General features: G+C 73.4%; 202 protein-coding genes, 1 tRNA gene, 1 other RNA gene and 7 pseudogenes (1 of these 211 running past the window's edge). 92 read left to right on the forward strand and 119 right to left on the reverse strand.

Annotated elements, in window-relative coordinates; translation table 11 throughout:
• The 9 genes from murG to mraZ form a co-directional block, all read right to left on the reverse strand.
• Positions 1–364, reverse strand: partial view of an undecaprenyldiphospho-muramoylpentapeptide beta-N-acetylglucosaminyltransferase gene (murG, locus tag BUS84_RS14660; RefSeq protein WP_074313032.1) — the beginning only. 743 nt of this gene lie to the left of the window's left edge; only the first 364 of its 1107 coding nucleotides appear in the window; the start codon lies at positions 362–364; its stop codon lies off the left edge, out of view.
• On the reverse strand, positions 364–1800 hold the full coding sequence (locus BUS84_RS14665) for an FtsW/RodA/SpoVE family cell cycle protein (RefSeq protein WP_074318799.1): 1437 nt from the start codon (positions 1798–1800) through the stop codon (positions 364–366). Before BUS84_RS14665 ends, murG begins: the two co-directional genes overlap by 1 nt.
• A gap of 311 nt (positions 1801–2111) precedes the next feature.
• Entirely contained in the window at positions 2112–3236 is a 1125-nt protein-coding gene (gene mraY, locus BUS84_RS14670; protein ID WP_074313034.1) for a phospho-N-acetylmuramoyl-pentapeptide-transferase, read from the reverse strand.
• Positions 3233–4636, reverse strand: coding sequence for a UDP-N-acetylmuramoyl-tripeptide--D-alanyl-D-alanine ligase (locus BUS84_RS14675; RefSeq protein ID WP_074313036.1), 1404 nt, complete (start codon positions 4634–4636; stop codon positions 3233–3235). Before BUS84_RS14675 ends, mraY begins: the two co-directional genes overlap by 4 nt.
• Positions 4633–6195, reverse strand: a complete 1563-nt coding sequence (locus tag BUS84_RS14680) for a UDP-N-acetylmuramoyl-L-alanyl-D-glutamate--2,6-diaminopimelate ligase (protein WP_084757477.1) — start codon at positions 6193–6195, stop codon at positions 4633–4635. Before BUS84_RS14680 ends, BUS84_RS14675 begins: the two co-directional genes overlap by 4 nt.
• A gap of 52 nt (positions 6196–6247) precedes the next feature.
• Complete coding sequence (locus BUS84_RS14685; RefSeq protein WP_074313040.1) at positions 6248–8455, reverse strand: penicillin-binding transpeptidase domain-containing protein; 2208 nt, start codon at positions 8453–8455, stop codon at positions 6248–6250.
• Positions 8456–8458: 3 nt separating this feature from the next.
• The gene (gene ftsL / locus BUS84_RS14690; protein ID WP_074313042.1) at positions 8459–9067 is read right to left on the reverse strand and encodes a cell division protein FtsL; all 609 of its coding nucleotides are present in this window, start codon (positions 9065–9067) and stop codon (positions 8459–8461) included.
• Complete coding sequence (gene rsmH, locus BUS84_RS14695; RefSeq protein ID WP_074318800.1) at positions 9057–10169, reverse strand: 16S rRNA (cytosine(1402)-N(4))-methyltransferase RsmH; 1113 nt, start codon at positions 10167–10169, stop codon at positions 9057–9059. The genes ftsL and rsmH overlap by 11 nt, the downstream gene beginning before the upstream one ends.
• A gap of 204 nt (positions 10170–10373) precedes the next feature.
• On the reverse strand, positions 10374–10805 hold the full coding sequence (gene mraZ / locus BUS84_RS14700; RefSeq protein ID WP_074313044.1) for a division/cell wall cluster transcriptional repressor MraZ: 432 nt from the start codon (positions 10803–10805) through the stop codon (positions 10374–10376).
• Between the two features lie 354 nt (positions 10806–11159).
• On the opposite strand from mraZ, the gene BUS84_RS14710 reads away from it, so the two are divergent.
• From BUS84_RS14710 to BUS84_RS14725, 4 genes are read left to right on the forward strand one after another with little or no spacing between them, the layout of a single operon-like run.
• Positions 11160–12407 (forward strand): MurT ligase domain-containing protein, encoded by a 1248-nt coding sequence (locus BUS84_RS14710; RefSeq protein ID WP_074313046.1) that lies wholly within the window; start codon positions 11160–11162, stop codon positions 12405–12407.
• A complete protein-coding gene (locus BUS84_RS14715; RefSeq protein WP_074313048.1) occupies positions 12397–13116 on the forward strand; it encodes a type 1 glutamine amidotransferase in 720 nt (239 codons plus the stop codon). The genes BUS84_RS14710 and BUS84_RS14715 overlap by 11 nt, the downstream gene beginning before the upstream one ends.
• Positions 13113–13802 carry a TVP38/TMEM64 family protein gene (locus BUS84_RS14720; RefSeq protein WP_143728427.1) on the forward strand — a complete coding sequence of 230 codons (690 nt, stop codon included), beginning with the start codon at positions 13113–13115 and terminating at the stop codon, positions 13800–13802. Before BUS84_RS14715 ends, BUS84_RS14720 begins: the two co-directional genes overlap by 4 nt.
• The gene (locus BUS84_RS14725) at positions 13799–14590 is read left to right on the forward strand and encodes a phosphotransferase (protein WP_074318802.1); all 792 of its coding nucleotides are present in this window, start codon (positions 13799–13801) and stop codon (positions 14588–14590) included. Before BUS84_RS14720 ends, BUS84_RS14725 begins: the two co-directional genes overlap by 4 nt.
• A 236-nt stretch (positions 14591–14826) precedes the next feature.
• On the opposite strand, the gene leuS is transcribed toward BUS84_RS14725, so the two are convergent.
• Both leuS and BUS84_RS38230 read right to left on the reverse strand, forming a co-directional pair.
• Positions 14827–17667 carry a leucine--tRNA ligase gene (leuS, locus tag BUS84_RS14730; protein ID WP_074313050.1) on the reverse strand — a complete coding sequence of 947 codons (2841 nt, stop codon included), beginning with the start codon at positions 17665–17667 and terminating at the stop codon, positions 14827–14829.
• A 214-nt stretch (positions 17668–17881) separates the two neighbouring features.
• Entirely contained in the window at positions 17882–18031 is a 150-nt protein-coding gene (locus BUS84_RS38230; RefSeq protein WP_159451029.1) for a hypothetical protein, read from the reverse strand.
• Between the two features lie 275 nt (positions 18032–18306).
• Between BUS84_RS38230 and BUS84_RS14735 the strand changes: the two genes are divergently transcribed.
• Genes BUS84_RS14735 through BUS84_RS14745 form a run of 3 tightly spaced genes read left to right on the forward strand, consistent with a single transcriptional unit; the run spans position 18307 to position 23150 of the window.
• On the forward strand, positions 18307–19359 hold the full coding sequence (locus tag BUS84_RS14735) for an AAA family ATPase (RefSeq protein ID WP_074313052.1): 1053 nt from the start codon (positions 18307–18309) through the stop codon (positions 19357–19359).
• Position 19360: 1 nt separating this feature from the next.
• Complete coding sequence (locus tag BUS84_RS14740; RefSeq protein WP_074313054.1) at positions 19361–20659, forward strand: DUF58 domain-containing protein; 1299 nt, start codon at positions 19361–19363, stop codon at positions 20657–20659.
• A gap of 16 nt (positions 20660–20675) precedes the next feature.
• Positions 20676–23150: a transglutaminase TgpA family protein gene (locus BUS84_RS14745; RefSeq protein ID WP_074313056.1), complete on the forward strand. Its 2475-nt coding sequence runs from the start codon at positions 20676–20678 to the stop codon at positions 23148–23150.
• Between the two features lie 360 nt (positions 23151–23510).
• On the opposite strand, the gene BUS84_RS14750 is transcribed toward BUS84_RS14745, so the two are convergent.
• The 12 genes from BUS84_RS14750 to BUS84_RS14800 form a co-directional block, all read right to left on the reverse strand.
• Positions 23511–23909 carry a DUF3040 domain-containing protein gene (locus BUS84_RS14750; RefSeq protein ID WP_074313058.1) on the reverse strand — a complete coding sequence of 133 codons (399 nt, stop codon included), beginning with the start codon at positions 23907–23909 and terminating at the stop codon, positions 23511–23513.
• 116 nt (positions 23910–24025) lie between these two features.
• Positions 24026–25285, reverse strand: a complete 1260-nt coding sequence (locus tag BUS84_RS14755; protein WP_074313060.1) for a DNA polymerase IV — start codon at positions 25283–25285, stop codon at positions 24026–24028.
• A 62-nt stretch (positions 25286–25347) separates the two neighbouring features.
• A complete protein-coding gene (locus tag BUS84_RS14760; protein WP_074313062.1) occupies positions 25348–26520 on the reverse strand; it encodes an alkaline phosphatase family protein in 1173 nt (390 codons plus the stop codon).
• Positions 26517–27284 (reverse strand): methyltransferase domain-containing protein, encoded by a 768-nt coding sequence (locus BUS84_RS14765; RefSeq protein WP_074313064.1) that lies wholly within the window; start codon positions 27282–27284, stop codon positions 26517–26519. The genes BUS84_RS14760 and BUS84_RS14765 overlap by 4 nt, the downstream gene beginning before the upstream one ends.
• A 77-nt stretch (positions 27285–27361) precedes the next feature.
• Positions 27362–28216 (reverse strand): carbohydrate ABC transporter permease, encoded by an 855-nt coding sequence (locus tag BUS84_RS14770; protein WP_244298578.1) that lies wholly within the window; start codon positions 28214–28216, stop codon positions 27362–27364.
• Positions 28213–28389 carry a hypothetical protein gene (locus BUS84_RS38235; RefSeq protein WP_159451030.1) on the reverse strand — a complete coding sequence of 59 codons (177 nt, stop codon included), beginning with the start codon at positions 28387–28389 and terminating at the stop codon, positions 28213–28215. The genes BUS84_RS14770 and BUS84_RS38235 overlap by 4 nt, the downstream gene beginning before the upstream one ends.
• Positions 28386–29204 (reverse strand): carbohydrate ABC transporter permease, encoded by an 819-nt coding sequence (locus tag BUS84_RS14775; RefSeq protein ID WP_084757479.1) that lies wholly within the window; start codon positions 29202–29204, stop codon positions 28386–28388. The genes BUS84_RS38235 and BUS84_RS14775 overlap by 4 nt, the downstream gene beginning before the upstream one ends.
• Positions 29205–29340: 136 nt before the next feature.
• Entirely contained in the window at positions 29341–30672 is a 1332-nt protein-coding gene (locus BUS84_RS14780) for an extracellular solute-binding protein (RefSeq protein WP_244298579.1), read from the reverse strand.
• A 112-nt stretch (positions 30673–30784) separates the two neighbouring features.
• Positions 30785–34153, reverse strand: coding sequence for an error-prone DNA polymerase (locus tag BUS84_RS14785; RefSeq protein ID WP_074313070.1), 3369 nt, complete (start codon positions 34151–34153; stop codon positions 30785–30787).
• A 120-nt stretch (positions 34154–34273) separates the two neighbouring features.
• Positions 34274–35836 (reverse strand): DNA polymerase Y family protein, encoded by a 1563-nt coding sequence (locus BUS84_RS14790; RefSeq protein WP_074313072.1) that lies wholly within the window; start codon positions 35834–35836, stop codon positions 34274–34276.
• Positions 35833–36558, reverse strand: a complete 726-nt coding sequence (locus BUS84_RS14795) for a hypothetical protein (RefSeq protein ID WP_074313074.1) — start codon at positions 36556–36558, stop codon at positions 35833–35835. Before BUS84_RS14795 ends, BUS84_RS14790 begins: the two co-directional genes overlap by 4 nt.
• A gap of 100 nt (positions 36559–36658) precedes the next feature.
• A complete protein-coding gene (locus BUS84_RS14800) occupies positions 36659–37108 on the reverse strand; it encodes an SAV_6107 family HEPN domain-containing protein (protein WP_074313076.1) in 450 nt (149 codons plus the stop codon).
• A 442-nt stretch (positions 37109–37550) separates the two neighbouring features.
• Here BUS84_RS14800 and BUS84_RS14805 point away from each other — a divergent pair, with 442 nt between their 5' ends.
• The 6 genes from BUS84_RS14805 to BUS84_RS14830 are packed head-to-tail and all read left to right on the forward strand — an operon-like array spanning position 37551 to position 42804.
• Positions 37551–38039 carry a YbaK/EbsC family protein gene (locus tag BUS84_RS14805; protein ID WP_074313078.1) on the forward strand — a complete coding sequence of 163 codons (489 nt, stop codon included), beginning with the start codon at positions 37551–37553 and terminating at the stop codon, positions 38037–38039.
• The gene (locus BUS84_RS14810) at positions 38036–38797 is read left to right on the forward strand and encodes a monooxygenase (protein ID WP_074313080.1); all 762 of its coding nucleotides are present in this window, start codon (positions 38036–38038) and stop codon (positions 38795–38797) included. Before BUS84_RS14805 ends, BUS84_RS14810 begins: the two co-directional genes overlap by 4 nt.
• Positions 38794–39345: a GNAT family N-acetyltransferase gene (locus tag BUS84_RS14815; RefSeq protein ID WP_074313082.1), complete on the forward strand. Its 552-nt coding sequence runs from the start codon at positions 38794–38796 to the stop codon at positions 39343–39345. The genes BUS84_RS14810 and BUS84_RS14815 overlap by 4 nt, the downstream gene beginning before the upstream one ends.
• On the forward strand, positions 39342–40181 hold the full coding sequence (locus BUS84_RS14820; protein WP_074313084.1) for a carotenoid biosynthesis protein: 840 nt from the start codon (positions 39342–39344) through the stop codon (positions 40179–40181). Before BUS84_RS14815 ends, BUS84_RS14820 begins: the two co-directional genes overlap by 4 nt.
• The gene (locus BUS84_RS14825; protein ID WP_074313086.1) at positions 40178–41305 is read left to right on the forward strand and encodes a glycosyltransferase family 2 protein; all 1128 of its coding nucleotides are present in this window, start codon (positions 40178–40180) and stop codon (positions 41303–41305) included. Before BUS84_RS14820 ends, BUS84_RS14825 begins: the two co-directional genes overlap by 4 nt.
• 11 nt (positions 41306–41316) lie before the next feature.
• Positions 41317–42804, forward strand: a complete 1488-nt coding sequence (locus BUS84_RS14830) for a phytoene desaturase family protein (RefSeq protein WP_074313088.1) — start codon at positions 41317–41319, stop codon at positions 42802–42804.
• A gap of 72 nt (positions 42805–42876) precedes the next feature.
• Here BUS84_RS14830 and BUS84_RS14835 read toward each other — a convergent pair whose 3' ends face one another.
• Both BUS84_RS14835 and metF read right to left on the reverse strand, forming a co-directional pair.
• Positions 42877–43566, reverse strand: coding sequence for a CDP-alcohol phosphatidyltransferase family protein (locus BUS84_RS14835; protein WP_074313090.1), 690 nt, complete (start codon positions 43564–43566; stop codon positions 42877–42879).
• Positions 43567–43610: 44 nt separating this feature from the next.
• Positions 43611–44528 carry a methylenetetrahydrofolate reductase [NAD(P)H] gene (gene metF, locus BUS84_RS14840; protein WP_074313092.1) on the reverse strand — a complete coding sequence of 306 codons (918 nt, stop codon included), beginning with the start codon at positions 44526–44528 and terminating at the stop codon, positions 43611–43613.
• 700 nt (positions 44529–45228) lie between these two features.
• On the opposite strand from metF, the gene BUS84_RS14845 reads away from it, so the two are divergent.
• A complete protein-coding gene (locus BUS84_RS14845; RefSeq protein WP_074313094.1) occupies positions 45229–46311 on the forward strand; it encodes a polyprenyl synthetase family protein in 1083 nt (360 codons plus the stop codon).
• A 112-nt stretch (positions 46312–46423) separates the two neighbouring features.
• On the opposite strand, the gene BUS84_RS14850 is transcribed toward BUS84_RS14845, so the two are convergent.
• Complete coding sequence (locus tag BUS84_RS14850; RefSeq protein WP_074318803.1) at positions 46424–46813, reverse strand: Rv2175c family DNA-binding protein; 390 nt, start codon at positions 46811–46813, stop codon at positions 46424–46426.
• 200 nt (positions 46814–47013) lie between these two features.
• On the opposite strand from BUS84_RS14850, the gene pknB reads away from it, so the two are divergent.
• Positions 47014–48999, forward strand: coding sequence for a Stk1 family PASTA domain-containing Ser/Thr kinase (pknB, locus tag BUS84_RS14855; protein WP_074313096.1), 1986 nt, complete (start codon positions 47014–47016; stop codon positions 48997–48999).
• A 1-nt stretch (position 49000) separates the two neighbouring features.
• Complete coding sequence (locus BUS84_RS14860; protein ID WP_074313098.1) at positions 49001–49867, forward strand: deoxyribonuclease IV; 867 nt, start codon at positions 49001–49003, stop codon at positions 49865–49867.
• Between the two features lie 248 nt (positions 49868–50115).
• On the opposite strand, the gene BUS84_RS14865 is transcribed toward BUS84_RS14860, so the two are convergent.
• From BUS84_RS14865 to BUS84_RS14880, 4 genes are all read right to left on the reverse strand, one after another.
• The gene (locus BUS84_RS14865) at positions 50116–51147 is read right to left on the reverse strand and encodes a threonine aldolase family protein (protein WP_208869674.1); all 1032 of its coding nucleotides are present in this window, start codon (positions 51145–51147) and stop codon (positions 50116–50118) included.
• Between the two features lie 50 nt (positions 51148–51197).
• Positions 51198–52604 (reverse strand): class II 3-deoxy-7-phosphoheptulonate synthase, encoded by a 1407-nt coding sequence (locus BUS84_RS14870; protein ID WP_074313102.1) that lies wholly within the window; start codon positions 52602–52604, stop codon positions 51198–51200.
• Positions 52605–52692: 88 nt separating this feature from the next.
• The gene (locus BUS84_RS14875) at positions 52693–53202 is read right to left on the reverse strand and encodes a nuclear transport factor 2 family protein (protein ID WP_074318804.1); all 510 of its coding nucleotides are present in this window, start codon (positions 53200–53202) and stop codon (positions 52693–52695) included.
• Positions 53203–53382: 180 nt separating this feature from the next.
• Positions 53383–54987, reverse strand: a complete 1605-nt coding sequence (locus BUS84_RS14880) for a glycosyl hydrolase family 18 protein (RefSeq protein ID WP_074313104.1) — start codon at positions 54985–54987, stop codon at positions 53383–53385.
• A gap of 167 nt (positions 54988–55154) precedes the next feature.
• On the opposite strand from BUS84_RS14880, the gene BUS84_RS14885 reads away from it, so the two are divergent.
• Positions 55155–55652, forward strand: a complete 498-nt coding sequence (locus BUS84_RS14885) for a glutathione peroxidase (RefSeq protein ID WP_074313106.1) — start codon at positions 55155–55157, stop codon at positions 55650–55652.
• 105 nt (positions 55653–55757) lie between these two features.
• On the opposite strand, the gene BUS84_RS14890 is transcribed toward BUS84_RS14885, so the two are convergent.
• Positions 55758–56600: a GNAT family N-acetyltransferase gene (locus tag BUS84_RS14890; protein ID WP_074313108.1), complete on the reverse strand. Its 843-nt coding sequence runs from the start codon at positions 56598–56600 to the stop codon at positions 55758–55760.
• A 96-nt stretch (positions 56601–56696) separates the two neighbouring features.
• On the opposite strand from BUS84_RS14890, the gene BUS84_RS14895 reads away from it, so the two are divergent.
• The gene (locus tag BUS84_RS14895) at positions 56697–57371 is read left to right on the forward strand and encodes an NADPH-dependent F420 reductase (protein WP_074313110.1); all 675 of its coding nucleotides are present in this window, start codon (positions 56697–56699) and stop codon (positions 57369–57371) included.
• Between the two features lie 35 nt (positions 57372–57406).
• On the opposite strand, the gene BUS84_RS14900 is transcribed toward BUS84_RS14895, so the two are convergent.
• Complete coding sequence (locus tag BUS84_RS14900; RefSeq protein WP_084757480.1) at positions 57407–59008, reverse strand: glycosyltransferase 87 family protein; 1602 nt, start codon at positions 59006–59008, stop codon at positions 57407–57409.
• Positions 59009–59205: 197 nt separating this feature from the next.
• On the opposite strand from BUS84_RS14900, the gene BUS84_RS14905 reads away from it, so the two are divergent.
• Both BUS84_RS14905 and BUS84_RS14910 read left to right on the forward strand, forming a co-directional pair.
• Positions 59206–60075, forward strand: a complete 870-nt coding sequence (locus tag BUS84_RS14905) for a DUF4397 domain-containing protein (RefSeq protein ID WP_244298580.1) — start codon at positions 59206–59208, stop codon at positions 60073–60075.
• Entirely contained in the window at positions 60042–60752 is a 711-nt protein-coding gene (locus BUS84_RS14910; protein WP_244298581.1) for a class F sortase, read from the forward strand. The genes BUS84_RS14905 and BUS84_RS14910 overlap by 34 nt, the downstream gene beginning before the upstream one ends.
• A gap of 7 nt (positions 60753–60759) precedes the next feature.
• On the opposite strand, the gene BUS84_RS14915 is transcribed toward BUS84_RS14910, so the two are convergent.
• The 5 genes from BUS84_RS14915 to BUS84_RS14935 form a co-directional block, all read right to left on the reverse strand.
• Positions 60760–61110, reverse strand: coding sequence for a DUF2203 domain-containing protein (locus BUS84_RS14915; RefSeq protein ID WP_074313114.1), 351 nt, complete (start codon positions 61108–61110; stop codon positions 60760–60762).
• Positions 61111–61154: 44 nt separating this feature from the next.
• On the reverse strand, positions 61155–61973 hold the full coding sequence (gene proC / locus BUS84_RS14920) for a pyrroline-5-carboxylate reductase (RefSeq protein WP_074318807.1): 819 nt from the start codon (positions 61971–61973) through the stop codon (positions 61155–61157).
• Between the two features lie 180 nt (positions 61974–62153).
• Positions 62154–63182, reverse strand: a complete 1029-nt coding sequence (locus BUS84_RS14925; protein WP_074318808.1) for a 6-phosphofructokinase — start codon at positions 63180–63182, stop codon at positions 62154–62156.
• Between the two features lie 174 nt (positions 63183–63356).
• Positions 63357–63860, reverse strand: a complete 504-nt coding sequence (locus BUS84_RS14930) for a pyridoxamine 5'-phosphate oxidase family protein (RefSeq protein ID WP_074313116.1) — start codon at positions 63858–63860, stop codon at positions 63357–63359.
• A 111-nt stretch (positions 63861–63971) separates the two neighbouring features.
• Positions 63972–64469, reverse strand: coding sequence for a polyadenylate-specific 3'-exoribonuclease AS (locus tag BUS84_RS14935; RefSeq protein ID WP_074318809.1), 498 nt, complete (start codon positions 64467–64469; stop codon positions 63972–63974).
• A 295-nt stretch (positions 64470–64764) separates the two neighbouring features.
• Here BUS84_RS14935 and BUS84_RS14940 point away from each other — a divergent pair, with 295 nt between their 5' ends.
• Positions 64765–65457 (forward strand): Crp/Fnr family transcriptional regulator, encoded by a 693-nt coding sequence (locus BUS84_RS14940; RefSeq protein WP_074313118.1) that lies wholly within the window; start codon positions 64765–64767, stop codon positions 65455–65457.
• 92 nt (positions 65458–65549) lie between these two features.
• On the opposite strand, the gene BUS84_RS14945 is transcribed toward BUS84_RS14940, so the two are convergent.
• The gene (locus BUS84_RS14945) at positions 65550–65747 is read right to left on the reverse strand and encodes a hypothetical protein (protein ID WP_074313120.1); all 198 of its coding nucleotides are present in this window, start codon (positions 65745–65747) and stop codon (positions 65550–65552) included.
• 161 nt (positions 65748–65908) lie between these two features.
• Between BUS84_RS14945 and BUS84_RS14950 the strand changes: the two genes are divergently transcribed.
• Complete coding sequence (locus tag BUS84_RS14950) at positions 65909–69433, forward strand: adenylate/guanylate cyclase domain-containing protein (RefSeq protein WP_074313122.1); 3525 nt, start codon at positions 65909–65911, stop codon at positions 69431–69433.
• A 7-nt stretch (positions 69434–69440) separates the two neighbouring features.
• Here the strand turns inward: BUS84_RS14950 and BUS84_RS14955 are convergent, their stop codons facing one another.
• Complete coding sequence (locus BUS84_RS14955) at positions 69441–70139, reverse strand: lysophospholipid acyltransferase family protein (RefSeq protein WP_074313124.1); 699 nt, start codon at positions 70137–70139, stop codon at positions 69441–69443.
• A 406-nt stretch (positions 70140–70545) separates the two neighbouring features.
• Here BUS84_RS14955 and BUS84_RS14960 point away from each other — a divergent pair, with 406 nt between their 5' ends.
• Together BUS84_RS14960 and BUS84_RS14965 are read left to right on the forward strand one after the other, a co-directional pair.
• Entirely contained in the window at positions 70546–71400 is an 855-nt protein-coding gene (locus BUS84_RS14960; RefSeq protein WP_074313126.1) for a hypothetical protein, read from the forward strand.
• A 171-nt stretch (positions 71401–71571) separates the two neighbouring features.
• Positions 71572–73077 (forward strand): alpha,alpha-trehalose-phosphate synthase (UDP-forming), encoded by a 1506-nt coding sequence (locus BUS84_RS14965; protein ID WP_074318810.1) that lies wholly within the window; start codon positions 71572–71574, stop codon positions 73075–73077.
• 36 nt (positions 73078–73113) lie between these two features.
• On the opposite strand, the gene BUS84_RS14970 is transcribed toward BUS84_RS14965, so the two are convergent.
• From BUS84_RS14970 to BUS84_RS14995, 6 genes are all read right to left on the reverse strand, one after another.
• Entirely contained in the window at positions 73114–73908 is a 795-nt protein-coding gene (locus BUS84_RS14970) for an alpha/beta hydrolase (RefSeq protein ID WP_074313128.1), read from the reverse strand.
• 79 nt (positions 73909–73987) lie between these two features.
• The gene (locus BUS84_RS14975; RefSeq protein WP_074313130.1) at positions 73988–75394 is read right to left on the reverse strand and encodes a flavin-containing monooxygenase; all 1407 of its coding nucleotides are present in this window, start codon (positions 75392–75394) and stop codon (positions 73988–73990) included.
• Positions 75395–75507: 113 nt separating this feature from the next.
• Positions 75508–76206, reverse strand: a complete 699-nt coding sequence (locus BUS84_RS14980; protein ID WP_074313132.1) for an endonuclease/exonuclease/phosphatase family protein — start codon at positions 76204–76206, stop codon at positions 75508–75510.
• An 11-nt stretch (positions 76207–76217) separates the two neighbouring features.
• Positions 76218–77165, reverse strand: a complete 948-nt coding sequence (locus BUS84_RS14985; RefSeq protein ID WP_074313134.1) for an ROK family glucokinase — start codon at positions 77163–77165, stop codon at positions 76218–76220.
• A gap of 76 nt (positions 77166–77241) precedes the next feature.
• Positions 77242–77934, reverse strand: coding sequence for a hypothetical protein (locus BUS84_RS14990; RefSeq protein ID WP_074318811.1), 693 nt, complete (start codon positions 77932–77934; stop codon positions 77242–77244).
• A 31-nt stretch (positions 77935–77965) separates the two neighbouring features.
• Positions 77966–78421, reverse strand: coding sequence for an SRPBCC family protein (locus tag BUS84_RS14995; RefSeq protein WP_074313136.1), 456 nt, complete (start codon positions 78419–78421; stop codon positions 77966–77968).
• A gap of 217 nt (positions 78422–78638) precedes the next feature.
• Between BUS84_RS14995 and BUS84_RS15000 the strand changes: the two genes are divergently transcribed.
• The 7 genes from BUS84_RS15000 to BUS84_RS15030 all read left to right on the forward strand — a co-directional run bounded on the left by BUS84_RS15000 (position 78639) and on the right by BUS84_RS15030 (position 86924).
• On the forward strand, positions 78639–80453 hold the full coding sequence (locus BUS84_RS15000; RefSeq protein WP_074318812.1) for an AMP-dependent synthetase/ligase: 1815 nt from the start codon (positions 78639–78641) through the stop codon (positions 80451–80453).
• A gap of 14 nt (positions 80454–80467) precedes the next feature.
• Entirely contained in the window at positions 80468–82159 is a 1692-nt protein-coding gene (locus BUS84_RS15005) for a sensor histidine kinase (protein WP_074313138.1), read from the forward strand.
• 7 nt (positions 82160–82166) lie between these two features.
• Positions 82167–82835 carry a response regulator transcription factor gene (locus tag BUS84_RS15010; RefSeq protein ID WP_007072219.1) on the forward strand — a complete coding sequence of 223 codons (669 nt, stop codon included), beginning with the start codon at positions 82167–82169 and terminating at the stop codon, positions 82833–82835.
• Positions 82836–83022: 187 nt separating this feature from the next.
• Entirely contained in the window at positions 83023–83832 is an 810-nt protein-coding gene (locus BUS84_RS15015; protein WP_074313140.1) for an SAM-dependent methyltransferase, read from the forward strand.
• 79 nt (positions 83833–83911) lie between these two features.
• Positions 83912–85570 (forward strand): putative bifunctional diguanylate cyclase/phosphodiesterase, encoded by a 1659-nt coding sequence (locus BUS84_RS15020; RefSeq protein ID WP_244298858.1) that lies wholly within the window; start codon positions 83912–83914, stop codon positions 85568–85570.
• A gap of 69 nt (positions 85571–85639) precedes the next feature.
• Positions 85640–86227, forward strand: coding sequence for a TetR/AcrR family transcriptional regulator (locus BUS84_RS15025; RefSeq protein WP_143728428.1), 588 nt, complete (start codon positions 85640–85642; stop codon positions 86225–86227).
• Positions 86228–86255: 28 nt separating this feature from the next.
• A complete protein-coding gene (locus BUS84_RS15030) occupies positions 86256–86924 on the forward strand; it encodes a lysophospholipid acyltransferase family protein (protein ID WP_074313146.1) in 669 nt (222 codons plus the stop codon).
• Positions 86925–86938: 14 nt separating this feature from the next.
• Here the strand turns inward: BUS84_RS15030 and BUS84_RS15035 are convergent, their stop codons facing one another.
• From BUS84_RS15035 to BUS84_RS15060, 6 genes are all read right to left on the reverse strand, one after another.
• Positions 86939–88063, reverse strand: coding sequence for a glycosyltransferase family 4 protein (locus BUS84_RS15035; protein WP_074313148.1), 1125 nt, complete (start codon positions 88061–88063; stop codon positions 86939–86941).
• Positions 88060–89319: a M48 family metallopeptidase gene (locus BUS84_RS15040; RefSeq protein ID WP_074313150.1), complete on the reverse strand. Its 1260-nt coding sequence runs from the start codon at positions 89317–89319 to the stop codon at positions 88060–88062. The genes BUS84_RS15035 and BUS84_RS15040 overlap by 4 nt, the downstream gene beginning before the upstream one ends.
• Positions 89320–89476: 157 nt before the next feature.
• Complete coding sequence (locus BUS84_RS15045; protein ID WP_074313152.1) at positions 89477–89695, reverse strand: hypothetical protein; 219 nt, start codon at positions 89693–89695, stop codon at positions 89477–89479.
• A gap of 23 nt (positions 89696–89718) precedes the next feature.
• Complete coding sequence (locus tag BUS84_RS15050; RefSeq protein WP_208869676.1) at positions 89719–90924, reverse strand: RNA-guided endonuclease TnpB family protein; 1206 nt, start codon at positions 90922–90924, stop codon at positions 89719–89721.
• A gap of 191 nt (positions 90925–91115) precedes the next feature.
• Complete coding sequence (locus tag BUS84_RS15055) at positions 91116–91346, reverse strand: recombinase family protein (protein WP_074313154.1); 231 nt, start codon at positions 91344–91346, stop codon at positions 91116–91118.
• Positions 91347–91774: 428 nt separating this feature from the next.
• Positions 91775–93229, reverse strand: a complete 1455-nt coding sequence (locus BUS84_RS15060) for an NYN domain-containing protein (RefSeq protein WP_074313156.1) — start codon at positions 93227–93229, stop codon at positions 91775–91777.
• 127 nt (positions 93230–93356) lie between these two features.
• Here BUS84_RS15060 and BUS84_RS15065 point away from each other — a divergent pair, with 127 nt between their 5' ends.
• From BUS84_RS15065 to BUS84_RS15085, 5 genes are all read left to right on the forward strand, one after another.
• Entirely contained in the window at positions 93357–95111 is a 1755-nt protein-coding gene (locus BUS84_RS15065) for a DEDD exonuclease domain-containing protein (protein ID WP_074313158.1), read from the forward strand.
• A gap of 129 nt (positions 95112–95240) precedes the next feature.
• A complete protein-coding gene (locus tag BUS84_RS15070) occupies positions 95241–97034 on the forward strand; it encodes a RelA/SpoT family protein (protein ID WP_074318813.1) in 1794 nt (597 codons plus the stop codon).
• A 53-nt stretch (positions 97035–97087) separates the two neighbouring features.
• Complete coding sequence (locus BUS84_RS15075) at positions 97088–97630, forward strand: NUDIX hydrolase (RefSeq protein WP_074313160.1); 543 nt, start codon at positions 97088–97090, stop codon at positions 97628–97630.
• Positions 97627–98526 carry a nucleotidyltransferase family protein gene (locus BUS84_RS15080; protein ID WP_244298582.1) on the forward strand — a complete coding sequence of 300 codons (900 nt, stop codon included), beginning with the start codon at positions 97627–97629 and terminating at the stop codon, positions 98524–98526. Before BUS84_RS15075 ends, BUS84_RS15080 begins: the two co-directional genes overlap by 4 nt.
• Positions 98527–98605: 79 nt before the next feature.
• Complete coding sequence (locus tag BUS84_RS15085; RefSeq protein ID WP_074313163.1) at positions 98606–98893, forward strand: Lrp/AsnC family transcriptional regulator; 288 nt, start codon at positions 98606–98608, stop codon at positions 98891–98893.
• A gap of 68 nt (positions 98894–98961) precedes the next feature.
• Here BUS84_RS15085 and BUS84_RS15090 read toward each other — a convergent pair whose 3' ends face one another.
• From BUS84_RS15090 to ctaE, 5 genes are all read right to left on the reverse strand, one after another.
• Positions 98962–99651, reverse strand: a complete 690-nt coding sequence (locus BUS84_RS15090; protein ID WP_074313165.1) for a DUF4142 domain-containing protein — start codon at positions 99649–99651, stop codon at positions 98962–98964.
• 193 nt (positions 99652–99844) lie between these two features.
• Positions 99845–101476, reverse strand: a complete 1632-nt coding sequence (gene qcrB / locus BUS84_RS15095; RefSeq protein ID WP_074313167.1) for a cytochrome bc1 complex cytochrome b subunit — start codon at positions 101474–101476, stop codon at positions 99845–99847.
• The gene (qcrA, locus tag BUS84_RS15100) at positions 101473–102567 is read right to left on the reverse strand and encodes a cytochrome bc1 complex Rieske iron-sulfur subunit (protein WP_074313169.1); all 1095 of its coding nucleotides are present in this window, start codon (positions 102565–102567) and stop codon (positions 101473–101475) included. The genes qcrB and qcrA overlap by 4 nt, the downstream gene beginning before the upstream one ends.
• A gap of 64 nt (positions 102568–102631) precedes the next feature.
• A complete protein-coding gene (gene qcrC, locus BUS84_RS15105; protein WP_074313171.1) occupies positions 102632–103468 on the reverse strand; it encodes a cytochrome bc1 complex diheme cytochrome c subunit in 837 nt (278 codons plus the stop codon).
• Between the two features lie 73 nt (positions 103469–103541).
• A complete protein-coding gene (ctaE, locus tag BUS84_RS15110) occupies positions 103542–104141 on the reverse strand; it encodes an aa3-type cytochrome oxidase subunit III (RefSeq protein ID WP_074313173.1) in 600 nt (199 codons plus the stop codon).
• Positions 104142–104249: 108 nt separating this feature from the next.
• On the opposite strand from ctaE, the gene BUS84_RS15115 reads away from it, so the two are divergent.
• From BUS84_RS15115 to BUS84_RS15130, 4 genes are all read left to right on the forward strand, one after another.
• Positions 104250–105236, forward strand: coding sequence for a cytochrome c oxidase assembly protein (locus tag BUS84_RS15115; RefSeq protein ID WP_074313175.1), 987 nt, complete (start codon positions 104250–104252; stop codon positions 105234–105236).
• Positions 105237–105342: 106 nt separating this feature from the next.
• A complete protein-coding gene (locus BUS84_RS15120) occupies positions 105343–105738 on the forward strand; it encodes a response regulator (RefSeq protein ID WP_074313177.1) in 396 nt (131 codons plus the stop codon).
• A gap of 87 nt (positions 105739–105825) precedes the next feature.
• Complete coding sequence (gene trpD / locus BUS84_RS15125) at positions 105826–106872, forward strand: anthranilate phosphoribosyltransferase (RefSeq protein ID WP_074313179.1); 1047 nt, start codon at positions 105826–105828, stop codon at positions 106870–106872.
• Positions 106873–107185: 313 nt separating this feature from the next.
• Positions 107186–107389, forward strand: a complete 204-nt coding sequence (locus BUS84_RS15130; protein WP_074313181.1) for a hypothetical protein — start codon at positions 107186–107188, stop codon at positions 107387–107389.
• Between the two features lie 256 nt (positions 107390–107645).
• Here the strand turns inward: BUS84_RS15130 and BUS84_RS15135 are convergent, their stop codons facing one another.
• Together BUS84_RS15135 and ctaC are read right to left on the reverse strand one after the other, a co-directional pair.
• Complete coding sequence (locus tag BUS84_RS15135; RefSeq protein WP_074313183.1) at positions 107646–108074, reverse strand: cytochrome c oxidase subunit 4; 429 nt, start codon at positions 108072–108074, stop codon at positions 107646–107648.
• Between the two features lie 9 nt (positions 108075–108083).
• Positions 108084–109055 (reverse strand): aa3-type cytochrome oxidase subunit II, encoded by a 972-nt coding sequence (ctaC, locus tag BUS84_RS15140; RefSeq protein ID WP_074313185.1) that lies wholly within the window; start codon positions 109053–109055, stop codon positions 108084–108086.
• 230 nt (positions 109056–109285) lie between these two features.
• Between ctaC and BUS84_RS15145 the strand changes: the two genes are divergently transcribed.
• Together BUS84_RS15145 and BUS84_RS15150 are read left to right on the forward strand one after the other, a co-directional pair.
• Entirely contained in the window at positions 109286–110437 is a 1152-nt protein-coding gene (locus BUS84_RS15145) for a cysteine desulfurase family protein (RefSeq protein ID WP_074313187.1), read from the forward strand.
• On the forward strand, positions 110434–110667 hold the full coding sequence (locus BUS84_RS15150; protein WP_074313189.1) for a sulfurtransferase TusA family protein: 234 nt from the start codon (positions 110434–110436) through the stop codon (positions 110665–110667). Before BUS84_RS15145 ends, BUS84_RS15150 begins: the two co-directional genes overlap by 4 nt.
• Positions 110668–110786: 119 nt before the next feature.
• Here the strand turns inward: BUS84_RS15150 and BUS84_RS15155 are convergent, their stop codons facing one another.
• The 3 genes from BUS84_RS15155 to BUS84_RS15165 all read right to left on the reverse strand — a co-directional run bounded on the left by BUS84_RS15155 (position 110787) and on the right by BUS84_RS15165 (position 113654).
• On the reverse strand, positions 110787–111764 hold the full coding sequence (locus BUS84_RS15155; protein WP_074313191.1) for a carbohydrate kinase family protein: 978 nt from the start codon (positions 111762–111764) through the stop codon (positions 110787–110789).
• 197 nt (positions 111765–111961) lie between these two features.
• Positions 111962–112330 (reverse strand): iron-sulfur cluster insertion protein ErpA, encoded by a 369-nt coding sequence (erpA, locus tag BUS84_RS15160; RefSeq protein WP_074313193.1) that lies wholly within the window; start codon positions 112328–112330, stop codon positions 111962–111964.
• A 181-nt stretch (positions 112331–112511) separates the two neighbouring features.
• Positions 112512–113654, reverse strand: coding sequence for a glycerate kinase family protein (locus tag BUS84_RS15165; protein WP_074318816.1), 1143 nt, complete (start codon positions 113652–113654; stop codon positions 112512–112514).
• A 68-nt stretch (positions 113655–113722) separates the two neighbouring features.
• Between BUS84_RS15165 and nadA the strand changes: the two genes are divergently transcribed.
• The 6 genes from nadA (at position 113723) to BUS84_RS15195 (ending at position 124359) form a co-directional block, all read left to right on the forward strand.
• Positions 113723–114922: a quinolinate synthase NadA gene (gene nadA, locus BUS84_RS15170; RefSeq protein ID WP_074318815.1), complete on the forward strand. Its 1200-nt coding sequence runs from the start codon at positions 113723–113725 to the stop codon at positions 114920–114922.
• A 212-nt stretch (positions 114923–115134) separates the two neighbouring features.
• On the forward strand, positions 115135–116490 hold the full coding sequence (gene murA / locus BUS84_RS15175; RefSeq protein ID WP_074313195.1) for a UDP-N-acetylglucosamine 1-carboxyvinyltransferase: 1356 nt from the start codon (positions 115135–115137) through the stop codon (positions 116488–116490).
• A 74-nt stretch (positions 116491–116564) separates the two neighbouring features.
• The gene (locus BUS84_RS15180) at positions 116565–117158 is read left to right on the forward strand and encodes a DUF3043 domain-containing protein (protein ID WP_074313197.1); all 594 of its coding nucleotides are present in this window, start codon (positions 116565–116567) and stop codon (positions 117156–117158) included.
• 172 nt (positions 117159–117330) lie between these two features.
• The gene (locus BUS84_RS15185) at positions 117331–117891 is read left to right on the forward strand and encodes a helix-turn-helix domain-containing protein (protein WP_074313199.1); all 561 of its coding nucleotides are present in this window, start codon (positions 117331–117333) and stop codon (positions 117889–117891) included.
• Between the two features lie 382 nt (positions 117892–118273).
• The gene (locus BUS84_RS40675) at positions 118274–123316 is read left to right on the forward strand and encodes a WG repeat-containing protein (protein WP_280175133.1); all 5043 of its coding nucleotides are present in this window, start codon (positions 118274–118276) and stop codon (positions 123314–123316) included.
• 44 nt (positions 123317–123360) lie between these two features.
• Positions 123361–124359 carry an aldo/keto reductase family protein gene (locus BUS84_RS15195; RefSeq protein WP_074313201.1) on the forward strand — a complete coding sequence of 333 codons (999 nt, stop codon included), beginning with the start codon at positions 123361–123363 and terminating at the stop codon, positions 124357–124359.
• A gap of 184 nt (positions 124360–124543) precedes the next feature.
• Here BUS84_RS15195 and BUS84_RS15200 read toward each other — a convergent pair whose 3' ends face one another.
• Together BUS84_RS15200 and BUS84_RS15205 are read right to left on the reverse strand one after the other, a co-directional pair.
• A complete protein-coding gene (locus tag BUS84_RS15200) occupies positions 124544–125341 on the reverse strand; it encodes a site-2 protease family protein (protein WP_074313203.1) in 798 nt (265 codons plus the stop codon).
• Positions 125341–125541 (reverse strand): hypothetical protein, encoded by a 201-nt coding sequence (locus BUS84_RS15205; protein WP_030337978.1) that lies wholly within the window; start codon positions 125539–125541, stop codon positions 125341–125343. Before BUS84_RS15205 ends, BUS84_RS15200 begins: the two co-directional genes overlap by 1 nt.
• A gap of 143 nt (positions 125542–125684) precedes the next feature.
• On the opposite strand from BUS84_RS15205, the gene BUS84_RS15210 reads away from it, so the two are divergent.
• The 4 genes from BUS84_RS15210 (at position 125685) to BUS84_RS15225 (ending at position 131651) form a co-directional block, all read left to right on the forward strand.
• A complete protein-coding gene (locus BUS84_RS15210) occupies positions 125685–127511 on the forward strand; it encodes a serine/threonine-protein kinase (protein WP_084757483.1) in 1827 nt (608 codons plus the stop codon).
• 60 nt (positions 127512–127571) lie between these two features.
• A complete protein-coding gene (locus BUS84_RS15215) occupies positions 127572–129524 on the forward strand; it encodes a bifunctional adenosylcobinamide kinase/adenosylcobinamide-phosphate guanylyltransferase (RefSeq protein WP_074313207.1) in 1953 nt (650 codons plus the stop codon).
• Positions 129514–130287: an adenosylcobinamide-GDP ribazoletransferase gene (locus tag BUS84_RS15220; RefSeq protein WP_074313209.1), complete on the forward strand. Its 774-nt coding sequence runs from the start codon at positions 129514–129516 to the stop codon at positions 130285–130287. The genes BUS84_RS15215 and BUS84_RS15220 overlap by 11 nt, the downstream gene beginning before the upstream one ends.
• Positions 130288–130352: 65 nt before the next feature.
• Positions 130353–131651 carry a DUF2314 domain-containing protein gene (locus BUS84_RS15225; RefSeq protein WP_074313211.1) on the forward strand — a complete coding sequence of 433 codons (1299 nt, stop codon included), beginning with the start codon at positions 130353–130355 and terminating at the stop codon, positions 131649–131651.
• Between the two features lie 89 nt (positions 131652–131740).
• On the opposite strand, the gene gcvT is transcribed toward BUS84_RS15225, so the two are convergent.
• The gene (gene gcvT / locus BUS84_RS15230) at positions 131741–132871 is read right to left on the reverse strand and encodes a glycine cleavage system aminomethyltransferase GcvT (RefSeq protein ID WP_074313213.1); all 1131 of its coding nucleotides are present in this window, start codon (positions 132869–132871) and stop codon (positions 131741–131743) included.
• Positions 132872–133032: 161 nt separating this feature from the next.
• Between gcvT and BUS84_RS15235 the strand changes: the two genes are divergently transcribed.
• Positions 133033–134607: a leucyl aminopeptidase gene (locus BUS84_RS15235; protein ID WP_074313215.1), complete on the forward strand. Its 1575-nt coding sequence runs from the start codon at positions 133033–133035 to the stop codon at positions 134605–134607.
• Positions 134608–134668: 61 nt separating this feature from the next.
• Here BUS84_RS15235 and BUS84_RS15240 read toward each other — a convergent pair whose 3' ends face one another.
• Positions 134669–134998 (reverse strand): hypothetical protein, encoded by a 330-nt coding sequence (locus BUS84_RS15240; RefSeq protein WP_074313217.1) that lies wholly within the window; start codon positions 134996–134998, stop codon positions 134669–134671.
• 178 nt (positions 134999–135176) lie between these two features.
• Here BUS84_RS15240 and lpdA point away from each other — a divergent pair, with 178 nt between their 5' ends.
• A complete protein-coding gene (gene lpdA / locus BUS84_RS15245; RefSeq protein ID WP_074313219.1) occupies positions 135177–136568 on the forward strand; it encodes a dihydrolipoyl dehydrogenase in 1392 nt (463 codons plus the stop codon).
• Between the two features lie 67 nt (positions 136569–136635).
• Positions 136636–138465 (forward strand): 2-oxoglutarate dehydrogenase, E2 component, dihydrolipoamide succinyltransferase, encoded by a 1830-nt coding sequence (gene sucB / locus BUS84_RS15250; protein WP_074318818.1) that lies wholly within the window; start codon positions 136636–136638, stop codon positions 138463–138465.
• A 114-nt stretch (positions 138466–138579) separates the two neighbouring features.
• On the opposite strand, the gene BUS84_RS15255 is transcribed toward sucB, so the two are convergent.
• Entirely contained in the window at positions 138580–139515 is a 936-nt protein-coding gene (locus tag BUS84_RS15255) for an SDR family NAD(P)-dependent oxidoreductase (RefSeq protein WP_074313221.1), read from the reverse strand.
• A 151-nt stretch (positions 139516–139666) separates the two neighbouring features.
• Between BUS84_RS15255 and BUS84_RS15260 the strand changes: the two genes are divergently transcribed.
• The 4 genes from BUS84_RS15260 to BUS84_RS15275 all read left to right on the forward strand — a co-directional run bounded on the left by BUS84_RS15260 (position 139667) and on the right by BUS84_RS15275 (position 143211).
• On the forward strand, positions 139667–140236 hold the full coding sequence (locus BUS84_RS15260) for a TetR/AcrR family transcriptional regulator (RefSeq protein WP_074313223.1): 570 nt from the start codon (positions 139667–139669) through the stop codon (positions 140234–140236).
• Positions 140237–140281: 45 nt separating this feature from the next.
• The gene (locus BUS84_RS15265; protein WP_074313225.1) at positions 140282–141619 is read left to right on the forward strand and encodes a low temperature requirement protein A; all 1338 of its coding nucleotides are present in this window, start codon (positions 140282–140284) and stop codon (positions 141617–141619) included.
• 92 nt (positions 141620–141711) lie between these two features.
• Positions 141712–142215, forward strand: a complete 504-nt coding sequence (locus BUS84_RS15270) for a hemerythrin domain-containing protein (protein WP_244298583.1) — start codon at positions 141712–141714, stop codon at positions 142213–142215.
• 72 nt (positions 142216–142287) lie between these two features.
• Positions 142288–143211 (forward strand): LLM class flavin-dependent oxidoreductase, encoded by a 924-nt coding sequence (locus BUS84_RS15275; RefSeq protein ID WP_074313229.1) that lies wholly within the window; start codon positions 142288–142290, stop codon positions 143209–143211.
• A gap of 25 nt (positions 143212–143236) precedes the next feature.
• Here BUS84_RS15275 and BUS84_RS15280 read toward each other — a convergent pair whose 3' ends face one another.
• Positions 143237–143650, reverse strand: a complete 414-nt coding sequence (locus BUS84_RS15280; protein ID WP_244298584.1) for a MerR family transcriptional regulator — start codon at positions 143648–143650, stop codon at positions 143237–143239.
• A 21-nt stretch (positions 143651–143671) separates the two neighbouring features.
• Here BUS84_RS15280 and BUS84_RS15285 point away from each other — a divergent pair.
• A pseudogene (locus BUS84_RS15285) lies at positions 143672–144671 on the forward strand (aldo/keto reductase).
• Between the two features lie 30 nt (positions 144672–144701).
• Here the strand turns inward: BUS84_RS15285 and BUS84_RS15290 are convergent.
• Positions 144702–145553, reverse strand: a complete 852-nt coding sequence (locus BUS84_RS15290) for an NmrA family NAD(P)-binding protein (protein ID WP_074313231.1) — start codon at positions 145551–145553, stop codon at positions 144702–144704.
• 323 nt (positions 145554–145876) lie between these two features.
• Here BUS84_RS15290 and BUS84_RS15295 point away from each other — a divergent pair, with 323 nt between their 5' ends.
• A complete protein-coding gene (locus tag BUS84_RS15295; RefSeq protein WP_074313233.1) occupies positions 145877–146776 on the forward strand; it encodes a TIGR01777 family oxidoreductase in 900 nt (299 codons plus the stop codon).
• A gap of 54 nt (positions 146777–146830) precedes the next feature.
• On the opposite strand, the gene BUS84_RS15300 is transcribed toward BUS84_RS15295, so the two are convergent.
• Entirely contained in the window at positions 146831–148042 is a 1212-nt protein-coding gene (locus tag BUS84_RS15300) for an extracellular catalytic domain type 1 short-chain-length polyhydroxyalkanoate depolymerase (RefSeq protein WP_074313235.1), read from the reverse strand.
• A 235-nt stretch (positions 148043–148277) separates the two neighbouring features.
• On the opposite strand from BUS84_RS15300, the gene BUS84_RS15305 reads away from it, so the two are divergent.
• The 3 genes from BUS84_RS15305 to lipB all read left to right on the forward strand — a co-directional run bounded on the left by BUS84_RS15305 (position 148278) and on the right by lipB (position 152223).
• Positions 148278–150101: a DUF6311 domain-containing protein gene (locus BUS84_RS15305; RefSeq protein ID WP_074313237.1), complete on the forward strand. Its 1824-nt coding sequence runs from the start codon at positions 148278–148280 to the stop codon at positions 150099–150101.
• A gap of 311 nt (positions 150102–150412) precedes the next feature.
• Positions 150413–151474 carry a hypothetical protein gene (locus BUS84_RS15310; RefSeq protein ID WP_074313239.1) on the forward strand — a complete coding sequence of 354 codons (1062 nt, stop codon included), beginning with the start codon at positions 150413–150415 and terminating at the stop codon, positions 151472–151474.
• Between the two features lie 107 nt (positions 151475–151581).
• Complete coding sequence (lipB, locus tag BUS84_RS15315; protein WP_074313241.1) at positions 151582–152223, forward strand: lipoyl(octanoyl) transferase LipB; 642 nt, start codon at positions 151582–151584, stop codon at positions 152221–152223.
• Between the two features lie 163 nt (positions 152224–152386).
• Here the strand turns inward: lipB and aspS are convergent, their stop codons facing one another.
• Positions 152387–153673: an aspartate--tRNA(Asn) ligase gene (gene aspS / locus BUS84_RS15320; protein ID WP_074313243.1), complete on the reverse strand. Its 1287-nt coding sequence runs from the start codon at positions 153671–153673 to the stop codon at positions 152387–152389.
• Between the two features lie 425 nt (positions 153674–154098).
• On the opposite strand from aspS, the gene lipA reads away from it, so the two are divergent.
• Positions 154099–155121, forward strand: coding sequence for a lipoyl synthase (lipA, locus tag BUS84_RS15325; RefSeq protein WP_143728429.1), 1023 nt, complete (start codon positions 154099–154101; stop codon positions 155119–155121).
• 213 nt (positions 155122–155334) lie between these two features.
• Complete coding sequence (locus tag BUS84_RS15330; RefSeq protein ID WP_074313247.1) at positions 155335–156948, forward strand: hypothetical protein; 1614 nt, start codon at positions 155335–155337, stop codon at positions 156946–156948.
• Between the two features lie 21 nt (positions 156949–156969).
• Here the strand turns inward: BUS84_RS15330 and BUS84_RS15335 are convergent, their stop codons facing one another.
• Complete coding sequence (locus BUS84_RS15335) at positions 156970–159864, reverse strand: helix-turn-helix transcriptional regulator (protein ID WP_244298585.1); 2895 nt, start codon at positions 159862–159864, stop codon at positions 156970–156972.
• 110 nt (positions 159865–159974) lie between these two features.
• Positions 159975–160145, reverse strand: a complete 171-nt coding sequence (locus tag BUS84_RS38640) for a hypothetical protein (protein WP_167627068.1) — start codon at positions 160143–160145, stop codon at positions 159975–159977.
• A gap of 207 nt (positions 160146–160352) precedes the next feature.
• On the opposite strand from BUS84_RS38640, the gene BUS84_RS15340 reads away from it, so the two are divergent.
• Positions 160353–161039 carry a DUF4191 domain-containing protein gene (locus BUS84_RS15340; protein ID WP_074313249.1) on the forward strand — a complete coding sequence of 229 codons (687 nt, stop codon included), beginning with the start codon at positions 160353–160355 and terminating at the stop codon, positions 161037–161039.
• 68 nt (positions 161040–161107) lie between these two features.
• Here BUS84_RS15340 and BUS84_RS15345 read toward each other — a convergent pair whose 3' ends face one another.
• The gene (locus tag BUS84_RS15345; protein ID WP_074313251.1) at positions 161108–161506 is read right to left on the reverse strand and encodes an RDD family protein; all 399 of its coding nucleotides are present in this window, start codon (positions 161504–161506) and stop codon (positions 161108–161110) included.
• Positions 161507–161766: 260 nt separating this feature from the next.
• Here BUS84_RS15345 and glnA (BUS84_RS15350) point away from each other — a divergent pair, with 260 nt between their 5' ends.
• The gene (gene glnA, locus BUS84_RS15350) at positions 161767–163191 is read left to right on the forward strand and encodes a type I glutamate--ammonia ligase (protein WP_074313253.1); all 1425 of its coding nucleotides are present in this window, start codon (positions 161767–161769) and stop codon (positions 163189–163191) included.
• A gap of 138 nt (positions 163192–163329) precedes the next feature.
• Here the strand turns inward: glnA (BUS84_RS15350) and mptB (BUS84_RS15355) are convergent, their stop codons facing one another.
• Both mptB (BUS84_RS15355) and mptB (BUS84_RS15360) read right to left on the reverse strand, forming a co-directional pair.
• Positions 163330–164829: a polyprenol phosphomannose-dependent alpha 1,6 mannosyltransferase MptB gene (gene mptB, locus BUS84_RS15355; RefSeq protein ID WP_074313255.1), complete on the reverse strand. Its 1500-nt coding sequence runs from the start codon at positions 164827–164829 to the stop codon at positions 163330–163332.
• Positions 164830–164843: 14 nt separating this feature from the next.
• Positions 164844–166244, reverse strand: a complete 1401-nt coding sequence (mptB, locus tag BUS84_RS15360) for a polyprenol phosphomannose-dependent alpha 1,6 mannosyltransferase MptB (RefSeq protein WP_208869677.1) — start codon at positions 166242–166244, stop codon at positions 164844–164846.
• Between the two features lie 44 nt (positions 166245–166288).
• Here mptB (BUS84_RS15360) and BUS84_RS15365 point away from each other — a divergent pair, with 44 nt between their 5' ends.
• On the forward strand, positions 166289–167926 hold the full coding sequence (locus tag BUS84_RS15365) for a hypothetical protein (protein WP_074313259.1): 1638 nt from the start codon (positions 166289–166291) through the stop codon (positions 167924–167926).
• Positions 167927–167982: 56 nt separating this feature from the next.
• On the opposite strand, the gene BUS84_RS15370 is transcribed toward BUS84_RS15365, so the two are convergent.
• Positions 167983–171021, reverse strand: a complete 3039-nt coding sequence (locus tag BUS84_RS15370; RefSeq protein ID WP_074313261.1) for a bifunctional [glutamine synthetase] adenylyltransferase/[glutamine synthetase]-adenylyl-L-tyrosine phosphorylase — start codon at positions 171019–171021, stop codon at positions 167983–167985.
• On the reverse strand, positions 171021–171788 hold the full coding sequence (locus BUS84_RS15375; protein ID WP_074313263.1) for a type 1 glutamine amidotransferase: 768 nt from the start codon (positions 171786–171788) through the stop codon (positions 171021–171023). The genes BUS84_RS15370 and BUS84_RS15375 overlap by 1 nt, the downstream gene beginning before the upstream one ends.
• 122 nt (positions 171789–171910) lie before the next feature.
• On the opposite strand from BUS84_RS15375, the gene BUS84_RS15380 reads away from it, so the two are divergent.
• A complete protein-coding gene (locus BUS84_RS15380) occupies positions 171911–172846 on the forward strand; it encodes a S66 peptidase family protein (protein ID WP_074313265.1) in 936 nt (311 codons plus the stop codon).
• A 38-nt stretch (positions 172847–172884) separates the two neighbouring features.
• Here the strand turns inward: BUS84_RS15380 and BUS84_RS15385 are convergent, their stop codons facing one another.
• Positions 172885–173769: a Vgb family protein gene (locus BUS84_RS15385; RefSeq protein ID WP_074313267.1), complete on the reverse strand. Its 885-nt coding sequence runs from the start codon at positions 173767–173769 to the stop codon at positions 172885–172887.
• Positions 173770–174003: 234 nt separating this feature from the next.
• On the opposite strand from BUS84_RS15385, the gene BUS84_RS15390 reads away from it, so the two are divergent.
• Positions 174004–174480 (forward strand): hypothetical protein, encoded by a 477-nt coding sequence (locus tag BUS84_RS15390; RefSeq protein WP_074313269.1) that lies wholly within the window; start codon positions 174004–174006, stop codon positions 174478–174480.
• Positions 174481–174528: 48 nt separating this feature from the next.
• Here BUS84_RS15390 and BUS84_RS15395 read toward each other — a convergent pair whose 3' ends face one another.
• The 5 genes and pseudogenes from BUS84_RS15395 to glnA (BUS84_RS15410) all read right to left on the reverse strand — a co-directional run bounded on the left by BUS84_RS15395 (position 174529) and on the right by glnA (BUS84_RS15410) (position 177661).
• Complete coding sequence (locus BUS84_RS15395) at positions 174529–174909, reverse strand: VOC family protein (RefSeq protein ID WP_074313271.1); 381 nt, start codon at positions 174907–174909, stop codon at positions 174529–174531.
• Positions 174910–175214: 305 nt separating this feature from the next.
• A pseudogene (locus BUS84_RS39925) lies at positions 175215–175304 on the reverse strand (transcriptional regulator); the annotation flags it as partial.
• A gap of 269 nt (positions 175305–175573) precedes the next feature.
• Positions 175574–175747: pseudogene (locus BUS84_RS40915) on the reverse strand (helix-turn-helix transcriptional regulator); the annotation flags it as partial.
• Positions 175748–175798: 51 nt separating this feature from the next.
• Positions 175799–176224: a DUF350 domain-containing protein gene (locus tag BUS84_RS15405; RefSeq protein ID WP_074313273.1), complete on the reverse strand. Its 426-nt coding sequence runs from the start codon at positions 176222–176224 to the stop codon at positions 175799–175801.
• Between the two features lie 87 nt (positions 176225–176311).
• Positions 176312–177661 carry a type I glutamate--ammonia ligase gene (gene glnA / locus BUS84_RS15410; RefSeq protein ID WP_074313275.1) on the reverse strand — a complete coding sequence of 450 codons (1350 nt, stop codon included), beginning with the start codon at positions 177659–177661 and terminating at the stop codon, positions 176312–176314.
• Positions 177662–177943: 282 nt separating this feature from the next.
• Here glnA (BUS84_RS15410) and BUS84_RS15415 point away from each other — a divergent pair, with 282 nt between their 5' ends.
• The 3 genes and pseudogenes from BUS84_RS15415 (at position 177944) to BUS84_RS15425 (ending at position 182134) form a co-directional block, all read left to right on the forward strand.
• A complete protein-coding gene (locus tag BUS84_RS15415; RefSeq protein WP_074313277.1) occupies positions 177944–179701 on the forward strand; it encodes an NAD+ synthase in 1758 nt (585 codons plus the stop codon).
• Positions 179702–179858: 157 nt separating this feature from the next.
• Positions 179859–180704 carry a 3-methyl-2-oxobutanoate hydroxymethyltransferase gene (gene panB, locus BUS84_RS15420; protein ID WP_074313279.1) on the forward strand — a complete coding sequence of 282 codons (846 nt, stop codon included), beginning with the start codon at positions 179859–179861 and terminating at the stop codon, positions 180702–180704.
• A gap of 180 nt (positions 180705–180884) precedes the next feature.
• A pseudogene (locus tag BUS84_RS15425) lies at positions 180885–182134 on the forward strand (HNH endonuclease signature motif containing protein).
• 98 nt (positions 182135–182232) lie between these two features.
• Here the strand turns inward: BUS84_RS15425 and BUS84_RS39935 are convergent.
• From BUS84_RS39935 to BUS84_RS15450, 5 genes are all read right to left on the reverse strand, one after another.
• Positions 182233–182505, reverse strand: coding sequence for a hypothetical protein (locus BUS84_RS39935; protein ID WP_084757484.1), 273 nt, complete (start codon positions 182503–182505; stop codon positions 182233–182235).
• Between the two features lie 59 nt (positions 182506–182564).
• Positions 182565–183263: an NADPH-dependent F420 reductase gene (npdG, locus tag BUS84_RS15435; RefSeq protein ID WP_074318821.1), complete on the reverse strand. Its 699-nt coding sequence runs from the start codon at positions 183261–183263 to the stop codon at positions 182565–182567.
• Between the two features lie 117 nt (positions 183264–183380).
• Positions 183381–184811 carry an RNB domain-containing ribonuclease gene (locus tag BUS84_RS15440; protein WP_074313283.1) on the reverse strand — a complete coding sequence of 477 codons (1431 nt, stop codon included), beginning with the start codon at positions 184809–184811 and terminating at the stop codon, positions 183381–183383.
• Positions 184812–184910: 99 nt separating this feature from the next.
• A complete protein-coding gene (locus BUS84_RS15445) occupies positions 184911–185732 on the reverse strand; it encodes a hypothetical protein (RefSeq protein WP_074313285.1) in 822 nt (273 codons plus the stop codon).
• 82 nt (positions 185733–185814) lie between these two features.
• On the reverse strand, positions 185815–186018 hold the full coding sequence (locus tag BUS84_RS15450) for a hypothetical protein (protein WP_074318822.1): 204 nt from the start codon (positions 186016–186018) through the stop codon (positions 185815–185817).
• Positions 186019–186243: 225 nt separating this feature from the next.
• On the opposite strand from BUS84_RS15450, the gene BUS84_RS15455 reads away from it, so the two are divergent.
• The gene (locus BUS84_RS15455; RefSeq protein ID WP_074313287.1) at positions 186244–186741 is read left to right on the forward strand and encodes an NUDIX hydrolase; all 498 of its coding nucleotides are present in this window, start codon (positions 186244–186246) and stop codon (positions 186739–186741) included.
• A 10-nt stretch (positions 186742–186751) separates the two neighbouring features.
• Here BUS84_RS15455 and BUS84_RS15460 read toward each other — a convergent pair whose 3' ends face one another.
• Genes BUS84_RS15460 through BUS84_RS15470 form a run of 3 tightly spaced genes read right to left on the reverse strand, consistent with a single transcriptional unit; the run spans position 186752 to position 188963 of the window.
• Complete coding sequence (locus tag BUS84_RS15460) at positions 186752–187744, reverse strand: hypothetical protein (protein ID WP_244298586.1); 993 nt, start codon at positions 187742–187744, stop codon at positions 186752–186754.
• The gene (locus BUS84_RS15465; protein WP_074313289.1) at positions 187738–188070 is read right to left on the reverse strand and encodes a PadR family transcriptional regulator; all 333 of its coding nucleotides are present in this window, start codon (positions 188068–188070) and stop codon (positions 187738–187740) included. Before BUS84_RS15465 ends, BUS84_RS15460 begins: the two co-directional genes overlap by 7 nt.
• A gap of 20 nt (positions 188071–188090) precedes the next feature.
• Positions 188091–188963 (reverse strand): AraC family transcriptional regulator, encoded by an 873-nt coding sequence (locus tag BUS84_RS15470; protein ID WP_074313291.1) that lies wholly within the window; start codon positions 188961–188963, stop codon positions 188091–188093.
• Positions 188964–189144: 181 nt separating this feature from the next.
• Here BUS84_RS15470 and BUS84_RS15475 point away from each other — a divergent pair, with 181 nt between their 5' ends.
• Positions 189145–189735 (forward strand): GrpB family protein, encoded by a 591-nt coding sequence (locus BUS84_RS15475; RefSeq protein WP_074313293.1) that lies wholly within the window; start codon positions 189145–189147, stop codon positions 189733–189735.
• Between the two features lie 16 nt (positions 189736–189751).
• Here BUS84_RS15475 and BUS84_RS15480 read toward each other — a convergent pair whose 3' ends face one another.
• The 6 genes and pseudogenes from BUS84_RS15480 to BUS84_RS36675 form a co-directional block, all read right to left on the reverse strand.
• The gene (locus tag BUS84_RS15480) at positions 189752–190324 is read right to left on the reverse strand and encodes a GNAT family N-acetyltransferase (RefSeq protein WP_074313295.1); all 573 of its coding nucleotides are present in this window, start codon (positions 190322–190324) and stop codon (positions 189752–189754) included.
• Between the two features lie 67 nt (positions 190325–190391).
• Positions 190392–191339: a redoxin domain-containing protein gene (locus BUS84_RS15485; protein WP_244298587.1), complete on the reverse strand. Its 948-nt coding sequence runs from the start codon at positions 191337–191339 to the stop codon at positions 190392–190394.
• Between the two features lie 6 nt (positions 191340–191345).
• A complete protein-coding gene (locus BUS84_RS15490) occupies positions 191346–192569 on the reverse strand; it encodes an epoxide hydrolase family protein (RefSeq protein ID WP_074318824.1) in 1224 nt (407 codons plus the stop codon).
• 498 nt (positions 192570–193067) lie between these two features.
• Positions 193068–193250: pseudogene (locus tag BUS84_RS40680) on the reverse strand (site-specific integrase); the annotation flags it as partial.
• Positions 193251–193374: 124 nt separating this feature from the next.
• Positions 193375–193683, reverse strand: a pseudogene (locus tag BUS84_RS40685) (site-specific integrase); the annotation flags it as partial.
• On the reverse strand, positions 193625–194620 hold the full coding sequence (locus BUS84_RS36675; protein ID WP_208869678.1) for a pentapeptide repeat-containing protein: 996 nt from the start codon (positions 194618–194620) through the stop codon (positions 193625–193627). The pseudogene BUS84_RS40685 and the gene BUS84_RS36675, both read right to left, overlap by 59 nt.
• A gap of 1057 nt (positions 194621–195677) precedes the next feature.
• Here BUS84_RS36675 and BUS84_RS39040 point away from each other — a divergent pair.
• Positions 195678–195944, forward strand: coding sequence for an LPXTG cell wall anchor domain-containing protein (locus tag BUS84_RS39040; RefSeq protein ID WP_208869679.1), 267 nt, complete (start codon positions 195678–195680; stop codon positions 195942–195944).
• 490 nt (positions 195945–196434) lie between these two features.
• The gene (locus tag BUS84_RS38245; protein WP_159451032.1) at positions 196435–197307 is read left to right on the forward strand and encodes a hypothetical protein; all 873 of its coding nucleotides are present in this window, start codon (positions 196435–196437) and stop codon (positions 197305–197307) included.
• A gap of 109 nt (positions 197308–197416) precedes the next feature.
• Here BUS84_RS38245 and BUS84_RS15515 read toward each other — a convergent pair whose 3' ends face one another.
• Positions 197417–197677: a hypothetical protein gene (locus BUS84_RS15515; RefSeq protein ID WP_074313303.1), complete on the reverse strand. Its 261-nt coding sequence runs from the start codon at positions 197675–197677 to the stop codon at positions 197417–197419.
• Between the two features lie 293 nt (positions 197678–197970).
• Positions 197971–198387: RNase P RNA component class A (gene rnpB, locus BUS84_RS15520), an RNA gene on the reverse strand.
• Positions 198388–198537: 150 nt separating this feature from the next.
• Here rnpB and BUS84_RS15525 point away from each other — a divergent pair.
• The gene (locus BUS84_RS15525) at positions 198538–199299 is read left to right on the forward strand and encodes a sulfite exporter TauE/SafE family protein (protein WP_074313305.1); all 762 of its coding nucleotides are present in this window, start codon (positions 198538–198540) and stop codon (positions 199297–199299) included.
• Positions 199300–199378: 79 nt separating this feature from the next.
• Here the strand turns inward: BUS84_RS15525 and BUS84_RS15530 are convergent, their stop codons facing one another.
• Positions 199379–200611: an MFS transporter gene (locus BUS84_RS15530; RefSeq protein ID WP_074313307.1), complete on the reverse strand. Its 1233-nt coding sequence runs from the start codon at positions 200609–200611 to the stop codon at positions 199379–199381.
• Positions 200612–200665: 54 nt separating this feature from the next.
• On the opposite strand from BUS84_RS15530, the gene BUS84_RS15535 reads away from it, so the two are divergent.
• A complete protein-coding gene (locus BUS84_RS15535; RefSeq protein ID WP_074313309.1) occupies positions 200666–201151 on the forward strand; it encodes a MarR family winged helix-turn-helix transcriptional regulator in 486 nt (161 codons plus the stop codon).
• A 66-nt stretch (positions 201152–201217) separates the two neighbouring features.
• On the opposite strand, the gene mctP is transcribed toward BUS84_RS15535, so the two are convergent.
• The 7 genes from mctP to BUS84_RS15570 all read right to left on the reverse strand — a co-directional run bounded on the left by mctP (position 201218) and on the right by BUS84_RS15570 (position 207979).
• Positions 201218–202867 (reverse strand): monocarboxylate uptake permease MctP, encoded by a 1650-nt coding sequence (gene mctP, locus BUS84_RS15540; protein WP_074313311.1) that lies wholly within the window; start codon positions 202865–202867, stop codon positions 201218–201220.
• Positions 202867–203109, reverse strand: a complete 243-nt coding sequence (locus BUS84_RS15545) for a DUF3311 domain-containing protein (protein ID WP_074313313.1) — start codon at positions 203107–203109, stop codon at positions 202867–202869. Before BUS84_RS15545 ends, mctP begins: the two co-directional genes overlap by 1 nt.
• 164 nt (positions 203110–203273) lie before the next feature.
• Complete coding sequence (locus BUS84_RS15550; protein WP_074313315.1) at positions 203274–204431, reverse strand: bifunctional RNase H/acid phosphatase; 1158 nt, start codon at positions 204429–204431, stop codon at positions 203274–203276.
• A gap of 3 nt (positions 204432–204434) precedes the next feature.
• A complete protein-coding gene (locus BUS84_RS15555) occupies positions 204435–205172 on the reverse strand; it encodes a zinc ribbon domain-containing protein (RefSeq protein ID WP_074313317.1) in 738 nt (245 codons plus the stop codon).
• A complete protein-coding gene (locus tag BUS84_RS15560; RefSeq protein ID WP_208869850.1) occupies positions 205162–205998 on the reverse strand; it encodes a Nif3-like dinuclear metal center hexameric protein in 837 nt (278 codons plus the stop codon). The genes BUS84_RS15555 and BUS84_RS15560 overlap by 11 nt, the downstream gene beginning before the upstream one ends.
• Positions 205999–206160: 162 nt before the next feature.
• Positions 206161–206733 (reverse strand): flavoprotein, encoded by a 573-nt coding sequence (locus tag BUS84_RS15565; protein WP_074313320.1) that lies wholly within the window; start codon positions 206731–206733, stop codon positions 206161–206163.
• 16 nt (positions 206734–206749) lie between these two features.
• Positions 206750–207979 (reverse strand): helix-turn-helix domain-containing protein, encoded by a 1230-nt coding sequence (locus BUS84_RS15570; RefSeq protein ID WP_074313321.1) that lies wholly within the window; start codon positions 207977–207979, stop codon positions 206750–206752.
• Positions 207980–208229: 250 nt separating this feature from the next.
• On the opposite strand from BUS84_RS15570, the gene BUS84_RS15575 reads away from it, so the two are divergent.
• Complete coding sequence (locus BUS84_RS15575) at positions 208230–208901, forward strand: bifunctional DNA primase/polymerase (protein ID WP_074313322.1); 672 nt, start codon at positions 208230–208232, stop codon at positions 208899–208901.
• Positions 208902–209176: 275 nt separating this feature from the next.
• Here the strand turns inward: BUS84_RS15575 and BUS84_RS15580 are convergent, their stop codons facing one another.
• From BUS84_RS15580 to BUS84_RS15600, 5 genes are read right to left on the reverse strand one after another with little or no spacing between them, the layout of a single operon-like run.
• Complete coding sequence (locus tag BUS84_RS15580; protein ID WP_084757784.1) at positions 209177–209899, reverse strand: FAD:protein FMN transferase; 723 nt, start codon at positions 209897–209899, stop codon at positions 209177–209179.
• Between the two features lie 49 nt (positions 209900–209948).
• Positions 209949–210551: an FMN-binding protein gene (locus BUS84_RS15585; protein WP_074313323.1), complete on the reverse strand. Its 603-nt coding sequence runs from the start codon at positions 210549–210551 to the stop codon at positions 209949–209951.
• A gap of 11 nt (positions 210552–210562) precedes the next feature.
• Entirely contained in the window at positions 210563–211981 is a 1419-nt protein-coding gene (locus BUS84_RS15590) for a ferredoxin reductase family protein (protein ID WP_074313324.1), read from the reverse strand.
• Positions 211978–213360 carry a DUF1501 domain-containing protein gene (locus BUS84_RS15595; protein WP_074313325.1) on the reverse strand — a complete coding sequence of 461 codons (1383 nt, stop codon included), beginning with the start codon at positions 213358–213360 and terminating at the stop codon, positions 211978–211980. Before BUS84_RS15595 ends, BUS84_RS15590 begins: the two co-directional genes overlap by 4 nt.
• A gap of 8 nt (positions 213361–213368) precedes the next feature.
• Complete coding sequence (locus BUS84_RS15600; protein WP_074313326.1) at positions 213369–215462, reverse strand: DUF1800 domain-containing protein; 2094 nt, start codon at positions 215460–215462, stop codon at positions 213369–213371.
• 430 nt (positions 215463–215892) lie between these two features.
• Here BUS84_RS15600 and BUS84_RS15605 point away from each other — a divergent pair, with 430 nt between their 5' ends.
• Complete coding sequence (locus BUS84_RS15605; RefSeq protein WP_074313327.1) at positions 215893–216150, forward strand: DUF3040 domain-containing protein; 258 nt, start codon at positions 215893–215895, stop codon at positions 216148–216150.
• Between the two features lie 3 nt (positions 216151–216153).
• Here BUS84_RS15605 and BUS84_RS15610 read toward each other — a convergent pair whose 3' ends face one another.
• Positions 216154–217086 (reverse strand): SWIM zinc finger family protein, encoded by a 933-nt coding sequence (locus tag BUS84_RS15610; RefSeq protein ID WP_074313328.1) that lies wholly within the window; start codon positions 217084–217086, stop codon positions 216154–216156.
• Positions 217083–220454: a DEAD/DEAH box helicase gene (locus BUS84_RS15615; RefSeq protein ID WP_074313330.1), complete on the reverse strand. Its 3372-nt coding sequence runs from the start codon at positions 220452–220454 to the stop codon at positions 217083–217085. Before BUS84_RS15615 ends, BUS84_RS15610 begins: the two co-directional genes overlap by 4 nt.
• 63 nt (positions 220455–220517) lie before the next feature.
• Here BUS84_RS15615 and BUS84_RS15620 point away from each other — a divergent pair, with 63 nt between their 5' ends.
• Positions 220518–221390 (forward strand): carbohydrate kinase family protein, encoded by an 873-nt coding sequence (locus tag BUS84_RS15620; protein WP_074313332.1) that lies wholly within the window; start codon positions 220518–220520, stop codon positions 221388–221390.
• Positions 221391–221433: 43 nt separating this feature from the next.
• Here BUS84_RS15620 and BUS84_RS15625 read toward each other — a convergent pair whose 3' ends face one another.
• Positions 221434–221952, reverse strand: a complete 519-nt coding sequence (locus BUS84_RS15625) for a DinB family protein (RefSeq protein ID WP_074313334.1) — start codon at positions 221950–221952, stop codon at positions 221434–221436.
• Between the two features lie 82 nt (positions 221953–222034).
• Between BUS84_RS15625 and BUS84_RS15630 the strand changes: the two genes are divergently transcribed.
• Positions 222035–222241 (forward strand): hypothetical protein, encoded by a 207-nt coding sequence (locus tag BUS84_RS15630; RefSeq protein ID WP_074313336.1) that lies wholly within the window; start codon positions 222035–222037, stop codon positions 222239–222241.
• 9 nt (positions 222242–222250) lie between these two features.
• On the opposite strand, the gene BUS84_RS15635 is transcribed toward BUS84_RS15630, so the two are convergent.
• Together BUS84_RS15635 and BUS84_RS15640 are read right to left on the reverse strand one after the other, a co-directional pair.
• Positions 222251–223393: a polysaccharide pyruvyl transferase family protein gene (locus BUS84_RS15635; RefSeq protein ID WP_074313338.1), complete on the reverse strand. Its 1143-nt coding sequence runs from the start codon at positions 223391–223393 to the stop codon at positions 222251–222253.
• Between the two features lie 102 nt (positions 223394–223495).
• Complete coding sequence (locus BUS84_RS15640) at positions 223496–223972, reverse strand: GNAT family N-acetyltransferase (protein ID WP_074313340.1); 477 nt, start codon at positions 223970–223972, stop codon at positions 223496–223498.
• Between the two features lie 146 nt (positions 223973–224118).
• Between BUS84_RS15640 and BUS84_RS15645 the strand changes: the two genes are divergently transcribed.
• Positions 224119–225414, forward strand: a complete 1296-nt coding sequence (locus tag BUS84_RS15645) for a glycosyltransferase (RefSeq protein ID WP_074313342.1) — start codon at positions 224119–224121, stop codon at positions 225412–225414.
• Here BUS84_RS15645 and BUS84_RS15650 read toward each other — a convergent pair.
• Positions 225299–226264: a GNAT family N-acetyltransferase gene (locus BUS84_RS15650; protein WP_084757488.1), complete on the reverse strand. Its 966-nt coding sequence runs from the start codon at positions 226262–226264 to the stop codon at positions 225299–225301. The two genes, BUS84_RS15645 and BUS84_RS15650, sit on opposite strands and share 116 nt — an antisense overlap.
• Before the next feature lie 23 nt (positions 226265–226287).
• Between BUS84_RS15650 and BUS84_RS37545 the strand changes: the two genes are divergently transcribed.
• From BUS84_RS37545 to BUS84_RS15675, 7 genes and pseudogenes are all read left to right on the forward strand, one after another.
• Positions 226288–226905: a Pr6Pr family membrane protein gene (locus BUS84_RS37545; RefSeq protein ID WP_143728432.1), complete on the forward strand. Its 618-nt coding sequence runs from the start codon at positions 226288–226290 to the stop codon at positions 226903–226905.
• A gap of 125 nt (positions 226906–227030) precedes the next feature.
• Positions 227031–227966 carry a phosphotransferase gene (locus BUS84_RS15660; protein ID WP_074313345.1) on the forward strand — a complete coding sequence of 312 codons (936 nt, stop codon included), beginning with the start codon at positions 227031–227033 and terminating at the stop codon, positions 227964–227966.
• Positions 227967–228092: 126 nt separating this feature from the next.
• Positions 228093–228839, forward strand: a complete 747-nt coding sequence (locus tag BUS84_RS15665) for an SDR family NAD(P)-dependent oxidoreductase (protein ID WP_244298588.1) — start codon at positions 228093–228095, stop codon at positions 228837–228839.
• Positions 228840–228928: 89 nt separating this feature from the next.
• Positions 228929–229039, forward strand: a pseudogene (locus BUS84_RS39940) (SigE family RNA polymerase sigma factor); the annotation flags it as partial.
• Positions 229002–229442 (forward strand): hypothetical protein, encoded by a 441-nt coding sequence (locus BUS84_RS38250; RefSeq protein WP_159451033.1) that lies wholly within the window; start codon positions 229002–229004, stop codon positions 229440–229442. The pseudogene BUS84_RS39940 and the gene BUS84_RS38250, both read left to right, overlap by 38 nt.
• Positions 229439–229618 carry a hypothetical protein gene (locus tag BUS84_RS38255; protein ID WP_159451034.1) on the forward strand — a complete coding sequence of 60 codons (180 nt, stop codon included), beginning with the start codon at positions 229439–229441 and terminating at the stop codon, positions 229616–229618. The genes BUS84_RS38250 and BUS84_RS38255 overlap by 4 nt, the downstream gene beginning before the upstream one ends.
• Positions 229619–229890: 272 nt before the next feature.
• A complete protein-coding gene (locus tag BUS84_RS15675) occupies positions 229891–230307 on the forward strand; it encodes a GyrI-like domain-containing protein (protein ID WP_074313347.1) in 417 nt (138 codons plus the stop codon).
• A gap of 230 nt (positions 230308–230537) precedes the next feature.
• On the opposite strand, the gene BUS84_RS15680 is transcribed toward BUS84_RS15675, so the two are convergent.
• Positions 230538–230612: transfer RNA gene (locus BUS84_RS15680), tRNA-Val, on the reverse strand.
• Between the last annotated feature and the right edge of the window lie 74 nt (positions 230613–230686).

Consider the following 230686-nt stretch of genomic DNA (forward strand, 5'->3'; position numbering starts at 1 on the left):
TGGGCAGCTCCCGGCGCCAGGCGGCGAGGTAGGCCGGCACCGAGACGTACCCGCCGAAGCCGACCACGACGTCGGCCTGCACCTCGTCGATCACCTTGCCCGCGGCGCGCGCCGCGGTCCACATCCGGCCCGGGGTGCGGACCAGGTTCATGTTGACCGACCGGGGCAGCTGGTACGCCGGGATCTGCCGCAGGTCGTAGCCGTGCGGCGGGATCAGCTCGTTCTCCATACCGCGTGGTGTGCCGAGGCAGGTGATCCGGACGCCCGGGTCGTGTCGGCGCAGGCAGTCGGCGAAGGCGAGCAGCGGGTAGACGTGCCCCCCGGTGCCACCTCCCGCGAGCACCACCGAACGCAGCGGACCCATCAGCGTCTCCTCTCGCTCGCCGTACCGCGGCGGCTCCGGTCCTGCCGGACCCCGCGCGGTGCGGCCTGGTCGTCCTGGCGCCGCTCGCGGGACCGGGGCACGGACCCTCGGCCAGCCGGCGGCGTCGCCGGCCGGCGACGCCGGCCGGGAAGCGGCGGCAACGGGGCCCAGAGTAGTCGGACCCACCGGGCCGGCGGACGGGCATGCAGTGCTCTGGCCGCATCGGGTTCGGCGCGCGCGAAGGACGCCAGCATGCCGATCGCGGCCAACGTCACGACCAGGGCACTTCCGCCGTCGGAGATGAACGGCAACGGCAGGCCGGTGATCGGCAGCAGCCCGACCACCCCACCGATATTGATCACGGCCTGGCTGACCAGCCAGGTGGTCACCGCAGCGGCGGCGAGGCGCCGGAACGGGTCGTCGACCCGTCGGGCGATCCGCAGCCCGGTGTACGCCAGGACCGCGAAGAGCGCGAGCACCACCACGCAGCCGATCACGCCCAGTTCCTCGGCGATGATCGCGAAGATGAAGTCGTTGTGCGCCTCGGGCAGCCAGTCCCACTTGAGGCTGCTCTTGCCCAGCCCGACGCCGAACCAGCCGCCGTGCTCGATGGCCAGTCGCCCCTGGTAGAACTGGTAACAGGGGTCCCCGCACTGGTCCGGCGGCGGCGGGTTGAGAAAGAGGGTGAGTCGCGCCAGGCGGTAGTTGTCCTCGCCGCGCTCGCCCGAGCCGGCGCCCAGCGACGCCACCGCGATGAGCAGGCCGACGCCGAGCAGCCCGACCACCGTCAGCGCGCCGAAGACCCGCATCCGCACCCCGGCGGCCCAGAGCAGGCCGACCACCAGGGCCAGCAGGCACAGCATGGTGCCCACGTCGTTGTAGCCGACCAGCACGAAGAGCAGGCCCATCACCGGGAAGAGCGGTGTGGCCAGCTCCCGCCACCAGCCCAGCGCGGCGCCCTTGCGGGCGATCAGGTGCGCGCCCCACAGCACCAGCGCGAACTTGGCCAGCTCGGAGGGCTGCACCTGGATCCCGCCGATGAACAGCCAGAGCAGCCGCGCCTCGATCGGGCCGATCCGGGCCGAGTCCTGGTCGGTCAGCCGGGCGTACGCGAGCAGCAGGTTGAGCACCAGCAGCAGCGCCACCGCGGTGATCAGCAGCGGCCGGCCCAAGGACCGGTAGGTGCTGGCGGGCAGCCGCTGGCAGGCCCAGAACACCCCGATGCCGATCACGGCGAAGATGGCCTGCTTGGTCACCGAGGCCGAGGCGTTGCCGTCCTCGGCGTAGTCGCGCACGCTGGTCGCCGAGAAGACCATGGTCAGCCCGATCAGCAGCAGCAGGCCGGCGCTGGACAGCAGCAGGTAGTAGGACGCCAGCGGCCGGTCCAGCAGGCCGCGCAGCGCCGCCAGCCCGCCGGCGGCGTCCAGTCCGCGCAGCGGCGCGACAGCGACCGGTTCCGGCTCGCGCGGAGGCGCGCCCGGCTCGGCGCCGCGCTTGTCGTCCGGGCCGCGCTTGTCGTCCGGGCCGCGTGGCGCCGCGGTACGCGACGCGCCCGGCGACCGCCGCGGCCGGCCGGCTGTCCTGTCCTCGGTGCCTGGTTCCTCCCCCACCGGGACATCATCACCGCTTCGTGCGCCGGGCACGCCCACACCGGTGCCCCCGGCGTGTCGGGCGGACACGCCACGGCCCCCGGTCGTCCGCCGCAGGCGGGACCGGGGGCCGTGGTGGAATGGCCGGCGTTCGCCGGTCAGGTCATGTTGGCGAGGAACTCGCTGTAGAACAGGCCCAGCGCGATGGCCACGCCGATGCCGGCGATGATCCAGAACCGGACCACGATGTTGACCTCACTCCAGCCGGCCAATTCGAAGTGGTGCTGCAACGGCGACATCCGGAACACACGTTTGCCGGTGGTCCGGAAGGAGATGATCTGGATCACCACCGACATCGTGATGATCACGAAGAGCCCGCCGATGATCGGGAGCAGCAGGATGGTCCGGGTGGACATCGCCATGCCGGCGATCAGGCCGCCCAGCCCCAACGCGCCAGTGTCACCCATGAAGATCCGCGCCGGGGACGTGTTCCACCACAGGAAGCCGACACAGGCCCCCGCCGCCGCCCCGGCTATCAGCGCGATCTCCAACGGGTCACGGACGGCGTAGCAGTAGTCCTGGGTGTAGCTCGGGTCGGCGCACCAGTGCCGGTACTGCCAGAACGCGATCAACGCGTACGCGGCGAGCACCATCACCGAGGCGCCGGTGGCCAGACCGTCCAAGCCGTCGGTGAGGTTCACCCCGTTCGTCGCACCCATCACCACGAAGATGAAGATGATCACCGCGCCGATCTTGCTGACCTCCAGGGCGTCGATGTCCCGGATGAAGCTCAGCGTGGTGCTGCCCACCGTCTCGGTGTTCGTCACCTTGCCCGTCGCGTCGGTCATCGTGCTCGGGAAGTACAGCGCCACCACGCCGAAGACCGCGCCGACCAGGATCTGGCCGAGCAGCTTGCCGCGCTTGTTCAGCCCGGCGCTGTTGCGCTTGCGCACCTTGAGGAAGTCGTCGAGGAAGCCCACCGCGCCGGAGAACACCATCAGCCCCAGCAGCACCAACGCGGTGATGGTCGGCTCCACCTGGGCGATCTGCGCGTCCGGCAGGGAGGTCAGGGCCAGGTGCCCGGCCACGTACGCGATCACCGTGGCCAGGATGAAGACCACGCCGCCCATCGTCGGCGTGCCCTTCTTGGTCTGGTGCATGGCCGGGCCCTCGGCCCGGATCGGCTGGCCGGCCTTGAGCCGGGTGAACACCTTGATCGCGATCGGGGTGCAGAAGAGCGAGACGAGGAAGGCCACCCCGACGGCGACGATGACCGCCCTCACGCGGTAGCTCCGTTCCCGGAGGTGGCGTCGGCGCGCAGGGCGTCGGCCACCTCCCACGTCCGGTACCGGGAGCCCTTGACCAGGACGACATCGCCCGGCCGTAGCTCGCCCCGCAGCACCTCGACGGCCGCCGCCTGATCGGTGAGCAGCACCGACTCTCCTCCCCAGTTCCCTACCGCTGTCGCGCCCTCATGGATCGGCGCGGCCGGCTCGCCCACCACGAGCAGCCGGTCGACACCCAGCTCGGCCGCGAGTTGGCCGACCTCAGCGTGGCCGTCCCGCTCGAACGGGCCCAGCTCGGCCATGTAGCCGAGCACCGCGACGGTACGCCGACCCTGACCGAGGCTGGCGAGCGCCTTCAGCGCCGCCGACATCGAGGCCGGGTTGGCGTTGTACGAGTCGTCGATGACAGTCACCCCGTCGGGGCGGTCGAAGACGTCCATCCGCCGGGTCGAGACCAGCCCCAGCTCGCCGAGCGCCGTGGCCAGCTCGGCCAGCGGCATGCCCAGCTCCCGGGCGACCGCCGCCGCGGCGAGGGTGTTGGAGACCTGGTGACGGCCGGTCAGCCCGAGCCGCACCGGCGCGCTCCCCTCCGGGGTGACCAGGGTGTACGACCCACGCCCCCGGTCGTCCAGCGTGACGTCCTCGGCCCGCACGTCGGCGTCCGGCGCCTCGCCGTAGCGGACCACCCGGGCCCGGGTCCGGCTCGCCATCGCGTCCACCCGCGGGTCGTCAGCGTTGAGCACCGCCAGCCCGTCCGGCGGCAGCGCCTCGACCAGCTCCCCCTTGGCCACGGCGATCGTCTCCTGCGAGCCGAACTCGCCGATGTGCGACGTCCCGACGTTGAGCACCACGGAGATCCGCGGCGGGACGATCTCGCACAGGTAGCGCACGTGCCCCACCCCGCGCGAGCCCTTCTCCAGCACCAGGTAGCGGGTGTCCGGCCCGGCCCGCAACGCGGTGTGCGGGTGCCCCAGCTCGTTGTTGAACGAGCCGGGCGGCGCCACCGTGGGCCCGAGCCGGGCGGTGAGCTGGCCGATCAGGTCCTTGGTGGTGGTCTTGCCGGAGGAGCCGGTCAGGCCGATCACGGTCAGCCCGGGCAGCCGGTCCACCACCGCGCGGGCCAGCCGGCCCATCGCGGTCAACGCATCGGTGACCAGCACCATCGGCACCCCGGGCACCTCGCGGGTGCCGAGCACGGCCACCGCTCCAGCCGACATCGCCGCCGCCGCGTAGTCGTGCCCGTCGACCTTCTCCCCCGGGAAGGCCACGAAGAGCGCCCCGGGCACCACCTTGCGCGAGTCGAACTCGACCGGGCCGGTGACGGTGGCGGCCGGGTCGGCGGCGACCAGCCGCCCGTCGACCGCCGCGGCCACCTCGGCCAGGCTCAGCGCGATCACCGCTGACCCGCCAGATCCCCGAAGCGGGCCCGCAGCGCGTCGGCCAGCTCGATGCTGTCGTCGAACGGGAACACCTCGCCCGCCACCTCCTGGCCCCGCTCGTGACCCTTGCCGAGCAGCGCGATCACGTCGCCCGGCGCGGCCAGCCGGACGGCCTCGTCGATCGCGGCCCGGCGGCCGGCCACCTCGATGATCCGGGCGGCCGTGCCGGCCCGGTACGCACCGGCGAGCACCTCGGCGCGGATCTCCGCCGGGTCCTCGGTGCGCGGATTGTCGTCGGTCACCAGCACCACGTCGGCCCCCTCCGCCGCGGCGGCGCCCATCACCGGCCGCTTGCCCCGGTCCCGGTCCCCGCCGGCGCCGATCACGCAGATCAACCGGCCGGCGCTCAGCTCACGCAGCGCGGCCAGCGCGGCCACGATCGCGTCCGACTTGTGCGCGTAGTCGACCACCCCGCGCACCGGCCCGGCGACGTCGACCAGCTCCAGGCGGCCGGGCACACCGCCGCAGGCGGCCACGCCGGCGGCCGCGGTCGACGGGTCCACCCCGGCGCCCACCAGCGCGGCGATGGCCAGCAGCGCGTTGGCCACGTTGTGCCGCCCGGGCAGCGCCACCCCGGCGGGCAGGACCACGCCGTCCGGGCCGTGCGCGGTGAACCGCTGGGCGTACCCCTCGCCGTCCACGCCGTCGGCCCACCAGGTCGCGGCCGGGTCGCCGGCCGCCGAGTAGCTGACCGTCGCCGGCCGGTACAGCGGCTTCAGCGCCGGGTCGTCGTGGTTGAGGACCTCGACCGCGCACCGGCCGTCGAAGAGCTGCGCCTTGGCGGCGAAGTATTCGGCGCTGTCGGCGTGGAAGTCCAGGTGGTCGGAACCGAAGTTGGTGTAACCGCCGACGGCGAACCGGACACCGCCCACCCGGCCCATGGCCAGCGCGTGGCTGGAGACCTCCATGACCACCGCGGTGACGCCCCGCTCGCGGGCGGTGGCCAGCATGGCGTGCAGGTCGGTCGCCTCTGGGGTGGTGCGAACGCTGTCGATCACCAGGTCCCCGAGCCGGGTCTCCACGGTGCCGATCAACCCGGTGGTGTGCCCGGCGGCGCGCAACCCCGACTCGATCAGGTAGGCGGTGGACGTCTTTCCGGCGGTGCCGGTCACGCCGATCACGGTGAGGTCGGCGGTCGGGTCGCCGTAGACGGCCGAGGCCAGCTCGCCGAGCACCGCGCGGGGGTCGGGCACCACCAGGACGGGCAGGCCGGTCCCCGCCGCCAGCTCGGCGCCGGCCGGGTCGGTCAGCAGGGCCACCGCGCCCGCCTCGGCGGCGCCGGCGGCGAACTCCGCGCCGTGCCGGCGGGCGCCGGGCAACGCCGCGTACAGGTCGCCGGGGCAGACCTCCTGGCTGGCGTGGGTCGCCCCGGTGATTACCACTCCGGCGTCGTCCGCCGGGAGGTCGACGACGAGCCGGACGGCGAGATCACCGAGCCGGACTCCGGTCACGGTACGTGGACGTGGATTGCCGGGCACGGCGTCAGACCCTACCCGGTCGCACGGTTCCGGCCGCACAGCCGCCCCGGTGGTTCTTCGGCACTCACCGATGATGTCCCGCCGTCGCTGGTCAGCGCGGATAGACCACGAACTTGGGCGCCGAACCGCCGGTGGACGGCGGTACGCGGTAGTGACGCAGCGTGAACTGCATCATGTCCCGGAACGCCGGCACGGCGACCGCCGCGCCCCCGCCACCCGGCGCGTACACGAAGACCGCGATCACGTACCGGGGCTTCTCGGCGGGAGCCATGCCGATGAACGAGGACACCTCGCCGGGCTGCTTCTTGCCGTCCACCAGCCGCCAGCCGGTGCCGGTCTTGCCGGCGATCCGGTAGCCGGGGACCGCCGCGCCAACGCCGGTGGCGCCCTCGACCGTGGTGACCGCCTCCAGCATGGTGCGCAGCGCCGCCGCGTTCTGCGGGCTGAGCACCGACCGGGTGACCGGCGCGGGCGCAGGGGTGCGCTTGCCGTCCGGGCCGATCGTCTCCTTGACCAGGTGTGGCTGCACGTACGTGCCGTCGTTGGCGATGGCGGCGTACGCGGCGGCCATCTGCAGCGGCGTGGCGTCGACGCTGTGCCCGATCGGCACCGACCCGTACGACGACCCGCTCCACTCGTCGGCCGGCAGCAGCCGGCCGCTGGCCTCGCCGGGCACCCCCTCACCAGTGGGCTGGCCGAGCCCGAACCGCTTCTGGTAGTCGATCAGGCGGTCCCGGCCGAGCCGGTCGGCGATGGTGATGGTGCCGACGTTCGACGAGTAGGCGAGCATCCCGGGCACGCTCATCCGCCGGCCGTTGGCGTAGTGGGTGTCGGAGAACCAGGTGTCGCCCTTCTTGATGCTGTTCGCGATGGGCAGCGTGGTGTCCGGGGTGATCACCCCCTCCTGCAACGCCGCGCCGAACGTGATTGCCTTGTGCACCGAGCCGGGGTCGACCACGAAGCTGGTCGCGGCGTCCTCCCGGGCGACCGGGTCGCTCGGCACCGGCTTCGCCGCGTTGTAGGTGGGTTGGCTGGCCTGGGCCAGCACCTCGCCGGTGGGCACGTCGATGATCACGGCCGCGGCGGTGCCGCCGTGCTGCTGCGCCATCCCCGCGCTGAGGATCTGCTGCGTGCGGAACTGCAGGTCACGGTCGATGCAGAGGGTCATCGAGCTGCCCGGCTTGGCCGGGGTGGTCCGGCTGTAGCCGCCCGGGATCGGCGCGGCGAGGTCACCGAGGCCGGCCTCGTACACCCGCTTGCCGTCCTGCCCGGCGAGCTGCTCGTCGTAGCGCGCCTCCAGTCCTTCCAGCCCGACCATGTCCTGGCTGGTGAAGCCGATCAGGTTGGCCGCCAGGTCGCCGCCGGGCACCTCGCGGCGCTCGTCACGGTGCACCCCGATGCCGGGCAGCTCGAGCGCCAGCACCTGCTTGGCGGTCGGGATCTCCACCCCCCGGGCCAGGTACTCGAACCGGGACGGGTTGCCGTTCTCCAGCTTGCGGGGCTTCATCAGCTCGGTCAGCTTCGACACCGGGATGCCGAGCAGCGGGGAGAGCGCCTTCGCGGTGGCGGCTGCGTCCTCGATCTCGGTCGGGTCGGCGAACACGTACCGCGCCTCGACGCTGTGTGCCAGCGGCTCACCGGTGCGGTCGTAGATCGCGCCGCGCGGCGCGGGCAGCTCGACCGTGCGCGTCCGGTCGGCGACGCCGCCCCCGGCGTACGCCGGGGTGTCCACCGCCTGGAGGAAGATCAGCCGGATGCCGATGGCGGCGAACAGCGTCAGGGTGAGGGCGGTGCCCAGCCGCAGCCGCAGCCGCGGGTCGGCCAGCTTCGGCGGTCGCGGCGGCTTGCGGGACGGCCGGCGGGCCGGCGGGCGGTCGGCGCGGCGCGGCGCGCGCGGCGTGGTCCGCCGGCGCGACGGCGGCTCGTCGCCGGCCGGGCCGCGCGGGGTACGGGGCGCGACGGTGCGCACGACCCCGCCGCGTCCCGCCGCCGGGGCGTCCCGCCGGCCGGAACGGGTGGCGGCCCGGCCGCCGTCGAGCACCTGCAACGCGGGCCGGAACGGATCGCCGGACCGGGTGCTGCGCGGGGTACGCCGCTGCTCGGCACCCCCGCTGCGCGGTGGCGTGCCGCGCTCCTCCCGGACGGTCCGGCCCCGCGGGGTGTACGCCCGGGCGCCGGAGATGCCCCCGATGCCCGGCTCCCCGGTACGCGGCTCCCCGTCGACGGGGCCGCCGTCACGCGAAGAGCCGCGCCGGGACCCCTTGGGATCCCGGCGCGGCTCGTCCGACCTCGGTGGCACCGGTCAGCCTCCAGAGCCCTGCTGGCTGGTCACCGACGGCTCGCCGGTCGCCGGCTTCGGCACGCCGATGGTCCGGCCGTCCGGCAGCCGGATGTACGCCGGCTCGCCGGCGTCCACCAGGCCCAGCCGTCGCGCCTCGGCGGTCAGGTTGCCCGGCGCCTTGGCCTCGGCGATCTGCTTGTCCAGCTGCTGCTTCTCCAGGTCCAGCCGGGCCTGCTGCTGCTGCAGCTTCTCCAGCCGGAACGCGTTCTCATTGATCTTGGTGTTGACCGCCAGGATGCCCAGCACCCCGCCGACCACCAGCACCACGATCAGCGCCGCGAACGGCGCGCGCGGCACCGACACCGGAGGCGGCGGCGCCACCCGCAGCCGGGGAGGGCGGGCGCTGGCGGCGACGCCGGCCCGCTCGGCCGGCCGCAGCGCGGCGGTGCCCTGCGTCGGGAACTCGCGCGCCCCCCGGGCGCGAGCCTCCCCCTGCCGGTTCACTCGATCGATGCGTGGCGTACCGTTGCCCCCGCGCGGAGCCCGCTCCGCCGCGGTCCGGCCCCCCGACCGCGGTGTGCGCTGCCCGGCGCCGGTGACGTCCCGACGCTCGCGCTTGTCAATGTTCATGTCCCTCCCCCTCTACATCCGTCCCTCTGTCGTCCCCCGGCGTCCCTGGATCCCCCACGGATCCCGCGGACCCCGTCCCCGGTTGGTGCATCGCCTTCACCCGTCGGCGGGACCGTTCGCGGTCGGTCCGCCCCTGCTGTGTCGCGTTCGGGTCGAGCCGCTCCGCGGCCCGCAGCCGCACCGATGCGGCGCGCGGATTCGCGGCGACCTCCGCCTCCCCCGCCAGTTCGGCGCCCCGGCTGAGCAGCCGGAACGTCGGACCGGACCCGGGCAGTTCGACCGGGAGGTCGACCGGGCCCTTGTTGCGGACCCGGTCCGCGAGCGCCGCCTTGGTGAGCCGGTCCTCTAGCGAGTGGTAGGACAGGACCACCATGCGACCGCCCACGGTCAGTGAGTCGAGCGCGGACGGCAGCGCTGACTCCAGCGCTGCCAGCTCCTTGTTTACCTCGATCCGTAAAGCCTGAAACGTTCTCTTTGCCGGGTGTCCACCCGTTCGTCGGGCTGGTGCCGGAATCGAGTCCCGAACCAGCTCCGCCAGCCGCGCGGACGAGGTGATCCGGGCGCGTTCCCGCTCCCGGATGATCGCCGAGGCGATCCGGCCGGCGAACTTCTCCTCGCCGTAGACCCGCAGCACCCGGGCCAGGTCCGGATGCGCGTAGGTGTTGACCACCTCCTCGGCGGTCACCCCCCGGGTCTGGTCCATCCGCATGTCCAGCGGCGCGTCCTGCGCGTAAGCGAACCCGCGGTCGGGCGCGTCCAGTTGCAACGACGAGACCCCCAGGTCGAACAGGATCCCGTCGATGCCCGGATAGCCCAGCCGGTCCAGCACCTCGGGCAGCTCGTCGTAGACGGCGTGCTCCAGGTGCACCCGGTCGGCGAACCGGGCCAGCCGGACCCGTGCGTGGGCGAGCGCCTCGGTGTCCCGGTCGAGCCCGATCAGGACCGTCTCCGGGTGCGCCTCGAGCATCGCCTCGGCATGCCCGGCCAGGCCCAGGGTCGCGTCGACGTACACCGTCCGGCCGCCCCGACCCAGCGCGGGGGCCAACAGCTCGAGACACCGCTCGAGCAGCACCGGCACGTGCGTGCCGCGCAGCTCCCCCATCTTGACCCCCACTGGTTGAAACGTCCGTTCGTTCGTGCGCCTGTCGTCGGACGGCGCCGCCGTCGTACCGCCAGATCCCCATCCGCTCCCGCCGGGCACCAGGCTTTCGCCCGATGACTGGATCGTGCGCCTGGCACCGGGGAAGGGATGCCAGGAACTCGAAAGCGGCTGGAGATCTCGCAGTACGTCGGGCGCCGTTCCGCCCTACAGACCGCCGGGCAGCACCCCCTCCTCGATGTCGGCGAAGTCGTCTTCGCTCTCGGCGAGGTAGGTCTCCCAGGCGACCCGGTCCCAGATCTCCACCCGCGTGCTCGCGCCGATCACGACCAGGTCGCGGTCGAGCGCGGCGTACGCCCGCAGGTGGGCCGGGATCGTCACCCGGCCCTGCTTGTCCGGCACCTCGTCGTGCGCGCTGGCGAAGAAGACCCGGCTGTAGGCCCGGGCCGCCTTGTGCGTCATCGGCTGCGCGCGCAACTGCTCCGCGATCCGCTGGAACTCCGGGGTCGGAAAGACGTAGAGGCAGCGCTCCTGCCCTTTGGTGATCACGACACCCCCCGCCAGCTCGTCCCGGAACTTGGCCGGAAGGATCAACCGGCCTTTGTCGTCCAGGCGCGGAGTGTGGGTGCCGAGAAACACGGCCCTACCCCCTCGCCCTTAAGCGGCGTTCGCGGCGCCGCTGACCCCCCGGGCCGGTGAGCCCTCCCGGCCTCACCATTGGGCCCCACTCTACTCCACTTCCCTCCACCTGCAACCAGAATCGACCGCGTGGCGCGCCCGATCCGTGGGCAAAACCGCACGTCAAAAGGGGTGGAGCGGAGTGGAGGGCCACGGCCGTCGCCCGGCGTGGTCCGCTTTCCGACATAGATCGACTCCGTCCGGTGGACGCCGACCTGGCCGCCCGCGTCCGCGCCACAACCGAACGGTTCGCCGTCGGCGGCGATCTGGTGGGGCGGGCGGTCCGGTAACCTCGCTCGCGTGACGGACGCGAAAATGCCCCTACGGGCCAAGGTGGCCAGCTCCGTGTCCCGGACTGCCGCGGCGCTCTCCCGGGCGGCCGGCCGTGGCGACGGTTCGGTGATCGGCGGGTGGATCGGCCTGAAGATCGACCCGGACCTGCTGGCCCACCTGTCGGCCGGGCGCGCCATCGCGCTCGTTTCCGGCACCAACGGCAAGACCACCACCACCCGGCTGGCCGCCGCCGCCGTCGGCGTGCTCGGCCGGGTCGCCACCAACTCCTTCGGCGCCAACATGCCCAGCGGGCACACCTCGGCGCTGGCCAAGGCCGGCAGCACCCCGTACGCGGTGCTCGAGGTCGACGAGCACTACCTCGCCCAGGTGCTGGAGGCGACCGAGCCGCACGTGGTCGCGCTGCTGAACCTCTCCCGCGACCAGCTCGACCGGGCCAAGGAGGTCGCCATGATGGCGCAGCTCTGGCGCGCGGCGCTGGTCCGGCACACCGACGTGCGGGTGGTGGCCAACGCCGACGACCCGCTGGTGGTGTGGGCCGCCACCCCGCCGGCCGACCCCGCCAACGGCATCCACCCGCCGCACGTGACCTGGTTCAGCGCCGGCCAGCGCTGGCACGACGACTCCTGGGTCTGCCCCGAGTGCGGCTCCACCATCCAGCGCTCCGGCGACCAGTGGTGGTGCACCGGCTGCGCGCTGCGCCGGCCGGAGCCGCAGTGGATCGTCGAGGACGAGGGCGTGCTCGACCCTACCGGCGCCTGGCACAAGGTCTCCCTCCAACTGCCCGGCAAGGTCAACCTCGGCAACGCGGCGACCGCGCTGGCCGTGGCCGCCGAGTTCGGCGTCCGCCCGGTCGACGCGGTGTCCCGCCTCGGCATCGTCACCTCGGTGGCCGGGCGCTACGCGCAGGTGGACAAGGACGGGCGCAACATCCGGCTGCTGCTGGCCAAGAACCCGGCCAGTTGGCTGGAGGCCTTCGACATGGCCGACGAGGCGCCCACCCTGCTCTCCATCAACGCGCGCGACCCCGACGGGCTGGACACCTCCTGGCTCTTCGACGTCGACTTCGCCCCGCTGCGTGGCCGGCAGGTGCTGATCACCGGCGACCGGGCGTACGACCTGGCGGTCCGACTGGACGTCAACGACGTGCCGTTCCAGCACGTGCGCACGTTCGACGACGCGATCCGGTCGGTCCCGCCGGGGCGGCTGGAGGTCATCGCGAACTACACCGCGTTCCAGGACATCCGAGCGGAGTTGGACCGTGTCAACTGAGAGCCTGCGCATCGTCTGGATCTACCCCGACCTGCTCTCCACCTACGGCGACCGGGGCAACGCCCTGATCCTCGCCCGACGGGCGCGCCAGCGCGGCATGCCGGTCGAGGTGCTGGAGGTCCGCTCCGACCAGCGGCTGCCCGCGACCGCCGACATCTACCTGGTCGGCGGCGGCGAGGACGGTCCTCAGGCGCTGGGCGCGCAACGTCTGATCGCCGACGGCGGCCTGCACCGCGCGGTCGCCCAGGGCTCGGTGGTGTTCGGCGTCTGCGCCGGCTACCAACTGCTCGGCACCTCCTTCTTCGCCAAGGGCGTGCAGTGCCGCGGCCTGGAGCTCCTCGACCTGCAGTCCGACCGGGGCTCGAGCCGGGCCGTCGGCGAGCTGGCCGGCGAGATCGATCCGCGGCTGGGCCTGCCCGCGCTGACCGGTTTCGAGAACCACGGCGGCCGCACCCACCTCGGCCCGGAGGTCGCGCCGCTGGCCCGGATCACCGCCGGGGTCGGCAACGACGGCAGCACCGAGGGCGCCTGGCGCGGCAAGCTGCTCGGCACCTACTCGCACGGCCCCGCACTGGCCCGCAACCCCGCCCTGGCCGACCTGCTGCTGCGCTGGGCCACCGGCGCGCACCAGCTCCCGCCGCTGGACGACACCTGGTCGGACCGGCTCCGGAGCGAGCGCCGCGCCGCAGTGGCCGCCGCCCGGGCATGATCCGGGCCGTCCGGCGGCTGCTCCGGCAGCCGCCGGCCGCCCGGTTCGCCCTGCTCGTGCTACTGATCGGCCTCTGCGCGCTGCTGGTGCTCCTGGCACCCCGGCCGGATCCGGCGCAGTTGCCGCAGCTGGCTGACCAGCTCGGCGACCTCGCCCCGCTGACGGCGATCCTCGGCGGCGCGCTGCTGCTGGTCGCGTTGGTCCCCCGGACGTTCATCACGCTCGCCGCGGGCGCGATCTTCGGTCCGCTGGAGGGCGCCGCGTACGCCCTGGGCGCCGCGCTGGTGGCGGCGGCGGTCGGGTTCACGGTCGGCCGGCTGCTCGGCCGGGAGTTCGTCGCCGAGCGGGTCCGTGGCCGGCTGGCCCGCCTGGACGGCTGGTTCGCCCGGCAGAGCGTGCTCGGCGTGGTCACCGTCCGGCTGCTGCCGATCGCCGGCTTCGGACTGGTCAGTTACGGCTACGGCACCACCGGCGCCCGGGTGCTGCCGTTCCTCGCCGGCAGCGTGATCGCCTCCGCCCCGACCGCCTTCGGGTACGCCGCGATCGGTGCGGCGGTCACCTCCCCCGGCCACATCAACTGGTACGCCGCAGCCCCCGCCAGCCTCGGCCTGATCGCCAGCGTGGTGCTGATTTCCCAGTGGTGGCGCGCCGAGCGGCAGCGCCGCTCGGCGCTGAGCCGACCATGAGCGGGCCCGACCTGCCCGACCTGCCCGGCGAGCAGCGGCTCGCCGGCGGCTTCGTCGCCGAGGTGGTCCGGGTCGGCGACACGGTCCGGCGTACGCCACCGGCCAACCTGGACTTCGTCGGCGCGCTGCTGCACCACCTGGACCGGGTGGGCGCGGACCTCGCGCCCCGCTACCTGGGCGTCGACGCCCACGGCCGGCAGATGCTCAGCTACGTGGCGGGTCGGGTGCCGTGGCGGGACCGGGAGGACCCCGCCTTCTTCGCCGACCCGGCGCTGGTGCGGCTGGCCGAGCTGATCCGACGTCTGCACGACGTCTGTGCGGGCACCCCGCTGGCCGGCGACGCCGAGACCGTGTGCCACCGCGACCTGTCTCCGAAGAACACGGTGTACCGGGACTTCCCGGCCGGGCCGCTGCCGGCGACCTTCCTCGACTGGGATCTGGCCAGGCCGGGCCGACGGATCGAGGACGTGGCGTTCGCTGGCTGGCACTGGGCGGCGTTGGGCGAGGGCGCCGACCCGACCGAGCTGGGCCGACGCTGCCGCGTGCTCTGCGACGCCTACGACGCGGTGTCCACCGCACCCGTCCGGACGGCACTGCCCCGCGATGAGCTGGTGGACGTGATGCTCCGGCAGATCGAGAGCACCTGGCGGAGCATCGACGCCGGCGCCGACCGCGACGAGCCGGGCATGCGCCGGCTACGCGACCTGGGCGCGGTCGAGGGGGTACGCCGCTGGCAGGACTGGCTGCTCACCCACCGCCCCGCCGTGCTGGCGGCGTTGACCGCCTGAGGCGGTGCCGCACGTCGAACGACCGGCGTGCCGCGCTTGGCGACGGCGGCTCGCCGCCCGGCGGAGACGACGGCGTGCCGCGCCCGGCGACGGATGCGCCGGAGAGCGTTATGACTCAGAGGTATAAATATGCCTCTGAGTCATAACGCTCGTTACCGCGTCCGCCGCCGTCGACGTCACGCCGCGTAGCGCGCCCGCCGGTCACCCACCGTCGCCCCCTGATCGTCAGGGCACTGTCAGGCGACGACCGAGACCACCCGACCCGGGACGACGATGACCTTGCGGGGCTCCTTGCCGGCCAGGGCGGTGGCCACCGCGTCCAGCGCGGCCGCGCGAACGGTCTCCTCGGACGAGTCGGCGGGGACCTCGATGCGGCCACGCACCTTGCCGTTGATCTGCACCGGATAGGTGACCGTGTCCATCACCAGCAGCGCCGGGTCAGCCGTCGGGAAGTCCGCGTACGTCAGCGACGTGTCGTGGCCCAGCCGGCGCCACAGCTCCTCGGCGACGTGCGGGGCGAACGGCGCCACCATCAGCACCAGCGGCTCGGCCACCTCGCGCGGCGTCGCCGACAGCCGGGTCAGCCCGTTGGTCAGCTCGATCAGCTTCGCGATCGCGGTGTTGAACCGGATGCCGTCCATGTCGCCGCGGACGCCGTCGATCACCTTGTGCAGCAGTCTGCGGGTCGCCTCGTCGGCCGGCTCGTCGGTGACCCGCAGCGCGCCGGTCTCCTCGTCGACCACCGCACGCCAGACCCGCTGCAGGAACCGGTACGAGCCGACCACCGCCCGGGTCTCCCACGGGCGGGACACCTCCAGCGGGCCCATCGACATCTCGTACACCCGGAAGGTGTCCGCGCCGTATGCGGCGCACATGTCGTCGGGGGTCACCACGTTCTTCAGCGACTTGCCCATCTTGCCGTACTCACGGTTGACCACCAGGTCGCCCAGGTAGTAGGCGCCGTCGCGCTCGACGACCTCCTCGGCCTGCACGTAGCTGCCGCGCGAGTCGGTGTACGCGTACGCCTGGATCATGCCCTGGTTGAACAGCTTGCGGAACGGCTCGACCGACGACACGTGCCCCAGGTCGAACAGCACCTTGTGCCAGAACCGCGCGTACAGCAGGTGCAGCACGGCGTGCTCGGCGCCGCCGACGTACAGGTCGGTCCCTCCGCAGTCGCCCTCGCCGCGCGGGCCCATCCAGTACCGCTCGTTCTCGGCGTCGACGAAGCGCTCGCTGTTGGTCGGGTCCAGGTAGCGCAGCTCGTACCAGCAGGAGCCGGCCCACTGCGGCATCACGTTGGTTTCCCGGGTGTAGCGCTTCGGGCCGTCACCCAGGTCCAGCTTCACCTCGACCCAGTCGCGGCGGCGCGACAGCGGGGTCTCCGGGTTCGAGTCGGCGTCGTTCGGGTCGAACGTCTTCGGCGAGAAGTCGTCCACCTCCGGCAGCTCGACCGGCAGCATCTCCTCCGGCAGGGCGATCGCCGCGCCGGTCTCGTCGTAGACGATCGGGAAGGGCTCACCCCAGTAGCGCTGCCGGGAGAACAGCCAGTCGCGCAGCCGGTAGGTCACCGCGCCGGCTCCGTGCCCGTTCGCCTCCAGCCAGGCGATGATCGCCGACTTGGCGTCGGCGACCCCCAGGCCGTCCAGGTCCAGGCCGCGCTCGGGCGCCGCGCTGTTGATCGCCGGGCCGTCCCCGGTGTACGCCTTGCCGTCGAAGCCCTCCGAGGGCTGCACGGTACGCACGATGGGCAGCTCGAAGACCTCGGCGAAGGCCCAGTCCCGCTCGTCCTGCGCGGGCACCGCCATGATCGCGCCGGTGCCGTAGCCGGCCAGCACGTAGTCGGCGATGAAGATCGGGATCTGCCCGCCGGTGACCGGGTTGGTGGCGTACGCCCCGATGAAGACGCCGGTCTTCTCCTTGGTGTCGGCCTGCCGCTCGACGTCCGTCTTGGCCGCCGCCGCCTTGCGGTACGCCTCGACGGCCGCACGCGGGTTGGCGTGCCCGCCGGTCCAGGCGTCCCGCGTGCCCTCCGGCCAGGCGGCCGGCACCAGCGTGTCGACCAGCTCGTGCTCGGGCGCCAGCACCATGTAGGTGGCGCCGAAGATGGTGTCCGGCCGGGTCGTGAACACCCGCACGGGCGCGCCGGCGGTCGGGAAGTCGATGTGCGCACCGGTGGAGCGGCCGATCCAGTTGCGCTGCATGTGCTTGATCGGCTCGGGCCAGTCCAGGCTGTCCAGGTCGTCCAGCAGCCGGTCACCGTACGCGGTGATCCGCATCATCCACTGCTTCAGGTTGCGCTTGAAGACCGGGAAGTTGCCCCGCTCGGAGCGGCCGTCGGCGGTGACCTCCTCGTTCGCCAGGACGGTGCCCAGCCCCGGGCACCAGTTCACCGGGGCCTGCGAGACGTACGCCAGCCGGTGGTCGTCGACGACCTGGCGGCGCTCGGCGACGCTCAGCTCGGCCCAGGGCCGGCCGTCCGGGGTCGGCCGGTTACCGCCCTCGAACTCGGCGATCAGCTCGGCGATCGGGCGGGCCCGCCCGGCGTCCCGGTCGTACCACGAGTTGAAGATCTGCAGGAAGATCCACTGGGTCCAGCGGTAGAAGTCGGTGTCGATGGTCGCCACCGAGCGGCGCTGGTCGTGCGCCAGCCCCAGCCGGCGCAGCTGCGCCTTGTACCGCTCGATGTTCGCCACCGTGGTGGTCCGCGGATGGGTGCCGGTCTGCACCGCGTACTGCTCGGCGGGCAGGCCGAACGCGTCGAAGCCCATCGCGTGCAGCACGTTGCGCCCGGCCATCCGCTGGTAGCGGGCGTAGCAGTCGGTGCCGATGTAGCCCAGCGGGTGGCCGACGTGCAGGCCGGCGCCCGAGGGGTAGGGGAACATGTCCAGCACGTACAGCTTCTCCGCACCGGCCCGCGGGTGGGCCGGGTCGGCCAGCGGGCCGGTCGGGTTCGGGGCGTGGAAGGTGCCCTCGCGCGCCCAGATGTCCTGCCAACGGTTTTCGATCTCGTCGGCCAGGGCCGCGGTGTACCGGAACGGGGGGATGTCGCCCGCCGGTGCGGCTGCCTCACTCATCGTCTCTCCTCGCTTCGCTTCGCTTCGTCTCGGCGCCACCGGGCCGGGCCGGCGACGGGCACAAAAAAGCCCCTCGCGCAGGAGGGGCCGCCGTGCTGTCGCGCGTTCAGCGCATCAGCACGGCCCGGTAAGAAGCAGGAAAGCTCCGGCCATGTCCGGCAGTGTACCTCGCCGCCAGGCCCGGCGATGTGCCCGCCACCAGGCAGCGGAACGGTCACCCGGCGGCGGCGAGCCGGGCCCGCCGTCCACCGGCGCCGGCCGCCACATCGACGTGGTCGGCGTGCAGGCGCCACTGTGCCGCGCCGCCGCCGAGCCGTACTCCGCCGTCGTCGGTCTCCCCGTAGATGTCCCGCTCCCGCCTCACAGCGCCCTCCCGGGGTTCCTCGCCGCGCCGATCGGACTGCTCACGCGGACCGGCACGCCGGATATCCGGGGGCGAGAAGGTCACGCATCCCTCGACTTGGCGAATATCGGTGCGTAACCGACGGACTACCTGCGGGGGTCGGCGATAACGACAAACATGGTTAGCCTGAGAGGCCAATGAGATTTCTGCGGCAAACGAGGCTCGACGTCGCGAACCCAACGGCGGGTCCAGGTGCTCTCTATAGAGCTGCCGTGACACCGACGAGGAGGAGGCCCGTGACACAACAGACCTGGGACGAGGTGGGCGGCTTGCTGCCGCACGACGAGTTCCGCGCCGCCAGCGAGGCCATCGTGGCCAACATCGAGCAGGTCATCGAGGGTAAGACCGCCACCGTGCGGCTCGCCCTGGCCGTCCTGCTCGCCGAGGGCCACCTCCTCATCGAAGACGTCCCCGGCGTCGGCAAGACCAAGCTGGCCAAGGCCCTGGCGCGGTCCATCGACTGCACGGTGCGCCGGATCCAGTTCACCCCCGACCTGCTGCCGAGCGATGTCACCGGCGTCAGCGTCTACAACCAGGAGACGCACGACTTCGAGTTCCGCCCCGGTGCCGTCTTCGCCAACCTGGTCGTCGGCGACGAGATCAACCGGGCCTCGCCGAAGACCCAGTCGGCGCTGCTGGAGTGCATGGAAGAGCGGCAGGTCACCGTCGACGGCGTGACGTACCAGCTGCAGACCCCGTTCATGGTCATCGCCACCCAGAACCCGATCGAGATGGAGGGCACCTACCCGCTGCCCGAGGCGCAGCGCGACCGGTTCACCGCCCGGATCGCGATGGGCTACCCGGACGCCGGCGCCGAGCTGGCGATGCTGGACGGGCACGGCGCCACGGACCCGCTGCACGAGCTGCGTGCCGTCTCCGACGCGGACATCGTCCGGCAGCTCATCGCCACCGTCCGGAAGGTGCACGTCGCGGACGCGGTCAAGCAGTACGCCATCGACCTGGTCACCGCCACCCGCGAAGCCCCCGACCTGCGTCTGGGCGCGTCCCCCCGGGCGACCCTGCAGCTGCTGCGCACCGCCCGGGCGGTCGCCGCCCTAGAGGGGCGCGACTACGTCCTCCCCGACGATCTGCAGGCCCTCGCGGTGCCGGTGCTCGCGCACCGGATCATCCCGACCGCCGACGCACAGCTCGCCCGACGCACCACCGACGCGATCGTCTCCGAGCTGGTGCACCGACTGCCGTTGCCACACGACCGGCAGCGTTCCCCCTACGACACCCGGCCCGCCACCGGCAACGGTCGCGCGCCCTACGAGCCCCGGAGGCCGTGACGTGCGTGCCGGGCTGCGCGGGCTGACCACCCGCGGGCGCTCGTTCCTGGCCGCCGCGGTCGCGGCGGCGATCTCGGCTGGCATCCTGGGCGAGAAGGACCTGCTCCGGGTGGCCGTGCTGCTGGGCATCCTGCCGCTGCTGGCCGCCGCCTACGTCGGGCGCAGCCGCTACAAGCTGGCCTGCAACCGGTCCCTGGATCCGCACCGAGTCCCGGTCGGGGCCAACTCCCGGGTGGTGCTGCGCCTGCAGAACCTGTCCCGGCTGCCGACCGGCACCCTGCTGCTGGAGGACCGGCTGCCCTACGCCCTGGGCAGCCGGCCCCGGGTGGTGCTGGAGCGGCTGGGAGCGCACCAGGCCAGCTCGGTGGCGTACACCGTGCGGGCCGACGTGCGGGGCCGCTACGACGTGGGCCCGCTGGTGGTCCGGATGACCGACCCGTTCGGTCTCTGCGAGCTCAGCCGGGCGTTCCCCAGCACCGACCACCTGACGGTCATCCCGCAGGTCACTCCGCTGCCGTCGGTCCGGCTCCCCGGGGAGTACGCGGGCAGCGGCGACAGCCGGGCCCGCTCGGTGGCGGTGCACGGCGAGGACGACGCGGCGACCCGGGAGTACCGGCGCGGCGACGACCTGCGCCGGGTGCACTGGAAGTCCACCGCGCGCACCGGCGAGCTGATGGTGCGCCGCGAGGAGCAGCCCTGGGAGAGCCGGGCCACGGTCGTGCTGGACACCCGCGCGTACGGCCACCGCGGCGACGGTCCGACGGCGAGCTTCGAGTGGGCGGTCTCGGCCGCCGCGAGCATCGCGGTGCACCTGCGGCAGGCCGGCTACAAGCTGCGCCTGGTCACCGGTTCGGGGGTCGACGTGGACGCCTCGGAGGCCGGCGGCGACGGGGCGCTGCTCGACCACCTCGCCGAGGTCCGGCTGGACCAGCGGGCCGAGGTGACCAGCCTGGTGCAGCGGGTCCGGCAGCGCTCCGACGGCGGTCTGATCATCGGGTTGTTCGGCGCGGTGAGCGTGGCAGAGGCCGAGGTGCTGGCCGGGCTTCGGGGCAACGGCGCCACCTGCGTCGGCTTCCTGCTCAACAGCTCCACCTGGCTCAGCCTGCCCGAGAAGGCCCGGGCCGAGGCGGAGCACGCGCACGGCGCCGCCGTGCTCGCCATGCTGCACAGCGGCTGGCGGGTGGTCGGCGTCGACCACGGCAGCCGGCTGCCGGTGCTCTGGCCGCAGGCTGGCCGGGGCTCCCAGGGGTTCGCCCTGCGCGCCGCGCTGGCCGAGACGGTCGCCGGCGGCGTGCGATGAACGGAAGGTTCCCCTCATGATCGCCAGTCGGAACATCGGCCCGGTGGCGGCCGCCGCCACCCTCCTCGCCGCCGCGCCGCTGTCGGCCATCTTCGAGACCTGGACGTGGCTCATCCAGTCCACGATCGCGGTCGCGGTGGTGGCCGGGGTCGCCGCGCTGACCCGGCTGATCCGGGCGCCGCTGTGGGGTCAGGTCCTCGGCATGCTGGCCGCCCTGGTGCTCGCCCTGACCTGGCTGTTCCCCAGCGGCGGGGAGCTGCTCACCTTCCTGCCCACGCCGGGCACCTTCGGGCACTTCGCCGACCTGTTCACCGGCTCCATGCAGGACATGCGCTCGTACGGCGTGGAGGTACCGGACACCGACCCGCTGCTGTTCATCACCGTGCTGGGCGTCGGCGGGGTGGCCGTACTGGTGGATGTGCTGGCGGTGGGTCTGCGCCGGCCCGCGCTGGCCGGGCTGCCGATGCTCGCCATCTACTCGGTGCCGGTCGCCGTCTACGTCAACAGCGTCCCCCCGGTGCCGTTCGTGGTGGGCGCCGCCGGGTACCTCTGGCTGCTGGTCACTGACAACGTCGACCGGGTCCGCCGGTTCGGCCGCCGGTTCACCGGCGACGGCCGCGACGTCGACGTGTGGGAGGCCTCGCCGCTGGCCTCCGCCGGCCGCCGGCTCGCGGTGGTCGGGGTGGCCATCGCCGTGGCGCTGCCGCTGGCCGTGCCGGGCATGACCGGCGGGCTGCTCGACACGCTCGGCGGCGGTACGGGCAACGGCAACGGCAGCGGCCGGGCGGGTGCGGGCTCAACGGGCCGGATCGACCTGTTCGCCTCGCTCGCCGGTCAGCTCAACCAGTCCGAGGTGGCGGACCTGGTCAAGGTGACCACGTCCGAGCCGAGTCCGTTCTACCTGCGCTACGCGGTCGCGGACGAGCTGCGCCCGAACGGGTTCCAGGCGCGCAACCCCAGCGGCCGGCCGGTCAACCGGGACCTGCCGGACCCGACCGAGCGGGCCGGCCCGGGCGTCCAGCAGACCCACTACCGGGCGACCGTCGAGGTCACCAAGAGCCTGAGCATGTCCCTGATGCCGGTGTACGCCGAGCCGGTGCGCACCGAGGACCTCAACGGCAACTGGCTCTACGACCCCAACCAGCAGGTCGTCTTCTCCAACCGGGACAACTCCCGGGGCAAGAAGTACTCCTTCGACTACATCCGTTCGACGTACACGCCGGCGGCGCTGCGGGCCGCACCGCCGCTGCCGGCCGACCACCCGGTCAGCCGGCAGCTGACCGCCACTCCCGGGCCGGTGCCCGAGGTGGAGGAGCTGGTCCAGGGTCTGGTCCAGGGCAAGCGCACCGACTACGACCGGGTGCTGGCGATCTACCGGCACTTCTCGGCGGACAACGGGTTCAGCTACCGGCTCAGCACCGAGAGCGGCAGCAGCGGCGAGGACATCGTCAACTTCCTGACCAACAAGGTCGGCTACTGCCAGCAGTACGCCGCGGCGATGGCCTGGCTGGTGCGCAGCGCCGGCATCCCGGCCCGCGTGGCGTTCGGGTTCACCAACGGCAGCAAGCAGGACGGCAACACCTACACGCTGACCAACCTCAACCTGCACGCCTGGACCGAGGTCTACTTCGACGGGGTCGGCTGGGTGCCGTTCGACGCCACGCCGTCGTACGGTGTGCCGGGCTCCACCCGGTCGGCCTGGGCACCGGACACCGACGTGCCGGAACCATCCACCACGAACCCCGGCGCCACGGACACCGCGCCGGGCCCCGACGCGTCCGCCGGTCCGACCGACCGGGACAACGCCGACCGGGACACCGACTCGGGGCTCTCCCTCGCCGGCGAGGCGCCGGCCGAGCAGTCGCCGGTGTGGCCCTGGTGGACGGCGGGCCTGCTGGCCCTGCTGGCACTGCTGGCGGTGCCGGCCCTGCGTCGGCTGGCGCTGCGCCGCCGGCGGGGTGGCCGGGCGGCTGGCGCCGCGATGGCCGCCACCCGGAACGACGCCGCACCGGTGGACGGGGCGCGTGTGGTGGTGATCGCGCCGGACGCCAACCGGGCCCGCGCGGACGCGCACGCCGCCTGGGCGGAGCTGCTCGACACGCTGGTGGACTTCAAGGTCCGGGTCGACCGGACCGAGACGCCCCGGGCGACCGCGGACCGGCTGGTCCGGGAGACCTTCAGCGATGACACCGCGGCGGTCGGCGCGGCGCGGCTGCTCGGCCGGGCTGAGGAGCGGGCCCGCTACGCGCGGGATCCGCTGACCGGTGAACCGCTGGTGCCGGCTCTGCGCGCGGTCCGCAGGGCGCTCGCCGCCCGGGCGGGCCGACGGACCCGACTGCTCGCCGCCGTGCTGCCGCCGTCGGTGCTGCTGCGCTGGCGGACCGCCCTGGCGGACACTTCCGGCCAGATGGTGGCGCTGACCGGGCGGGCCCGGTACCGGCTGCTCCGCTGGAATCCGCGTCGGCTGCTGGCCGACCGGGCGGCCCGCTGAGCGACGTCCGTCCGGCTTGCGGGGCGGCGGTCCACGAGGCCGTCGCCCCGGGCCGATCCTGCTCTCCGCCGCGCCGCGCCCCCTGATCGCTTGATCCGGGTAGTCGCCAGAAGCCGCACGGACCTGCCCAGCATCAAGTGATCATGGGCGCGAGGTGACGCGCCGCGCGAGGCGGGCGGGTGGGTGCTGGAGTCGGTGCGCGGCCTGCGGCCGTTGAGCGGCGGGGCAGACGGCTGAGCGGCGGGGCAGACGGCGTTCGCCCATCATGCGACGGGCACGCGGATACGTCAGCGGTCGCCGGGGCTGTGCCCGGCGACCCGCTCGTCGCGGCGTACGGCCCGCCTCAGCGGCGGGACCGGCTCAGCGGTGCCCCTCCGGGCGCTGCCGCCACCTGTCCTCCATGCGGTCCAGGATCGACGGCCGGCGACCGGATCGGCCGCCGCGTGGACGACGGCGGCTGGTCGTGCCCCCCACCACGTGCAGGTCGGGTGACTGCGCCCGCCGGTGCGACTGCACCGCGAACGCGGCCGAGGCCAGCATGACGACAAAGCCCGCCACCGCCAGCGGTGGAGTCTTGATCACCGCGCCATAGACCAGTAGAGCCAAGCCAGCGATGATCACGCCGGCGGCGACGAGCAGGCGACGCCGCGCGTGGAAGCGCGGATCGCTGGCGCGCACGGCCGAGGCGAATTTGGGGTCCTCGGCAAGCGACCGCTCGATCTGCTCGAACAGCCGCTGCTCGTGCTCCGAGAGCGGCACGGCACTCCTCCCCGGTCACGTTGGTCGGGCCCACTCGGGCCGACAGACCGTGGCAGCCATCCGGCTGCTTACCCGCAAGTCTACGAGGGGGGTCGCGCGTCGGAAAGCGGGACGACCTACGGGTGGGGTGGATTTTCGTTTCGACGGGGGTCACGGTCGCCCAGCAGACTGGCCGGACCTATGACGGACCGCCCGAATCGGGCAGCAGCGGCGTCCGCGGCAGCTTCCGCCTCACGCCAGCCACGCTCGGGCGCGCCGAGGGTGAGCTGTCGGGGCGCACCCTGTGCCGGGGCGAGCCCCTCCACCCGGACACCGACGAGTCGGATCCGCTCGCCCGGGTCCAGGGCGGTGTAGAGCGCCCAGACCGTGTCGAACATCTCGCGGGCCGTGTCGGTGGGCGCGCCGAGGGTGCGGGACCGGTTGACGGTGCGGAAGTCGGCCAGCCGCACCTTGAGCGTCACGGTGCGCCCCACCTGCCCGGAGCCCCGTAACCGGACGCCGACCTTCGCGCTGAGCGCCAGCAGGGCGCGGCGGATCTCCACCGGGTCGGCCACGTCGGCGTCGAAGGTCACCTCGGCGCCGATCGACTTGTCGACGTGCTCGGGGCTGACCCGGCGCGGGTCCCGCCCCGAGGCCAGCTCGTGCAGATGCGCCGCCGACGCCGCACCCACCGCACGGCGGAGCATGCCCACCGGTGCGTCGGCGAGGTCGCCGACGGTGGCCAGGCCGAGCCGGCGCAGCGTCTCGGCGGCGCGCTCCCCCACCCCCCAGAGCGCGTCCACCGGCAGGGGGTGCAGGAAGTCGAGCACCTGACCGGGGGGCACGACCAGCAGGCCGTCCGGCTTGGCCCGGGTGGAGCCCAGCTTGGCCACGAACTTGCTCGACGCCACCCCGACCGAGCAGGTCAGCCCCTGCTCGTCGGCGACCCGGCGGCGGATCAGCCGGGCGATGGTGGCCGGGGAGCCGAACAGCCGACGGGCTCCGGTCACGTCGAGGAACGCCTCGTCGAGGGAGAGCGGCTCGACCAGCGGGGTGACGTCCCGGAAGATCTGCATGACCGCCCGGGAGGCGGCGGTGTAGGCGGTGAAATCCGGTGGCAGGTAGACCGCGTGCGGGCAGCGGGCCCGGGCCTGGCTGGTCGGCATCGCGCTGCGAACGCCGTAACGGCGGGCCTCGTAGCTGGCCGAGCTGACCACGCCGCGCGGCCCGACGCCGCCGACGATCACCGGTCGGCCCCGCAGCTCGGGCCGGCGGCGCACCTCGACGGCGGCGAAGAAGGCGTCCATGTCGACGTGCAGGATCGGGCTGCCGGAGTCGTCGGCGTCCGGCCCGAAGCGCGGATCGCCACCCCGGGGCAACGACTGGCTGCGGCCCATCCCGGCAGGTTAACCCGGGCGTACGACATCACCAGCGGCCGGCGGGTCGGATCGTCCGTCGGTCAGCCGCGGACCACCAGCAGCGGCACGGTCAGCTCGGCGGCGGTGTCCGACCCGTGGTACGCCACCAGCCGGGACGCCATCGGCCGCTCGGTGCGGGTGGCCATGACCGCGTACGTGTCGTTGCAGGTCACCACCACATCGCCGATGCGCCCCAGGTGCTCCTCGGGCACCGGCCCGAACCAGCCGCCGGCCACCACCTCGTCGCGGGTGCGCACCCGCGCCGCGTCACCCAGCACCGCCGACCAGGCGGCCACCACGTCGTCGACCGCACCCGGTACGACGTGCAGGTAGCGCACCCGGGCCTCACCGGCCACCAGCCACACACCATCGCGCAGCCGCGGATCGGTGTCCAGGTCGAAGCGGTGCGTGGCGGGCACGTCGAGCTGGCCGTGGTCGGCGGTCACCAGCAGCGCCGCGTCCGGCGGCAGCCCGTCGACCAACCGGGCGAGCAGCGCGTCCACCTCGGCGGCGGCGATCCGCCAGGGCGCCGAGTCGACGCCAGTGAGGTGGCCGTGCCGGTCCAGGTCCGCGTGGTAGCCGGAGACCAGGGTGGGTCCACTGCCGACGGCCAGCGCGGCCAGCATGGTGGCGGCCACGGCGTCCGCACCGGCGGCGCCCCGGAAGTCGCCGCCCCGGTTGGCGGCCAGGGTCAACCCGCTGCCACCGAACTCCGGCCGGCTCACCACGGTCACCGCCACCCCCGCGGCACGGGCCCGCTCCAGCTGGGTGGGCACCGGCTGCCAGCGCAGCGGCGACGGGTCGGCGGCCCAGTCGGTGTGGGTCAGCACCCGGTCGGTGCCGGGCACCCGCACGGTGAAGCCGAGCACCCCGTGCGCGCCCGGCGCGACGCCGGTGCCGAGGCTCACCAGGCTGGTCGGGGTGGTGGACGGAAAACCGGCGATGAGCGGCCGGCCCACCGTCGCGGCGAGCCCGGCGAGGATCGGCGCGTACGGCGCGGCGGTCGGCAGTTGATACCAGCCGAGCCCGTCGACCAGCAGCACGGCGATCCGGCGTACCCCGGCCAGCGCGGGGACCAGCCCGAGTGGGTCGGCCGACCCGGGCACGCCCAGCACGGCCAGCGCGCTGGGCAGCACGTCAGCGAGGCGACCGCCGCCGTGGCCCGGACCGAGGACGGCCAGCGGCGCCGGCGCGCCACCCGGCAGCGCGGTCATGCCCGCCGGCGGGCGAACAGGTGCAGCTGGGCCGCCAGATCCCGGTACGGGGGTTGGGCGGCCAGCGCCCGTTCCAGCTCCACCAGCGCGGCCGACTGCCCGTCGGCGACCGCGGCCGGCAGCAGATCGGCCAGCACGCGTACCCCGTGGATCTCCTCGACCACCAGCCCGGCGGCGCCGAGCAGCGCGGCGGCGCCCGAGGCGTCGTAGCGCCGGCGCAGGGTGTCCCGTGGCCCTGCGGTGCCGGCCGGGTCGGCGGCCAGCGCGGCCGCGACGTCCAGGTGACCGTTCATCGCCCGGCCCAGCACGGCGGCGGCCCGGCCGGCCACCAGCACGCTGGCCGCACCGCCCGGCCGCAGCGCGGTGGCCAGCGCGGCCACCACCGGCGTCGGGTCGTCGACCACCTCCAGCACGGCGTGGCAGAGCACCAGATCGACGCCGGCCGGCTCGACCAGACCGGCCAGCGCGTCCCCGTCGCCCTGCACGGCGGCGATCCGGTCGGCCACCCCCGCCTCGGCGGCCCGGCGGGTCAGCGCCGCCAACGCGTCCGGGCTGGCGTCGACCACGGTGACGCGGTGCCCCGCGCGGGCCAGCGGAACGGCGAAGCCACCCGTGCCGCCGCCCACGTCCAGCACGGTGAGCTCGGCGTCGCCGCGTCGGTCCAGCTCGGCGCGGAGCACCGACCAGATCACGGCGGTACGGGGGGTCAGCGGCGGCCCGGTGAACCGGCCTCGGGTCTGCTCCACCCGGTCGAGCCTAGTCACCCGGTCCAGTCAAACCTTGCGGCCGGTGGTGGCGATGCCCTCGACGAAGTGCCGCTGGGCCAGGAAGAACAGGATGATCATCGGTACGGTGGCCAGCACGCTCCCGGCGAGCACGTTCTCCCACTGCTGCTCGCCGCCGTAGCCGAACCGGTCCAGCACACCTTGAGCCCGCGCGGCAACGTGTAGAGCTGCTCGTTGCGCAGGTAGATCAGCGGCTTGAGCAGGTCCGTCCAGCTGGCCTTGAACTCGAAGACGAAGGCGACCAGCAGCGCCGGTCGGATCAGCGGGAAGGCCATCTTCCAGAACAGCTGCGGGTAGCTCGCCCCGTCCACCCGGGCGGCCTCGAAGTATTCCCTGGGCAGTGAGAGCAGAAACTGCCGCAGCAGGAAGATGTAGAACGCCGAGCCGAACAGGTTGCCCGCCCAGAGCGGCACCTGGGTGTCGGTCAGCCCCAGGTTCGACCAGATCAGGTACGTCGGGATCATGGTGACCGCGAACGGCAGCATCATGGTCGCCAGGACCAGCCCGAAGAGCACCTTGCGGCCGGGGAAGCGGAAGTACGCGAAGCCGAAGGCCACCCAGGCGCTGGAGAGGGTCACCGCCGCGGCGGCGGCCACACCGACCAGCACGCTGTTTCCGAACCAGGTCAGCAGCGGCACGGCCCGCCAGGCCTCGGCGTAGTTCTCCGGAGCGAACGGGACCGGCAGGAAGCCGGGGGCGAAGACGTACTCCCGGGTGCGCAGCGAGGCGCTGATCAGCCAGACGAACGGCAGCATGAAGATCACCGCGGTGCCCACCAGCGCCGCCACGAAGAGCACCCGCTGCCAGAGTGGCCGGCGGCCCTCACCGGCCGCCGACCGGGGCACCGCCGGCCGGGCCGGCGAGATGCCGGGCACCGGCGGAGCGGTGCCCCGCTCGACGGCGGTGGTCACGACTCGGCCCCAGCCGCCGGATCGTCCTCGGCCCGGGACCGCCGAGCGTTGGCCACCGGGCCGTCGGTGAGCTGGTACTCGCGCGGCTCGAGGTGCTGCTCGGGCACCCAGCCAGCGGTCAGCCGGGTGCGTCGCGCGTTGGCCACGCCGTTGTGGCCGTTCATCCCCGTCACTTGTCTTCTCCCTCGTAGTACACGAACCGGTTGCTGAGTTTCACCTGTATCAGGGTGATGATCAAGATGATCACGAAGAGCAGCCAGGCCATCGCCGAGGCGAAGCCCATGTGCAGGAACTGGAAAGCCTCCTGGAACAGGTGAATCACGTAGAAGGTGGCCGCGTCGCTGTTGAACGTGTTCTGGGTCTCGCGGTTGCCGAAGTACATGGTGTAGACCTCGGTGAACATCTGCAGCGACGCGATCGTGTTGACGATCAGCGTGAAGAACAGCGCGCCCGAGATCATCGGCAGGGTGACCGACCGGAACCGGGCCCAGGGGCCGGTGCCGTCGATCGCGGCCGCCTCGTACAGGTCGCGGGGCACGTTCTGCAACGCGGCCACGTAGATGATGACGGTGGAGCCGAGGCTCCACAGGCTCATCAGGATGATGCCGGGCATCACCCAGTGCGGGTCGGTGGTCCAGCTCGGACCGTCGATCCCGACCAGGCCGAGCGCCCGGTTGATCAGGCCGTCCTGGGTGTTGAGCAGCAGCAGGAACAGGATGCCGACCGCCACCGCCGGGGTCATCACCGGCAGGTAGAAGACGGTGCGGAAGAAGCCCTGCAACCGGCCGACCCGCTTGAGCAGCAGCGCCAGGCCGAGCGAGATGAGCATCACCAGCGGTACGTGCAGCGCCGTGTAGTAGACGGTGTTGCCCAGGCTGCGGGCCACCGCCGGGTCACTCATCAGCTCCCGGTAGTTGTCCAGTCCGGTGTACTCCGGCGGATTGATCACGTCGTACTCGGTGAAGCTCAACCAGAGGCTGGCGATCATCGGCCCCGCGTAGAAGATCAGGAACCCGACGATCCACGGCGCCAGGAAGAGGTACGCCCAGCGCGCCTCCCGCCGGGCCAGTCGGCGTACGGCGGCGCCGGCCCGGAGCGGGAGCGGTGACGGTGGCCATCGCGGGCTACTTCGCGGCCTTGTCCAGCGCGGCGGTGGCCTCCTGCTGGGCCCGCTGCAACGCCTGCGCGGGCTGCGCCTGGCCGGCGAGCACCCGGTTGACCGCGTCGTAGTACGCCTTGTCGAACTCCGCGCCGGCCGGCGAGGCGGGCATCGCGAACGCGGCGTCCTGCACCGACCGGATGGTGGCCACCGCGTCGTCGAAGCGCTTGTTACCGGTCGGCTGGTACAGCTCCTCGAAGATCCTCTTGTCGGCCTCGGCGTTGGCCGTGTAGACGCCGGTGAACGGCTGGCCGGCGGCCTTGCGGGCGTCCGCCCGGGCCTTCGCGGCGGCCACCCAGGTGTCGGTGGCGGTCATCTGCTTGACGAACGCGCACGCGGCGTCCGGGTTCTTCGCGCCCTTGGTGATCACCCAGGCCTGCCCGGCGGACTGGGTCAGCGGCTTGCCCTGCCGGTCCACGAACGGCTTGACCACCAGCTCGGCGTCCGGGCTGTTCTTGGCGGCCTGGTTGAGGAACCACTCCTCCATCGGCCAGGCCGCGATCTGGCTCTTGGACAGCGGGTTCTGCGCGCCGAAGAAGTCGAAGGTGTCCCGGAAGGACTTGAACTTGCCCCAACCACCCTGCTGCTGGATCAGGTTCACCCCGGTGGTCAGCGCCTCGATCACCCTGGGGTCGTCCAGCCGGGCGGTGCGGCCGTCGGCGGAGAGCATGTCGACACCGTTGGCCTTGGCCCACATCGGCAGGAACTCGGGGATCTTCGGGTCGATGCCGATCCGGGAGAGCCGGCCACCGGACACCGTGGCCAGCTTGGCGTTGAGCCCGGGCAGCGCCGCCCAGTCGGCCAGGTTGATCTGGTCGGCGGTCATCCCGGCCTTCTTCAGCAGCCCCTCGTTGAGGTAGACCACCCGGACGGTGGAGAACTCCGGGATGCCGTAGACGGTGCCGTCCAGAGTGACCTGGGCGCGGGCCGCCGGCCGGTACTGCTCCAGGTCGATGCCCTGCTTCTTGACACAGTCGGTCAGCGGCTGGATCGAGCCGCGCTTGGCGTACGTGCCGATCAGCTTGCGGTCCATGTAGACCAGGTCCGGTGGGTTGCCCGAGGCGACCGCGGAGAGGAACTGCTGCTCGTCGAAGCTGCCCTCGGTGACCTTCAGGTCGACGTCCGGGTGGTCGCGCTTGAACGCGTCGACGCGGGTGATGGCGATCTCGTCCGAGAAGCCGAAACCCATGGTGCTGAGCGCGCCCTTGGTGGCGGTGCCGCCCCCCGCGTCGCTGCCGCCGCCGACTCCCCCGCAGCCGCTGAGCGCCAGGGTGAGCACCCCGGCGAACGCCGTCACCCGCACTGTCCGTGACGTGAGACCCTCCCGATTCGCACGGGCCACCCTGCCCGCGCGACCTGCACTTCTCCTAATCTCCGGATTCCGAACATGGAAGGCCGATGCTTGTCGGTCACCGGAAGTCACGGGAGGCGGGGCTGACCGGTGGCTCGATCGCGTCCAGCCGGTCGGCCACGAGATTGGTCACCCCCTCGTGCCGCTCCAGCCGCCCCCGGACCACCAGCGCGGCGCTGGTCCGGGCCACCCGTCGGTAGCGCTGCCACAGCCCCGGCGAGCAGGTGACGTTGAGCATCCCGGTCTCGTCCTCCAGGTTGAGGAAGGTGACCCCGCCCGCGGTCGCCGGGCGCTGCCGGTGGGTGACGATGCCGCCCACCCGGATCCGCTGCCCGGGCTCCACCCGGCCGAGCCGGGCGATCGGCACCGCGCCGAGCACGTCGAGCTGACCCCGGATGAACCGGGCCGGATGGCTCTCCGGCGACAGCCCGGTGGCCCACACGTCGGCGACCAGCCGATCCACCGCCTCCATCCCGGGCAGCGTGGGTGCCGCCGCGCCGGTCACCGTGCCGGGCAGCCGACCCGGCCGGTCCTGGGCCGCCGCGCCAGCGGCCCAGAGCGCCTCCCGCCGGGTCAGCCCGAAACAGGCGAAGGCGTCCGCGGTGGCCAGCGCCTCCAGCTGCGCGGCGGTGAGACCGACCCGCCGGGCCAGGTCCGGCATGTCCCGGTACGGCCCACCGGTCGCCCGTTCGGCCTCGATCCGCTCGGCCACCTCGGCGCCGAGGGTCCGTACGCCGGACAGCCCGAGCCGGACCGCCGGGCCGCCCAGCCCCCAGGCGTGCGGCGGCTCTCCCGGCCCGCTGCCCCACCGGGTGTCCGGGGTGGACTCCAGCACCGCCTTCGCCCCGCTGGCGTTGATGTCTGGACGGCGTACCTCCACCCCGTGCCGGCGGGCGTCGTCCACCAGGGTCTGTGGGGAGTAGAAGCCCATCGGCTGGGCGTTCAGCAGCGCGGCCAGGAACGGCGCCGGGTGGTAGCGCTTGAGCCAGGAGCTGGCGTAGACCAGGTAGGCGAAGCTCATCGCGTGGCTCTCCGGAAAGCCGTAGCTGGCGAACGCGGTGAGCTTGCGGTAGACGTCATCGGCCAGCTCGCCGGTGATGCCCCGCTCGGCCATCCCGGCGTAGAGCCGGTCGGCGATGCGGGTCATCCGCTCGACCGAGCGTTTGGCGCCCATCGCCCGGCGCAGTTGGTCGGCCTCGGCCGCGTCGAAGCCGGCCAGGTCGATGGCGAGCTGCATCAACTGCTCCTGGAACAGCGGCACGCCCAGGGTCTTCTCCAGCGCGTTGCGCATCAGCGGGTGCGCGAAGGTCACCGGCTCCAGGCCGTTCTTGCGCCGGATGAACGGGTGCACCGAGCCGCCCTGGATCGGGCCGGGCCGGATCAGCGCCACCTCGACCACCAGGTCGTAGAACTCGCGGGGCTTGAGCCGGGGCAGGGTCGCCATCTGGGCGCGGCTCTCCACCTGGAACACCCCGACCGAGTCGGCCCGGCAGAGCATGTCGTAGACCTCCGGGTCGTCCAGCGTCATGTCGCCGAGATCGAGCCGGGACCCGATCATGTCGTAGCCGTAGTGCAGCGCGGAGAGCATGCCGAGGCCGAGCAGGTCGAACTTGACCAGGCCGACCGCGGCGCAGTCGTCCTTGTCCCACTGGAGCACGCTGCGTCCGGGCATCCGCCCCCACTCCACCGGGCAGACCTCGATCACCGGCCGGTCGCAGATCACCATGCCGCCGGAGTGGATGCCCAGGTGCCGGGGGAACGTCTGCAACTCGTTGGCGTACTCCACCACCTGCTCGGGGATGTCCTCGACGTCGACCGTGGCGACCGAGCCCCACCGGTCGATCTGCTTGCTCCAGGCGTCCTGCTGGCCGGGTGAGAAGCCGAACGCCTTGGCCACGTCCCGCACCGCGGACCGGGGCCGGTAGGAGATGACGTTGGCGACCTGGGCGGCGTGCTCCCGGCCGTAGCGGGTGTAGACGTGCTGGATCACCTCCTCCCGGCGGTCGGACTCGATGTCGACGTCGATGTCCGGCGGGCCGTCCCGCTCCGGGGCGAGGAAGCGCTCGAAGAGCAGACGGTGCCGGACGGCGTCCACGTTGGTGATCCGCAACGCGTAGCAGACCGCCGAGTTGGCCGCCGAGCCCCGGCCCTGGCAGTAGATGTCCTGCTCACGGCAGAACGCGACGATGTCGTAGACCACCAGGAAGTAGCCGGGGAAACCCAGCTCCTCGATCATGTTCAGCTCGTGGTCGAGCTGCGCGTACGCCGTCGGGTGCGCCTGCGGGGGGCCGTAACGCTCCCGTGCCCCGTCGGCGGTCAGTTTCCGCAGCCAGCTCATCTCGGTGTGCCCCGGCGGCACCGGGTACGCCGGCAGCTGCGGCGCGACCAGTTGGAGGTCGAAGGCCAGCTCGGCGCCGAACTCGGCGGCCCGGGCCACCGCGCCCGGGTACGCGGCGAACCGGGCCGCCATCTCCGCTCCGCTGCGCAGGTGGGCGGTGGCCGCCGCGGGCAGCCAGCCGTCGATCTCGTCCAGGCTGCGCCGGGCCCGGACGGCGGCGACCGTGGTGGCCAGCCGTCGCCGGCCGGGGCTGGCGTAGTGCACGTTGTTGCTGGCCACCGTCGGCAGCCCGGCCGCGGCGGCCAGGTCGGCGAGCGCGTCGTTGCGGTCGGCGTCGACGGGGTGGCCGTGGTCGGTCAGCTCCACCGCCACCGTCTCCGCGCCGAAGAGCGCGGTCAGCCGGTCCAGCTCGCGGGCCGCCGCGTCCACCCCCTCGGTGAGCAGCGCCGCCGGCACGTGCCCCTTGCGGCAGCCGGTCAGCACCAGCACGTGGTCGCGCAGCTCGGCGGCGACCTCCTCCAGCTCCCCGTAGACCGGGCGGCCCTTCTCCCCGCCGCGCAGCTGAGCGCGGGCGATGGTGGTGGCCAGCCGGGCGTACCCCTCGTGGCCGTGCGCGAGCACCAGCAGGTGCGCGCCGTGCGGGTCGGGCTCGCCGTTCTGCGGACCGGGCAGCCCGAGGGAGAGCTCCGCGCCGAAGATGGTCGGCAGGGCCAGCGCGCGGGCCGCCTCGGCGAAGCGGACCACCCCGTAGAAGCCGTCGTGGTCGGTGACGGCGAGTGCGGTGAGCCCCAGCCGGGCCGCCTCCTCGGCCAGCTCCTCCGGATGGCTGGCGCCGTCGAGGAAGCTGAAGTTGGTGTGTGCGTGCAGCTCCGCGTAGGGCACCACGCCGTCGGGGCGGGCCAGCTCCGGCGGCTGGTACTGCTCGCGCCGGCGGCTCCAGGCCGGGGAGTCCCCGCCGTCGGCGTCCACGGCGAGCGGATCCACCACGTGCAGGTGCCGCTCGCCCCGGCTCCCTCGCTTGTCGTCGGCCCGCCCGGAGAGCACCCGCTCCAGATCCGACCAGGGCATCTTCGGGTTGTGAAAGCTCATCCGGCCGCCCCCGCGGGCGAGAGGGTTGGTGAGCGATATACCTGAGAGTCATAAATATGCCTCACAGTCATATCGCTCGCCGGGGCATCCGCCTCCGGCATGGACCGGGCAGGGACCAGCTCAGTCATAGATCGCCTCCACCAGCCACTGCCCGGCCTCGACGGCGAGCAGCAGGGCGGTACCGTCGGCGAGGCCGATCTGGAACCGGGCCCGGCGGTGGGCCTCCGCCGGCACCCACCAGCGCTCGTCCACCGGCCACGGCCCGGCCCAGCCCACGATGTCCGCCGGCCGGCCGGTGCCGACCAGCAGCCGTGCGGGTGGGGCGCTCACCGCCAACCGAGCGCTGACCACCACCGGCTCGCCGGCAGCGTCCTGCACGGTCGCCACGAGCGGGCTGGCCAGCACCATCGCCGGCGCCGGCGGGGGCAGCCGGCCGGGCCAGGGCGGGGCACCGGCGCGGGCAGGGAGGCGTTCGTCGCCCCACGGCACCAGTCGCACCTGGTCAGCCGGGGAACGCCCGCCGCCGAGCACCGCGGTGACCACCGCTTCCGGGCCGAGGATGCCCTGCACCCGGCTCAACGCCCGGTGCGCCCGCTCCCGCTCCTCGCCGGCCTCCCCCCAGAGGCCGGACTGCAGGCCGGCCTGGGCGATCACCCCGTCCGGGACCAGCCTCAGCCGGATGATGCCGGCCGTCGGCCGGGCCGGTCGGGCACCGGCCCGACCGTTGCTGCCGGAGAGCCAACCGTCGAGCTGCCAGCGCACCCGGTCGGCGATGGCCGCGGCGGTGAGCAGGCCGTCGTGCCGCCACACGCGGTGCAGCTCCTGCCCGTGCGCGGTGACCGCCTCGATGCCGAGCCGGGTACAGGCCAGCCCGTGCCCGGCCAGCCGGTCGTGCAGCTGCTCGGCCAGCGCGCGGGCGGCGAACGCCGCCGCGTCGACCCGGTCGATCGGCTCGTCGTGCTCGGCGGTCACCGTCAGGTCGGCCGGCGGCTGCCGGACGGCGAGCGGGCGATGGTCCCGCCCGGCGGCCAGCCGGTGGGCGAGCGCGCCGTCGAACCCGAACCGGGCCAGCACGTCGCCGGCCGGCAACGCGGCGAAGTCGCCGAGGGTCCGCACCCCCAGCCGGCGCAGCAGGTCGGCCAGCGCCGACCGGCCGAGCGCCTCGACCGGCAGCCCGGCCAGGAACTCCGGTGTCCCGCCCGGCGCCACCACCTGGCCGGCGCGGGCGGCCAGCCCCGCGGCGAAGACCCCGTCGGCGATGCCGACCTGGCTCTCCACCAGACACGACTGGGCGACGTGCTCGACGATCCGCTCGGCGGCCGCCTCCTCGCCGCCGAGGTAACGGCTCGGGCCCCGGGCGGCCACCGCGCAGGCGCCGGGGCGGACCACCTCGACGCCGGCGACCAGCTCCTCCACCGCGGCGACCACCGGCTCGAACGCCCGGGCGTCCCGGCCCGGGTCGTACTCCACGACGGTGAGCTGCGGGCAGCGGCCCTGCGCCTCCCGCTTGCGCAGCCCTCGGCGCACCCCTTCGGCGCGGGCCCGCTCGGAGCAGGCGACCACCCGGTTGGCGTGCAGCACGGCGACCGGGCCGGTGGCCGGCACCCCGTCGACGATCTCGGCGGCGAGGACCGGCCAGTCCGGGCACCACAGCAGCAGGGTCCGTACCGGCGAGCCGGTCACCCCGAACCGACCAGACTGAGCGACACGGCCGGCCGGGCCACGGTCGACGGCACCGTACGAGGGATCACCCGGGTGAGCTCGTCACCGGGGAGCCAGACCTTGATCTCCTTGGGTCGGGCGGCCGCCCCGCGCCCGCGCGCCGAGACGGTGACCTCCCGGCGGCGCAGCCGGCCCCGGCCCGACCCGAGCCCTTCCCAGACCCCACGGACCACCTGCAGCGTCACGTCCGCGCCGTCCCACCGGCCATACGGGACGAGCACGCTGCCGCGCTGCCGGGCCCGGGCGGCCAGCCGGGTGGCGACCGAGGCGGAGACCGCGGCCGGCACGGCGGTGACCACGACGTCCACCCCGTCGATCAGCGCGGCGACCACGGTGGCCCACTCGGGGCCGGGATCCGGCACCAGCGCCAGCCGGTCCAGGGCGATGCCCAGCTCGGCGGCCGCGCCCGCGCCGAACGTCGGCACCCCGACCACGGCGCACCACGAGCCGGCCCGGGACGCCTCGGCGAGCAGGGCCAGCACCAGCGAGGTGCCGCCGCTGCGCCGGGGTTGGCCGACGGCGACCGCGATGGTGCTGCCCCGTCGCAGGCCCCGGTTGGGCAGCAGGCCGGTCAGCTCGGGTGCCACCGGCAGCACCCGGTGGCCGCCGACCGGGTCGGGTGCGCTCGCCGGGCGCACCAGATCGGCCAGTGCGGCGGAACCGACCACCATGCGGCCCGCCATTGGACCAACCCCCCGTCGTTGCTGTGGATCAGATCAGGACCGGCACGCCGTGACGCCGGCCGCCCGACTCCCCCGCCGGGCGGCCGGCGTCACGGCGGGATCATGCGGCGAGGCCGTCCAGGGCCGGTTGGTGAGCCACGCCGAGCGCGGTCTCCACCACCGTGACGAACTGTTCGGCCGCACGGAGCAGGTCGTCGGCCTCCCGGGCGCTGACCACCCGGGGGATGCCGGCCTCGGCGGCGGCCCGCTTGCCGGCGCCGGCGGCGAAGAACCGGGCCCACTCGTCGAGCTCGGGGGCTACGGCGCAGAGCAGGACCCAGACGCTGGTGATCCGATTGCGCCGGCTGGGCGCGGGTCGGGCACGGGCGGCCAGCAGTGCGGCCGCCGCGCGCAGCGCCGCCAGGTGGGCGGCCGCGTAGCGCAGGCCGTCGGGTCGGGTCTGGCCGGCTTCGACCAGCCCGCGCCGGGCCAACGTGAGGAGCTGCGCGGGGGTGCGGTGCGGCAGCACGTGCGCCGGCACCATCGGTGCCTGAGCCGGGTTGGTCGGCATGGACTGTCTCCTCCACTGGCCGGGGCGTCGCCTCGGGGCACTGGTGCCGCCGACGGGATGCCGAGGTCGGGTGGTGCGGAGGAAGACGCACCGGGTGTGGCCGGCCGGGTGTGGATGCTTCCCCACACCACACCCGGCCGGCGTACCGGCGGGTTCGTCGCCCGCCGCCCGGGGGTCGTGGGCGGCGGGCGACGCTCCTGCCTGTCGGGACCGGGCTCGCGACTGCCCGGAAACCCAGGTGCGGCCCGCGGAGCCGCACCGGCCGGAGCTGGCGCCGCGAAACGCCGCGCTCCGGCTGGTTGGAACGGGCGTTCGAGGCAATCGAACACTCGTTCTAACTGCTGCTGACAGTACACCTCCCCTCCGACGAAAATGCAACGTGTGACGCGCCGCCCGGTGCACCGGAGTGAACCCGGCACCGCGGACCGGGAAGAATGGCGACATGCAGCCACACCCGAACGTACGGGCGGTGCAGGACGCGCTGGACGGCTCCGGCGCGCTCGACGGCGCCGGCCAGCCCAGCACGGTCCGCCTGCTGCCCGACGCGGTGCACACCGCCTCGGCGGCCGCCGAGGCGCTCGGCGTCCAGGTCGGCCAGATCGCCAACTCGCTCATCTTCGACGCGGACGACGCGCCGCTGCTCGTGCTCACCTCCGGCGCGCACCGGGTGGACACCGCCGGCCTGGCCGCGTCGATCGGGGCCACCCGGCTGCGCCGGGCCACCCCGGAGTTCGTCCGCGCGCACACCGGGCAGCCGATCGGCGGGGTCGCCCCGCTCGGGCACCCACGACCGCTGCGCACCCTGGTGGACACCGCGCTGGCGGCGTACTCGGAGATCTGGGCCGCGGGCGGCGTACCGCAGGCGGTCTTCCCGACCACCTACGCCGAGCTGCTGCGGGTCACCGCCGGCACCCCCGCCGAGGTGGCGTGAGCGAGCGAACCAGCAGGCACAGCAGCACCGTTCCGGATCTGGTCACCCTGCACGTGTGGCGTACCTCCCGCGGCGCGCTGCCCCGGGCGCTGGCCCGGATGGCGGTGGACCCGGGCCGGCTGCGCGCCCTGCCGGGCGTCCGGTTCGGCAAGCTGCTGGGCACCGGGACGGACACCGGCTTCGGGCCGGGTGACGCCGACCTGACCCGGTGGGCGGCGCTGACCGTCTGGGACTCGCCCGCCGCGGCGGCCGGCTTCACCGACTCGCCGGTGGGCCGCGCCTGGGCGCGGATCGCCCGCGCCCACGCCCGGGTCGACCTGCGGCCACTGAGCAGCCGGGGCGAGTGGTCCGGTCGGCGCCCGTTCGGCGAGCCACCGGGCGGCCCGGTCAGCGGCCCGGTGCTGGCACTGACCCGGGCCCGGCTGCGGGCCCGTCGGGCGGCCACCTTCTGGCAGGCGATCCCCCCGGTCGCCGCCGCCCTGCGCGACGCGCCGGGGCTGCTGGCCCGGTTCGGTGTCGGCGAGGCGCCGCTGGGTTGGCAGGGCACGGTGAGCGTGTGGCGCACCCCGGCGGACCTGGTGGCGTTCGCGTACCGTCACCCGGAGCACCGGGCGGCGATCATGCGAACCCCCACCGCGGGCTGGTACGCCGAGGAGCTGTTCGCACGGTTCGAGGTGCGCGACGTGGTCGGCGACCGGACGGTGCTCGGGTGGGTCGCCGACGGCGATCCAGGAACGGCGAAGGGTGGACGGGCATGAGGTTGGTGCGCTGGACGCCGGACGATCTCGTCCGGCGGCTGGACGACGTGGTGGCCGTCTACGGCGAGGCGATGGGATACCGCACCGATCTGCTGGAGGCCCGGCGCGGCTACATCGCCACCCACGTCCGCCGGCCCGGGTTCCGGGCCGTGGCCAGCCTCACCAGCGAGGGTCACCTCGCCGGCTTCGGCTACGGCTACCTGGGCGGGCCCGGGCAGTGGTGGCACGACCAGGTGCACCGGGCGCTGGACGCCCCGACCCGGAAGCGCTGGCTCACCCACTGCTTCGAGGTGGTCGAGCTGCACGTCCGGCCGCCGGCGCAGGGGCACGGCCTGGGCGCCGGCCAGCTGCGTGCCCTGCTCACCATGGCCGAGGGCGACACCACGCTGCTGTCCACCCCGGAGGCCGACGAGCAGACCTCGCGGGCCTGGCGGCTGTACCGGCGGTTCGGCTTCGTCGACGTCCTGCGCGACTTCCACTTCCCCGGCGACGAGCGGCCGTTCGGCGTGCTCGGCCGGGATCTGCCTCTCGAGCGCCCGGCGTCATGACCCGGCGGGGGATCCCCTGGACGCTGCTCGCCGTCCTGGTGCTCGCCCAGATCTGCTACCCGCTGACCACCGGCGCCACCCGGGCCGGGCTCACCGTGGCCACCGTCGTGCTCGGCTGGCTCCTCTCGGTCGGCCACGCGCTGCTCAGCCGGGGGCCCCGGGCAGCGGCGGCGCTGGTCGCCGTGGCCACCGGCGGCGGGTTCGCGATCGAGGCGGTCGGGGTCGCCACGGGCGTGCCGTTCGGCAGCTACGACTACTCCGGCGAACTCGGCCCCAAACTGGCCGGGGTACCACTGATCATCCCCCTGGCCTGGACCTGGATGGCCTGGCCGGCGTGGCTGGCGGCGGTCCGGTTGACCGGCGGCACCGGGTCGCCGGCCCTCCGGCGGGTGCGCCGCACCGCGCTGGCCGCGCTGGGGCTGGCCACCTGGGACCTCTTCCTCGATCCGCAGATGGTGGCCGAGGGGTACTGGGCCTGGCGGGACGCCACCCCGGCGCTGCCCGGCCTGCCCGGCGTCCCGATCAGCAACTACCTGGGCTGGCTGCTCTTCGCGGTGCTGCTGATGAGCGCGCTGCGCCCGCTGGCCGGCCCGGACGCCGAGCGCACCGACCACCGGGACCACCCGATGATCGCGCTCTACCTGTGGACGTACTTCTCCAGCATCCTGGCCCACGCGGTCTTCCTCGACCTGCCCGCCTCGGCGCTCTGGGGCGCGGCCGGCATGTCGGTGACCGCCGTGCCGCTGGCGGTGATCCTGCTGCGCGCCCGGCGGGCCCCCGACGCCCACCGGGAGGGCCACCAGCCGCACCGCCCCGGTGTCGACGCGACCCGATGATCGTCCTGTTCGCCCTGCTGCTCGTCGTCGCCGCGCTGACCGGGCACACCTGGGTCAACGCCTCGCGCTGGCTGCGCCGGCCCACCGACCGACCGGACGAGGTCGGCGAGCCGGTCGCCGTGCTGCTGCCGCTGCGCGACGAGGCCGCCCGGGTCGCCCCCTGCCTGCGCGCTCTGCTCGCCCAGCGCGGTGTGCCCGGGCTGCGCGTCGTGGTCCTCGACGACGGGTCCACCGACGGCACCGCCGACGTGGTCCGGGCGGTGGCCGGCGACGACCCGCGGGTCACCCTGCTCACCGGGGTCGCCCCGCCGCCGGGCTGGCTGGGCAAGCCGCACGCCTGCTGGCAGCTGGCCACCCGGGCCGACCCGGCGGCCACCGCGCTGGTCTTCGTCGACGCCGACGTGGTGCTCGCCCCGCACGCCGTGGCGGCGGCCGTCACCGAGCTGCGCGCCGCCCGCGCGGCGCTGCTGTCGCCGTACCCCCGGATCGTGGTGGCGACGGCGGCCGACCGGCTGGTGCAGCCGCTGTTGCAGTGGCTCTGGCTGACCTTCCTGCCGCTGCGCGCGATGGAGCGCTCGCCGCGGCCGTCGCTGGCCGCGGCGGGCGGGCAGTTCCTGGTGCTGGACCGGGCCGGCTACACCGCCGCCGGTGGGCACGCCGCGGTCGCCGACAAGATCCTGGAGGACGTCGAGCTGGCCCGGGTGGTCAAGCGGGCCGGTGGGCGGATCGCCCTGGCCGACGGCTCCCGGCTGGCCACGTGTCGGATGTACGACGACTGGCCGCAGCTGCGCGACGGGTACTCGAAGTCGCTGTGGGCGTCGTTCGGGCACCCGGGCGCGGCGGCCACCGTGGTGGCGTCGCTGCTGCTGCTCTACACCGCCCCACCGCTGGTCACGGTGGTGGCCCTGGCGGCCGGCGCGCCGGGAGTGGCCGCCGCGGGCCTGGCCGGCTACCTGCTCGGGGTGGCCGGGCGGGTGCTCACCGCCCGGGCGACCGGCGGCCGGTGGTGGCCCGACGCGCTCGCACACCCCGTGTCGGTCGTGGTCCTCGGTTGGCTGACTCTGCGGTCGTACCATCTGCGAAAGCAGCGCCGCCTGACCTGGCGGGGCCGCCCGGTCAGCTAGGAGGGCGCGGCATGGCGCGGATCGTGGTCGTCGGCGCCGGGGTGGGTGGCCTGGCCACCGCCGCCCGGCTGGCCGCCACCGGGCACCAGGTGACCGTCTTCGAGCGGGCCGACACGGTCGGCGGCAAGCTCGGCCGGTACGTGCACGACACCCCGGCCGGGTCGTTCCACTTCGACACCGGGCCGAGCCTGCTCACCCTGCCCGAGCTCTTCCACGACCTGTTCGAGGCGACCGGGGCCAAGCTCGACGAGTACCTCGACCTGGCCCCGCTGGACCCGATCGTCCGGCACGTCTTCCCCGCCGGTGGCCCGGCACTGGACTCCTGCGCCGACCCGGTGGAGTTCGCCGCCCGGATCGGGGCCGCCTTCGGTGACCGGGCGGCGGCCGACTGGCAACGGCTGTGGCGCCGGGCGGCGCGGGTGTGGCACGCCTCCGCACGGGACATCCTGCGCCGTACCGTCGACTCCCCCCGCGACCTGGCGTCGCTGGCCTGGCGCGTCGGCGACCTCGCCGCCATCGCCCCGGGCCGCACCCTGCGCGGACTGGGCCGCCGGCACCTGTCCGACCCTCGGCTGCGGATGCTGCTGGACCGGTACGCCACCTACACCGGCGCCGACCCCCGCCGGGCGCCGGCGGCCCTGGTGGCGGTCCCCTACGCCGAGCTGACCTTCGGCGGCTGGTACCTGCGCGGCGGGTTGGGCACGCTCGCCGACGCGTTGCTGACGCGCTGCCTGGACCTCGGCGTGGTCGTGCGGACCGGCGCCACGGTGACCCGGATCGACGCCGCCGGCGGCCGGGTGCACGGGGTACGCCTCGCCGGCGTCACCGGGCCGGTGCCCGCCGATGTGGTGGTGGCCAACGTGGACGCACTCACCGTCTACCGCGACCTGCTGCCGCACGCGCGCCGACTGGCCGGGCTGGCCGACCGCAGCCTGGCCGGCTTCGTGCTGCTGCTCGGCGTCTCCGGCAGCACCGGGCTGGCGCACCACAACGTCTTCTTTCCGCGCGACTACGACGCGGAGTTCGACGCGGTCTTCGGCGACCCGGGGCGCGGCGTACGGGCCCGGCCGGCGGCCGACCCGACGGTGTTCGTCACCGTGGCCGACGACCCGATGGCCCGCCCGGCCGGGCACGAGGCGTGGTTCGTGCTGGTCAACGCCGCCCGGCAGGGCACCGCCGCGGGCGCGGTCGACTGGCGACGCCCGGGGCTGGCCGACGCGTACGCCGACCGGATCCTGGCGGTGCTGGCGGAGCGTGGCGTGGACGTCCGCGACCGGCTGCTGTTTCGCGAGGTCCGTACCCCGGCCGACCTGGACGCGGCTACCGGCGCGCCGGGTGGCTCGATCTACGGCACCGCCGGAGGACTGCTCCGCCCGGCCAACCGGGGCCCGGCGCACGGGCTGTGGCTGGTGGGCGGCTCCAGCCACCCCGGCGGTGGACTGCCGATGGTGACCCTCTCCGCGCAGATCGTCGCCGACGAGATCGGCCCCGCCTGGTAGTCGGCAAGGAAGGGCCTTTTGTTAACGCCTGCGGTATGGGAAGGGTCCCTTCCAAACATCGCGGCACGGAGGTCAGCCGACGTCGAGCAGCGCGCGGCGGACGGTGGAGAGCAGCTGCCCCAGACCGAAGCCGGCCAGCAGCACCCACACCGCGGTCGCCATGGTGATGGTGCCGGCGGCGAGATCCGGCTCGATCAGCCCGGCCAGCCCGGCGACCAGCAACCCGACCAGCGCCACCGAGACCCGGGTGGGGCGTTCGCCCACGGTCACCGCGCCGATCTCGCGCATGCCGGCGGAGACCGCTCGGGCCCGGGTGTACTCGTGCAGCCAGGACAGCGCGCCGCCCGCGACCACCAGCGCACCCGGCGCGCCGACCAGCCAGAACGCCAGCAGCCAGGCCACCTCACCGAGCCGGTCGGCGACCGAGTCGTAGACGTAGCCGAGCCGGGTGGTGCGGCCGGTGGCCACCGCCACCGCCCCGTCCACGCTGTCCGCCACCGAGGCGAGCAGCACGAACAGCGCGCCGAGAAACGGCCCGTCCGCCGGCCGGGTCACCAGCAGCGGTACGCAGAAGCAGAGCAGCACCCCGGCCACGGTGACCGCCGTGGGGCCGACCCGCAGCCGGCCCAGCACGTACCCGACGTGGTACGCGAACCGCAGCCAGGCGCGCACCACCGGCGCGGCCGTCCGGGGGTCGAACCCGCCGTGCAACCGTGCCCACGCCGTGGCGTACTGGTCCCAGTTCAGCTGTGTGCCCACCACTGATCAACCGTCGTGCCGGGCATCAGGTGTCGCAGGCTCCGGGGTCACATCCGCGCGCCGGCCTTGAGGTTCTGCCAGACCTCGCGGGTCGCCGTGGACCGGTTGAGGGTGATGAAGTGGATCCCCGGCACGCCCTCGTCCAGCAGCCGGCGGGACATCTCGCTGGCCTGCTCGATACCGAGCCGGCGGACCGCCTCCGGGTCGTCGGCGACCCGCTCGAAGCGCGCCGCCAGCGCCGGCGGGAAGGGCGCCCCGGACAGCTGCACGGACCGCTCGATGGTGCCGATCTGGGTCACCGGCATCACCCCGGCGAGGATCGGGGTGTCGCAGCCGGCGGCCGCCACCCGGTCGCGCAGCCGCAGGTAGTCGTCGGCCTCGAAGAACATCTGCGTGATCGCGAACTCGGCGCCGGCCCGGCACTTGCGGACGAAGTGCGCGGTGTCGCTGGCCACGTCGGGTGAGCGGGGGTGCTTGTACGGAAAGGCCGCCACGCCCACGCTGAAGTCACCGGCGTCCCGCACGAGGCGTACCAGGTCCTCGGCGTAGTCCACGCCCGCGGGGTGGCGAACCCATTCGCCGCCCGGGTTGCCCGGCGGGTCGCCGCGCACCGCCAGCACGTTGCGCACCCCCACCCCGGCGAGCCGACCGATCACGTGCCGCAGCTCGGCGACGGAGTGGTTGACCGCGGTCAGGTGGGCCATCGGCAGCAGGGTGGTGTCGGTGGCGATCCTCTCGGTGACCGACACGGTGGTGTCCCGGGTCGAGCCGCCCGCGCCGTAGGTGATCGACACGAACGACGGGCGCAGCGACTCCAGCTCGCGGATCGCCTGCCAGAGCAGCCGCTCCCCCGCCTCGGTCTTGGGCGGGAAGAACTCGAACGAGAAGGTCGGCTGACGGTCACGGATGAGCTCCCCGATCGCCGGCTGCGGATTGGGGAGTACCGAGGGAAGACCGAGCGCCACGACCCGACTCTAGCGGTCAGCGTCCGCACCACCCAGGCGCTTCCCATCGCGGCCCACGGATCGACGGATCCGTGGGCCGCCCGTTGGCCGGTGCCGCCCCACGCGCCCGGCCCGGCGGGCGGAAAGCCGTCGTACCCACGGGGTAGTAATGGGTGGCGCGGGAGGGTCGGCGGGGGGCGACCCGGGGGGACGCGCGGGGGTCAGCAGCCGAGCGGTGACGCCGCTCCCGTCCGGTCGGGCGGGTGCTCGTCACCGCACCGACGCCCGCCTGGAGGACCCATGACCCCACCCCCACCGCCGCGCCCGGCACAGCTCGGCCCGCTGCTCGCCCGGTGCCGGCTGGCCCGGGGCTGGAGCCAGCAGCGCACGGCCGCCGAGTTGTGTGCCGCCGCGGGGGTGCCGACGTTGAGCCGACACGAGGTGTCCCGGTGGGAACGGCAACGACGCGTCCCGGGAGGGTTCTGGCTCGGTTGGCTCGCCGTGGTGCTGGACGTGCCGCTGGTGGCGCTCGCCGAGGCCGCCGCGGTCACCCGGCGAGCCGGCCCGGCCCGGGCCGTCGGGCCGGGCCGTCGGGCCGGGCCGGGCCACGGCCGGCGCGCGGCCGGGCGGACGGGCAGGCCGGGGCCGCACCGGCGGCCGGGCCGGCGGGACTACGCGTGGCGGTGGAGCGCGGTACGCGGCGACCGGCTAGCGTCGTGGCGTGACCCACGCTGCTCCCGTGTCCCCCGTCGACCGTGCCGGCCTGCGGCAGCGGGTCGACAAGGCCCTCACCGAGTTCCTGGCCGGCCAGCGGGCCCGGTTGACCGGCGTCGACGACGCCCTGGTCCCGGTGGCGGAGGCGATCGAGGCGTTCGTGCTCGGCGGCGGCAAGCGGCTGCGGCCGGCCTTCGCGTACTGGGGGTTCCGGGGCGCCGGCGGGGTGGACAGCGACCAGGTGCTCACCGCCCTGGCCGCGCTGGAATTCGTGCAGGCCAGCGCGCTGATCCACGACGACCTGATGGACCGCTCCGACACCCGGCGCGGCGAGCCGGCGGTGCACCGGCGGTTCGCCGCCCGGCACCGGGCGGCCGGCTGGGGCGGTGATCCGGACGGGTTCGGCGACGCTGCCGCGATCCTGCTCGGCGATCTCTGCCTGGTCTGGTCCGACGAGTTGCTGCACTCCGCGGGACTGGACCTGCGGGCGGTGGCCCGGGCCCGGCTGGTCTTCGACGAGATGCGCACCGAGGTCACCGTCGGGCAGTACCTCGACGTGCTGACCCAGGTCACCGGGGACACCTCGGTGGAACGGGCCAGCAAGGTCGCCCGGTACAAGTCGGCGAAGTACACGGTCGAGCGTCCGCTGCTGCTCGGCGCCGCGCTGGCCGACGCGACGGCGGACGTGCGGACGGCCTACTCGGCGTACGGGCTGCCCCTGGGCGAGGCGTTCCAGCTCCGGGACGACGTGCTGGGGGTCTTCGGCGACCCGGCGCAGACCGGCAAGCCGGCCGGGGACGACCTGCGGGAGGGCAAGCGCACGTACCTCGTGGCGGCGGCCGTGGAGGCCACCGACGACGCCGGCCGGGAGCTTCTGCTCAGCCGGCTCGGCGACCCTGAGCTCGACGAGCAGGGGGTGACCCAGCTGCGCGAGCTGATCTCCGCGAGCGGGGCGCTGGCCCGCACCGAGCAGCGGATCGTCACGCTCACCGACGCGGCGCTGGCGGCGCTGGCCGCCGTCGACCTCGACACCGAGGCCCGTCAGGCCCTGGTCGACCTGGCGATCGCCGCCACCCGCCGCGCCGACTGACCCCTCCCCCGGCCCGGCGGGACCGCCCCGCTGGTGATCATGAAGTTGGCGAGGCGACAGGCCGCTGCCGGCGCCGCCAACTCCATGATCGACGCGGAAAGGGGCGGGAGGGTTAGAAGCCGAGGGCTTGGGCTCGGCGTTTGACTTCGCGGGCCTGGTCGCCGGACAGGGCGGCGGCCGGGGTGGCGCCGGGGAGAGTGTCGTCCGGCTCGTAGAGCCACCGCAGCGCGGCCTCGTCGTCGTAGCCGTTGTCGGAGAGCAGGTTGAGCACGCCGGGCAGGTGCTTGAGCACGGTCTGGTTGGCCACCAGGTCCGCCGGCACCCGGCGGATGCCGTCGCGGCGGACCGCCAGCAGCTCCCGGTCGCGGATCATCTGGTGCACCTTGCTGATCGACACGTCGAGGCGCTCGGCGACGTCGGGCAGGGTGAGCCAGCCGGCCGGGTCGGCGGGTCCGGCGAGCTCGGGGCCGGGCACGGCCTGGTCGGGTACGGGTTCGGTCACCCGATCACCCTGCCACGCCATTGCCCGGACGAGCCACCGGGCACCCCGGGACGACCCGTCCAAACACTCGGCGGACCGCCGGCGACCAGCGGATGAGGGGTCGGGACAGGGGCGGTGAGCGCGGTGGGACGGACCAGGTTCGCCGCCGGCTGTAGCATCCTGTTCATCCTTTGCCCCCTGGACACATAGACTCCCTGCCGATGGACACACAGGTCGCCGACACGTTGCTGGGCTCGCTGATCGACGGGCGCTACCGCATTCGCGGTCGCGTGGCCCGTGGCGGCATGGCGACCGTGTACACCGCAACCGACGAACGCCTCGAGCGCACCGTCGCTGTCAAGATCATTCACCCGACCCAGGCGCCCGAGGCCCGGGCCCGGATCGCCAACTTCGTGGCCCGGTTCACCGACGAGGCGAAGACCATCGCCCGGCTGACCCACCCGAACGTGGTGGCGGTCTACGACCAGGGCACCCACGGCGGGCTGCCGTACCTGGTGATGGAGTACGTCCGCGGCCGCACACTGCGCGACGTGCTGGCCGAGCGGCGCCGGCTCAACCCGGACGAGGTGCTGGCCATCGCCGAGCAGATGCTCGCCGCGATCGCCGCCGCGCACCGCGCCGGCCTGGTGCACCGAGACGTCAAACCGGAGAACGTGCTGGTCGCCGAGGCGCCCACCGGTGGTGTCGCCAACCTGGTGGACAGCGTCGTCAAGGTGGCCGACTTCGGGTTGGCCCGGGCGGTCGAGGCGAGCGCCGACGACGAGCAGGGCAACCAGCTGATGGCCACCGTGGCGTACGTCGCCCCGGAGCTGGTCACCGAGGGCCGGGCCGACCCGCGCATCGACGTCTACTCGGCGGGCATCGTGCTGTTCGAGATGCTCACCGGTCGGGTGCCCTACGACGGCGACCGCCCGGTGGACGTCGCCTGGCAGCACGTCGACCGGGACGTGCCGGCACCGTCGACGCTGGTGCCCGGCCTGCCGCCGATCCTCGACGACCTGGTTCAGCGGGCCACCCGGCGCGATCCCGGTGCCCGGCCCGCCGACGCCGGGGCGCTGCTGGCCGAGGTGCAGACGGCCCGGGACCACCTGGGCGACGCCAACACCCGTACCGCCGTGCTGCGCCGGGTGACCGACGAGCCGCCGGTGTCCCAGCCGACCATGATGGTCGCCACGGTCCGCCCGGCCGAGCGCCCCGCCTGGGCCCGGCTGCCCGAGGGCGGCGGGCAGGGGCCGGGCCGGCGGCGGGCCGCCCCGGAGCCGTCGGATGGCCTGTGGTCCCGGCTCGCCGCGCTGCGCGGCACGGTGCTGGGCAACCCGCGCGGCCGCCTGGCCGTCGGAGCCGTGGTGGTGGTGCTGGGCCTGGTGGCCGCGATCGGCGGCTGGTGGTTCGGCGTCGGCCGCTACACGGAGGCCCCGCAGCTGGTCAGCCTGAGCAAGGCCGACGCGCAGGCGCAGGTCGACCGCGCCGGGCTCACCCTGGCCTACGGCGAGCCGCGCTACGACGAGAAGGCTCCGAAGGACAGCGTGCTGGGGCAGAGCCCGGCGTCCGCCACCAAGATCGTCAAGGGCGGCACGATCACCCTGACCCTCTCCCTCGGTCCGGAGCGCTTCCCCGTCCCGGACGTGATCGGCAAGGAGTTCGAGCTGGCCGAGGCCGACCTGGTCAACGCGAAGCTGGTGGTCGCCAAGGGCACCGCCCGCTACGACGACAACCTGCCGGCCGGAGTCGTGGTGGACAGCTCCCCCAAGGTGGGCGCCGAGGTCAAACCGGGCGCGAAGATCACCCTCATCCTGAGCCGGGGCCGGGCGCCGGTGTCGGTACCGAACCTGGTCGGCAAGAGCCTGACCGAGGCCCGGACCACCCTGGCCCAGCTCAAGCTGGTGCCGGTCGAAACCTACAAGGACTCCGACAAGCCCAAGGACGAGATCCTGAGCCAGAGCCCGGCCGACGGCACCGGCGTGGAGAAGGGCACCCAGGTCAAGCTGGACGTCAGCAAGGGCCCGCCGCTGGTGGTCGTGCCCCGGGTGGTCGACCTGCCCTGCCCGCAGGCCAAGCAGGTGCTGGAGAGCCAGGGCTTCCCGGTGGCCATCCAGCTCAACCCGAACGCCGCCGTCCGCTTCCAGAACCCCGGCGAGAACTCACAGGTGCCGCCCGGCACCCAGGTCACCATCGGGTGTTTCTGACATGACGGTGACCCGTTCCCGACCGGTCGGCACGCACACCTCCACATCCGGCGGGCTGGCCAGAGCCGCCCTGCCGTACGCCGACGCGACCGGCGCCGAGGTGGTGCAGGTCTACGTCTCCAACTCGCGGGGCTGGGCGCTGCCCCCCGGTGACCCGGCGCAGGACATGCTGTTCCGCGACGGCTGCGCCGAGCGGGGCATCCCGGCCTTCATCCACGCCTCGCTGCTGGTCAACCTGGGCTCGCCCACCCCGGCCACGGTCGAACGTTCGGCCCAGACGCTGGCGCACGCGCTGCGCCGGGGTGTGGCGATCGGCGCCCGGGCGGTGGTGTTCCACGCGGGCAGTTCGGTGGACGAGGGGTACGCCGAGGAGGCGATGCGACAGGTCCGCCAGGAGTTGCTGCCGCTGCTCGACTGGACTGCCGAGACCGGCGGGCCGATGCTGCTCGTCGAGCCGAGCGCGGGCGGCGGCCGGTCGCTCGCCTCCCGGGTGGAGCAGCTCGGGCCCTACCTGGACGCCGTGGACCGGCACCCCATGCTCGGGATCTGCTTCGACACCTGCCACGCCTGGGCCGCCGGGCACGACCTGGCGGCCGAGGGTGGCATGACAGCGACCCTGGACACGCTGGTGGCCACCGTGGGCGCGGACCGGCTGCGGCTGGTGCACGCCAACGACTCGAAGGACCTGTGCGGCTCCACCCGGGACCGGCACGAGAACATCGGTAAGGGCACCATCGGTGAACCCGCCTTCGCCGAGCTGATGGCCCACCCGGCCACCGCCGGCGTCCCGATCGTCGTGGAGACGCCCAGCGAGAAGCAAATCGGCCACGCCGCCGACATCGCCACCCTCAGCCGCCTCCGCCCCTAACCCCACTCCCGCCCTCCGCGCCGCGAGCCGCGCCGCCCAGCGCGCGTCGCGCCAGGCGTGCCCCGCCGCGTCGCGCCCCGTCGGCGCCCCGCCGCGTCGCGCCCCGCCGCGTCCGCCGCCCCCGCCACGTCGATCTAGGGGAAATCGGCATGGTTGGAGATCAACTAGCGACGATTCTCCCTAGATCGACGCGGCGGGGGGCGGCGGGGGGCGGCGGGAGCGCGGGGCGTGGGGCGTCGCGCGGGGGGTCAGGCCGCCAGGAGGCGGGCCAGGACGCTCGCGGCGCGGGTGACGCCAGCGTCGTCGAGGTCCAGGTGGGTGACCAGGCGGGCGGTACGCGGGCCGAGCACCGAGATCAGCACGCCCTCGGCCCGCGCGGCGGCGGCCAGGGCGCGTGCGTCCAGCGCGTGCTTGCTCAGGTCCAACGGGACCAGGTTGGTGCGGACCGGGGCGGCGAGCACGCCGAACGGCGCGACCGCCTCGGCGAGCCGGGCTGCCCGGGCGTGGTCCTCGGCCAGCCGGTCGACGTGGTGCGCCAGCGCGTACCGGCCGGCGGCGGCGAGGATGCCGGCCTGACGCATGCCGCCACCCATCCGCTTGCGGATCAACCGGGCCCGTTCGATCTTCTCCGCGCTGCCCACCACCAGCGAGCCGACCGGCGCGCCGAGGCCCTTGGAGAGGCAGACCGACAGCGTGTCGAAGAGCTGGCCGTACTCGACGAGCGGCACGGCGTCGGCGACGTGCGCGTGCCAGATCCGGGCGCCGTCGCAGTGCAGGGCCACCCCCGCCTCGTCGGCGACCCGGCGCAGCTCCCGCAGGGTGGCCAGCGGGATCACTCCCCCGCCGCCCCGGTTGTGGGTCTGCTCGACCGCGATCGCCCGGGTGGGGACGGCGAAGTAGCCATCCGGCCGGATCATCCCGGCGACCGTCTCCGGGTCGATGTCCGCGCCGACCGCGGGCCAGGTCCGGGAGGAGATCCCGCCGTACGCGGCCGCGGCGCCGATCTCGTACGTGACCACGTGCGCGTCGGCGTCGCAGAGCAGCTCGTTACCGGGCGACACCAGCAGTTGCAGGGCGATCTGGTTGGCCATCGACCCGCTTGGCGCGAACAGCGCCGCCTCGTGCCCGAACAGCGCGGCGACCTCGGCCTCCAGCGCGTTGACGGTCGGGTCCTCGCCGTAGACGTCGTCGCCGACCTCGGCGGTGGCCATCACCTCCCGCATGCCGGGGGTCGGTCGGGTCACCGTGTCGGACCGCAGGTCCACGAATGCGTCAGCCACAATCATCCTTTCGGCCGCCGACTGCGGGGCTCGCAAGCTCACGCCTCGCGTCAGCCACGGAGCATCTCCGCTACCAGGAAAGCCAGCTCCAACGACTGCTGGGTGTTCAGTCGCGGGTCGCAGGCGGTTTCGTACCGGTCGGGCAGGTCGAGGTCCTCGATGCCCTGGGCGCCACCGAGGCACTCGGTGACGTCCTCGCCGGTCAGTTCGACGTGCAGACCACCGGGGTGGGTCTCCAGCCCGCGGTGTACCTCGAAGTAGCCGAGCACCTCGTCGACGATGCGGTCGAAGTGCCGGGTCTTGTAGCCGTTGGACGACTCGTGCGTGTTGCCGTGCATCGGGTCGCACTGCCAGACCACCTTGGCGCCGGCCGCGGTGACCTTGGCCACGATCGGCGGCAGGGCGTCGCGCACCCGGTGGTTGCCCATCCGGCTGATCAGGGTGAGCCGGCCGGGGACGTTGTCCGGGTTGAGCTTCTCGCACAACTCGATCGCCTCGTCGGGCGAGGTGGACGGGCCGAGCTTGACGCCGATGGGGTTGGCGATCCGGGAGATGAAGTCGATGTGCGCGCCGTCGATCTGCCGGGTGCGCTCGCCGATCCAGAGGAAGTGCCCGGAGAGCCCGTACGCCCGGCGGTCGGAGACCCGGGTGAGCGCCCGGTCGTACTCCAAGGCGAGGGCCTCGTGGGAGCAGTAGAGGGTGACGGTGCGCAGCGCCTCGTCGTCGGTCATCCCGCAGGCCCGGATGAAGGCCAGCGCCCGGTCGATCTCCCGGGCGATCGCCTCGTAGCGCTCGCCGGCCGGGGAGTTCTTCACGAAGCCCTTGTTCCAGTCGTGCACGGCGTGCAGGTCGGCGAGCCCGCCGGCGAGGTAGGCCCGGAGCATGTTCATGGCCGCCGCCGAGTTGGCGTACGCCCGGATCATGCGCTGCGGGTCGGCGACCCGGGCGGCCGGGTCGGCCTCCAGCGAGTTGATCATGTCGCCGCGGTAGGCGGGCAGACCGCGCGCGTCGGTGGGCAGCGAGCGGGGCTTGGTGTACTGCCCGGCGACCCGGGCGACCTTGACCACCGGCAGCGACGCGCCGTAGGTGAGCACGATCGCCATCTGGAGCAGGGTGCGGGCGTTGGCCAGCAGGTGGCTCTCGGTGTTGTCGGCGAAGGTCTCGGCGCAGTCACCGCCCTGGAGCAGGAACGCCTTGCCCTCGCAGACCAGGGCGAGCTTCTGCCGGAGCTGGTCCACCTCGTAGGGCGCGACGACCGACGGCACGGTGTCGAGCACCTTGCAGACCTCGGCGACGGTGGTCGGGTCGGACCACGGCGGGGTCTGCTCGCGGGGCAGGTCCCGCCAGCGGTCGAGGCCGAGGGCCGCGTCCTCGGCGGAGTCGACGGTCGGTCGGCTGGTCTGCAGGCCCGGGCTGCCCACCGCGGGATGGCTCAGCTGATGCCACTCATGGCGCATGACAGAAAGCGTACGGCGACCGCCGGGGTGCCTGGGCGGCGAGGGGGACGGTTCCGGCAGATGGGAGACCAGTCCCAGCCGGCGCGGGTCAGGAAGCGGGCGAGGGGACGACGCCGGCCGGCGTCGGGCCGGCCGGCGGGGCGCCGCCCGGCACCTCCCCGGCGATACACCAGTCGCCGCCGTCCCGGGTGACGGTGAACACCAGCGGCCGGGTGATCTTGCGCTTGCCGGCGGTGACCGCGACCGAGACGCTGACCTCCTGGCCGCGCGGGCCGGACCGGACGTCGGTGATCGCCGCCTCGGGCACCTCGAAGTGATCGGCGAAGTCGCCGTTGGGGCCGGTCGCGCCCAGGTCGAAGCCCTCGTGCAGCAGCGCGCAGAGCTGGCTCCGGCCGGCGGCGACGTCCTTGGCGGTCATCGCGTCGAGGTACGCCTGCACGCGCTCGCGGGACCGGGTGGCGGCCTCCTCGGCGGGCGCCCGCTCGGGCTTGGCGGCCGGCTCGTCGCCACCACCGGTGAGCCCGCAGCCGACCAGGGCGACCGGCAGCAGCACCAGCCCGGCGGCGGTGGCCGCCAGCCTGCGGTGGGTCGGGCGCATGACCACCTCCGTCGACGGGGACATCGAGACTGCCGAGCCGCGAGTCTGCCACATCGGGCGGGCCCCGCCCAACGCCGGCGGCCCGGCCGACGTTGGGCGTCGACCGGGCCGGTACGTCGCGGGCGGGGAGGGGCGGTGCGTGCCCCTACCCGCCGTGTGGGTGGTGCGTCGGCCCTCGGCTCAGCCGAGACCGCCCTTGATGGCGCCGATGAGCTCCCCGTTGCCGGTGTCGCCGGAGAGCTCCCAGAAGAACGCGCCACCGAGGCCCTGGTTCTTCGCGTACGTCATTTTGCCGTTGATGGTCGACGGGGTGTCGTAGCTCCACCAGTTGCTGCCGCACTTGGCGTACGCGGTGCCGGCGACCGTGCCGGTGGCCGGGCAGGTGTTCTTGAGGACCTTGTAGTCCTCGATGCCCGCCTCGTACGTGCCCGGCGCCGCGCCGGTGGCGCTGCCGCCCGGGGCGGCCTGGGTGACGCCGGTCCAGCCCCGGCCGTAGAAGCCGATGCCGAGCAGCAGCTTGTTGGCCGGGATGCCCTTGCTCTTGAGCTTCTGGATCGCCGCGTCGGAGTTGAAGCCCTGCTGGGGAATGCCGGTGTACGACGTGAGCGGGGAGTGCGGGGCGGTCGGGCCCTGGGCGTTGAACGCGCCGAAGTAGTCGTACGTCATCGGCATCAGCCAGTTGAGGTTGCCGATGGCGCCGGCGTAGTCGGTGGCGTCGATCTTGCCGCCGTTGCTGCCGTCCGCGGTGATCGCGGCGGTGACCAGGGCGTTGGAGCCGAACCTCGACCGCAGCGCGCTGATCACGTTCCTGAACGCGTTCGGGCCGCTGGCGTCACAGGTCAGGCCACAGGCGTTGGGGTACTCCCAGTCGACGTCGATGCCGTCGAAGACGTCCGCCCAGCGCGGGTCCTCGACCAGGTTGTAGCAGCTCTCGGCGAAGGCGGCCGGGTTCTGCGCGGCCTGGGTGAAGCCGCCGGACCAGGTCCAGCCACCGAAGGACCAGATCACCTTGAGGTGCGGGTTCATCTGCTTGAGCTTGCGCAGCTGGTTGAAGCTGCCGCGCAGCGGCTGGTCCCAGGTGTCGGCGACGCCGTCGACGCTGTCCGCCGCGGTGTACGCCTTCTCGTAGTCGGCGTAGCTGTCCCCGATGGCGCAGCGGCCGCCGGTGGTGTTGCCGAAGGCGTACAGGATGTGGGTCAGTTTGGCGGCCGAGCCGCTGGTCTGGATGTTCTTGACGTGGTAGTTGCGCCCGTACACGCCCCACTCGGCGAAGTAGCCGACGACCTTCTTGGCACCGGGGTTCGGCGGCGGCGTGGTCGGCGGCGGCGTGGTGGGCGGTGGGGGCGGGGTCGTGGTCGGCGGCGGCGTGGTCGGCGGCGGGGTGCCACCGCCGCACGCTGCGCCGTTGACGGTGCAGTTCAGTGGCGCCTTGTAGGCGCCGGTGCCGTTGTAGCCCCAGCTGAACGAGGCGCCCGGGGCGAGCGCGCCGCCCCAGCTCTTCTTGACCGCGACGTAGTGGTTGCCGCTGCTGGTCACGTCGGCGTCCCAGGAGCTGCTGATGGTGGTGCCCGACGGCAGGTCGAACTCGATGCGCCAGGTGCTGACCGTGGCACTCGACCCGTTGGTGACGGTCACCCTCGTCTCGTGACCGGTCCCCCAGTCCTGTGCCTTGGTGAACGTGGTGGTGACCGTGCCGGCGCCGAACGCGGTGGTCATCGGCACCGCCGCGACGGTCGCGGCGACCACGGCACCGGCCCAGAGGGCCCGGCGGAGCGATCTTTTCATGAGGCGTCTCCCGAACTGTTAGGAAACTTTCCAAAAGAGATGGTGAGACGGTACTCACGGCGTCATCACTTCGTCAAGATGTACATGTTTCGATTTCTACTGGTGCGTGGACCGCACCTGCTCCGCCCGTCACCGGAGCCCCGCCAGCCGGCGCGTAGCCTCGGGCCATGACCGTCTTCGACATCCCGATCGACGCCCTCAGCGGCGGCCCCGCCGATCTCGCCCGATACCGCGGCCGGGCGCTGCTGGTCGTCAACGTGGCCTCCCGCTGCGGCCTCACCCCCCAGTACGCCGGCCTCCAGACCCTCGCGGACTCCTACGCCGACCGCGGCCTGGTGGTGCTCGGCGTGCCCTGCAACCAGTTCGCCGGGCAGGAGCCGGGCAGCGCCGCCGAGATCAGCGACTTCTGCCAGGTCAACTACGGCGTCACCTTCCCGCTGACCGAAAAGGTCGACGTCAACGGCCCCGACCGGCACCCGCTCTACGCCGCGCTGGTGGACACCCCGGACGCCGACGGGCACACCGGGGACGTCCGGTGGAACTTCGAGAAGTTCCTGGTGGCGCCGGACGGCACGGTCGCCGCCCGGTTCGCCCCCACGGTCGAGCCCGGCGCCGACGAGCTGCGCGCCGCCATCGAGAAGGTGCTACCCGCCGCCACGGCCTGACCCCGACCGCCGCCCCGCGTCGATCATGGACCTGTGGTGCCGGACCTGCGGCGCTTCGCCGGACTCGCCCCCACCACGACCCCATGATCGACGGGCGGCAGGGCGTCAGCGCGCGACGAAGCGCCACTGCGCCGCGTCGGACAGCGGGTGGTAGCCGAGGGATCGGTAGATCTTGTTGCTGGTCGGGTTGGACAGGTCGGTGTAGAGCGCGCACGCGGTGGCACCGGTGTTCAGGGCGTACTGACTGACGTGGGCGACACAGCCGCTGGCGTAGCCGCGCCCCCGCCACGCCGGGGGCGTGTACACGCCGCTGATTCGGACCACCCCGGCGACCGGCCGGCTCAGCCAGGCCGTCGAGACCGGTGTGCCGGCCTGCTCCCACAGCCACAGCAGGTCGCCGTGCGGCAGGCGGGCGCCGATCTGCCCGGCCGCGTCGACCGGCGGACCGTCGGGCATCGTCTCCGCGGCGTACGCGGCGGCCCAGGCGATCAGCAGGTCCCGGTCCGCGGCGGCGGCCGGGCGGGCGCGTCCGGGCACACCCACCGGCGGCCGGACCGCGTCCAGTCGGAAGATCCGCTGCGCGGTGCCGGGTACGGCGATCCGGTCGGCGTGTTCGGCGTACCGCTGGGCGAACTCGGCCACGGCCGGGACCGGGCCGTGCACCTCGACCAGCGGCGGCACCGCCCGGACGAAGTGCTCGGCGAGCGCCCGCGCGACCTCCGCCGACACCGCGCCGAGCAGCGGCCCGCGCGGCGGCGTGTGCACCGCCGCACCCACCGTCGCTCCGTCGACCACCCGGACGAACCGCTCGCCCCCGGAGAGTGGCACGTCACCGGAGAGCCGGTCCCCGACCAGAGTGAGCAGTACGTTGTGCAGGACGGGCTCGCGATGCAACCAGGCGTCGGCTGCGGCGGCGAAGGTCGCGAGATCCTCGGTCAGACACTGCACGGAGGCATTCTGCGCACCCGTCGACGCCTCGACAACCGGAATAACCCACCACGGCGGTCGGGAATGTGTCGCGGGTGGACGGAGTTGGGAACCAACATGACAACTGTGGGACTGATCGGCAGTGGCAACATCGGCGGCACCGTGGCCCGGCTGGCGGTGGCCGGCGGCTACGACGTGGTGCTGAGCAACTCGCGGGGGCCGGAGACGCTCACCGACCTGGTCGACGAGCTGGGCGAGCACGCCAGCGCCGGCACGGCACAGGACGCGGCGCAGGTCGGCGACCTCGTGGTGGTCAGCGTTCCGCTGAAGGCCTACCGGGCGGTGCCGGTGGAGCCGCTGGCCGGCAAGGTCGTCATCGACACCAACAACTACTACCCGCAGCGCGACGGGAACTTCCCGGAGCTGGACTCCGGCGAGGTCACCAGCAGCGAACTGCTCCAGCAGCACCTGCCGGACGCCCGGGTGGTCAAGGTCTTCAACAACATCTTCTTCAAGCACCTGGCCTCGCTGGCCCGGCCGTTGGGCGCGGCCGACCGCAGCGCCCTCGCGATCGCCGGCGACGACGCCGCCGCCAAGGCCGAGGTGACGGAATTCCTGGACCGGATCGGCTACGACGCGGTGGACGTCGGCCCGCTGGCCGAGGGGTGGCGCTACCAGCCGGACACCCCGGCCTACGGCACGCTCTACTCGGCCGACCCGACCAACTGGGAGCACCCGAAGCGGGGCGACGCCGACACGCTGCGCGCCCTCCTGGCCGCCGCCATCCGCTGACCGTCACCGCTGGGCGGGGCCATCTGCGGCCTCGCCTAGCGGGTGGTCGTCCGTAGGGCGGCGGCGAGTTCGTCGTCGTAGCTCGCGATCGGCTGGCCGTCCGAGGCGTACGCGACGAGCCGACCCTGTGCCATGCTCGCCGACCGGAACGAGAACGTCCGCGTCCCCGGGTAGGCGGCGAGCAGGGGAATGGTCCGGGGCGCCCCGCCCGGCGCGGAGTAGTACTCCAATCGGGCCACCTGCCCGGAGACCACGCCGTTGACACGCACCTTGGTCTTCTCGGCCCGGGTGCCGAAGGTGACCGGCGCCTCGGTGCCGTAGGCGACGCACTCGACGGGGCCACGGCAGACGAAGAAGTATCGCGGGTTGACCACGTCGTCGAGGGTGTACGCCTTGAAGGTCGGATCCGCTCCGGCGGGCAGCGGTTGCACGGCGAAGAACGCCACCGCCACCGTGGCCGTGACGCCCACCCGCCACCAGGCCCGCCCGACGGCCGGTCGCCGGTTCGTCCGGGCGGCGGCGACCGCGACGCCACCGAAGCCGGCCAGGCACAGCAGGCACACCCCGACGGCGCGGGCGTTCTCGAACAGGAACTGCACGCCCGGCCGCATCGACACCGGGCTGAGCACCGCGCCCAACGAGACGACCATGGCGGCGAGCAGCGCCGCGCCGGCGGCCCGCTGGGTGACGCCGGACGCGCCGATCAGCAGCATCGCGGCGAGCACCGGCCACACCTGATGATGGGTCCAGGAGACCGGGGACGCGGCCACGGTGGCGCAGCCGACGAGCACCGCGGCGTGCCCGGGGCGGCCCTGCGCGGTCAACTGCCGGGCGCGCAGCAGCGCCGCCGCGCAGATGAGCGCCACCAGGCCGGCCCAGAGGAGGGGCAGCGCCGTCTCGTCGACCCCGATGCGCAGCAGCATCCCGTGCACGGACTGGTTGCCGAGCGAGGCCAGGTTGCCGATCCGGGAGGTCTGCCGCACGGCCTCGGTCCAGTAGGTCCAGCTCTCGCCGGGCAGCACGATCGCGGCGAGCCCGGCGCAGCCCACGAAAGTCGCCGCCGCGCGGGCGGCGTCGCGGTAGCGACCGGTGGCGAGGAAGTAGACCACGAACAGCAGTGGGGTCAGCTTGATCGCCGCGGCCACCCCGACCAGCACGCCACGCACCCGGGGTGGAACCAGGCCCATCCCGTCCAGCAGGGCCATCAGCACGACGAAGATGCTGACCTGCCCGAAGCGCAGGTTGCTCTGCACCGGCGCGGAGAGCATCAGCACCGCGGCCGCCACCGCCACGACGAGCGGGCGACGGGACCGTCGGGCGGTCAGCGCGACACCGACCGACCCGGCGATGGCGACGACCGCAGCGCACGTCGCCACCAGCCAGACCGCCTGCAACACGCCCTCGCTGACGGCGGTGATCGGCCCCAGCACGAGGGCGGCGAAAGGCGGATAGGTGAACGGCCCCCCGTTCTCCGCCACGTACCCGTACAGCGGCCGCCCGGTTTGCAGGTCGGACAACGCTCCGTAGTAGATGTGCAGGTCAGAGAGCCGGTCCTCGCGCCGCAGTACGAGCACACAGGACACCAACGCGACGACGACGAAGGCCGCCCACACCAGCGCCACCCTGCGATCCCGCATCGACCGAGAATAGGGGACCGCGGCGGTGGGCGGCGACCCGTCCACATCGCGTCAAACTCCGGCTGATCGGCCCGGACATTCATCGATACCTGACAAAAAACAGCGACATGCCGGTGACAACTTGCGTCGTGGTCCCGTACACGGGACTCTGTTCCCTGGGTTGCCGCCCGCTCACCGACCGTGCTCTCGGAGGCGACATGCGCATGCTCCCTACCATCGTGCCCCGCCGGCTGCTGGCCGGCGCCGGCGCGCTCCTGCTCGGCACCACCCTCGCCGCCGTCGGCGTTCCCACGCCGGCCAGCGCGGGCGCGGACACCGTTGGATACGTCCGGCTCGCCCATCTCTCCCCCGACACCCCGGCCGTGGACGTCTACCTGGCCGCCCCCGACGCCGCGAAGCCACGGGTCTTCCCGGGGGTGGGCTATGGCGTGGTCTCCGACTACCTGGAGCTGGCGCCCGGCCGGTACGCGGTGGCGATGCGCGAGGCCGGCGCCCCCGCCAGCGATCCCCCGGTCCTCACCACCGAGGTCGCGGTGACCAGTGGCGACGCGTACACGGTGGCCGGCGTCGGCCGGCACGCCGACCTGGGGTTGCGGGTGCTCGACGACGACCTGAGCGCACCCACCGAGGGCCGCGCCAAGGTGCGCGTCGTGCAGGCGTCGGTGCGGACGCCGGTGCTGGATGTGGCCGCCGCCGACGGCCCGATGATCGCCAACGGCGTGCAGTTCGCCACCACCACGGACTACCAGCAGGTGGAGCCGGGCAGCTGGCGGTTGCGGCTGACCGGGGCCGGCGGGCCGAGCACCGACACCGAGGTGCGGCTCACCGGCGGCGCGGTCTACTCCCTGCTGGTGCTCGACGCGAAGCAGGGCGGTCTCACCGCCGAGCTGCGCCGCGACGCCGAGGGCGGCACCGTCGTCCCCGCCGGTGGGGTGGACACCGGCGCCGGCGGCACCGCCGCGGCCGGGCGCCGCGCGTACCCCCGGGTGGCCGGCGGGCTGGCCGCGGCGGCCGTCGCGGTGAGCCTGCTGCTGTGGCGGCGGCGGCGGCGGCGCACCACCTGGTGAGCATCGGGCCCGGCCCCGCGATCCGACGGCACCGCGACCGCCGGGTGCCGCTGGCCGCGCTGGTCGCGGCCGGCGCGGCGGTCTGCCTGGCCGCCGGCACCGGGGTCGGGCTGGCCACCACCGGCCCGGCGCCGCCACCGCCGGAGGCGAGCTGGCAGCCCGGCTGCACCGACGACTGCCCGTCCGCCGCCGCGCCCGCGCCGCAGGGTCCACCCACCCGGGTACGCGTGCCGCGGATCGGCGTCGACTCCACGCTCACCGTGCTGGGTCTGGACCGCGCTGGCACGCTGATTCCGCCGACCGACTTCGACACGGCCGGCTGGTACGGCGGCGGGCCGGCCCCCGGTGACACCGGCCCGGCCGTGCTCGCCGGGCACCTGGACTCGCGGCGCGGCCCGGCGGTCTTCGCCCGGCTCGGCGAGCTGCGTCCCGGCGACCGGGTGGAGGTGTGGCGCGGCGGGCAGCGGCTGTCGTTCCGGGTGACCGGGTCGCTGCGCACCCGCAAGGACCGGTTTCCCACCGCCCTGGTCTACGGCCCCACACCCGGCGCGGAGCTACGCCTGGTCACCTGCGGCGGCGACTTCGACCGGCGGCGCGGGCACTACCGGGACAACGTGGTGGTGTTCGCGGTGGCCGACGCCGCCGACCCGGTCCTGCCGGAGTCCACCGCCGGCTGAGCCGGCGTCAGGCCGGGCGGCGGCCGGCGAAGCCGCACTCGGCCCGGTGGTACCAGCGCACGTCTGAGTCCCCCTCCAGCCAGCACCAGAGCACGGCGCGGCCCGCTCGCTCGCCGGGGAAGTCGAGCAGCACCGGCGCGATGCCCTTGACCTGGATGTCGTGCTGGTGCAGCTCGTCGACGACGGCGTGCAGCCGGGCCTCCAGCCCCTTCGCCTCGGCCAACCCGCCGAGCGCGCTGACGCCGTGGTCGGCGAGGTCGACGCGTAGCTCGGCCAGGTCGGCCCGGAGCCGGATCAACTCGTCGACGCGCGGCTGCAGGGTGGCCACCAGGTGCCGGGCCTGGGCGAGTGTGAACACCGGGCCAGTATGCGGCACGCACCGGGCGGCCAGGCTTCGCGGCCTCAGTCCGCCTGGGCGGCCAGTTCGCGGGCGCGGTCCCGGGCCGCCTCGAGCGCGGCGAGCAGTGCCGCCCGGACGCCGTGCTTCTCCAGTTCGCGAATGGCGGAGATGGTGGTGCCGGCCGGCGAGGTGACCGCCTCGCGCAGCTTGACCGGGTGCTCGCCGGAGTCACGCAGCATCACCGCGGAGCCGATCGCGGTCTGCACGATCAGCTCGTGCGCCACCTGCCGGGGCAGCCCGAGCAGGATCCCGGCGTCGATCATCGCCTCGACCAGGAGGTAGAAGTAGGCCGGGCCGGAGCCGGAGAGCGCGGTGACCGCGTCCTGCTGCGACTCGGGCACCCGGATCGTCTGACCGAGGGGCTTGAACATCTCCTCGGCCAGCGCCAGGTGCGCACCGGTGGCGTGCGCGCCCGCCGAGATCGCCGTCATCGCCTGGTCGACCAGGGCCGGGGTGTTGGTCATCACCCGGACCACCGGCGTGCCCTCGGGCAGCCGGCGGTTGAAGAAGCTGGTGGGCAGCCCCGCGCAGAGCGAGATGACGAGCTTGTCGGCGGGCACCTTGGGGCCGATCTCGTCCAGCAACGTGGCGGCGTCCTGCGGCTTGACCGAGACCGCGAGCACCGCCGCCTCACCCACCGCTGTCAGGTTGTCGACCACCCGGACGCCGTAGCGGGCGGTCAGCTCCTCGGCGCGGGCCGGTCGGCGGGCGGTGGCCAGCAGCCGATCCACCGGCCATCCCGAGCGCAGCAACCCGGAGAGCATCAGCTCACCGATCTTGCCCGCGCCAATCACCGCGACGGTGTGCACCCCGGCTGACATCTCGACGTACCCTCCCTGACCCCGCCGATCTAGGGCGGATCGTGGTGAGTTGATCTCCTCGAACAGCAACATGCCCTAGATCGACGGGGCGGGTGGTGCGGCGGCGCGGCGCGGCGCGCGTGGCCGGCGTGGGGTGGCGGCGGGGTGGGCCTCAGGGCCCGCCTCGCCGCCGGGCCCTCGTCAGCTGCCGAAGAAGACCTCGGCCTCGGCGTACCGCTCCAGCGGCACGGTCTTCAGCTCGCGGGTGGCCTCGGCCAGCGGCACCCGGACGATGTCGGTGCTCTGCATGGCGACCATCTTGCCCCAGTCGCCCTCGTGCACCGCGTCGATGGCCTGCAGGCCCAGGCGGGTGGCGAGCACCCGGTCGAAGGCGGTCGGGGTGCCACCGCGCTGGATGTGGCCCAGCACCACGGTGCGGGCCTCCTTGCCGGTCTTGGCCTCCAGCTGCTCGGCCAGCCACTGGCCGATGCCGCCGAGGCGGACGTGGCCGAACGAGTCCAGCTCCTGGTTGGCCAGGACCATCTGGCCGTCCAGCGGCTGGGCGCCCTCGGCGACCACGACGATCGGGGCGTACTGGTGCTGGAAACGCTTCTCGACGTAGCCGGCCACCTGGTCGACGTCGAACTGCCGCTCGGGCAGCAGGATCACGTTGGCGCCACCGGCCAGGCCGGCGTGCAGGGCGATCCAGCCGGCGTGCCGGCCCATCACCTCGACGACCAGGGTGCGGTGGTGGCTCTCCGCGGTGGTGTGCAGCCGGTCGATGGCCTCCATCGCGATGTTGACCGCGGTGTCGAAGCCGAACGTGTAGTCGGTGGCGCCCAGGTCGTTGTCGATGGTCTTCGGCACGCCGACCACGTGCACGCCCAGCTCGTAGAGCTTGGTGGCCACGCCGAGGGTGTCCTCGCCGCCGATCGCGATCAACGCGTCCACGCCCTGCTCGGCGAGATTGTCCTTGATCCGCTCGACGCCGTTCTCGATCTTGAACGGGTTGGTCCGGGACGAGCCGAGGATGGTGCCGCCGCGGGGCAGGATGCCGCGGACGTCGGCGATGTCCAGGGGCCGGGACAGGCCCTCCAGCGGGCCCTTCCAGCCGTCCCGGAAGCCCACGAACTCGTGACCGTAGGTGGCGACGCCCTTGCGGACCACCGCCCGGATGACCGCGTTGAGACCCGGGCAGTCGCCGCCGCCGGTGAGCACGCCGATACGCATGATCCGCTCATCCTCCTGGAGCATCAGGTAAAGCCCGATTAAGCCCCAGGATATGTGTCAGATCAGACCATCGGCGCCGTTGCCGGCCCGGGGCGGGCCGTCACTGCGCACTGTAGTCGGCCTGCCCGAACACCGACAGCGCGCCCCACGGGGCGACCCGCCACCGGCAGGCGGTCAGTAGGTCACCGCATGGTTCTCGCCGGCCTCCGGCGGCCGGCCGGTCACCGCGGCCCTGGCGAAGCCGAGCAGGTTGACCATGGTGCTGCTGGGCGAGTCCCAGTACTCGGCGGAGCTGGCGTGCACCTTGATCAGCGTGAGGCCGGGGGTGTCCAGCCCGTCCGGGAACCAGCCCTTGAGCAGCGGGTTCCACAGCCGCTCGGCGCGGGCCCGATCGAACCCCTCGGTGGCGGTGCCGGAGACCGACACCCAGGCGTTGTGCCTCTGGTCGGAGAAGGCGACGTTGACCTCCGGGTTCACCCGGATCTGGCGGACCTTGCCCGAGTCGGCGTGGGCGAAGAACCACAGGTCGCCGTCGAACTCGGCCTCCTGGAGCCCCATCGGACGGCTCACCTGCCGCCCGTCCAGGGCGATCGTGGTGAGCATGCAGATCCGCGCGGCCCGAACCAGCTCGGTGACCCGGGCACGGGCCTCGGCCGCGCTGGTCGGCTCGTTGCTCATGGCACTCTCCCTCGGCTCGACTCGTCCAACCGGTGCCCCGGCTCGTCGAACCGGTGCCCCGGACAGAACCGGTCAAACCTCCGGTGCCACGACCGCGCCGGCGACCGCCGCTCAGCGGGCCGTCATCGCCCGCCAGCGGGCCAGGTTGTGCCGGGCGTCGACCAGGGCGTCGTGCCGGGCCGCGTCCGCGTCCGGCAGGGTCGGCCGGCCCCGGTCGTCCCACAGCTGCCGCAACTCCTTGGTGAACCGGGGGATCTCCCGGGGCAGCGCCGGCATCGCACCCCAGAGCTGCGCGAGCACCACGTGGTCGTAGGCGGCGTACCAGGCCCACAGCTCCATCTGCTCCCCCGGCCGGTCCCGGATCGGCTCGATGAGGAAGTCGTACAGGTCGTCGCGGATACGCTCCCGCGAGCGCCAGGCCCGGTCCGCCGGCGAGGGCAGCTTGTCCAGCACGTTGCGCCGGACCCAGGGCACGGCACGGGAGTCGTCGAACTCGGTGGAGACCGCGTAGAACTCGCGGCCGTACTCGTCGACGACACCGATCGAGACGAGGTCGACGAGCCGGCCGTCCTCGATGAACTCGCAGTCGTAGAAGTAGCGGTAGACCATTCCGGCCATCCTCGCCCACCGCCGGCCGGCGGTGGGCGGCGGGGGGCCCGCGGGCGGCGGGCCCCGGCCGGCGGGTGACCCGCGCCACCGGCCCGGATCAGCACCTCAGGACGCGGTACGCCGCAGCTCGCGACGGTCACGGAAGTGCTTCGAGGGGTGTACAGCAAGCGACCGGACCGTCATGATCTGATGTGTACCGCTACCGGACGCCTAACCGGTGTCAGTTCACCATGTCGGGGCCAACAGGTTCGCCCGGTGAGCGAGTTGTGGTCCTTGACCGGGGAGGGGTTGGGCCGTGGAGGTTCGCCTGCCGGAGCCGGGTGACGCGCTCACGGGTGTCGAGATGTTCGCCGGGCTGGAGCCCGAGGTGCGGCAGCGTGTCATCGCCGCCGCCGTCCCGCGCACCTACCGCAAGGGTCAGCTGCTCTTCGTGGAGAACGACCCGGGCGAGTCGCTGATCGTGCTGCGCAGGGGCGCGGTGGCGGTCTTCCGCACCGCGCCGACCGGCGAGCGGGCCGTGCTGTCGGTGATCCGTCCGCCGGACGTGCTCGGCGAGGTCTCCCTGCTCGACGCCTCCACCCGGTCCGCCTCCGCCGAGGCCATTGAGGACTGCGCGGCGCTCGCGCTCTCCCGGGGGGCGTTCATGGAGCTGGTGCACTCCAACCCGCGCATCCTGGACGCGGTGATGCGCTCGCTGGGTGCGCTGATCCGCCGGCTCACCGAGCAGAACGCCGACCACGTCTTCCTCGACCTGCCCGGTCGGGTGGCCAAGACGCTGGTCCGGCTCGCTGGCGAGAGTCAGGCTCCGATGATCACGATCGAGCTCAACCAGAGCCAGCTGGCCGAGATGGCCGGCGGCTCCCGGCAGAGCGTCAATCAGGCGATCGGCTCGTTCGCCAGTCGTGGCTGGCTGCGTACCGAGGGGCGGCGGATCGTGGTGACCGACGTCGCCGCGCTGCGCCGACGCGCCGGCATGAACGACCGCTGACCCGCCGGCGCGGGCAGCGCACCGAAGCGGACACGACGCGGCCGGGTCACCCGTTGGCGACCCGGCCGCGTCGTCGCGTCACCGGCGCTGAGTCAGACCCCGGAGCTGCCCGGCCCGGCCCACTTGTCCGGACCCTTGCCGTCACCGTCCGAGCCGTGGGACTGCTCGATGACGATGCCCTCGGCCTGGAGGGTGGCGAGCGTGGCGGCGTCGACGTCCACCGAGTCACCCGCGGAGTGGCTGACCCCGTTGCCGTCGGTCCAGTCGCTCTCCAGCTTGACGTACACCATTGACCTGTCCCCCTCTGGTCGCTGATCGACATGTGGCCGCCTGAATCTAGTCCGTCGAGCCGCTTGTGGACTGTCCACAAGCCAACAGGCCGGTACCTGACAGCGGCGCCGGCGGTGATACTTCCTCTGACGCGACGCCGTGGGGGGCGTCCGGTTCGCCAGTGGAGGGTGTCATCGCCGCGCAGTGTGGGCGCTGTGGACGCACGGCCGCCGAGGGTGACCGCTTCTGCGGTGGCTGCGGCGCCGAGCTGGGCGCGGTCTGCCCGCACTGCCTGCGTCCGCTCGCGTCGGACGTCACGTTCTGCACCTCGTGCGGGTCGCCACGGCCGGGCACGGACCGGCCGGCCGCGGTCAGCCCGCAGGAGGACCGCCGCCGGGTGAGCGTGCTCTTCGTCGACCTGATCGACTTCACCCCGTACGTGGAGCGGGCCGACCCGGAGCAGGTCCGTGGCATGCAGACGGGCTTCTTCTCCGCGGCCCGCCGGGTGGTGGGCCAGTACGGCGGCGTGGTGGAGAAGTACATCGGTGACGCCGTGATGGCGCTCTTCGGCGCCCCGATCGCCACCGAGACCGACGCGTTGCGCTGCGTACGGGCCGGGCTCGAGCTGCAACGGGTGCTCACCCGGTTCGCCCCGACCGGCAGCACCGAGCTGCGGTTCCGGGTCGGGGTGGCCACCGGTGAGGCGCTGGTCGACGTGGCCGCCGCCCGTGACGGCGGGCAGGCGATCGTGGCCGGCGACGTGGTGAACACCGCCTCCCGGATGCAGTCGGTCGCGCCGCCGGGCGGGGTGCTGGTCTGCGGCAACACGCACGCGCTGACCAAGGACGCGATCCGCTACGAGGAGCAGCCCCCGGTCACCCTGCGCGGCCGGTCCTCGCCGACCGAGGTGTGGCTCGCCCTGTCGCCGATGCGCCGCCAGCCCACCGACCGGGAGCCGGACACCACGCCGCTGGTCGACCGGGAACACGAGCTGGGCATGCTGGTCAACGCGCTGCACCGGTCGCTGCGCGACCGGCTTCCGCAGGTGGTCACCATCTTCGGTCGGGCCGGCATCGGCAAGAGCCGGCTGCTGCGGGAGCTGTACCGGCACACCGGTCGGCTCGTGGACGAGCCGCTGACCTGGCGCACCGGGCGCTGCCCGCCGTTCGGGGAGAACGTCACGTTCGCCGCGCTCGCCGACATCGTCAAGTCCGAGGCGGGCATCCTGGACACCGACCCGGCCGGCAGCGCGGCGCAGCGGTTGACGGCCGCGGTCGGCGAGCTGATCGGCCCGGGCGAACGCGACCGGGTGGTGGACGCGCTGCGCCCGCTGGTCGGGTTGCCCGGCACGCCGCTGCCCGCCGAGGAGGCGGAGTCGGCGTGGCGGCGTTTCCTGCTGGCGCTGGCCGCCCGCCGCCCGACCGTGCTGGTCTTCGAGGATCTGCACTGGGCCGACGACGCGATGCTGCGCTTCGTGGAGCTGCTCGGCGCGGCGGCCCGTGAGGTGCCGCTGCTGCTGCTCTGCACCGCCCGCCCGGAGCTGGTCGACCGGGACCCGAGCTGGGCCGGCACCATCACCGGTTCGGTGACGATCACCCTGCCGCCGCTGCGGGACACCGGGATCGCCGCGCTGTACGCGCACCTGTTCGGCCAGGCGGCGTTCTCCGCCGACATGTTGAGCCCGCTGATCGAGGTGGCCGGCGGCAACCCGCTCTACGCCCACGAGTACGTCCGGATGCTCATCGAGCAGGGCGCGCTGCGCCAGTCCGGGCGGGGCTGGTCGCTGGACAAGCAGCTCGAGCTGACCATGCCGGAGAGCGTGCACGCGGTGATCGCCAACCGGGTGGACCTGCTGGACGCCAAGGACCGCGCGGTGCTGCTGGCCGCCTCGGTGGTCGGGGTGCAGTTCTGGCCCGGCGCGGTGGCCGCCGCGCTGGGGCAGCAGGTCGAGTCGGTCGAGCGTTCGCTGCGCCGGCTGGAGCAGCGCGACTTCGTGCACGAGCAGGCGGCGTCGACGATGGCCGGGCAGGCGGAGTTCCGGTTCCGGCACGTGCTGGTGCGCGATGTCTGCTACCAGCGGCTGCCGCGCACCGAACGGGTGGCCCGGCACGAGCGGGCCGCGGACTGGCTCGACGCGCTGTCCCACAGCCGTGACACGGATCTGGCCGAGGTGCTCGCCCACCACCGCTGGGCGGCCCACGAGATCGCGCGTTCGCTCGGCATGCAGGTCCGGCGGTACGCGGGGCCGGCGCGACAGGCGCTGCACCGGGCGGCCCGCCGGGCGTACGCGCTGCACGGGCTGGACGCGGCGGCCAGCCACGCGGGCCGGGCGCTCGGCCTGGCCGACGACAGCGACCCGGTGGGCCGGCTCCAGCTGGAGCTGCTGAGCACCGAGATCTCGTTCTACCGGGACGGCAACGCGTTCCTCTCCGGCGGAGGGGCGGAGCAGGTCCACGCGCTCGCCGACCGGCTGCTGGCGCACGACGACGACGCCTGTGCGGCCCGGGCGTGGACCCTGCTCGGCCAGGCTGCCTGGCTGCGCGCCGACCGCAGCGACGCGCTGGCCTGCCTGGACCGCGCGGTGCAGCTGTTCGAGCCACTTCCGGACAGCCCGCAGAAGGCGGACGCGTACGCCGAGCTGGGCCGGTTGCACATGCTCAACTACGAGCGGGATCCGGCCGTGGCGGCGGCGGACACCGCTGCGGAGATCGCCGAGCGGCTGGGCCTGACCGAGACCCGCACCAACGCCCGGATCACCGCGGCCACCGCCCGCTACCAGTCCGGCGACCGGGTCGGCCTGGACGAGCTGCACGCGATCGTCGAGTTCAGCCGGGCCGGTCAGCTGCTCGCGCTGCCCCGGGCCACCCAGAACCTCGCGTGGGCGATCCGGGAGGAGGGCGACTGGCTGCGTTCGGACGCCCTGCTCTCGGCCGCGCCGGCCCGGACCGCCAGCGGCCATACGCTGACCACCAGCTACTCGGCGGAGGCGATGCGCGCCTGGTTCGACGGCGACTTCGGTCGGCTGCTCGCCGCGGCGGAGGCGTTCGTGGACACCCCGACCGGCAGCTGGGACATGCAGGTGCGGGGGTTGCGCTGCTGCCTGCTGGTGCTGCGCGACGACGACGACCCGGACGACGTGGCCGACGCGTTGGACACCGCGCGGCGCAGCGGCTTCCACCGGCTGCTCTGGACGATGCTGAGCATGGCCGCGCTGTGCCGGGCGCTGCAGGGCCGCGACGCCGAGGCGGCGGCGCTGATCGACGAGCTGGGTAGTTCCTGGTCGGCGGTGCCGGCGCTGGCGAGCGGGGAGTGGATCGCCGCCGCCGCGTACGCCGCCGCGCTGGCCGGCCGGGACGCCGCGGTGCGGGTCCGGGCGATGCTGGACCGGGTCGGCCATCGGACGCCCTGGTCGGAGGCGGCGCTGCGGACCGTGACGGCGGCCCTGGCCGCGGCCGACGGCGACCACCGGCGCTCGGCCGCGCTGCACCTGGCCGCCGCCGAGACCTACGGCCGGATCCCGGACGTCAGCGACCGGGTGCTGGCGCTGGCTTTCGCGGCGGCGGAGTTCACCCGCGCCGGCGACCCGGCCGCCGCCCGGGTGCCGCGCGCCGAGGTGCGCACCTTCGCGTTGCGCAACGACGCCCCCGGGCTGCTCGCGCTGGCCGGCCGGCCGATCGCCCCGACCGGGCCGGCGGTCGCCTGTTGAGCCGGGCTCAGGCGGCGACCGGCGTGGGCACGGGTGGGGGCTCCTTGAGCTTCTGCGCGTAGATGTCGACGTACTCCCGGCCGGAGAGCTCCATCAACTCGTACATGATCTCGTCGGTGACGGCGCGTTCCACGAACCGGTCACCGGCAAGCCCGGCGTAGCGGGAGAAGTCCAGCGGAGCCCCGAAGCGGATCTTCACCCGGGCGACCTTGGGGATGAGCTTGCCCGGCGGTTGGATCTCGTCGGCGTTGAGCATCACCACCGGCACCACCGGCGCCCCGCTCTCCAGCGCGAGTCGGGCCACCCCGGTCTTGCCCCGGTAGAGCCGCCCGTCCGGGGAGCGGGTCCCCTCCGGGTAGATGCCGGCCACTCCCCCGGCACGCAGCACCTGCAACTGGGTGTCCAGCGCGGCGCGGGCCGCCCGGCCGCCGGAGCGGTCGACCGGGATGGTGCCGGTGCCGACGAAGAACATCCTGGTCAGCCAACCCTTGATCCCCTTGCCGGTGAAGTACTCGGCCTTGGCCACGAAGGTGACCTTCCTCGAGGTGATCAGCGGTGTGAAGATCGAGTCGGAGAAGGAGAGGTGATTGCTGGCCAGGATCACCGGACCGGTCGCCGGCACGTTGTGCAGGCCCTCCACCTGCGGGCGGAAGATCAGCTTGAGCAGCGGACCGAGGATGACGTACTTCAACAGCCAGTACAGCACCGGCGTCCTTTCGCGTGGTGTGCCCGCGACAGCACGCCCAAGCCGGGCAGCGCCGCCGTCGCCGACGAGCCTACGAAGCGTGCGCTCTCCCCACAACGGACGAAAGCACGGGGGCCGCCCCGATCGTTGGCAGGTCGACAACGCGGCTCTCGGCGTGTCGAATCGCACCGGCGTCAACGATCATGCAGGCACCGCGCCCCGAAGGAACCCCTTTGGCACTTGTTGCGCAAGAACGGACAAAGGGGCACGGCCGCCACCAGCAGCGGGGACGCTGACTTTGGAAGACGCGACACAACGCACTCCCGGAACCGGGCCCTGACGTGTCACGATTCAGAGCACGGCGTGCGGACGGGCGTCGAGGGGGCTGGGCGGCCGCGCCGGAAGGCGCGTTGAGGAGGATGTCCGGGTGTCAGCGGGTGGGGCCCGCCGGGGACGGCGGGACAACGGGCTCGACGCGAACGAGTATGCCGTCGTCGGCGACGTCGATCCGCGCGTCGGCGAGCACCTGCTCGACGTGCTGGCCGCCGGCGGGATCGCCGCCTACCTGCAACCCTCCGCGGACCTCAACCCGGTCACCCGCACCACCACCGTCCCGGCCCGCCCGGTCGACCGGCTCTACGTCGACCGTTCGCACCTGACCACCGCGCGGGACTACCTCACCCAGCTCGCCGACGAGACCGCCCCCGAGCAGCCACCGGCCCGCGACGAGCCGGACATCGACGCCGAGTGGGCCCGGATCGTCGCCGGCTTCCACACCACCTCGGCGGCCGGCGAGCACCCCTGGCCGGCCGCGGAGGACGTGGACGCTCGGGAGGACCGGGACGAGCCGGCCGCCGGTCCACTGGCCCGCTCCGGCGCGGACGACGCCGGGCCGACCGCCACCGACGTCCGTCGGCTGCCGTCCGCCACCGACATCTCCGGAATCTCGATCGGGCGCGGCACCCGGCCGGACGAGCCGTCGCTGCTGGACGGGTTGGACACCTTCGGCGCCGACCTGCCCGACGACGACGAGGAGGAAGAGGGCTACACCCCGCCCCCGCCGCCGCCGCTGCCCCGGCTCTCCAAGTACGCGGTGGTCGGCGCGCTCGCCGTCATCGTCGGGTTCGTGCTCTTCCTCTTCCCGGCCCTGCTGCCGGTGGACCGCTCGGCGGTCACCCTGTTCGGGTTCACCGGCATCCTGGCCGGGTTCGTCACGCTGATCTGGCGGCTGCGCCCCGGCGACGATGACGATCGCGACCCGGACGACGGCGCCGTCGTCTGACCCCGTCACGCCGCCGCCGACCGCATCCCGGGACGACACCGGCCCGCCCGGGTCGTAACAGTGGTGTAACTTACTGTCAGTAGGAATACCGCCGTACGTCACTTCCCCGACTGACCGACCGGTTTTCCCTTGCTCGCGGCGGTCAGTCCTCTGCTGATCGGAATGCCCGAGATGCGACAGAGTTCCCTCGTGGTGGTGGCCAACCGCCTCCCCATCGACGACAGTGTGGCGCCCGACGGGGCCTGCGAATGGCGGCGCAGCCCAGGTGGGCTGGTCAGCGCGCTGCACCCCCTGTTGCGGCACACCCCGGCGACGTGGGTCGGCTGGGCCGGCGGCACCGGGCCCGCCCCCGCACTGCCGGACGTGGACGGCGTCCGGATGCACAGCGTCCCGCTCAGCCGCGAAGACCTGCGCGACCACTACGAGGGGTTCGCCAACGCCACCCTCTGGCCGCTCTACCACGACGCCGTCGAGCAGCCGCAGCACCACCGCCGGTGGTGGGAGGCGTACCAGCGGGTCAACCAGCGCTTCGCCGAGGCGACCGCCGAGGTGGCCGAGCCGGGCGGGGTGGTCTGGGTGCAGGATTACCACCTGCACCTGGTCCCCGGCCTGCTCCGCGCGCTCCGGCCGGACCTGCGCATCGGGTTCTTCCTGCACGTGCCGTTCCCGCCGCCGGAGCTGTTCATGCAGTTGCCCCGTCGGGCCGAGCTGCTACGCGGCATGCTCGGCGCCGACCTGGTCGGCTTCCAGCGAGCCCAGGCGGCGCACAACTTCGCCCAGCTGGTGACCAAGGTGCTGGAGCTGCCGGCCACCGACCGGCGGATCGGGATCGACGACCGGGTGGTGCGCATCGGCGCGTTCCCGGTCTCCATCGACACCGCCGAGATGGCCGCGCTCGCCGCCCGCCCCGAGGTGGCCGCCCGGGCCCGCCGTCTGCGGCAGGACCTCGGCGACCCCCGGCAGGTCATCCTCAGCGTGGACCGGATGGACTACACCAAGGGCATCGAGCAGCGGCTCAAGGCGTACAGCGAACTGCTCGCCAGCGGCGACGTCAAGGTCCGCGACACGGTGCTGGTGCAGGTCGCGATGCCGAGCCGGGAACGCGTCGGCCAGTACCAGATCCTGCGCGAGCGGATCGAGCGCGAGGTCGGCCGGATCAACGGCGAGTTCGGCCGGGTCGGCGAGCCGGCCATCCACTACCTCACCCAGCCCTTCGACCGGGCCGAGCTGGCCGCGCTCTACCGGGTCGCCGACGTGATGGCGGTGACCCCGCTGCGGGACGGGATGAACCTGGTCGCCAAGGAGTACGTCGCCGCCCGGGTGGACGACGCGGGGGCGTTGCTGCTCAGCGAGTTCGCCGGCACCGCAGCCGAGCTGTCCCAGGCGTACCTGGTCAACCCGCACGACCTGGAGGGGCTCAAGCAGGGGCTGCGCGCGGCGCTGCGCGCCAGCCCGGCCGACGTCACGGCACGGATGCGGGCCATGCGCGCCTACCTGCACCAGCACGACATCCGGGCCTGGGCCCGCTCCTACCTGAGCGCGCTGGACGACAGGGGCGCCCTGGTCAGCAGCCTGACCAGCACCGACGGCACCCCGGACGGCACCGGCCGGATGCCGGCACCGGCGCCCCGGGCCGCCCCGGCCGGCAGCCCCGCCACGCGGCACGCCGGCGGCTGACCGGCACGACGCCGTACGGGACGCGGTCGCGGACGCTCAGTGCGCCGCCGGCTCCTTCTCCAACCAGTCCAGGATCGCGTCGATCGGCTCCGCCCAACGCGCGTCCAGCATCAGGTCGTGACCCATCCCGGGAAAGAGCAGCGGGGCCGAGCCGTACCGGCGGGCCACCCGGTTCAACGTCGACGTCGGCACCACCCGGTCGTCCGGGCTGCCCAGCACCAGCACCGGTGGCGCGCCCACGGCCGGCTCGGCCTCCGGCTCGCCCAGCAGCGCCCACTGCGCCCGCCGGCCGGCCCGACCGAGCCGGGCGACGTGACGCCGGGCCTCCGCGTCGGGCAGGTCGCGGCTGAACAACTGGTTGCGGCTGAGCCGCAAGGGCCCACCGAACACCGCCGGCAACGTGCCGGACGGATTACGGCGCAACGCCGCGCCGAACACACCCCAGCCGCCGAAGACCGGCGCCACCAGAACGGCACTCCGCGCCGGGTAGCGGGCCAACGCGTGCGCCACCACCAGCGCCCCGGCGCCGTGCCCCACCAGCACCGCCTGGCGCGGCAGGCCCGCGGCCACCTGGACCACGTCGTGGGCGTACGCCCGCAGCGTCGCCTCCGGCGCCGGCTCGCTGCCGCCGTGCCCGCGCAGGCTCATCGCGTACGCCGGGAACCCCCGCGACGCCGCGTGCCCCAACCAGTGCTCGGCGAACGCCCACGCGCCGTGCCCGAACCCGGGGACGAACAGCAGCGGCGGGCGCCCCTCCTCCAACTCGGGGGTGGCGCTGAGCACCTCCCGCCGGGCCGGCCGGACCGGGCGGGACCACTCCCGCCCCCGCATGATCCGCAGCTCACTCCTCGCGCTCACCGGGCCGACCTTTCGTTCGCGACTGCCGGGCTCGCAAGCTCACTCCTCGCGCTCACTTGCCCTCCAGGTCGTGCAGGGCGCGCTGGACGGCGCGCAGGTAGTCGGCGTGACCGACCTCGAACCAGTGCCGGCTGCTCTCCTTGACCTGCGCGGAGTAGCGCTCCCCGGCCCGGTCCCGCACCCGCTGCGCGAAGGCCGCGGCACGCTCCGGGCGGTCCCGGCGGGCCTGCAGCAGCCGGGCGAAGAGCACCGTCTGCCAGTGCGACAGGGTGAACAGGCCGGAGTCCGGCTGCACCAGGCCCGCCACCGCCAGCGTCGGGTGCCCCGGGGTGAAGGCGTTGAGCCACAGCGTGGGCCGGCCGACGCCGGCGCTGTCGCCGAACACCGACGCGTCGAGGAACTCGAAGCGCGGCAGGTATCCGGTCGCGAAGATGACCAGCTCGGGATCGATCTCGCGGCCGTCGGTCAGCTCCACCGCGTACGGGTGGAACCGGGCGACGTCGGGCACCGGGCCGATCGCGCCGTGGCCCACGTAGTAGACGAGCTGGCTGTTCGCGATCGGGTGCGTCTCGTACACCCGGTGGTCGGGCCTGGGCAGGCCGAAGCGGGTCAGGTTGCCGACGGTCAGCCGCAGCGTCCAGTGGTAGAGCCACTGGCGCACCCGCAGCGGCACGCGCAATGCCAACAGAGCGTCGTTGACCTGGTCCGCGGGGCGGCCGAGCACGTACTTCGGCGCGTACCAGTAGCCACGCCGGGTGGAGTGCCAGCACCGCGACGCCTGCTGGGCGGCCTCCACGGCGATGTCGCAGCCGGTGTTGCCGGCGCCGACCACCAGCACCCGCTTGCCCCGCAGCTGCGCCGGGTCCTTGTAGGACGAGGCGTGCATGATCTCGCCGCGGAACTGCTCCAGCCCCTCGTAGCGGGGCAGCTTGGGCGACCAGTTGTGGCCGTTGGCGACCACCACGGCGGCGTACTGGGAGGTGCGCTCCGGCCCGTACCCGCCGGTGGAGCGGGTGGTCACGTCCCAACGCTCCCCCGCGGCCGGCTCGACCCGGATCACCTCGGTGCCGAACCAGATGTGCGAGCGCAGGTCGAAGTGGTCGGCGTACCGCTCGAAGTACGAGAGCAGCTGACTGTGGTGCGGGTAGTCCGGCCAGGAGTCCGGCATCGGGAAGTCGGGGAACTGGGTGAACGGCTTCGACGAGATCAGGTGGGTGCTGGCGTACACCGGGCTCCGGTCGTGCCGCCAGTTCCAGGCGCCACCGATGCCGGTCTCCCGCTCGTAGCAGTCCACGCCGAACCCGTGCTCGCGCAGGTTCTTGATGGCCGTCAGGCCGCTGGCCCCGGCCCCGATGACGCAGACCGTGTCGCCCCGGTCGGAGACCGGGCGGCCGTCGCGGCTCAGCGCGGACGGGGTCGCCTCCGGGTCGGGCCGGCCGTGGTCGGTGGAGGTGGACACCGGGACATCTCCTTTTGTGCGGCACGCGTGCCGGTCGCCGCGAAATCCTCTCCACATCGGAGCCGGATGTCCAGCCCCGGCGCGGACGGATCGGCGGTCGCGCCGGTCGGGGGTCAGCCGGTGGTGGGCAGCAGCAGGTCGACCAGGACCGGGAAGTGGTCGCTGGCCCGCCGGGTCTGCGGGGTGTCCACCACGTCGTAATCGACCACGGTGATCCGCGGGTCGACGAAGAGCGCGTCGATACGCCGGCGCGGGTCGGCGCAGGAGTAGGTGAGCCGGTCCGCCCGGTCGACCGCGGCGTCGGTCAGCCCGCGCGCCACGGTGGCCCAGGCCGGCCCGTCCGGGCCCTCGTTGAGGTCCGCCCCGGCCACCACCGGGCTGCTCGCCGCGTCCAGGCCGCGCTTGACCTCGGCGGCCTGCGCGGGACGCTCGGCCGGATCGGTGGACAGGTGCGATCCGGCGAGGGTGAACCGGGCGTCCCCGACACGGCAGTCGGCGTACGCGGCGCCGCGCAGGTGCCGGCCGGGGGTGAGCGGGAAGCGCTGGCAGCGGGTGCCCCGTACCTGGACCCGCAAGCTGGTCAGCAGCAGGTTGCCCAGCGCGGGCAGCCCACCGGCGGCCACCACCAGGCCGAACGACTCGGCCAGCGCGGCGGACTTCTGCCGCCACCGGAACCGGCGCGGCCCCTCCTGCACGATCACCACGTCCGGCGTCACGGCCCGGACCACCGCCGCCAGCGCGGCCGTGTCGTCGCGCTGGCTGTGGATGTTGTACGACACCACCCGCAGCGGTACGCCGCCAGCCTGACCCATCCCGGCTCGCCTCAGATCCGCCGGGCCAGGTCGGCGGCGCCGATCACCCCGGCGCTGTTGCCCAGCTCGGCGGGGAGCACCTCGGCCACCGGCAGGCGCCCCCGCTGGGCGAGCGCGTCGAGGTACGAGCGGCGCGCCGGGCCGAGCAGCAGGTCACCGGCGTCGATCACGCCGCCCCCGACCACCAGGGTCTGCGGGTCGAGGATCTGCGCCATGTCGGCGAGGCTGGTGCCCAGCCACCGGCCGATCTGCGCGAACGCCTCGGTGGAGACCGGGTCGCCGCCCTGCGCGGCGGCGCTCACCATGTGGCCGGTGATCGCCTCGGTCTCCCCGCCGGCCAGCTCCAGCAGCGCGGTGGCCCGGTGCGGCTCCTGCCGGGCACCGGCCCGGGCGAAACGAACCAGGGCGCTGCCGCTGGCGTACTGCTCGATGCAGCCCAGCCGCCCGCAGCCGCACTGGTGCCCGTCCGGCACGGCCAGCATGTGGCCCAGCTCCGCGGCGACGCCGTGCGCGCCACGCAGCAGCTCACCGCCGAGCACGATGCCGCCGCCGACGCCGGTGCCGATGGTGAACATGACCATGGAGTCGTCGGCGTCCCGGGCCGCCCCGTAGCGGAACTCGGCCCAGGCGGCCACGTTGGCGTCGTTCTCCACGATCACCGGCAGCCCGACCGCCGCGCCGACGTACTCGCGCAGTGGCTCGTCCCGCCAGGCCAGGTTGGGCGCGAAGAGCACGGTCGAGCGGTGGGCGTCGATCCAGCCGGCCGCGCCGATGCCGACCGCCTCGATCGTCCGCCCGGCAGCCAGCTCACCGACCAGGTCGATAATGACGTCGCGGGTCTTGGCGACGTCATCGGCGGGAGTGTCCCGTCGGGTCTGCACGAGGACCGTGCCGGTGTCGTCCACGACACCGCCGGCCACCTTCGTGCCACCGACGTCGACTCCGATGGTCAGCGTCACCGCTGCCGCTCCCCTCTGCTGTGCTGTCCGGCCCGCGCGCCGGCGACACGCCGGCCCGGGTCGGGATGTCCCGCACTCAGGCGACGTCGCCCGGTGCGACCGCGCCGGTGTCGTCGGGCACCCGCGACGCGGGCACCACGGGTGGGTCGGTCGGCGCCGGTGCGGCCACCGTCCCGGCCTCGTCGACGGGTGGTGCGGTGGCCGGGGCGGGTGGGTCCGCCGTCCGGGTGGCGACCGACCAGACGTCCCGCTCCGGCGCCGGCTGAGAATCATGCCCGGTACGGGTGGCATCGCGCCACACGTGGTCGTCGCCAGCCCCGGTGGACCGGTCGGCCGGCGTGGGCTCCGGGACGTCGGCGCCGGCGGCCGGAGCGGGCGCGGGTCGGGACGGGGTGGGGGGCGCCGACGGGTTGGCCGCAGGCGGCTCCGCCGGGGCGAACGCTCGGAGCAGGCTGGCCACGCCGGCCGCGAGGTCACCGGCGCCGGTGGCCAGCCGCTCGGCGAATTCCGGACTCGGGTCGCGCAACGCGGCGATGCCCCGACAGACCGGGCAGACGCAGCATTCGGCGGAACCGGTGGCGAAACCACCACCGCTGCCGGAGTGCCCGCCGGGGGCGGCACTGTGACCGAGGACACCGGCCAGCATCCCGCCCAGCGGGCCCCACGCGCCGCCCGCCGAGCCGGCGGAGGCCAGCCGCGCACCCGCGAGCAGGGTGGCGACCAGCCGCTCCGCCTCTTCCCGGGCCGAACCCGGATCCGTTCCGCCCATGGTCGGCTCCTCTACCGTGCCGCCGTACGCGTCACTGCGCCGCACCGGGTGCTTCTACCCGGTGCTTGAGCTGCTTCAACGCGGTATCCATGATCATCTTCTCGGCCTTGCGCCGAAACATGCCGAGCATCCCCACGGAGAGTTCGACCTCCAGGGTGTAGGTCACCGTGGTGCCGCCGTCCGGGTTGCCCACCAGGTCGTACGAACCGCGCTGGCTCTTCTGCATCTTCGAGGGCGCGACCAGGTGCCACTCGATCCGGGACAGGTCCTCGGCGTACTCGTAGGCGAGCACGTACTCGTCGGCCATCACCCCGGCGTCGATGGTGAAGCGCACCTGGCTGGCGTAGCCGTCCTCGTACTCCTCGATGACCTCGGCGCGGCGCACCGCCTCGGTCCACTCCGGGTAGCGCGCGAAGTCGCAGATGACCGCCGTCACCCGATCCGGTGACGCGCCGATGATGATCGACTGGGTGGAGGAGTCCGCCATGGGGGGAGGCTACCCGGCGGACACCGCCCACGCGCCACGCCGCCCCGCCGCGCCCGGCGGCGGGGCCGGGCACCCCCACCCGGCGCCGTGGGCCAACCACCACGAAATCCCACCGACCATCCTGCTTGTCCCACCCGACCCAGCCGCCGGGTAGGTTTCGACCAGAGCCGACGCCCACGGCGGCCGGCCCGGCCAGTGCGAGCACGAAGGAGTGCAGGTGCGCGAGTTCTCCGTTCCGCCGATCGTCACCGTTGGCGACGCGGCCAACCTCACCGATCCGGTCTGGGACAACGCCGAGGCCGCGCCGAACGCCGTGCAGTTCGCCCGTCGCACCCGGGCCGCCGACGGCACCGGCACCGCCTGGGCGGAGGTGACCTGCCGGCAGTTCCGCGACGAGGTGGCGGCGGTTGCCCGCGGGCTGATCGCCGCCGGCATCCAGCCGGGTGTCCGGGTCGCGCTGATGAGCCGCACCCGCTACGAGTGGACGCTGCTGGACTACGCCATCTGGACGGCCGGGGCGGTCACCGTGCCGATCTACGAGACCTCCAGTTCCGAGCAGGCCGCCTGGATCCTCGCCGACTCCGGCGCGGTCGCCGTCGTGGTGGAGACCGACGCGCACGCCAGCCTGGTCGCCGACGTCCGGGACCGGCTGCCCGAGCTGGAGCACGTCTGGCAGATCGACCGTGGCGGGGTCGACGAGCTGGTCACGACCGGCACTGCGGTCGAGCCGGCCGAGGTGGAACTGCGCCGCAAGGCGGTCCGCGCCGACGACCTGGCCACGATCATCTACACCAGCGGCACCACCGGCCGACCCAAGGGCTGCGTGCTCACCCACCGCAACATGTACGCCGACATCGCGAACGCGGTGCCGGTGCTGCCGAACCTGTTCCACGCCGGCGCGGCCACCCTGCTCTTCCTGCCGCTGGCGCACGCCTTCGCCCGGCTGATCCAGATCGGCGTGGTGCAGGCCCGGGCCACCATGGCGCACTGCGCCGACACCAAGAACCTGGTCGCCGAGCTGCAGGAGTTCCGGCCGACCTTCGTGCTCTCCGTCCCCCGGGTGTTCGAGAAGGTCTACAACGCGGCCAAGCAGAAGGCCGAGGCCGACGGCAAGGGCGGTATCTTCGCCCGCGCCGAGCAGGTCGCCATCGCGTACAGCGAGGCGCTGGAGACCTCACGCGGGCCCGGCATGGCCCTGCGCGCCCAGCACGCGGTCTTCGACCGGCTGGTCTACCGCAAGCTGCGTGCCGCGCTCGGCGGCCGGTGCCGGGACGCCATCTCCGGGGGCGCGCCGCTCGGCGCCCGACTCGGTCACTTCTTCCGCGGCATCGGCGTGACGGTCCTCGAGGGCTACGGGCTGACCGAGACCTCGCCCGCCGCGGCGGCGAACCTGCCCACCGGCACCCGGATCGGCACCGTCGGCCGTCCGTTGCCCGGCGTGACCATCCGGATCGACGACGACGGCGAGATCCTGATCTCCGGCGACCTGATCTTCAAGGGCTACTGGCACAACGAGGCGGCGACGGCCGAGGCGCTCACCGCCGACGGCTGGTTCCGCACCGGCGACCTGGGCCAGCTCGACAACGACGGCTACCTGAGCATCACCGGCCGGAAGAAGGAGCTGATCGTGACCGCCGGCGGCAAGAACGTCGCCCCGGCGGTGCTGGAGGACCAGGTCCGGGCCCATCCCCTGATCAGCCAGTGCGTCGTGGTCGGCGACCGGCAGCCGTTCATCGCGGCGCTGGTCACCATCGACGAGGAGGCGTTGCCCGGCTGGCTGGAGTCGGCCGGGCTGCCCGCCGGCACCCGGGTCGAAGAGGTGCGCGAGCACGAGGGCCTGCGGGCGGAGATCCAGTCCGCGATCGACAGCGCCAACCGGGCCGTCTCCAAGGCCGAGGCGATCAAGGTTTTCCGGGTCCTGCCCCGCGACTTCACCGAGACCACCGGCGAGCTGACCCCGTCGCTCAAGGTCAAGCGGCAGGTTGTCCACAAGACGTACGCGGCGGAGATCGCCGATATCTACCGGGGCTGACTACCATCCGTCACGTGCCCGCATCGACATCCGCCGCACCACACCCGCATCCCCTCGCCGCGGCCGCCCGCCTGGTGATGCTGGCGCTGGTCGCCATCCTGACCCTGTTCGCCACCCGCGACGTCACCCAGCTGTGGTGGATCGCGCTGCTGGCGGTCGCCGGGCTGCCCTCGCTGCTGGCTCCTCAGCACCGGCTGATCGGGCCGCTGAGCCGGGTGGCCGAGGTGGTGGTGCTGGGGCTGGCCGCGAGCCAGGTGGCCGCGGTCGCGTCGATCGGCGGCACGGTCGACGGGCTCGGCGCCTCGGCGGTGCTGCCCTACCTGGCGGTGCCGGTGACCGTCACCGCGCTGCGCCGCCGCTTCTCCGAGGGCGCCGCGCTGCTCGCGGTCACCGCCGCGACGCTGCTGGTCGGCGGGGCGCTCACCGAGGTCGGTGGGGAGCGCCAGCTCGGCCAGCTCGGCTACCTCGCGGTCTGCGCGCAGTGGCTGATCCTGGCCGCGCTGGGGCTCTACGCCGCCGGCACGCTGCAGAAGGTGATGGCGGTACGCGGTGAGGGCAAGCCCCAGCCGTACGCCGAGGCGACCCGGCTGCTGACCCAGCTGCGCACGGTGGCCCGGCAACTGCCCGGGGCGACCCTGGACCCGGGCGGCATCTCCGAGCACCTGCTGGAGGAGTTGCGCACGGTGGCCCGGGCGGACCGGGGCGCGGTGCTGTCGGCCAGCGGTGGCGGCCGCCTCGTGGTGCTCGCCCAGGCCGGGCTTGACCGGGTGGACTGGGAGACGACGCTGGACGCGGACTCGGCGATCGCCGACGCCTGGGCCAGTCAGCAGGCCCAGACCGCCGCGCGGTCGCAGTCCCGCTCGCACCGCGGCGGCGACGTCTCCGCGTTGATCGTTCCGCTGGTCGCCGGGGTGCGCACGGTGGGGCTGGTGGTGCTGGAGGCGGACGCCGCACAGGCGTACCCGCCACCGGTGGTGTCCCGGGTGACCGCGCTGACCCGCCCGGCGGCGCTGCGGCTGGAGGCGGCGCTGCTCTTCGACGAGGTCCGCTCGCTGGCCACCAACGAGGAGCGGCAGCGGCTGGCGCGGGAGATCCACGACGGGGTGGCGCAGGAACTGGTGATGGTCGGCTACGGCATCGACAACGCCCTGGCCACCGTCTTCGACGACGCCGACGAGACCGCCGAGGCCCTGCGTACGCTGCGCGGCGAGGTGACCCGGGTGATCACCGAGTTGCGGCTGAGCCTGTTCGAGCTGCGCAGCGAGGTGGACCGGCAGGGCGGGCTGGCCGCGGCGATCGCCGAGTACGCGCGCACCGTGGGCGCCTCCGGCGGGCTGCGGGTGCACCTGTCGCTGGACGAGTCCACCGCGCGGCTGCCGGCGGCCACCGAGGCCGAGTTGCTGCGCATCGCCCAGGAGGCGGTGACCAACGCGCGCAAGCACGCCGGTGCCTCCAATCTGTGGGTCACGTGCGAGGTGGACCCCCCGTACGCGCAGATTGAAGTGTCGGATGACGGTCAGGGGATGGCTGACCAGCGCCCCGACGGGCGGTACGGCCTTGCGATCATGGCCGAGAGGGCGGAACGTATCCGGGGCCGGTTGGAGATCAGGCCCCGGCAACCGAGCGGCACAACCGTGGCGGTGGTTCTCGGCACCTCGCCCCGGCGCGATAACCTGCGCGGTAGCGCAGCAGCAGAAGGGGAGTAACCCGAGGATGACCACCAGTCCGACACCGGCCACCCGCACCAAGGTCCTCCTTGTCGACGACCACGACCTGATTCGCAAGGGCCTACGGCACGCCTTTGAGCGCGACCGTCAGTTTGAGGTCGTCGGTGAGGCCGCCACGGCGGCGGAGGGGGTACGCCAGGCCGGTGCGCTTCAGCCGGACGTGGTGATCATGGATCTCCGGCTGCCCGACGGCAGCGGCCTCGAGGCCACCCGGGCGCTGCGCAAGTCCAGCGCCTCGATGGGCATCGTCGTGCTGACCATGTACGCCGGCGACGATCAGCTCTTCGGCGCCCTGGAGGCCGGCGCGAGCGCCTTCGTGCCGAAGACCGCCCCGGCCGACGAGGTGGTGGCCGCCGCGCGGCACGCCGCCTCCTCGCCGAGCGCGTTCACCGCGGCCGATCTCGCCGAGGCGATGAAGCGCCGGCTCGCCCCGTCCGGTCCGCAGCTCTCCCCCCGGGAGGGTCAGGTGCTGCGGCTGCTCGCCGACGGGATGAGCGTGGCCGGCATCGCCAAGCAGCTGTTCGTCAGTGAGTCCACGGCCAAGACGCACATCTCCAAGCTGTACGAGAAGCTCGGTGCGGCCAACCGGGCGCAGGCGCTGATGACCGCGCTCCGGCTCGGCCTGCTCGAGGCGCCGGACGCCCCGAAGTTCTGACCTGCCCCCGCTCGTCGAGCGGGACGCCGCGGCCGAAGGTCCGCGCCAGCTCCGGCCGGCGCGGACTTTCGCGTATCGACCGACGTCGGCGGGAAGCTGGCGGCACGCTATGGTCTGGCGGGAACGTCGGGGGCACAATACCCGCGCGGGCGACGACGCCCGCGTCGTGGACTCGAGGGGTGAGCGCATGCAGCGGCCGGACTGGGCACCCGACACCATCGACATCGAGCGCCCGAGCGTCGCGCGGATGTACGACTACTACCTCGGCGGCTCGCACAACTTCGCGGCCGACCGGGCCGCGGCACAGGCGATGGTGGCCGCGGTGCCGGAGGCGCCGCTGATGGCCCAGGCCAACCGGGCGTTCCTGCGCCGGGCGGTGCACCACCTCGCCGAGGCCGGGATCCGGCAGTTCCTGGACATCGGCTCGGGCATTCCGACGGTCGGCAACGTGCATGAGATCGCCCAGCGGCTCGATCCGGAGTCACGGGTGGTCTATGTGGACGTCGACCCGGTGGCCGTGGCGCACAGCCGCGAGATCCTGGCCGGCAACGACCGCGCGGTGGTGGTGCAGGAGGACCTGCGGCGCCCGGAGAAGATCCTGACCCACCCGGACGTGCGCAAACTGCTCGACCTGGACCAGCCGGTGGCCGTGATGATCGTGGCCGTGCTGCACTTCATCTCCGACGACGACCGCCCGGCGGAGCTGCTGCGGACCCTGCGCGACGCGCTGGCCCCGGGCAGCTACCTGGTGCTGTCGCAGGCCAGCGACGACGGGCGCAGCCAGGACGAGCGGGCCGAGGCGGAGCGGGTCTACCGGCGTACCGACAACCCGCTCTGGGTCCGCAGCCGGGCCGAGTTGACCGCGCTCTTCGACGGGTTCGAGCTTCTCGACCCGGGCGTGGTCTGGGTGCCGCAGTGGCGGCCGGACAACCCGGAGAGCGCGGAGGACGCCGAGCGTGCGGTCTTCATGGGCGGCGTCGGGCGCCTCGGTGGCTGAGTCGCCCGGGGCGACCTCCTGCCCGGGCACGTTCGCCAGGGCCTGGGCCAAGGCCGTCTCCGGCACCAGCTATCTGCCGATGACCCAGGCCGAGCTCGAGACCCTGCTGCACCGGCTCACCGGGCAGCTGGCCGGCGCGCTGCTCGCCGAGCCGTTCGACCTCCGGGCCGGTTATCGGGTGGGCACCGAACTGGTCGCCGCGCACATCGCGTCCGCGGAGGGGCTGGGCCGTACCGTCGAGGTCATCCAGCTCCGGCTGGTCCGCGACCTGGGGCTGGTGGCCGAGGACGTCGAGGACCGGATGGCACGGCTGCTGGCCGCCGTGGCGACCGGCTACGCCCGCGCGCTGCGGGACCGGACGCTCGACGAGCAGGAGTCGATCCGCCGGGCCGCCATGATGGCCCGCACGCACGCCGAGCGGGCGCTGCGGGCCAGCGAGGCGCGGTTCCGGCACCAGGCCACCCACGACCCGCTCACCGGCCTGCCCAACCGGACGCTGTTCACCGAGCGGCTCACCGCCGCGCTCAATGAGCCGGGCCGGGGCGCGCGGCGGGTCGGCGTGTGCTTTCTCGACCTGGACCGGTTCAAGGTCGTCAACGACACGCTGGGGCATCAGGTCGGCGACCGGCTGTTGTCCATAGTGGCCGAGCGTTTGTGTCAGACCGCGGGCGAGCACCTGGTGGCCCGACTCGGTGGAGACGAGTTCGTCATCCTGGTAGAGAGCAGCGGCGGCACCGACGACATGGTGGCGGTGGCCGAGGCCGCACTGGCCGCCGTCCGGACACCGGCGCTGGTGGACGGGCACGAGCTTCAGGTCTCGGCGAGCATCGGCATCGTCGAGCGCCAGGTGGCCGGCGCCAACCCCGGTGACCTCATGCGGGCCGCCGACAGCACCCTGCACTGGGCGAAGTCGGCCGGCGGGGCGCGCTGGGCGCTCTACGACGCCGAGCGCAACCGACGCGAGCTGGCCCGGTACGCGCTCTCCGCGGCCATCCCGGCCGCGTTGGAGCGGGGCGAGTTCTACCTCGACTACCAGCCGCTGACCTCGCTTCGCGACGGCCGCCTGATCGGCGTGGAGGCGTTGGTCCGCTGGCGTCACCCGGAGCTGGGTGTGCTGCGGCCGGACAGCTTCATCGGGCTGGCCGAGGAGACCGGGCTGATCGTGCAACTGGGCGGGTGGGTGCTGGCCGAGGCGTGCCGGGAGGCCGAGGCCTGGTCGGCCGGCGGCACGGCCGCGCCGTTCGTGAGCGTCAACCTGGCGGTCCGGCAGGTGCACCGGCCCGGGCTGGTGCAGGAGGTACGCGCCCTGCTGCGGCAGACCGGGCTGCCGCCGGAGCGGCTCCAGCTGGAGATCACCGAGAGCACGATGATGAGCACGGCCAAGGAGCCGGTGCGCGCCCTGCGGGTGCTGGCCGACCTCGGCGTGCGGATCGCCATCGACGATTTCGGCACCGGCTACAGCAACCTGGCGTACCTGCGGGACCTGCCGGTGACCGAGCTGAAGGTGGCCGGGGAGTTCGTGGCCGGGCTGCGGTCGCCGTCGGTGGGGCGCACCGACGAGCGGATCCTCGCCTCGCTGGTCTCGCTGGCGCACGCGCTGGACCTGACGGTGACCGCCGAGGGGGTGGAGACCGCCGGGCAGGCCGAGCGGCTCCGGGCGATCGGCTGTGACGCCGCCCAGGGCTGGCACTTCGGCCGACCGGCCCCCGCCGACCGGATCCTGGCCCGCATCCGCTGACCCACCCTGCTGACCCGGGGCGCGGAACCAGGGCGATGGGTAGACACTGTCTACCCATCATGGTAGACAATGTCTATGAGTACCGAGGCGAGCGTCCGGGCCCGACTGGTGGCCGCCGGGGTGGACCTGGTGCTGCGCGAGGGCCAGTCGGCGGTGTCACTGCGGGAGATCGCCCGCCGGGCCGGGGTGTCGCACGGCGCGCCGCGCCGCTACTTCCCCACCCACGTCGACCTGCTCTCGGCCATCGCCCGGGAGGGCTTCGCCGACCTCGCCGCCCGCGTCGAGCAGACACTGCGCGCCGCCGGCCCCGACCCGCGCGCCCGGCTCATCGCGCTCGGCCGGACGTACCTGGACTTCGCGGCGGCACACCGCGGCATGTTCGAGCTGATGTTCCGGCACGACCTGCTGGCCACCGGCCGGCTACAGCTGCGCGAGACGAGCCTGCCGCTGTTCGCCGTTCTGGCCGACCTGGTTGCTCAGGTACGCCGGCCGACCGACGCACCGGCCCCGGTGCTGGCCGGCGCGCTCTGGGCCAACCTGCACGGCATCGCCCAGCTCTGGGCCTGGGGCAGCCTGCCGCTGGCCACGGGCGCCACCGACGACGACGCTCTGCTGCACGCCGCACTCGACGCCCACCTCGGCCCGGCCCCCGACTGAACCATCCACCCCCGCACCCGGAGGACACGTGCCCCTGCTGTACGACCTCACCAAGCTGACCGTCGGCACCATGCTGCGGCTGGGCTGGCGGCCACGCGTGGAAGGGCTGGAACACCTGCCCCGGCGCGGCGGCGCGATCCTCGCCGGCAACCACCTCTCCGTCGCCGACGAGCTGTTCCTCGTCAACGTGACGCCCCGGCACGTCACCTTCTGGGCCAAGTCCGAGTACTTCAGTGGCCGCGGCCCGGGCGGCTGGCTCAACCGGCGGATCGTCGCCGGCATGGGCGCGATCCGGGTCGAGCGCGCCGGCGGGCGGGCGGCCCTCAGCGCCCTGGACGCCGCCGTGCCGGTGCTGCGCGCCGGCGGCCTGGTCGCCGTCTATCCCGAGGGCACCCGCTCCCCGGACGGGCGGCTCTACCGGGGCCGCGTCGGCATGACCCGGCTGGCCCGCGACGCCGGGGTGCCGATCATCCCGGTCGGCGTGCTCGGCACCGCCGAGGTGCTGCCCGTCGACGCGCGCCTGCCGCGCCGGCACCCGGTCACCCTGCGCTTCGGCCCGCCGATCCCGGTCGCCGGCCGGATCAACGGGCCACGCGACATCCGGACGGTCACCGACGAGGTGATGGCCGCGATCCAGCGGCTCACCGGCCAGGAGTACGTGCCCCGCTACGCCCCGCCCCGGTCGACGCCCAGCTGAGGCACGGGCGGCGGTCAGCCGGCGAGCAGGGCGGCCATCCGCTGCGCCTGCGCCTCCCAGCGCCACTCCCGCTCCACCCACGCCCGACCTGCCGCGCCCAACTGCCGGGCCAGGTCCCGGTCGGCGAGCAGCCGGGCCACCCGGTCGGCGAGCTGGGCGACGTCACGGCCGCGGACCACGTAGCCGGTCTCCCCCTCGCGCACCGCGTCCGGCGCGCCCCCGGAGTCACCGGCCACCACCGGCAGGCCGGTCGCGGACGCCTCCAGGTAGACGATGCCCAGCCCCTCCACGTCCAGCCCGCGGTTGCGGGTGCGGCAGGGCATCGCGTAGACGTCGCCGGCCGCGTAGTGTGCCGGCAGCTCGGCGGCCGGCACCGAACCGGTGAAGACCACGTCCCGTTCCACCCCGGCCTGCCGGGCCAGCTTCTCCAGGGTCGCCCGGTACGGCCCGCCACCGACGATCAGCAGCGCCGCGTCGGGCACCCGGCGGCGGATCTCCGGCAGTGCCCGGATCAGCATGTCCTGCCCCTTGCGCGGCACCAGCCGCGACACACAGACCACCACCGGCCGGTCGGTCAGCCCCAGCCGGGCCCGGACGGGCTCGCCGTCCACCGTCGGGTGGTAGGTGTCCACGTCCACCCCGGGCGCCAGCCGGCGCAGGTCGGTCAGCCCGTCCAGCACACGGGCCAGCCGGACGCGGGTGTACTCGCCGAGGTAGGTGGTCACGTCGACGCCCCGACCGATCCGGCGCAGCGCCGGCCGGGCGGCGGGCAGCGCCGCCCACCCGACCTCGTGGCCGTGGGTCTGCGCCACCACCCGGCGCACCCCGGCCCGCCGCCGCAGGCCGGCGGCGAGCAGCCCGAGCGGGGCCGCCGCGCCGAACCACACCGTGTCGCAGTCGTACGCGCGAGCCAGCCGCGCCGCCCGACGGGCGATCAGCGGGGTGGGCAGCAGCACCCGGGTGCGTTCCCGGATCACCTCGAACGGCTGGTCGGCGTCGAACTTCGCCGCCCCGCGCCAGCTCGACGCGTACACCACCACCGAGCCGGCCGGCTGACGCACCGCGAGGTTGTGCACGAAGGACTGGATCCCGCCCGGGCGGGGCGGGAAGTCGTTGGTGATCAGCAGCGTGCGGCTCATCGGCCGGCCTCCCGGGCGTACGCGCGGGCAGCGGCCATCCGCTCCACGGTGGACGGATGTGAGGCCGAGTAGAGGTACTCCCAGCGCGGCGGGTCGGGGTCGCCGAGGTTGACCGAGCCGAGGCGCCGCTGCATCGACTCGAAGGCGGCCGGGTCACGGGTGAGCGCGAGCGCGTGCGCGTCGGCCCGCGCCTCCACCCGCCGGGACATCAGCGCCTGCACCGGTGCGGCGACCAGCCCGGCCACCGTGACCAGGGCGACCAGCAACGGAAACGCGCGCGGGTGGGCGACCGACTCGACGCCGGCCATCCGCAGCAGCGGCCCCCACGAGCCGAGCAGGTAGAGCGCCACCACCGCGGCGGCGGCGCCGAGCGCCCCGGTCAGCGTGCCGGCCGCGACGTCCCGGTCCTTCGCGTGCCCCAACTCGTGCGCCACCACGGCGGTCACCTCGGCCGGGGTGGCCTCGCGCAGCAGCGTGTCGTAGACCACCACCCGCCGGGTCGGCCCGAGACCGGAGACGTACGCGTTGACCGCCCTGGTGCGCCGGGACGCGTCGGCGACCAGCACGTCGCGGACCGGCACCCCGTCGCGGGCGGCCATGCTCATCAGCTCGGTGCGCAGCGGGCCCTGCTCCATCGGGGTGAACCGGTTGAACACCGGCTCCACCAGCACCGGCAGCACGAACGACAGCAGCACCACCAGCAGGGCCGCGCCGGCCGCGCCGAGCGCCCACCACCAGCGCGGGGCGAGCCGGATGACCGCGTAGAACCCGAACAGCGCCACCGCGCCGATCACCGCGCTGACCGCGTACGACTTGAGCAGGTCGACCGCCCAGCCGCTCCAGCCGTTGGTGCTCAGGCCGTAGCGGGTGAGCACGCTCTGCCGCCAGGCGGCGAACGGGAGGGTGAGCAGGTCGGCGACGAGCACGACGGCCAGCCCGCCGAGCACCGCCTGCGCGGCCCAGTGCCCTCCGAACGGCCGGCCCACCAGCTCGATCAGGCGGCTGCCCAGCGGGGTCAGCCCCAGCGCGAGGGCGACCAGCAGCCCGACGGCGAGCGCGGCGTAACCGCCGGGGCGCAGCGCGGCGCGGAACTCCCGCCCGCGGGCCACCTGCTCGGCGGGCAGGTCGCGCAGCGCGGCGAGCTGGTCGGCCCGGGGCGCCGGCGGCCGGTGCCACGGGATCAGCAGCGCGGCGGTCACCACCAGCGCGACGGTCAACCCGGCCAGGGTCAGCAGCGCCCAGCCGCGCGGGGTCACCGGGACACCGCCGTGCTGGCCGCGCGGCGGGCTCTCCCGCCGCCGGCGGGCCCGCCGTCGTCGCGTCGTACCCCGCTCATCTGGCCGCTCCTCCCGCCGTGAGCGCCCATCCTATGGCCCACGCGGGCCCGCTCCCCGGCGCGGTGTCGTGCCGTGCTCAGGCGACCCGGCGGGCGGCGCGGCGGCGGGCGACACCTCGACGCGCGGGCGCGGCCAGCACCTCCACGTCGAAGCCGGCCCGGGCGAACACCTCGATCGTCTGGACCTCGGCGGCGGCCAGCCCGGCCGCCGGGGACGCCTCGTCGAACAGGGCGGTCACCAGGCAGCCGGAACAGCCGTCGCCCCGCTTCGCGCACCCGTCGCAGTCGATGAGCATCACGCCTGCTTCCTAGTTAATGCTCATTGCTGAGCAGGTTGGATGATTCGCTCTCCGCCCGGGCGGGCCGGGATGGAGTCCGGGAGCGGCAGTCTGCTCCGGTGGCGATCGGCCCGCGCCTGCACTATCTGCCTCACCACACGATGCGGGGTATGCAGGGTGATGTCGGGGTCACCATGTCGTCGCAGGACGTTGATCGCGGCGTTCACGTCGGCCTGCCACACCACCCCGCACAGGGTGCAGTGAAGCCGGTCCCCGGCGCGGCGGCCGAAGCAGCCGCAGCGGTGACAGACTTGTGAGGTGTAGGCGGCGTTGACGTGCACGAGCGCAGAACCTCTGCGCTCCGACACGTTCTTCAGCGCCTCCGCGGTGACTCCCTTGGTCCACGCGGCGAGACGCCGGTTGGTGTTCTTGCCCAGCGGTTTGCGCCCGGTGAACGTTTTGGTCAGGTCTTCGGCCACCACGACGGCGGCCTTGTTCACCACCTGGTGCACGGCGGTGAAGATCTCCGTGCGCACGCGCGCCTGATGACGGGCAGCCTGCCGGTCACGCTTGATCGTGCCGAGATTGTTCCTGGCGATCCGCTCGGCCTTCGCCCGGTCGCCGCGCCGGGCGGCATTGTTGGCGACCGAACGCACCTTCGCCCGACGGCGGTTGCGCTCCTTGATCCGATCAGCCTCGGCAGTCAACAGGTCACCCAGGTGACCGCCGTGGTGGTTGCCGTCGGAATCGGTCAGCGCCTCGGTGTAACCCTTGTCCACCCCGAGTGTCGCGGTGCCACACGGCCGCTGTGAGGTTTTCATGGTGGCGGCGTCGATCTGGTAGTGGATCTCTACGCGGTCGCCGCGCAGGATCAGCCGCAGCGTGCCCGTCGGGGCGACAGCGGTGTTCAACGGGATGCGGACCATCTGGCGCCGCACCAGGCCGGGTACGGCCAGCCACAACCGCCCGCCCTCGTCAGCCCGGGTGTGATGCTGGTCCGCGCGCACCACGATCTGATTGTGGGTGCGGTTGTGCCCGCGCCGCCAGAGTGAGCGCATCTGCCGCGACAGGTACGGGTCGTTGGCCCACCGGTCAACCTTCAGCAGACCGAACAATCGTTTCAGCTCTGCCTGATCGCTGGTGCGGCGCCGGATGGCCCGGCGCACCTGCACCTTCGCCGACTCGCGGGTCGCGGCGATGTCGGCCATCGCGTCGCGAACGGTCTCCTTCCAGGCGTTGGCCAACACCCCGAACTGGTGGTGGGTGCCGTTGGCCAGCCACCGGTCGCGGACCTGGCGGTCGGTGAGTCCAACTCCGCTGACCGACCCGTAGCGCTGCCACACCTCGGAGCGCACCCGCCCCAGCCGCCGGGCCTGCTCCATGAGCGCACGGTGCTTACCGGCGTTGAGGCGGTGCGAGTAGGCGATCCGCGTCGTCGTCACGCCGACCCCTCAGTCAAGTCCGCCGCCTTGAGCTGCTTCTCGTAGCTGCGCAGCCCATACAGGCGGCCGGAGAAGGTGTCCACGACAGCCAGCAGGTCCTGCACCATCTCCTCCCGCGGCGACCAGGACTCCTGACTGGCGACAATAATGGCGCAGCCAGCGACCCGGGCCTCGTGGGCGAGGTAGTCGAAGCCGAAGCGAGCCAGCCGGTCCTGGTGGGCGATCACACATCGACGCTAGACACCGGGTACGACAGAAACCCAGACAACCGCCCCGACCGGCCGAGATCGACTCCAGGTCAGCGATATCGGGGTATCCCGACCGGCCGGACACAGCGACATCGCCGACCTCGTGTCGATCACACGAAGGAGAGCGCTGCTCACTTGGCAACCGGCCAGACCCGCGCTTTGGCGCGGCCGAGCCAGCGATCAACCGCGTCCCAGCGGGCCACACCCGCGCCGAACAGCCGAGCCGTTCAAGTGTCCGAGTCAGCTGATCTGGATCGGGGAACGTCTTCACGATCCAATGCGGCGGGCCCCACTCCCTGATCGACACCGTTTCGGCGATGTCGCAGTGTCCCGGGCGAGGATGGCCCGGTGTCAGCGATCTGGAGTCGATCATGCTTTAGCGCCCGGCGCGGGACGGCCAGACACGGTCAGGAGCGGGCGAGGCGCCGCAGCAGCGAGTCGGCGCCCAGCGGGTAGGCGCCGTGCCGGCGGACCCCGTCGGCGACCTCGCGGTCGGAGGAGACCACCACCACTGGGCGGCCCGCCGGCTCGGCCCGGACCAGCCGCCGGATCAGCTCGTCCGCGGTCTCGCCCTTGCGGGAGAAGAGCACCCGTACGCCACGCGGCGCCGGCGGCAGCCCGTGCATCCGCTCGGCGCCGTCGAAGACCACGGTGACCTCGTCGCCGGTCTGCGCGGCGATCCCGCCCAGGCCGGTGATCAGGCGCTTGCGCTGCTGCTCCAGCGACATCTCGCCGAAGCCGCGTTTGGTGACGTTGTAGCCGTCCACCACGAGGTGCGCCCGGGGCAGCGCGAGCAGTTGGTCCAGCCGGGCCGGGTCGTCGGTGTCCCGGGCGCGCGCGGCCGGGCCGGCCGGGGTGGTGCCCGGCTGGTCGGCGAACGCGTCGGCGACGAAGTCGGCGGGGAGCTTGTCCACCGGGTCCAGTGCCAGCTCCCGGCGCAGCCCGACGGCGGCCTGGCCGATGGTCTCCAGCAGCAGCCAGAGCCGGGCGTCGTCGACCGAGCGGGCCTCCTTGGCGCTGGCCCGCGCCACCCCGGCGGCTGCCTCCGCCTCGGCCAGCCGGGCGCGGGCCCGGCGCAGCTCGGCGTCCACGTCGGCGCTGGCGCGCGCGGCCCGGCCGCGCTCGGTGGCCAGCAGTTCGGTGGCCTTGCGCTCGCGGGCCTGGGTCTCCCGCAGTGTGCGGGACAGTTGGCGGGACTCCTCACGGAGCTGGCCCAGCTCCTCCCGGACCCGGGCAAGCTCGTCGCGGAGCTTCTCCGCCTCCACCCGGGCCACCGCCCGGTCGTGCTCGGCCCGGGTGGCCCGCTGCTCGGCCTCACGGACCAGTTCGGCGACGACGGCGCTGTCCGCCTCGGCGCGGACCGCCGCGCCGCTGGCGTCGATCAGCTCCCGCCAGCCGCGCGGCCGGGCCAGGTAGGCCAGCGCGGCCACCTCGACCGGGTCGGCGGCAGCCGGAGCGGTGCCCTCGACCACGGCAGCGCCGAGGTCACCGGCGTCGGCCAGCACCCGGGCGGTGACCCGCTGCCGGAACAGCGGGTCGGCGGTGAGCTGGGCGGCGATGGCCGGCGCGCCGAGCCGGGCCCGACGGTTCGGGGCGAACTTGGCCACCCGGCGCAACGGCACCGGCACCTCGTCGCCCGGGAGGGTGGGCAGCACCGCGGCGGTCAGCGCCACGATCCGCTGGCGGACCGGCTCGGGCAGGGTGGGTTCCGGCTCGATCGCCGGCCCGTCACCCGGTGTCGCCGGGCTGGGTGCGCCGGATGTCCGCGTGACTACGTTGTCGTCCGGGTCGCCCACGGCACCGTCGCGCGCGACCGGATCCTCCTGCGGGAGGTGGTCGTCGTACGGCTCGGTGAGGGGCATGTGGCAAGTCTCCCACCGCGACCGGGCCCACCGCCCGGTGAGTGAGCCGATCTCTCATCCTAGCCCCATGCTGACTGGTGGGGCCGCTGTGACGGGAGTGTCGGACCGGCGCGCTAGCGTGCCGCCGATGGCACAGGCGGAGTACGTCCAGGAGTCGCTGGCCGGTCTCGACGCGGCGGTAGGTGGGGTGGACCCGGCGCTGCCGCTCTACGCGACCACTTTCGTGGTGGTCGACCTGGAGACCACCGGCGGCGCGCCGGACGGCGGCGGCATCACCGAGATCGGCGCGGTGAAGGTGCGCGGTGGTGAGCAGCTCGGCGTGCTGGCCACCCTGGTCAACCCGGGGCAGCCGATCCCGCCGTTCATCACCGTGCTGACCGGGATCACCCAGGCCATGCTGGTGCCGGCGCCGCCGATCGAGCAGGTGCTGCCGAGCTTTCTGGAGTTCATCGCCGACGCGGTCCTGGTGGCCCACAACGCCCCCTACGACGTGGGCTTCCTCAAGGCCGCCTGCGCGAAGCACGGCTACCGCTGGCCCAACCCCCGCGTGTTGGACACGGCGGCGCTGGCCCGCCGGGTGCTGACCCGCGACGAGGTGCCCAATCGCAAGCTGGGCACCCTGGCTGCCTACTTCCGCACCGCCACCCAGCCCACCCACCGGGCGCTGGACGACGCAAAGGCCACCGTCGACGTGCTGCACGGGCTGATCGCCCGACTCGGCGGGCACCGGGTCGACACGGTCGGCGACGCCATCGAGTTCGCCCGGGCGGTCACCCCGACGCAGCGCCGCAAGCGACACCTGGCCGAGGGGCTGCCCAAGGTGCCGGGCGTCTACATCTTCCGGGCCGCCGACGACCGGCCGCTCTACGTCGGCACCTCCGGCGACATCGCCACCCGGGTGCGCAGCTACTTCACGGCCGGCGAGAAGCGGGCCCGGATCTCCGAGATGCTGGCCGCGGCCGAGCGGGTCGAGGCGCTGGAGTGCGCGCACTCGCTGGAGGCGGAGGTCCGCGAGCTGCGGTTGATCGCCGCGCACGCCCCGCCGTACAACCGGCGGTCCAAATACCCAGAGCGGATGGTCTGGCTCAAGCTGACCGACGGGCCGTACCCCCGGCTGTCGGTGGTCCGCGACCTCTCCCCCACCGACACCGCGTACCTCGGCCCGTTCACCTCCCGGCGGGCCGCGGAGCTGGCCGCCGCCGGCTTCCACGACGCCGTGCCGCTGCGCCAGTGCACGCACCGGCTCTCGCTGCGGACCGTCACGCCGGCCTGCGCGCTGGCCGAGCTGGGTCGCTGCCCGGCACCCTGCGAGCACAAGATCACCCCCGAGGAGTACGACCACCGCGCCGCGGCGCCGTTCCGCACCGCCACCGCCAGCGACCCACAGCCGGTGGTGGACGCGCTGCTGGCCCGGATCGACGTGCTCTCCCGCGACCAGCGCTACGAGGAGGCCGCGGTGGTGCGGTCCCGGTTGGCGGCGGTGCTGCGCGCCACCGTGCGGATGCAGCGGCTGGCCGCCCTGACCGGGATCGTCGAGCTGGCCGCGGCCCGGCCGGCCGCCCGGGGCGGCTGGGAGCTGGCCCTGGTCCGGCACGGGCGGTTGGCGGGCGCGGGCGTGTCCCCGCCCGGCGTCCACCCGCGACCCACGCTGAACGCCATCCGGATCACCGCCGAGACGGTGTCGGGTGGGCACGGCCCGGTGCCGGCGGCCACCGCGGAGGAGTCCGAGCGCATCCTGTCCTGGTTGGAGCGACCGGAGACCCGGCTGGTGGAGATGTCCTCCGGTTGGTCCTCACCGGCGGGTGGCGCGGGGCGGTTCCGGGACCTGCTGGCCAAGGCCGAGAGCGGAGCGTCCCACCAACTCTCGACCGAACGCTCATGACCAAGTGACCGATCGGACTACGTCGACTCGCTTAGGCTGTTAGAGAAGTGCAGTCCTGCCCGATTCGTGGGCCTGCTCCCGGTCGCCGGGTTTCGGCGGCCGCGGGGCCGGGGTGAGGAGGTGTCCCTCGTGGACGTCGACGCCGGACACGGCGCCGCCCTGGGGGGCGCCCTGCCGACCCAGTCGGGTGAGCTGCCGCTGGCCCGCCGGCTGCGGTCGTTGCTCACCTGGCCGACCACCGACTCCGACCCGGTCACCCAGCTGGTCCGGACCCACCGCGGCATCCACGCCGGCACCGACCCGGCGGTGCTGCGCCGGGCGTACACCATCGCGGAGAACATGCACCGCGGGCAGTTCCGCAAGAGCGGGGAGCCGTACATCACCCACCCCCTCGCGGTGGCGCAGATCTGCGCCGAGCTGGGGATGGACACCACCACCCTGGTGGCGGCGCTGCTGCACGACACGGTGGAGGACACCCGCTACACGCTCCAGGCGCTGTCGGAGGACTTCGGCGGCGAGGTGGCCCACCTGGTCGACGGGGTGACCAAGTTCGACAAGGCGTTCTACGGCAAGGCCGCCGAGGCGGAGACGATCCGCAAGATGATCGTCGCGGCCGCCAAGGACGTCCGGGTGCTGATCATCAAGCTGGCCGACCGGCTGCACAACATGCGCACCCTCGGTGTGCGCTCGGCGGCCTCGCGGGAACGGATCGCCCGCAAGACCCAGGAGGTGCTGGTCCCGCTCTGCGACCGGCTCGGCATCCAGACTCTCAAGCGAGAACTGGACGACGTGGTGCTGCTGCACCTGGAGCCCGACGAGCACGCCCGGCTGGCCCGGCACGTGCACGACCGGCCGGGCTGGGACGCGTACCTCGACTCGGTGGTCACCCGGGCCCGGGCGGCGCTGCGCCGCAGCCGGGTGGACGCCGAGGTGAGCCCCCGGCCCCGGCACCTCTACTCGATCTGGAAGGACACCATCGCCGGCGGCCACACCGCGCCGTACGACCTGCCGCGTATCGCGGTCGTGGTCGACGGCCCGGCCACCGACTGCTACGCCGCACTGGGTGCGATCCACGGCACATGGCGACCGGTCCCGGGCCGGTTCAAGGACTTCATCGCCTCGCCGAAGAACAACCTCTACCGCTCGCTGCACACCAGCGTCTGCGGCCCGCAGGACCGCACCGTCGAGGTGCTGATCCGCACCGAGGAGATGCACCGCTCGGCCGAGTACGGCATCGCCGCGGACTTCCGCTTCCCGCGCTCGGGCAGCAGCAGCGCGGCGGCCCGTGCCGAGCAGTTGGACTGGCTGCGCCGGGTCCTCGACTGGGAGCCGGACGCCGCCGACCCGGCGCAGTTCCTCGAGTCGCTGCGCTGTGACCTCGCCGAGGGGCAGATCCAGGTCTTCGCCGACGGGCGGCAGGTCGTGCTGCCGGCCGGCGCCACGCCGGTCGACCTCGCGTACGAGCTGGGCAGCGAGCGGGGTGACCACTGCCTCGCCGCCCGGATCAACGGCCGGCTGGCGCCGTTGAGCTCCGAGCTGGACGAGGGCGACGTGGTGGAGATCTTCACCGAGGATGACGGGGACAACGGCTTCGAGGCTGGTGAGGCGCCGCGCGGCCCGCGCCGGGAGTGGCTCGACTTCGTCAAGTCACCGCACGCGCAGATGCAGATCAACCGGTGGTTCGCCGAGCACACCGAGCCGGGCATCACGATCAGCGACAAAGTCCGTCTCGGCCGGGCGACCATCGGGCTCGCCCTGCGCCAGCACAACCGCGGCCTCGCCAGCGACCTGCCACTGCTGCGCCTCTCCGAGGAGCTGGGCTATCCCGACCTGGAGACCCTGCTGGTCGCGGTCTTCGACCGCGTGATCGAACCGGACACGGTGGTACGCCAGCTCATCGATCTGGTCGACCATCGACAGTGACCGGCCGGGCCCCAGCGCGTCCGAAGGACATTCGTGACCACTAGCCTGGGGTCATGATCCCCCGCTCCCGCGCCACCGGTCGGGCCGTCTTCTACCAGGCCTTCTACCGGCTGCCGCTGCCGGTGCGCCGTCGCCTGGTCCGGCTGGCCGTGCCCAAGTACATCGTCGGCGCGGTCACCCTGGTCCGCGACGCCGAGGCGACGGGTGCGGGCCGGTTGCTGCTGCTGCGCCAGCCGCCCGGCAAGGGCTGGTCGCTCCCCGCCGGCCTGCTGGATCGGGGCGAGGCCCCGGTGGTGGGCGCGGCTCGCGAGCTGTTCGAGGAGTCCGGCATCCGGCTCCCCCCGTCCCGACTGCGTCCCGCGGTGCCGAACGCGATCGTGCACGCCAAGGGTTGGGTGGACATGGTCTTCGAGGCGGAGGTGCCGGCCTCCGACACCGAGCTGGCGGTTGACGGCGCGGAGGTCTTCGAGGCCGCCTGGCACCCGCTGGACGACCTGCCCAGGCTGACCTGGCCGACCGCCCGGCTGCTCGCCTACTACGACATCGGGCCGCTGGCCGGGCAGTTTCCGCCACCGGTGCCCGACACCACGCCGTGACCGGGGCGGCCGGCGTGCCGGCGACCGACGGACAGTCGGGCGAGCGACGCGCGGAGGTCTGCGCGGTGGTGCTCGCCGCGGGCGAGGGCACCCGGCTGCGCCCGCTCACCGAACGGGTGCCCAAAGCGCTCTGCCCGGTGGGCAACGTGCCACTGCTGGACCGGGCGCTGGCCCGGCTGGCGGGGCTCGGCCTGACCGGTCCCGGACGGGTCGCGGTGAACGCCTGCTACCTCGCCGACCAGGTGGTCACGCACGTCGGTGACCGCGCCCACCTGTCGGTGGAGCCCGGCGACCCGCTCGGCACCGCCGGCGGGGTGGCCAATCTGCGGGACTGGATCGACGGGCGGCCGGTGCTGGTCGGCAACGCCGACGCGTACCTAGCCGACGCGGCGGCTCCGCCGGGCCCGGACGTGGCCGCACTGCTGGACGGCTGGGACGGGCACCGGGTACGCCTGCTCGGTCAGCCCGCCGCGGACCCGGCGGCGCCGGGCACCTTCGCCGGGCACTGCTTCACCGGCTTCTCGCTGCTGCCCTGGCGGCTGGTCCGCGACCTGCCGGTGATCTTCTCCGACCTGGTGCACGCGGTGTGGCGGCCGGCCGAGGCGGCCGGCGCGCTGGAGGTGATCGCCTACCCGGGCACCTTCTACGACACCGGCACCCCGGCCGACTACCTGGCGGCCAACCTGCACGCCGCCGCCGGCGGCGCCCTGATCGACCCGTCCGCCACGGTGGCCGGTCGCTGCGTGGAGTCGGTGGTCGGCGCCGGTGCGCGGGTGTACGGCGACGTGTGGCGCACGGTGGTCTGGCCGGGCGCGACGGTGCGCGACGGGGAGCGGCTGCACGACGCCATCCGCGCCGGGGACGGCCGCACCGTGCCGGCCATCGCGCGTGGCTGAGCCGCGACGCCTCCCGCCTCCGGGCCCGGGCGGAAACATCTAGCATGGGCCACGACGCCGACGAACGGAGAAATGTCCCGTGATCACCGCGATCGTGCTGATCGACTGCGCCACCGATGCGATCCCCGAGGTGGCGGAGAATCTGGCCAACCTCCCCGGCGTCAGCGAGGTCTACTCGGTGGCCGGGCACGTCGACCTCATCGCCATCGTCCGGGTCCGCGAGTTCGACCAGATCGCCCAGGTCATCGCGGGCAGCATCTCCAAGGTGCCGGGTGTGCTGAACACCGAGTCGCACATCGCGTTCCGGGCGTACTCCCAGCACGACCTGGAGGAGGCGTTCGCGATCGGTCTGGCCAGCGCGGACTGACGCACGGGCGCCGGACGCACGGCGGCCGGCCCACCGCGCGGGTGGGCCGGCCGTCTGCTGCCGTTTCGTCAGCTCTCGTTGGGAGCCGGCGTCTCGGTGGTGCCGCCGCCCGGAGGCGGCGACTCGGTGGTGCCGCCCGGAGCCGGGGACTCGGTGCCAGTGCCGCCCGGAGCTGGCGACTCAGTGCCAGTGCCACCCGGGCTGGGCGTACCGCTGGCGGTCGTCTGCGGGACCGGGATGCCCAGCTGGTTGGCGAGCTGGACCAGCTCGTCGTAGTGCGTCTGCAGGATCGGCAGGGCGGTCTGGGCCAACTGGACCACCGACTGCTCGGAGCCCTGCGAGATCTCCGTCTGGGTGGCCTGGATGGCCTGGACGTGGCCGTCCAGCTCGCTGGTCACCCACAGCCGGTCGAACTCCGCGCCGCTGGCGTTGTTCAGCTGGTCGATGACGGCCTGCTCATCGGCGCTGGGCTCGTTCGGCAGCTCCACCCCGAGCTGCGATGCGGTCTGCTGCACCGTCTGGTCCAGCTGGGTGTGATCGGTCTTCAACATCGCGCCCAGGTCCTTGACCCCCTGGTTCTGGCCCTTCTGCTGGGCCAGGTCACCGGCGGTGATCTCGAACAGGTTGACCTGGTGCACCGCCTGCAGATACTGGGTGTCCTGCGTTGACGGCTGTGCCGCGGCCTGCGCGGCCGCTGCCGGCGCGACGCCGACCAGTACCAGCGCGGCCAACAGGCCGAGGCGTTTGATACCCAACATGCTTCCCCCCCTTGAGACGTTGGACCGCACGGATACCCGGCTCACCGGGGTTATTCCTGCGATCGCCCGTCGCGCGGGGTCTACCGGTCGCGCCATGGCCGTCCCACTCCTGGTCGGATGGGCGGTGGACGCAGATACGACGTGGCGCCCGCCGGAATTCCGGCGGGCGCCACGTGACGGTGCGGTCGGGAGATCAGCGGCGGCTCTCGCCGCTGACGATCTCCTCGCGCTCGGGCCGGGGCTCGACCGGCGGGTGACCCGGTGAGACCGGCGCCTCGACCGGCTTCTCGATCGGGTAGAAGAAGCCCCGGACCGCCGGGCCGAGAGCCCCGAGCCGGTTCATCTTCTTCGGCACCACCCAGCCGACGTACTCCAGCTCGCCGTGGCCGTCCGCGTGCCCGTCCGCCGAGCTGAGCGGCTGGTGCACCTCGACGAACCGGCCGTCCGGCAGGCGCCGGATGATGCCGGTCTCCACGCCGTGCGCCAGCACCTCGCGGTCGTGCTGCTGCAGACCCAGGCAGAGCCGGTAGGTGATGTAGTACGCCAGCGGCGGGAGCACCAGCAGGCCGATCCGGCCGGCCCAGGTCATCGCGTTCAAGCTGATCTGGAGCTTGTCGGCGATCACGTCGTTGGCGCCGGAGAGCGTCAGCACGACGTAGAACGACACCGCCATGGCGCCGACCGCGGTCCGGGCCGGAACGTCCCGGGGCCGCTGGAGCAGGTTGTGGCTCTTGCGGTCCTTGAGGTGCCGGGCCTCCAGGAACGGGTACATCGTCGACAGGCCCACCAGGATGCCGGGCAGGACGACCGTCGGCCAGAACAGCGGTGGAATGACGTACCCGTCGCCGATCGGAATGGGGATCTCCCAGGCCGGCATGAGTCGGGTCGAGCCGTCGAGGAACATGACGTACCAGTCCGGCTGGCTGGCGGCCGAGACCACCCACGCCTCGTACGGGCCGAACAGCCAGATCGGGTTGATCTGGAACAGACCGCCCATCAGCGCGATGACGCCGAAGACGACCATGAAGAAGCCGCCCTGCTTGAGCGCGTACCGCGGGAACATCCGCTCGCCGACCACGTTGCCGTTGGTCCGGCCGGGGCCGGGCCACTGGGTGTGCTTCTGCTTGAAGACCAGGCCCAGGTGGACGCTGATCAGCGCGACGAGCAGACCCGGGATGAGCAGCACGTGGGCGATGAAGAACCGGCTGATGATGATCGTGCCGGGGAACTCACCGCCGAAGATCGACGACGTGAGCCAGGAGCCGATCACCGGGATGGACAGCATGATCGCCGAGGCGATCCGCAGGCCGGTGCCGGACAGGCCGTCGTCCGGCAGCGAGTAGCCGGTGAAGCCGGCCAGGAAGCCGACCCAGAACAGCAGCGAGCCGATGATCCAGTTGGTCTCGCGCGGCTTGCGGAAGGCGCCGGTGAAGAAGACCCGCAGCATGTGCACGACGATCGCGGCCATGAACAGCAGCGCCGACCAGTGGTGCATCTGCCGCATCACCAGACCACCCCGGACGTCGAACGAGATGTCCAGGCTGGAGGCGTACGCGGCGGACATCGGCGTGCCCTGCAACGGGGCGTAGCTGCCGTCGTAGACCACCTCGGTCATCGCCGGCTCGAAGAAGAAGGTCAGGAACACACCGGTCAACAGCAGCACGACGAACGAGAACAGCGCGATCTCGCCCAGCAGGAAGGACCAGTGGTCCGGGAAGACCTTGTTCAGCAGCCGGCGCAGCGGGGTGGCCACCTGGAAGCGGTCGTCCACTCCCACCGCGGCCTTGCCCGGCGTTGCTGCCAGGTCAAACTTTCGACGCTTCATGGCCGCTCCCAGAAATCAGGCCCGACGGTCTCGGTGTAGTCGGACTTCGCCACGAAGAAGCCCTCGGAGTCCACCTCGATCGGCAGCTGCGGCAGCCGCCGGCTGGCGGGGCCGAAGACGGGCCGGGCGTTGTCGGTGATCAGGAACTGGGACTGGTGGCACGGGCAGAGCAGCCGGTTGGTCTGCTGCTCGAACAGGCTTGCCGGGCAACCGGCGTGCGTGCAGACCTTGGAGAAGGCCGCGTAGTTGCCCCACATGTAGTCGCCGTGGCCGACGTCCGGCCGCGAGTTGGCTTCCCGGGACTTCTGGGCATCCGCATCGCGCAGGTGGATCAGCAGCGTCGGCGAATCGGCGTGCCGGTTGCTCACACCGTGCTCGATGCCCGGGAAGACCGTCAGCTGACCGCCGGCGCTGATGTCCGCCGGGCGGACCGGCCGGCCGTCCTCACGGACCAGCCGGATCTTCTGCCCGCCCTCCGCCGGGGCGAACCCGGTGGTGAACATCTGGTTGTTCTTGTGCGGCTGGGAGATCAGGCCGCCGACCAGGGGCGCCGCGACCACCGCCCCGACCGGCACGAGACCGGCCAGCAGCGAGATGCCGAGCAGCGGGCGACGCTTCACGCCCAGCTCGTCGGCCATGTAGAGCATGGTCTGACCGGTGATGGTGCGGCCGTCCGCGTCCACCGCGCCCTCGTGCCGGTCCTGGATCGAGACCTCCTTGGGCAGCAGCTTCTTGCCCCAGGTCAGGATGCCGAAACCGACGGCGAGCAGGGCGATGCCGAGGGTGGCGCCCAGCAGCGGGGTGTAGAACTTGTCACCGCCGCGGCCCGGCTCGTACTGCCACGGCCACCAGATGTAGATGGCCAGGAAGGCGGTCGCCGCCAGGCCGGTGATCAGGAAGAACCCGGCCACCACCCGGGTCAGGCGGCGCTCGGCCTTGGTGCCGGGCTGCACCTGCGGCTCGTAGTGGACGATCTCGATGTCGTCCCGGCGCGCGCCTTCGCGCACGATGTCGAACCGGGTCAGCCCGGGGGTGTTCACGTCGAGCGGCTCCCGGCCCTGCTGGGCCTGGTGCTCGGTGTGGGTGCTCATGCCGTCACCTCGCTACGGGTGGCGCCGAGCGGCACCACGGCACTGAATCGGATGCTCCGCTCGGTCACGACTTACCCGCAATCCACAGGCTAGCGAAGACGAGCGCCACGATGCCAACCAGGAAGATCGCCAGGCCCTCGGTGGACGGCCCGTACCGGCCGAGGTTGAACCCGCCCGGGTCCTGGTCGTGCTTCAGGGTCTCCTGGATGTACGCGATGATGTCGGCCTTCTGCTCCGGCCGGAGCTGGTTGTCACCGAACACCGGCATGTTCTGCGGGCCGCTCAGCATCGCCGCGTAGATCTGCCGGTCGGTCGCCGGGTGCAGACTCGGGGCGAACTTGCCCGAGGAGAGCGCGCCGCCACCGCCGCCGAAGGCGTGGCACTGCGAGCAGTTGATCCGGAACAGCTCACCGCCGGAAGCGATGTTGCCGTCCTCGCGGAGGTTGTCGCCCTCCGGCACGATCGGGCCGCCGCCGAGCTCCTGGATGTACTGGGCCAGCTGGCGGGTCTGCTCGTCGGTGAAGAGCGGGGGCTTGCGGTGCGCCTGGGCCTCCTGGCGGGCCAGCGGCATGCGGCCGCTGCTGACCTGGAACTCGACCGAGGCCGCGCCGACGCCGATCAGGCTCGGTCCGCGGCCCTCGACGCCCTGGGCATTGCGTCCGTGGCAGGTGACACAGCTCACGTCGAACAGCGCCTTGCCCTCGGCGGCGGCGCCGGTCAGCGGCGGGTTGTCCTGCGCCTGCGCACCGGGGGCGAAGACGGTGTAGGCGCCGCCGGCGAGCATCAGCGCGGCGAACAGCCGGACCGCGGCGCCCAGCCGGCGGCGGCCCCTGCTGCGCGCGGCGGGCCGCTCGCGCAGCCGCGCGAGCAGACCGCGTCGGCGGTCGTTGTCAGAAGTCATGAGCTGTGTCCTTAACCGGGTTGGACCTTGTCTCAGGGGACGGAGCAGCGGCGCGGTTCGTGACGCGCCAAGATCACTGAAGCCAGTAGATCATGGCGTACAGCCCGATCCACACGACGTCGACGAAGTGCCAGTAGTACGACACGACGATCGCCGAGGTCGCCTGCGCCGGGGTGAACCGGCCCATGGTGGTACGGACCATGAAGATGATGAAGGCGATCAGGCCGCCGGTCACGTGCAGGCCGTGGAAGCCGGTGGTCAGGTAGAACATCGAGCCGTAGCCGTCTTCGTTGATCTTGACGCCCTCGTGCACCAGCGTGCGGTACTCGTTCACCTGACCGAGCACGAAGATCAGGCCCATCACGAAGGTGATGGTGAACCAGCGCCGCAGCGCGTGCACATCACCCTTCTCCGCCGCGAAGACGCCGAGCTGGCACGTCACCGACGAGAGCACCAGGATCACGGTGAAGGTGGTCGCGTACGGAATGTTCAGGTGCTCGGTGTGCTTCTCCCACTGCTCCGGCGCAGCCGCACGGATCGAGAAGTACATCGCGAACAACGCCGCGAAGAACATGAGTTCGCTGGAGAGCCACACGATCGTCCCGACGCTGACCATGTTCGGTCGGGTCAGAGAGTGGATCCGGCTCTTGTCAATGGCTGGGGCCGCAGTCACGCCGTCATTATTGCCCCTGACCGGGGCCGGCGATCAGCGGGGTGGCAAACCTGCGCCTTCCGTGGCCCGAGCGTCAGGGTCCGGTTCGCCTGGCCTAGCCTGAAAAGCGTGCTGCACGTCGATTCGATCTTCGCCGCCACCTCGGCCGTCCCGGCCGCGGTGCTCGCGGCCACTCCGGCGGGCCCGCCAGCCCTGGCCGCAGGGGGCGAGGCGACCCCGCCCCCGTTCACCGTCGGCGCGGTGCTGACCGAGACCCGGCTGGACAGCTGGCTGGCCCTCGGCCTGGTGCTCGCCGCCGGCCTCTACCTCTACGGGGTGCACCGGCTGCGCCTTCGCGGCGACCGCTGGCCCATCTCCCGTACGGTGTTCTTCCTCGGCCCCGGCCTGGGCGGCATCGCGCTGGTCACGGTCAGTGGGCTGCACGCGTACGACACCGCGCTGCTGTCGGTGCACATGGTCCAGCACATGGTGCTGTCGATGGTGGCGCCGATCTTCCTGGCGCTCGGCGCACCCATGACGCTGGCCCTGCGGACCCTGCCGGTCGGGGCGCGCAAGCGCCTGCTGGCGATCGTGCACAGCCGCGTCGCCCGGGTCTACAGCTTCCCGCTGGTGGCGTTCGCCATCTTCGTGGTCAACCCGTTCGCGCTGTACTTCAGTGACCTGTACCGCTTCACCCTGGAACACGCCTGGGCGCACGAGCTGGTGCACGCGCACTTCATCATGACCGGCTGCGTGTTCTTCTGGCCACTGCTCGGCCTCGACCCGCTGCCGGGCCGCTGGCCGTACCCGGCCCGGGCGCTGCTGATGCTGCTCTCCGTGCCGTTCCACACCGTGCTCGGGCTCACCATCATGCAGAGCAGCACGCTCTTCGGCGGCGACTGGTACCCGTCGCTCAACCTGAGCTGGTCCGACCCCTGGGACGACCAGGTCGTCGCCGGCGGCATCCTGTGGGTTGGCGGCGAGTTCGTCAGCGTGACCATGCTCGCGGTGCTGGTGGTGCAGTGGATCAAGCAGTCCGAGCGGGAGGCCCGCCGCGTCGACCGCGAACTGGACCGCCAGGAGGCCCGCGACCGCGCCGCCGGCACCCCCGCCTGAGCAGCGCCGACGGTACGCCGGAGCGCCGGCGACGGGCGGGATGTCGACTACGTCACGTCGACCGGTACGATCGGCGGGCAGCTACGAGGTGGGAGCCAGTCCAGCCATGAGCGATCGTCAGTGCACCGTCCTGCTCTACAGCGACGACCCGCAGGTCCGTGACCGGATGCGGCTGGCCGTCGGCACCCGGCCCGCACCCGGGCTGCAGATCGAGTTCGTCGACGCGTCGACCTACGCCGAGAGCATCCGGCTGGTCGACGACTACGAGATCGACCTACTGCTGCTCGACGGCGAGGCCAGCCCGGGCGGCGGCATCGGCATCGCCCGGCAGATCAAGGACGACCGGGACGACGCTCCCCCGACCTGCGTGGTGATCGCTCGCGCCGCCGACCGATGGCTCGCCGCGTACGCCGAGGTCGACGCGACGCTGGTGCACCCGCTCGACCCGGTGACCACCGGCAGCACGGTGGCCGAGCTGCTGCGGACGCACGCACCCGCCTGACGTCCCCCGCTCCGGCACCGCCACGGCGCCGGATGAGTCGGCGCCGGTTCCAGCCCACCCGCACTTCGCACGCTCGGGAGGCCCGCCATGGGCGATCGGACCTGGCCGCACCTGCTCAACGCGCTGCTGCGCGGCGACGAGCTGTCCACCGCCGACACCGCCTGGGCGATGGGCGAGATCATGGCCGGCTCGGCGGGCGCCGCGCAGGTCGCCGGCTTCGCCGTGGCGCTACGGGCCAAGGGCGAGACGTCGGCCGAGCTGGCGGGGCTGGTGGAGACGATGCTGAGCCGGGCGGTCCCGGTCGACCTCCCCGACGAGCTGCGCTCCACCGCGCTGGACGTGGTGGGCACCGGCGGTGACCTCGCGCACACGGTCAACATCTCCACCATGGCCGCGCTGGTGGTGGCCGGCGCCGGCGTCCGGGTGGTCAAGCACGGCAACCGGGCCGCGTCCTCCTCCTGCGGCACCGCCGACCTGCTGGAGTTCCTCGGCGTCCCGCTCGACCTCGACCCGGACGCGATCGTCCGCTGCGTCACCGAGGCCGGCATCGGGTTCTGCTTCGCCGCCCGGTTCCACCCCGGCATGCGGCACACCGGCCCGATCCGGCGGGAGCTGGGCGTGCCCACCGTCTTCAACTTCCTCGGCCCGCTGACCAACCCGGCCCGGCCGCGCGCCGGCGCCGTCGGCTGCTTCGACGCCCGCATGGCTCCGGTGATGGCCGGCGTGTTCGCCGCTCGCGGTGACTCGGTGCTGGTCATGCGCGGCGAGGACGGGCTGGACGAGTTCACCACCGCCGCGCCGACCCGGGTCTGGGCGGCGCAGGGCGGCACCGTACGCGAGGCCGTGCTGGACGCGACGGACCTGGGGGTACCCCGGTCCACCCTCGCGGACCTGCGCGGCGGTGACGCCGCGTACAACGCCGGCGTGGCCCGCCGCCTGCTGGCCGGCGAGACCGGCCCGGTCCGGGACGCGGTGCTGGTCAACGCGGCGGCGGCGCTGGCCACCCAGGGCCCGCTGGACGGGGATCTGACCGAGGCGCTGCGCGCCGGCCTGGACCGCGCCGCCGAGTCGATCGACTCCGGCGCGGCGGCCGACACCCTCGACCGCTGGATCGAGATCGCCACCACCGCCTGACCCGCCCCGCTCGCCCGCTCGCCTGCTCGTTCGCCTGCTCGCCCGCTCGCTCGCGCTGCCTGCGCGCGGCGTGATCGGCTCGGGATCCTTCCGCAGTGTCCGGTGGACCGGAACGGCCCGAGTTCAATGCTGCCGAGTGGATCATGCGGTGACCTGGGCCGGACCGGCGCGGAGCCTTCCCGGGGCCCGCGAGCGGGCGGTGCGCGGGGAATTGTCGGACCCGCGTGGGAAACTACAGCCGAGTAGTTCTCCGCTTCCGTTGTGCGTCGCTGTCGCGTCGGGGGCGGGCCGCCCGGAGTGAGAGGAGACGCCCGTGTCAGACCGCGAGCTCTACTGCGACGTCTGCGAGTGCGTGGCGCCGTTCGAGGTGCCGCCCTGCGTCGACGGCCACGGCACCGACTGTCCCGAGCTGATCTGCACCGGCTGCGGCGCCGCCGTGGTGATCGCCACCTTCACCAGCCCCGTCACCCGCCTGGCCGACCGTCGACGTCGCCAACCCACCCGCCACGCCGCCTGACCCGGCCACCCCTCACCCGCCTGGCCCGCGCCGCCACCATCACCTGGCGGCGCCGCCGCGCCCGCTCGGGTCACGCTGCCGCTCGATCAACTCGGTTTCGCCGATGTTGCGGTATCCCGCCGCACTGACACCCCCACATCGGCGATGTGAGGGTCGATCACCTGGGCAGGGGTCCGGGCATGACGAAGGCCCGCTCCCCCACTGGGGAACGGGCCTTCGTGCTGCCATGGGCCGGCCGCGACCGCGACCGGGTGGGTCAGTGCTCGGCGGTGCGCCGGGTGCCGCTGTAGTACTCGAAGAGCAGCCCGCAGGCGGCGAAGATGACCGCCACCAGACCGGCGCCGACCAGCCAGAGCTGCCAGAACGCCAGGCCCACGCTGGCGATCGCGGCGGCCAACGCCAGCCCGAACGGCCAGTAGCTGCCGGGGCTGAAGAAGCCGACCTCACCGGCGCCGTCGGCGATCTCGGCGTCCGGCCGGTCCTCCGGGCGCAGGTCGATACGGCGCGAGACGAACCAGAAGAAGCCGCCGCACATCGTGCAGAGCAGGAAGGACAGCAGCAGCGCGATGGTGCCCACCCACTCGACGCCGCCGGACGACGCACCGGCCGTCCAGGCACCGTAGAGGATCGTGGCGCCGAACAGGAACGCGGCGATGATCAGGAAGATACGCCATTCGGTCTTCATGCCGTTGCCTCAGCTTCCCGTGCCGGCCGGAGCGCTGTCCGGGTTGAAGTTGCTCCGCGTCCGCCGGGTCTCGAACGGCTGCGTGGTTTCCGCGTACGGCTTCTCACCGATGGCGGTCAGCGCGTCCTGGGTGGACTTGCCGCTCTGCTTGGCCGCCAGGAACTGGTCGTACTGCTCCGGCGAGACCACCCGCAGCTCGAAGTTCATGAACGCGTGGTAGCTGCCGCACAGCTCGGCGCAGCGCCCGACGTAGGCACCCTCGGTCTCCAGGCTGGAGACCTCGAACACGTTGCGGATCTTGCCCGGCATGACGTCCCGCTTGAACAGCAGCTCGGGCACCCAGAACGAGTGGATGACGTCGCGGCTGGTCTCCTCGAACCGGATCGACCGGTTGGTCGGCAGCACCAGCACCGGGATGACCTCGCTGGTGCCGAGCGTCGACGCGGTGGTGCGGGCGTCGGTGCCCTGCCCGTCGCGGTAGTTGAACTGCCAGTTCCACTTGAAGGCGACGACCTCGACCGTGACGTCGGGGTTCTTCGACAACTTGTCCACGTCGGTCTGCACGATCGCCGTGTAGTAGAAGAGCACGGAGACGATCAGGATCGGCGCGATGGTGTAGAGGAACTCCATCGGCAGGTTGTAGCGCGTCTGCACCGGCAGCGCGTTGCCACGCTTGCGGTAACGAATGACGCACCAGAAGATCAGACCCCACACGAAGACGCCGACCGCGAGGGCGGCGATGCAGGAGGCGATCCACAGGTCGTACATCCGCCGGGACTCGGCCGAGATGCCCCCCTGCGGCCAGCCGAAGCCGTCGAACGCCTGACCGACGTCACAGCCCGTGAGCAGGACCAGCAGCGCCACGCCACCGAGACCGAGCCCGGCCACCCGACCAGCACCACGCCGCCGGCGTCCACCGACCCCTCGGGAAGCGCTGTGCCGTACGGCCGACGGCCGTACCTCCGAACTCCTTGCGACCACCTGGTCCTGCCTCCCTAGCGCGCCGCGGTGCGTCTTTCCTCAGCACCGGCGGCAAAGGCGTCACCGACGGTCGCAGATTACTCGACCATGACGGACTCGGCCGTGGTGGGGTCACTGTCCGCCCCCATCGGGGGGATCCTGGGCATACCGCCGCGATAGCGTTGGGATCCGTGAGCGCGAGGAGTGAGCCGGGGTTGCGAGCCCCGCAGTCGCAAGCAGAAGGCGAGCCCGTGAGCGCATCCCCGATATACCTGGACGCGGCGACCGCCGCGCCGATGCATCCGGTCGCCCGGCAGGCGCTGCTGGCCGCCCTCGACGACGGCTGGGCCGACCCGGGCAAGCTGTACACCCAGGCCCGCCGGGCACGGCAACTACTCGACGCCGCCCGCGAGGCCACCGCGCAGACGCTCGGCGTCCGCGCCGACGAACTGTCCTTCACCTCCAGCGGTACGACGGCCGCGCACGGCGCGGTGCTCGGTGGCCTGGCCGGGCGGCGCCGGGTCGGGTCGACGCTGGCGCATTCGGCGATCGAGCACTCCGCGGTGCTGCACGCCGCGGAGCGGCACGTCGCGGCGGGCGGCGTCGCCAACCCGGTACCGGTCGACCGGCTAGGCCGGCTGGACCTGACCGCCTGGTCGGACGCGGTCCGGGCCCCGGGGGTCGCGCTGGCCGCGCTGATCACCGCCAGTCACGAGGTGGGCACCGTGCAACCGGTCGCCGAGGCGGCCGCCGCCTGCTCCGACGCCGGGGTGCCGCTGTACGTCGACGCCGCGCAGTCGGTCGGTCGGGTGCCCCTGCCGGCGGGCTGGTCGGTGCTCACCGCCAGCGCGCACAAGTGGGGTGGCCCGGCCGGGGTGGGGCTGCTGGCGGTCCGCAAGGGCACCCGCTGGGAGTCACCCTGGCCGGCCGACGAGCGGGAGGGCGGGCGTACCCCCGGCTCGGTGAACCTGCCCGCGGTGGTGGCGGCGGCGGCGAGCCTGCGCGCCGCGGCGGCCGACGCGGCGGCCGAGGAGACCCGGCTGGCGCCGCTGGTGGACCGGATCCGGGCGCGGGTGGCGGCGGAGGTGCCCGACGTGGAGGTGGTCGGCGAACCGGTGCTCCGGCTCCCCCACCTGGTCACTTTCTCCTGCCTGTACGTCGACGGCGAGGCGCTGCTGCACGCGCTGGACCGGCGCGGCTTCGCGGTGTCGTCCGGCTCGTCCTGCACCTCGTCCACGCTGCGTCCGTCGCACGTGCTCGAGGCGATGGGGGTGCTCTCACACGGCAACGTCCGGGTCAGCCTGCACCGGGAGACGACCGAGGCGGACGTCGAGCGGTTCCTCGCCGAGTTGCCGGGGATCGTCGCCGGGCTGCGCGCCGAGGCGGGGGTGGTGGGGCTGTGACGATGCCGGACGAGGTGCTCGACTGCCGTGGCCAGCGCTGCCCGCTGCCGGTGATCGCGGCGGCCCGACGGATGCCCGAGGTGCCGATCGGCGCGGTGGTCCGGGTGCTCGCCGACGACCCGGCCGCGGCCGTGGACATCCCCGCCTGGTGTCGGATGCGCGGCCAGGAGTTCGTCGCCGCCATAACGGGCCCGGAAGGCCCCGCCTACGACATCCGCCGCGCCCACTGACCGGAAGTCCCCCCGCACCCCGCGATCTTGCAGTTTCTGTCCCGGCGAAAGGCGCATAAAGCGCGGATCGCCGTCACAAGGTGCAAGATCGCGGGAGGTGCGGGGGTACGGGTTAGGGGTTACGGGAGGAGGTGCGGGCGGATCTCGTCGGCGGCCGTGTCGCCGTAGGACTCGGCGAGGCGCTTGACGAACAGGTCGCGGCGGACGTCGTACTCCTGGGTGCCGACGGTCTCCAGGACCAGCGTGGCGAGCAGCGAGCCGACCTGGGCGGCCCGCTCCAGGCCGAGCCCCCAGGAGAGCGCGGTGAAGAACCCGGCCCGGAAGCCGTCGCCCACCCCGGTCGGGTCGACCGCCCGGATCTCCCGCGCGATCGGCACGTGGATCGGGTCCATGCCGCGCCCGGCGATCTCCACGCCGTGCTTGCCCAGCGTGGTGACCCGCACCTTGACCAGCTCCAGCAGCTGGTCGTCGCTCAGCCCGGCCTTGCTCTGCAGCAGCGACTTCTCGTAGTCGTTGGTCATCAGGTACTCGGCGCCCTCGATCAGCGCCACCACGTCCTCGCCCGGCATGCGGGCGAGCTGCTGGGAGGGGTCGGCGGCGAACGCGTACCCGCGAGTGCGGCACTCGGCGGAGTGGCGCAGCATGGCCTCGGGGTCGTTGGCGCTGACCAGCACCAGGTCCAGCCCTCCGAGCCGGTCGGCGACCGGGGCGAGCTCGATGTTGCGCGCCTCACTCATCGCGCCGGCGTAGAACGACGCGATCTGGCACATGTCGGTGTCGGTGGTGCAGACGAAGCGGGCGGTGTGCGCCACCTCGCTGATGTGCACCGAGTCGCAGTCCACCCCGTGCCGCTCGAGCCACGAGCGGTAGTCGGCGAAGTCGGCGCCCACCGCGCCGAGCAGCACCGGGCGCAGCCCGAGCTGGCCCATGCCGAAGGCGATGTTCGCCGCCACCCCGCCCCGGCGGAGCACCAGGTCGTCCACCAGGAAGGAGAGGGAAACCTTGTGCAGCTGATCGGCAATGAGCTGGTCGGCGAAGCGACCGGGAAAGCTCATCAGGTGATCGGTGGCGATCGAGCCGGTCACGGCGATCTTCATGTCAACCCTCGGGGTCGGGAGCAGGGCGCGGTCAGACTACCGGCCCGGCAACCCGGCGGTGTCCGGTCGGTCGGACAACGGCAACCGGCCGGCAACCCGGCCGGTCAGGGCCGCCTCGGGGCCACTCCCGCACCCCGCACGACGACGGGGCCGTCCCGCAGGACGGCCCCGTCGTGATGGTGCGTGGTGCGTGCGGCTCAGTTGAACGAGTCGCCACAGGCGCAGGAGTTGCCCGCGTTGGGGTTGTCGATGGTGAAGCCCTGAGCGTCGATCCGGTCAGCGAAGTCGATCGTCGCACCGGAAAGGTACGGGGCGCTCATCCGGTCGACGACGACCTCGACACCACCGAAATCGGTGACGACGTCACCGTCGAGCGAACGCTCGTCGAAGAAGAGCTGGTACCGCAGGCCGGAGCAGCCACCCGGCTGCACCGCGACGCGGAGCCGCAGGTCGTCGCGGCCCTCCTGCTCGATCAGAGCCTTGACCTTCTGCGCCGCGACGTCGGTGAGGACGACGGAAGTAGGGGCCTTGGCCTCGGTCGACTCGGTCTGCGCTGGCGTGGTCACGTGGAAGTCTCCCTGCGCGGTATGGGTCCGGACGCACTGGCCAACGCCGCGCGCCGTCCAGTGATTCCCGGTGTGGTCCATTTCCGATCGTACGCCGCCGCGGCCGGGCGCACCCGGGTGGCGTGACCCCCGCCGCAGGTCGGCCCGGTCGTGGCCGCGGACGGCCGTCCGGCCCGAGCGCTCAGCGGCGGCTCCACTGCCGGGCCAGCCGGGCGCCCAGCTCGCGCAGCCCGTCCGCCGGCCGGCTCATGGCGGCGCTGAGCCCGCCGCCCTCCTCCCCGCCGAAGTGCTCGACCAGGCTGTACGCGTCGGTCACGCCCGCCGCGGCGGCCTCCCGCCGGCCGGTGCTCACCTGGCCGGCCACCACCACGCAGGGCACCCCCCGGTCCCGGGCGGCGCCGGCCACCCCGGCGACCACCTTGCCGCGCAGCGACTGGTGGTCGAAGGACCCCTCACCGGTGATCACCAGGTCGGCGGTGTCCAGCGCGGCGTCCAGCCCGGTGGCCCGGGTGACCAGGCCGATGCCCGACTCGCAGCCGCCACCCAGGGCGAGGATGGCCGCGCCGATGCCGCCGGCGGCCCCGCCGCCGGGCAGCGTGCCGAGCCCCGCCGGGCAACCGGGCAGATCCCGCTCCAGCACCGCCGTGAAGCGCTCCAGCGCGGCGTCGAGCAGCAGCACGTCGGCCCGGTCGGCGCCCTTCTGCGGGCCGAACACGTTGCTCGCGCCGTGCAGGCCGAGCAGCGGGTTGTCCACGTCGGTGGCGGCGACCAGCCGGACCCCGCGCAGCCGGGGCGCGCCGTCCAGCGCGACGGCCGCGGCCAGCGCCGCCCCGCCGTACGGCAGCGCGGCGCCGGCGGCGTCGAGCGGGGTCACGCCCAGCGCGGCCAGCATTCCGGCGCCGGCGTCGTTGGTGCCGGAGCCACCCAGCCCGATCACCACCGTCCGGGCCCCGCTCTCCACCGCGGCGGCCACCAGCAGGCCCAGCCCGTAGGAGGTGGTGGTCTTCGGGTCACGTTCGGCGCTGGCGAGCAGGTGCAGCCCGCACGCCTGGGCGCTCTCCAGGTAGGCGGTCGCGCCGTCGGTGGTGAGCAGGATCTCACCGGCCGCCGGCCGGCCCAGCGGATCGACCGTCCGCACCGGCACCCGCCGGCCGCCGAGGGCCTCGGCGAGCACCTCCACGAAACCCGGCCCACCGTCGGCGAGTGGCCGGATCAGCAGGTCGTCGCCCTCGGCGACGGTGCGCCAACCGGCGGCCACCGCGGCGGCCACCTCCGGTGCGGGCAGGGTGCCGGCGAACTTGTCCGGGCAGAGCAGCACACGCATGCCCAGCAGTGTGGCAGCCCACACCGACAGAAGCTGCGCCACGCTCGTGCTGTGGGACCATGGGTCACGTGACTTCGACCTGGGTGGAACCCTCCAACACGGCGACGGCTCTGCTGCTGCTCGGCCGGGGCAGCGACCCCGACACCGAGCGCGGCGTCGAGTGTCCGGGCGACCTTCCGGCGCCCAGCGATCCGGATCTGGTGGCCCGCGCCGCGGCGGCTAAGGCGAAGCTGGGCAGCAAGGTGTTCGTGCTGGGGCACCACTACCAGCGCGACGAGGTGATCCAGTTCGCGGACGTGACCGGCGACTCGTTCAAGCTGGCCCGCGAGGCCGCGGCCCGCCCGGACGCGGAGTACATCCTCTTCTGCGGCGTGCACTTCATGGCCGAGAGCGCCGACATCCTCACCACGGACACCCAGCGGGTGATCCTGCCCGACCTGGCGGCCGGGTGCTCGATGGCGGACATGGCCGTGCTGGGCCAGGTCGAGGCGGCCTGGGACACGCTGACCGAGTTGGGCATCGCCGGCGAGACCGTGCCGGTGACGTACATGAACTCCTCGGCCGACATCAAGGGCTTCGTCGGCCGCAACGGTGGCGTGGTCTGCACCTCTTCCAACGCCAAGCGCGCCCTGGACTGGGCGTTCGAGCAGGGGTCGAAGGTGCTCTTCCTGCCCGACCAGCACCTGGGCCGCAACACGGCGGTGCTGGAGATGGGCCTGTCCCTGGACGACTGCGTGCTCTACGACCCGCACAAGCCCGGCGGCGGGCTCACCCCCGAGCAGCTGCGGGACGCCAAGATGATCCTCTGGCGCGGGCACTGCTCGGTGCACGGCCGGTTCACCCTGGAGAGCGTCAACGACGTGCGCGAGCGGGTGCCCGGGGTCAACGTGCTGGTCCACCCGGAGTGCCGGCACGAGGTGGTCACGGCCGCCGACTACATCGGCTCGACCGAGTACATCATCAAGACCATCGAGGCGGCCCCGGCCGGCTCGGCGTGGGCGCTCGGCACCGAGCTGAACCTGGTCCGCCGGCTGGCGCTGGCACACCCGGACAAGCAGGTCATGTTCCTGGACAAGGCGGTCTGCTACTGCTCGACGATGAACCGGATCGACCTGCCGCACCTGGTCTGGGCGCTGGAGGAGCTGGTCGCCGGCCGGGTGGTCAACCAGATCACGGTGGACGTCGACACCGCGCACCACGCCCGGGTCGCGCTGGATCAGATGCTCGCCCTGCCCGGCGCGGACACCCCGCCGGCAGCTGCGGCCTGATCACGATCCGTAGCGCCCTTGGTACGCAAAAGTGCCGGATCACCGATTAATGCCACACACGCCGATGTGACCGAGTCCTTTCTCGTCACCGAGGGCTATGCTGCCGGAGCGACGACGCAAGCGGGCCGTTTCGATATGGCCGCATCCGGGGTAGCGAAGGAGTTCACGCTCCCCACCATCAACACGGCAGCACCGACGCGCTGGAGGTTGCGTTGACCGACGACGTCCTGGTCGTGCACGGAGGCACTCCGCTTGAAGGGCGGATCCGCGTGCGCGGCGCGAAGAACCTGGTTTCGAAGGCGATGGTCGCCGCGCTGCTCGGCGACAGCCCCAGCCGGCTGTTCGACGTGCCGAAGATCCGCGACGTCGAGGTGGTCCGGGGTCTGCTCGGTCTGCACGGCGTCAAGGTCACCGACGGCACCGAGGACGGCGAGCTCGTCTTCGACCCGGCCAACGTGGAGAGCGCCAGCACCGACCAGATCAACGTGCACGCCGGCTCCAGCCGGATCCCGATCCTGTTCTGCGGCCCGCTGCTGCACCGGCTCGGGCACGCGTTCATCCCGGACCTGGGCGGCTGCCACATCGGCCCGCGCCCGATCGACTTCCACCTTCAGGCGCTGCGCGAGTTCGGTGCCACGGTCGACAAGCGGCCCGAGGGCCTGCATCTGTCCGCGCCGAACGGCCTGCACGGGACCAAGTTCGCCCTGCCGTACCCGAGCGTCGGCGCCACTGAGCAGGTGCTGCTGACCGCGGTGATGGCCGAGGGTGTCACCGAACTGCGCAACGCCGCGGTGGAGCCGGAGATCATCGACCTGATCTGCATCCTGCAGAAGATGGGCGCGATCATCAAGGTGCACACCGACCGGGTGATCGAGATCCAGGGCGTACCGAAGCTGCACGGCTACACCCACCGGCCGATCCCGGACCGGATCGAGGCGGCGAGCTGGGCCGCGGCCGCGCTGGCCACCCGCGGTCACGTCGAGGTGCTCGGCGCGCAGCAGGCCGACATGATGACCTTCCTGAACATCTTCCGCTCGGTCGGCGGCGAGTACGAGGTCACCGACGCCCGGCCGCCGAAGCTGGGCGACCCGGGTCAGGAGGGTGGCATCCGGTTCTGGCACCCGGGCGGCGAGCTGAACGCCGTGGCGCTGGAGACCGACGTGCACCCGGGCTTCATGACCGACTGGCAGCAGCCGCTGGTCGTGGCGCTCACCCAGGCCCGCGGGCTGTCGATCGTCCACGAGACGGTCTACGAGCAGCGGCTGGGCTACACGGAGGCGCTGAACTCGATGGGCGCCAACATCCAGGTCTACCGGGACTGCCTCGGCGGCACGCCGTGCCGCTTCGGCCGGCGCAACTTCAAGCACTCGGCGGTGATCGCCGGGCCGAGCAAGCTGCACGCCGCCGACCTGGTCATCCCGGACCTGCGGGCCGGTTTCAGCCACCTGATCGCGGCGCTCGCGGCCGAGGGTACCTCGCGGGTGTACGGCGTCGACCTGATCAACCGGGGCTACGAGGACTTCGAGGCGAAGCTCGCCGACCTGGGCGCGCACGCCGAGCGTCCGTAACCTCGAACACGTTTCGTTCGCGCCCGGTGCACCGCGATGTGCACCGGGCGCGAACCGTTGGCTACCCTTGCCGCGTGCCGTCGCTCTTTCGCCGCAAGTCCACCGACCTCGTCGACGAGGCCGTCTCCTCGGTGACGCCCGAGGAGACCGCCGAGCGGCCCCGGGGCTACACCCCGGCCAAGGGTCGGGAGACGCCCAAGCGGCCGACCGCCGGCCGCCGCCCGGCCGGCCCCACCCGCCCCCTCACGAAGGAGGAGGAGCGGGAGCGCCGCCGCCAGTTGCGCGCCGAGGCCGCGTCGGAGTTCCGCCGTGAGGGCGGCCCGCGCGACCGCGGCCCGGAGCGGCTGCTGGCCCGTAACGTGGTCGACTCCCGGCGTACCGTCGGCACCTGGTTCTTCGGCGGCGCGCTGATCGTGCTGATCGGGTCGAACGCGGCGATGCCGCCGGTGGTCCGGCTGATCTCCAACGTGCTCTGGGGCGCGCTGGCACTCGGTGTGGTCGTCGACTCGGTGTTGATCTGTCGCAAGATCAGCAAGCTCGTCCGGCAGCGCTTCCCGAAGACCGACCAGCGGATGGGCTCGCTCTACCTGTACGCGATCATGCGGTCGATCACCTTCCGGCGGATGCGCGCCCCGGCTCCGCAGGTCAAGCTCGGCGACAAGGTCTGAACCCGGCTTACGGCACGCCGAGCGGGCGCACCGCGATCATGGCCGCACCGAGGGCGAGCAGGTCATAAAGCATCCGGGCGTCGGTTGTTCGTTGTAGCGTACGAATGGTTCACCGTGCTGAACACCACACCGGTGTTCGTCGAACCGAACGTCGATCCAACGGAGCGAACGCATGTCTCCCGAACCGGCCGCCCCGCTCGGCACCATCGCCGCCGCCCTGCGCCGCGAGCGGGACCGGGTCGGCATCTCGCTGACCGAGCTCGCCCGGCGGGCGGGCGTCGCCAAGTCCACCCTCTCCCAGCTGGAGTCGGGGACCGGCAACCCGAGCGTGGAGACGCTGTGGGCGCTCGGCGTGGCGCTCGGCGTGCCGCTCAGCCGGCTGGTGGAGCCCGCCGACGACTCCGTGCGGGTCATCCGCGCCGGGGACGGGCCCCAGGTCCGCTCCGAGCAGGCCGACGCCGCCGGGACGCTGCTCAGCGCCGGGCCGGCGCACCTGCGTCGGGACATCTACCTGATCGAGCTGGAGCCGGGCGCGATCCGGGCCGCGGACGGGCACACTCCCCGCAGCGTCGAGCACGTGGTGGTCGCCGCCGGACGGCTGCGGGTGGGCCCCGAGTCCGGCCCGGTCGAGCTGGGCCCCGGCGACTACGCGACGTTCCCCGGCGACGCCCCGCACCGCTACGAGGCGCTGGCCCCCGGCACTCTCGCCGTCCTCATCATGGAACACCCCTGACCGGGTCCCGATCCCGCGCGAGCCGAGCCGGCGGCCGGTGGAGTATCGTCGGAGACCGGTTTTCGGTTATCGACCCAATTGTCCGAAACCATAGGATAACGTTTGCGCCCGTGGGCGGCGCCACAGTGGCGGTGAGCGAGCCCACGCCGTTACCCTCCATCCGCAGCCACGCCCTGCCGAAACGGGCGACCTGACCGGCACGCGAGGCCCAGCGCGACAATCTGCAACGAGGTGACAACGCCGTGAGCGAGCGGACGCGAGCCGGCCACCGGAGCGTGGCAGGCGGCGACCGGACGCCCGGCGGCCACCGGGGCGCGAACGCGGACCGCCCTCCTCTTGCACCGATCGGCCACCTGGCCGGGTATGGCGACGGGCTCGACGGATGAACGGCCGCTACACCGACCGGTGGCGGGACCCGAACGAACCGTCCTGGGTGGTCGAACCAACCACCGAGTGGCATCCTCAGTTCCCCGGCCAGCGCTATCCCGGCGACATCGGCATGTCCCACCAGCCGCCTCCGCCGCCGCGCGGCCGGGCGGCCGTCGCCGGCCGCGCCGAGGTGCCTCCGCTCGCGCCCACCCGCCCGGACGGCACCTACCTCGGCCGGTCCTGGGCAGACGAGGAGCCGGCCGAGACGGCTCCGTACGGCCGGTCCTGGGCCGACGAGGAGCCGCCCGGAACGCCGACCCACGGCGGGTCACGGGGCGGCGAACGCCCCGTCGAGGCGTCCGCCTACGGCCGGCCGGACGGTGCCGAATCCCGCCACTACGACCATGAGCCGTACCGCCGACCGCTGCCCGAGCCGACCCGGCGGGACGACCGCCGTTCCCCCGAATCAGACCGGCGGACCGCCTGGTCCGACCGGCGCCCGAACGACGACCGGGCACCGGCCCGGGAGGCTGCCTGGCACCGGGACCAGCCCGCCGAGCGGCACGACGGCCGCCGACTCCGGCACGATCCGGCCGACCGGGAGCGGGGGTACCCGACCGCGCCACCGGTGTCCCCCGCGCCCCGGGCCGAGCCCGGCTGGGTGCCGGAGCCGGACGAGCCGCCGCGCCGGCGTGGCACGCAGGAGCGCCCGGCCGCCGGATACGACCGGCACCCCGGTGACGGGTACCCTGCCCGGCCCAGCCGGGGCCACGAGGGCCGCCCGGCCGACGGCTGGGCCGCCGGCGGGGCCGGCCAGTGGGCCCCCGTGGAGGGCCGCTCGCGGTACCCCGCCGACGGGTACCCCGATCGCGCCGCCGACGACACCCGCCGTCCAGACCGGACGGCCGACGCACGGCGCGCTGAGCGGGCCGCCGACGACGGCCGCCACCCTGAAAGGTTCGTCGACGACGCGCGCCCGGCGGCGCGGGCCCGTGCGGACGCCGGTGCGCCTCCGGAGCGGCGGTACCGCCTGGACGAGGCAGTCGGCGCACCGCAGACACCGGACGGTGGACGACGGCACCGGCCCGAACCGGAGCTGCCGGGACAGCCGCGCCGGGATGACGAGCGGCGCCGGCCAGCCGACCCGCACAGGCAGCAGCCCCGCGAGGCGGCGGCCCGCGCCGAGGCGTACCCGGACCGGCGCCCCCGCGAGGAGACCCGGCCGGAGACGTACCGCGAGGAGACGTACCGCGACCGGCGCCCCCGCGAGGAGACCCAGCCGGAGACGTACCGCGAGGAGCGGCCGCAGCCCGACCACCGCCCGGACGGCACCCTGCCCTGGCCACCGCCGGGTCCGGTGCGTCCGCACCGCACGGAGCCGGGCCACCAGGGCGATGCGCACCGCACCGCCGACCCGCACCGCACCGTCTCCGAGCCGGGCGTCCCGTCGCGGCCGGCCACCCGGCCCGAGAGGCCGCCCGTCGCGCCGTCCCGGTACGACGAACGACCGGCGCGTCCCGCCGCGGCGGCTCCGCCGGCACCGGCCACCTCCGGCCGGGCGACCCCGGTCCCGCCGACACCCGTCTCCCCGGCCGGGCCGGACGCCGGCCGCCCAGCCCCGGTCCCGCCCGTCTCCCCGGAGCGACCGGTGCCACCGGCATCCGTCTCCCCCGCCGCGCCCGGCCGGGACCGGCCGATCTCGGCCGCCCCGGCCTCCCCCGCGCCAGCGGACCACGAGCGCCGACCGGCCGACCACGTCCCGCCGCGCCGCCCGGATCAGAACCGGCCGGTGTCGGCGGCCCCGGTCTCCCCGGCGGCGGACGTACCCGTCTCGGGTCCACCGGCTGCCCGGCTCCGGCTGGAGTTCCTGCCCGCGCCGGTGGACCCGCCGCTGGCCGACGAGCACCCGGACCCGCCGGTGTCACCCGCACCCCGGACGCCGGCCGATCCGACACCGTCGGAGCAGCCTGCCCCGACAGCGGACGCGCGACCGCCGCTCGCGCCGCCGCCCGCCTGGCAGGCCTCGGATCCCCCGGTCCCGACAGCCACGGCTCCAACACCCACGACCCCGACAGCCACGGCCGCGACACCCACGGCGGACGCCGAGCCGGCGCTCCCGCTGGCACCCGGCATGCCGCGCCGCTACGTCCCCCCGCCGCCGTCGGAGCCGCCGGTGGCGCCCGCCCCGGAGCCGGTCGAGGCTCCGGTCACCCGGGGGCCGGCCGCCTGGTTCAGCCCCGCCCAGGAGCCGGAGTCCGACCAGGACGAACCGGAGACGGACCGCCGGCCAGCCGAGGCGACCGACGACCGGTCGGCGGCCGGTGGCCCGGCCGGCTCCTCCGCGCCCACCGGAGCGGAGTCCGACCCGTTGACGCCCGCTGCCGAGTCGGCCGCCGACGGCTGGACGACCGACCCGCACCCGGACTCCACGGTCGAGCCGGGCGGCGTGGCACCGGCACCCCAGGTCCGGCCGGTCTCCGCACCGCCCGCGCGACCGATCTCGGCACCACCGGCCGAACCGGTCTCCGCACCGCCAGCCGAACCGGTCTCCGGCGATCGCGACCCCTGGGCCGACGACCTGGTCACCGATCCTGACCCCGCAGTCGGGTCGACATCGATTGACGCCCTCGGACCCGTGTCCGCACCGCCGGCTTATCCGGTGTCCGCACCGCCGGCTTATCCGGTGTCCGCACCGCCGGCCTATCCGGTGTCCGCACCGCCGGCCTATCCGGTGTCCGCACCGCCGGCCTATCCGGTGTCCGCACCGCCGGCCTATCCGGTCTCCGCACCGCCGGCCTATCCGGCGTCCGGTGCCTCCCGCAGGTGGGCGGACGATCTGCTCGACGAGGCACAGCCCCTCGTCGAGCCGGCACCGGCGCAGGCCCACCCGCCGGTCTCCGTCGCGCCGGAGACCGGCGGAACACCGCACCAGCGCACCGATCCGGCGCCCGCCGAGACCGACCCCGACGTCTCCGGATCCCCTGACGCGCCGGCCTACGACGAACCCGACGACTGGACGGACGAGGGCGTCGCCGAGCCGGAGCCGCTGGACCGGCCGACATCGGCACCACCCGCATACATCGGCGCTTACCAGCCGGTACCGGCACCGCTGGACCGGCCGTTCTCCGCACCGCCCGCAGGAGACAGTGACCCGTCCGAGCGCGACCCGGTGGACGACGCGCGCTCGGCGCCGGACGCGCCGCCGGCGGACGCGCCGGCCGGTCGGAGCCCCGGCGAACCGATGGCCGGCTCGCAGACCGACGACGTGTCCGCCGCCGGTGCGTTGTCGGCCCGGTCTGCGCCGTCCGACCACGACCCGGAAGAGCCCGTCCCGGCGGAGCCCACACGGCCGGACTCGGCTGCGACCGTCTCGGCCGCGCCCGTGTCAGCCCCGCCCGCAGCACCGGTGTCCGCGCCACCGACCTCCACGGCGCCCGTGTCCGCGCCGCCCGTCTTCACGGCGCCCGTGTCCGCGCCACCGACCACCGCGCCACCGGTCTCCGCGGCACCGGTCTCCGCGCCGCCAGTCCCGGTGGCGCCCGTCTCCGCGCCGCCAGTCTCCGCGCCACCGGTCTCCGCGCCGCCAGTCTCGGTGGCGCCCGTCTCCGCGCCACCCGTCTCCGCACCGCCGATCTCCGCGCCGCCGGTCTCCGCGCCGCCGGCCGCAGCCGTTCCCGGGCCGTGGAGCGGCTCACCGGAGGCAAGCGTGCCGGTGTCCGCGCCACCCGGCGCGGCGCCGCCGGCGACCCGCCGGCCGCTGGCCGAGCAGGGCGACCCGGAGCAGGTTCTTGCGGCGTACCGGTGGCGGCTGGACCCGGTCACCCTGCGCGAGGACCTGACCGAACCGGACGAGATGCGGGCGATCCGGCGGCGGCTGACCGAGAAGTTGGGCTCTGCCGCCGACAACCGGGCTCGGGCCCGCCTGCTCAGCCTGCGGGCGGTGGCCTCCCGGATCCTGGGCGAACTGGACGACGCGCTGGCCGACGGCCGGCTCGCCCTCACCTACGCCGAGGCCACCGGCGAGCTGCGCCGGACGGCGCTGGCCCAGGCACGGCTGGCCCACGTGCTGCGCTGGCGCGGCGACTTCGCCGAGGCCGACCAACTCTTCGCCAAAGCGAACTCGGTCGAACTGCCCGACCGGCTGCGGGCCGCCCTACATGAGCACGCCGGGCGGTCCTGCTATGACCAGGGCCGGCTGATGGAAGCCTGCCACCACTTCGAGCAGGCCCTCGACCTGCGCGGCGCCGGCGACGCCGAACTCCTGGACCGGATCCGGGTGGCCCTCGACGCGGTCGCCACCCGGGCCGCGGCTGACGGCTTCGGGCCGTACCCCCGGGGTCGGGACGAGGTGCTCGACCGCGACCGACCCCCGATGCCGGGCCGGGACGGACCGCTGTGGGGGTACACCGATCCGAAGGGTGACCTGGTCATCCCCGCCCGCTACGCCGAGGCGCAGCCGTTCCACGACGGATTGGCCTGGGTCCGCCGGCCGGACACCGACCGGTGGTCGCTGATCAACCTGCTCGGTACGACGGTGATCCCGCCGTCGTACCGCGCGGCGCGCCCGTTCAGCGACGGCCTGGCCTGGGTGGTCACGGACGGCGGCTGGGCGGCGATCGACGCGACCGGCGAGGTGCAGGTCCGGCCCAACTTCGCCGAGATGCGCCCGTTCCGCCGCGGGGTGGCCGCGGTCAGGCGCGAGGGTTGGGGGGCGGTCGACCGGACCGGTCGGATCGTGCTGCCTACCCGCTACCACGGCTTCGCCACCGAACTGGCCGACGGCCAGCAGGTCGACGGGTTCACCGACGAGGGCCTCGCCGTGGTCGACGTGGGCGGCCGGCGTGGCGTGGTGGACCGCGGCGGCACGGTGCTGGTGCCGCCAGCGCACCCGATGCTGGTCATCCACCCGGTGGCGTTCCTGATCGGCAGCGGCACCGGACGCTGGGGTGCCCTGGACCGGCGCGGCGAGCCGCTCATCGATGCCGTGCACCGCGACCGGGCCGCGGTGCTGGCGGAGATCGACCGGCTACTCATCGACGCCAACCCGGTGCTCTGACCGGCGGTTCGGCAACCCCGAATCGCCAGGGCTAGGGTCGGGTCATGGAATTCCGACACCTGGGCCGTTCCGGCCTGTTGGTCAGCGAGATCTCGTACGGCAACTGGATCACCCACGGTTCGCAGGTCGAGGAGGACGCCGCGTTCGCCTGCGTCCGGGCCGCCCTCGACGCGGGGATCACCACCTTCGACACCGCCGACGTGTACGCCGGCACCCGGGCCGAGGACGTGCTCGGTCGGGCGCTGCAGAACGAGCGCCGCGAGGGCCTGGAGATCTTCACCAAGGTCTACTGGCCGACCGGTCCCGGCCGCAACGACCGCGGCCTGTCCCGCAAGCACATCATGGAGTCGATCAACGGCTCGCTGCGCCGGTTGCGCACCGATTACGTGGACCTCTACCAGGCCCACCGGTACGACCACAGCACGCCGCTCGAGGAGACGATGGAGGCGTTCGCCGACGTCGTGCACTCCGGCAAGGCGCACTACATCGGCGTCTCCGAGTGGACCGCGGCGCAGCTGCGGGCCGCCCACCCGCTCGCCCGGGAGCTGCACATTCCGCTGGTCTCCAACCAGCCGCAGTACTCGATGCTCTGGCGGGTCATCGAGACCGAGGTCGTGCCGGCCAGCGAGGAGCTGGGCATCGGCCAGATCGTCTGGTCGCCGATGGCGCAGGGTGTGCTCTCCGGCAAGTACCTGCCGGGGCAGCCGCCGCCGGCCGGTTCCCGCGCCACCGACGAGAAGTCCGGTGCGGGCTTCATCTCCCGGTTCATGACCGACGAGGTGCTGACCCGGGTTCAGCAGCTCAAGCCGCTGGCCGAGCAGGCCGGGCTGAGCATGGCCCAGCTCGCGGTGGCCTGGGTGTTGCAGAACCCGAACGTGTCGTCCGCGATCATCGGCGCGTCCCGTCCCGAGCAGGTGCACGACAACGTCAAGGCGGCCGGGGTGAAGCTCGACGCCGAGCTGCTCAAGGCGATCGACGAGATCGTCGAGCCGGTCACCGAGCGGGACCCGGCCAAGACCGAGTCCCCCGCACAGCGCCCGTAACGCTCACCCCCCGGTCCCCGACCCTGCCGGCCCCGACCCCGCCGACCCCGGCCTCGCCAATCTAGGGCATTTCGCTGCCGATGGAGATCAACAAGCAGCGATAAGCCCTAGATCGGCGGGGGTCAGGGGCGGGGCGCGGGGGGCGGGGGGCGGGGGCGGGCGGGGGACGAGGGCGGGGCGGGGGTTAGGACTGCCAGAAGCGGATCAGGTCTAGGCCGGCGGCGTAGAGCCACGAGGGCAGGCCGAGCAGGTCCCCGATCGCGAAGACGACGTCGAAGAACCAGCCGCCGATGCGCGGGTTCCACAGCAGCGCGAAGAGCAGCAGGAAGCCGTACGGGGCGAACAGGTCGTACATTCGGCGCCACTGCGGGTTGAGCCACGGCTGGATCATGTTGCCGCCGTCGAGGCCGGGGACCGGTAGCAGGTTCAGCACGCTCGCGGTGAGCTGAAGGAAGGCCAGCAGCGCGACTCCGGCCCAGAACTCCACCGGGCCGCCCGCCTGGATGCCGATCCGCAACGCCGCCACCAGCACCAGCGTGAACAGCACGTTGGTGGCCGGGCCGGCGAGGCTGACCAGGGTGTGCCGCAACCGGCCCGGGATGGCGTGCCGGTCCACCCACACGGCGCCGCCGGGCAGGCCGATGCCGCCCAGCAGCACCACCACCACCGGCAGCACGATCGACAGCAGCGGGTGGGTGTACTTCAACGGGTTGAGCGTCAGGTAGCCGCGGTGGGCGATGTCCCGGTCGCCGGCCCGGAAGGCCACCACCGCGTGCGCGTACTCGTGCAGGCAGAGCGAGACCAGCCACCCGGAGACCACGAAGAGGAACACGTCGAACCGGACGCTGCCGTACCCGTTCCAGGCCAGCACCCCGCTGACCGCGAAGAGGGCGACCAGGCCGAGGAAGACCGGGCTGGGCCGGAACGCCGCCCTGGGCACGCCGAGCACCAGCCGCTCGCCGCCCGGCCGGTCGTAGCCCATCACTCGGCCGTGGGTAGCAGGCTCATCCGGTACTCCACGCGGTCGTCCTCCACGAGCGCGACCGAGGTGACGCCGGACGCCGCGAGCTCCCGCCAGGTCTGACCGATCCAGGATTCGGCGTCGGCCTGGCTGCCGAACGACTCCGCCGGTCCCTCGACCGTCTGGCCGTCCGTGCCCTCGTACCGCCAGCTCCACGCCATGCCGCGTCTCCCCTCGCCGCTGAAGTCCCCGTGGGACGAACCCTCGCCAGCGTAGTCGGCCCGACCCGGAACGGCCGCTCGCTCGCCCCGCCCGCGACCCACGGGCTGATCAACCCATCGGCGGCGGCCGGTACGGTGGCCCGGTGCTGACACGGGGAGTGCTGCTCGGCGACCGGTACCGGCTGGGCGAGCGGGTGGCGACAGGTGGGATGGGCGCGGTCTGGCGCGGCACCGACGTGCTGCTGGAACGCGAGGTGGCCGTGAAGGTGCTGCTGCCGTCGCTGGTCGCCGACCCGGAGTTCACCGCCCGGTTCCGGGCCGAGGCGCAGATGCTGGCGGCGCTGCGGCACCCCGGCGTGGTGGCGGTGCACGACGTCGGGCAGGCCACGCTCGCCGACGGCAGCCGGGTCGACTACCTGGTGATGGAGTACGTCGAGGGCGAGCCGTTGTCCGCCCGGGTGCGCGTGGCGGGTCGGCTGGACCCGGCCACCACCATGTCGGTGCTGGCGCAGGCCGCGGACGCGCTGCACACCGCCCACCTCGCCGGCATCGTGCACCGGGACGTGAAGCCGGGCAACCTGCTGGTCAAGGCGGACGGCAGGGTGGTGCTGGTCGACTTCGGCATCGCCCGGTCCCGCAGCATGGCCGGGCTCACCGCAGCGAACATGGTGCTCGGCACCGCCTCGTACATGTCCCCGGAGCAGGCCACCGGGCAGCCGGTCTCCCCGGCGACCGACGTCTACGCGCTGGGCGCGGTGGCGTACTTCTGCCTCGCCGGGCAGCCGCCGTTCGACGGTGACAACCCGCTCGCGGTGGCGCTGCGGCACGCCCAGGACGAGCCGGCGCCGCTGCCGTCGGACACCCCACCGGCGGTGGTGGCGGTCGTCGCGCGGGCGCTGGCCAAGCGGCCGGCGGACCGGTTCGCCAGCGCCGCCGAGCTGGCCGGCGCCGCCGCCGACGCCCGCGACGCGACCCTGGCGAGAATTCCGCCGGCCGATCGCCCGCCGTGGGCGGTGGCCGCCCCCACCCCGCCCGTACCGAGCCCCGCCCCGGCCGCGCCGGCCGTCGCGCGGCCCGTACCGAGCCCCGCCCCGCCGGCCCCGGCTGTCGCGCGGCCCATTCCAACCCCCGCACCGCCGGCCGCGCCGGCGCCACCGCCATCGGCCCTGCGTTCCCCGGCGGGCTTCGAGGCCGGACCGGCGACCGGGCCGACCCGGGAGGACCCGCTCCGCAGAGCCCCGTCCGGGCGGCGGCGGGGGGTGCTCATCGGGGCCGCCGCGGTCGTCCTCGTGGCGCTGGTCGCCGTGGCCGTCGCGGCGCTGCAGCCGGACGCGCGGCCTGGTGGATCCGATCAGCCGCCGGCCCTCGCCGGCGGGTCGGCCTCGGCGCCGGACGTCCCGCTGCCGACCGGGGACGCGGCCACCCCGGGGCCCCGACCCAGCGGTACGCCGGGCGCCAGCCGGACCGGCGCCGCCGGCCCGACCGAGGCCGGCGGTCCGACCGAGGCCGCCGGCCAGCCCGGAGCGCCGACCAGCGGCGCCCCGGTTCCACGCACCACCGCGCCGGGCAGCACGCCGACCGCGGCCGCCACCGGCAAGCCGACGTCCAGCGGCAGCCCGGCGGGGCGGCCCAACCCGTACACGGCGACTCAGGTGTGCGGCAGTGGCTACCAGGTGGTCGACTCGGCGACGCTGACCGGCGGCGACGGTCGCCGGCGGGGCCGGGTCTACCTGCTGTACCACTCGGGCACCGGCAACAACTGCGTGGTCACGCTCAAGGACACCGCGGTCGGCACGAAGTCGGCGGCGTCGGCGTACCTGGAGGTGCAGGGGCGGGCCCGCAGCACCGACAGCGGGTCCTTCGACTACTACGCCGGGCCGGTGCGGGCCGGCGCCGCCGCGACGTGCGTGAAATGGGGTGGCGCCACGGGCGGGGTCAGCTACGGCAGCGGATTCGAGCACTGCGACTGACCAGACCGCGACCGCCGGGCCGGCAGGCAGCGGGACGCCGGGCGGCCTTAAGGTACGGGCATGTCCGTTGACGGGTGGAACACGGTCCTGGTGCTCGGCGGTATCCGGTCCGGCAAGTCCGAGTTCGCCGAGTCCCTGGTCACCGACGCGCCGGTGGTCCGATATCTCGCCACCGCTGCGGAGGGCGACCCGGAGGACACCGAGTGGGCGAGCCGCCTGGCCGCGCACCGCGCCCGGCGGCCGGGCAGCTGGAGCACCGAGGAGACCGCGGCCGACCCGCGGCGGCTGGCCGACGTCCTCGCGTCCGCCCAGCCCAACGAGACGCTGCTCGTGGACGACCTCGGCGGCTGGGTGACGGTGCTGCTCGACCCGGACCATCAGCCCGCCGACGACGTGGCGACCATCGCTGAGCTGGCCGAGGCGATCCGCGCCTGCCCGGCGCGGGTGGTGCTGGTCAGCCCCGAGGTGGGGTTGTCCCTGGTGCCCACCACGCCGCTGGGCCGGGCGTTCACCGACGCGCTCGGCGCGGCCAACCGGGCGGTCGCCGACGCCTGCGACGCGGTGGTGCTGGTGGTCGCCGGCCAGCCGGCCTGGCTGAAGCCGGCCGTGCCGCCCGCGACCGCCGCCGGTGCCGTGCCGGCGGCACCCGCCACCCGGACCGCGCCGGTCGGGTCCGGGCCGGTCGGAGTGGATTCGGCCGACGTCGAGCCCACCCCCGAGGTGCAGCTGCCGGACGTGCTGACCCACACGCCGCCGGCTGCCCCGAACCAGGAGCCCGGCAACCCCTGGGCCGCGCCGACCATGGCGCTGCCGATGGTGGCCACCGGGCTGGTCATCCAGCCGGGCATGGAGCTGCCGATGCCCGACGAGTACACCGGCCCCCAGGCGGTGGACCGGCTGGCCACGTTGGACGTGCCCGGCGCCGGGCTGGGCGTGCTGGACCGCGTCGTCGGCTTTGCCGCCGCCACGCAGGGCACCTCGACCCCGGTCGCCTGGAACTCCGTGCGGGTGCTGCTGCTGCACGGTGACCACGCTGGCGGGGCCTCGGCCGGCACCGTCGCCGGCGAGTCGGCACGTCGGGCCGGGCAGGCCCGCGCCGGGCAGGGCGCGTTGGCCCGGCTGGCCGCCGAGAGTGGAGCCAGCCTCCAGGTGGTGGACACTCCAGGCGCCGCGCCCATGGAGGACCAGCCGGCGCTCACCCTCGAGCAGGTGGAGTCGGCGCTGCGCTACGGCTGGCGGTTGGCCGAGCAGGCCGCCGACGCCGGCGTACAGCTGCTGGTGCTGGCCGCGTGCGGCGCCGGCACCGAGGCCGCCGCCGCGGCGGTGCTGGCGGCCACCGCGGGCGCCGAGCCGCCGGCCGTGCTCGGTCGGGTGATCACCCACTCCGGCGAGATCGACGACGCGGCGTGGATGATCCGCTGCGCGGCGGTACGCGACGCGTTGCACCGCACCCGCCGCTCGCCTCGGGGCGCCAAGGACGTGCTGGCCGAACTGGGCGGCGGCGACGTGGCGGTGGCCACCGGCGTGCTGCTCGGCGCCACCGCCCGCCGGATGCCGGTGCTGCTGGACGGGCCGGTCGGGCTGGCCGCGGGCATGGTCAGCCGCGACCTGGCCGGGCAGGCGCGGCACTGGTGCCTGCTCGCCGACGACGGCGGTCACCCGGCGGTGCGGCTGGCCGCCGACGTGCTCGGCCTCACACCGCTGCTCGACCTGCGGCTGGATCTCGGCGAGGGGGCCAACGCGCTGGTCGCGCTCCCGCTGCTGCGCTCGGTGCTGTCCCTGGCCGCCGCGCTGCCGGTCCACCCGTCGCTGGCCGGCGGCGGGGAGCCGGACCAGGGCGCCGAGGAGCCGGAGGAGACCGAGCCGGAGGAGACCGAGCCGGAGGACACCGAGCCGGAGGACACCGAGCCGGAGGACACCGAGCCCGACTACGCCGAGCCGGAGCCGGCCGGGCCGGGCCCGGCCACCACCGGGGCGGACGAGCAGCCGGCGTCGGGCTGGCGTGCCGGCTGAGTCGCGGCTCGCCGCGGGGGCCCGGCTGGCGGTCACCACGTTCAGCACGTTGCCGGTCCGGGCCGGACGGATCGACCGCCCGGTGGCTGGCACGGCGATGGCGCTCGCCCCGGCGGTCGGCGCCCTGCTCGGCGCGCTGCTGGCCGGCGTGCTGCTGCTGGCTGGCACGTTCGCTCCCCCACTGGTGGCCGCCGGCGTGACGGTCGGTGCGGCCGCCCTGCTCACCCGGGGGTTGCACCTGGACGGGCTGGCCGACACCGTGGACGCGCTCGGCTCGTACCGGCGGGGCGCGGCCGCGCTGGAGATCATGAAGAAGCCGGACGTCGGCCCGTTCGGGGTGGTCGCCCTGGTGGTCGTCCTGCTGGTGCAGGCGGCGGCGCTCGCCGAACTGGCCAATCGGTCCTGGCCGGCATGCCTCGCGGCGGTGGTCGCGGCGACCGCCGCCGGCCGGCTGGGTGTGACGGCGGCCTGCCGGCGGGGCGTACCGGCGGCACGGCCGGACGGGCTGGGCGCGATGGTGGCCGGCACGGTCGGCCCGGTGGCGCTGGCCGCCGGCGCGATCACCGTCGTGCTGCTGGCGGTTCCCGCGGTGCCGGGCCGCCCATGGCAGGGGCCGCTGGCCGTCGCCGCCGCGTTCGCCGTCACGGTGCCGCTGCTGGCCCACGTGGTACGCCGTTTCGGCGGGATGACCGGCGACGTGCTCGGCGCGACCGTCGAGGTTGTCACCACGCTGGTCTACCTGGGTCTGGTGCTGTCCGGCTGAACCCGGTGAGGCGGGCCGGGTAGCGTTCGCCTCGACAGCGCCGGCGCGGCCTCGGGGGAACGAGAATGCTCATCACGGACGACTTCCTGCCCGTACCGGTCCCGGAGTCGCTCAGCGCGACCTACCTGGTGCCGATGACGGGGCTGCCGAAGGTCAGTGCGAAGACCGCGGTGGCGGCGCTGACCGGCCGGCTGGCCGAGCCGGTGCACGGGCTGGCCCGGCAGATGCTGGACAGCCCGCTGATGAGCGTGGACACCCGGCCGATCGCCGAGTTCCCCGAGCTGCCACCGGATCTGCTCACCGCGTTCGGCGCCACCGAGGCGCAGCTGGCGCGGCTGGCCGCGGCGACCCATTTGGTGGTGGTGCAGGCCGAGTACCGGCCCGGCTGGCCGCCGGCGCACGAGTGGGCGGCCCGGGCGGTGGCGGCGGCGGTGGCGGAGTCCGTCGACAGCGACGTGGTGGACGTCTTCGGCCTGCAGTTCCTCGACCCGGCGACCGCGCTGCGCTCGCTCCCCGACGAGCAGGGCCGGATCCGGCTGGTGGACTGGGTGCTGGTGCCGTACTCCTCCGACGCGGAGGGGCTGTGGTTCACCACCAAGGGGCTGCGCCGCTTCGGGCTGCTGGAGTTGCAGACCCAGGGGGTGCCCGACCACCTCACCCGGGCCTGGGGCGCGGTGATGACCGGGGCGGCGCGACGGCTGCTGCGGGACTGGACCGACGGGCTCTCCGGCGAGGAGGTGCCGGCGTTCGTGCAGCTGCCGGTGCTGGCTACGGTGACCGGGCACGACATTGCGGTGGCGTACGGCAACCCGGAGCAGCACGGTGCGACCGCGCCGGTGCTGCTGCGCCTGGAACTGGACCCGGCGACCGACCCGGAGGCCGACTCGTTCCTCAGCCTGCGCCCGCCGGCCGGGCATCCGGGTCCGGACGGGCGCTACTACGCCGCCGCCTGCGCGACGCTGTTCTCCGGGATCCAGCCGGACGTGCGCTACGCCCGCTCCGGCGACGCGATGAGCCGCGCGGTCGCCACCGCCCGGGCGGCGCTGGACGACGCGCGGGCCCGGTTCGTCGCCGGCAGGCTGCCCGCGGAGTCCCAGTTGGTGGTCAAGTACGGCCTGCCCGGCGACGACGGGCCGGAGTACGTCTGGGCCGGCGTCACCTCGTGGGAGACCCCGGAGCGGATCGTCGGCGTGAGCGCCAGCGACGCCGCCACCGACCCCTCGGTGCGGATCGGCGCCCCGGTCGTGGTGGAGGCGACCGACGTGGTCGACTGGGCGGTGCTGGACGGCACCGGCGTGATCGAGGGCGGCTGGACCCAGGCCGTCCTCGACTCCGGCGAACCCCCAACCCCCACAACCCCCTGACCCTCGGCGTTGATCATGAAGTTATTGCCGGGACACGCCGACAGCGGTGGCAATAACTTCATGATCGACGGGGTGGGGGACGGGGGGGGTTACTTGACTGAGGGGTTGACGAACGGGGGTTTGGTCACCTGCATGGGGGCGCGGCGGCCACGGATCTCGACCTCGACGAGGTCGCCGTCGGCGAGCTTGGCGTCGGTGTCCAGCAGGGCCAGCGCGATGCCCTGCTTGCGGGTCGGCGAGAAGGTGCCGCTGGTGACAGTGCCGACCTGCACGTCACCGACGTGCAGGGTCATCCCCGGCCGCGGAATGGCCCGATCGACGGCCACCAGGCCGCGCAGCGTACGCCGGGGGCCGTCGGCCTTCTCGGCGCGCAGCGCGTCGCGGCCCCAGAAGGCCGGCTTGTCCCAGCCCACCGCCCAGCCGGACCGTGCCTGCACCGGGGTGATGTCCAGGGACAGGTCCTGCCCGTGCAGCGGGTAGCCCATCTCGGTGCGCAGCGTGTCCCGGGCGGCCAGCCCGCAGGCGCGCAGCCCGAAGCTCTCGCCGGCGGCGAAGAGCGCGTCCCAGACCGTGACCGCGTGCGCCGCCGGCACGACCAGCTCGTAGCCCAGCTCCCCGGTGTAGCCGGTGCGGCAGACCGTCAGTTCGACCCCGGCCAGGGTGGCGGCGGAGAAACTCATGTAGCCGTGCTCGTTGGGCAGGCCCAGGGCGCCCAGCAGCTCGGCCGAGCGCGGGCCCTGCACGGCCAGCACGGCGTACGCCTCGTGCTCGTCGGTGACGGTGATCTGCTCCGGCGCGGCGGCCCGCAGCCGGCGGACCACCTCGGCGGTGTTCGCCGCGTTCGGGATCAGGAAGACGTGGTCGTCGGCGTACAGGTAGGCGATGATGTCGTCCACCACGCCGCCGGTGGCGTCGTCGCAGCAGAGCGTGTACTGCGCCCGGCCGGGCCCGATCCGACCCAGGTCGTTGCTCAGGCAGGCGTTGACGAAGTCCGCGGCGCCAAGGCCGCTCACCCGGGCCTTGCCCAGGTGCGACACGTCGAAGACCCCCACCGCGCTCCGCACCGCGGTGTGCTCCTTGAGCACCCCGCCGCCGGCGTACTCCAGCGGCATCTCCCAGCCCCCGAAGGGGGCGAACTTGGCGCCGGCGGCGGTGTGCCGCTCGTGCAGCGGGGAACGGCGCAGCCGGGTCGCGGCGGCGTCGGAGGTCACGTCGGTCATGGGTGGCAACTTACCGGGGGCAACGCCGCTGGTTAGCATCGGCGGGACCCGTCGGCGTCATCGACGGGACAGCCCTGACGTCCGGCGGGTACGTTCCGCCGGAGACCTTCATCGCCGGTACGCGACGACGCGGCCGGCCCGGCCCGCCCGGAGTAGCTTCAGTGACATCGCCCCGCACCACCACCCTGAGCCTGGTCGACACCGACCCGGCGGAGCTCGCCGTCGACGCGATCGTGATCGGCGTGCACAGCCAGACCGGAGAGCAGGGCGCCACCGGCGGCCTCGCCGGCACCCTGCTGCTCGCCAGCGGCGCGGAGAGCATCGCCGCCGCGTTCGACGGCAAGCTGACCGAGACGCTGGCGCTGCTCGGCGCGACCGGCGGCCCGGGCGAGGTGATCAAGCTGGCCACGCTGGGCACGGTCACCGCCCCGCTGGTCACGGCGGTCGGGCTCGGCCCGGAGCCGTCGGGTGCCGCCCCGGCCCCGGAGACCCTGCGCCGGGCGGCCGGCGCCGCGATCCGTGCCTTGGCGGGCGCGTCGAAGGTGGCGCTGGCCATGCCACTGCCGGACGACGCCGACGCGCCGGCCGCGCTGCGCGCGGTCGCGGAGGGCGCGCTGCTCGGCGGGTACCGGTTCGCCGGCTACAAGACCCGGCCGCAGCCGACCCGACGGGAGCCGGTGGCCGAGGTGCTGGTCTCGGTGCCGGACGCCGGCGACGCGGGCGCCCTGGCGGAGATCAGCCGGGCGCAGGTGGTGGCGGGCGCGGTCCGGCTCAGCCGGGACTGGGTGAACACCGCGCCGAATGAGCTGCGTCCGCCGTCGTTCGCCGACGCGGTGGCCGACGCCGCCCGTGCGGCGGGCCTGGGCGTCGAGGTGCTGGACGAGGCGGCCCTGGCCGCCGGCGGGTACGGCGGCATCGTCGCGGTCGGGCAGGGCTCGGAGGCCCCGCCGCGCCTGGTGAAGCTCACCTACACCCCGCAGGACGGCGGCAACGGCAAGCGGGTCGCGCTGGTCGGCAAGGGGATCACCTTCGACACCGGCGGCATCTCGATCAAGCCGGCGCAGGGCATGTGGGAGATGAAGTCCGACATGGCGGGCGCCGCCGCCGTGGGTGCCGCCATGCTGGCGATCGCCGCGCTCAAGCCGACGGTGGCGGTCAGCGCCTACCTGCCGATGGCGGAGAACATGCCGTCGGGCACCAGCTACCGGCCGGGTGACGTCATCAGCATGTACAGCGGCAAGAAGGTGGAGGTGCTCAACACCGACGCCGAGGGCCGGATGATCCTGGCCGACGCGATCGCCCGCGCCTGCGAGGACGGCACGGACTACCTGTTCGAGACCTCCACCCTGACCGGCGGCCAGGTGATCGCGCTGGGCAAGCGCGTGGCCGGCGTCATGGGCACCCCGGAGCTGTGCGAGCGGGTCCGGACGGTCGGCGACTCGGTCGGCGAGCCGGCCTGGCCGATGCCGCTGCCGGACGACGTGCGCAAGGGCATGGACTCCGACGTGGCAGACATCTCGCAGGTCAACGCCGGGATGGACCGGGCCGGGCACATGTTGCAGGGCGGAGTGTTCCTGCGCGAGTTCGTGACCGACGACGTGGCGTGGGCGCACATCGACATCGCCGGGCCGGGCTACCACTCCGGCGAGCCGACCGGCTACTGGACCAAGGGCGGCACCGGCGTGCCGGTCCGCACCCTGGTGCAGCTGGTCGAGGACGTCGCCGTCAACGGCTGACAGATGCGAGGAAGGGCCCCTTGTTGACGCCTGGCGTCAACAAGGGGCCCTTCCTCGCATCTCAGTACCGCTCGGGCCGGCGCTTGCGGCGCTCGTTGAAGTCGCGCATCCGCTGCGGGTAGCCCATCAGCCGGACGTCGTACACCGGGATCCCCATCCGGTACGCGAAGCGCCGCGCGCCGTCCGGGCCGTCGATGCGCCGGCGGGTCCACTCCCCGTCGTCGGCGATCAGGATGACGGTGGTCTCCGTCACCGTCGTCCGCGGTTCGATGTACGCCTCGACGCCACGCCGGCTCCGGACGAAGTTTTCGAGATGATCCAGATCACCACGATCCGCCGCGCGGTCGTGGCTGGGCACACGCGCCTGTTTGCGGCGCCGGAACAACCCCACCGGACCTCTCCCCCATGCTCCGTCATCGATAACGGTGCCAAGGGTACGTGTCGCCGACGTGTCGTTGGGCACCTCAGTACGCACCCTGTGCCCAGTGGTGACAAGATGACCGAGGTGGGGTGTGTCCCTGTTACCCCTCCGTGACCCCCGATGCAGTGACGCGACCTGGGAGTTGGACGTGAGCGAGCCGAACGACGCAACCTTCGACATCGTCATCCTCGGAGGTGGCAGCGGCGGCTACGCGGCGGCGCTGCGCGCCGCCCAACTGGACCTCTCCGTCGCGCTGATCGAGAAGGGCAAGCTGGGCGGCACCTGCCTGCACAACGGCTGCATCCCGACGAAGGCCCTGCTGCACGCCGCCGAGATCGCCGACCAGACCCGCGAGTCGGAGCAGTTCGGTATCAAGGCCGAGCTGGTCGGGATCGACATGGCCGGGGTCAACTCCTACAAGGACGGCGTGATCTCCCGCCTGTACAAGGGCCTGCAGGGCCTGGTGGGCGGCTCGAAGAACATCACCCTCGTGGCCGGCGCCGGCAAGCTGGTCGGCAGCAACGTGGTCGAGGTCGACGGCAAGCGTTACACCGGCCGCAACATCATCCTGGCCTCCGGCTCGTACGCCAAGAGCCTGCCCGGCCTGGAGGTCGACGGCGAGCGGATCATCACCAGCGACCACGCGCTCACCCTGGACCGGGTGCCGTCGTCGGTGATCGTGCTCGGCGGCGGCGTGATCGGCGTCGAGTTCGCCAGCGTGTGGAAGTCCTTCGGCGTCGACGTGACGATCGTCGAGGCGCTGCCCCGCCTGGTGGCCGCCGAGGACGAGGAGTCGTCGAAGGCGCTGGAGCGGGCGTTCCGCAAGCGGAAGATCAACTTCAAGGTCGGCAAGCCGTTCGAGAAGGTCGAGAAGACCGAGACCGGCGTCAAGCTGACCATCCAGGGCGGCGAGACCGTCGAGGCCGAGCTGCTGCTCGTCGCCGTCGGTCGCGGCCCGACCACCGCCAACCTCGGGTACGAGGAGCAGGGCGTCAAGATGGACCGCGGCTACGTGCTGACCGACGAGCGGCTGCGCACCAGCGTGCCGAACGTCTACGCGGTCGGCGACATCGTGCCCGGCCTCCAGCTCGCGCACCGCGGCTTCCAGCAGGGCATCTTCGTCGCCGAGGAGATCGCCGGCCAGAACCCGGCCGTGATCGACGAGGTCGGCATCCCGCGGGTCACGTACTCCGACCCGGAGCTGGCGTCGGTCGGCCTGACCGAGGCGAAGGCCAAGGAGCAGTACGGCGCCGACAAGGTCAAGACGTACAACTACAACCTGGGTGGCAACGGCAAGAGCCAGATCCTCAAGACGGCCGGCTTCGTGAAGCTTGTCCGGGTGGACGACGGCCCGGTGGTCGGCGTGCACATGGTCGGCGCCCGGGTGGGTGAGCTCGTTGGCGAGGCGCAGCTCATCTACAACTGGGAGGCCTACCCGGCGGAGGTCGCCCAGCTCGTGCACGCCCACCCGACCCAGAGCGAGGCCCTGGGCGAGGCGCACATGGCTCTCGCCGGCAAGCCGCTGCACTCGCACGCCTGATCACGACAACCCGCGGCGTCCGGCGACGGGCGAAGATCCCACCAGGGGAATGAAGGAGTCTCAGAACATGCCGGTATCGGTCACCATGCCCCGGCTCGGCGAGAGCGTCACCGAGGGCACCGTCACTCGCTGGCTCAAGCAGGAGGGCGACACCGTCGAGGTCGACGAGCCACTGCTCGAGGTCTCGACCGACAAGGTCGACACCGAGATCCCGTCACCCGCGGCGGGAGTGCTGAGCCGGATCGTGGTCGGCGAGGACGAGACCGCGGAGGTCGGCAGCGAGCTGGCTGTCATCGCCGGTGAGGGCGAGTCGGCCGGTGGCGGCGAGGCCGCCCCGCAGGAGCAGCAGCAGGCTCCGGCCGAGTCGGTCGAGCCGGCCGCCGAGCCGACGGCCGCCGCCGAGGGCACCGCGGACGAGGTGGCCCAGGACGAGGCCCCGGCCGCCGCCGGTGCGGGCCAGGGCACCGCGGTGAAGATGCCGGCCCTGGGCGAGAGCGTCACCGAGGGTACGGTCACCCGCTGGCTCAAGCAGGTCGGCGAGACCATCGAGGTGGACGAGCCTCTGCTGGAGGTCTCCACCGACAAGGTCGACACCGAGATCCCGTCGCCGGTCGCCGGCACGGTGCTGGAGATCAAGGTCGCCGAGGACGAGACCGCCGCGGTCGGCGCCGACCTGGCGATCATCGGCGTCGCCGGTGCCGCGCCCGCGCAGCCCAAGCCCGAACCGAAGCCCGAGCCGAAGGCGGAGGCCAGGCCGGCGCCCAAGGCCGAGCCGAAGCCGGAGCCGAAGGTCGAGGAGCCCACGCCGGGCACGTCGTACAACGAGCCGTCCGCGGAGGCCGAGACCTCGGCGCAGCCGGTGAAGGCCGAGCAGGCTTCGCAGCCGGCCGCGCCGACCCCGACGCCGCAGCGCCCGTCCGCCCCGGCGCAGGGTGGCGGCGAGGAGGCCGCCGGGTACGTCACTCCGCTGGTGCGCAAGCTGGCCAGCGAGCACGGCGTCGACCTGTCCTCGCTGAACGGCACCGGCGTGGGTGGCCGGATCCGCAAGCAGGACGTGCTGGAGGCGGCCGAGAAGGCCAAGGCGAAGGCGGCTCCGGCCGCCCCGCAGCAGCCGGCCGCCGCGCCGTCGGCGGCCCCGGCGAAGCCGGCCGCCAAGCCGCAGCCGAGCGGCAAGCGGGGCACCACCGAGAAGCTCCCCCGGATCCGTAAGGCCATCGCCACGCGGATGCACGAGTCGCTGCACGAGATGGCGCAGCTCACCACGGTCGTCGAGGTGGACGTCACCCGGATCGCCAAGCTGCGGGCGCAGGCGAAGGACTCCTTCCAGCAGCGCCACGGCGTGAAGCTGTCCTTCCTGCCGTTCTTCGCCCTGGCGGCCGTCGAGGCGCTGCAGACGTACCCGATCGTCAACGCCCAGCTGGACCTGGCGGGCGGGACGATCACCTACCCGGAGGCGGAGCACCTCGGCATCGCCGTGGACACCGAGCGGGGCCTGCTGGTGCCGGTCATCCACAACGCCGGTGACCTCAACCTGGGCGGCATCGCCAAGCGGGTCGCGGACCTGGCCGAGCGGACCCGGACCAACAAGATCAGCCCGGATGAGCTCGCCGGGGCGACGTTCACGCTGACCAACACGGGCAGCCGGGGTGCGCTCTTCGACACCCCGATCGTGCCGTCGCCGCAGTCGGCGATGCTCGGCACGGGTGCCGTGGTCAAGCGTCCGGTCGTGGTCAACGACCCGGATCTGGGCGAGGTCGTCGCGGTCCGGTCGATGGTCTACCTGGCCATGTCGTATGACCACCGGCTGATCGACGGCGCCGACGCCGCCCGCTTCCTGGCCGCGGTCAAGGAGCGGCTGGAGGCCGGCAACTTCGAGTCGGAGCTGGGCCTGGCCTGATCCCGAGCCAGTCGAAAGGGCGCCCCGGTCGTCGACCGGGGCGCCCTTTCGCCGTTCCTGGGTCCGTAGCGCGGTGAGCGCCGGTCGGGGCGGACCCCGGCCGGCGCTGCCCGCTCAGCCCTTGAGCAGGGCGGTCGAGACCTGCCAGAGCCGCTCGGCGGCCTCCGGGTCCAGCGCGTACGGGGCGACACCGCGCCGGTCGCCGGGCGCGGCCAGCCCGGCCTCCTGGCAGTCCTCGAAGTAGCGCCCGCCGACCCCGTCGAGCAGCGGTGAGGCGGCGACCAGCACCGAGGTGGCGGCGCCCTGCTCGACGGTCTTCCACGCCGCCGCGTTGCCCGCGCGGAGCCGGTTCAGCTCCTCCTCGCTGACGTAGCGCTGGAGGTTGGTCTGGATCGCTCCGGGCATCAGCGAGTTGGCCACGATGCCGTCGTCGGCCCAGAGCCGGGTCACCTCCACGGCGAAGAGCACGTTCGCCGTCTTCGACTGCCCGTACGCCTCCCACGGCTCGTACGGCCGGCGCTCGTACTGGATGTCCTGGAAGACCACCGGCGAGCGTAGGTGGGCGGCGGAGCTGACCGAGGCGATCCGGGCCCCGCCGGCGGCGGACAGCGCCGGGCGCAGCCCGGTGGCGAGCGCGAAGTGCCCCAGGTGGTTGGTGGCGAACTGCATCTCCCAGCCCTGTGGGGTCCGCATCTCGGGCGACGCCATGATGCCGGCGTTGTTGACCAGCATGTGCAGTGGGCCGTCCCAGTTGGCCACGAAGTCGGCGACCGAGCCCTGGTCGGCGAGGTCGAGCGGGGCGACCAGGATCCGGTCGTTGCCGGTGCCGGCGGTGATGTCGTCGGCGGCGCGCTGCCCGGCGTCGGTGTTGCGCACGGCCAGGGTGACCTGCGCGCCGGCGCTGGCCAGGGCCCGGGCGGTCTCGACGCCGATGCCAGACGACCCGCCGGTGACGATCGCCCGCCGGCCGCCGAGGTCCACGCCCTGGATCACGTCCATGGCGGTGGAGTCATGGGTGAACGGTGTGGTGATCGGGGTGCTCGTCGTCATGATCCATCCTTGTTCGGGTGGGGCGGACCGATCCGGCCCGCCGCTACGATGGAAGCGGAGGATCCTCCGCTACGTTCGAGACTAACCGGAGCTTCCTCCGGATACCACTTCCGGGGTGAACCCGTCGGCCCGCACCAGCAAAGGAGAAGATGTGCCGGAGACCAGCCCCCGCCCGCTGCGGGCGGATGCCCTGCGCAACCGCGAGCGGCTGCTGGAGGCCGCGATCCAGGCGTTTTCCCGCCCCGGGCCGGAGGTAACGCTCGACGCCATCGCCCGGGAGGCCGGGGTGGGCATCGGCACCCTCTACCGTCACTTCCCCACCCGCGAGGCGCTGATCGAGGCGGCGTACCGCAACGAGCTGGGCAAACTCTGCGATGCCGCGTTGGACCTGCTCGACCAGCTACCGCCGGACCGGGCGCTACGGGGCTGGATGTCCCGGTTCATCGACTACCTCGCCACCAAGCGCGGGATGGCCGACGCCCTGCGGCTGGTGATCGCCGCCGGCACCAACCCGTTCGCGCAGAGCCGGGACCGGCTACTGGAGGCGCTCGACCGGCTGCTGGCCGCCGGCGCCGCGGCCGGCACCGTACGGGCCGACGTCGACGCCGCAGACGTGCTTGTCAGCCTGAGCGGGATCTCCCTGGCCGCTGGCGAGCGCGCCCAGGCCGACCGGCTGCTCGACCTGCTCATGGACGGTCTGCGGCACCGTCGAGCCGGCTGACCTGTTCCGGCCTCCGGTGATGCCGGACGCTGCCAGAGTGGGACCGTGGGCGGCTACCGGCGGCGTGGGCGACTGGGGCCCGCCGTCCCGATCGCCCCCGGTGCCCGGGTGGACAAATTCGAGGTCTTCTTCGATCTGGTCTTCGTCTTCTCGTTCTTCATCATCACGCGGGCGACCGCCGCGAACATCTCCGGCCGGCAGCTCCTGCACGCCGGCCTGGTGCTCGCCGTGCTCTGGTGGATCTGGGTGGTGCACAGCCTGGTCGCCACCCGGGTCCGGCTCGGCGAGGGCTACGTGCCGGTGCTCATGGTGATCGCCATGGCCGCCCTGTTCGCGTTCGCGCTGGCGCTGCCGCAGGCTTTCACCGACCCGAAGCGCGGCACCGCCGGACCGATGCTGGTGGCCATCAGCTACGTCGTGGTCCGGGGCATCCACATGATCTTGTACCAGCATGTGGTGCGGGACAGCCCGCAGGAGCGCCGACAGCTACGCCGGTTCGCCCCGGAGCTGGCGGCGAGCATCGTCCTGCTGCTGGCCGCCGCGCTGGTGCCGCCACTGATCGCCGAGCCCGATCAGGCCGCGATGGTCCGCGACGCCCTGTGGATCGCCGTGGTGCTGGTCCAGTACGCCACCGGCTTCATCGTCGGCACCTGGGGCTGGGGGGTGACCAGCGCCGAGCACTGGACGGAGCGCTACGACCTCATCCTGATCATCGCGCTGGGCGAGTCCGTGATCTCCGTGGGCGTCGGCGGCAACCTGCTCGTCGGCAAGCCGGTCACCTGGCCGGCGGTGGCCGCCGCCTCGCTCGGAATCTTCTTCACCGCCGCCCTGTGGTGGGCGCACTTCGACTTCATCGGCCCGGCCGCCCGGATCGCCCTGCACGCGGCGGAGGGCGGCCCCCGGGTGGCGATGGCCCGCGACGCGTACGCGTACCTCTACCTGCCGATGATCGCCGCGGTGATCCTCTTCTCCATCGGTAGCGAGGAGATCCTGCACCAGATCACCGACCCGGCCGGCGGGCCCGCGCAACGGATCGAGGGGCCCGCCGTGCCGATGCTATTCGGCGGGGTGATCTGTTACCTCGCCGCGAACATGCTGTTCCAACTGCGCACCCTGCACACCGTCACCTGGACCCGGGTCGGGGTGCTGGTGGTGCTGGCGGCGGCCCTGCCGATCGGGCAGCACCTGCCGGCGCTGGGCGCGCTCACCCTCCTCACCGCGATCTGCGTCGGGCTGGTGGCCGTCGAGGTGCTGGTGATGTCGGAGTCGCGGCACGCGCTGCGGTCCGCCGTCTTTCAGGAACGGACCGTCCACGAGGCCCACGAGGCCGACTTCCGGGCCGACTGGCACCTCAAGGAGCCCGACGAGCCGACCACGCCGTGACCCCGCCCGGATAGGCTACGGCTCAGCGTCGCGGTGCACCCGGCACGAAGGCCGCCGTGGGCATGGAGGCGCGGGGACAGCATGGGACGAACGTGCACCCACCCGATTCACCGGCCGGCCGGCTCGCCGCCGTCGGCAATCAGATGATCGAGATCCACCTCTGGCTCGGCGCGGAGCTGGCCCGCCTCCGGGCGAGCCTCGACGCCGACGGCCCCGGCGAGGCCCGCCCGTCGCGGGATTTGCGGGCCCACTGCCTGACCTTCTGTGCCGCGCTCGGCCGGCACCACACCGGTGAGGACGACGGCGCGTTCCGGCTGCTGGCCGACCAGGTCCCCGAACTGCGCCCGGTCCTCGCCAACCTGATCGCCGACCACGAGGTGGTCGCGGGGATCCTGGGCCGGGTCGAGGAGCTGCTGGGCGATCCCACGCCGGTGCCGGTGGCCCGGCTGCGCGCCGAGCTGGACGGGCTGGCCGCGCTGCTGGAGTCGCACTTCCGGTACGAGGAGAAGAGGCTGGTCACCGCGCTCAACGCGCTCACCGGTCGGCCCGGGACGGTCGAGGAACTCCTCGGCCTGGCCGCGCCCCCCGTCGGCTGACGCCTGTCTCCCCTCGGCAGAACCGGCGCTTGCGCACTGGCCGGGAGGCTCGGTGGACGGCAGGCTTGACCCATGGTCACCTTCTCGATCCAGGCGAGCCCGTCCGACGCCGCCGGCTGGTGTGAGCTGGCCCGCCGGGCGGAGTCGGCCGGCTACGACGCGCTGCTGGTCGGCGACCACCCGGGCGTGGTCGCCGCGCCGTTCGTCGCGCTGGCCGCCGCCGCGTCGGTCACCTCGACGCTCGGACTCGGCTCGTACGTCGCCAACGCCGGCGTCCGGGAGCCGGCGCTGCTCGCCACCGACGTGGCCACCCTCGACCTGGTCTCCGGCGGGCGGGCCCGGCTCGGCATCGGCGCCGGCCACACCCCGATCGAGTGGCGGGCGGTGGGGCGGGAGCGCCCGGACGTCGCCGGCCGGGTGCGTCGCTGCATCGCGGTGGCCGAGGCGGTGCGGGCGCTGCTGGCCGGCGAGGAGGTCACGGTCGACACCGCCGACCTGGCGGTGCACGCCGCGCGACTGGACCGGCCCCGACCGGTGCAGCCGCGGATCCCGTTGACGGTGGGCACGGCCAACACCGACCTGCTGCGCTGGGCCGGGGCGCACGCCGACGTGGTCGGGCTCAGCGGCTTCGGTCGTACTCTCGCCGACGGCCACGGCCACGACGTGCGCTGGCGGGCCGCGGAGATCGAGGCGCAACTGGCCGCGGTCGCGGCCGGCGCGGCCGGGCGGGACGCCCCGCCCGCGCTGGAGGCGCTGGTGCAGCGGGTGGTGGTGGGCGACGACGCGGAGGCTGCCGCCGCGCACACCGCCGAGGAGACCGGCCTGACCGTCGACGAGCTGCTCGCCACCCCGTTCGTGCTGATCGGCACCGCGGACGAGATCGTCGCGGCGGTGGCCGCGCACCGGCGGCGCTGGGGCGTGACCCGCTACGTGGTCCGGGCCGACGCGCTCGATCCGCTGGCCCCTCTGCTCCCCCGGCTGGCCGCCATCACCTGAGGGCCTCCGGCACCGGGCGGGTGGCCTACCCGCCCTCCGACACCGATCCGGGCAGCTGCTCGTAGAAGCGGATCTTCTCCCGCAGGTGGTCGTACTGGCGCTGGAGCAGGCGCATCTGCTCCTCGACCCGCACCGCGTGCCGTTCCAGCAGCTCACGCCGCTCGTCGGCGGTGTGCTCGCCCTCCCGGGCCAGCTGCGCGTAACGGCACATCTGGGCGATCGGCATCCCGGTGTCGCGCAGGCAGCGGAACAACACCAGCCAGCCGAGGTCGTCGTCGGTGAAGACCCGCTGGCCGCCCGACGTGCGGCTCACGTCGGCGAGCAGGCCGATCTTCTCGTAGTACCGCAGGGTGTCCAGGCTGAAGCCGCTGCGCCGGGCGGCCTCCGCGGGGGCGTAACCGGTCTGCCCCGAGATGCTAGTGGTTGACCTGGAGCGCACTCCAGGTTGGAAGCTGACCGCATGACGACGACACGGACGCTCGGACGCAGCGGCATCGAGGTCAGCGCGATCGGGATGGGGTGCTGGGCGATCGGCGGCCCCCTGTGGGGCGACGGCGGGCAGCCGTTCGGCTGGGGCGAGGTGGACGACGACGAGTCGATCCGCACCATCCACCGCGCGCTCGACCTCGGGGTGACCCTGTTCGACACGGCCAGCAACTACGGCGCCGGGCACAGCGAGCGGATCCTCGGCCGGGGCCCTGACCGGCCGGCGGGACGACACGGTGATCGCCACCAAATTCGGCAACGCCAGCGAGGAGGCGACCCGTCGGGCGCTCGGCACCGACGCCAGCCCGGCCTTCGCGGTGCGCAGCCTGGAGGATTCACTGCGCCGGCTCGGCACCGACCACGTCGACCTCTACCAGCTGCACATCAACGAGCTGCCGGTGCCCGCCGCGCTCGACCTGGTCGGCACCCTGGAGGACCTGGTCGGCCAGGGCAAGATCCGGGCGTACGGCTGGAGCACCGACGACCCGGCCTCGGCGGAGGCGTTCGCGGCGGCCGGCGCGCACTGTGCCGCCATCCAGCATGACGAGTCGGTGCTGCGAGACAACGCGGCGGTGCTGGCGGTCTGCGACAGCTACGACCTGGCCAGCCTCAACCGGGGCCCGCTGGCGATGGGACTGCTCACCGGGTCGACCCGGGCGGTCGGCGCGGACGACGTACGCGGCCGGGCGCCCGAGTGGCTGCAGTGGTTCACCGACGGCCGGCCGACGCCGCGCTGGGCGGCCCGGGTCGAGCAGGTCCGTGCGGCGCTCACCGCCGACGGGCGCACCCTGGCCCAGGGCGCGCTCGGCTGGCTGCTGGCCCGCAGCCCGCGTACCGTGCCCATCCCCGGCCTGCGCACGGCGGCGCAGGCGGAGGAGAACCTGGCCACCCTGGCGCTCGGCCCGCTGAGCGCCGAGGCGTACGCCGAGGTGGAGCGGCTGCTGGCCGACCTGCGTCCGGCCCACGCGGCCTGACCACCGGGTCAGCTCACGCCCCGGGCGCCGTCAGCGGAAGTCGTCCGCGTGCTCGGCGGCCCACTGCCGGAACGTGCGCCCGGGGCGGCCGGTCACCTGCTCGACGTCCGGGGCGACCCAGCCGTTGCCGTCGGGATACCGCCCCATCTCCAGGAACCACTCGATCACCTCGGCCGGGTAGTGGTCCTTCCAGTGCGCGCGGGCCTGCTCCGGGGTCAGCTCGTCGAACCGCACCGGACGGCCGATCGCCTCGCCGATCATCCGGACCGCGTCCCGGCGGCGCACCGGATCCGGCCCGGTCGGCTGGTACACCCGGCCGGCGTGGCCATCCTCGGTGAGCGCGGCCACGATGACCGCGGCGATGTCCGCCTCGTGGACCAACGCGCTGTTCCAGTCCCCGAACGGCGCCCGCACCACCCCCTCGGTCCGGATGCCGGCCGCCCAGTCCCGGGTGTTCGCCATGAACTCGCCAGGAAAGACGTGCGTCCACTCCAGGCCCGAGTTCTCGACGGCCCGGTGCAGGGGCCGGTGGGGTGCCTCGATCGGGTCGTCGTCCGCCCGGCTCGGATCGTTGTGACCGAGGTGGGTGACCCGGCGGACGCCGGCCTGCCGGGCCAGCTCCAGGATCTCCGCACCGGTGGTCAGCGGCCCGTACCCGTCCATGGCGACCAGGTGCATGCGCGTCACGCCGCGCAGCGCCGGAGCCAGCGTGTGGGGCCTGGCGAAGTCGCCCGCCACCACCTCCACCCCGCTGGACAGCGCGGCGGCCGCCGGCGACGCGGGATCACGGGTCAGCGCGCGTACGTCGTGGCCGGCGGCCACCAGTTGCCGGACCAGGCTGCCTCCGACGGTCCCGGTCGCACCGGTCACCAGGATCGGCATGGTTCCTCCTCACGGTTCGCCCGACGGCGGGCACGGCGCGCCAACCCCGCCATTCGGGGGACGCACTCGGATGGCTCATGCTCAGCCGGATCGACGCCGGAAGCAATCGCGAACAACGCATTCACGTTTGCTTTGACCTGCGGAAACACGCCGGCCGCCGAATGCGCGGGGCAGCCTTTTTCGGCGCCCGGAACGCCCGTTGACCTGCGTTTCCACGCTTCCCGGGGGGATCCGCGCGGATTTTTTCGCCGGAGGCGCTCCGCGACCGGTGACGTCGGCCGCCCCACGCATCCGCCGGCGGCGTTCTGGGCGAAGATGTGGGCATGCGGATCCTTCTGGCCGGCGCGTCCGGCTTCCTCGGCACCCGGCTGGTCGCCCGGCTCTCGGCCGACGGGCACCAGGTCACCCGGCTGGTCCGCCGGCCGCCGCGCGATCCGCAGGAACGGCGCTGGGACCCCGCCGCCGGGCAGCTCGACCCGGCGGCGGTCGCGGGGTCGGACGCGGTAATCAACCTGGCCGGCGCCGGCGTCGGCGACAAGCGGTGGAACGGCGACTACCGGCGGTTGATCCGAACCAGCCGGGTGGACAGCACCAGCACGCTGGCGACCACCATCGCCGGCCTACCAGCCGCGGACCGGCCGCGGGTGCTGCTCAACTCCTCGGCCGTGGGCTGGTACGGCAACACCGGCGACCGGGTGGTGGAAGAGGACGCGCCGGCCGGCGAGGGGTTCCTGGCCGACGTCTGCCGGGTCTGGGAGGCCGCGACCCGGCCGGCCGAGGACGCCGGCGTACGCGTGGTGCGGCTGCGCATCGGCCTGCCGTTGCACCGTGACGGCGGGATGCTCAAGCCGCAGCTGCTGCCGATGCGACTGGGTATCTCCGGCCCGCTCGGCGGCGGCCGACAGTGGTGGCCCTGGATCTCGATGGCGGACTGGCTGCGGGCGGTGCTCTTCGTGCTCGACCGGGACGACGTCGCCGGGCCGGTCAACATGGTCGGTCCGGCCCCCTCGACCAACGCGGAGTTCACCCGCGAGCTCGCGCGGCAGCTGCACCGTCCGGCGATCATGCCCATCCCGGCACTGGCGCTGAAGGTGGTGCTCGGCGGGTTCGCCCACGAGGCTCTCACCAGCACCCGCGTCCTGCCGGCCGTGCTGACCCGGGCCGGTTTCACCTACCACCACCCCGACCTGCCCAGCGCCCTGCGCGCCGCGCTCACCGAGTGACGCGGAGAGGGCCCCTCCCGTCGGGTCGGGAAGGGCCCTCTCGTCGGGAGTGGGTCAGCAGCCGACGACCCAGTAGTTGGGGCCGGTCTGCTTGAGCGCACTGGTGTAGAAGGTGTTGTACAGGCCCATCCGCTGATTGGAGCCGTTCGCGTAGGCGTAGCCGCCGGACTGGTACGCCCGGCCGGCGCTGACGTGCGCGTAGTTGCTGGCGGTCACGCAGGTCGGCGGCGTGGTCGGGGTGGGGGTGGGGGTGGGGGTCGGCGTGACCGTCGGGGTGGGGGTGGTGCCGCCACCGCCGAGCCCGAAGAAGACCGCGTCGCGGTACGTCGAGCAGATGGTGTCCAGGAAGTACGCGGCGGTGCTGCCGCACTGCTCGGCGCCGGTGCCTGGGTCGACCGGCGTGCCGTGACCCATCCCGGAGACCCGGTAGAGCCGCACGTCGTCGTTGCCGTACACCTCCAGGCTGGTGCCGCCGGGCAGCGACGACGTGCTGCTCGGGGTCTGCGGGACCCCCCGCACGTTCGTCCACTGGTCGCGGGACTCCGCGCCGTTGAGCGGGGCGACCGTCGTGTCCGAGGTGCCGTGCCAGATGGCCACCCGGGGCCGCCGGCCGCTGTAGCCGGGGTACGCGCCGCGAACCAGGTCGCCCCAGGCGGCCGGCGTCCTGTCCGCGCCCGGGTTCATGCAGCTGAACGCGTTGACCATGCTGGTGGCGCAGCGGTAGGGGATGCCCGCGATGATCGATCCGGCGGCGAAGACGTCCGGGTAGGTGGCGAGCATGACCGAGCTCATCGCGGCGCCCGCCGAGAGGCCGCTGACGAACACCCTGGATCCGTCCACCCCGAAGATCGCCTTGGCGTGGTCGACCATCTGCTTGATCGACAGCGCCTCGCCCTGGCCCCGGGCCGTGTCCCCCGGCTCGAACCAGTTGAAGCAGCTGTTGGCGTTGTTGCCCGACGGTTGCTGCGGAACGATGAGGGCGAACCTCCACTGGTCGGCGTACTTCCGCCAGCCGGAGTTGGTGAAGTAGCCGGAGGCGTTCTGGGTACAGCCGTGCAGCAACACCACGGCGGGAGAGTTGGCCGGCAGGTTGTCCGGACGGTAGGCGTACATGGCGAGGTTGCCCGGGTTGGAGCCGAAGCCGGTGACCTGGGTCAGGCTGGCGGCCTGGGCGGGTGTCGCGAGGGCGACCGCACCGGCAGCGGCGAGGACGAGCCCGGCGACCGCACCGATCAGCCGGGTGAGGGTGGACGAGGAGCGGCGCACGGCGGCCTCCTGACGGGGCGGACTGTGAACTGGGTCACGGTCGAATTGCCGGAACGTTACGTCGATGTGTCGCCGCTATGACATGGGTCACCGTCACACATTCACGACGACCACTGTGTACGCCGGACCGTCGAGCCGTTAGGAAGGGTCCCCTCCTCTACCTCAGGCGATAACAAGGGTCCCCTCCTTGCATGTATGACCGGCCCGTCCAGGTCCGGTTGGTAACGTCCGCTGCGTGCCGTCCTCCCCGTCGCTGGCCACCGGGCCCGCACCCACGTCACCACCTCGCGCCGCCCGGGACCGCCGGGCCGACCTGATCGTCGTGCTGGTGGCGCTCGCGCTCGCGGTCTGGGTGACCAGTGGGCTGTGGCGGGACCCGAACGTCCGCACCATCACCGTCAACTCCAGCGACCAGGCGCTGTTCGAGTGGCTGCTCGCCTTCGGCGGGCACGCGGTCACGCACGGGGAGAACCCGCTCTTCACGTACCTGATCAACGTCCCGGACGGGGTCAACCTCGCGGTCAACACCTCGATCACGGTGTACGCGGTCGTCTTCGCCCCGCTCACGTACCTGATCGGGCCGCCGGCGACCTTCCTGGTGATCCTCACCCTCAACCTGTTCGCCACCGCGCTGGCGTGGTACTGGCTGCTCTCCCGGCACCTGGTCCGCAGCCGGCTGGCCGCCGGGATCGGCGGTGTGTTCATTGCCTACTCCCCCGGCATGGTCTCGCACGCCAACGCCCACCTGAACTGGACCGCCGGCTGGCTGGTGCCACTGCTGGTGTGGCGGCTGTTCGCGCTGCGCCGGCCCGGGCACTGGCTCCGGGACGGGGTGATCCTCGGCGTCCTGGTCGCGCTGGCCTTCTCGATCGCCGCCGAGGGCCTGTTCTTCACCGCGCTCGCGCTCGGCGTGTTCGTCGCCGTCTGGGCGCTGCACCCGACCCGTCGGGCCGAGGCCCGGGCCGCGCTGCCCACCTTCCTGCGCGGGCTCGGGGTGACCGCGGTGGTGGCGGGCGTGCTGCTGTCGTACCCGTTGTGGCTGCACTTCGCCGGCCCCCAACGGTTCCACGGCACCGGCTTCGATCCGGTGATCCACTCCGAGGACATCGCCGCGTTCGCCGCGTTCCCGCGCCGCTCGCTGGCCGGCGAGGCCGGGCTGGGCACCGCCCTGGCGCCGAACCCGACCGAGGAGAACTCGTTCTTCGGCATCCCCCTGCTGGTGCTCACCGTGATCTGCTTCGTCGCGCTCTGGCGGCGCGATGCCGCCCGCCGGGGCACCCTCTGGGCGCTGGGCGCCACCGCGCTGATCTTCACCGTGCTCTCCTTCGGGCCGGTGGCGAAGGTCAACGGACGACGCACCGACCTGCCGATGCCGTTCGACCTGCTCGGGCAACTACCGGTGGTGAACGCCGCGCTGCCCGCCCGGCTCTCCCTGGTCGTCGCGCCGGTGATCGGGGTGCTGCTGGCGTACGCGATCGACCAACTCCGGCACGATCCGCCCCGGTACCGCCCCACGGAGCTGGCCTGGGTGATCGGGTTCGCGGTGGCCCTGCTGCCGCTGCTGCCCACCCCGCTGCTGACCCACGAGCGGGAGCCCATCCCGCGGTTCATCACGGCCGGCACCTGGCGGGAGTACGTCTCGCCCGGCGGGGTGCTCACGCCGCTGCCGCTGCCCGTGGACATCTACCCGGACGGGCAGCGCTGGCAGGCGTACGCGCTGTCGCACCGGCAGGGTGAGTTCGCCATTCCGGGCGGCTTCTTCCTCGGCCCGGGTGGCCCGGACGGTCGCGGTCGGATCGGGCCGGTGCCCCGCACCCTGAGCGCGCTGATGGACCAGGCCGGCCGGACCGGGCTGGTGCCGATCGTCACCGACGGCACCATGCGGGAGGTCCAGGCCGACCTGCGGCTCTGGCGGATCGAGGCGGTTGTCCTCCCCGACCGGGTGCACGGTGCGAAGTTCGACGTCGACGAGGAGGCGGTCCGCCGCACCGCCACCGCCCTGTTCGGCGAGCCGCAACGGGTCGACGACGTCTGGGTCTGGCGCATCCCGCCGGCCTGACCGGCGCCCGGTCGCTGACCCCGTACAGGCGACGCGACCGACGGGACGACGACACGGGCAGCTGTCCCGTCTAATGGGGCGGTGCGAACGACCGGGAGCAGGCTCCGGCGCGGTGCGGCGCTGGCCGCGACGCTGGCTCTCGTAGCGCTGGGCGCGCCCGCGGCGACGGCCGCCGACGGCACGGCGGGCGCGGTGCCGACCCGCGTACACACGACCCATGGCTCTGGCAGGCCACCGTCGGTCAGCGACCGGCCGGCCCGGCCTCGCTGGTCTTCTTCACCTCCCGGACCCGCTACCTGAGGTCGACCGGCGTGCTGGTCGGCCGGGACGGCGGCTACCGGCTGATCCCGTTGCACGTCGGCGAGGGGCACGGGCTGCTCTCCCCGGACGGGCGGCACTACCTGCGGCCGGGCACCGGCGAGCTGCTGGACCTCACCACCGGCCGACAGCGCCGCACGCTGCCCACCGGGGTGCGGCCGCTGGCCTGGTCGCCGGACGGGCGGCAGGTGCTGGGCACCCACAGCAACGACGACCCGGTGATCAGCTACGGGTCGGACAACCAGCCGCTCAACGACCCGGAGAAGCCGGACGACCTGCTCGTCGTCGACCCGTACCGGGGCACCGAGCGGGTGGTCCGCGCCGGCACGTTCGCCGCTCACGCCGCCGCGGCCTGGTCACCCGCCGGCGACCTGGTGGCGGTGGCCGGCCCGCCCGACGAGGCCGCGCTGGTCGCCGAGCGCCAGCGGCTGGTGGTCGTCGATCCGGCCGGCGACCGACCGCGCTGGCAGGTCGACCTGGGCGAGCGGCGGATGCTGGCCGGCCCGGCCGCCTGGCACCCGGACGGCCGGTGGATCGCGCTGCTCGCCTTCGACGGCTGCGCAGGCCTCGGCTGCACGCCCGATCAGGCGGCGGCCCGCACCTGGCGGATCGAGTTCCTGGAGGCGGCCACCGGGCGAGTTGTCGGCCGACCGCTGCCGGTCGACGCCTCGACCACCCAGGTCGTCGGCTGGCGCGGCACCGACCCGGTGGTCCAGCGGGTGACCGCCGCCCAGCGGGACGACGACCGGCGCGCCATCCTCGCCGTGCTGTCGGCCGACGGCGGGCACGAGGTGCTGCTGACCGCGCCGGACGGAACGACGGACATCGCCGTGCCGGGCGACCTGCTGGCCAGGGCCGCGTTCGGCGGCCCGGAGCTCCGCCCGTCGCCGTTCGCCGCGCCGCTCTGGTGCTACCTGGCGCTGGCCGTGCCGTCGCTGCTCGCCGTCACCCTCCTCGTCCGCCACCGGCGTCGCCGGCGTGGTTCCGCCGCCGGCGCGGACCCCAGCCTGACGCCCCGCGGATCCGGCGTGACTCCCCGCGCGGACCCGGCCTGACGCCCGGCGCCTGAGACCTGGTGCGGGGGCGGCGGCCGGGGCTGGCGGCGCCCTGGTGAGGCGGCTCACCAGCGATCATTGCCGGTCACGGGACTAGGCTGAAGGGCGTGACGACGACGACCTCCGGCCTGACGGCCGTCCGCGCCGGCCTGCTCGAGTACCAGGCCGCCTGGGACGAGCAGCGCCGCCTGCACGAGTCGGTGGTGGCTGGCGAGCGCGGCGACACCGTGCTGCTGCTGGAGCACCCGAGCGTCTACACCGCGGGCAAGCGCACCGAGCCGTGGGACCGGCCGGTGGACGGCACCCCGGTCGTCGACGTGGACCGCGGCGGCAAGATCACCTGGCACGGGCCGGGGCAGCTCGTCGGCTACCCGATCCTCCGGCTGCCCGACCCGGTGGACGTGGTCGCCTACGTGCGCCGCACCGAGGAACTGCTGATCGACGTGTGCGCCGAGTTCGGGCTGGCCGCCGGTCGGGTCGAGGGGCGCAGCGGGGTCTGGGTGCCCGAGGACGACCGGGGGCCGGCCCGCAAGGTGGCCGCCATCGGCATCCGGGTCGCCCGGGGCGTCACCCTGCACGGCTTCTCGATCAACTGCGACTGCGACCTGACGCACTTCGACCGGATCGTGCCGTGCGGCATCCGCGACGCCGGCGTCACCTCGCTCACCGCCGAACTGGGCCGCCCGATCACCGTCGCCGACGTGCTCCCGGTCGTCGAGCGCCGACTGTCCACCCTCGTAGAGGCCTGACAACGCCACCCTCGCCGATGCGTGACAACGCCAGCCTCGTCGATCTAGGGACGATCGTCGCTGATTGATCTACAGACGCCGCGATTTTCCCTAGATCGACGAGTTGCCGGGCGCGCCGGGCGCGCGCGGCCGGCAGGGCGCGGGCCGGCCGGCGCGGCGGTGGTCAGGGGGTGAGGCGGTGTAGGTCACGGGGGAAGGCGGTGACCTCCCGGATGTTGGCCGCGCCGACCAGGCGGGCCACGAAGCGCTCCAGGCCGATGGCGAAGCCGCCGTGCGGCGGCATGCCGTGCCGGAACGCGTCCAGGTAGCCGGCGTACGGCTCGACCGGCTCTCCCCGGGCCGCCAGCGCCGCCAGGTAGTCGTCGTGCCGGTGCAGCCGCTGCCCGCCGGTGACCAGCTCCAGGCCCCGGAAGAGCAGGTCGAAGCCGTTGGAGTACGCCGGCTGGGCCGGGTCCGGGTGGGTGTAGAACGGTCGCTTCTTCATCGGGTAGCCGGTGACGAAGAGGAAGTCCGACCCGTGCTCGCGCCGGGCCCACTCCCCCAGCGCCCGTTCGTGGGCGGGCGCGAGGTCCGGCTCGTCGGCGGGCGCGCCGGCGATCGTCAGCGCCTCGGTGAAGTGCACCGCCGGGATCTGAGCCGGCACGGCCGGCACCTCGACGCCGAGCGTGGCCAGCGCGCCTCCGGCCCGCTCGCCGACCGTGCCCAGCATCCCGGCCAGGGTGTCCCGCAGCACGACCATCACGTCGCGGTGGTCGGCGATGAAGCCCAGCTCCACGTCGAGCGAGGTGTACTGCGCGAGGTGCCGGACAGTGTCGTGCGGTTCGGCCCGGAAGACCGGCCCCACCTCGTAGACCCGTTCGAAGACGCCGACCATCAGCTGCTTGTAGAACTGCGGCGACTGGGCCAGGTACGCGGGCCGGCCGAACCAGTCCAGCGCGAACACGTTCGCCCCGCTCTCCGTGGAGGAGCTGACCACCTTCGGCGTGTGGATCTCCACGAAGTCCCGGCCGTCGAGCGCGGCACGGAACCCGGCGACCGCCGCCGCCGAGATCCGCAGCGCCGCCGATCGGGTGGGGTGCCGCAGCGCGGTCGGCGCGTGGTCGAGCTGGGTGGGCAGGCTCGCGGTGAGCGCCGGCCGGTACAGGTCGAACGGCGGCGGCACGGCGGGCGGGCCGAGCGGACGTACCGTCGGGTCGGTCAGCTCGACCCCGGCGGGCGCCGTTTCGTTCGCGGTGACCGTCGCGGTGACCTCGACGACCGTCTCCTCGCTGAGTTTCTCCAGCTCGGCGCGGGCGGCCGGGTCGGTGACGACGACCTGGGCCAGGCCGGCGGCGTCCCGGACGATCAGGAAGGCCACCGACTTGAGCATTCGACGGCGGTGCACCCAGCCGGCGATCCGCACGGCCGCGCCGACCTGGGTGGGCAGTTGGTGGGACAGGGTTCGTTGCATGGCGGGCTGCTCCTCGGTCGATCGCCACGCCGTCGCCGCCCTGGGGTGGCGAAGCGTCGCATCAGCCCCAGGGAGGTGTGGGCGAGCGGGAACCTCGCGGTGCCACCACACCTTCGCCCCCGCCGGAGCAGGGGCCTCGTTCGTCGCCTGATGACCGGGGCCAGCCGGGCGGGCTCTACTGGGCACGGGGTGACCCGCAACCGTTCTTCCCGCAGCTCGGGAGGGTCTTCGCGCACCGGCGCCAGACCGCCTCTCAGCACCGGCGGCTCTCTGCACTGGCGGGTCGGGCGCTACTCGGCTCCGTCATCGCTGTTGGCCGAGACGGTAACACCCGATCCCCGCGGCTGTGACGCCTATTTCGGCCCGTCGGTGTCCGGCGTCACAACATCCACGGCGTGATGCCGGTCGCCCGACGCACATAGACGGTGGCCGTCGGGCGTAGGCTCGTTTTCGTGACGATCGAGCACTCCGCGCCGACGACCGGCCAGGCAGCGCGCACCGCAACGGCCGCCCCCGAGGGGCGGCGTCTGCTGCGGATCGAGGCGCGCAACGCCGAGACGCCGATTGAGCGCAAGCCGCCATGGATCAAGGTCAAGGCGAAGATGGGGCCGGAGTACACCCAGCTGCGCGGGCTCGTCTCGCGCGAGGGGCTGCACACCGTGTGCCAAGAGGCCGGCTGCCCCAACATCTACGAGTGCTGGGAAGACCGCGAGGCCACCTTCCTCATTGGCGGCGACCAGTGCACCCGGCGCTGCGACTTCTGCCAGATCGACACCGGCAAGCCGGCCGAGTTCGACGCCGACGAGCCCCGCCGGGTCGCCGAGTCGGTGGTGTCCATGGGGCTGCGCTACGCCACCATCACCGGCGTCGCCCGCGACGACCTGCCCGACGGCGGCGCCTGGCTGTACGCCGAGACCGTCCGGCAGATCCACGCCCTCCAGCCGGGCTGCGGCGTCGAGCTGCTGATCCCGGACTTCAACGCCGTCCCCGAGCAGCTGGCCGAGGTGTTCGGCTCCCGCCCGGAAGTGCTGGCGCACAACGTGGAGACGGTGCCGCGCATCTTCAAGCGGATCCGCCCCGCGTTCCGCTACGACCGCTCCCTGGACGTGATCCGGCAGGCCCGCGCTGACGGCCTGGTCACCAAGAGCAACCTAATCCTCGGCATGGGCGAGGAGCGGGCCGAGGTCTCCCAGGCGCTCCGCGACCTGCACGAGGCCGGCTGCGAGCTGATCACCATCACCCAGTACCTGCGCCCCTCGCCCCGGCACCACCCGGTGACCCGCTGGGTCAAGCCGGAGGAGTTCGTGGAACTGCGCGAGGAGGCCGAGGAGATCGGCTTCGCCGGGGTGATGAGCGGGCCGCTGGTGCGCTCGTCGTACCGGGCCGGCCGGCTCTACCGCCAGGCTCTCGACGCCCGCGCCGGCGCCCCGGTCAGCACCGCCGGCTAACCCGCACCCGCCGCGCCCGGGACCGCCACCGCCGGGCCGAGCTGCACCGACGGCGCCGACGCCCCGACCGCCTGCAGCCGGGCCGAGCTGCGGCCACCGCCGGCCCACGCCGGGCCGGGAATCGCCGCTACCTGGGCACCATGATCGGCTGACGGCTACCGCCTGACATCGGCGGTTGCGCGCCAATTGCCGCACCTCGCCCGTTATGTACAGGTGCTGGTGTCTGTGCTGCGGGTACCGCAACCCGTCCGGCGGTCGCGGCTGCCCGAAATCCTCACCGTGCCCGCCATCGCCGCGGGTGTCGGCTATCGCCTCGGTCTGCTGGGCCACGCCGCGCCGCCGACGAACAGCGACGAGGCCACCATGGGGTTGGCCGCGCTGCACATCGCCCGGGGTGCGGGCTTTCCGGTCTGGTTCTACGGCCAGCAGTACATGGGCACGCTGGAGGCGTACCTGGCCGCACCGGTGTTCGCCCTGACCGGCGGGCCGTCGCTGCTCGGCCTGCGGCTGCCCATGCTGGCGCTGTACACGCTGTTCCTGCTGCTGGCCTGGCGGTTGACACTACGGCTGACCGGGGACTGCTGGTTCGGGCTGCTGGTGGTGGCGCTGCTCGCCCTAGGCTCCGACCGGGTGGTCAAGAACCAACTGATCGCCGGCGGCGGCTATCCCGAGATGAACGTGGCCGGGGTGGCGCTCGCCCTGCTCGCCCTGGATCTGGCCGCCGGACGGCCAAGGCGGCGGCTGGTGTGCTGGGCCGCGTGGGGGTTCCTGGCCGGCCTGATGCTCTGGGTCGACCCGCTGGCGCTACCGTACGTCCTCGCCACCGGCGCGGTGCTGGTCGCGTTCTGCCGTCGGGAACTTCGCGGAACGGCTGGCGCGCTGCTCGGGGCTGCCGCCGCGTTGGGGGCGGCCCCGCTGCTGGCGCACAGCCTGCTGACCGGACGGAACCCGCTGCACGCGGTGCTCGCCGCCAGCGGGGCGGACGCCACCGCGGGCTGGGCGGAGCGGCTGCACGGCGGGCTGCTGCTCGGCCCGCCGCTGGGCATGGGCTTCTGCGCGCCCGGGCGGTGCGCCACCTGGCAGCTGTGGTGGGCGCTCGCCCTGCCGGTGCTGCTGGCCATCGCCGCCGGCACCGCCTGGCGGGTGATGCGCCGACCGCCCACCGCACCGGGGGCCGGCCCACCGCACCGGGTCGCGGCGGCGATGCGGCTGGCTCTGGTGCTGGCCGCGGTGGCCACCCTCGGCGCGTACACCATGAGCAGCGCCGCCGGGCTCACCCCGGTGGAGAGTTCCCGCTACCTGTCCTGCCTGCTCATCTCCCTGCCGGCGCTGCTCTGGCCGCTGTGGACGGCGGCCCAGCAACGAGGCGGGTGGACGGTGGCCCGGCACCCGGGCGGGTGGACGATCGCCCGGCCGGTCGCGCTGGTCGTGCTCGCCGCCACGGTGGGCACCGCCGGCCACGCCACCTGGCGCTCGGCGCAGACCGCCCCGGCGACCCGGGCCGCCGAGGCCCGGCACGCCGAGCTGGTGACCACCCTGCGGCAGCTCGGCGTACGACAGGTACGCGCCGGCTACTGGACCTGCAACCGGCTCACCTTCGCCAGCGCGGAGGAGGTGGTCTGCGCGGTCGTCGACGACACGCTGCGCCCCGGCTTCGACCGCTACCCCGCGTACCGCCGGGAGGTGGAGAGTGCGGCGGCGCCGGCCTGGGTCGCGCCGGCCGGATCGCCGCTGGCGGCCCGGCTCGACGAACGGCTGGACGCCGCCCCAGGCAGCCTGGACCTGGTCACCCTCGACGGCTGGCGGATCTACCTGTCGCGCGCCTGAGGGTGGGCCGACCGCCGCCGGTCAGAGGGGTGCGGCGGGCTCGGCGAGCAGACCGAGACGGTGGGCCAGGGCCGCGGCCTCCCCCCGGTTGGTCACGCCCAGCTTCGCGATGATCCGGGACACGTGGACGCTGGCCGTCTTCGGTGAGATGAACAGCCGCTCGGCGATCCGGCTGTTGCTGTGCCCCTCGGCGACCAGCCGCAGCACCTCCCGTTCCCGCGAGGTCAGCAGGTCGACGCCGGGCCCCGCCTGGCCCGCGGCGCGCAGGCCGACCCGGCGGGCCAGGGTGGCGGCCGCCTCGGCCAGTGGGGTCGCGCCCAGCCGCCGGGCGATCTCGGTGGCCTCGGTGACCGCCGCCGCCACCTCGTCCCGCTCTCCGGCGGCGGCGGCCGCCTCGGCCAGCGCCAGCAACGCCCGGCCCAGCGGGTACGGCTGCCCGTCGGCCCGCCACGCGTCCACCGCCGCACGCCAGGACGGCAGCGCCCGGCCGGCGGTCGCGAGCAGGGCGGTGACCTGGGCGGCGTGCGCCCGCGCGGCCGGGTGCCGAGCGGGCAGGTCGGCGGCGAGCGCCGCGACGGCGGCCGCCAACTCGGGGTCCCCCACCCGGGCGGCGGTACGCGCGACGGCGCTGAGCACCGGCCAACCCTCGCGGGGCAGCTGCGGCAGGCTCTGATCGGCCAGCGCGACGCGGGCCGCCCGGACCGCCTCGACCTTGTCGTCGGCGGCCAGCGCCGACTCGATGCCCAGCTCGTGCAGGGGCAGCCGGTGGTTCGGCCACAGGTAGGGCCGGCCGAGGAAGGCCAGCGCCCGGTCGACCAGCTCGTCGGCGCCCGGGTGGGCGCGGGCCAGCCGCAGCCCGGCGCCCAACTGGAGCCAGTGCAGCCCGGTGACGCCGGACAGGTCGATCCGGGCGGCCTCCGCGCACACCGCCTCCGCCTCATCCCACCGGCCCAGCGCGATCAGCGCCTCGGCCCGGTTGGACAGCAGGTACGCCCCGGTGGAGCGGCTGATCCCCACCCGCCGCGCCTCGGCCACGCCGGCCTCGGCCACCTGCGCGGACTCGGCGTAGCGGCCCAGCTCGCAGAGCACGTCCGATCGGTACACCATGGCGATCACCAGGGCCTGCACGTCCCCGGCCTCGCGGGCGACGGACTCAGCCTGGTGCAGCTCCGCAAGCCCCCGCTCCAGGTCCCGCTCGCCGTGGCAGAGCAGGGCGATCCGCGTGGGCAGCAGGGCCACGTGCTCGTCGAGCGCCTCGGCGTCCGTGGCGGCCTCGGCGGCCACCCGGGCCGCCTGCTGCGGGTCGATCTTGACCAGGTGCGCGGCGATGTCGGCGAGCAGCCGGACCCGCTCCACGCCGGCCGGGCCGCCCGCCGCCAGCCGGTACGCCTCACCCAGCTCGCTGCTGCCGTCGCTCTTGCCGAGCAGGGCCAGCAGTCGACCCCGCTGGTCCAGCAAACGGGCGGCGCGCAGGGGCGCGGCGTCGGCGTCCACCTCGGCCAGCCCGGCCCGGGTCAGGGTGATCGCACGGCTGAAGTCGCCCGCCGTGACCGCGGCATCCAGGGTCTGCTCCAGCAGCGCCAGGTGGTCCATGCCGAGCCGGTCGGCGGCGTCGGGCACCAGTTCCCAGAGCTCCAGCACCCGTTCCAGCAGCCGGCGCTGCTCGGCGTAGGCGTACCGGTCGGCGGCGGCGCAGGCGGCGGCCCGCGCGGTGACCAGGGCCCGGGGGTGGTCGTGCGCGGCGTACCAGTGGTGGGCGATCTCGGCCGGGGCCCGGCCCTCGGCGACCAGGTGCGGCTGGGCCTCGATCGCCGCGGCGAACCGGGCGTGCAGCCGGGCGTGCTCGCCCGGCAGCAGCTCGTCGTGCACGGCCTCGCGCACGAGCGCATGCCGGAACTCGTAGTCGCCGTCCCGGGCCACCACCAGCTGGGCGGCGACGGCGGCGCGCAGCGCGTCCTCCAGCTCGGTCTCGGGCAGCCCGGCGACCTCGGCGAGCAGGTGGTGGGCGAAGCGGGTGCCGCCGGCCGCCGCGATCCGCAGCACCCGCTGGGCCGGCTCGGGCAGCCGGTCCACCCGGGCCAGCAGCAGGTCGCGCAACGTGTCGGGTAGCGCGGCGCAGCCGACGGGGTCGCCGGCGACGGTCAGCTCCTCGATGAAGAAGGGATTGCCCTGGGTGCGTTCGTGGATGTCGTCGACGGCGCGGGGGGCCGGCTCGGCGCCGAGGAGGTCGGCGAGGATCGCGGCGGTGCCGTCGCGGTCCAGCCGGCCCAGCTCGACCCGCTCGACGCCGCGGGCCCGGTCCAGCTCGGCCAGGAACGGGCGCAGCGGATGCCCGCGCTGCAACTCGTCCGTGCGGTAGGTGCTGACCAGCAGCAGCCGGCCCGGCCGGGCGGCCCGGACCAGAAAACCGATCAGGTCACGGGTGGAGCGGTCCGCCCAGTGCAGGTCCTCGATCACCAGCACCAGCGGCCGGGCGTCGGCGAGCCGTTGGAACAGCTCGGCGACCAGGTCGAACAGGTAGCCGCGCGGGGCGTCGGTGAGCGGCGCGGCGCCCGGCGCGGCCAGCACCGCGGACACCCGGCCCAGCTCGGGCAGGAGCCGGGCGAACTCCGCCTCGTATCCGGCGAAGACCTCGGCGCCGTCGGCGCGCAGCACCGCGCGCAGGGCGGCGGCGAACGGGGCGAACGGCAGGCCGGCCTCGCCCAGCTCCAGGCACTGGCCGACCAGCACCCGGGCGCCGCCGTCTGTGGCCCAGCCCGCGAACTCCTCCAGCAGCCGGGTCTTGCCGACGCCCGCCTCGCCACCGACCAGCACGGTGCTGGCCTCCCCTGCCCGGGCCCGGGCCAGCGCGGCCCGCAGCGCGGCGATCTCGCGCTGGCGGCCGACGAGGACGGAGCTGGCGGCGCGTACGGTCACGGGGTCGAGCATGCCATGACGGGCCCGGCCGCCGGCCCCGCCGATCGGCTGGTGACCGAGCGGCGGGGACGGCGGCGGGGTGGGCGCAGCGGCGGGTGGGGCGATCGCCGTCACCGGCGGTCGTCGCCGGTGCGTCGGGTCTGCTGACGCCGGCCCAGCCAGCTGCGGCCAGCGGGACGCGACACGGACCGGGCGAGTCGTTCCGTCGCCGCCTCGGCGCGCAGCTCGGCGGCGTGGGTGTGGTGCAGGGTGAGCAGGAATTCTGCGTCGTTGCCGAACATCTCGGGCTCCTTCGTGGCGTGGTCATCGTTCTGTTGATGACTCTTCGCGCGAAGGCCCCACCCGGGCATGGGCACACCGCCTGATCTTCTGCCGCGCCACCCTCCTTACCCGCGGACCGCGGAGGCGTACGGCGACGTAAGGTACTCAGCCGGCCGGCACCCGGACGCGGATCAACGGGGCGGGCGGCGCCCACTAGACTCTGCGACATGGCAAAGCCCCAGGAGAAGGTCTCGTTCGGCCAGCGGCTGAAGCAGATCGGGATGGTGTTCCAGTTCACCGCCAAGCAGGACCGGTGGTTCGCGCCGCTGGTCGCCGCCGCGGTGCTCATCCCGCTCGCCCTCACCGTGGTCGCGGTCATCCTCTGGAGCTGGATCTGGCTGCCGCTGGGCATCCTGTTCGCCCTGCTCGCAGTGCTGATCGTGCTGAACCTGCGGTCCAACAAGGCGATGATGAACGCCGCCGAGGGGCAACCCGGCGCGGCGGCGCAGATCATGGAGAACATGCGGGGCGACTGGCGGGTGACCCCGGCCGTCAGCTCCACCACCCAGATGGACATGGTCCACCTGGTGATCGGCCGGCCGGGCGTGATCCTGCTGGCCGAGGGCAACCCGCAGCGGGTGCGTGGCCTGCTCGGGCAGGAGAAGCGGCGGCTGGCCAAGGTGATCGGCTCCGCTCCGCTGCACGACTACGTGATCGGGCAGCAGGAGGGCGAGCTGCCGATCCGCAAGCTGCGGACCACGCTGCTGCGGCTGCCCCGGGCGCTCAGCGGCAAGGACGTCAACTCGCTGGACAAGCGGCTCAAGGCGCTCACGGCCCGGCCGCAGATGCCCAAGGGCGCGATCCCGAAGAACATGCGACCGCCGGGCGGTTCCTTCCGCCAGTCGCGGCGCTGACCCCCGCGACGTACGCCTCGAAGAGCCGGAGCCCCTACGGGCCCGGCTCTTCCGCGTTGGGGTGGCAGTCAGCGGCGGGGTGCGTCGACGATGACCGCGTCGGTGAGCCGGTCGTGCAGGCCGCGACGGTGCTCGTCCATGATCAGCGCGGGGACGACGAGGGCCAGCAGCAGACCCCGGCCCAGCCCCCGGAGCAGCCCGATCCGGCCGCCGTCGTGCCAGTTCACGCAGCGGACCTTGGTGATGTACATGCCCGGCGTCTGGGCGAACAGGCCGAGGAAGAAGCCGTACAGCAGGATCAGCACCAGCACGGGGGCCCAGCCGTCGCGCACCGGGTCGGCGAAGATGTTGGCCACCAGCAGGCACAGCACCCAGTCGATGATCAGCGCCCCGAACCGCCGACCCAGGCTCGGTGGAGTGAAGGTGGGATCGGTGGCCGGCGCTGCCGGGGCCTGCGGGTTGGTCACAGCGGTCAAGGGTATCCGTGTCGGGATCGGGCCTTCCGGGTGCCGCCACCGCGCGCGCTAAATCGGGCCAATAGCATCAAATGTCATTACAATGGCATAGCCGGTACGGCGTTCGCGGCGAACCCGGAGCGCTGGAGGAGCGTGGATGACGCTCCGCGAGGGACGTAACACGGTAGAAACACCGGGGACACGGCCGGGCAACCCCCTGGCCATAGCGTCGCCAGAAGCCTAGCCACCCCGTGGACGTGCCAGGAGGACGTGTGTTCGCCAATCCCGAGGAACTGCTGCGATACCTCAAGAACGAGGACGTGAAGTTCGTCGACGTTCGTTTCTGTGACCTGCCCGGCGTGATGCAGCACTTCAACCTGCCGGTCGAGTCCGTCAACGACGACCTGTTCACCGACGGCCTCGCGTTCGACGGCTCATCGATCCGCGGTTTCCAGGCGATCCACGAGTCGGACATGCTCCTGCTCCCGGACGTCGCCACCGCGTTCATCGACCCGTTCCGGGCGCAGAAGACCCTCGCGTTGAACTTCTTCATCCACGACCCGTTCACCCGCGAGGCCTACAGCCGCGACCCCCGCAACGTCGCCAAGAAAGCCGAGGCGTACCTCGCCGCCAGCGGCATCGCCGACACCGCCTACTTCGGCGCCGAAGCCGAGTTCTACATCTTCGACTCCATCCGCCACGAAACCTCCGCGCACCAGTCGTTCTACTACATCGACTCCATCGAGGGCGCCTGGAACACCGGCCGCGAGGAGCCCGGCGGCAACCGCGGCTACAAGACCGCCTACAAGGGCGGCTACTTCCCCGTCCCCCCGGTCGATCACTACGCCGACCTACGCGACTCGATCGTGCGCCGCCTGGTCGACTCCGGCTTCACCGTGGAACGCTCACACCACGAAGTCGGCACCGCCGGCCAATCCGAGATCAACTACCGGTTCTCCACGCTGCTGCACGCCGCCGACCAACTCCAGCTGTTCAAGTACATCGTGAAGAACGAAGCCTGGGCCAACGGCAAAACCGCCACGTTCATGCCCAAGCCACTGTTCGGTGACAACGGCTCGGGCATGCACACCCACCAGAGCCTCTGGCTCAACGGCGAACCCCTGTTCTACGACGAGACCGGCTACGCCGGCCTGTCCGACATGGCCCGCTGGTACATCGGCGGCCTGCTGCACCACGCCCCGTCGCTGCTGGCCTTCACCAACCCGACGATCAACTCCTACCGCCGTCTGGTGCCGGGCTTCGAGGCGCCGGTCAACCTGGTCTACTCCCAGCGCAACCGCTCGGCCTGCACCCGCATCCCGGTCACCGGCGCCAACCCGAAGGCCAAGCGGGTCGAGTTCCGCGTCCCGGACCCGTCAGCGAACGTCTACCTGGCCTTCTCGGCGATGATGATGGCCGGCCTGGACGGCATCAAGAGCAAGATCGAACCACCCACGCCGATCGACAAGGACCTCTACGACCTCCCACCCGAGGAGTGGGGCGACGTCAAGCAGGTGCCGGGCTCGCTGCCGGCGGTGCTCGACTCGCTCGAGGCCGACCACGACTACCTGCTCGACGGCGGCGTCTTCACCCCCGACCTGATCTCCACCTGGGTCGAGTGGAAGCGGGCCAACGAGGTCGACCCGGTGCGCCTGCGCCCGACCCCGCACGAGTTCGCCATGTACTACGACTGCTGAGCTGCCTACGACTGCTGAACAGTCGCTCGATCACCGGCCGGGCCGGCTCCGCGATCGCGGAGCCGGCCCGGCCCCCTTCTCTGGTGATCATGAAGTTGGCGGGCCTTTCAGAGATCGACAGCGCCGCCAAGCTCCTGATCAGCGCGGCCGGGGACGCCGAACCCGGGCGCGCAGGAGGGTCACGAGCACGGCCAGGAGCAGGGCGGTCATCGCCACGGCGCCGGGGGCCTTCGTGAAACGGGCCAGGTTGGTGCCGTCGGGCAGGGCGAGAAAGGCCGCCACCGCCGCCGGTAGCGCGAACCACGCCGCCCGGGTGGGTGTGAGCGCGAGCAGCGCCAGCGGCCAGGTCGCGTACCAGGGGTGGAAGACCGGGGACAGGACGACGGTGGCGACCAGCGCCAGCGCCGCGCCACGCAGCGCCACCCGAGGGCCCGTCACCTCGGCCCGGGTCACCCGCTGGCGGGCGCCGTTCACCGCGCGCAGCACCCGCCAGGCCCGCCACCAGAGCCCCACCAGCACCCCGGCGAGCACCAGCAGCGCGACCGCCCGGACCACCGGCACCGCCTCCGGGGCACGGCCGATCAGCGCGCCGGCGTAGTCCACCACCAGACCGACCGCGGTGGGCGGCGACGTCCACTGCTCGGAGTCGCCGCTGTGGATCAACCCACCCACCCAGCCGAACCCGAGACCGGACAGCGCCGAGGTGACCAGCAGCGCACCCAGCACCCCACCGGCCAGCCACCCGCCGTCGCGCAGCAACGCCCGTACGGTGTACCGGCCGTGCACCGCGGCCAGCGCGGCGAACGGCGCCACCACCACGGCGCTGGCCTTCACCGTCACCGCCAGCCCGAGCAGCGCCCCGGCGAGCAGCAGCGCCGCAGGCCGGCCCGGCCGCCGAATCACCACCAGCAGCCCGCCCAGCAGCAGGCCCAGCATCACCGCGTCGTTGTGCGCCCCAGCCACCAGGTGCACCCCGACCAGCGGGCTGGCCAGCGCCAGCCAGGCGGCCCGTCGGGTCGGCACCCCGGCCGCGCGGGCCAGCCCGGGCAGACAGAACGCGGCCAGCAGCAGCCCCGCCACCGCGATCACCCGCAGCAGCACGATCGCGCCGGCCAGGCCGCCGCCGAGGCCGACCGCGAGCGCCGCGAGCAGCACGAAGACCGGTCCGTACGGGGCGGGGGTGTCCCGCCAGATCGGCGCCACCGCGTCCAGCCACGGGCAGCCCGCCGCCGCCACCGGAGTCGCGTACGGGTCGAGGCCGTGCCCGTACGTCCAGCCCTGGCAGGCGTACGAGTACACGTCCCGGCTGCCCAACGGCGGCGTGAGCAGCAGCGGCAACGCCCACAGGCCGGCGGTGGCGTACGCCCACCGGGTCGACGGCGTACCCCCGCGCAGCGACCACCACGCCCCGACAAGCAGTGCGGTGCCGAACAGCCAGCAGGTCAGCGTCGCCGGGCCGCCCGGGGAGCGCCAGATCGACACTGGCGTCGCGCCCAGCGGGGCGTCGGGCAGCGCCCCGCCGAGGTACCCGGCGACGGCGAGCAGGACCGCGCCGGCCAGGCCGCCGTACCGGGCGACGCGCGCCGTCCGCGGACCGGCGGACGGCGGTGGGGCGGTGGCGGCGCCGGGAACGGTCACCGGCGCACCTTTCCTCAGTCGGTAGCGACCGGCTGACGGGCCGCCCGAGCCGACCGTACCAACCGGATGACCAGCACGATCACCAACAGCGTCATCAGCGGCGCCCCGACCGACTTCGTGAACCGGGGCAACCCGGTGCCGTCCGGCAGCACCAGGAACGACGACACCAGGGCGACCACGGTGAACCATCCGGTCCGCCGGGCGGTCGCCGCCAGCACGGCCAGCGGCCAGATCCAGTACCAGGGGTGGAACAGCGGCGCCAGGGCGACCGTGGCGGCAAGCGCCAGTCCGGCGTGCCACAGCGGCTCCCGGGTGCGGGCCCGCCACCAGAGCCAGACCAGCAGCACCGCCAGCACCGCCATGCCGATCGCCCGGGTGACCGGCAGCGCGTCGATGTGCCCGCCGAACGGCACCGCCAGGTAGCCGACGGTCTGCCCGACCGCCGTGGACGGCGACGTCCAGGCGATCACGTCACCGCCGCGGGCCAGCCCGCCGACCCAGCCGAAGTCCAGCCCGGCGGCGAAGGTCACCCCGACCACGACGGCGACCGCGCCGCCGACCACCCACCCACCGTGCCGGATCAGCGCCCGGATCGAGTACCCGCCGACGATCGCGGCCAGCGCGGCGAACGGCACCACGACCAACGCGGTCACCTTGATCGCGGCGGCCAGTCCGAGCAGCACGCCGCCGGCGAGCAGCGGGCCGGGGCGACCCGGCCGGGAGGCGATCACCGCCAGCCCGGCGACCAGCAGGCCGACCATCAGGGCGTCGTTGTGCGCGCCGGAGACCAGGTGCACGGCGACCAGCGGGCAGGCCAGCGCCAGCCAGACCGCCCGACCGGCCGGTACGCCGGCCCGCCGGGCCAGCACCGGCAGACCGACCGCGGTGAGCGCGACCCCGGCCACCGCGATCAACCGGAAGGCCACGATCGCGGCGGTGAGCGATCCGGTGGCCTTGACCACCGCGCCGGAGAGCACCACGAACAGCGGCCCGTACGGCGCCGGAGTGTCCCGCCAGATGTAGGAGATGGTGTCCAGCCAGGGGCAGGGCAGCGCGGAGACGCCCTGCTCGTACGGGTTGAACCCGGCGGCGTAGCTGGCGCCCTGGCAGGCGTACGCGTAGACGTCCCGGCTCTCCAGCGGCGGCGCGATCAGCACCGGCAGCAGCCAGAGCCCGATGGTGACCAACGCCCAGCGGGTCGATGGCACCTTTTCGCGTAGCGCCCACCAGGCGCCGGCCATCAGCGCGGTGCCGACCAGCCAGACGGCGATGACCACCGGCCCGTTCGGCCCCTGCCAGATGCTGGCCGGGGTGGGGCGCAGGGGTGAGCCGGGCAGGGCGCCGCCGAGGAACGCGGCGACGGCGAGCAGCGCCGATCCCGCCAGTCCGGTCCAACGCGCGAGGTGGTGAGGCACGCCGGACATGCTGCCAGTACGGTTGTCGCGGTACGGAGGTGGGCATGCGGCGCAGTCGGGTGGTGGCGGTGGCCACCGGTTTCGCCGCCGTGCTCGGCGTGCTCTGGCTGGCCCTGCCGCTGATGGGGTCGGACCTCGCCGCGCAGGTGGCCCGGGCCGACTTCTTCGCCGCCCACGGCCCCACTCCGGTGGACCTGCGCTGGTACGGCGGGGTGCAGCAGTTCGGCTACAGCCTGCTGTCCCAGCCGGTGATGGCGCTGCTCGGCGTGCGGGTCACCGGCGCGCTGGCCCTGGTGGCGTCGGCCGCCGCGCTGGCCGCGCTGCTGGTCCGCAGCATGGTGCCCCGTCCCCTGCTGGGCAGCCTGGTCGGGGTGGTCACGCTGGCCGGCAACCTGGTTTCCGGCCGGGTCACGTACGCCCTCGGCGTGGCGTTCGGGCTGGCCGCGCTGCTCGCGCTCACGCACGGCGTACTCCCTGGCCGGCGGCGTTCGCCCGGCTGGCGGCTCGGGCTCGCCGCGGCCGGCGCGCTGCTGGCCTCGGCGACCAGCCCGGTGGCCGGCCTCTTCGTCGGCCTCGCCGGCGTCGCGCTGCTGCTCACCCGCCGGTACGCCGACGGCCTGACGCTCGGGATCGCGGCGGCTCTGCCGCTGGGGGCGACCGCGCTGCTCTTCGGCGACGGCGGCTGGATGAACATCAGCCGCACCGACGCGCTGCGCGCGGTGCTGACCAGCCTGGTGGTCGCCGCGCTGGTGGCGTACCGACCGGTGCGGGTCGGCGCGCTGCTCGCCGCGGCCGGGGTGCTCGCCGCCGCCCTGGTGCACACTCCGGTGGGGTTGAACGCGACCCGGCTGGCGACGATGTTCGCGCTGCCGGTGCTGGCCGCCGCCGCCCGCCCGCCGGCCTGGCTCTCCGCCCGGCTGGCCCGCCGGTCCGCCGCCCGCGTCGCGCCGTCCAGGGGCGCGACTCCGCACACCGCGCGGCGGGTCCGGCTGCTGGGCGGCGTCGGCCTGGCCGCGCTGCTGGTGGCGGTCTGCGTCTGGCAGCCGCCGGTGGTCCCCGCCGACCTGCGCAGCATCGGCGACCCGACCAGCGCGCCGGGCTACCACGCGCCGCTGCGCGCGTTCCTGGCCGCGCAGCGGCTCACCGGGCGGGTCGAGGTGACGCCGACCCGCAACTACTGGGAGGCGGCCCGGCTGGGCGAGGTGCCGCTGGCCCGGGGCTGGCTGCGGCAGGCCGACATCGACCGCAACCCGCTCTTCTTCACCACGGTGCCGGGAGCGGCCGGCACCGGCGTACGGCTGACCCCGGCCAGCTACCGGGACTGGCTGACCGAGAACGCCGTGCAGTACGTGGCGCTGCCGGACGCCCCGCTGTCCTGGGTGGGGCGCGCCGAGGCGGAGCTGGTCGAGGGCGGGTTGCCGTACCTGACGCCGGTCTGGTCCGGCCCGCACTGGCGGGTCTGGGCGGTGGCCGACCCGACGCCACTGGTCGCCGCTCCCGCCGAACTGGTCCGCGCCGACAGCGCGACGGTGACCTTCCGCGCCCCGACCGCCGGTCCGGTGGCGGTCCGGGTCCGGCACAGCCGGTGGCTGGTCGCGTCCGGTGGCGCCACCGTCACCGCCGCCGGGGAGTGGACCGCCGTCACCGTCCCCCGCCCCGGCGAGTACACCGTCGGCAGCTGAACACCTGTTGGAAAGGGACCCTTCCTCTACCGCAGGCGTGAATAAGGTGCCCTTCCTTACGTCTCCAGCACGCGCTGGGCGGCGGCGCGGGAGCGGCGGCCGGTGCGCAGGTACTCGTCGAGGAACTCCCCCGGGTCGTCCCGGCCGAGCAGCGCGACCACCCCGGCCAGCTCGACCCCGTGCCGGGGCAACTGGTCACCGGCCCGACCACGGACCAGCATCAACGCGTTACGGACCTGCGCGGCCAGGGACCAGCCGGCCGCCATCTCCGCGGCGTCCGCCGGGTCGATCAGGCCGGCCTGCTCGGCGGCCGCGAGCGCGTCGAGGGTACGCGTGCCGCGCAGCGCCGGGACCGCGCCGGCGTGCCGGAGCTGGACGAGCTGCACCGCCCACTCCACGTCGGCCAGCCCGCCGCGGCCCAGCTTGGTGTGGGTGGCCGGGTCGGCGCCCCGGGGCAGCCGCTCGGTCTCCACCCGGGCCTTGATCCGGCGGATCTCGACGATCTGCTCGCGGGTGAGCCCCTCGGCCGGGTAGCGCACCGGGTCGATCAGCGCCTCGAACTCGGCGCCCAGGTCGGCGTCACCGCAGACGAACCGGGCGCGCAGCAGCGCCTGCGCCTCCCACAGCCGCGACCAGCGCGCGTAGTACTGGGCGTACGCGGCGAGGCTGCGCACCAACGGGCCCTGCCGGCCCTCGGGACGAAGGTCGGCGTCGACGCCGAGCGGCGGGTCGGGAGCGGGTACGCCGAGCAGCCGGCGCAGCTCCTCGGCGATCGCGTGGGCGGCGGCGCTGGCCGCGCTCTCGCTGCTCCCGGCGGGCGGGTCGTAGACGAAGAGCACGTCGGCGTCGGAGAGGTAGTTCGGCTCGTAACCGCCGAGCCGCCCCATGCCGATCACCGCGAACCGCAGCCCGGGCGGTGCCGGCTGGCTGGCCTGGGCGGCTCGCAGCGCGGCGGCCAGGGTGGCGTCGGTGACGTCGGCGAGCGCCGTGCCGACCGCGGTGATGTCGGCCAGCGCGGGGGCCTGCCGGTTTCCGCCGTCGGTGCGGGCGGGGGCGGGTGCGAGCGAACCGGCCCGGCAGAGCACGTCGGCGCAGGCCACCCGGACCAGCTCCCGGCGGCGCAGCGCGCGCACCGCCCGGGTGGCCTCGACCGGGTCGGTGTGCCGGGCCGCCGCCGCGAGGAACCCCTCCCGGAGCACCTCGGGCGGGCGGGGCGCCAGCTCGTTCTCCTCGGCCAGCAGCCGCAGCGCCTCCGGATCCCGGGCAAGCAGGTCGGCGACGTACCGGGAGAGGGCGAGGACCCGGGCCAGCCGCCGGGCGACCGGGCCACCATCACGCAACAGCCGCAGATACCAGGGGGTGCTGCCCAGCTTGTCGGAGACCTTCCGGTAGTTGAGCAGCCCCCGGTCCGGCTCCGGAGCGTCGGCGAACTCGCTGAGCAGCACCGGCAGCAGGGTCCGCTGGATGGCCGCGGTGCGACTCACCCCGCCGGTGAGGGCCTGGAGGTGGCGCAGCGCCCCGGCCGGGTCGGCGAAGCCGAGGATCTCCAGCCGGTGCCGGGCCGCCTCCGGGGTGAGCCGCAGCCCGTCGGCCGGCACCCGGGCGACCGACTCCAGCAGCGGCCGGTACAGCAGCTTGGCGTGCAGCCGGCGTACCTCGGCGGCGTGGGTCACCCACTCGGCCCGGAAGGCCTCCACGGCGCTGCGCCCCGGCGTCGCCGTGTAGTCCAGCGCGGCGGCGAGCCAGCGCAGCGCGGCCGGCTCGGTGGGCACGGTGTGGGTGCGACGCAGACCCTGCAACTGGAGCCGGTGCTCGATACCGCGAAGGAAGCGGTAGCCGCGCAGCAGCGCCTCGCCGTCGGCACGACCGACGTAGCCGCCGGCGACGAGCGCGCGCAGCGCCGGGATGGTGCCGGGCACCCGCAGCGTCTCGTCGCCGCGACCGTGCACGAGCTGCAACAGCTGGACGGCGAACTCGATGTCGCGCAGCCCGCCGGAGCCGCGCTTGATCTCGCGCTCCAGCTCCTTCGGCGGGATGTTGTCGATGATCCGGCGCCGCATCGCACGGACGTCCTCGACCGCCTCGGGCCGTTCCGCCGCCCGCCACACCAGCGGCGCGAGCTGGTCGATCCACTCCCGCGCCAGCGGCAGGTCACCGGCGGCCGGGCGGGCCTTGAGCAGCGCCTGGAACTCCCAGGTGCGCGCCCATCGGCGGTAGTAGGCCAGGTGACTCGCGAGGGTGCGGACCAGCGGCCCCCGGTTGCCCTCCGGACGCAGCGCCGCGTCCACCGGCCAGGCGACCAGCCCACAGATGTGGATCAGCCGGGTCGCCACCAGCGTGGCGGCGGAGAGGTCGGCGTCCTCGGCCGCCACGAAGATGACGTCCACATCGGAGACGTAGTTCAGCTCGCCGCCGCCGCACTTGCCCATCGCCACCACGGCCAGCCGGGGCCGCGCGGTGCCCGCCGGCAGCTCGCCGACCGCGGTCTCGTACGCCGCGGCCAGCGTCGCGTCCGCCAGCGCGGAGAGCGCGGCCATGGTCTGCTCCAGGCCGCGCCCGCCGGTCAGGTCGGCCGCCGCGATCCGCAGCAGGGCCAGGCGGTACGCGGACCGCAGCACCGCCACCGGGTTGCCGTCGCCAACCGGCTCCAGCCGACCCTCGGCGGTGGGCGCCAGCCCGTCCGGTGCGGTGCGCAGCGCCGCGTAGTGCTCGGGGTGGGCCACCAGATGGTCGCCGAGCGCCGACGAGGCGCCGAGCACCGCGATCAGCCGCCGCCGCAACCCGGGATCGGCGCGCAGCTCCGCGAGCAGCGGCGACCCGGGTTCGGTCGCGCCGGCCAGGGTGCCACCGCTCGTACGGCGTTCGGCCTCGACGATGCGGTGCAGCTGGCGCAGCGCCAGGTCCGGGTCGGCGGCCCGGGACAGCGCGGCAAGCAGCTCCACGGCCGACTCGTCGACCGGCTCCTGCTCGGCCGGCCGCCACAGCCGCAGCCCGTCCGGGCCGAGCAGGTCGGCGGCGCGCGCCCCGCCGTCGCCCTCGGCGGTGCCGAAGCCGTACCGGGCGAGCCGGCCCGACGCCCTGGTCGGCCGGCTCATCAGTGCCCGAGCAGCGGCAGGCCCCGCCGCACCGTGCTGTCGTCCAGCTCGCCGAGGGCCAGCGCGGCGAACCGCGCGGCGAACGGCTGCCAGACCTCCTCGACGTCGACCATCACCGAGGCGCAGGCCGCGACCACCAGCTCCGGGTCGTAGCCCAGCTCGGCGAGGAGCGTCGAGTCGGCGGCCCAGTCGGCGATCATCGCGGTGTCGCACTCGATGTGGAACTGCAGCCCCCAGGCCCGGTCACCGAGCCGGAACGCCTGGTGCGGGTAGCGGGTGGAGGCGGCCAGCAGGGTGGCGCCCCGGGGCAGCTCGGTGATCTCGTCGGAGTGCCACTGGAGCACGTCCGGGATCAGCGGCACGTACCGGAACAGCGGGTCGTTCTCGGCGGCGTCCCGCCGGCCGACCACGCCGGGGCCGATCTCCGGCCCGGACGGGCTCCGCTCGACCAGCCCGGCGTGCGCGGTGGCGAGCAGCTGCGCGCCCAGGCAGACGGCCAGCGTGGGCACCCGGTACCGGACGGCCTTGCGCAGCAGCCCCTCCACCGCCGGGAACCAGGGTGCGCCGGGTGAGCCGTCCGGCAGCGGGTACGCCTGCTGCTCGCCGCCGAGCACCACGAGCGCCGCGTACCCCTCCAGGTCGGCGGGGAGCTCGTCGCCGGCGTGCGGGCGGACCACCCACAGCTCCAGCCCGGCCTCGGTCAGCCACTCGCCCAGTCGGCGCAGGTCGTCCGACGGGTCGTTCTCGATCACCAGCGCGGTTGCCACCCGTCGAGGCTAGCCGGTGCGCCGCGGAGCGCCACCTCCCGCCACGGCCCAACGCCGTCCGCCCCCGCGCCGCCAGCCTGCGCCGGCCCTGCCGGACAGCGGGGTCGCTAGGCTCTGCGGTTGTGATCAGCGAGGACCCGACCGTCGTCCGCCCGCCCGCGCTGCGCCCGGGTGACACGGTGCTGCTGGTGTCGCCGTCCGGGCCGACCTCGCCGGAGCGGGTGGCCCGTGGGATGGAGCTGCTCACCGGCTGGGGCCTGCGGCCGGTGCCGGCGCCGAACGCGTACGCCCGGCAGGGCTACCTGGCCGGCGCGGACGAGCTGCGCGCCGCCGACCTGAACGCGGCGTTCGCCGACCCGCAGGTGCGCGGGGTGATCTGCACCCGCGGTGGCTACGGGGCCCAGCGGGTGGTGGACGCCATCGACATGGCCGCGGTGCGCCGCGACCCGAAGGTGGTGGCCGGCTTCTCCGACATCACGGCACTGCAGTTCGCACTCTGGCGGGGCGCCCGGCTCGCCGGGGTGCACGGCCCGGGGGCGGCCTGGCGGGATGAACGCACCCCGCTGCGCTCGGCCGAGTCGCTGCACGCCGCGCTGATGACGACCGAGCCGGTGACGGTCACCGCGGTGGCCGGCGAGGAGACCTATCCGCTCCGCGTCCCGGGTCGGGCCACCGGCACCCTGCTCGGCGGCAACCTGTGCATGATCGCCGCGTCGATCGGCACGCCGGACCTGCCCGACCTGACCGGGGCGGTGCTGTTGATCGAGGACGTGCAGGAGCCTCCGTACAAGGTCGACCGGATGCTCACCCACCTGCGCCGGGCCGGCGCGCTGGACGGGTTGGCCGGGGTGGCGGTCGGTCAGTTCACCGACTGCGCCGACGGCTGGGACACCACGATCGTCGACGTGCTCGGCGAACGCCTCGGTGGCCTCGGCGTGCCGGTGCTCGGCGGGCTGCCGATCGGTCACGGCCCCGGCCAGCTCAGCGTCCCCGTCGGCACGCGGGCCACCCTCGACACCGAAACGGCCACCCTCAGCGTCCAACCCGCCGTCGCCTGACCGCCCTCTCCTCCGCCCCCGGGCGGTTGGCGACCCGGTCAGGGGGTGAGGCGGGCCAGGTGGCCGTTCTCCAGGGCCGCGTAGATGCTGCCGTCGGGCCCGACGGTGAGGCCGTGCGGCTCGGAATTCGGGGTGGGCAGCTCGTAGGTGTCGACCCGGCCGGTCGGGTCGACGTGGCCGATCCGGTTTCCGGCCCACTCGGTGAACCAGGCGCCACCGGACGGATCGGCGACGATGGCGTGCGGCCGGGCCATTCGGTCCGGCAGCGGGTACTCCTCGATCCGACCGTCGGGGGTGATCCGCCCGACCTGACCGGCCGCGATCTCCACGAACCAGAGCGCCCCGTCCACGCCCGCGGTGATACCGACCGGCGCGGCGCCCGCGGTGGGCAACGGGTGCACCCGTACGGCGCCGTCCATGCCGACCCGGGCGATGGCGTTCCCCTGGTTGAGGGTGCACCAGACCGCGTCGTCCGGCCCGGCCGCCACCATCGAGGCGAACGCTCCGGAAACCGGCAACGGCACCTCGGTGACCACGCCGTCGGTGCTCACCCGTCCGACGGTGTCGGAGTTCATTCCGGCGTACCAGAGGGCGCCGTCCGGACCCGCGGCGATGCCGCACGGGCCGGTGCCGGCCGGTAGCGCGACCTCGCTCTGCTCCCCGTCGGTGGTGATGCGGCCGATCCGGTCGTCGCCGGAGCGGGTGAACCAGAGCGCGCCGTCCGGACCGGACGTGACGATCAGCGGCCGGCTGCCCGGATCGCCGGCCGGCCAGCGGCGCAGTGAACCATCCACGTCCATCCGAGCGATCGCGCCGGCGTGGACCAGGGTCAGCCAGAGCGCCGCGTCGGGGCCGGTGGTGATGCCGTACGGCCCGGCCTGCGGGTCGGTGATCGGGAGTTCCCGGATCGGTGTGGACGTCACGAGGGAGCTGCCTTCCGTCGGTGGGATCCCGGTCAGACCGGGCCCGGCGGCTCGGCCCCCCGGGGCACGGCGAGGACCCACCCTCACCCATCGGGCGTACCGAGGCAACCGGTTTGTCCGACTCCGTGGCCCCGGATTGCCAGCTGGCGGACAGCTTCGGCACGGGTTCCACCCAGCCGGGCTGGTCACTGTCGGCGAGGACATCGCAACATCACCGAACATCTGGAGGAGAGCATGCCCCGCACCATGCGCAAGAAGCACCTGCTGGCCGGCCTGGCCACCGCCGGCGTCCTCGGCGTGGGGATCGCGGCCCCGACGATCGCGTTCGCCGCGGACGCCACGCCGACGCCGAGCGCCAGCAGCACCGCCGACGGCTCGGGCACATCGAAGGCCGACCGGCAGGGCGAGTTCGCCGAGGCGCTCGCCAAGGAGCTGGGCGTCTCCGCCGACAAGGTGACCGCCGCGCTGGAGAAGGTCCGCGAGCAGCAGCGCGCCGACCGGCCGGAACGGCCGTCCACCAAGGACCGGCAGGCCGCGCTCAAGAAGCGGCTGGACCAGGCGGTCAAGGACGGCAAGCTCACCCAGGAGCAGGCCGATGCGATCACCAAGGCCGTCGAGGCCGGTGTCTTCCCCGGCCCGGGCGGCCACCCCGGCCCGGGTCACCGCGGGCCGGGCGGTCACGGCGGCCCCGGCGGTACGGCCGGTAGGTGACCGTCGGCGGCCCCGCCCGGCCGGGCGGGGCCGCCACCGACCAGACCGTCAGCCGGCGGGGGCGGGCGGGGGCGTGAACACGCCGAGGTGGTTGCCGGCCGGGTCGAGCAGGTGGGCGAGAGTGAGGCCGCTCGGAGCGGTACGCGCCGACACCAGCACCTTGCCGCCGGCCGCCTCGGCCCGCTGGCAGGTCTGGGCCACGTCGGCGACCTCGGCGTAGAACACCGCGTAGTTCGGGGTCGTCCCGTCGGTCGCCCGGATCGCCCCGCCGATTCCGGTGTCGCCACCGGCCCCGGTGACGCGGTAGGACCCGCCATTGGTGGCGCCCTGCTCCTCGAAGGTCCAACCGAACAGCTCGCCGTAGAAGCGCTCCGCCTCCTCCGGTCGATCGGTGCCGATCTCGAACCAGGTGATGGGCGTCGTGGACATCTGCTGCCTCCAGTTTCCGTGCCGGCCGTTCGGCCGCCGTCAGGAGCAGTCTCGGAGTCGTTGGCGACAGCGTCCTGTCGGTGTTTCCGCATCACCCGACGGGGTTCGCACCCGGCGGTGCCCGACACGGCCCGCGCCGTCGGTCTCAGACCAGGCTGAGCCGTCGGACCCGCTCGTGCGGGATGTCGAGATCCGCCGGGCGCAGCTCCCGGGCCACCACCTCGGGCAGTGCCCGCACGTCCCGGAATCCGGTCCGTGCGAAAGCAGCGCAGCTCGTCGCGCAGCCGGCACCAGGCGAGCAGGTACCAGTGCCGAGCGTTGCCGAGATAGCCGAGCGGCTCGACGTCGCGTACCGAATCGGCGCCGCCGCGGTCGGCGTACCGGATGCGCAGCACCCGCCGCGCGGCGACCGCGTCGGCGACGATGGCCGGACGGGCGTGGCCGGCCCGTCGCCGATCAGGTGCACCCGGCCGGCGAGCCGGTGCGCCTCGGCCGCGTCGGCGGCCGGCAGGACCGCCACCAGCTTGCGCAGCGCGGTGGCGCCCGGCCCGGCGAACGGCGTGCCGGCGAGCCGGTGCAGCGCGACGGCCATAGCGACCGCCTCGGCGGCGGTGAGGTTGACCGGGGGCAGGGTGCGGGAGGGGTCCAGCACATAGCCGCCGGTGCGCCCCGGCTCCGCCCAGATCGGCACGCCAGCCTCCTGGAGGGCGCCGATGTCGCGCTCGATGGTCCGGCTGCTCACCTCGAAGCGCGCGGCGAGCCAGCGGGCGCTGCGCGGCCGCGGCGACATCGCCCGCAGCTCCTCGACCAGGGCGTAGAGGCGGTCCGTGCGGTTCATGCCCGGCACGCTACGGCCGGGGTACGACGACCGCGCTCAGACGATGCGGGCTCAGGCGATGCAGGCGCAGACGATCAGCGCCACGCCGAAGTGGGTGGCGGCGCTGACCCGGGCCGCCGGGTGCGGCTCCGGCGAGCAGATGACCTCACCGAGCTTGCCGGGGGTGAGCAGGTCGAGCACCACGAAGGCCAGCGCCATGATGGCCAGCCCGACCAGCCCGAACACCACCGTGGAGGCGAGCCCCTTGCCGAAGTCGCTGTAGCTGGTGAGGATCGCGGTGAAGACGATCCCGGCGATGCCCAGCTGGTTGGCGGCGAGCAGCAGCCCCGCGTTGGCGTTGCGGTCCACCCAGATCAGGTCCCGCAGGCGGCCGGGAGTGAGCACGTCGACCAGCCCGAACCCGGCCGCCATCAGCCCCACGCCGACGATCCCGAACACGACGCTCTGCCAGGCACCGCTGAGCAGATCCTCCAGCACCGACTGCCTCCCGAGTCTCCGCCCGGAGGGGTACCGGCGCGGTGATCGAGACGATAGCGGCAGGGCGCAACCGCGTCAGCCCCGTGGCTACAGCGCCAGGTAGCGCTGCCGCTCGTACGGGGTGACCTCGCGGCGGTACTGCTCCCACTCGGCCCGCTTGTTGCGCAGGAAGAAGTCGAAGACGTGCTCGCCGAGCACCTCGGCGACCAGCTCGGACTCGGCCATCACGTCGATCGCCTCGGCGAGGTTCTCCGGCAGCGCCTCGTACCCCATCGCGCGCCGCTCGGCGCTGGTCAGCGACCAGACGTCGTCCTCGGCGCCCGGCGGCAGCTCGTAGCCCTCCTCGATGCCCTTCATGCCGGCGCCGAGCAGCACCGCGAAGGCGAGGTACGGGTTGGCCGCCGAGTCCGGCGAACGGACCTCGACCCGGGCCGAATTGGGCTTGCCGTACGCGGGCACCCGGACGAGCGCGGACCGGTTCAGGTGACCCCAGCAGACGTACGCCGGGCTCTCGGTGATCCGGTCCGGCAGCGCCAGCGGGAAGAGCCGCTTGTACGAGTTGACCCACTGGTTGGTGACCGCGGTGTACTCGCGGGCGTGCACCAGCAGGCCGGCGATGAACGACTTCGCCACCTTGGAGAGCTTCATCGGGTCGCCGCTGTCGTGGAACGCGTTGCGCTCCCCCTCGAACAGCGACAGGTGGGTGTGCATGCCGCTGCCCGGCTGGTCGGTGAACGGCTTCGGCATGAAGCTCGCCTGCACGCCGGTGGAGAGCGCCACCTCCTTCACCACGTGCCGGAAGGTCATGATGTTGTCGGCGGTGGTGAGCGCGTCGGCGTAGCGCAGGTCGATCTCCTGCTGGCCGGGGGCGACCTCGTGGTGGCTGAACTCCACCGAGATGCCGATCCGCTCCAGCGCCAGCACGCCCTGCCGCCGGAAGTCCCGCGCGACGGCGTGGGTGGTGTGCTCGAAGTAGCCGCCGGTGTCCACCGGGATGGGCACCGAGCCGTCCTGCGGGCCGTTCTCCAGCAGGAAGAACTCGATCTCGGGATGGGTGTAGAAGGTGAAGCCCTTCTCGGCGGCCTTGGACAGCGCCCGGCGCAGCACGTGCCGCGGATCGGCCCAGGAGGGCCCGCCGTCGGGCAGCAGGATGTCGCAGAACATCCGGGCGCTCTCGCCGCTGACCCCGCCCTCGAACGGGAAGACCTGGAAGGTGGTCGGGTCGGGCATGGCGACCATGTCGGATTCGAAGACCCGGGCGAAGCCCTCGATCGCCGAGCCGTCGAAGCCGATGCCCTCCTCGAAGGCCGCCTCCAGCTCGGCGGGCGCCACCGACACGCTCTTGAGCGTGCCCAGCACGTCCGTGAACCACAGCCGGACGAACCGGATGTCCCGCTCTTCCAGCGTACGGAGGACGAACTCCTGCTGACGGTCCACTGCCACCCCTCGCAACACCTGTTTGCCATCACCGGCCGGGTCTGACCGACCAGTCTCCACGGGCCTGGTTACGCCGACGTTACGCCAACGCCCGGCCGCCGTCCTGCCGTGCCCGCCGGGGTGCCCGCGCCCGGGAGACGACCCGACATGAGCCGGCCCGCCGGCGGGTGGCCGAGCCTGCCCGGGCGTGGCCGCCGGTGGGTGGCTCAGCTCGCCCGGGCGTGGCCCGCATCTCCCGCCGGGCGCCGTGTCCGCCCGGACCGGCTGGGGCAAGATGAGGGCATGCCCACCCTGCGTCTCGCCCTGTCCCAGGTCAACCCGAGCGTCGGCGACCTCGCCGGCAACGCCGACCTGGTCCGCAGCTGGACACGCCAGGCCGCCGACGCCGGCGCCCAGCTGGTGCTGTTCCCGGAGATGATGCTGACCGGCTACCCGGTCGAGGACCTGGTCTTCCGGCGGTCCTTCGTCGCCGCGTCCCGGGCCGCCCTGGAGCGGCTCGCCGCCGACCTCGCCGCGGACGGCCTCGGCGAGCTGCCGGTGGTGGTCGGCTACCTGGACGCCGACGGGCCGCCGCAGGTCAGCGGGGACGCCGAGCCGGGCCGGGGTGCCCGCAACGCCGCCGCGCTGCTGCACCGGGGCGAGGTGGCCGCCCGCTACTTCAAGCACCACCTGCCCAACTACGGCGTCTTCGACGAGGACCGCTACTTCATCCCCGGTAACGCGCTGACCGTCGTGCGGATCGGCGGGGTGGACGTCGCGCTGACCATCTGCGAGGACCTGTGGCAGGCCGGCGGGCCGTTCGCCGCCGCCCGGCAGGCCGGGGTCGGCCTGGTGGTCAACATCAACGGCTCGCCGTACGAGCTGAACAAGGACGACATCCGGCTGCCGCTGGTCCGCCGCCGGGCCGCCGAGGCCGGCGCCGCCATCGCGTACGTCAACATGATCGGCGGCCAGGACGAGTTGGTCTTCGAGGGCGACTCGATGATCGTGGCCGCCGACGGTGAGCTGCTCACCCGGGCCCCGCAGTTCGTCGAGCACCTGCTCGTGCACGATCTCGAGCTGCCGGCCGCCGCCACGCCGCCGGCCCCGGAGGCCGTCGCGGACGGCATGCGGGTGGTGCACAGCACGCTGGACGCCATTCCGCCCACGCCGTCCGGCCCGGTCGCGATCGGCGGGCTGATCGAGCCGGTGGCCGACGAGGCCGAGGTGTGGCAGGCGCTGGTGCTCGGCCTGCGCGACTACGTCAACAAGAACCGGTTCCCGTCGGTGGTGCTCGGCCTTTCCGGCGGCATCGACTCCGCGGTGGTGGCCGCGCTCGCCGTCGACGCGCTCGGCCCGGACCGGGTGGTCGGGGTCTCGCTGCCCAGCCAGCACTCCTCGGAGCACTCCCGGGAGGACGCCGCCGACCTGGCCAAGCGCACCGGGCTGGACTACCGGGTGGAGCCGATCCAGCCGATGGTGGACGGCTTCCTGGCCAACCTGTCGCTGTCCGGGGTGGCGGTGGAGAACCTCCAGGCCCGGGTACGCGGCGTCATCCTGATGGCCCTGTCGAACCAGGAGGGCCACCTGGTGCTGACCACAGGCAACAAGAGCGAGCTGGCGGTCGGCTACTCCACCCTGTACGGCGACTCGGTGGGCGGCTTCAACCCCATCAAGGACGTCTGGAAGACGCTGGTCTGGCGGCTGGCGAAGTGGCGCAACGCGGACGCGGTCCGGCGGGGCGAGACCGCCCCGATCCCGGAGAACTCGATCGGCAAGCCGCCGAGCGCCGAGCTGAGCCCGGGCCAGCTGGACAGCGACACCCTGCCCGACTACGACGTGCTGGACCCGATCCTGATCGGCTACGTCGACGGCGACCTCGGTCGGGACGGGCTGGTCGAGTCGGGCCACGATCCGGCGGTCGTGGACAAGGTGCTGCGCCTGGTGGATACCGCCGAGTACAAGCGACGGCAGTCCGCTCCGGGCGCGAAGATCTCGATGAAGGCGTTCGGGCGGGACCGCCGGCTGCCGATCACCAACCGGTGGCGCGAGCACGGCTGAGCCGTCCGGGTGTGCGTCGGGCCGGTGGCCCCGGTCCGGCGCCGCAGCGCGGTGGAGTGACATCTCGCACTGCGCTCTGCCGTCACCCCCTTCCGCGGTGCGACGATCGCTGCGGAACCCGGGGACCGCGCAGGCGGCCTCGAGGAAGGAGACAGTGATGGTGGAGTCCACTCCGAACGAGGTGATCGCCCTGTACGGCGGGCCGGCCACGCGACGAGTCCGCACCCGCGACCTGATCGCCGCCAAGGAGCGCGGCGAACGGTGGCCGATGCTCACCTCGTACGACCAGTACACGGCGGCGATCTTCGACCAGGCCGGAGTCCCGGTGCTGTTGGTCGGCGACTCGGCCGCGAACAACGTGTTCGGCTACGAGACCACCCTGCCGGTCACCGCCGACGAACTGCTTCCGCTGGTGCGGGCCGTGGTACGGGCCACCCGGCACGCACTCATCGTCGGCGACCTGCCGTTCGGCTCGTACGAGGAGGGCCCGACTCAGGCGCTGCGCACCGCGGTGCGGTTCATGAAGGAGGGTGGCTGCCACGCGGTGAAGCTGGAGGGTGGCCGCCGCTGCGCAGCGCAGATCGCCGCGATCGTCGGCGCGGGCATCCCGGTGATGGCGCACATCGGCTTCACCCCGCAGAGCGAGCACACCCTGGGCGGTTACCGGGTGCAGGGCCGGGGCGACGCGGCCGACGAGGTGCTGGCCGACGCCCGTGCGGTGGCCGAGGCGGGCGCGTTCGCGGTGGTACTGGAGATGGTGCCGGGTGAGGTCGCCAAGCAGGTCACCCACGAGCTGCCGATCCCCACGGTCGGCATCGGGGCGGGCCCGGCCACCGACGCGCAGGTGCTGGTCTGGCAGGACATGGCCGGCCTGCGTACCGGCAAGGCACCACGCTTCGTGAAGCGGTACGCGGACCTGGCCGGTGCCCTCACCGACGCCACCCGCCAATTCGCCGACGAGGTCCGCGGCGGCGGGTTCCCGGCCGCCGAGCACACCTTCTAGAACGGGCCCACGGCCAGAACGGGTCCACGGCGTGGGGCTGGTCGGAAGGGCGTTTCCGCTCGCCGGCCGGCGCCACCGCCGCTACCTGACACCGCAGAAAGCGCGGAAGGCAGCGGCAGCGGCAGCGGCAATCGATCATGATGACTGAGGTTGTCGTACACCTGTTCTAGTCTCGGGGTCGTGGTCGAGGAGTTGGCGCAGGCGGAGGACGCGGTGGCGGCGTGCCTCGACGTGGCCACCTGGGCCCTTGCGGAGCAGGACCTCATCGCGGCGCTCGACACCGCGCACCGGCTCGAGCAGCGCCTGGCGGCCGTGAAACTGGCCCTGGTGCGCGAGCTGGACGGCCGGGGCACGGCCGGCACGCAGGGGGCGTCGTCGATGGTGGTCTGGCTGCGCGATCGGCTGCGGCTCACCGTCCCTGCCGCCCGGCGACTGATCGACCTCGCCGGCACGCTCGACGCCGTCGCCCCGGGCGCGCGCCGCGCGCTGGCCGATGGGGCCATCAGCCTGGAGCATGCGCGGGTCATCGGCGACACGGTCAGCACCGTGCAGACCGCCGCCGGTGCCGAGGCCGCCGACAAGGCGGTCGGCGTGCTCGTCGAGTGGGCGGGGCAGTTCGATCCCGCTCTGCTCCGCCGGCTGGGCGCGCGGATCCTCGACCACGTGGTCTCGGAGGTCGCCGAGGCCGCCACCGGGGCAGCGTTGGAAGCCGAGGCCCACCGGTCCGCCCGAGACCGTCATGTCACCCTGTCCGAGCTACACGACGGCCGCCTCCGGCTGACCGGCAGCCTGGACGCCGAGGCGGCCGGCCTGCTGCGCGCCGCGATCGACCCGTTGACCGCACCGTCGGGTCCGGACGACACGCGTACCCCCGGGCAACGCCGCCACGACGCGCTCGCCGACCTCTCGGCTCACCCTGCGCGCCGGTGACCTACCCGAACACGGCGGCGAGCCCGCCCAGATCGTCGTCACCACCAGCTTCGACAATCTGGCCCGGCAGCTCGACGCCGGCACCCTGGACACCGGCCTCCGGCTCACCCCGCAGACGGTGCGCCGACTCGCCTGCGACGCGAGCATCCTGCCCGCCGTCCTCGGTGGCGCCGGTCAGCTACTCGACGTGGGCCGGCAACGCCGCCTCGTCAGCGGGCCGCTGCGGCGCGACCTGGTCCTGAGGGACCGCGGCTGCGCCTTCCCGGGCTGCGACCGCCCGCCGCGCTGGTGCGACGCCCACCACATCCGGCACTAGGCGGACGGCGGCGACACCAGCCTGGCCAACGCGGTACTGCTCTGCGCACACCACCACCGCCACATCCACCGCGGCGACTGGGGCCGTCCGGCTCGGCGGCGACGCCCACCCGGAATTCGTTCCGCCGGCCTGGCTCGATCCCGACCGGCTCCCCCGCCGCAACCAGTACCACCGGCGCACGTGAGGACGACTCCTGAGCTACGACACGCGGCAGGTCGACGAGTCAGGCACCGCCCATCGGACGCCAGCCGTCGCCGTCGAGACAACTCAGGGCCGCCGAGCTCACCGACAAACGGACCCAACGGTGGGTGCCTGGCAGGGCGCGCAGGCCAAGGGCGGCTTCACCGGCCTGCGCCGCCACACCGGCACGGCCACACCGGCATGCACGGCCACACCGGCGCGCACGGCCACACCGGCGCGCGCGGCCACACCGGCGCGCGCGGCCACACCGGCGCGCGCGGCCACACCGGCGCGCGCGGCCACACCGGCGCGCGCGGCCACACCGGCGCGCGCGGCCACACCGGCGCGCGCGGCCACACCGGCGCGCGCGGTCATCGGCAAACAGGTTCACCGGTACGCGGCCGCGGCAAACGGGCTCGCTTGTGGCTGCGCGCTCAGAGGTCGGTGACGCGGATGCCGGCGTGGGCCTTGTACCGCTTGTTGATGGCGATCAGGTTGGCGGTGAACGCCTCGATCTGGTGGGCGTTGCGCAGCCGGCCGGCGTAGATGCCGCGCATCCCGGGGATCCGGGCGGCGAGTGCGCCGACCACGTCGACCAACTCGCGGTCCTCGGTGCAGATCAGCACGTCCAGGTCGATCCGGTCGACTTCGGGGTTGGCCAGCAGCGGAGCGCTGACGTGGTTGAACGCCGCGCAGACGCGGGAGTCGGGCAGCAACGCGGCGGCCTGCTGCACGGCGCTGCCCTCGGGGACGGTCAGCGCGTACGGGCCCTGCTTGTCGAAGCCGAGCGGGTTGACGCAGTCGACGACGATCGTGCCGGCGAGCGGTTCGGCGAGGGCGGCGACGGTCGCGGCGTGCCCGTCCCACGGCACCGCGATGATGACCACGTCGCTGCGGCGGGCCACCTCGTCGTTGGCGGCACCGGTGATGCTGGCGTCGGCCGGCATCCGGGGCAGGGCGGCGATCTCGGCGGCGGATTCGGCGGCGCGCTCCGCGGACCGGGAGCCGATCAGCACCGTCTGCCCGGCCCGGGCGAACCGGTAGGCGAGGCCGCGCCCCTGGTCGCCGGTGCCACCGATGATGCCGACCGTCAGCCCAGACACGTCGGGCAGCGTGCTCGCGTCGTATGCCATGGGCTCATCCTCGCAAACCGCCCGGTCCGGCAGCAGCGCCAGTCGCTGTGACAATCCCCGCTGCCGCCGGGTCGAGCCGGGTCGAGACGGCTCGAACAGGCCGCACGGGCGGCCGGGTCAGGCCAGCTCGAACAGGACCGTGCGGGCCGCCGGGTCGGCGGTGACCAGCCGGACCCGGACCCGTTCGCCGAGTGGGAGTTCGCCGAGGCAGCGGGCGCGTACCGGCGGGGCGTCCAGGGCCACCGTTCCGCCGGGCGGTCGGGGCCGGGAGCGGCCGTTCGGTGGGGCGTCCACGTCCAGCACCGCCGCGTCGAAGGTCTCGCCCACCCGGTGTGCCAGCAGCACCGCCTCGGCCAGCTCGACGGCGCCCCGGCTGGCCGCCGAGGCGGTCCGGTCGGTCGTGGCCATCACCTCGGGCAGTCGGGGCAGCGCGGCGCGCACCCAGTCGGGCACCGGCCGGCCCGCGTGCAGGGCCAGGCAGACCTCGGTGGCGTACCGGTCGGCCAGGCGCCGCAACGGCGCCGTGACGTGGGCGTACGCGGCGGCCACACCGCCGTGCTCCGGCTGCTCGGGCACCGTCCCGTCGAACGCGGTGTACGCCGCGCCGCGCATCAGCTCGGCCGCCTGGTCGATGAACGCGGCGGCTCGCGGCTGGGCGGCGTCCAGCCCGGCGATCACCTCGCCCGGGCCCGCGTCGTCCGGCCAGTGGACGCCCAGCGGCGCGGCGGCGGCCCGCAACCGCTGCACCGCCTCCGGCTTCGGTGCCGGCATGGTGCGCAGCAGGCCGATCCGGCCGGCGAGCATGATGTCGGCGGCAGCCATCCCGGTCAGCAGCGAGATCTGCGCGTTGTGCTCCTCCATGGGAACCGGGCCGCGCAGCACCAGGCGCCAGCCGTCGCCGTCGGGCTCCACGTCCTGCTCGGGCAGCGGCAGGTTGATGGCGCCTCGATGCAGGCCCCGGGCGGTCAGCCGGTCACCGATCTCGGGCAGCAGCGCGATCGGCTCGGGCAGCCGCCCGGCATCCGCCGCCGCCTGCACCCCGGTGTAGTCGAGCTTGGCCCGACTGCGGACCAGGGCGCGTTCCAGCTCGACGGCCACCGTGCCGCCGTCGGCGTCCAGGTCGATGGTCCAGACCACGGCGGCCCGGTCGTCGTCGGGCAGCAGGCTGGCGGCGCCTTCGCTGAGCGTCAGTGGGTGCAGCGGCACGTGCCCGTCGGGCAGGTAGATGGTCTGCCCCCGCCGCCAGGTCTCGGCCTCCAGCGCGCCACCCGGGTCGACGTGCGCGGCGACGTCCGCGATGGCGTACCGCACCCGGTAGCCGCCACCCGGGCGACGGGCGAGGTGCATCGCCTGGTCCAGGTCCCGGGAGGTGGCCGGGTCGACGGTCACGAACGGCACGTCGGTGCGATCGACGGGCGGCCGCGGCGGCGCGGCGGCCGCCTCGTCGGCCTCCTTCTGGGCGGCGGCCGGAAAGCCCTCGGGCAGGCTGAGTTCGCGGCGCAGCGCGCCGAAGTCGATGCGGGGCGCGAGTACGCGTCGGATGACCACGGGTCAATCCTGACAGCGCTGCCGGTGATCCGCTTCCGGTGACCGGCCGAGATTCCCGATTGGCGCGCCGGGAAGTGCCGAGTTGGGGGGGACCGATGATCAGCCGGTCGCCTTCCGGGCGGTGGTCCGGGTGCCGCGCGGGGCGGTGGCCCGGGCGGCGACCGGACGTGCCGGTGACTTGCGGGCGGTCACCTTGCGGGCCGGAGCCTTGGCCGCCACGGTCTTCTTCACTGGGGCCTTCTTCGCCACCGCCTTGCGGGTGGTGGTCGACGAAGTGGCGGTCGACTTCGCGGCCGGCGCCTTCTTCGCCGGGGCCTTGCGGGCGCCGAAGCTCGGGCCGGTGGACGCGGTCTTCTTCGCCGCCGTCTTCTTCGCCGGGGCCTTCTTGGCGGCCGTCTTCTTCGCGGTGGACGCCTTGGTCGCGGCCTTGCGCGCCGGCGCCTTCGCCGCGGCGGTGGTCTTCCTGGCCGCCGACGTGGTGGTCTTCTTCGCGGCGCCGGTGGTCTTCTTCGCGGCGCTGGTCGTCTTCTTCGCCGTGCCCGCGGTCTTCCTCGCCGTGCTGGCCGTGGTCTTCTTCGCGGCGGTGGTGGTCTTCTTCGCCGCCGACGCCGGGGCCCGCTTCGCGGCGGTGGTCGTCTTGCGGGTGGCGGCCGAGGCCTTCGCCGGCGCCTTCTTGGCCGCGGTGGAGGTCTTGGTGGCGGCCTTCTTCGCCGGGGCCTTGGCCGCCGTGGTGGTCTTCTTGGCCGGGGCACGCCCCGCCCCGCCGGCAGCCTTACGAGCCGGCGCCTTCGCCGCCGTCGTGGTGGACTTGCGCACGGGGGTGGTCCGGCTCGCTGCCGTGTTCCGCTCCGCCGCGGCGGTCTTTTTCGCGGTGGTACGCCGGGCGGCCGGGCGGGTGGTGGCCTGCTGTGCTTCGGCCATCGTGGTTCCCTCCTTGGGGACGTGCTCTCGCGTGCGTCCTCGCGGAGCACGAAATACCTCGGCGTGGGCCGTCCCGCGCCGTCTACCTGTCCTCCCCGGCCCAACGGGCGTCCTCGGCGTCCCACGCCTCGTTCCGCTCCTGCACCCGTTGCAGGGCGTTCTCCGCGTCGGCCGCCGAGTCGTACGGGCCGAGGACATGCCTCGCCGGGCACACGTCGGCGTCCGTCTCGACCCGGTGGTGTCGGGTGCACCAGTAGAACTGCCCACCACGTCCGCTGTCGCTCATGGGATCACTGTGCACCGCGATCCAGCCGGCCGCCACCGGATCGCACAAGTCGCCGACCTTCTCCACAGTAGATCCGCGTTCCGCGCCGCGGGCCTGAACGCCGAAAGAAGTGCAGGTGAGGCGGGTAGGACGAGGGTTTCCGCCGTACCGCCAGATGGTTTCGCTGACGCCGACGCGGCGTCGCGGGCCGGCGGTGGCCGGACGGTCCCGGCCTATGATCGCCCGATGGCGGTACCGGACTACATCCTGCGGATGCGCAAGCACGTCGGTCACGAGCTGCTGTGGTTGCCCAGCGTCAGCGCGGTGGTCCGCAACGACGCGGGTGAGCTGCTGCTCGGTCAGCGCGCCGACGACGGGCGCTGGTCGGTGGTCAGCGGGTTCGTCGAGCCGGGCGAGCAGCCGGCCACCGCGCTGGTCCGCGAGGTGCGGGAGGAGACGGGTCTGGACGTCGCGCCGGTGCGGCTGTCCAGCGTCGTCTCGCACCCGCACACGTATCCCAACGGGGACCACTGCGAGTACCTCAACCTGGGTTTCCTGTGCCGACTGGTGGCCGGCACCGCCCGGGTCAACGACGACGAGTCGCTGGCCGTGCGGTGGTTCCCGTTGGATCGGCTACCCGAGTTGGACAAGCACGCTCTGCTGGTCATCGCCTACGCGCTGCGCGAGAACCAGTTGGCCGGGTACCTGGAGCCGGGAACGACGTGGGACGACGTACCCAGCTGAGCTGCGCGGATCAGACCGACGACGGGGTCGGGGTCGGAGTTGGAGTTGACGCGAGGGCGACCGGCGCGGCGGGCGCCGACCGGGCCGCCCGGATGGCGTACGTGAGCGCGTAGGGCATGCACGCCAGGTAGAGCATGGGTTCCGCCAGCACGTGGTTGGTGATGATGTGGAAGATCTCCCATGGGATGGTGGGCCGGGGTAGGCCGATGTTCCAGTCCGTCCAGGCGGCGAAGAGCCACAGCGGCGCGGAGATCCAGTCGGCGGCGCTGTCCAATGGCGTCGCACCGCTGACCGGGCCAGCGCGACTGCCCGCCGAGATGGCGTCGAGAACGGCGCGGACCACCGCGAGGTCGGCGGCGGCGAGTGCGCCGAGGACGCCCACCCACCAGGCTGCGCGGAGGCGATTCCGGGCGGCGAGGCTCGCCGCCGCCCAGAGGGCCAGCGTCAGGCCGGCCAACCAGAGCAACAGCCCGGGCACGAGGGTGGCCATGCCGTCCGGGGAGATGGCAGACACGAACACGACCGCGGTCGCGCCGATGGGGAGCACCACGCCGAGCGCGATGCGCAGCGGGCCGTCGAGTGCGGTGTGCCGGGCCCAGCGCGCGGCGAACACCGCCAGCAGCACCGCCAACCCGACGGTGAGCGCCGTCCAGATCGGCTTCTGCGCCCGGTCCGACCAGCTCACTCCTGTCAGCCAGACCTGGATCGGGTACAAGGCGTACGCACTGACGACCACGATCCCGACGCAGGCGAGCGGGGACAGCAGCAACGCGGCCGCGGTGCGGCGGGCCCGACCGTGCATCATCGTGCGGTCGACGAGCGGGGCGCCGGCCCGGCTGACGGCGAGGCTCACCGCGAAGCCGACCATCTTCGTCCGGCGGCCGCTCTCGGCGAGCACGTGCAACTCGGCGGCCCATTCGCGGCGCAGGTCGTCACGGACGTCGGCCGGCCAGCGGCGCGCGGCCATCTCCAGCAGCAACTCGGCGGCCCGGCGGGTCACCACGCTGGCGCTCCGGTGGGCTCGGCGCCGCCCCAGGACGGACGACCGTCGGGGATCGCGGCGCGCAGGTCGGCGAGCGCCCGACGGGCCTGCGCCACCCCAACGGCCGTGAGCCGGTAGTAGCGGCGGGCCGGCCGCCCGGCCGCGACGGGGTCGATCGCCTCCCAGTCGGCGGCCAGCCAGCCGGCCGCCCGCAGCCGGTGCAGCACGGGGTAGAGGGTGCCGCTCGGCAGGCCCGTCATCCGCATCAGGTCCAGCCCGTACCGCTCCACGCCCGGCTCCGCGAGCAGTGCCGCCAGCACCTTCGCGACCGGAATGGTGATCCGCATCCGGCCACTGTATCGGATATCTACATAGGGGTGGGGATCCGTTCGACCGGGATCCACAGTTCCGCGTCCGCCTGGCTGCCGTCCGGTGACACCCGCACCCGGGAGATCTCCGGGCCGGGCCGGCTGCGGTACGGGTTGGACGGGAACCACTGGGTGAAGACGTCCCGCCACAGGTACTGCACCGCCTGCGGGAACGCGCCGGAGGTGGTGAAGACCGCCCACGTCCCGGCCTGCACCGGCAGCGCGTCCAGGTCGTCCGGCGGCGCGGAGCTGGTCACCACCCCGTGCCAGTAGTCCAGCTCGGTGCCCTCCGCCCGACTGCCGGCGAGGTTGTCGCTGACGTTGACGATGCCGGCCGGCTCCTGATCGGAGAGCGCCTCGATCCGCCCGACCGTCTCCCGGTCGATGCCCTTGATGAACGCGACGATCGCCGGGTTCATCCCCTCGTGCACCAGCGGGACCCGAGCCTTGCGCCCCACCAGCGCGAACGCGTCCTTGCTGACGATTCGGTACTCCATGCTGCCGCTCCCTTCGACGGTGAGACGGAAGGACATCCGGGGCTGGGCGCGCAGCGCCGCCCCCGTACGTCGGGCCTCGCCGGGCGCCACGCCGTGCACGGCCTGGAACGCACGGGCGAACGCCTCGGCCGAGCTGTAGCCGTAGCGCACCGCGATGTCGAGCAACGTCCGCTCCCCCGCCAGCACGTCCGCGCCGGCGACGGTGAGCCGACGCCGACGGATGTACTCCGACAACGGGATGCCGGCCAGCGCGGAGAACAGCCGCCGGAAGTGGTACTCCGACGTCACCGCGATCCGCGCCAGTTCGGCCACCTCGATCCGCTGGTCGAGGTGCCGCTCGATGTACGCCATGGCCTCGTTGAGCCGCTCCAGCACCCGGGCCTCCTTCCCTTTCGAGCACCGACGCTAGGCGGCGGGGTGGATGCGGCACCCGACATCTGATGCCCGCAATGGTCGGGTGGCGCCGACCCCCGGCTCGCCGGCCGCAGCCCAAGCCGCAGCCGCAGCGATCTCCGGTGTCGTACCCTGGCGGACTTTGATTCTTTCGGAGGTTGACGTGGCCGAGTATCCGCAGGACGTCGTGCACCGCTTCCACGCCAGCCCCGAGCAGGTGGGCGCCGGCCTGGTCGGGGATCCACCACGGACGTGGCAGTCGGTCGTCATCGAGGACTACGACCCGGCCTGGGCGAGTCGTTTCGTTGCTGCCCGCTCGGTGCTGACCGGGGCGCTGGGTGGCCTGGTCATCGGTGTGGAACACGTCGGGTCCACGTCGGTGCCGGGGCTGGCGGCCAAGCCCGTCGTCGACATCGACCTCGTCATCGAGGACACGACCGACGAGTCCCGTTACCTGCCCGCCCTGGAGCGGCTCGGGTACCGACTCGTCCTCCGGGAGCCGTGGTGGCACGGGCACCGGATGCTCGTCAGCCCCGCGGAGGACGTCAACCTGCACGTCTGGCCGCAGGGTGCGCCCGAACCCGTCCGGCACCGGCTCTTCCGCGACTGGCTGCGGTCGCATCCGGACGACCGGGAGCGGTACGCCACGACCAAGCGCCGCCTCGCGCGGGACACCGCGCAGCGGCCCGGCGACTACAGCCTGGCGAAGAACGACGTCATAGACGAGATCTACGCGCGCATCTTCGCCTCGTGACGCGGAATCGCCGGGGTCAGGGGACCGACTGTTGCATGATCCAGGTGGGCAGGGGGTCCGGCACGGAACGGACCACCTCCCAGCCGGCGCGGCGGTACAGCTCGACGTTGCCGGGATTGCTGGTCTCCAGGACCGCCGGCAGGCCGTCCACGGCGGCGCGGCGCAGTCCGGCGTTCATGACAGCGCGGCCCCAACGACGACCGGCGCTGTCGGGGTGGGTGCCCAGGACGCCGAGGTACCAGAACGGAGACTCCGGCAGCGCGGCGTGCACCGCCTCGTCGTAGGCGTGGACGCGGGCCAGGACGTCGGCGGGGAACTGCGCGGCAAGCGTGTCTTCGTGCGATTCGGGTTGGGTTACCGGGGGTTCCCAGATGGCGACCGAGGCGCCGTGCCCGACCGTCCAGATCGTCTCCTTGTTCACCCGCTTGTCGAAGAGGTGTCCGAAGAAGGCGGCGGCGTACCGCGGATAGGTCGCCTCGTCAGGAAACAGGTACCGCAGAACGGGGTCCTTGGTGAACGCGGCGACCAGCGAGCCGATCACCGCGCCACGGTCCGCCGGGGTGGCGATGGTGATCTCGGGTGCCGTCACAGCAGCCGATGCTATCGCGGGTCGCCAGGTGCGGAGGTGGCTGGTCGCTGGCGGCTGGTGGCCGGTGCTACCCGAACGTGAAGGCGTACGCCTCGGCGCCGGGCTCGCCGAACGTGATCTCCAGGGTCCGTTCGCGGACCGCGTCGTGCTGGCGTACGAGTTGGTAGAGGCGGCCTTCCCGGAGCAGGCCGTTGCCGTTCTCGTCGACGTCGACGCCGTGTGACGGACCCGGAGGTTCGCCGTCGACGAGCACACGGAACGGGATCGCCTCGCGCGCTCCGGGAGACAGCACGAGATGCGCGTCGCGTGCGTGGAACCGGAAGGCGACGCTCCCGCCGGCCTGGCCGAGCAGGGCCTTCTCAGGGCCGATCGACCACTCCCCCGCGAGGGCCCACTGGTTGAGGGCCAGGCTCTCGGGGACCTCGTAGGCGCGGCGTTCGTCGAGCACGGCGCCGTTCGGCGACGCGAAGTGTTCGCCGCGCTGGAAACCGAGGTACGTCTCGGGCGTACGCAGGTGGGCCCAGTCGGCCTCCGCCTCCACCCCGCGCCCGTCGACGGGAACGAGGTCGCGCTCGACGCCGAGCAGCTGCTGGATGACGCGCTCGGACTGCTCGTAGCGTCCCTCACCGAAGTGGTTGTCGCGGATGACGCCGTCCGTGTCGACGAAGTAGAGCGCCGGCCAGTAGTGGTTGTCGAAGGCGCTCCAGACCCCGTAGTCGTTGTCGACCGCGACCGGGTAGTCGATCCCGCGCACCGTGACCGCCGGTCGCACCCAGCCGATCTCGTGCTCGAACGAGAACTCCGGCGTGTGGACTCCGATGACGACCAACCCGTCGTCGCGGTAGGCCTGCGACCACGCACGGACGTACGGCTCCTGGCGCAGCCAGTTGATGCAGGTCAGTGTCCAGAAGTTCACGAGGACGACGCGGCCGCTCAGCTCGGCGGGGCTGAGCGGCTCGGAGTTGAGCCACTCGGTCGCCCCGCCGAACGAGGGCAGGTGCGGACGGCCGGACACGGTCATCTACCGGAGCGACCGGAAGGCGGCCCGCATCTCTTCCGAAAAGAGTTGCGGCTGTTCCCAGGCCGCGAAGTGCCCGCCCCTGTCCAGCCTGTTGTAGTGGATGAGATTGGGATACGCCTGCTCCGCCCAACTCTTCGGAGCCTGGTACAGCTCGTCGGGGAACACGCTCACGGCAACCGGGATGGAGACGCCCTTGGCCGCGAAGAAGGAGAGCTGGTTCTCCGCATACAGACGGGCCGAGGAAACTCCGGTGTTCGTCAGCCAGTAGAGCGAGATGTTCTCGAGGACGTCCTCCGGCGTGATGCCTCGGGGCTGCCCGGCGACGGACTCGGAGATGAGCTTCAGGCTGGCCACGTCATGGTCGAGCATGTAGGTCGCCAACGCGACAGGCGAATCCGCCAACCCGGTCAGCGTCTGCGCGCGCCCCATCTCGATGGCGTAGCCGGAATGCTTCCAGAAGAAGTCCGCCTGCTCACACGCGCGCCTCTCATCGTCCGAGAGATTGGACGGGAGCGAGTCGAGCGGACTGTTCGCACCGGTGATACCGGACTGGAGCAGCGCGTCGATGTCGGGCGGAAACACACCGGGCATGTTGGTGTGAATGCCGATCAGCTCCGGAGGCGCCTGCAGACCCATCAGATCCGAGATGAGCGCACCCCAGTCGCCGCCCTGCGCCACGTACCGCGTGTAGCCAAGGCGCTTCATCAGCTCGATCCAGGCGGTCGCGATGTGTTGCGGGTCCCAGCCGGGCATGCTCGGCTTGCCCGAGAATCCGTAGCCGGGCATCGACGGGATCACCAGATGGAAGGCATCCGAGGCGCTCGCGCCATGTTCCGTGGGATTGATGAGCGGGTCGATGATCTTCAGCTGCTCGATCACCGAGCCGGGCCACCCGTGCGTGATGAGGAGCGGCAGGGCGCCCTCATGCTTCGAGCGGACGTGGATGAAATGAATGTCGAGGCCGTCGATCTCGGTCATGAACTGCGGTAGGGCGTTCAGTCTCGCCTCGACCTTGCGCCAGTCGTACTCTTTCTCCCAATAACGCGCGAGCGTCTGTATCGTCGCAAGCTGCACGCCCTGCGACTGATCCGGCACGGTCTCCTTTTCCGGCCAACGGGTGGCCGCGATGCGCGCACGCATCGCCTTGATTTCCGCCTCGGGGACTTCGACCTTGAACGGCCGGATTTCCGTGGTGCCTGGTCGCGTCATGGTTTTGACAGCCATGCGTGCCTTCCTCTCCGCTTGAGCTCGTTGGAGGGCATGTTCGACAAAGGCGCTGACCGGAAGTATGTGCCAGTTCGACAAGGCACGCCGACGCCATATGTCGGAGCCTAGAACGGTCGACCCTTTGGTCGCGGCCATACGAGCAGTCGCCGCTGAAACGCATACGGTTTTCCATCGACGCATTCGGCACAGACAGTTCGAGGCGGGTTGTGCGCGCACCCGAGAAAGGCAGCGGGCCAGCCACCCCGGTGTGCGGGTGACTGGCCTGCTGGGCGACGGACGAGTCAACCTGTACGCCGGATTCTGAACACTACAAGCGCTCTGAGCTGCGGAAATACCCCTGATCATGAGTGTCAGGGCGTGCCCCAGGGCGCCACCCTCATGCCCGGATGGGAAGAGGTTGTCGATGGCCTGCCGGGTTCGTTCCTCGCTCGCCGGCATGAGGTGCGTATACACCCGGAGGGTGAAACCGGGGTCGGTGTGTCCGAGGTAGGACGCCAGGGCCTTGATGCTCTCCCCCGCGTTTAGCAGCGCCGAGGCGTAGAAGTGCCGTAGCGCGTGCATCCCTGTGGCGCGGTTCGGAACGATGCCGGCCGCAGCGACCGCGGGACGCCAGGCGCGTTCCTCGAAGGTGCTGCGGCGGATCGCGGCGTTCCGGGTAGTGGTGAGGACCAGGGCGATAAGTCCGCTGGTCCTCGCTGGCCGGGTCCTCCCACGGAAGTGTTATCTCGACGGGCGGGAACCGATTGAGGTGCGCTCGAAGTGCTCGCGCGACGGAGCCGGGCAGCGGCACTCGGCGGTCCCGGTCAGTCTTGGGCAGGCCGAATACCAGCCGGGAGCGAACGAATTTGACCTGGCGGACGACGTGCAGCCAGCCCGCGTCGAAGTCGATGTCATCGACGGAGAGACCGAGAATTTCGCCCTGACGGAGCCCGCAACCGGCGCCCAGGTCCACGGCCACCCGGTACCGCTCGGCGAAGGCAGGCAGCGCCACCACGAGAGTTGATCGGAGAGTTGACCAGACGTGCAGGCAGGCGATCCCGGGCTGAAGCCTCTCAACGCGTACGGACCGAGGTCGGCCGAGCCACCCCCGACGGCAGGCGAGTTTTGGCATCCAGGTTTGCGTCAATCAGTTGCTCGGTGGTTAGGCCAAACACATCGCTCAGATTCACACCGCGCAGGTCCGCGTCGCGCAGATCCGCGTCGCGCAGGTATGCGCCGCGCAGGTCCGCGTCGCGCAGGTCCGCGCCGAGCAGCTTCGCGCCGCTGAGGTCTGCGTCGCCCAAGTCTGCGCCGTTGAAGTGCGCGTTACCCAGGTGCGTGTCGCGCAGGTCCGCGTCGCTGAGGTCCGCTTCGCGCAGGTCCGCGCCGCCCAGGTCCGCTTCGCGCAGGTCCGCGCCGTCCAGTTGTGCGGCGGTCAGGTCCGCGCCGCCCATCGTCGCGCCGCCCATCGTCGCGCCGTTCAGCTGTGCGCCGGACAGGTCGCTGTAGTTCAGGTTGGCGTCGACCAGGTCCGCGTGGTCCAGCAGCGCGTAGCTCAGGTCCGCGGTGCTCAGCGATGTGTCGCTTAGGTCTGCGCCAGTCAGGTTTGCGCGGCTCAGGCTCGCGCCGGTCAGGACCGCGCCACTCAGGTCCGCATCGACCAAGTGGGCATTGTCCAGCCCAAGCAACGTGCCGGACAGGTCTAGGCGGCGATTGCCTTCAGCCTTCGGACTGGGCCGTCGGGCCAGGACAACGATCGCTGCGAGCACGTCTGGTGTAGACGAGGCCACCCTTTCCGGGCGCCCTTCTACGGGCCAGGGGGCGGCGTGGGTACGCACGAATGCGCAGAGTACTTCGATCACCGTGGGTTCGTCCGCCGATGAGTCCCGCATCAGACGTTCGAGGGCGTAGATGCCACCGAGACGGATGGATAACTTGTTGTTACCCTCTTGGCCGAGCTGGTCGATCCCGGTACTGAACCTCTCCGCGACCTGGCCCTGGATCGCCACCTGCTGCTGTTTGCGGTTCGCGTCGTTGGTGTAGAACAGCCCCGCCGCGACCAGGAGCACCGACACGATGCTGCCCACAGCCGTAGCACTGGTGCGCCAATCCGGCCTGACCGCCACGGTGATCGGCTCTCGGGCACCACCCAGCGAAAGCCGCTGCTCGCCGCGGCGCAAACGAGCCCGACCGGCCGTCATCAAGTCCGCATTAGCAACGCGTCGCAGCTGGCGGCGCGGTCGAGGCGGATCAGCAGACGGTGTTTGCCCACTCGCCCAGCCCTCCCGCGCCGCACTCCATCGATCACGGAAACTCGGCACGGTGTCCATTGGACAGCTCCAGCGCCACCAGGGCCAGGGCGGATTGTCGGAGCTAGTGCGACCACCCGACGACATCTACCGAGCGATCCCACAAGGGGCGTGGTCCTTGATATCGGGGCGGTTTCGATCACGGGGAGTATGAAGCGGCCCCGCCCACCCTTAGGGGCGGGCGGGGTGCTCCCTGTCCGGGCTGGATGCGGTTACAGGCGGTTCTTCACCGTGGTCTTCACGGTGCCGGCGTCCGTCGCGGTTGCCTCGCACGTCAGGCTCAATGCATAGCGCGTTTAGCCCAGCAGCGGCGTCGTCATCGTGTCAGTTGACGGTCCCGCTCACCGCGTAACCGTTCTCGATCTCCCACGTCTCCTGCAGCACCGGCGAAGCCTCGCCGGGTGGAATCTCCCGGCCCTGGGCTCAAGCGGGCCGGGCATGTGGCGGGTCAGACCCTGCCGTGGAAGAAGACGGAGGACGGATCGTGGCCCGGAGAAGACTCTGTCGCGGAAGATGTCGCGCGCGGAGTTGGATGAGTGGTCGCGGTGGCACAGCGAGGAGTACGGCGACCGGAAGTGACAGGCGCACGCTGGGTCCCGGACCGTTGGCGGTCCGGGCCTCAGCCGCGTTCTACCCGCGCCGTGCGGCCCCGCGACCGCATCGGCGACCGGGCGCCGAACCGACGAAGACGCCGACCACCCCGCCGACCATCCAGCCCACGGAGCCGCGCGACTGCGAGGCGTACGTCTACACCGGCACTACGCAGAACCTGTGCGCCGACTTCCCCAACCCTCCCGGCACGGTTAACTGCTCTGACGTGAAGTACCGGGTCACGTTGGCGGACGTCAACAACGACCCGTGGGGCCTGGACGGCAACAGGGGCACGCCGGGGTTTGGCTGCGAGTCCAACCCCCTCAAGCCGAACACCGCCCTGCCGACCACCAGCCCCGCGCCGGGCGCGGGCGGCGGCCTTCCCGTCACCGGTGTCAACGCCACTGCGCTCGGCGCCGTCGGTGTGATCGCGGTGCTGGCTGGCGTAGCGCTGGTGGTGGCGCGCCGCCGTCGGGTCCGCTTCGACGCCTGACCTTCACCGGAACGCCCCCGCTGCCGTGAGGTGGTGGGGGCGTTCGTGTTTGCCGGACCCGGCTACTGGCGCTGGTAGCCGTCGAGACGGGGCTGATCCACCATTCGGATGCCGGATACACGTCGATCCGCTTCACCACCCACCTCGTCGACGGTACGAATCGATGTTCTACGCTCACCACCACCCCGACCAGCAAGCCCTGGTCACAGTCTGACTCCACCAGATGCGGGGCGGTTCACACGATCCTTGACACCAGGTCTTGACGGAGTGTCTGATCTAGTGCTGGTTTGGATCATATTCGGACGGCTGGACTGTGCGCAGCGCCGGTTTAGTCGGTGGGTGAGGAAGTGCCGGTGGCGAGAGATTGTTGGTTCCGTAGCCCTAGCTGGGACCAGGCCGCTCGCACCGACCGTGCCGGTCGAGGCCGGGCTACTGGCCGACGCCATGCACCCCGCGACGAGACACGGTCATCCACGTGGGGAGGCAGAGCATGAAGATGCTATGGCGGCGGCGCGTCCTGGCCGCTGCCCTGTCGCTCACGGCGGCCGTTGGTGGCCTACTCGTGGCCGGCACGGCCCATGCACAGACAGTGGCCACCGGGTCTCTAAGCTTCAACGGGGACAGCGGTGACTACATCAGCCAAGGTAAGTCGTACTCGTACTCCACCAGCAACGGCGACGCGTTGACCGTCTCCAGCTCGACCGGTAGCACGGTCAGCATCTCGGTCAACGCCTACAACGGCGACTGGTGGACCCTCACCTTCGACGCACCGGGCACGCAGGTTCTCGTCCCGCGCACCTATACCGCCGCGCACCGGCACCCGTTCAACGGGACCGGCCCAGGCCTGGACCTGAGTGGCGAAGGGCGGGGATGCAACGAGCTGACCGGCTCCTTCACCATCATCAAAGCGGTTTTCGGTCCCCGAGGCTATGTGCAGACCTTCGACGCTACGTTCGAGCAGCACTGTGAGGGAGGGGACCCGGCGGCGCGTGGTGAGATCCACATCTCGAACCGGCCACCGCCACCCGAGGTGGCGCCCAAGCCCGCCGCTACCACCAGGCCGCACGCCGCGACCACCAGGCCCGACGCCACGCCGAGCAGCAGGCCCAGTGCCACGCCGAGCAGCAGGCCCAGCGCCACGCCGAGCAGCAGGCCCAGCGCCACGCCGAGCAGCAGGCCCAGCGCCACCGCCGTCGGCAGCGGCAACACCTCCGCCAACGACACTGACGCCAACACCGCGGCGGTCGTGAGGAACGCCGTCTTCTCGCCGCTTCTGCTGATCGGGGTGGGCCTCGTCGCCTTGGCCGGCCTCGTCGCCGTCGGCCTCGCCGTCGGCCTCGTCATATACGTCCGCCGCCAGTGACTCGCGAGCACCCTCGACGTTCATGCGCCGGATTTGTACGCCCGCACGGTCTGCCCGATCCCAGGACCTCCATGACAGATCAGTCTCGGGACGGGGGTGACAAGTCCGGCTAGGCGACCTTGTCCGGGCATTCATGCTCCCAAGTCAGCGACGCGGGCGCCTGAGCCATCGTCGGTAGATCCAGAAACCCGCAGTTGATCCCGCGCAGCCCCAGCGCCCTGCGTGCGACGGCGAGGAGCAGCTTCTCGAAACGGTCCCAGCCCAGCCGCAGGTCGAGGTCCTCCCCGGGGGGTCGATTCCCGGGCAAACCCGGCACCGGTAGCGTCTGCAGGTTCTGGTCTGACTGCAGCGGCAACCATGGTCCGGCCACGGTCCGATTCTCCCACGGAGGCACCAATCGGCAAATCTGCACCTCTGCCTAGGGGTGGCGGCCCGCACGGTGTGCAAGACCTCCGCCACCGACAGCCGTCTCCGCTGGCGGGCAGCATAGACGGAAACTGCCCGACCCCCGACCCCCGCTACCGAGCAAGATCAGGGCGTTCTCAGGGCGTCAGGGCGTATTCAGGGCGTCAAAAGTCGACCAGCGATGACCAACAAAGCCCATAGGCAACGGGCTATACGACGAGGTCGCAGCCTTGATCGAGGCTGCGACCTGGTGGGCGACGGACGAGTCGACCTGTACGCCGGATTCTGTGCGCGGCGCGTACCCCGAAGGGTGTGCGCCGGCGGCGGCCATCCATCTCGGCCTGCCGTTGCCGGCAGGCTCCAGCGGCCTACCCGCAGACATCGGGCGGGCAGCCCTCAAGCGTCTGCGCCGGGTCGTCATCTTGCGGTGACGGCCCTTACTTGGCCTTGCTCCGGGTGGGGTTTACCGAGCCACCCCGGTCACCCGGGGTGCTGGTGGGCTCTTACCCCACCGTTTCACCCTTACCGGCCCCGATGGGGTCGGCGGTCTGTTTTCTGTGGCACTGTCCCGCGGGTCACCCCGGGTTGCCGTTAACAACCACCCTGCCCTGTGGAGTCCGGACGTTCCTCGGCGGTGGGCCAGAAGCCCGCCGACGCGGCCGCCCGGTCGACTCGTCCGTCGCGCTCTCATCCTAACGACGGGAGGCCCGCCGGTATTGCCGCCCCGCCTGATCAAGATCGCGCAGCTCAGGGGTGGTCGCGGCGGTCATCGGCCGGGAGTCCGGCGTTCCCGCCCGACCGCGCGGGGTCTAGCCTCGTGGGGCTATGGATCTCTCCCACGCCGCGCTGCTGCTTGCCGCCGGTCTCGCCGCTGGCACGGTCAACGCGGTGGCCGGTGGTGGCTCGCTGATCACCTTTCCTGCCATGATCGCGGTCGGGCTGCCGCCGGTGCCGGCGAACGTGAGCAACTCCGTCGCCGTGTTCCCCGGGTACCTGTCCAGCGTGGCGGGCAGCCGCGCGGATCTTCCGCGCGGACGGGCGCTGGCCACGCTGGTACCCACCACGATCGTCGGCACCATCCTCGGAGCGCTGCTGTTGCTGGCCACCCCGGCCCGCGCGTTCGAGCTGGTCGTACCGTTCCTGGTGCTCGGCGCGACCGCCGTGCTCGCCTTCCAGGACCCGCTGCGCCGGCTGGTCGGTCACCCCCGGGACCTGTCGCCGCGCCAGCGGACGGTCGCGGTGCAGACGATGGTCGCGCTCGGTGCGGTGTACGGCGGGTACTTCGGCGCGGCGCTCGGCGTGATGCTGGTCGCCGGTCTGGCGCTGGTGCTGGACGCGACGCTGGCCCGGGTGAGCGCGATCAAGAACCTGCTCTCCGCGGTGGTGGGGTTCACCACGCTGGTGGTGTTCGCCCTGTTCGGGCCGGTGAACTGGGCCGCCGTCGCGGTGGTCGCCCCGGCCACGCTGATCGGCGGGTACGTCGGCGCCCGGCTGGTGCGCCGGCTGCCGCCGGTGCTGCTCAAGACGATCATCGTGGTGTTCGGCACGGTGATCGGGCTCTACCTGCTCTGGCGCGCCCTGAGCTGACCCCGGCCGACGCCGCCCCCGCCCGTCGACCGACGCATGGATCTTGACGGTGGGACGGGCAGGGACGGGACGGCGGCGGTCAGTAGACCTCGCCGACCGGCTCCTCCGGGGCGTGCTCGGTGCCGGCGGCGGCCCGGTTCCACCGGGACCAAAGCACCCGCTCGCCGTAGCCGGCGGCCATAACGTGCGCGAAGGCCAGGTAGACCAGCACGCCGACGGCGAGCACGCCGAAGCCGACCCAGAACGGCAGCGACAGCGAGTGCTCGGCGAGCTTGCCGGAGATGATCGGCGCGGGCGCGGCGGCGCCCCAGCGGACCAGGTTGAACGCGCCGGTGGCGACCCGGCGGTCGCTGGAGCCGAGGCCGAGCGCCAGGTCGGTGAGGTTGGCGTTGGCCAGCCCCATGCAGAGCCCGGCGAGCACCAGCACCACGAGCGCCTCGGCGGTGCTGGTCGAGGTCGCGAAGAGGACCATGCAGACCAGCAGCCCGGCGATGGCCACGCCGACGGTCTGCACCGCGCCGATCCGGTGGGCCAGCCGGTGGCCGATCACCAGGATGCCGGCGGCCAGGCCGAGCCCCCAGCCGGTGAACGCCAGCCCCAGCGGGATGACGTCCAGGCCCAGGAAGAGCGGTGTGTAGCCGAGCACCACGAAGAAGACGAAGTTGTACGTGCCGGTCACCACGCAGAGCGCGATGAACGCGGGACGGCGGTAGGTGGCGAAGATCTGACCGACGCGTACGGGCGCCTGCCGGTTGGTCGGCTCGCGCAGCTTACGGGCGGCCACGCCGAGCGCCAGCACCATGAACACGCCGCAGACGAAGAACGGCAGTCGCCAGCTGACCTCGCCGAGCAGGCCGCCGATCAGCGGGCCGACGGCGAAGCCGAGACCGAGGGCAGTCTCGAAGAGGCCGACCACCCATTCCCGGTCGATGGCGAGGTTGACCAGCACCACCATGGCGGTGGCGAAGAACATCGCGTTGCCCAGCCCCCAGACGCCGCGCAGCACGGACAGCTGCACGATGTTGTTGCTGAACGAGGCGAGGATCGCGGCCAAGCCGACCACGGAGACCCCGGCGATCAGCACCGGTTTGAAGCCGAACCGGCCGCTGGCCAGGGTCGCCGGGATCATGCCGAGGGCCATCACCGCGATGTACGCGGTGAACAGCAGCTCGACCTGCCAGGCGGTAACCCCGATCGCGTCGCCGATGGCCGGCAGGATCGGGTCGACGACGGCGATGCCGGCGATCGCGAGGAAGGCCACCAGTGTGGTGGCGTAGATGGCACTGCGGTTCGGTTCGGAACGCCGATCCACTCCGACTCCTCAATTAGCTGTATGTTACAGGTACTTATCCTGTATCATACAGCTATGAGCGATGACCCCTACCGGGACACCGAGGCCGGGACCGACGAGGTCACCCTGGGCCGGATCGAGACCGAGGTGGCCCTGCTGATGCGTTTCGGCGAGGCGACCCGGCGGGCCACCGGCACGGCCGAGCACCGGGTGCTGGACCGGGCGGCGTACGTGATCCTGCGTCACCTGGACGCCGCCGGCCCGCAGAACGTCTCCGCGCTCGCCGCTCGACTCAACCTGGACGGCTCGACCGTGACCCGGCAGGTGTCCGCGCTACAGCGCGACGGCCTGATCACCCGTACCCCGGACCCGTCCGACGGCCGGGGCACCGTAATCTCCCCCACCACCACGGGCCTGCAACGGATGGCCGCGGTGCGGGCCGCGCGGACCCGGCTCTACGGCGACATGCTCGGCGACTGGCCCGGCGAGGACCGGGAGACCCTCGCGGTGCTGCTGCGCCGCCTCAACGAGGCCCTGGAGTCGCGCAACCGCACCCGCTGAACCGCGCCCCGCACAGAGGAAGGGCCCCTTGCGTCGACAAGGGGCCCTTCCTCTTCCCTCAGGACGTCAGGCGACGGGCTCCCGGGCGGAGTCGGCGTCGCGCTCGGTGCCGGGGGCGACCCGGGGGTCACCCTCGTCGGCGAAGTAGTCGTCCGGCGTGGTGCCGTCGACCCCCTCGGCCACCTTGGCGGCGCGCACGGCCAGCGTCACCAGCGCCGCGACCGCCAGGTTCACCAGCACCGCCACGATGCCCACGTAGATCGTCTTGGTGGTGTCGAAACCGAACTCCGACAGCGGGAACGCCGAGCCACCGAAGTGCTTCCGGGTGGGGCTCGCCACCTGGTAGAGCATCCACATGCCCAGCCCCATGCCGACCGCCCAGCCGACGATCAGGCCGGCGCGGTGGAACCAGCGGGTGTAGAGACCCAGCGCCACCGCCGGCAGCGTCTGGAGGATGATCACGCCGCCGATCAGCTGGAGGTCGATGGAGAACTGCGGGTCGAGGAAGACGATGCAGGCCACCGCGCCGACCTTCACCACCAGCGAGGTGATCTTCGAGACGTTCGCCTCCTGCGCCGGGCTGGCGTCCCGCTTCAGGTACTCCTTGTAGATGTTGCGGGTGAACAGGTTCGCCGCCGCGATCGACATGATCGCCGCCGGCACCAGCGCGCCGATGCCGATCGCCGCGTACGCCACACCCGCGAACCAGTCCGGGAACTGCTGGTCGAAGAGCAGCGGCACGATGGTGTTGTTGTCCACGCTGCCGGCCGACGCCCCCGGCAGCGGCTTCACGCCGGCCGCGATCGCCATGTAACCGAGCAGCGCGATCAGCCCGAGCAGCAGGCTGTACGCCGGCAGCGCCGACATGTTCCGCTTGATCACGTCGCGGTTCCGGCTGGCCAGCACGCCGGTGATGCTGTGCGGGTAGAGGAAGAGCGCCAGCGCCGAGCCGAACGCCAGCGTGACGTACTGGAGTTGGTTGTTGCCGTTGAGCAGGATCCCGTCGTTCGGGTTGGGCGAGGCGTCGAACTTCGCGTCCGCGGCGGCGAAGATGTCGCCCCAGCCGCCCAGCTTGTACGGCAGGTAGATGATCGCCACCAGGATCACGATGTAGATCAGCGTGTCCTTGACGAACGCGATCAGCGCCGGCGCGCGCAGCCCCGACTGGTAGGTGTAGGCGGCCAGGATGGCGAACGCGATGATGATCGGCAGGTGCCGGGCCAGTGCGTTGTCGCCGGTCACCCCCATCGTCTTGAGGACCGCCTCGATGCCGACCAGCTGCAACGCGATGTACGGCATGGTGGCCACGATGCCGGTGATCGCGATCAGCAGCGCCAGCACCGGCGAGTCGAACCGGTTGCGGACGAAGTCGGCCGGGGTGACGAACCCGTGCCGGTGCGACACCGACCAGAGCCGGACCAGCACCAGGAAGACCAGCGGGTAGATCACGATCGTGTACGGCACGGCGAAGAACCCTGCCGCGCCAGCCCCGAACATCAGCGCCGGCACCGCCACGAAGGTGTACGCGGTGTAGAGGTCACCCCCGACCAGGAACCAGGTGATCCAGCCGCCGAAGCTGCGCCCGCCCAGCCCCCACTCGTCGAGGTGGGCCATGTCCTTCGGGGCACGCCAGCGGGCGGCCACGAAGCCCATCGCGCTGACCAGCAGAAAGAGCAGGGAGAAAACGATGATCTCGGTGAGATGGTCGCGCCACATCAGCGCTCACCCCGCTTCTTCGTCATCTGGTAGACCAGCGTCGTGGTGGCAACGCCGAGAAGGATCCAGGCCAGTTGAAGCCAGTAGTAACGCGGGAAACCGAAGATCCGGGGCGAGTCGCCGTTGAAGAAGGCCGGGATCAGCGGCACCACGATGGGAATGAAGAGCAACCAGTTCCAGGGGCTGTGGTCCTTCGCCCTGGACGGCGCCGTGGTGGGCGCCTCCGGTTCCGGTGCAGCCATGTGACACACCTCCGGGAAGTCGTGGCTCGCGATGTAACGGCCGGAGGCTACGACTCTGTGACCGCTGTCACGCGCGCTGCGCGGAGGGTGCTGCGCCGAGCGGCCGACGGCATGCGCCGAACGGCGCAGGCGGTCGGGCGGACGGGCGTGGAGGTACGGCCGGATCAGCCGGCGGAGAGGTGCGCGGTGTCGTTGACCGTGCGCACCGCGACGCCGCCGTCGGGCCACATGTCGAGCACCGAGATGCCGGCCGCGTCCAGGAAGAGCCGGTGCAGGAAGGCGTCGCTGGCCGCGAGCGCGTCCCGCAGCACCAGCTTGATCGGCGAGACGTGCGAGACGACCACCACGGTCTCCCCGGGGTACGCCTTGAGCAGCCCGGCGACCACCCGGTGGCAACGCTCGGCCACGTGGGTGAACGATTCACCGCCCGGCGGGGCGATCCGGGGTGAGGCGAGCCAGGCGTCCATCTCGCCCGGCCACTGCGCGCGCACCTCGGCGAAGGTGCGCCCCTCCCAGTCCCCGAAGTCGCACTCGATCAGGTCGTCCTCGGTGCGTACCGGCACGTCACCGAGCGCCCCGGCGATCGCCGCCGCGGTCTGCGTACACCGGGACAGCGGTGAGCTGAGCACGGCCGCGACGGACGGGGCCAGCGCGGCCACCCGGGTCGCGGTGGCCCGGACCTGGGCCCGGCCGCGCTCGGAGAGCGGCACGTCGCCCCGGCCGGAGTAGCGCCGCTGCTCGGTGTACGCGGTCTCGCCGTGCCGGACCAGGATCAGCCGGGTGGCGGTGAAGCTCGGTCGCGGCTCCCAGGAGGCCGGCGCGGTCGCCGGGTCGCTGGCGGTGGTCGTCGCCGCGGGCCGGCCGGCGGCAGCATCCATCACGGCGGTGGTCGACGTCGGCGCGGGCCGCCCGGCGGCAGCGTCCATCGCGGCGTTGGCCAGCGCGTCCGCGTGCCGGTTCTGCTCGCGGGGGATCCAGGCGAACCGGACCGCCGCGAACCGGCCCACCAGCCCGGCCGCCTGGGCGGCGAGCGGTCGCAGGCCGGGGTGCTTGATCTGCCACCGGCCGCACATCTGCTCGACCACCAGCTTCGAGTCCATCCGGACGTCCACCTCGGCGGCGCCCAGCTCGGCGGCGGCCGTCAGCCCGGCGATCAGCCCCTGGTACTCGGCGACGTTGTTGGTCGCCGTACCGATCGACTCGGAACGGTCGGCGAGCACCTCGCCGGTCTCCGGGTCGCGCACCACCGCGCCGTAGCCGGCCGGGCCCGGGTTGCCCCGGGACCCGCCGTCGGCCTCGACGACGACCACGCGCGGCGCCACGACCTACAGGCCCGACTCGTTGGTGCGGACCATGATCCGCCGGCAGTCCTCGCAGCGCACCACCTCGTCCGGCGCGGCCTTGCGGATCCGGGCCAGGTCGGCGCCGGAGAGCTCCAACCGGCAGCCGCCGCAGCGGCCTGCGGTGAGCAGCGCGGCGCCCAGCCCGGTGTCCTGGCGGATCTTGTCGTAGAGGGTGACCAGCTCGCTCGGGAGGTCGGCGGCGAGTGGCTGGCGGGCCCCCCGCTTGAACTCCTCCTCCTTGGCGATCTCGGCCAACGCGTCGTCCCGGCGCTGCTCGGTCGCGGCCCGCTTCTCCCGGGTGTCGGCCAGCCGCTGCTCCACGCCGTCCAGCACGCTCTGCGCGGTCTCCCGCTGCTCCAACAGCTCCAGCTCGGCGTCCTCCAGGTCGCTCTGGCGCCGGTTCAGCGAGACCAGCTCGTGCTGGAGCGCCTCCAGCTCCCGGGCCGGCCCGGTGCCGGCGGCAAGCCGGTTCTGGTCCTTCTCCTTGCGGGCCCGGACCTGCTCGACGTCCTTCTCCAGCCGGGCGATGTCGCGGTCCAGGTCGTCGACCGCCACCTGGGCGCGGACCCGCTCGTCCTCCAGCGACGACAGCTCCCGGGCCAGCGCCTCCAGCTCGGCCCGCTCGGGCAGCGAACGCCGGCGGTGGGCGAGCTGGGCGAGGTTGGTGTCGATCGCCTGGAGGTCGAGCAGGCGGCGCTGCACCTGGGGGTCAGCCTTCACGGTCGGGCTCCTTGTCGTCCACAACGGGTGCGGCGGCGTGTACGGTCCACGGGTCGGTGTCCAGGTCGGACACCAGCGTCTCGACGCCCGGCGCCTCCCGCAGGACGGCGGCCAGGTCGTCCAGCCACGGTCGTTCAGTCGCCCAGTGGGCGGCGTCGATCAGGGCGGGACCATCGGCGGCGAGGTGCTCGCCGGCCGGATGGTGCCGCAGGTCGGCGGTGAGGAACGCGTCCACCCCGGCGGCGGTCGCGGCGCCGAGGAAGCTGTCCCCCGACCCGCCGCTGACGGCGAGGGTACGAACCATACGCCCGGGATCCCCCGCGGCGCGAACTCCCCACGACGTGACGGGAAGCACCGCGGCGGCGTGCCGGGTCAGCTCGGCGAGGGTCATCGGGCGGGGCAGCTCGCCGATCCGGCCGATACCCCGGTCGTCGCCGTACGCGGGCGACCCGGGCGCGGGCCGGCGCAGCGGGCGCAACCCGGTCAGCCCGAACCGGGCGGCGAGGGCATCGGAGACGCCCGGGGAGGCCACGTCGGCGTTGGTGTGCGCCACGTAGAGCGCCACCCCGGCCCGGATCAACTGATGGACGATCCGCCCCTTGAACGTCGTCGGGGCGACCGAGGAGACCCCGCGCAGCAGCAGCGGGTGATGCGCCACGATCATGTCGACGCCGGCGGCCAGCGCCTCGGCGACCGTCTCGGGCACCACGTCGACCACGCAGAGCACCCGGTGGACCGGGGCGGTCGGCTCGCCGAGCACCAGACCCACCCGGTCCCACTCCTCCGCCCAGACCGGCGGGTAGCGCCGTTCCAGCTCGGCCACCACGTCGGTCACCGTGGGGGTGGATCCGAATACGCTCACGGCGGGCCAGCTTACCGTCGCGCGGGCCGTCGGGCGGCGACGCCCGGCCGGGCCGCGCCGGGCGGGCGGCGAGCCGGGCGCCCCCGCGCGACGATCAGGCGGCGAGCCGGACGCGCCCGCCGACGGTCAGGCGGCGCGGCGGGAGCCGGCGAGCAGTGCGGCCAGCGGCATCTGCCAGGGGAACGCGTGCAGGTGCTGCTCGCCCGTCCCCGGCGGGTGCAGGGCGACCACGTGATCACCGAAGAGCACCGTGATCCCCCATTCGGCCAGTCGCGCCACGCCGGCCCGGAACGCCGGGTGGGCGGCCATCGCGGCGTTGGTGTACGGCACCGCCACGATGGGGACGCCCTTGCCCTGCGCCTCGACCAGCAGGCCGAGCGCGAGGGTGTCGGCGATCCCGGCCGCCCACTTGTTGACCGTGTTGACGGTGGCCGGACAGACGATCATGGCGTCGGCTGGCGGCAGCACGTCCGGGTCACCGGGGTTCTTGTAGTGCGTCCGCACCGGGTGGCCCGTCTGCCGGATCAGGGCGGACCTGTCGACGAACTTGGCGCCGTCCGGCGTGGCGACCACGCAGACCTCCCAGCCGTCCTGCTGGGCGAGGTCGACCAGACGGCCGACGTGCCGGGCCAGCGGCGAACCGCAGACGATGACGTAGAGCACCTCGCGGTGCCCGCTGGTGCGCTGTGAACCGGCCATCAAACCGGCTCCGCGCTCATACCCCTACTCCCATGTGCTCAGCCAACTCCGCTACCGGAGAAGGCGGCGCACCACGTGTGCGACGCAGGATGTCCGCCATCACCTCGTGCGCGATCGGCCGGCAGCGGATCTCCGACGGGGCGAGCCGGTCGCCGCGCAGCAGCATCTCGCCCGCGTTCGCCACGTCGCCGACCTGGGCGAAACCGCGGGCGATGTCGAGCAGGTGGTGCGCCCGGCGCTCGGGCAGCAACGCGTTGAAGGTGGGCTCCACGATGCGCAGCTGGTGCACCTCCACCGCCCGCCCCCCGTCGCCCAGCTCCACCGCGGCCGCGGCCCGGTGCAGCTCCACATTGGTCGGGCCGAACGAGGTCCAGTAGTGGTTGTGGTCGCCGCCGAGCAGCGTGGCCGCCTCCTCGGCGCCGTTGATGAGGTCGTCGACGGTGGCCGAGTCACCGATCCGCGAGGCGGCCATCGCGCCCTGGAGCAGCAGCATCCCGTAGACGGAGAGCCGGGCCGGGGAGGCGTCGTTGCCGCCACAGGGTGCGAGCCGGTTGGCGATGGTGACGTTCAGCTCCAGCGCCGGACGGGCGCGGCCCATCGCGACCAGCGCGTTGCACACCCGGGTGGTGGCGATGCCGGCCAGCAGCGGATCGTCGGCCCGCTGGGCCACCGCCATCGATCGGTCCGCGGCCAGCCAGGCCAGCTCGCACTCGCCGAGCTTGCGCAGCACCGAGGAGGCGATCTGGTAGACCTGCCCGAGCAGGTGCGCGGCCTCCGGGGCCTGCTCGCCGCCGTAGCCGGCGTCGGCGGCCTGAGCGTCGCGCAGCAGCTTTGGCAGCGCCCGGGTGAGCATCCCGTAGCGGCCGTACTGGTAGGCGAGCCAGGCGTGGTTGACGGCCTTGCGCATGTCGTCCAGCGGCGGCGGGTACGGCGCCGCGTCGAAGTACGCGCTCATCGAGTCGTACCGCTCCAGCGCCGCCCTGATCTCCTGCACCTCGACCTGGTCGATGCAGTTCAGCGCGTCGGTCCGCCGCTCCGGGTCCTTGCCCATCAGCAGCTGCACGTCCACCTGGAGGATGTCGGCGATCTCGTAGAGGACCGAGAACTTGTCCAACCGACGGACGCCGCGCTCGACCTTGTCCACCCAGCTCTTCGACTTGCCTAACCGGTCCGCGAAGACCTGCTGCGACATCTTGCGTCGCCCCCGCCAGTAGGCCACTCGCCGCCCTATGGGTAGCTCGTCCATCTCCCCATCCCTCCCCCCTGCCGCCCCGGCAATCGGGCCGGGGCGATGTCCGCGGGTGCGGCGATTCTTTTTCATCTTCCAGGTTTTCGCTGGTCGCACAGCCTGTGCGTCAGCCGTACAGCCAATCCTCGTACTTTTCGTGCAAGTTGCACGAGCCGTTCGTCAACCTCAACGATCGTGGGTTACGGCAGTGACGGTGCTCGACATGCGACCTGGCGTTCGCCGGGCCCGATGAGGGGAGATGGCACACATGTGGGGGAACGTCGGACCGCGCGTCGCCGAACTGTCGCCGTTGGAACGGGTCCGGCTGCGCCGGGTCGCCGTGCGGTACGCCGCGCACGGCTGGGAGGTGACCCCGGGGGCCTGTCTGGCCCGCAGCCGGTTCGTGTGCGGCCGGGCCGGCTGCCCCACCGTGGGCTGCCACCCGGCCCTGGAGAACTGGGAGCTGGCCGCGAGCGCCGACCCGGCCCGGGTGGCCACCTGGTGGCGGAGCCGCCCGCACGGCGTGCTGTTGCCCACCGGTCGGGCCTTCGACGTGCTGGAGGTGCCGGCCCACCTCGGCCGGCACGTGCTCGACTCCGTGCAGACCCACCCGGCCGGCACCGGCGTACGCGGGCCGGTGCTGGTCACCCCCACCGGGCGCTGGATGTTCCTCGTCCGCCCCGGTGATCCGCTCCGGCCGGAGCTGGAGCACTGCTTCCACGTGGTCCGGCACGGGCCGGGCTCGTGGATCCCGGCGCCGCCCACCCGGCTGCCGGAGGGGACGGTCCGCTGGGCGGTCGCCCCGGAGCAGGCCCGCTGGCAGCTCCCGGATTCCTACCTGGTGCAGAACACGTTGATCGAGGCGCTGCGCGCCACCGGGGTGACACTCATCCCCGACCTGCTCCCCGGTCACCTGCCGCTGCCCCGGCGGGGCATGTGAACCGGGCCGCCGCGCGGCCCCGGCAGCCGATTCCATCCGGTCGTCGGCAGCGTCGCCGGGGCGCCGGTCCTCGTTGACAGGAGGACGGCGCGAACGCGCGCCACGAGCGGGGGAATGATGTCCACGGACGACAGAGCGTCTCATCCCGGCGGCACCGAACCGCCCCGTCGCAGCCACCCGCGGCACCGCTGGGCCGGCACCCGCCCGTCCGGCTCGCGCCCCGGCCGGCCCCGCCCCACCGGCTCCCGCCCCGCCGGCACCCACCGACCCCTCCGCTAGTCCGTCAGGGGAAGCGCGGTGGATTGCAGCTGGTAGGCGTCGTCGGTGATGACGGCGTGGGTGTGGTCGGCGAGCTTGTCCAGCCAGCCGATGCCGGCGACCCCCATGGCCAGGGCCGCGGTGGCGTACGCGTCGGCCACCCCGAGGTCGGTGCCGACCACCGTCACCGAGCGCAGCCCACCGGCCGGCGCGCCCCGGCGCGGGTCCAGCACGTGCCGGCCCCGCTCGTAGACACCGGAGGTGGCCACGGCCAGGTCGGTCCCCGCGAGCACCAGGCAGGTCGCCATCGGGTCCCACGGGTGCCGGATGCCGATCCGCCACGGCTCCCCCGACGGGGAGTGGCCGCGCACCCGCACGTCGCCGCCGGCGTTCACGCAGTGGTTCGGCGCGCCGGCCGCGAGCAGCCGGTCCGAGGCGACCTGCGCCGCCCAGCCCTTGACGAAGCCGGACGGATCGAGCCGGCCGGTGGCGTACGCGTCGAAGAACCCGTCGGTGGCGCCCCACAGGTCGGCGCAGGCCTCCAGCACGAACCGCAGGTCCGCCGACGCCTCGGAGAGCAGCACCTCGCCCCGGTCGAAGCGGCACACCTCGCTGTCCGACCGGTACGTGCTGAACCGGGCGTCCACCTCGCGCATCCAGGTGAAGACCTGATCCGCCAGCTCGTGCAGGGTCGCCGGCGCCAGGTCGTCGGCGAGATCCAGGGTGATCGCCGTACCCATCATCTGCTCGACCCGGCACAGCCCGGGTCGGGTCATCGCCGCCGGCACGTCAGAACGCCTGCTCGATCGCGCCTCGCAGCGACTGCTTGTAGGAGTTGCTGGTCTCGGTGGCGCCGGAGACGGTGTTGAGGTTGGCGCTCTGCTTCTGCACCACCTCGCCGCCGGTGCCGTTGTACCTGTCCCGGACGTCGCCGCTGTGGATGTCGGACTCGCCCCCGCTGGGCAGCGACAGCGAGACGGCCTCGACGATCCGGTTACCGGAGACCACGATCTGCACCTGCACGTACCCGTACTCGTTGTCCACGCCCGGCCCGGTGACCCGGCGGGTGGTCGGCTGCGGCGCCTTGGTGGTGGTCCGCGGCGCGGTGGGGGCCTTCGCGGTGGTGCGGGTGCCGGACGGTCGGGCGGTGCTCCTGCTCGGCTTGGGCGACGACGGCGCGTCGGCACTCACCGACGGCTTCGGCGCCGCGCCCGGCGGGTCGCCCGCCGCCGCCGGAGCGACGCTCGGGCCCGCACCCTGCGGGGTCGGGTTGACCGGCTGGGCGGCCGGCAGGTCCTGGGCGACCTGAGTGGTGCCCGGCGAGCCCTTGAGGACCACCAGCGCGGTGGTACTGGCGGCCAGACCGGTGATCGCGAGGAACGCGCGACGCATGCGATGCCTTCCTACAACTCGAAGGTGGCCAGGTGGATCTGTCGGCGGGGCACGCCGGCCCGGCGCAACGCCCGCACCGACTGCTCGACGAGCCCGGGCGGCCCACAGAGGTAGACGTCGCGCCGGGCCACGTCGGGCACCAGTTGACGCAGCCCGTCCGGGCTCATCAGCTGGCGGGGGCCGGGGTCGTCACGGGAGCCGATGACGTACCAGATCGAGGTGTCCCGGGCCTGGGCCAGCCAGTCCAGCTCCCGGCTGAGCAGCACGTCGGCCGGGGTACGGGCCCGGTAGATCAGCGCGGCGCCCGGCGGCAGCTCCTCCAGCATGGCCCGGATCGGCGTGATGCCGCTGCCGCCGGCGATCAGCAGTGCCCGGTCGCGGACCCGGTGCGCGGCGGTGAAGGTGCCCGACGGGCCCTGCGCCCAGACCCAGGTGCCCGGTTCCAGGTCGCGCAGGTCGGCGGTGTGCGCGCCGACCACCTTGACGGTGAGCCGCAGCCAGCGGCCGTTGGCCGCCGCGGAGACGGAGAACGGGTGCGACTGCCACCAGCAGCCCCGGGTGAGGAAGCGCCAGCGGAAGTACTGTCCGCCGAGCATCGCCAGCCGGTCCAGCCGCTCACCGGTGAGGTAGATGGAGATCGTGTCGGGGCTCTCCGCGACCACGTCGGCGACCCGCAGCCGGTACCGCAGGTTGAACGCGAGCGGCGCGATCACCCGACCCCACAGCAGGGCGACGACCACCAGCAGGTAGAGGGCGATCCAGCCGGTCCGCACCGGGCCGGGCTTGTACAGCTGCGCGCCGTGGGTGAACTGGTGCCCGAAGCCGAGCAGCAGCACCAGGTAGCTGGACAGGTGCAGCAGGTGCCACAGCTCGTAGGGCAGCGCCCGCCGGATCGCCCGGATGCTGGTGAACCCGACGAGCACCATGATGCCGGCGGCGACGAACGCGGAGACCATGTCCTCGTAGTCGCCGAGCAGCGTGCCGACCTCGGCGAGGACGGACTGGTTGCGCAGGTCCGCGTAGCCGACCAGGGTCAGCGACACGTGCGCCAGCACGGCGACCAGCAGGGTGGCGCCGATGTCGCGGTGCCAGCGGGCCAGCTGCTCGCCGCCGATCCACCGCTCCAGCACCGGCAGGCGGCTCATCATCAGCACCTGCACCAGCAGCAGGTAGCCGGCGACCAGGCCGGTGATCCGGCCGGCGGCCGTCAGGGTCGCCGCCGTGGTCGGCAGCGAGCCGGCGGGGGTTCCCAGCCACCACGGCAGCACGCTGGCGAGCAGGCCGACCAGGAGCAGCGCGGCCAGCAACCGCCGGCCGCCGGGGCCGCGCCGGGCCGGGGTCTGCGGGGGTACGGGCGCAGCCGACCGGCCGCCGTGCCGGGACGTGGTCCCGGTGCGGCGGCCGGCGGCGTGGGTGTGCGAATACGTCACGCGTACAGCTTCATCGGGGCGTACTTCTGGCGGGGGAAGACCTTGTCCACCTCCGCGTTGGTGAGCCCGAACCGGCCCTGCGCCACCGCGCCGTAGACGTTGAACATGTTGTTGTACTCCGGCACGTCACCGGAGTCCAGCTTGTCCAGGCCGTTCCAGGTGCCGAGCAGCGAACCGGCCAGCTTCTTGCCGGACAGCAGGGTGACCACGCCGCCGTGCCCGTGGTCGGTGCCGCCGGTGTTGGAGCCGACCCGACGGCCGAACTCGCTGGACACCATGATCGTCACGTCGGCGGCCTTCGGTCCGAGGTCGGTGAAGAAGGCGGCCATCGCGCTGGCCAGCTCGTTCAACCGGCGGTACAGCTGGCCGCCCTCGCGGGTGCCCTGGTTCTCGTGGGTGTCGTAGCCACCCATGCCGACGGTGGCGACCCGCACGTTGGCGCCGCCCTTGATCAGCTGGGCGAGTTGCTGGAACGCGTTGCCGACACCCTCGTACTTGACGCCCTCGGCGGGCTGGTACGGCTTCGCGGCGAGCTTCTGGGCGGTGGCCAGCGCGCCCATGCCCTCCTGCACGGCCTCCTCGACCGGGTGGTTGATCCCGGTGAAGAGCCCCTTGATGGCCTTCTCGGTGGCGGCGCGGAACCGGTCGTCACCGTTGAGCCGCAGGGAGCCGACGCTGTTCAGCGAGAGCGCACCGTTGTTGCCGACCAGCGAGCGGGGCAGCGTGCTGCCGACGCCGACGCTGCGGAACGCGGTGCCCTTGCCGAGGTTGTCGACCAGACCGTCGAGCCAACCCCGGCCGCCGGTCTCGTTGGGCAGCCCGCCGAGGTTGCAGGCGTCGGCGGCCTGGAAGTGGCTCCGGGACAGCCGCTCGTCGGAGACCGCCGGGATGAAGCCCAACTGGCCGGCCTTGAGCCACTGCTCCAGCGGCTTGAACGCGCTGGTCAGCTTGAAGCCGCGGCCCAGGGCCAGCGAGTCGTTGCCGAGCAGCAGGTCGGGCCGGGCCTTGGCGAGCACCGGGTCGTTGTCCGGAGCGACGAGGCTCAGCCCGTCCAGCCCGCCGTAGAGGAAGACGTGGATCAGGGTGCCGGTCTTGGTCGCCGCGAACGACGCCGAGGTGGTGACGAACTGGGCGGTGGCCAGCGCGGTGGCGGTGGCCGCGGCACCGGCGACGAAGGTCCGCCGGGTGACGCCGCGACCGTCCTGCTGGGCCTCCTCCAGGTCCTCCAGGGTGCGGTAGCGGTCGGCCTCGGCGGCGTTCTCGGCGGCGACGATGTCCGCCTCGGCGCGCAGCAACGCCTCGGCCGGGTTGTCGGCCAGCCGCCGCAGGTCGGGGCATTCGGGGTGCAGGGGGAAAGAGTTGTACACAGTCTTCTCCATCGGGTGCCTCACCGGAGGTGGTGCTGGGGGGACGCGAGGATCGCCCGCGCGACGGCGGTGATGGCCCCGTTGAACGTGGCATCGACCTTGGCGCTCGCCGGCACGCCGGCCACACCAAGGATCAGGTTCTTCTCCCGGGTGCTCAGCTTCTGGTTCACCAGCCGCTGGGCCAGCGCGTCCACGTACGCCCCGGCGGTCGCCGGCGGCTTGGCGACCAGCTTCTCCGGTGCCGTGTACGTGAAGGCGGTGCGGTAGCCGGCCAGGATCTCGCCGGCCTCGTTCCAGCCGTTGACCATGGTGCCGGCCGAGGTCCAGGCGACGTAGACGTCCGGGTAGCCGTCCGGGGTGGGCTGGCCCATCGGGTACTGGCCCAGCTCGCGCAGCTTGTCGTGGATCTGCCGCAGGCCGCGGGCGAACGGGGTGCGCTTGTTGTCGCCGTTGTCCTGCTTCGGGGACGGATCCGGCGAGACGCCCAGGACGCGGTACGTGGAGACCAGGTACTCCATCGGCCGGCGTACCTTCTGGCCGACCGCGGCCCAGAACTCCGAGGAGCTGAACAGGGCCATCAACACCGGCTTGATCAGGCCGTTGTTGGTGGTGTACGTCTTGGCCAGCCGGTCCACGAGGGACTTCGGCGGGGTGTCCGAGACGAACCTCGTCGCCAGGCTCTGCGCCACGTACTTCGCGGTCGACGGGTGCAGCGCGATGTAGGCGATGTACTGGTCGATCGCCGCTTCGGCCTTCTTCGGGTCCGCCGAGTTGTTGGGGTGCGTGAAGCCGAGGATCTTCACCTTCCCGACGTAGTGCTGCTCGGGCTTGAAGACGTACTTGCCGTCCTCGACGCCGCGGCCGGTCTGGAGCATGGCCGCCTGGCGCACGTCCGGCTCCTTGTAGCCGCCGTCCACGCCGACCGAGTAGAGCTCCAGGTTCTCCCGGGCGAGGTTCTCGTTGATTGCGTCCTTGCGGGAGTCCTTCTGGTTCAGGTAGATCAGCAGCGCGGGGTGCTTGTTCGCGGCGACCAGCATCTCCGGGTAGCTGCCCAGCGCGTGCGCCCGCACCACGTCCTTGTCGAACGAGTTGCGGTAGACCTCGCCGCCGTCGAATTCCGCGGCGACGTGCAGGAAGTCGTTCCAGAAGTCGACCATCACCTCGAACAGCTGGCGCTTCGACCAGATCTGCCGGGCCAGGGTGGCGTCGATCATCTCGCGCTCGGGCTGGGCGCCCTGCTCGTTGAGCTTGTCCCGCTGGTCGCGCAGCTGCTGCACCGAGAGCTTCTGCGTGGGCAGCTCGGCGAGCTTCAGCTCGGCCTTGCTCGGCTCGATCTTGTCCGGGTCGAGCTGGGCGCGGATCCAGCCGTCGATGCCCAGCTTCTTGATGTCGGCGACGACCGCGGGCGTCGCCCCGAAGGTGGCCCGCCGGGCCAGGTGCAGGATCGGGTCCTTGGCGAGCACCGTCTTGACGGTCACCTTGGTCTCCGCCGCGGCGGCGGCCGGGCCGGAGAACGTCCGGCCACCGGAGGGCGCGTTCTTCTTCAGCGCCTCACCGGCCCGGGAGCCCATGTAGCTCTCGTTCTGCTCGGTGTAGGTGCGCACCGTGCTGGGCTGCTGGCCGCTGGGCCGGGCCGCGGTGCCGTCGGTGACGGTGCTGCCGGTCGCGTCGGCCACCGCGTCGTCACCGAAGAGGCCGCGGAACTGCGGGGTCATGGCGAGCGCCGCGCCACCGGCGACGACGGCGGCGGTGCCGCTGAGCGCGACGATGGCCTTGCGGCGGCCGACCTTGCGGCCGGGCTCGTCGTCATCGTCCAGGGTGGGCAGTCCGGTGCCGGCCGGCCGGGCCGGGGCGGGACGGCCGAGGCCTTCCGGGCCGACCCACTGCGGCCCGCGCGGGGCGGGGGCGGGCTGTCCGGCGTGTACGTACCCGTCGGCGTACTGCTCACGTGGGTCCGCCTGGGCCGGGTAGCCGCCCTGGTAGGGGTGGGGCGAGTCGTACCCGTACGGCGCGGACGCGTTGTGGTCGCCGTACCCGTCCGAGGTGTGGTGCTGGCGTCCGTCCCAGCCGCGGTCGTCCCGCGGTCGACGTGGTGGCACATTCTGGTCGGCCATGTACCAATCCCGATTTCTGAAGAGCGCCGGAAGCTGCGACCGGGCAGGTGCGGCAGGTGCGGCGACTGTTGCCTGAGGGGGTTGCTACGGCAAGGTAACCAGGCCCCCAGGTGCCTTCAAGGCGGGTTGAACGCCCTCGTGAGGGCACTTAAGACAGCCCTCAGCGCCGCATCGCCCGCGTCCCACGCACCGGCATCGGGTCCGGACCTTCCCAGCAGGGCGGACGCACGCCAGCCGGGTACGGATCGGGCCTCGCCGCCGTACGCGACACTTTCCGCGCCGTTCACCACCACAGGCAAATTTAAGGCGCGGATAAGCCGGACGTGAGGCGTCCTCGCGCGGGGAAAAGTAGCAGCAACGGGTGAGCGTGAGCCGCCGCCGCAGCGGGTATGCCGCCGAACCGCTGAACGCGTGAGGGGAAGGCAGCGCCATGCTCAGCAAAGAGGATCAGCGCAGGTTCGACCAGATCACCCGTCAGCTCCGGGAGAGCGACCCGGCATTCTTCAACCGGCTGGATCATCGGGTCCGGGCCCGCAGGGGCCGTTACCTGATGTTGTTGACCATCGTGCTGTGGGCGTCACTGCCGGCGATGACCGTGTTCGCCGGTCGCCTGGCCGGCGCGATCTGCGCGGTGGTGCTGGTGGCGAACGCCGCGATCATGTGGCGGTTCCGACGCCGCTGGACGTAACGCTCACCGGTCGCCCGGGCCGAACGCCCGGTACGCCCGGCGCAGCCGTTCGAGCAGTCCCGGCCCGCCGATGGCCGGCGCCGGCGGGCCGAGTTGGCGCAACAGCAGATCCGGTCCGGTCGCCAACCGGGGCGGGCGATCGGGCAACGGCACCGGTGGCAGCCAGAACCGGTCCACCGCCTCCGCCAACGGGGTCGCCGACAACCCGGCGAGCGCCCGCGCCGCGCCAGCCGGCGTACCGGCCTCGTCCACAGAGGATTCGGGTACGTCCGAAATGGACTCACCGTCGGCGTCCGCGTGCGGGGCGGTGCTCGGTCCGGGCGGCAACTCCGCCCCGGTGGCCTCGGCGCGTCGGGCCCGGAGCCGCTCGAGCAGTTCCGCGCGAGCGCGCCCGCGCCAGTGCAGCAGCTCGAACGGGTCCGCGTCGAACGCCTCGGCCAGCAGGTAGAAGGTCGCCGCGAGGTGCTTGCACGGCACCGCGAAGTCGGGGCAGCTGCACCGCTGGGTCAACTCGTCCACGCCCGCCGGGAAGAGCGGTGCGCCGGCGGCGGCGAACAGCTCCTCCAGCTCGTCGGGAAGGTCCCCGGCGAGCAGCCGGGCGCTGAAGAACGCCTGTCCGGCCAGCTCCTCCTCGACCTGGGACCAGAGCGCGGCCGGGAACGGCGCCAGCGCGATGGAGACCTGGTACGGCTGCGGCCGGGAGCCCTGCACCACGGCGCTGACCAGCCCGGGCGCGATGTCGAGCCGGAGTACCTGACCGGCCCGCGCGTACGACCGGCCGCGGGTCAGCCGGGTGCCGAGTGCGAACGACTCGAGCACCTCCAGGAAGCGTCGCGACCACCAGGACCGGCCGATCGCGCCCCGGGCGCTGCGCGCCCGCAGGCCGCCGTCGACGCGGCGGGGACGGCCGTAGTCGGCGAACCGGTCGGTACTCACTCCACCACCGCCCCAGCCTCCAGGGCGAACAGCTCCTGCAGCTGCCCGGTGGACAGCTCGGTGATCCACTGCTCGCCGGTGCCGACCACCCGCTCGGCGAGGCTGCGCTTGTCGGCGATCAGCGCGGCCACCTTCTCCTCCACCGTGCCGGCGCAGACGAACTTGCGGACCTGCACCCGCCGCCGCTGCCCGATCCGGAACGCCCGGTCGGTGGCCTGGTCCTCCACCGCCGGGTTCCACCACCGGTCCACGTGCACGACATGGTTGGCGGCGGTCAGGGTGAGCCCGGTGCCGCCGGCCTTGAGCGAGAGGACGAACAGCGGTGGCCCCTCCGCGGACTGGAACCGCTGCACCATGGCGTCCCGCTCGGCCTTGCCGAGCCCACCGTGCAGGAACAGCACCTCCCGGCCGAACCGCGCGGACAGGTGACCGCGCAGCATCGCGCCGAACTCGGCGTACTGGGTGAACAGCAGCGCCCGCTCCCCCGCTGCCAGCACCTCTTCCAGGATCTCGGTCAACCGGGCCAGCTTGCCGGAGCGGCCCTCCAGCGGCGAACCGTCCCGCAGCAGCTGGGCCGGGTGGTTGCAGACCTGCTTCAGGCGGGTCATGGTGGCCAGCACCAGCCCGCGACGTTCGATGCCGTCGCTGGACTCGATCCGCGCGAGCATGTCGTCGACCACCACCCGGTACAGGGCGGCCTGCTCGGCGGTGAGGTTGCAGAGCACCTCCATCTCCAGCTTCTCCGGCAGGTCGGAGATGATCGACGAGTCGGTCTTGAGCCGGCGCAGCACGAACGGGCCGGTGATCCGGCGCAGCCGCTCGGCGGCCTCGGCATCACCGTGCCGCTCGATCGGCTCGGCGAACCGCTTGCGGAACGTCGCGGCCGGGCCGAGCAGGCCCGGGTTGGCGAACTGCATGATCGACCAGAGGTCGGCGAGCCGGTTCTCGACCGGCGTGCCGGTCACCGCCACCCGCTGCCGGGCGGGCAGCGCACGGACGGCCTCGGCCTGCCGGGTCGAGGCGTTCTTGATCGCCTGCGCCTCGTCCACCACCACCCGGTGCCAGTCGATGCCGGCCAGATCGACGGCGTCGCGGGCGGCCACCGAGTAGGTGGTGAGGACCAGGTCCGCGCCGTGCGCGGCCGTGGTGAACTCCGCGCCGCGGGCCCGCTCCGCCCCGTGGTGTACGTGTACGCGCAGCCTCGGGGTGAACCGCGCCGCCTCCCGCTGCCAGTTGCCGACCAGGGACATCGGGCAGACCAGCAGGGTCGGTCCGGCGTCCGGCGGGTCCCCGGCCAGCAACGCGAGCAGCTGCACGGTCTTACCCAGCCCCATGTCGTCGGCGAGCACGCCGCCGAGGCCCAGCGACCGCAGGAACGCCAGCCACGCCAACCCGCGCCGTTGGTACGGCCGCAGCGTGCCCTGGAAGCCCGGTGGCGGGTCCAGTGGGGTGAGCCGTCGCTCGACCGCGCCGGCGAGCAGGTCGCCCAGCGCCCCGTCGGCGGTCACCTCCAGCACCGGCAGCGCCCCGGTGTCCTCGCCGTCGGCCAGCCCGAGGCGGAGCAGATCGGCGACGGTCAGCTCGCCGGCCGAGCGGAGCAGGCGCAGCCCGGCGGCGAGCCGCCCTGGGTCCAGCTCCACCCACCGGCCGCGCAGCCGCACCAGCGGGGTCTTCAGCTCGGCCAGCGCGGCCAACTCGTCGGCGGACAGCGGGTGCTCGCCGAGCGCCACCTCCCAGCGGTAGTCGACCAGCGCGTCCAACCCGACGCCAGCGTCGGCGCCCGTCACCGTGCCGGGTGCGGTCCGGCTGCGGGCACGCAGCCGGGCGCCGAGCCGCGCCGACGGGCGCTGCCACCAGGAGGGCAGCAGCACCCCGAAGCCGGCGGCGTGCAGGACCGGGGCGCCCTCGCTGAGGAACCGGTGCGCTCCCTCGACGTCCAGCTCCATCGCCTCGGGGGCGGCGGTGCGCAGCGCGGCGTCGAGGTCCGGCCAGAGCCGGCTGGCGCGGCCCAGTTCGGCGAGCAGGGTCTCCTGCGGGCTGGCCGCGCGATTGGCCAGGCCGCCGAGCGTCTGCGGCGCCCGCCAGACCTGCCCGGCGTCGACGTGCAGGCCCGGCTCGTCGGCCGCCTGCAACCCGAACTCCAGCCGCCACCGCCCGGCCCCGACCGGCTCCGCCGCGATCAGTTCCGGCCGGGTCGGCTCAGCCTCGACCGGGCCGCCCTCGGTCAAGCCGCCCTCGGTCGGGTCGGCTCCGACCGTCGACGGCGCGGCGTCGGCCCGCACCGGGCGGGTGGCCAGGATCGGCTCGGTGACCTCGTCGGGCGCCGGCTCCACCAGGCGGAAGCTGGCCCGGACGGGTCCCCCGGCGGCGTCGCGTTGCCAGGCGTCCAGCTCGGCGCGGAGGGTGACCAGCGCGACCGGATCGACGGTGAAGTCGCGGCGGGGGCCGGCGAGCGCCGCCAGCCAGGCCGGCGCCGGGCCGCCCGGCCGCAGACCCCGGGCCAGCGTGGTGGTCGCCAGGGCGGCCCGGGCGGCCGCGTCGGTCAGCGCGTCGAGCGCGTCCGCGACCAGCGCACCGGCCGTCAACTCGGTGCTGTCCGGCACGGTGGTGGCCGGCACGGTGGTGGCCGGCGCGGCGGCTGGCGCGGTGGCCGCCGTGCCGGCCGGCACGGCGACAGGCGCGGCGGCAGGCACGGCAGCCGGCACGGTGGCGGCTCGGGCGGCTGGTGGCAGAGCCAGCGCCAGGGACCGCGCCCAGGCGGCATCGGTGCCGGTCAGCAGCGGTCGCCAGACGGCCAGCGCCGGCACCTGCACGGCGGCCTCCGCCGACGACGCTCCGGCCGGCCGGTCCCCCGACCCGGCCGTGCCAGCACCCGGCAGGGCACCCACCGTGGTGCTGACGCCGGGAAGGACACGGCCCCGGGTCACCAGGTCGGCGGCGAAGTCGGCCAGCTCGGCGAGGTGGCGCAGGGTGGCCCCGGGCACCGCCGGAAGCTCGTCCAGGGCGCGCAGGAGCGGCAGCGCTTCGTCGGGGGCGTACACCAGCACGGGGACCCGCCACCCGGCCAGGGTGACCCGGCCACGGGCCGGTGGCGCGACGGCGACCCGGATCAGCTCCGGTGAGTCCATCGGCGCGCCGGCCCGGGTGGGCAGGGTGAGCAGCACGGTGTCCGGACGGGCCGGCTCGGCGGCGTCCGCGAGGGCGGTGGCCAGCGCGGCATGCCCGGCGGCGAAGGGGTGTGGGCGTTCGCGGGGCGCCCGCCCGGGACGGCGCGGCGCGGCGGCCGGGGCCGCGCTGTCCTCGGCCCAGACCGCGAGGCCGGCGGTCGAGCCGTCGCCGGGCAACCACAGCCCGTGGATGACCAGCACGTACTCCCCCTCGTCGCCGCCCGCGCCCAGGATAGGCGGCGTCCGTGGGCTAGCGTCGGCGCCATGGTCGACCTGCTGGTGATCGGCGGGCTCGGAGTGGACGTACGGGTCCGGGTGCCTGCGCTGCCGCTACCGGCCGCCGATTCACACATCGTCGAGCCTATCGAGCTGCGGATCGGCAACACCGGCGCCGGTGTGGCGTTGGCCGGGCGGGCACTCGGCCTGCGGGTACGGGTGGTCGACACCCTCGGCGCGGACCCGGCCGGCGACCTGGTCCGGGCTGCGCTGAGCCGGGCCGGGGTGCCGGCGGTGCTGGCCGAGGATCCCGCCGGGACCCGGCGATCGGTGAACCTGGTGGACCCGGGCGGGCGGCGGATGTCGCTGTACGACCCGCGTGGATGGCGGGGCGGTCCGCCGTTCCCTCCGACGGAGCTGGCCGAGCTGGTCCGGAACGCCCGGCACGTACACCTTTCGATCATGGACTGGACGGTGCCGCTGCTGCCCGCGGTGCGGGCCGCCCTCCCGGCGGGTGTGCCGCTCTCCACCGACCTGCACGACTGGGACGGCGCGAACCCCTACCACCGGCCGTTCGCCGAGGTCGCCGACCTGATCCTGGTCAGCGGGGTGCGGCTCGCCCACCAGGCCGTCGCGCTCGCCGGCGGGCTGGCGCCCCGCACCGTGGTGGTGACCCGGGGCGCGGACGGCGCCGAGCTGTACCCGGGCGACGGCACGGCGCTGCCGGTACCGCCCGCCACGCCGCCGCGGCTGGTGGTGGACAGCAACGGGGCGGGCGACGCCTTCGCGGCCGGGCTGATCGCCGGTCAACTGCGCGGCCGGCAGCTGGCGGAGGCGGCCCGGTACGCGGCCCGGGTGGCCGCCGCCGCCTGCACCCACGACGGCATGGAGTACCCGCCGGGCCTGTTACCCGCCGATTGACACCACAGCGCCACCGCTGACCGCGTCACGACCGCCCGCGGGGTCAGACGGCGCCGGACTCGCCGTCGGTCAGCTCCCGCAGGATGTCGGCGTGACCGGCGTGCCGGGCCGTCTCCTCGATCATGTGCACCAGGATCCAGCGCAGCGACACTTCGCCCAGCTGCGGGTGCGGCACCACGTGGTCGAGGTCGAAGCGCGCGGCGACCGTCCGGGACCGGGCGCAGGCCCGCTCGTACGCCTCGACGAGCCCCTCGACGGTGTCGTGCACGTCGATCGTGAAGCTCGCCACCGCGTCCTCGTCCGAGGTCAGGTACACGTCGCCGGGCTCGGGGGCCAGCAGGGTCGCGAACCAGTTCCGCTCGACCAGGGTCAGGTGCTTGACCAGCCCGGCGAGCGTGGTCGCCGAGGGCACCAGCCGGCGGGCCGCTTCGGCGTCGGACAGGCCCCGCAGCTTGCGCAGCACCACGGCACGGTGGAAATCGAGGAACGAGTCCAGCACGGCACGCTCATTGCCGGTGCGGGCGAGCACCGGGCCGAGTGTCGGATCGATCGTCTGCTCCATCCACCGACCCTAGCCACGCGCCGACCGTCGCACTGCCCCGCTATCTGCTGCGCGGTCCGAGCGCGGCGGGCAGGATGGGCGCATGGCTTCATCCGTGCAGATCCTCCTCGTCGGCGGCACGGCGGACGGGCAGAGCGTCACCGTCGAGCTGGACAGCAACGGCCGTCCACCGTTGACCCACCACCACCTCGGGTCCGGTGGGCTGGCCGAGGCGCAGATCTACGAGCTGGAGTCCGCGGGCGACGACGCCCGCGAGTGGCGCTACCGGTGGACCGGCCCGGCGGTGTGACCGGCCCGCTCAGACCCGGGTGAGGGTCTGGCTACGCAGGCTGTCCAGGACGCCACGGGTGACCTCGGAGGTGCCCCGGGCCTGCTCGCAGACCTCGGCCACCCGCCGTGCGGTGGCCTCGGCGCGCTGCTCCCGCTCGTCCCAGAGCCGGTCGACCTCGGCCAGCAGCGGCCCCTCGACCTCCCGCTCCACGCCGCGCAGCGCCGGCACGCCGAGCCGCTGGGCCAGGTCGAAGACCTTGCCGGCGTACGGCAGCGGCAGGAACGGGGTGCCGACCATCGCCGCGAAGATCAGGAAGTGCAGGCGCATGCCCACGGCCAGGTCGAAGTGGCGCATCAGCCCGAGCACCTGCTGCGGCGAGTAGGTGCCGTGCAGGATCCGCCCCCGCTCGGCGGCGATCATGTGGGACAGCACCCCGTGGGCGTGCCGGATGTCGTCGCGTTCCATTGGCACGAACAGCACGTACGCGTCGATCCGGTTCACCAGGAAGTCACCGATCTGGGCCAGCAGCCGGTGGTAGCCGTCCACGTCGAGCCGTTCGGCGGCCCGTCCCGGCTCCCGCACGCTGATCCCGACCAGCCGCCTGCCGGCCGGTACCCCCTCCTCGCGCAGCAGATCGAGCGGGAAGTCCGCCGGCTGCAACAGGAACGCCGGGTCGGCGGTGACCGTGATCGGGTTGAGCAGCCCCGCTTCCTCCAGCACCATCCGGGACTCCTGGTCGCGGACGGTCACCTGGACCGCGCTGGCGAGCGTTTCCCGGACCATCCCGGTGTCCACCGAGTCGCTGAGCGGCCCGACCCCCACCGCGTACGTGATCAGGGGCAGGCCGCGTTCCTGGGCGACCCGGACCACCCGCAGGTAGCGGCGGGCCTCCCGGTCGTAGAGGATCCCACCGCCGCCCAGGATGAGCAGGTCGAGCTGGGCCAGGATCAGGGCGGAGTCGGTGCGGCTGACGCCCTCCCAGGGCACCGCCTCGACGTCGGGGTGCGCGACCCGGGTGTGCTCGGGGTGACGGGAGAAGACGATGATGCGGGCGTTCGGCTCCTGCGTGCGCAGATCGGCGAGCAGGCCGGTGAGGATCGCCTCGTCGCCGAGGTTTCGGCCACCGTACGACCCGAGCACACCGATGGTCAGTCCAGCACCATGCGTCATCCGTCGCTCCTCCCCGGGTGCGGTCCGCCGGGGGTTCCCGCTCGTCGGGTGAACAGTCGTACCGAGGAGACTGTCCTGGCCGGTACGCGGCCACCGCCCGTATCAGCCCGCCGGGTCGATCCGCTTGGCCATCTGCTGGGAGGTGACCTCGAACCCCATGCTCCGGTAGAGCCCGATCGCCACGGTGTTCGTGCCGAAGACGTTCAACCCCAGCTCGGGCACGTCGAGACGGGCCAGTTCCGCCTCCATGAGCTGGATCATCCGACGCGCGTGCCCCCGGCCCCGGTGCGCCGGATGCACCTCGATGTTGTGGATCCAGGCCCGCATCGGGCCGGCCTTGTCGGTCGCGCCGGCCGTTCCGGGCAGCGTCACCCAGATCCAGCCGACCTCGGCGTCGTCGACCCGGGCCACCCGCAGCAGCACGCCCTCGGTGGCCGCGCCCGCCGGCAACAGCTCCCGCAGCTGGCTCGCCGACCGCTCCCGGGCCGCCTCCGGGGTCAACCCCCGGTGCGCCACCAGATCCTCGGCGTACAACCGCTCCAGCGGCTCGCGCAGCCGGCCCAGTTCCTGCTCGGTCATCGGCGTCAGCGTCAACCCCACCGTCTCCCCCTCAGCGTCGGGTCCAGCGGGTAGTGCAGCAGAAGGTGGCCGGACGTGCCACCGGGATCCGTCCGGGAGAGCCCGACGGGGCGACCCGACGAGCGTGGGCCGGCGATGATGGCAGGGTGCGGATCGCCCACGTCAGCGACAGCCACCTCGCCAACCCGGAGGGGGTGGCCACCTCGGTCGGCACCACCGTGGCGCTGCTGCGCGCCGCCGACCACCGGGTCGCCCTGCACTGCCCCGGCCCGCTGTCCCGACGGCGCCGCCAGCCCGGTGAGGTGCCCTCGCTGCCGGTGCCGACCCGGCCGTACCGACTGGCGCCGCCCCGGCCGCCGGACGCACCGGTCGACGTGGTGCACGTCCACACCACCGGCCCGCTCGGCGTCGCCGGGCTGCGCTGGGCCGCCGAGCGCGGCGTACCGGCCGTGCTCACCTGGCACACCGACCTGGTGGCGTACGCGGCGCACTACCCCGAGGTGCCGATCGGCGCCGCGTACGCCGGCCTGCGGTTGGGCCTGCGCTGGGGGGTCCGGGACCTGTGGGCGCTGGCCCGCCCGGGGCCGGCCCGGCAGGCCCGGCTGGCGGCGCTCGGGCGGTGCCTGCTGGCGCACACCAGCGTGCTGATCACCCCGTCGGCGAAGACCGCGGCGCTGATGGCCCCGATGGCCGGGCGGACCCCGATCGTGGTGCTGCCGACCCCGGTCGCCGCGCCGGGCGTCGACGCCGATGACCGGCGGCGGCTGCGGGCCCGGCTGGGCATCGCGGCGGACGCGCCGGTGCTGCTCGCGGTGGGCCGCACCACGCCGGAGAAGAACCCGGACCTGCTGCTGGCCGCGTTCGCCCGGGTCCGCCGCGAGCTGCCGGCGGCACGGCTGGTGCTGCTCGGGGCGCGGCGGCAGCGGCTCGCGGTCCGCCGGGCGGCCCGCCGGCTCGGCGTGGCTGACGCGCTGCACCTGCTGCGCCCGGTGCCGCACGACCGCGTCGGCGCGCACTACCGGGCGGCGGACGTGCTCGCGTTCGCCTCCACCACCGACACCCAGGGCCTGACCCTCTCCGAGGCCGAGGCGTACGGACTGCCCGTGGCCATGGTGGACGCCGCGCTGGCCGAGCGCCCCGGCGCCTCCACCACCCGGCCGGTCGCCGAGCCCACGGCGGCCGCGTTCGGGGCGTTGCTGACCCGACTGCTGACCGAGCCGGAGCTGCGCGCCGCGGTGGTCCGGGACGGCCGGGCGGCGGTGGCGGCCTGGTCCGGGCCGCGTTACGTGGCCGAGCTGACCGCCCTGTACGCGACGCTGCGGCCCGTTACCGCAGCGGACGCGACGACAGCCGACCCACCTGGGCCAGCACCAGCGGAAGCTGCCATCCCCGAGGCGCGGCGAGGTGACGCGGGGACCAGACCGGCTCGAACTTCGCCTTGAACCGGCGCAGCCCCCGGAAGCGGTACCAGCGCTCGCCGTGCCCGTACACCATGCGGCCGAGCCGGCACAGCGGGTCCGCGCCGGTCAGCCCGGACAGCGGGGCCAGCCCCAGCTCGACGCTGGTCAGGCCCCGGTCCCGCGCGGCGTGCAGCACCTCGACCAGGAGATGGTCCATCGCGGTGGGCGGCGCGTCCGGGTGGTACCGCAGCAGGTCCACGCCCCACCGGTGCGGCGTCGGCAGCAGCGCGGCGAAGGCCACCGCCCGGCCGCGCTGTCGCAGCACCGCGATCGGCAGCCGGGCCAGGTAGTCGGGCACGAACCCGCCGAGGGAGAACGACATGTCCGGCCGCCCGGCCAGCCAGGCGTCCGAGACGGGCCGCAGCTCGTCGAGCAGGCCGGCGCCGGGCAGCACCGCGAACGTCAGGTCGCCGCTGCGGGCGAGCCGCCGCCAGTTGCGGCGCAGCGCCCCACGCGCCGGCCCGGTCAGGGCGAAGTCGGCCAGCGGCACGCTCGCCGACTCCCCCACCGGATGCACGGCGAGGCCCAGCCGGCCCAGCTCGGGCAGCAGCGACGCGCCGACGTGGTATACCGCCGGGCGCCGGCCGGCGCGCCGGGCCGTCGCGCAGAAGTCGGCCAGCAGCCCGTACCGCCCGGCGGCCGGCCCCACCGGCGGTCCGAAGGCGATCCAGGAGCGGCCGCACACCCCGTACATCAGAAAGCTGGCCCCGGACGGCGAGAAGTGGAACCGCTTGTCGCCGAGGAGCGCGAGCGCGGAGTCCGGCTCCCGGTCGACGTCGGCGGCCAGGATCGCCCGTACCCGGCGCAGTTGCTCGTCATGGCGTCCGTCGATGCGGCGATGGTAGCGTCCGCCGCGTGTCGGGCCGGGTCCTGCGGGTCAGCACCGGCGCGGTGATCGCCGTCGGGCTGGCCCTCTCCGTGATCGCCGCGCGCGACGAGCCCGTCGATCTGCTGTTCTACTTCACCGTGCAGGTCGACCTGGCCTACCTGGTGGCGCTGCTGGCCGGCAGCCACGATCGGCTGCGCACCGCGTTCACCGTCTACCTGGTCGGCACCGCCCTGGTCTTCGTCGTGGTGTTGGCGAATCCGTGGAGCGGCTACGCGATGGTGGCGACGACTGACGCGCGGGGGCCGGTCTCGGACGCCGGCAACCTGCTGCTGCACGCGGTCGCGCCGCCGCTGGCCGCCGCGGAGTGGCTCACCCGCCGTCCCCGAGCGGCCCTGCGTCCGGCGTACGCGGTCAGCCTGCTCGGCTATCCGTTGGTGTGGCTGACGGTGATCCTGGTCCGCGGCGCCCTCGGCCGGGACGAGGACCGCTACCTCTACCCGTTCCTCGACGTACCCCGACTCGGGTACCCCACGGTCGTCCTCAACTCGCTGCTCTTCGCCCTGACCCTGCTCCTGATCGCCCTGACCGCGGTCCGCCTCACCCGCCCTGTCCCGCCATCCCCGGCCGGGCCCGCCCCTCGGTGATCATGAGGTTGGCGGGCGGTTCGATCTCCACGAGGCACGCCTACCTCATGATCACCGGGGCGGGGAGGGCGGGGTCGGGCGGGAAATGGGTTGTTCGGTGGTGTGGGTGGGCGCACCGTGGGCGGATGGCGGAGCGGATCACCACGCGGATCGTATGGAGGGACCTGCCGGAGCGGGTCCGGGCCTCGGTGGAGGAGATCATCGGCGATCGGGTGGTCGAGGCGGTGTCCCAGCCGGGCGGGTACTCGCCGGGCACCGCCGACCGGGTCCGCACGGCGACCGGCCGGCGGGCCTTCGTCAAGGCGGTCAGCCCGGCGCAGAACCCGGACAGCCCGGTAATGCATCGCGCGGAGGCCCGGAATGCCGCCGCGCTGCCGGCCTCGGCGCCGACGCCCCGCCTGCTCGGCTGCTACGACGACGGCGAGTGGGTCGCCCTCGTGTTCTCCGATGTGGATGGTCGGCACCCGGTCACCCCGTGGCACACGGACGAACTGTGCCGCGTCCTGGCTGCCCTGGAGGCGATGGCCGCCGCGCTCACTCCGAGCCCGGCGGCACACGTGCCGACCGCTGCCGAGCGGTTGGCCGGAGACTTCGCCGGCTGGCACCGGATCGCCGCCGACCCTCCGGAGCGGCTGGACCCGTGGATCCGGGCGCACCTGGACGACCTGCGCGCCGCCGCCGACCAGGGCATCGCGGCGCTGACCGGTGACACGCTCTGCCACGTGGACGTACGCGCCGACAACCTCCTGGTCGATGCGACCGGCACGGTCACCGTGGTCGACTGGCCGTGGGCCTGCCGGGGACCGGCCTGGTTGGACAGTGCGCTGCTGCTGGTCAACGTGCGGCTGCACGGCGGGCACGACACCGAGGCGCTGCTGCGCCGGCTGCCGCTCACCGCCGGCGTCGACCCCGCCGTGCTCACCGGGTTCTACGCCGGGTTGGCCGGCTTCTTCACCGACGGCGCCCGCCGCCCGCCGCCGCCCGGCATCCCCACCGTCCGTGCGTTCCAGCAGGCTCAGGCCGACGCCCTGCTCCCCTGGCTGGCCGACCGCCTCCGCTGACCCCGTCCCGCCCAATTGGTGCTGCCCGATGACCCAGTACGGATAGCGGGAAACGGACCTCGGGGTGGGAACGAGGGGTCCGATGGCCGCCAGACGACAGGGCGGTGCGGCGACATGATCGTTTGCATGACGACGACGACACTTGACGGCAAGGTAGCCCTGGTGACCGGGGGTTCCCGGGGAATCGGAGCGGGCATCGCCCTGCGCCTGGCACAGGACGGGGCCGACGTGGCGCTGACCTACCGGCAGAACGCGGAGCAGGCCGCGACCGTGGTGAAGCAGATCGAGGCGCTGGGCCGACGGGCACTGGTCATCCAGGCCGACGGCAATGACCCGGCCGCAGTGCGCGACGCGGTCGACCGGGCCGCCGCCGAGCTGGGCCGGCTGGACATCCTGGTGAACAACGCCGCGGTGTTCCTGGTCGGTGCCATGGACGACCTCGGCACGGCGGAGCTGGAGCAGACCATCGCGGTGAACGTCCGGGCGCCGTACGTCGCCGCGCAGGCAGCGCTGCGGCACCTGGGCGACGGTGGGCGGATCATCAGCATCGGCAGCAACGTCGGTGAACGGGCCGTCTTTCCCGGGCTGGCCCTCTACTCGATGAGCAAGACCGCCCTGGTCGGGCTGACCCGGGGCCTGGCCCGCGAGCTGGGCCCCCGGGGCATCACCGTCAACCTGGTCAACCCCGGGCCGACGGACACCGACGCCAACCCGGCGGACGGGCCGAACGCGGCGGCCATCGCCGGCTTCACCGCGGTCGGCCGCTACGCTCGCCCCGCCGACATCGCGGCCACCGTCGCACACCTGGCCAGCCCGGAGGCCGGCTACGTGACCGGCGCCGTGGTCAACGTGGACGGAGGCTTCACCAGCTGAGGACGCCGGGCGCGCCGGGGCACCATCCGGCGCGCCCGGCCTCAACCATCCTCAAGGCGGGAGGCGTCTCTCCTGACGAGGGGGTGGGCATGACCGAGACGTTCCACGAGTTCGTGGTGCACCGTTCGCCGGCCCTGTCCCGGACCGCCTACCTCCTCACCGGTGACCACCAGCTCGCCGAGGATCTCGTGCAGACCGCCGGTGACGGATGGTGCCGGTGTCGCATTGGGTGTCGAGGCCGCTCGGCGGTTGGCCCAGCTGGGTCTGGTGGACATCCAACCGGGGCTCACCGACGCCGAGTTCGTCAGCGTCGAACGACGGTTCGGCTTCGAGTTCGCCGACGACCACCGCGCCTTCCTCGCAGCCTGGCTGCCAGTCTGGACACCTGGCCACGACGACCACCCCGACAAGGCAAGTTGGGGTTGGCCCAACTGGCGCCAGCTCAACCCACCGACCTGCAAGAGCAGTTTGACTGGCCGCACGCAACGGCGCTCGATGGCATTCAGCGCGGGGAGTGGCCACCCGGGTGGGGCAATCGCCCTCACGACCTCGTCGAGCGAATGGCCAAGGCGAAGCGACTTCTCGCCGACGTTCCGCCCATGATCCCCGTGTACGCCCACCGCTACCTGCCGGCCGGTCGGGGCTCCTTCGGGCATCCCGTGCTCTCCATCCACCGACTGACCGACACCATCGTGTATGGCCACGACCTCGCCGACTACATCGTGCAGGAGTTCCGAGAGCCCAGGGTGACCGTGGCCTTCTGGCGTAACTACGTGTAACCGGAGCACCCCCGCCGGAGGCGACGTCGGCAACGCCCACGCCGGAGCAACCCTCACGGTCGAAGCCGCCGACGCCACCTTCCGCGTCCAACTCCTCCTCGAAGTCCCTCGCACCACCACAGGGCCATCGCCCGGTTCAAGGTCCGCAAACCGAAACCCTCACGGCACGGAACCGGCGCCGGACCACAGGCACGGAGTTCGCGGGACACCGCCGTGTCAGAGGTCTTGAGTAGCTTCTATGCAACACGGACCACGTCGGCGGAAGGCCGAAGATGCAGCTACCGGTCAGGCGAGTCGAGCGCATCGAGACGCCGGTCATGTTCGTGGCCGCCAAAGACGGGTCCGACGAGATCGGGCCAGCCTGGGACCACCTGGAGACGGTGCTCGGGTCGCTGCGCGGGCGCAGATTCCTCGGCGTGTTCGACGACTCCGGCATCTACCGCTGCTGTGTGCAGGTTCGAGCCGGCGACGACGTTGACCAACTCGGCCTGGAATCAGGCGTCGTTCCAGGAGGCCAGTACCTGTGCGCGACGGTGCGTGGTCCCCAACCCGCTGCCTATGCCCTGCTCACTCCGACCTTTGAACAGTTGCGGCGCTCGGGCGAGCGAGACGACACTCGCCCCAGCATCGAGTACTACCGCCGCCACGACCGGATCGACCTGCTGATGCCCCTACGAGGCGGAGCCTGAGGGCGATCGGCCGTTAGGCCCCCCCCCCCCCCCCCCCGTTCATCGCCGCAGGTGATGAGCAAGCCGACGCTGCCTTGTGTTGTGGGACATTGGCGGATCGTCGCATGTCAGGGCAGTAGGGGCCCATCGGTGTCCTGGAGGCAGGCGATCAGCGTCGGGCAGCTCTCAGTAGCCAGCGCCCGCCCGACCAGGCGAGGCCGGGCTCGGGCGGGCTTTGCCTGGTCAGGTGGTGGTGGGCGCGGCAGGTTTCGAACCTGCGACCCCCCGCTTGTAAGGCGGGTGCTCTCCCACTGAGCTACGCGCCCGGAACGCCCGTGCGGCGGGCCGGAGGCTGGCAAGCTTACCCTGCCCACCGCCGGCCCGGGCGCACGGCGTACCC

The organism is Micromonospora cremea (assembly GCF_900143515.1).
Lineage (GTDB): Bacteria > Actinomycetota > Actinomycetes > Mycobacteriales > Micromonosporaceae > Micromonospora > Micromonospora cremea.

Coding starts and splice junctions, on each gene's coding strand:
- ftsL (WP_074313042.1), bottom strand. CDS start 9,067: ATGAACATTGACAAGCGCGAGCGTCGGGACGTCACCGGCGCCGGGCAG.
- rsmH (WP_074318800.1), bottom strand. CDS start 10,169: ATGGGGGAGCTGCGCGGCACGCACGTGCCGGTGCTGCTCGAGCGGTGT.
- BUS84_RS14710 (WP_074313046.1), top strand. CDS start 11,160: ATGCCCCTACGGGCCAAGGTGGCCAGCTCCGTGTCCCGGACTGCCGCG.
- BUS84_RS14720 (WP_143728427.1), top strand. CDS start 13,113: ATGATCCGGGCCGTCCGGCGGCTGCTCCGGCAGCCGCCGGCCGCCCGG.
- BUS84_RS14725 (WP_074318802.1), top strand. CDS start 13,799: ATGAGCGGGCCCGACCTGCCCGACCTGCCCGGCGAGCAGCGGCTCGCC.
- leuS (WP_074313050.1), bottom strand. CDS start 17,667: ATGAGTGAGGCAGCCGCACCGGCGGGCGACATCCCCCCGTTCCGGTAC.
- BUS84_RS14745 (WP_074313056.1), top strand. CDS start 20,676: ATGATCGCCAGTCGGAACATCGGCCCGGTGGCGGCCGCCGCCACCCTC.
- BUS84_RS14755 (WP_074313060.1), bottom strand. CDS start 25,285: ATGGGCCGCAGCCAGTCGTTGCCCCGGGGTGGCGATCCGCGCTTCGGG.
- BUS84_RS14760 (WP_074313062.1), bottom strand. CDS start 26,520: ATGACCGCGCTGCCGGGTGGCGCGCCGGCGCCGCTGGCCGTCCTCGGT.
- BUS84_RS14775 (WP_084757479.1), bottom strand. CDS start 29,204: ATGATCGCCAGCCTCTGGTTGAGCTTCACCGAGTACGACGTGATCAAT.
- BUS84_RS14785 (WP_074313070.1), bottom strand. CDS start 34,153: ATGAGCTTTCACAACCCGAAGATGCCCTGGTCGGATCTGGAGCGGGTG.
- BUS84_RS14795 (WP_074313074.1), bottom strand. CDS start 36,558: ATGGCGGGCCGCATGGTGGTCGGTTCCGCCGCACTGGCCGATCTGGTG.
- BUS84_RS14800 (WP_074313076.1), bottom strand. CDS start 37,108: ATGCCGACCAACCCGGCTCAGGCACCGATGGTGCCGGCGCACGTGCTG.
- BUS84_RS14805 (WP_074313078.1), top strand. CDS start 37,551: ATGCAGCCACACCCGAACGTACGGGCGGTGCAGGACGCGCTGGACGGC.
- BUS84_RS14815 (WP_074313082.1), top strand. CDS start 38,794: ATGAGGTTGGTGCGCTGGACGCCGGACGATCTCGTCCGGCGGCTGGAC.
- BUS84_RS14820 (WP_074313084.1), top strand. CDS start 39,342: ATGACCCGGCGGGGGATCCCCTGGACGCTGCTCGCCGTCCTGGTGCTC.
- BUS84_RS14825 (WP_074313086.1), top strand. CDS start 40,178: ATGATCGTCCTGTTCGCCCTGCTGCTCGTCGTCGCCGCGCTGACCGGG.
- BUS84_RS14830 (WP_074313088.1), top strand. CDS start 41,317: ATGGCGCGGATCGTGGTCGTCGGCGCCGGGGTGGGTGGCCTGGCCACC.
- pknB (WP_074313096.1), top strand. CDS start 47,014: ATGGACACACAGGTCGCCGACACGTTGCTGGGCTCGCTGATCGACGGG.
- BUS84_RS14860 (WP_074313098.1), top strand. CDS start 49,001: ATGACGGTGACCCGTTCCCGACCGGTCGGCACGCACACCTCCACATCC.
- BUS84_RS14870 (WP_074313102.1), bottom strand. CDS start 52,604: ATGCGCCATGAGTGGCATCAGCTGAGCCATCCCGCGGTGGGCAGCCCG.
- BUS84_RS14875 (WP_074318804.1), bottom strand. CDS start 53,202: ATGCGCCCGACCCACCGCAGGCTGGCGGCCACCGCCGCCGGGCTGGTG.
- BUS84_RS14880 (WP_074313104.1), bottom strand. CDS start 54,987: ATGAAAAGATCGCTCCGCCGGGCCCTCTGGGCCGGTGCCGTGGTCGCC.
- BUS84_RS14885 (WP_074313106.1), top strand. CDS start 55,155: ATGACCGTCTTCGACATCCCGATCGACGCCCTCAGCGGCGGCCCCGCC.
- BUS84_RS14895 (WP_074313110.1), top strand. CDS start 56,697: ATGACAACTGTGGGACTGATCGGCAGTGGCAACATCGGCGGCACCGTG.
- BUS84_RS14900 (WP_084757480.1), bottom strand. CDS start 59,008: ATGCGGGATCGCAGGGTGGCGCTGGTGTGGGCGGCCTTCGTCGTCGTC.
- BUS84_RS14905 (WP_244298580.1), top strand. CDS start 59,206: ATGCGCATGCTCCCTACCATCGTGCCCCGCCGGCTGCTGGCCGGCGCC.
- proC (WP_074318807.1), bottom strand. CDS start 61,973: ATGTCAGCCGGGGTGCACACCGTCGCGGTGATTGGCGCGGGCAAGATC.
- BUS84_RS14925 (WP_074318808.1), bottom strand. CDS start 63,182: ATGCGTATCGGCGTGCTCACCGGCGGCGGCGACTGCCCGGGTCTCAAC.
- BUS84_RS14930 (WP_074313116.1), bottom strand. CDS start 63,860: ATGAGCAACGAGCCGACCAGCGCGGCCGAGGCCCGTGCCCGGGTCACC.
- BUS84_RS14935 (WP_074318809.1), bottom strand. CDS start 64,469: ATGGTCTACCGCTACTTCTACGACTGCGAGTTCATCGAGGACGGCCGG.
- BUS84_RS14945 (WP_074313120.1), bottom strand. CDS start 65,747: ATGGTGTACGTCAAGCTGGAGAGCGACTGGACCGACGGCAACGGGGTC.
- BUS84_RS14965 (WP_074318810.1), top strand. CDS start 71,572: ATGCGACAGAGTTCCCTCGTGGTGGTGGCCAACCGCCTCCCCATCGAC.
- BUS84_RS14970 (WP_074313128.1), bottom strand. CDS start 73,908: ATGCGGGGGCGGGAGTGGTCCCGCCCGGTCCGGCCGGCCCGGCGGGAG.
- BUS84_RS14980 (WP_074313132.1), bottom strand. CDS start 76,206: ATGGGTCAGGCTGGCGGCGTACCGCTGCGGGTGGTGTCGTACAACATC.
- BUS84_RS14990 (WP_074318811.1), bottom strand. CDS start 77,934: ATGGGCGGAACGGATCCGGGTTCGGCCCGGGAAGAGGCGGAGCGGCTG.
- BUS84_RS14995 (WP_074313136.1), bottom strand. CDS start 78,421: ATGGCGGACTCCTCCACCCAGTCGATCATCATCGGCGCGTCACCGGAT.
- BUS84_RS15010 (WP_007072219.1), top strand. CDS start 82,167: ATGACCACCAGTCCGACACCGGCCACCCGCACCAAGGTCCTCCTTGTC.
- BUS84_RS15015 (WP_074313140.1), top strand. CDS start 83,023: ATGCAGCGGCCGGACTGGGCACCCGACACCATCGACATCGAGCGCCCG.
- BUS84_RS15020 (WP_244298858.1), top strand. CDS start 83,912: ATGACCCAGGCCGAGCTCGAGACCCTGCTGCACCGGCTCACCGGGCAG.
- BUS84_RS15025 (WP_143728428.1), top strand. CDS start 85,640: ATGTCTATGAGTACCGAGGCGAGCGTCCGGGCCCGACTGGTGGCCGCC.
- BUS84_RS15035 (WP_074313148.1), bottom strand. CDS start 88,063: ATGAGCCGCACGCTGCTGATCACCAACGACTTCCCGCCCCGCCCGGGC.
- BUS84_RS15045 (WP_074313152.1), bottom strand. CDS start 89,695: ATGCTCATCGACTGCGACGGGTGCGCGAAGCGGGGCGACGGCTGTTCC.
- BUS84_RS15060 (WP_074313156.1), bottom strand. CDS start 93,229: ATGCCCCTCACCGAGCCGTACGACGACCACCTCCCGCAGGAGGATCCG.
- BUS84_RS15065 (WP_074313158.1), top strand. CDS start 93,357: ATGGCACAGGCGGAGTACGTCCAGGAGTCGCTGGCCGGTCTCGACGCG.
- BUS84_RS15075 (WP_074313160.1), top strand. CDS start 97,088: ATGATCCCCCGCTCCCGCGCCACCGGTCGGGCCGTCTTCTACCAGGCC.
- BUS84_RS15090 (WP_074313165.1), bottom strand. CDS start 99,651: ATGTTGGGTATCAAACGCCTCGGCCTGTTGGCCGCGCTGGTACTGGTC.
- qcrB (WP_074313167.1), bottom strand. CDS start 101,476: ATGAAGCGTCGAAAGTTTGACCTGGCAGCAACGCCGGGCAAGGCCGCG.
- qcrA (WP_074313169.1), bottom strand. CDS start 102,567: ATGAGCACCCACACCGAGCACCAGGCCCAGCAGGGCCGGGAGCCGCTC.
- qcrC (WP_074313171.1), bottom strand. CDS start 103,468: ATGACTTCTGACAACGACCGCCGACGCGGTCTGCTCGCGCGGCTGCGC.
- BUS84_RS15120 (WP_074313177.1), top strand. CDS start 105,343: ATGAGCGATCGTCAGTGCACCGTCCTGCTCTACAGCGACGACCCGCAG.
- trpD (WP_074313179.1), top strand. CDS start 105,826: ATGGGCGATCGGACCTGGCCGCACCTGCTCAACGCGCTGCTGCGCGGC.
- BUS84_RS15135 (WP_074313183.1), bottom strand. CDS start 108,074: ATGAAGACCGAATGGCGTATCTTCCTGATCATCGCCGCGTTCCTGTTC.
- BUS84_RS15155 (WP_074313191.1), bottom strand. CDS start 111,764: ATGAAGATCGCCGTGACCGGCTCGATCGCCACCGATCACCTGATGAGC.
- BUS84_RS15165 (WP_074318816.1), bottom strand. CDS start 113,654: ATGCGTGTGCTGCTCTGCCCGGACAAGTTCGCCGGCACCCTGCCCGCA.
- BUS84_RS15185 (WP_074313199.1), top strand. CDS start 117,331: ATGTCTCCCGAACCGGCCGCCCCGCTCGGCACCATCGCCGCCGCCCTG.
- BUS84_RS40675 (WP_280175133.1), top strand. CDS start 118,274: ATGAACGGCCGCTACACCGACCGGTGGCGGGACCCGAACGAACCGTCC.
- BUS84_RS15195 (WP_074313201.1), top strand. CDS start 123,361: ATGGAATTCCGACACCTGGGCCGTTCCGGCCTGTTGGTCAGCGAGATC.
- BUS84_RS15200 (WP_074313203.1), bottom strand. CDS start 125,341: ATGGGCTACGACCGGCCGGGCGGCGAGCGGCTGGTGCTCGGCGTGCCC.
- BUS84_RS15205 (WP_030337978.1), bottom strand. CDS start 125,541: ATGGCGTGGAGCTGGCGGTACGAGGGCACGGACGGCCAGACGGTCGAG.
- BUS84_RS15215 (WP_074313207.1), top strand. CDS start 127,572: ATGTCCGTTGACGGGTGGAACACGGTCCTGGTGCTCGGCGGTATCCGG.
- BUS84_RS15225 (WP_074313211.1), top strand. CDS start 130,353: ATGCTCATCACGGACGACTTCCTGCCCGTACCGGTCCCGGAGTCGCTC.
- gcvT (WP_074313213.1), bottom strand. CDS start 132,871: ATGACCGACGTGACCTCCGACGCCGCCGCGACCCGGCTGCGCCGTTCC.
- sucB (WP_074318818.1), top strand. CDS start 136,636: ATGCCGGTATCGGTCACCATGCCCCGGCTCGGCGAGAGCGTCACCGAG.
- BUS84_RS15255 (WP_074313221.1), bottom strand. CDS start 139,515: ATGACGACGAGCACCCCGATCACCACACCGTTCACCCATGACTCCACC.
- BUS84_RS15275 (WP_074313229.1), top strand. CDS start 142,288: ATGGTCACCTTCTCGATCCAGGCGAGCCCGTCCGACGCCGCCGGCTGG.
- BUS84_RS15290 (WP_074313231.1), bottom strand. CDS start 145,553: ATGCCGATCCTGGTGACCGGTGCGACCGGGACCGTCGGAGGCAGCCTG.
- BUS84_RS15295 (WP_074313233.1), top strand. CDS start 145,877: ATGCGGATCCTTCTGGCCGGCGCGTCCGGCTTCCTCGGCACCCGGCTG.
- aspS (WP_074313243.1), bottom strand. CDS start 153,673: ATGCAACGAACCCTGTCCCACCAACTGCCCACCCAGGTCGGCGCGGCC.
- BUS84_RS38640 (WP_167627068.1), bottom strand. CDS start 160,145: ATGTTCGGCAACGACGCAGAATTCCTGCTCACCCTGCACCACACCCAC.
- BUS84_RS15340 (WP_074313249.1), top strand. CDS start 160,353: ATGGCAAAGCCCCAGGAGAAGGTCTCGTTCGGCCAGCGGCTGAAGCAG.
- BUS84_RS15365 (WP_074313259.1), top strand. CDS start 166,289: ATGCGGCGCAGTCGGGTGGTGGCGGTGGCCACCGGTTTCGCCGCCGTG.
- BUS84_RS15370 (WP_074313261.1), bottom strand. CDS start 171,021: ATGAGCCGGCCGACCAGGGCGTCGGGCCGGCTCGCCCGGTACGGCTTC.
- BUS84_RS15390 (WP_074313269.1), top strand. CDS start 174,004: ATGCCCCGCACCATGCGCAAGAAGCACCTGCTGGCCGGCCTGGCCACC.
- BUS84_RS15395 (WP_074313271.1), bottom strand. CDS start 174,909: ATGTCCACGACGCCCATCACCTGGTTCGAGATCGGCACCGATCGACCG.
- BUS84_RS15415 (WP_074313277.1), top strand. CDS start 177,944: ATGCCCACCCTGCGTCTCGCCCTGTCCCAGGTCAACCCGAGCGTCGGC.
- panB (WP_074313279.1), top strand. CDS start 179,859: ATGGTGGAGTCCACTCCGAACGAGGTGATCGCCCTGTACGGCGGGCCG.
- BUS84_RS39935 (WP_084757484.1), bottom strand. CDS start 182,505: ATGACCGCGCGCGCCGGTGTGGCCGCGCGCGCCGGTGTGGCCGCGCGC.
- npdG (WP_074318821.1), bottom strand. CDS start 183,263: ATGGCATACGACGCGAGCACGCTGCCCGACGTGTCTGGGCTGACGGTC.
- BUS84_RS15445 (WP_074313285.1), bottom strand. CDS start 185,732: ATGGCCGAAGCACAGCAGGCCACCACCCGCCCGGCCGCCCGGCGTACC.
- BUS84_RS15450 (WP_074318822.1), bottom strand. CDS start 186,018: ATGAGCGACAGCGGACGTGGTGGGCAGTTCTACTGGTGCACCCGACAC.
- BUS84_RS15455 (WP_074313287.1), top strand. CDS start 186,244: ATGGCGGTACCGGACTACATCCTGCGGATGCGCAAGCACGTCGGTCAC.
- BUS84_RS15465 (WP_074313289.1), bottom strand. CDS start 188,070: ATGCGGATCACCATTCCGGTCGCGAAGGTGCTGGCGGCACTGCTCGCG.
- BUS84_RS15490 (WP_074318824.1), bottom strand. CDS start 192,569: ATGGCTGTCAAAACCATGACGCGACCAGGCACCACGGAAATCCGGCCG.
- BUS84_RS38245 (WP_159451032.1), top strand. CDS start 196,435: ATGAAGATGCTATGGCGGCGGCGCGTCCTGGCCGCTGCCCTGTCGCTC.
- BUS84_RS15525 (WP_074313305.1), top strand. CDS start 198,538: ATGGATCTCTCCCACGCCGCGCTGCTGCTTGCCGCCGGTCTCGCCGCT.
- BUS84_RS15535 (WP_074313309.1), top strand. CDS start 200,666: ATGAGCGATGACCCCTACCGGGACACCGAGGCCGGGACCGACGAGGTC.
- mctP (WP_074313311.1), bottom strand. CDS start 202,867: ATGTGGCGCGACCATCTCACCGAGATCATCGTTTTCTCCCTGCTCTTT.
- BUS84_RS15545 (WP_074313313.1), bottom strand. CDS start 203,109: ATGGCTGCACCGGAACCGGAGGCGCCCACCACGGCGCCGTCCAGGGCG.
- BUS84_RS15565 (WP_074313320.1), bottom strand. CDS start 206,733: ATGGCCGGTTCACAGCGCACCAGCGGGCACCGCGAGGTGCTCTACGTC.
- BUS84_RS15570 (WP_074313321.1), bottom strand. CDS start 207,979: ATGGACGAGCTACCCATAGGGCGGCGAGTGGCCTACTGGCGGGGGCGA.
- BUS84_RS15575 (WP_074313322.1), top strand. CDS start 208,230: ATGTGGGGGAACGTCGGACCGCGCGTCGCCGAACTGTCGCCGTTGGAA.
- BUS84_RS15580 (WP_084757784.1), bottom strand. CDS start 209,899: ATGGGTACGGCGATCACCCTGGATCTCGCCGACGACCTGGCGCCGGCG.
- BUS84_RS15585 (WP_074313323.1), bottom strand. CDS start 210,551: ATGCGTCGCGCGTTCCTCGCGATCACCGGTCTGGCCGCCAGTACCACC.
- BUS84_RS15595 (WP_074313325.1), bottom strand. CDS start 213,360: ATGGAGAAGACTGTGTACAACTCTTTCCCCCTGCACCCCGAATGCCCC.
- BUS84_RS15600 (WP_074313326.1), bottom strand. CDS start 215,462: ATGGCCGACCAGAATGTGCCACCACGTCGACCGCGGGACGACCGCGGC.
- BUS84_RS15605 (WP_074313327.1), top strand. CDS start 215,893: ATGCTCAGCAAAGAGGATCAGCGCAGGTTCGACCAGATCACCCGTCAG.
- BUS84_RS15620 (WP_074313332.1), top strand. CDS start 220,518: ATGGTCGACCTGCTGGTGATCGGCGGGCTCGGAGTGGACGTACGGGTC.
- BUS84_RS15625 (WP_074313334.1), bottom strand. CDS start 221,952: ATGGAGCAGACGATCGATCCGACACTCGGCCCGGTGCTCGCCCGCACC.
- BUS84_RS15630 (WP_074313336.1), top strand. CDS start 222,035: ATGGCTTCATCCGTGCAGATCCTCCTCGTCGGCGGCACGGCGGACGGG.
- BUS84_RS15635 (WP_074313338.1), bottom strand. CDS start 223,393: ATGACGCATGGTGCTGGACTGACCATCGGTGTGCTCGGGTCGTACGGT.
- BUS84_RS15640 (WP_074313340.1), bottom strand. CDS start 223,972: ATGACCGAGCAGGAACTGGGCCGGCTGCGCGAGCCGCTGGAGCGGTTG.
- BUS84_RS15660 (WP_074313345.1), top strand. CDS start 227,031: ATGGCGGAGCGGATCACCACGCGGATCGTATGGAGGGACCTGCCGGAG.
- BUS84_RS15665 (WP_244298588.1), top strand. CDS start 228,093: ATGACGACGACGACACTTGACGGCAAGGTAGCCCTGGTGACCGGGGGT.
- BUS84_RS38255 (WP_159451034.1), top strand. CDS start 229,439: ATGATCCCCGTGTACGCCCACCGCTACCTGCCGGCCGGTCGGGGCTCC.
- BUS84_RS15675 (WP_074313347.1), top strand. CDS start 229,891: ATGCAGCTACCGGTCAGGCGAGTCGAGCGCATCGAGACGCCGGTCATG.